The following is a 230686-nucleotide window of genomic DNA, read 5'->3' on the forward strand; positions in this document are numbered from 1 at the left end:
CGGCCGGCTCGGCGTACGCCACGCACGGCGAGCCGCTCATCCCGGTGTACGTCTTCTACTCGATGTTCGGTTTCCAGCGCACCGGTGACCAGTTCTGGCAGATGGCCGACCAGCTGGCGCGCGGTTTCGTCCTGGGCGCGACCGCGGGGCGTACGACCCTGACCGGTGAGGGCCTTCAGCACGCGGACGGACACTCGCAGCTGCTGGCGTCCACGAACCCGGGCTGTGTCGCGTACGACCCGGCCTTCGGGTTCGAGATCGCGCACATCGTGCAGGACGGTCTGCGCCGGATGTACGGCGGCGACGAGCAGCACCCGCACGGCGAGGACGTCTTCTACTACCTGACCGTCTACAACGAGCCCATCCAGCACCCGGCCGAGCCGGAGGACGTGGACGCGGAGGGCATCGTGAAGGGCCTGTACCGCTTCAGCGAGGGCACGGCGGGCAGCCTGCCCGCCCAGATCCTCGCCTCCGGCGTCGCGGTGCCCTGGGCGATCGAGGCACAGCAGATCCTCGCCGAGGAGTGGAACGTCAAGGCCGACGTCTGGTCGGCGACGTCCTGGAACGAGCTGCGGCGCGAGGCGGTGGACTGCGAGCGGCACAACCTGCTGTACCCGGAGGAGGAGCAGCGCGTCCCGTACGTGACGCGGAAGCTGGCCTCGGCGCAGGGGCCGGTCGTGGCGGTGTCGGACTGGATGCGGTCGGTGCCGGACCAGATCGCGCGCTGGGTGCCGGGGACATACCAGTCGCTGGGTGCGGACGGCTTCGGCTTCGCGGACACGCGCGGGGCGGCCCGGCGGTTCTTCCACATCGACGCGCAGTCGATCGTGGTGGCGGTGCTGACGGAGCTGGCCCGCGAGGGCCACCTCGACCGGTCGGTGCTGAAGCAGGCCATCGACCGCTACCAGTTGCTCGACGTCACCGCGGCCGACCCGGGCCCGGCGGGCGGCGACGCGTGACGTCCTGACGGGCGGCGTGACGGAGCCATCGAGGAGGCGAGGAGGGCCTCCGGCGAGTCGCCGGAGGCCCTCCTCCCGCTCGGTCCCGGGGCTGCCGGTTCGTCAGGACGTTCCGTAGCCCGGGGTGGTCGCCCCGGCCGGCCAGATGACGGCCAGGAGCGTGTCGATGGCGCCCAGGACGAGGGCGACCGGGGCCGGTACCGGGCGGGCCCCCGCCCGTCTGCGGCCCATGGCGAGCCGGCCGCAGACGATCGCCACGGGGCCGAGGATGATCCCCAGCACGAAGAATCCGGCGACCGCGCAGATGACTCCAACGGTTCCGAGCGTCGCGCGGTCCGGCCTTCCCCCGAGTTCTCGGCTTCTCCCGAACAGGGAGACCCCCACGATGACCAGCTGCGGCCACCTCGCCGGGGGTGCCTGCGCGTACCGTGTCCGAAGCTCGCCGTCATCAACTCCCTGAACACCTTGGCTGGTTGGCCGGTTGACTGGCTGGCCGGTTGGCCGGTTGGGAAAATGTTCGAGGTTCGTCGAGAGGCGGGTGCCCCCGCTTCGGCGGTGAATTCACGCCGCGCGGACGGCAGTGGGGGGTGCTGCCTGCGCGCTGCCCCCCTCCAGCAGCGCGCCGCAGCCACATCCTCCATGCCCTACGGAGGACTTGACCCACTGTGACCCGCGATGCCCGCCGGAGGGGGAGGGTTCACCTCGTTTGTTCACCCTGACGAGCGAACTCGCTCCGAGGGGCCGTCAGATGTGGCCGACTCCGGCAGGGACTCCGGTGGCGACCAGAGACGCCCCGCCCATGCCGAAGAGGAGGGCGCCGTGCACCACGTCGGCGCGCTCCACGGCGAACGCCTCGGGCATGCCCGGGCCCACCGGGGACGACGCCGGCCTCGCCGCCCTGGGCGAACTGACGACGGCCCACCTGGACCAGTCGGGCCCGGCGCTCGCGGGGAACCGGCACGACGCATGACCCCGTGCCGGCCGACGGCCGCTCCCGCTCCGGCCCGTCGAGCCGCCGCTCACGCCACGGTCGGTTGACCACTGCTCACAACCCGACGTGCTGAAACGTGATACCCGTCACTCGGCTAACGCGAGACCCTCTCGTTCTCCTAGTGTGTCCTGTCAGTGACTTCCTTCGACTCCTCTCCGCAACTGAACGCAGGGCGCGCGCTCCTCGCACTCGCCGTCGTCTTCGTGATGCTGGCGACCACCGGCTGGACGGCGCTGCGCCAACAGCGGGACGTGACACCTCTGTCCGCCTCGCTCGCCGCCTGGGAGCACGGCCGCATAGCGGGCCGCGACCTGCCGGACCCGCAGTCCGCGCCCGGCAGGCTGGCCCGGTTCTTCGCCTCGCTCACCGAGGCGCAGCGGATGAGCCTCGCCCACCGCTTCCCCCTCGCGGTCGGCAACATGAACGGCGCCCCGGCCGGTCTGCGGTACCGCGCCAACCGCATCGCGATGGAGCAGGCCCGCGAGATCGAGCGGGAACGGATGCGCGACACACGGCTCACGCCCGCGGGACAGCATCAGGCGGGCCGCCTGGTGAACCGCCTCGGGGCCCTGCTGAGCCCCGGACGCCAGATCCTCGCCTTCAACCCGTCGGGGCCGGGCCGCGTGGCCGAGGTCTTCGGCGACCTGGACGAGGCCGAACGCATCTCGGTCGTCGTCCCCGGCGTCGACACGGACCTGCTCACCTTCCAGCGCACCCACCGCCGCTACTCGGCCCCCGTCGGCATGGCCGAGGCGCTGCGCGCGGCCGAGCACGAGGCGGACCCCTCGACCCGTACCGCCGTCATCGCCTGGGCCGACTACACCGCGCCCGGCGGACTCGGCATGGAGGCGGCCATGGCCAAGCGCGCCGAGGACGGCGCGGTACGGCTCGACGCGCTGCTGCGCGCGCTGCCCGGCACGGCCCCGGTCGCACTGTTCTGCCACAGCTACGGTTCCGTGGTGTGTGGGCTCGCCGCGAACACACTGCCCGGCCGGGTGGCCGACATCGCGGTGGCCGGCAGTCCCGGCATGCGGGCCGAGACGGCCTCCGCACTGCGCACCCACGCGCGCGTGTGGGCCATGCGGGACGCCGACGACTGGATCCAGGACGTGCCCTACCTGGAGGTCGGCGGACTGGGCCACGGCGCCGACCCGGTCTCCCCCGCTTTCGGGGCACGGGTCCTGTCGGCCCGTGAGGCTCAGGGACACAGCGGGTATTTCGAGCCGGGCACGGACAGCCTGCGCAACTTCGCCGAGATCGGCGTTGGCGCGTACCGAGCGGTGGCCTGCGCACACGATGACGGCGTATGCCGGGCGGGTTTGTCCTACGCCCGGCCACCCGGACGCGCGTAGAGAACGGAGGAACCGCGGTATGCGCGGGGAGGGGACGAAAAAGCTCGTGCCGCATACGATGAGCCGCATGGGTGACGTACTGGCCGGATTTCACGCTGCCTGGGAGTTCGAGTCCGACTCCGTGCTCATCCGTTACGAAAGGGGGATTCGAACACCCAAGTTGTTTCAGGCACTCGGGGAACGACGCATCCCCCTGGAGGCCATGGCCGGGGTGACGCTGACCCCCGGCAGGCGCGGCAGCGTCGTGCTGCGCGTCGAGCCCAGGCCCGGGGCCGACCCGCTGATGGAGGCGGCGGCCGGGCAGTTGAAGGAGAGCTCCGACCCCTACCGGCTGGTGCTGCCCGCCGAGCGCGAGACGCTCGCCGAGTACTACGCCGACGAACTCCTCGCCCGCCTCACCGAGTCCGGTCCCGCCGAACGCCACCTGGTAGCGGCCCCCGAGGCGCCGCTGCGGTTCAAGGCATACGACGGCAAGGCCGCCTTCGACGGGACGACGGTCTCCTTCCACTGGTTCTGGACGGGCGCCTCGTCGGCGAAGTGGAAAGCCGGTGACCAGCGCTTCCCGGTGGGTGAGCTGAGCGGCGTGGAGTGGCGGTCGCCCGAGGTGTTCGAAGGGCATCTGCGGCTGCTGCGCCGGGACGAGCCGGCGTCGCCGCCCCAGGCCGATCAGGACCCGGCGGCCGTGGTGTTCGGGCTGGGCTACGGGCCGGTGCACGAGTCGCTGCCGTTCGCGGCGGCGGTGCTGGCGGCGGTGCAGACCTCCGAGCCGGTGCCCGCGGTGGTCGCGGCGGCCGTACGCCGCGACCCCGCCGACATCGCCGACCGCATCCGCCACCTCGGCGAACTGCACCGGGCGGGCCTGGTGACGGACGAGGAGTTCTCCTCCAAGAAAGCGGAGTTGCTGGCAGAGCTTTAGCCTGCTCGCCCCTCCCGCTACGGTGGGCCGATGACATCGGTCAAGCAGTTCCAGGTCACCTTCGACTGCGCGGAACCCGAGCGCGTCGCTCGTTTCTGGTGCGAGGTGTTGGGGTACGTCGTACCGCCGCCGCCTGAGAGGTTTGCCACGTGGGACGATTTCGATCGCTCGCTGCCGCTCGAGCGTCAGGGCTCGGCGTTCGCCTGCGTCGACCCCTCGGGTGTGGGCCCGCGACTGTTCTTCCAGCGCGTTCCCGAAGGCAAGGTCGTCAAGAACCGGGTGCATCTCGACGTGCGGGTCGGCACCGGACTCGTGGGTGAAGAGCGCCTGGCCGCTCTTGAGGCCGAATGCGCACGACTGGTCGCGCTCGGCGCGGTACGGGTGCGACTGCTGCGTGCCGACGGCGTCAACGAGTCGTGCCTCGTGATGCAGGACGTCGAGGGCAACGAGTTCTGTCTCGACTGAGCATCCTCCGGGACGACGATTGGGCAGCGGCGTAGTGAAACGGGGCGGGCCCAAAAGCGCTGTCCCTGTGTATGCGGCGAGCACGCTTCCCAAGAATCCGCTGACGGCAGGGGAGTCGAGGATGCCGACGATCGATGCTCATGGACGGCGACGACCTCGGCAAGTGGTGGGAACGGCAGGAACAGCCGAGCGCCCGGGCGCAGTCGTCCAGCGAGCAGGAAGCAGCGGGCACCACCGTTCGGTGGTGCCCGCGCCCCGCACTCGACGTCAAGAACCCTTGATCAGCTTCTTGACCTCGGAAGGAAGATCTTTTTCGGAGTCGACGGCGACGAAGAGGACGTCGTCGGGTGCGTCGTCCACCGCGATGGCGATGTCGGGGTCCACTCCCTCGATCGCGTAGGCGACCGTCGAGTCCGGCGACGCCTGACCGCCCCCGTCGTCCGACGAGTCGTCGCACGGAGGAAAGACGGCCGGCCCGAGCTTCTCGCCGATCTTGAATTCGGCGTTGGACACGTCCGAGTACATACGCTTGTCGTACTCGACCCGGTACTCGCAGGATGCCTCGGACTCGCCACCGCTCGACGACGCACAGGCGGCGGACACCACGACGGTCACCGCCGCCACCAGCACCCTCACGATTGCGCTCCGCCCAACCGGAACTACGGCTTTCACCTGGATACCTCCTCCCGGAGCATCAGCTCCGGCTCAGTAGATGCTGCGGAGGCCGAGAACATCGCCCTTGCCAAGGGTCCTCGCCCTTGTCGAGCACTCGATCGAACTGCCGAACATCGTGAGGTTGTTGTGCGAGCCATAGATGTCCTTCAGCCCGAAGACGTGCCCGGCCTCATGAGTACCGACGGAGCGGACGTCGTATTTGTTCGAGCAACTGCTGGTCACCTTGTTCGTGAAGTCGTAGTCGTGGGTGTTGAACCGGACATCGGCCTCCCGCAGGTCGTTCTTCACGCCGGGCGTGGGCCAGGACCAGGTGCAAGCGGTCGCGACAACGCCGTTCTTGAGGTTTCCCGCGTCCCAGGTACTCAGCCCATCGCGGTCGGTGCACTGGGAGCTGGTGTTGATGTCGGCCTCGTAGCTCGTCTTGGACAGGTAGTTGGCCTTGTGCGCGTCGACCTGGTCGCTGTAGCCACAGTTGTTGTAGCTCTCGGTGATGGCGTCGAGGGCGTCATAGAACACCCATATGGCGTCATTATGGGACATTCCAGCGGGAAGGCCACCGTCGCCGATGTACCAGTTGTAGGTGCCGTACTCTTTCAGGTCTTTCGTTGCGTACGTCCCGTCGCTGCACGCGCCTGGAGAGCCGGCCGCGTCCACCGCCGCCACCTCGGCACCCTCGCTGGAGTCGGAGGCGTCGGCATCCGTGTCGTCCGCCTCCAGTGTCACGTCCCCCGGCGTCGTGGTCGGGGTCAGCGAGTCGGCGGTGTCGGAGCCCGCGACGGAGGAGTCCGCGCTCTCCGCCTCGGTCAACTCGTAAGAGACGATGCCGTTGGCGTCGACCTCCATGGTGAATCCGTGCGACTCACCGCTGGTGGTGAGCGAGTCGACGCTCACCGCGGTACCCGGCGGGGGCACCGTCACTCCGGCGCCGTCGTACGTGACCACGCGCCCCACCGCGTCACACTTGATCACGGACGAGCCGGCGGGCAGGTCGCGGACGGTCAGCTCCTCTTTCGTAAGCTCACAGACATCCGGCGCCGCCGAGGCCGGATTCGCGCTGCCGGCGACTGCTGACAGTGAAGCAGCAAGCGTGAATGCCATGATCGTTCTGCCTATGAGTCCTGGGTTTCTCCCAGCCACTCTCCACCCCCAAGTATCCGCCCGTGTTCGGGACTTGAACAGATCTTGAGGAGCGTAGCCTTCACGTCATCACAAAAAATGACGAGTTCAGGACAAAAATTAGGGCCCCTCGCCAGGTCGAGCTTCGCCCAGCTCGCCGGAATGGCACGGAAACAGGCAGAGTGCTCATGCTCGGGCTGGTGGCCGCCGACGCAGCGAGCGTGCCGGCCGGCGCCCGGCCGCTGGCCGCGATCACCGAAAGGCCCTGCGCCGGGTCAGCCCCGCCCCGCCGCAATCACCCGCATCGCTCGCGGCGCCCTCCTCCTGCTCCAGCTGGAACACGGCCCCACCACCCGACCGGAGATCACAGACCGCCACGAGACGTCACCGAGAAGGATTCACCCCCACTCACCCCACTGTCCCGAAACCGAGAGATCGCACCGGAGGGCCCGTGTCGAACTTTCCGACACGGGCCCTCCGGTCCTGGCCGCCTCACCACACCCGGCTTTCCCTCGGAGTGCGACCCGTTGCGTGACTCTCAGCCCGACGCGCCACGCGAATCGGCTCTATTCATTGAAAACTCTGCTCTTGGCTATTTCCTTGTGATAGCCGACACCGGTCCAGTAGAGCTTCATCTGGTAGTCGCCGACGGGGCCGACGTCGGAAGCGAACTTGTCGCATCCGGCGTCACCACCATCATCTTCCGACGCCGCGACGTACCAGTCTCCACCGATCGGCTTGTACCACAGCTTGCCTATTACACCCGCACCGTCGGCTTTGGTGTCGCACACCGTGAAGACGTCACCGTTGTCCTTGAAGTAAAAAGATCCCTGACCGTACGCATCGTGGATCTCGATGTCGGTGTAGAGAATCTCGATGTCGCCTTCGACCGCCTCGATGGGCGCGGGAACGCTGTCGGTCTCGGCCGATGCCGACGGCATGGAGAACAGCATGACGGCAGCGAGCGAACCCGCCACTCCGACAGCCCGCCTGATAAGTAAGTTATTCACGGCGTGAACGCTATCCAGAGATCACATAACGGAACAATATACGATCGGCAACGTTGCGATTACCGCCGATTTTCGGCCACGGGAAGCTCCAGGCGGTTCGAGGTGAACCCTCGTCGAGTTCCGCGCTCTGCGCCCTGACCTCCGCGTTTCACTCGCGGCGGCGTCCGGATCTTGACCGGAAGCACGAAAGTGCCTCCCGAACTGGAATGACGAGGCTGGTCGAGGGCTTCTGTCACCACAGCCAGAAGGCGCTTTCTGCGCGCACACCACCGGGCCGCGTCCCGAGCTCGTCGTCTCGGCCGACGGCTGCGGGGCCGTCAGCCGCGCCGGATCCCGTCTGCCGGCCGATCTCGCCGCTGCCACCGGCCTGACCAACGGGTTCACGGATGCGCTGCGCAGGCTGCGACCGCATGGCACCGGGTCCGCCCCTGGCCGGGCCGCCGCCGATCTGGCAGTGATGCTCGCCGACGGGTGAGTCGGCCTCCGCCGAGCCGAAGAAGCTCCGGTACGGCGACCGCCTCGAGAGCTGGATCGCCGACGTCCGACAGGACACCCTGGCCCCGCCGGCGTCCTTCGCCCGAAGCCTCCGCCGTGATTTCAACGCCGTCCGCAACGGCCTGTCCCTGCCACATGGTTCCGGCACCGTGGAGGGCGACATCGACCGGCTGAAGATGCTGAAACGCCGGATGTTCGGCCGGGCCGGGGCCCTACGGGTTTCGTCGACCCGTAGGGCCCCCGGGCGCCGGGTGCACCGTGTCACTCCTCGTCGCGCAGCCGGGCCGCCAAGGCCGTCAGCGGCTCGGTCTCCTCGGTGTGGCCCGCGGCGGTCAGGCGGGAGAGCGCCGCGTCGAGGCGGGTGAGGGCGGGGGCGGGACGTTCCAGGTAGATGCCCTCCACGGCACCGGCGAGGCGGACGCACTCGGCCCACTCGCCGGCGTGCTGCTCCGGCCCCGGCTCGCCGAGCAGGGTGAGGGCCTGCTCCAGGGCGGTCAGGGCGTCCTCGTAGGCACCGGCGTAGGCGTTGACCCGTCCGTGCTCGTAGGCCAGGGCGGTGTCCAGGGAGCGGCCGTGGGCCTCGTACCCGGCGGCGCGGGCCTCGTCGGCGACCCGGCCGGCGTCGGCGAGGAAGGCGCGGGCGTCGGCCAGGCCGTCGGGTCCCTGCTGCTGGGCCTGGAGGCGGGCGAGTTCGCGCAGGGTGTTGCTGAGGTGCTCGTAGCGCGGGGCCCGGGCGTGGGCGGCGAGTGCCTGGTCGGCGGCCTTGCGGGCCTGGCCGAACTCGCCGGACTCGCCGAGGAGTACGGCCGTCTCCGCGGCGATCATGGCGTGGCTTCCCGGGTCGTCGTCCCAGCCGGCCGACTCGGCCGCGAGGGCGACGAACTCCGCGGTGGCGGCCTTGAGGTCGTCCCCCGCGTGCAGCGCGCGGGCGCGGGTCAGGCGCAGCTGGGCGGCGAGCCGGTCGTCCAGCTCCCCGGCGGCGACGTCCGGTTCGGCCAGCAGGGAGTCGAGCAGCGCGATGGCGTCCTCGACGCGGCCCAGATCGAGGCTGAGCTGGGCCGCGTTGCTGTAGGTGCAGAACGCGTCCGTCCGGCGGCCGCGGCGCAGGTCCAGCTCCGCCGAGCGCGTCAGGTGCCGCAGCGCCTCGTCGGGGCGGCCCAGGTGCATGCAGATCTCGGCCAGTTCGGCGTGCAGGCGGGCGGTGTCGACCGCGTCGGCCGGCCAGTCGGCGGCCAGCCGCAGGCCCTCGGACAGGTCCGCGTGCGCGGCCTGCGCGTCCCGGAGGCCGAGGTGGAGCCGGCCCCGCAGGGCGAGCACGCGGGGCAGGTGCCAGGCCGGGCCGTGCTCCTTCAGCCGGTCGAGGAGGCCGTCGGTCTCGGTGAGCGCGGTGGGCAGGTCGCCGGACAGGGCGTATGTGGTGGCCCGCAGCAGCAGGGCCCTGGCGATCTGCCCGGCGAGGTCGTGCCGGGTGGCGAAGGCGTGCAGCAGGTCCACCTCGGCGAGGAGCGGCGCGACGTGCTCCTCGCTCCCCGACGCCTGCAGGCGCAGGCCGAGCGCGGTCGCCCGCAGCCGCAGCAGACGGGCCTCCTGGCCCGGGGTGAGACCGGACGTCTCCTCGTGCAGGCGGACCAGGGAGGTGTGGGCGGTGGTCAGCGCCTCGGTCTTCCCCTGGGCCTTCGCCTCGGGGCCGTCGGCGTCCTCCGTGGGGATCTCGGCGGCGGCGAGCAGGGAGCAGGCGCGGGAGAGTGCCGCGTGACCCGGCAGTCCGGCGTCGTCGTACAGACCCGCGGCCTCCTCGTGGAGGGCGGCGGCGTCGGCGAACTCGTCCTTGTCACCCGCCCAGTTCGCCTCGTCGGCCAGCAGGTCCGCGCGCAGCCGCAGGAGCGGACCCGCGGCCGGGTCGTCGGGGTGCGTGTAGTCGCGGGCGGCGACGAGCGTGCGCAGCCGCGCCCAGCAGGCTTGGGCGTCCGGGTGCGCTTCCTCTTCCAACGACCGTGCCTGGAGAATGAGTTCGGTCAGCGACTCGGGAACGGCGGCGGTCGTACGGGCGGTGGAAGCCGACGCGGCGGCCGGTGCGGCCGGGGTCACGTCGTCGAGGCTGCGGGTGCGCAGGGTCAGTTCCAGCGCGTCGAGGAGCGGGGCCCGGTCGAGGCGGGCGCTCCGGCGGTCGGTGTGGGCGGTGGTCCCGTTGCGGTCGTCGAAGCGGGCGGCGAGGTCGGCGGCGCGGCCGCGCACCTCGGCGCGCAGGCCGGTCACGGTCCAGGTGCGGCCCGGGAACCCGGCGGCGGGCAGTTCGCCGTGGCCGAGGGCCTCGACGCGCTGGAGGAGGACCTCCACACCGGTGAGGAAGTCGAGCTGGTCCTGCGGCGAGTCCACCTCGTCGAACAGGTTCCGGTTCTCGGCGAGCAGTTCCAGGCCGCGTGCCTCGTTGCCGGTCAGCGCGCAGAACTCCAGGTGCCGGCCGACCTCCCCGGACATCGAGGGGTTGCGGCGGCAGCCGCGGTAGCCTGCGAGGTGCAGTTCGCGTGCCCGGTCGGTGCGGCCGGTGCGCAGCAGGGGCAGCAGTGCGTAGGAGGCGGAGCGGGCCGGCTCCTCCTGGCAGGACTCCTTGCCGGCCAGGACGGGCTCCCAGGTGCTCAGCGCCCGCTCGTCGTCGCCCGCCGCCAGGTGGTACAGGGCACGGTCGCAGATCTCGCAGGCCTCGCAGTCGCTGAGCCGGGAGCGGGAGCGGCCCGCCCACAACTCGTAGGCGAGGGCGGTGTCCTCACCGAGGTGGACGGCCAGCCGGTAGGCCTGCCCGTAGTAGGGCTGGAGGTCCAGGCCGGCCTTCTCGTAGCGGTCGCGCATCTCCGTCAGCCACTGGCGCAGGCTGGCCAGCGGTATCTCGGGCAGCGCGCGCAGGGCGCCCGCGACCCACTTGAACCGCCAGAACAGCTGGTGGCGCAGGCGTTCGTCGAAGACGTCCGGCTGCTCGTCGAAGAGGGTGAGCAGACGGGCGAAGACGACGGGCGACTTACGGGGTTCGGAGCCGTAGGTGTAGGCCTCCTGGAGTTCGAGCAGCGCGTCGATCAGCGGGACGGGCTCCGCGAACTGCTCGGCGGCGTCGACGAGTTCCTCGGCGGTGACGGTGCGGGTGCGGCCGTAGGGGCGCCGGTCGTTCTCCCGGAGTGCCTGGTACAGCTCGTCTGTGTTCTGGGGAGGGGATGTGGTCGGCATCGTCAGCTGTCCTTGCGGAGGGCGTGGGCGAGGAGGTCGAGGAAGGAGCGGTTGATGAGGCTCGATTCGGCGGGCCTGAGCGGACGCCGGGACAGCAGCGCGGCCTGCCCGTAGAGGGCTTCGGCGCTGGTGCGGGCCAGTTCGGGCTCGTCGATGGCGACGGCGGTGCGCACCAGCGGGTTGAGCTGGTTGAGGATCAGCTGGGCCCGCGGTGCCTCCTGGCGCAGGGCGCCGAGGATGTCGCCCCACAGGCCGCCCTCCTGCTCACGGGCGAGCTGGGAGCGGGTGCGCTCGTGCCGGGCCTCGCGGCTGTCGACGAGGAGGGCGGGGGCGGAGGCGGGCTGGAAGGTGCGCAGCGCCACGTCGCAGTCGAAGACGGCGAGGGCGTCGCGGGCCAGGGCGAGGTAGGCCGCGGCGGCCAGTTCCGTCTCCCGGTCGACGGGGTCGAGGTGCGCGGTGAGGGTCGCCGGGTCGAGGTCGGCGACGGTGACCTCGGCCCTGATCTCGGGCAGCCGGTGGACCAGTTCACGGTCGTAGGTGTAGCCGCCGTTGACGACGCCGAGCCCGGCCGCCGAGGCGATCGCCGCGACCTGCCGGAACTCCTCCACGCTCGACGTCACCAGCACGGTGCGGTGGGTGCGCGCGAACTCGTCGAGGGTGGTGTGTCCGTCGGTGGTCTCGAACGGCAGCCAGGGCAGCAGCATCCGCAGGATCTCGTCGTCGTGCACGGCGAGCGACTTCACGGCCAGGTGGTGGGCCTGGAGGAAGCGGGCGAGCAGGTCGGGGTCGCTGGCGGCGGCCCGGGCGATCCACGCGCGCAGCCGTTCGGCGAGGGCGTCGCGGACCGCGGTGAGGGTGTCGTCCTCGTACAGGGACTCGCGGGACGCCGTCGGGCGCAGGTTCTCGGCGTCGACGACGCAGCGGACGAAGAACGCCCACTCGGGCAGGATCTCCTCGGCCTGCTCGGACAGCAGCATGCCCTTGACGTGCACGCGGTGCCCGTGCCGGCGCCCGGCCGGCACCGCCTCGGGCAGCACGCACGCGATGCCCTTCAGCCCCACGACCGGCAGGTCCAGCTCGATGGTGTCCAGCGGCGTGAACCCGAAGACCTCCTCGCCGTACGCGGCCAGCGCACGGGAACGGGCGCCCGGCGTCGGGTACGTACGCGCCCAGGGCGCCGCCTCGGGGTTGACCGGCGCGCCCGGACCGTCCGTGCCGTCGGAGAAGGTCACCGGGTGACGCAGCAGGGAGCCGAAGTGCCTTGCCAGGGACTGCACTTGGACCGGACGGGTCCACTCGGCCGCGTCGGCGCGCGGCGTCAGCGTGACGGTGGTGCCGGGCCGGGGGCGGGCGGAGGCGGGCAGGGTACGGACGGTGTAGCTGCCGTCGCCGCGCCCCCGCCACTCCACGGCGGGCGCGTCGGGGGTGCGGGCGGACCGGCTCAATACGTGGATCTCGTCCGCGACCAAAAAGCAGGAGAGCAGGCCGATGCCGAACTGGCCGATGAAGTCGCCGCGTTGCTCGACGATCTTCCCCCAGCCTCGAATGGGCTCGTCCGGGGGGACCCCCATGGCGCGCTTGCTGCTGCGGCCGATCGTGGCGAGGAAGGTGTGCACGTCGGCCTCGGTGAGACCGACGCCGTCGTCCTCGACGCGTACCACCGAACCGTCGGCGTACAGGCGGATGCCGAAGGCGTCGGCGGGGGCGGCCGGTTCGAGGCCGTGCCGGGCGGTCAGCGCGTCCACCGCGTTCTGCATCAGTTCGCGCAGGTAGACGCGGGGGCTGGAGTAGAGGTGGTGGGAGAGGAGGTCGACGAGGCCGCGCAGATCCACCTGGAAGGTGCGGTCGGCGCCGGCCGGGTTCGGGGCGGTGTCGGGCAGAGTCATCGGGCAGTCCGGGGTGAGGAGTTCGAGAGGGGCGGGTGCGGGCTCAGGCGCGGCGCTGGCGGCGGGCGAACTGCTTCTCGGGCTCCGCGAAGTAGGTCCAGGGCCAGGTGGTGTGGGCGCCGTCCAGCTCGTGGAACACGCGCCGGCAGACGGTGCTCTCGGAGGCGAGCGACAGGGCCATGGCGAACATGTTGAAGTCGTGCTGCCAGCCCGGGCGCCGCTCGTAGTCGGGGTGCAGGATGCTGCGCCGGGCGGCCTCCGCCAACTCCGCATGGATCTCGGGCGTGTCGAGGCACTCGGACTCGTCCGACTCCACCCAGTCCTCGATGTGGGCCATGGCGACCGCACAGCCGAGAGGATGGCCGTCGGGCGCGCCGGCGAACGCCTCGCGGGCGAACGCCAGGGCCTGCCCCTGCTCGCCGCCCCAGCGCGGCTGCAACTGCGACACCCACTCGAGGTGGCTCGACAGGTCCAGCGGGTCGCGGCGCAGGGCGGCGTCCAGCCGGGTCTCGTTGACGGCGCGGCCCAGAGACATGCCGCGCCCGGAGGTGAGGAGATGACGCCACGGCGTGACCCACTCCGGCCGCAGCTCGGCGGCCTCGAACAGGTGCTCCTCGGCGGTGCGCAGCCGCTCGTGGAAGATCCGCCACTGCTCCTGCGTGACGTCCACGGCCCGCGCGCTGGTGCGTGCCTCCCAGCCCCATCTGATGTGGCGCGCCCCGGATATCAGCAGGGCCGTCGCCCGGTGCTCCTTGTCCTCCTCGACGGCGCGGCCGATCCACTCCTCCACACCGTCCAGCACGGCCAGTTCACCGAGGACGTGGTGGTCGCGGCCGAGGTCGAAGGGGGCCAGCGCCTCCTTCACCGCCTCCCACTCACCCGCGTCGGCCGCCTCCACCAGCGCCAGCACCCGCACGTCCCCGAGCGCGCGCAGCGTGTACATCCCGTTCTTCTTGCGCGGGACGGGAAGGGCGTACGGATCCGCCCCCGCCGCACTCTCCCCGCCCCTGCCGAACAGCTTGCCGAACATGCCGCGCCCTCCCTGGCCCCGCGTGATCATCCGGTGCAGCATAAGCGGCCCCACCGACATCGCTTCCACGGCTTTTTCACCGGCACTTCACGGGGCCGTCGGGGCACGGGGCCGCCCCCCGGGAGGACTACTCCCGTCCGGCGGACGTGGACGTCCGCGCCGTGTTCGCCCATCGGGCGCCCGGTGCCGCCGCCGTGATCCTGCCCTCGGTCGTCATGGCCCGGACCTCTCCGACGCCGGGGCGCCCCCGGCGTCCGCGTAGAAGCTGATCTTCCGGTCGAGTACGGCGAGGGTGCCCTGGAGTTCCGCGATCCGGGCGAGCACGTCCTCGCGGGTCGCCGTCAGCAGGTCGAGGCGGTCGCCGTAGGTGTGGTCGCCCTCCCGCACCAGTTCCGCGTACCGCACCATGTCCGCGACCGGCATACCGGTCAGGCGGAGCTTGCCGACGAGGGCCAGCCAGTCGAGGTCGCGGCTGCTGTAGCGGCGCTGACCGGTGTGCGACCGGTCGATGTGCGGCATCAGGCCGATGCGCTCGTACCAGCGCAGAGTGTGGGCCGACAGCCCGGTCAGGGCGGCGACCTCGCTGATCGTGTACGTGTCCCGGCCGTCCGGCCGCCGCTCGCCCTGCGGTGGGCCGGCGCAGATGTCGGCCCTGGTCCCCGCACTCTCACCCATGGTCTCCGTCACCGTCATGCACTCCACGCTAGATCCCTGGAGTGCGCTCCAGGCAACCGCGACCGGTGAGAAACGGCGGGACGACGGGCGCACCGGCTGAACAGCATGGCGGGCATGACTCTCGTACGCCGCGCCGTGCCCAAGGACGCGGAGGAAGTACTGCGGCTGCGCCAGGTGATGATCGACTCGATGCCCCACGCCTCGCCCTCCACGGACTGGCACGCCGACTCCCTGCCCGTACTGCGCGCCAGGCTGGCCGAGACGGACGGCAGCTTCGCGGCGTTCGTGGTGGACCACCCGGACCGGCGCGGGTTGGCGACGCTGGCGGCCGGCACGATCGACTACCGCATCGGCGGCGCGCACAACCCGTACGGCATCGACGGCTACGTGTTCAGCGTCGCCACCGACCCGGACGCCCGCCGCCGGGGTCATGCGCGCGCCTGCGTGGAGGCGCTGCTCGTGTGGTTCCGCGAGCGGGGCGCCCGCCGCGTCCGCCTCACCGCGTCCCCGCAGGCCGAGCCGTTGTACGCCTCCCTGGGCTTCACGCGGAGGCCGGACCCGTTGCTGGAGCTGCGGCTCTGAGCGCTTAGGCTCGACGGCATGTCGTTGAAGAGCCTCGCGTTGATCGAGAACTGGCCGGTTCCCACCGCCGCGGCGGGTGTCGTCCGGGCGGACGGCACCGTCCTGGGCACCCACGGACCGGCCGGAGACCGCTTCCCGCTCGCCTCGGTCACCAAGCCGCTCGCCGCCTACGCGGTGCTCGTGGCGTACGAGGAGGGCGCGATCGAGCTGGACGAGCCGGCCGGCCCCTCCGGCGCCACGGTCCGCCACCTCCTCGCCCACACCTCGGGCCTCGCCTTCGACGAGCACCGGGTGACCTCCGCGCCCGGCGAGCGCCGCCTGTACTCGAACGTCGGGTTCGATCAGCTGGGCGACCACATCACGAAGGCGACGGAGATCCCGTTCGCCGAGTACCTGCGGCAGGCGGTGCTGGAGCCGCTGGGGATGACGTCGACGTCGCTGGAGGGCTCCCCGGCGAAGGACGCCGTCTCCACGGTGGACGACCTCCTGCGCTTCGCCGCCGAGATCCAGACCCCGCGCCTCCTCGACCCGCGCACCGTCGCCGAGGCGATGACGGTCCAGTACCCGGGCACCAAGGGCGTCCTGCCGGGCTACGGCCACCAGAACCCCAACGACTGGGGCCTCGGCTTCGAGATCCGCGACTCCAAGTCCCCCCACTGGACGGGAGCTTCGTCCTCACCGGGCGCCTTCGGCCACTTCGGCCAGTCGGGCACGTTCCTGTGGATCGACCCGACCGCGGGGGTGGCCTGCGCCGCCCTCACCGACCGCGCCTTCGGCCCCTGGGCCGTCGAGGCCTGGCCGCCCTTCACGGACGCGGTGCTGGCGGAACTGCGCGGCTGAGAACCCCGCACCGACCGCCGCGACACCAGGGCGCGGTCCCGCCGCCCCGTGCGACGGGACCCGCCACCCTCTACCTCGGCGACGCGGCGCCACGATCCGCCCGGCGCAGCTCACCGGCCACCAGGACGGCGCACGCGGCACCGGCGAGGAGCACGCCTGAGACCGTGATCCAGACGCGCCGATCGGCCTCCAGGACGACCTGGTACTGCTCGTGGGAGAGCTCGACCGTGCCGCGTGCGTACGGTGTGGTGTCGAGGGCGTAGTACCGCCCGTCCTTCACCTCGGCGGCCTGCAGGTTCCCTTCCTGCCCCTTGCCGAGGAACGTCATCCCCACCCCCGACAGAACCATTACCGCAAGCCCCACCTGCACCCGGCCGGGAAGACACCGGAAGGCCTGCCAGGCCAAGGATTTGTCCACGCGTGCCAGGAGGAGGCGCGCCACAGCGGATATGACGATCGGGAGGAACAGGAAGGCGACCAGTGCCAGCGGCCCCTTCGCCGTGGCCAGCGGCAGGACTCCCGGCAGCCAGGTGAGCCCGGCCAGTACCAGCAGAACGGCGCCCAGCCCGGCCGCGAGACCGCCGTGCACCTTGAACGACCACCCCATGATCCGCAGCCTGCCACAGGCACCGCTCCAGGCCGCCACCGGGTTCCGGCAGCGACCACCACAGCACTCGTCACAGCAGGTGCGCGAACTCCTTCTCCGCTGAGGAAGGTCCTCGAACTCCCGACCCGGCGCAAGGGTCCCGTTCGGCGCCGTGAACCGGATTCACGACGAGGGCGGTCCCCCTGGACGGACACCCGTGATCAGTTTTCACTCGGCGGGTTCAGGTATGTGGGACGTGACGGAGTCGATGTGGATTCTCGGGTCGTCCGGCAGGACACCTTCGAAGGACGCACCCATGACGGTTGTTTCCGAGGCTGTCTGGCCCGGGGCTACGTCCTGGAACGCGAAGTTGTTGGTCGTCACCCAGTCCGTTCCGTTGCCGACACTGACCTTGACGTTTATGTTGCGGGTTTTGTCGATGGTGTTGGTGATGTTGCAGGTGACATTGACACCGGTCTCCTCGACGGTGGCCCGGACCTCCGCGTTGCCGAGCGTGACGATCTTCGTCTTCCCCTGATAGCTGATGACCGGTGACGGTTCCGGGCTGGCTCTGGGGGGCGCCGGAGCATGTGAGGCGCTGCTCTCCGCCGCGGGAGAATCAGGCCTTGCGTCAGGAGGGGAACTCTCACTGTCCGAGCATCCGGTGAGCAGTGCCGTGACGAGGAGTGCTGCGCCCCATGACGCGGGGCGCAGCGTGTGGAGAGAGGACATTGCAGGAGCCTATGGTGAGGCAGCCGTCGAAGACGACCTTGCTTCCGGCCTTCTCGGCATCATGGCGCGCCTCTGGTCCGCCCGCGCCCGGACAGGAGCGCGAACAGGAGGAGCTCTGGGGAGGTGCCGTCCCCGGAGGTGGCATACCCACGTAAAAGCGTGAGCACTTTGGCCACTGTTGTCCCCATGGCGCTCATTTGAGCCCCTACGTGACACTTGCCTGCTGACTGCTCACGCTTTTCGGCAAGACATCCACGTCCGCACCCGCAGTGGGGCGGGACTTTGAGTTCCAGGACGATGCTGCGCACAGAACTGAAGCTTCCTTTGAGCTGCGCGACCGTCAGGAGCCCGGTCGGCGGCGCCGGAATCCGCGCCGGGCGTCCTCGCCGGAGTCGGTCTACCGGTCCCGGGCCGGTGTCCTCGGCTGGAGGATCTCGCTCATCGAGTCCTCGCGCCAGCGCTTCAGGAGTCGGTGGAAGGCGTGGGCACCGTGGGGGTAGGCGGTGGGGCCGTTGGGACGGCCTCGGCCTTCGCGGTTGTAGTAGCCGGGGGTGCACTCCGCGTGGAACCACTCGTGGTCGGGGGCGTCCTTCGCCAGGGCGGCGAGCCAGGCGTCCTCGGCCTCGCGCGACGGTTCGACGAGGGCGCCCTCGGCTTCGGCGGCCGCGACGAGGGCGGCGGCGTGGACGGCCTGTTCGTCCAGGACGTGGGTGAAGTTGACGCTGCTGGCGTTCTGCGGCGAGCCCATCTGGATCAGGTTCGGGAAGCCGTTGCTGGTGAAGCCGTGCAGGGTGCGCGGGCCCCGGCTCGCCCAGGCGTGCAGGAGCTGGGTGCCGCCCCGGCCGTGGACGGGGAGCCTGCCGGAGAGGATGCCGGAGGTGCCGACGGAGAAGCCCGTGGCGAAGATCAGGCAGTCGAGTTCGTAGGTGGTGCCGCCCACGACGACGCCGTGCTCGGTGACGCGCTCGATGCCGTGGGTGTCCGAGGTGTCGACCAGGGTGACGTTGTCACGGTTGAAGGCGTCGTAGTACTGGTCGGAGAAGGTCGGGCGCTTGCAGGCGTACCGGTACCAGGGCTTGAGCCTCTCCGCCGTGTCCGGGTCGGTGACGGTCTGCTCGACACGGGCCCGGAGTTCGTTCATCTTGGCGGCGTCGGCGACCTCGTAGGCGGCTTCGAACGCCTCCCGGTCGCCCTGGCGGCGGAAGCTCGGCAGGAGCTTCTCCAGGAGGCCGGCCGACTCGGTCCAGCGGTCCGCCACCAGGTCCTGGTCGGCCGGTTCACCGGAGACGATGCGGAGGTAGTTCTCCCGGCGCTCGTGCGCCCAGCCCTCGCGGTCGGCGCCGACGTCCCGGGCGGTGGTACGGCGGTTGGCGCGCACGTCCACGGTGGAGGGGGTGCGCTGGAACACGTGGACGTGTCCGGCGTCCTCGGCCAGCATCGGGATGACCTGGATGCCGGTGGCGCCGGTGCCGACGACGCCCACCCGCTTGCCCGCGAGGCCGGTCATGCCGCCGCCCGGGGTGCCTCCGGTGTAGGCGTAGTCCCACCGCGAGGTGTGGACTCGGACGGCAACCTCTGTCAGGGGCTGCACGTCCGGCCCGCGATGGTCGTGTACGACCGGCACGGTGAGCGTCTGGCGACGGTCGAGGTGCCCGCCCGCGCCGCCGCGGGCCTGGAGTCGGCGACGAACGTGGCGATCACGCCCGGCGGGACCAAGGCGTACATGACCGTCAGCGGACCCGCCGGTGGATACCTGTACACCTTCGACGCGTTGGCGGAAGGCACCCGGCAGTCCAACGGCGGCTGACCGCACCCGACTCCTGCGCCCTCACCGCTCGAAGGGCCGCACCGGCCCCACCTCGACGCCGAGGAGCCGCCAGGCCGCGAGCGCCCTGCGCTCCCGCTCCTCGCGGGAGGGGCCGGTGACGGCACCGGAGACCATGGCGACGGCGATCCCGAGGTCGTTCGCGGCGCTCAGCCGATGGCCGCCGCCCGGCAGGTGGGCGCGCAGGGCGCGTTCGACCCGCCGGGACAGGCCCAGGGCGTGCGCGCGGACACCGGAGCCGCCGGCCACCTCGTCGGCGTGCAGGAGGCCGATGAACGCCGCCGACTCCGTCAGATGCCAGGTCAGCACACCGAGTACGTCGGCGAAGGTCGCGTCCTCGGCGGCGGCCGCCTGCTCGACCTGCCGGACGTTCTCCTCCAGCACCGCGGTCGTCACGGCGGCCCGGTCGGGAAAGTGCCGTTACAGGACGCCCTGCCCGACCCCGGCGCGCCGCGCGATCGCGGACAGCGGGGCGTCCAGGCCGTGCTCGGCGTAGATCTCCCGGGCGGCGGTGATCAGCGCCGCGCGGTTGCGGGCGGCGGCCTTGGGCCCGTCGTTCGCGGGCCGCCGCCGCTGGTCCGGCACGGGATGCTGCGTCATCCGGGCAGGGTACGACACCACCCGCCCGACCCCGCCGGTCCAGGCGCAGGCTTGACATCACAGGGGCCGCCGGAAGACATCGGCACGATTCCGCGAGGCCCACTGTGACAGTGATCTCGTTTACCCAACGCATCTGGGGCGTTTGGTGACCTTGTGTCAGCCCCTGCTTGTGGCACGCAAGTTAAGACACGCTGGAGCCTCTTGTGCAATCCGCGTAGACCCTTCAATCTTTCGGCTGGCGACAGGGAAAAGCAGACACGGACACAGCGCCCGGGTTTGGCATGTACCTGACTCACTCCTGTCCGGAGGAAGAACCGGTCCAGGCGTTCGCTTCGTGTGCCCCCCCCACCCGACTCACCACCTGTCGAGAAGGAACCCCCAGATGGCAGTGATGCGAAACACCAAGCGGAGAACGCTCGTAGGAATCTGCTCCGTCGCCGCGGCCGCTCTCACCGGTGGTCTCTTCACCGCTCTCCCCGCGAGCGCCGCCGAGCCCGTCGGGACGATCGCCTACGCGGACGCGCCGAACGCGGTCGAGGACAGCTACATCGTCACCCTCAAGCCGGCCACCGAGGCCGGTTCCGCCCAGGGCAAGGGCGTCGCGAAGAAGTACGGCGCCGAGGTCGAGCACACCTTCCGCGAGGCCGTCAACGGCTACACCGTCGAGGCCACCGAGGCCGAGGCCGCCAAGCTGGCCGCCGACCCGTCGGTCGCACTGGTCGAGCAGAACCGCACCGTCACCACCCAGGCGACGCAGACCAACCCGCCGTCCTGGGGCCTGGACCGCATCGACCAGACCGCGCTGCCGCTGAACAGCTCCTACACGTACGACGACACGGCCGGCCAGGGCGTCACCGCCTACATCATCGACACCGGTGTGCGCATCTCCCACAGCGACTTCGGCGGCCGCGCCCGCAACGGCTACGACGCCGTCGACAACGACAACGTCGCCCAGGACGGCAACGGCCACGGCACCCACGTCGCCGGCACCGTCGCGGGCAGCGCCCACGGCGTCGCCAAGAAGGCCTCCATCGTCGGCGTCCGGGTCCTCGACAACAACGGCTCCGGCACCACCGCCGGTGTGATCAAGGGCGTCGACTGGGTCGCCGCCAACGCGGTCCTGCCGGCCGTCGCCAACATGTCGCTCGGCGGCGGCGCCAGCGCCACCCTGGACACCGCGGTGCGCAACGCCATCTCCGCCGGCGTCACCTTCGCCGTCGCCGCGGGCAACGAGTCGACCACGGCCACCGGTTCACCGGCCCGTGTGTCCGAGGCGATCACCGTCGGCGCCACCACCAGCACGGATGCCCGCGCCAGCTACTCCAACTACGGCTCGAACCTGGACATCTTCGCCCCGGGCTCGTCCATCACCTCCGCCTGGCACACCGGCGACAGCGCCACCAACTCCATCTCCGGCACCTCGATGGCCACCCCGCACGTCGCGGGCGCCGCGGCGCTGTACCTCGCGGACAACCGGTCCGCCACCCCCGCGCAGGTCGCCTCCGCGCTGGTCGCGGGCTCCGTCTCCGGCGCCGTCACGAACCCGGGCACCGGTTCCCCGAACCGCCTGCTGTACGTCGGCAGCGGCGGCACCACCCCTCCGCCGCCCGGCAAGACCTTCACCAACTCCTCGGACTACACGATCAGCGACCGGTCGACCGTCGAGTCCCCGATCACCGTCACCGGCGTCTCCGGCAACGCCCCGTCGGCCCTGCAGGTGCCGGTGAACATCGTCCACACCTACATAGGTGACCTGACGGTCCAGCTGGTCGCGCCCGACGGCTCGGTCTACACCCTCAAGTCGGTGGGCACCGGCGGCTCCACGGACAACATCAACACCACCTACACCGTGAACGCCTCCTCGGAGACGGCCAACGGCACGTGGAAGCTCCGGGTCACGGACAGCTACTCCGGCGACACCGGCTACATCAACAGCTGGGGCCTGACGTTCTGACCCCCCTACCCTCCTCCCCCGCCCCCGGCACGGTCCACCGTGCCGGGGGCGGGGCCTCTGTCGGCGAGGGCCGCTGCCCACAATCCCCGTACCAGTCCGAGTGCGGCGTCGAGCGTCGGCGGGGCTTCGGTAGCCAGCTCCCGGGCCAGATCGGGGTAGCTGTCCCGCCATCGGGGCGGTTGGTCCGCAAGCTCGCTCGGAACCTCGTGCGTGCTGCGTACGGCGAAGACGTGCCGTACGACTTGCACGAGAGTCGCGTCGCCCGGCAAGCCGTCCTCGGCCAGCAGTACAAGGTCCACCAGATCCTTGACCCGTGTGTTGGGACGGTCACCGTAGTCGCGGGTGAAAGCGTGCAACTTTTCCGCGAAGTGCTGTCGGCGGTCAACGGTCTCGATCGCACGCTGCGGGGTCCCTGCGAACTGGAGGGTGTTGGGCAGCGGGAGGAATTCCGTCCGGGCGATCTCCTCTCCCCGGTCCACGACGTCCACCCTGACGCCCGCGAACACCTTGCCCGCGAGACGGGACTCGACGGAGAACCGCCAGCCGCCCCGCCCGGCCGTGTCCGCCGTCAGCGACACGGCCGGTCCGACCCGGAAGCGGAACCCGTCCCGGTCCAGGTCGGTCGCAGAGCGTCGATCAGCAGCTCGCGCACCTCGCTCCCGTCCGTATCGGAGCCGTCCTCGGGCCTCAGCGCCAGATCCAGGTCCTTCGTCGTACGAGCGCGTCCGGTGAGCCGGAACTCCATGGCCGCGCCGCCCTTGAGGATCCAGCCGCTTGCCCGGTCCTCCGCGAGGCGCGCCGCCATGCGGTCGAAGACGACGAGCCGCCGTCTGCGGGCCAGATCGGTTCCGGACCTGTCGGCTTCCTGCTTCAGCCGGGTTTCCAGGGCGCGACGCAAGTCGGCGGCGTCACGGTAGCGGCCGGTCACGACATCGCCTCCAACGCCCGCTCCACGCCCAGTTCCGCTCGCGGACCCAGCAGTTGGGCGGCATGGAGCAGCCTTCGGCGGGACACCATCCCTCGTTCCAGCGCCTCACTCACCGCCCCGTCCAGGACATCCTGGTCCTCACCCGCTGCCGCGCACTCGGCGATGGCGCGCAGCGGTGTCGTCACCCGGTACCCCATCCGGTCCTCGACGTCCGGCTGCGTGAGTTCGGCTCGGTGCAGAATCACCGCGTCCGACTTCTGCCGGAAGCCACGCGGCACAGTGAGGTGGATACGGGACGGGTTCGCCGTGCCGAGGTCGTGGGCCGCGAGGGCGGTGGCATGGGAGACCACAGCCCTCCCCTTGCTCCACAGCGACCAGCACACCAGTTGTTCGTCACCCTCACTCGGAAGGTCGGAGAACTCCGGCAAACGGTAGAGCGCCCGGTCGACCACCAGCCAGTTGCCGTGCTGAGCGTGGTAGTGCTGAGCCTGGTGGGAATACCCGGCGTCCACCGCCTGCGCGGCAGTGAAATAGCCGCGCTGACCGGCCGCGGTCCGCCAGAGGGCAGAGCGCCTGCCCACACGGTCTTCGGACACATCGCCACCCTTGGTTGTGCATGAAACTCAAAGAATACTTGAGTTTCCTGCACAGCTGCGCACAAAACTAAAGTTTTCTTTGAGTCATGCGCCCACCAAGAGCCCGACTGCCGACACCGGAATCCACCCCGGGCACCCCTCACCGAAGCAGGCTTACCGCTCTCGGCCCGGCACCCCCGACTGGAAGATCTCGCTGCGGGGTCTTCTGCACCGCCGCCACACCCCTTCACGGGCGCGGTGCCGGTCGGGGTGCGGGACTGCGACCGCACTCGAACCACACGGTCTTGCCGCCGCCGGCGGGATGCGGCGTCACACCCCACCGGTCGGTCACCGCCTCGACGAGCAGCAGCCCGCGCCCACCCTCGGCAAGCGTGTCCCCCGCCCCCGGAACGGGCAGTCGCGGACACCTGTCGGAGACCTCCACCCGCACGCCGCCGGGCTGCAGCAGGAAGCAGATGCCGCAACGGCGGCCGGGTACGTGCCGGATGACGTTGGCGAGGAGTTCCGACACCGCGAGTTCGGCCGCCTCGGCCACCTCCAACAGGCCCGAACCCTTGAGGTAGACCCGCAGGATGCGGCGCAGATGCCGGACCGAGTGCTCGCCCAACGCGAACTCGGCCCGGTAGTGCGTCTCGAAGTCCGCCGCACGCGGACCAGTTGTCTGATTCACCTCACCAGAATGCGACGCACCGCATACGCTCGACTACGCACCGAAATCAACGCCGAGAGGCGTTTCAGGCCGGAGGCGCCACCGTGGCCAACATCCAGACGCTCGATCCCACCGCGTCCCCGCTCGACTACTACGGCTGGGAACTGCGCCGCCAGCGCGAGGCCCACGGCCTCAAGCAGGGCCAACTCGGCGAAATCATCTTCTGCACGGGTTCGTTGATCTGTCAGATCGAGACCACGAAGAAGATCCCCACCCGCGACTTCTCCGAGCGCGTGGACGCCGCCCTCGGCACCGACGGCTTGTTCTCCCGCCTGATCGGCCTGGTCCTGCGCAGCCAACTGCCCACGTGGTTCCAGCCGTACGCGGAGATGGAGGCGAAGGCGGCGTACATCTCCACCTACCAGGCGCAGTTGGTGTACGGGCTGCTACAGACAGAGGAGTACGCACGGGCAGTGTTCAGCGTCGAAGACCGCAGCAAGGTAGACGAAATGGTGGCGGCCCGAATGGAACGCCAGCGCATCCTCAAGCGTGACCAGCCACCCGCACTCTGGGTCATCCTGGACGAAGCCGCTCTGCTCCGAGACATCGGTGGGCGCGACGTCATGCGTCGGCAACTGGCACACCTGTTGTCCTTCGAAGACAATCCGTGGGTACAGGTCCAGATCCTTCCCTTCCTTACAGGCCAACACACCGGAATGATGGGGTCGTTCAACCTGCTGAGGTTCGATGACAACCCTGACCTGTTCTACATGGACGGCTATGACCAAGGCCATATGACCGCTAATCCGGACGTGATCAAGGAGCGCTCGGTCGGTTACGCTCGCCTGCAAGCCTCAGCCCTCTCCCCCGAGGACTCGGCGAGACTGATCACCCGCGTGATGGAGGAACGCTATGCGACCCAGCACCGCACCGAGGAACGTTGAGTGGCGTAAGTCCAGCTATAGCGGAAGCAACGGCGGCGATTGCGTCGAGGTGGCTGACGGCTGCCTCGACGGTGCCGTCCCGGTGCGCGACAGCAAGAAGCCGTCCGGTCCGGTCGTCACCGTCGGCGTCTCTGCCTGGCAGGCGTTCGTCGGTGGCCTGCGCCGGCCGACACGGCGCGTCTGAACATCCCCTCTGAAGCGTGGCCGGGCAGCGTCACGCTGTGCGGTCGCTTCTCCAGGGAGTGGTTGTGACGTCCGAGGTACGGGTCCCGGAGCTCCCGGCAGTGGCGGTGGACTTCGGGACCACTCGCCACGTCCTGGCTGCGTACCGGCGGCACGCCTCGCACCTGCTGTTCATCGGGCTCGGCATCGTGGTGATCACCGTGGTGCTCGTGGTGGTGGGCGCTGTGGCGGGAGTCAGTTGGCTGAGCAAACCGGCCCCGTACACCGCAGGCGGCGGGCTGGCCGTGGCGGGCCTCGGAGCCGGTGCCCTGCGTATCGCGGGGCGCATGCAAAGGCTGCTGTCCGGGAAACCCTGGATCGTCTGCCCCGCTGTCGCGCCGGCGATGGGCACCGGCCCGACACGGCTCGTCCTGAGGACGCCTGACACCGACGAACTGTGGGCGCTGACCGTGGTGGCCGTTCAGCAGCGCCACCCCCTGTCGTGGCCGCCGGATTCCGGTGTGCTCTGGTGGTGCGGGGATCCTTCCTGGGGCGGAGTCGTCTCGCAGCCGGGTGGCAGGACACTGGTGTGGACGCGACCGACCCGGCGGCGCCGGCGGGAGGGCGACCTGCACGCGGCTGTTTCCGCCGGGCTGCTGGAGCGTCCGGCGCCCCCACAGGTGCAGACGTCCGCGACAGGTCCGGCCGTGACGGGCACGGCGGACACCACGCCTGCCCGCCGCCGTCCCTTCTTCCGGTGGGGCGCGTTGCTGGGCGCGGTACTTCTGGGCCTGGGGATCGCCGGGGCCGTGGCGGCGGAGCCGGATCCGCAGGTGGATCTGACCGTGGTCCAGGAGGACAGGTCAGGGCGCTGCACCGTGGTCTGGGAGGACCCGTGGAGCGGGAGCGAGCGCCGGGGCCCGTTCCAGTGCGACCCGCACGTTCCAAAAGCGGTTGAGGAACTCCTTCTTACCGATGGGCCATCCTGTGCCCCGCGTCAGGTGAGACCCATACGAATCTCGACCACCAAACCGATCAGAGACAGGAGTGTTACGCCGCCGGCGGCGAACCGGAGCGACCCCGGAGTAGCCCTCTCCACAGTGCCGGGTAGCACGCCCGCCAGGAACAGGAATATCCGATCCGTCATCTGCGCGATGTTGAAAACGGTGACGAGCCCCACAGAGAACATGATCCCAAAGAGCACGACCTTTCCCACCTGCATCTCGGAAGGGACACGCCCCGCGAGTTCAATCATGTCGACCTGGTTCACCCCATACCAACTATCAAATTTGCTGTATCGCTAATTCGACCAACACGTTTACGGGGGTGGGGAAAATTATCCATCCAACCGCAGCACCAGCTCGTCGATCTCCGCTCCCCGCGCGTTCGCGAAGCCCCGGTCCTCGCCGACGACCTCGAAGCCGCACTTCTCCAGGACCCGCACCGATCCGGTGTTGTCCGCCGCCGCACGGGCAACCCGCTCGCAGGCCACCTTGGCGGCCCGCACGTTCGCTGCAGCCTCGGATGGAACTCTTTGAGTTTCGGATCAACAGACGGCAGGAGAGTTCGAACTGACGCGCAGCATTCGTCACTCCCCATCAGCGGGCCCCCTCCGGCTGCATGGAGGAACTCGAAAAGCGTGAGCACTTCGACCTCAACTGTCCACACCTCGCTCATTTGAGCGCTCAAGTGACAGTTGCCCGCCAACCGCTCACGCTTTTCAGCCACCCCACACCGGCAGGCCCAGCACCTCGGAGGCCGAGATGCCTTATGCAGGCCAGATCGACTCCAGGTCGGTCGGCACCCTGTTCGAGTCGGCGCTCCAGAGCACGAGGCTCTGCGTCTGAGAGCACGGCAAGCTGTTCAGCCGGATCCGTACGGAGATGATCACGCGGTTCTGCAGAGTTAGTTACACCTGGGTGTAACTAACTCTGCTCGCTTTCGAAGGGTGTGTGACTTTCTCTGCACTTCGGCGGGCCTCGGAGCGGTCACACCGGGCTCATCTCCCACAGCAGGAGCTCCGATGTGGTCTCCGCGACAGCCGCGAGCCCCTTGGCGTCCGTGATGCGGGCCGCGTCGCCCGGGGTCAGGTGTTCGTCGTTCAGGGTCACCTCGCCGCGTACGACGTGGGCGTACACGTATGCGGCATCCGGGATCGCCGTCCGTTTCCCCGCCGAAAGGCGGCGGACGTGGAGCGTGGCGCCGGCCTCCGGGAGGGCGTACGGGGTGGAGTCGGTCATGCCGCGGACGATCTCGTAGAAGGGGTCGCCGCCCGGCCGCAGCGGGGTCAGCCACATCTGGAGGAAGGTCAGGGGCTCGGGGCCGGCGTTGCGTTCCACGTGGCGGACGCCGGAGGCGGCGCTCAGGCGTTGCAGGTCGCCGGGGCGGACCACGCTCTCGCGGCCGGTGGAGTCGCGGTGGGTCAGCTCGCCGGAGACGACCCAGGTGACGATCTCGGTGTGGCTGTGCGGGTGCTCGTCGAAGCCGGCGCCGGGGGCCAGGTGCTCCTCGTTGCAGGCGATCACCTGGCCGAAGCGGAGGTGGTCGGGGTCGTAGTGGGGGCCGAAGGAGAAGGCGTGCCGGGTCTCGATTCCGGCCGCCGGATCGCCGCCCTGGTAGCGCTCGTGCGCGCGCCGTACGTGCATCACCGGCCCACCGTAAACCTGCCACGCGGACCCGGCGGCCCGTTCACCCGTCCGGATAAGGCAGTCTTGTCCACGTGCCCGAACCCGAAACCAGTACCCACGATGCCGCAGCACGCCCCGTCCACGCGCATGCCGCGACGCTGAAGAGGCTGGAGAAGTCGTCCGGCAGCCTGGCCGCGCAGGCGATCACGCGGATGGACGAGACGCTGCCCTGGTACCGGGCCATGCCCCCGGAGAACCGTTCCTGGATCGGGCTGGTCGCGCAGGCGGGCATCGCCGCGTTCACCGAGTGGTTCCGGCGTCCCGACGCACCGCAGGCCATCTCCACCGACGTCTTCGGCACCGCGCCGCGCGAGCTGACCCGGGCCATCACGCTGCGGCAGACCGTGGAGATGGTGCGCACCACCATCGAGGTCATGGAGAGCGCCATCGACGAGGTGGCGGCGCCCGGCGACGAGGCGGTGCTGCGCGAGGCGCTCCTCGTGTACGCGCGGGAGATCGCCTTCGCCACCGCCCAGGTGTACGCGCAGGCCGCCGAGGCACGGGGTGCCTGGGACGCGCGGCTGGAGTCGCTGGTGGTGAACGCGGTGCTCAGCGGCGAGGCCGACGAGGGTGCCGTGTCGCGGGCCGCCGCTCTCGGCTGGAACTCGCCGGAGCATGTGTGCGTGGTGCTGGGCACCGCGCCCGACGGTGACTCCGAGCTGACCGTGGAGGCGATCCGGCGGGCCGCCCGGCACGCCAAGCTGCAGGTGCTGACGGGGGTGCTCGGGGACCGGCTGGTGGTGATCGCGGGCGGCAGCGACAACCCGCTGGGCGTGGCCAAGTCGCTGATCGGCCCGTATGCGCAGGGGCCGGTGGTGGCGGGGCCGGTGGTGCCGGACCTGCTGGCGGCGACCCGGTCCGCGCAGGCCGCCGCGGCGGGCCTCAAGGCGTGTACGGCCTGGCAGGACGCACCTCGTCCGGTGCTGGCCGACGATCTGCTGCCGGAGCGGGCGATCGCCGGTGATCCCGCGGCCCGCGAACAGTTGGTGGAGGAGATCTACAGACCGCTGGAGGAGGCCGGGGCCGCGCTGCTGGAGACGCTCAGCGTCTATCTGGAGCAGGCGAGCAGTCTGGAGGGGGCCGCCCGGATGCTGTTCGTTCACCCCAATACCGTTCGTTACCGGCTCCGACGTGTGACAGACGTCACCGGCTGGTCACCCTCCGATGTACGCTCTGCCTTCACGCTGAGGATCGCGCTGATCCTGGGGCGTCTGGTCGACGGTGATCTTCAGCTCTAGCCTCTTGTCGGGGTCCCACAAAACCCCCTCGTGTTCTTCGTCCTTGTCCCCACGGGCGGCTTCGGCCGTCGTCAAGAGAGAGTGTGAGAGTGCTCGTACTCGTCGCTCCCGGCCAGGGCGCTCAGACGCCCGGATTCCTGACCGAATGGCTCGACCTGCCCGGTGCCGCGGACCGCGTCGCCGCCTGGTCCGAGGCCATCGGACTCGACCTCGTCCACTACGGCACCGAGGCCGACGCGGACGCCATCCGTGACACCGCCGTCGCCCAGCCGCTGCTGGTCGCGGCCGGGCTGCTGTCCGCCTCGGCGCTCGGCGAGATGGCGGACATCGCGCCCGGCGCGGTGGCCGGCCACAGTGTCGGTGAGATCACCGCCGCCGCGTTCGCGGGTGTCCTCGACGACTCCGCCGCGCTGAGCCTGGTCCGCAGGCGGGGTCTGGCCATGGCCGACGCCGCCGCGATCACCGAGACCGGTATGGCGGCGCTGCTCGGCGGCGACCCGGACGTCACCGTGGCGCACCTGGAGAAGCTGGGGCTGACCCCGGCGAACATCAACGGCGCGGGCCAGATCGTGGCGGCCGGCACCAAGGAGCAGCTGGCCGCGCTGGAGACGGACAAGCCCGAGGGTGTGCGCCGGGTCGTCCCGCTCAAGGTCGCCGGCGCGTTCCACACGCACCACATGGGCCCCGCGGTCGACACGCTGGCCAAGGCCGCCGAGGACCTCGCCCCGGGCGACCCGAAGGTCACCTACGTGTCGAACAAGGACGGCGCGACGGTCGCGACCGGCACCGAGGTGCTTCAGCGCCTGGTCGGCCAGGTCGCGAACCCGGTCCGCTGGGACCTGTGCATGGAGACGTTCAAGGAGCTCGGGGTGACCGCGCTGATCGAGGTGTGCCCCGGGGGGACCCTGACCGGTCTCGCCAAGCGTGCGCTGCCCGGCGTCAAGACGCTGGCGCTGAAGACCCCCGCAGACCTCGACGCCGCCCGCGAGCTCGTCGCAGAGCACGCCTGACGCCCTTAGGAGCAGATTCCGCATGGCGAAGATCAAGCCCGGTAAGGGCGCCCCGTACGCGCGCATCCTGGGTGTGGGCGGCTACCGGCCCACCCGGGTCGTGCCGAACGAGGTGATCCTCGAGACGATCGACTCGTCCGACGAGTGGATCCGCTCGCGTTCCGGCATCGAGACGCGGCACTGGGCGTCGCCGGAGGAGACGGTCGCGGCGATGTCGGTCGAGGCGTCCGGCAAGGCGATCGCGGACGCCGGGATCGACGCCTCGCAGATCGGCGCCGTCGTCGTGGCGACCGTCTCGCACTTCAGCCAGACCCCGGCCGTCGCGACCGAGATCGCCGACAAGCTGGGCACGGACAAGGCCGCCGCCTTCGACATCTCGGCGGGCTGCGCGGGCTTCGGTTACGGCCTGACGCTGGCCAAGGGCATGGTCGTGGAGGGCTCGGCCGAGTACGTGCTGGTCATCGGCGTGGAGCGGCTGAGCGATCTGACCGATCTGGAGGACCGGGCCACCGCCTTCCTGTTCGGTGACGGCGCGGGCGCGGTCGTCGTCGGCCCGTCCCAGGAGCCCGCGATCGGCCCGACGGTCTGGGGCTCGGAGGGCGACAAGTCCGAGGTCATCAAGCAGACCGTGCCGTGGACGGACTACCGCGACGGCGAGGTCGAGAAGTTCCCCGCGATCACGCAGGAAGGCCAGGCGGTGTTCCGCTGGGCCGTGTTCGAGATGGCGAAGGTCGCCAAGGAGGCGCTGGAAGCCTCCGGGCTTTCGCCGGACGATCTGGACGTCTTCATCCCGCACCAGGCCAATGTGCGGATCATCGACTCGATGGTGAAGACCCTGAAACTGCCGGAGCACGTCACGGTCGCCCGTGACATCCGCACCACCGGCAACACCTCGGCCGCCTCGATTCCGCTCGCGATGGAGCGGCTTCTGGCGACCGGCGAGGCGAAGAGCGGCGACACCGCGCTCGTCATCGGCTTCGGGGCGGGTCTCGTCTACGCCGCTACGGTCGTTACTCTCCCCTAGGCACTCCGTGCCGGACCACCCGGTCCGGTGCGGAACCGCAGTACCCGCCGTTGACGCGGCGGGCGCCACACCCTCTGGAATCACAGCGAAGGAGCGCCATCATGGCCGCCACTCAGGAAGAGATCGTCGCCGGTCTCGCGGAGATCGTGAACGAGATCGCCGGCATCCCGGTTGAGGACGTCCAGCTGGACAAGTCCTTCACCGACGACCTGGACGTCGACTCGCTGTCCATGGTCGAGGTCGTCGTCGCCGCCGAAGAGCGCTTCGACGTCAAGATCCCGGACGACGACGTCAAGAACCTCAAGACCGTCGGCGACGCGACCGAGTACATCCTCAAGCACCAGGCCTGAGCACTGCCGGGCCTTCCTGATCCAAAGGGGAGGCCCGGGGGCCCCGGCCCCGCCACCCGGCGGTGGCGCCGTACGAATCCTCGTAATCCGTTGGAGAAAGAATTCCGATGAGCTCGACCAATCGCACCGTGGTCGTCACCGGTATCGGCGCAACCACACCGCTGGGTGGCGACGCAGCCTCTACCTGGGAGGGCCTGATCGCCGGCCGTTCCGGAGTCAAGCCCCTGGAGCAGGACTGGGCCGCCGACCAGGCGGTCCGCATCGCGGCCCCCGTGGCCGTGGAGCCCACCGAGACCATCCCCCGTCCGCAGGCCCGCCGGCTGGACCGCTCGGCGCAGTTCGCGCTGGTGGCGGCCAAGGAGGCGTGGGCCGACGCCGGCTTCGAAGGCAAGGCGGGTGAGGACCCGAACGTCGCCCCGGAGCGGCTCGGCACGGTCATCGCCTCCGGCATCGGCGGTGTGACGACCCTGCTGGACCAGTACGACGTGCTGAAGGAGAAGGGCGTCCGCCGCGTCTCCCCGCACACCGTCCCCATGCTGATGCCGAACGGCCCGTCGGCCAACGTGGGCCTGCTCGTGGGCGCCCAGGCCGGCGTGCACACCCCCGTCTCGGCGTGCGCCTCGGGCGCGGAGGCCATCGGCTACGCGATCGAGATGATCCGCTCCGGCCGCGCCGACGTCGTCGTCGCGGGGGGCACCGAGGCGGCGATCCACCCGCTGCCCATCGCCGCGTTCGGCAACATGATGGCGATGTCCAAGAACAACGACGACCCCGAGGGCGCCTCGCGTCCCTACGACGTCGCCCGGGACGGTTTCGTCCTCGGCGAGGGCGCGGGCGTCATCGTCCTGGAGTCCGCCGAGCACGCCGCCGCGCGCGGCGCCCGCGTCTACGCGGAGGCGGTCGGCCAGGGCATCTCGGCCGACGGCCACGACATCGTGCAGCCGGAGCCGGAGGGCCGCGGCATCTCGCACGCCCTGCAGAACCTGCTGGACAACACCGACCTGGACCCGGCCGAGATCGTGCACGTCAACGCGCACGCCACCTCGACGCCGGCCGGTGACGTCGCCGAACTGAAGGCGCTGCGCAAGGTCTTCGGCGACGACGTCGACCACATGGCGGTCTCCGCGACCAAGTCGATGACCGGGCACCTGCTCGGTGGCGCCGGCGGCGTGGAGTCGGTGGCGGCGGTGCTCGCGCTGTACCACCGGGTGGCTCCGCCGACCATCAACGTCGACACCATCGACCCGGAGGCCGAGGCGACCGCGGACATCGTCCGGGGCGAGGCGCGCAAGCTGCCCGCCGAGGGTCGTATCGCCGCGCTGAACGACTCGTTCGGGTTCGGTGGGCACAACGTGGTGCTGGCGTTCCGGTCGGTCTGACCGACGCCGGTACGCCGAGGCGTACGTGCGAGGGGCCCCACCTTTCGAGGTGGGGCCCCTCGGTGTGTCAGGGGGTGCCGGGGAGGGCGGGTCGCGGCCCGGGGCCGGTCTCGGCGAGCGGTCAGACCACCTGGTGGAGCCAGCGGACCGGGGCGCCCTCGCCCGCGTAGCGGAAGGGTTCCAGTTCGTCGTCCCAGGGCTTGCCGAGGAGCTTGGCGATCTCCGCCTCCAGGTCGGTCTCGCCCTGCTGGGAGCGGACCAGGGCGGCGCGCAGCCGGTCCTCGGGGATCATGATGTCGCCGTGCATGCCGGTGACGGCGTGGAAGATGCCGAGGTCGGGGGTGCAGCTGTAGCGCTCGCCCTCGGCGGTGGGGCAGGGCTCCGAGGTGACCTCGAAGCGCAGCAGCTGCCAGCCGCGCAGCGCGGAGGCGAGTTTGGAGGCGGTGCCGGCCTGGCCCTTCCAGGAGAACTCCGAGCGCCAGGTGCCCGGCGCGGCGGGCTGGCGGGTCCAGTCCAGGCTGACGCGCACGCCGAGCACCCCCGCGACGGCCCACTCGACGTGTGGGCACAGCGCGCGCGGCGCGGAGTGCACGTACAGAACTCCACGTGTCGTCACCGGAACCTCCGGGCAGAGCGGGACAGGACGGAACGGGGCCGATCAGCGGGTGGCCGGGCGAGCCACGTTGATGGCGAGGCTACCGTGTGGTGGGGGATGGAGTGTGACGTACCGTCCGTCCTGGTGCCCGGAAACTTCCGGCATTCACCCGGCAGGACGACAGTTCCCCTGGGTGTGCCGTTCCCGGATGGCCGTATGCGGCCCCGGGTGGTGTGAGCCGGTCCGTCCGAGCGAGCGGGAACTCCCGCGCGTTGTTATGCATGGGGGACGGTGACCACGATGCGCGGGGAGGCGGCGGGATGGAGCAGGGGACACGGCGGGCGCGGCTCGGGCGGGGCGGCCGCTCGCGGGCCGTGCTCGCCGTGGCGGCGGTCGCGTTGGGGGGCGTGCTGGGTGTCGCCGGCTGCGACGCCGTCGGCGGTGACGCGTCCGCTCCGTCCGCCGGCCCGGCGAAGGAGGCCGCGCCGTCCCCGTCGCCCACACCCGTCTGGGACACCAGCCCCACCTCCGTGGCCGCCGTGGGCGATTCCATCACCCGCGGTTTCGACGCGTGCGCGGTGCTGACGGACTGTCCCGAGGTGTCGTGGGCCACGGGCAGCAGTGCGCAGGTCGACAGTCTCGCGGTGCGGCTGCTGGGGACGGCCGGGGCGGCCGAACGGAGCTGGAACTACGCGGTCACCGGGGCGCGGATGGCGGATCTGCCGGGTCAGATGGCCCGGGCGGTGCGGCGCGATCCGCAGCTGGTGGCGGTGATGGCCGGGGCCAACGACGCCTGCCGGGCCACGACGTCGGCGATGACGCCGGTGGCCGACTTCCGCGCGGACTTCGAGGACGCGATGCACACCCTGCGCAAGGCGCTGCCCAAGGCCCAGGTGTATGTGGCGAGTGTGCCGGACCTCAAGCGGCTGTGGTCGCAGGGCCGGACCAACGAGCTGGGCAAGCAGGTGTGGAAGCTCGGCATCTGCCCGTCGATGCTGGCCGATCCGGATGTGCTGGACGCGGCGGCGACGGAGCGGCGCGAGACGGTGCGAAGCCGGGTGGAGGACTACAACAAGGCGCTGGAGGAGGTCTGCGCGGAGGACCTCCGCTGCCGCTTCGACGGCGGCGCGGTGTACGAGTACGAGTTCGGCACCGAGCAGTTGAGCCGCTGGGACTGGTTCCACCCGAGCATCGACGGTCAGGCCAGACTGGCGGAGATCGCCTACCGCACGGTCACGGCGAAGCAGCCGTGACCTATCGTTCCGCACATGAACGAACTCTTCGGCACACTTTCCGACGGCACCCCGGTGCACCGCTGGACCCTGGAACGGGCCGGCACACGGGTGCGGATGCTGTCGTACGGCGGGATCGTGCAGGCCGTGGAGGTGCCGGACCGGGAGGGGCGGCCCGGGAACGTGGTGCTGGGCTTTTCCGGCCTGGACGGCTATGTCGCCCGTCCGGAGCCCTACTTGGGCGCCCTGATCGGGCGCTACGCCAACCGGATCGCGGGCGCCCGCTTCCCGCTGGACGGGCGTGTCCACACGCTCGCCCCGAACAACGGGCCGAACTCGCTGCACGGCGGTGAGCGGGGCTTCGACAAGCGGGTGTGGGACGTGACGCCCGTACCGCACGGGCTACGCCTCGGCCGGGTCTCCGCGGACGGCGAGGAGGGCTTCCCGGGCCGCCTGGAGATGTCGGTGACCTGCACGCTGGACGAGCGGGGCGCGCTGGGGATCGTGTACGAGGCGGTCACCGACGCGCCGACGGTCCTGAACCCGACGAACCACTCGTACTGGAACCTGACCGGCTCCGACCCCGGCTCCGGCGCCGCCGCCGGCAGCGCGGCCGGGCACGAACTGCGGTGCGCCGCCTCCCGGTTCACCCCGGTCGACGCGGACCTGATACCGACCGGCGAACTCCGGGACGTCACCGGCACCCGCTTCGACTTCCGCGAGGGGCGCAGGACGGGCACCGGGTACGACCACAATCTCGTGCTCGACAAGGGGGTGACGCCGACGCCGGTGGAGGTCGCCGAGCTGTACGACCCGTCGTCCGGGCGGGTGCTGACGGTGGCGACCACCGAGCCCGGGATGCAGCTCTACACCGCCGACCTCATCGGGGAGCCCTTCGCCCCCGGGGCCGGCGTCGCACTGGAGACCCAGCACTTCCCCGACTCCCCGAACCGGCCCGACTTCCCGAGCACGGTCCTGCGGCCGGGCGAGGTGTTCCGCTCGGAGACGGTGTACGGCTTCTCCGTGCGGTAGGTCCGGACCCGGGGCGGCGTGCATGAGCCCCGGTCCGGGGTCAGGGTCCCGGACCGGGGCTGCTCATACGAGGACTACCCCGGCCAGCGGGTGATACCCCGCATCAGACGTTAATCGTCGCGGTGACCCCGCGGCCCGCGATCGGGCATCCGGCCTGGAATTCGTACGAACCCTTCACAAAGGACCACGATGTGGTCACCTCGTACCGGATCCCGACAGCACGCTGGTGCAGTTCGTCGCCGGTCTCAGTGGGCGCCGGTCTCAGTGGGCGCCGGTCTCAGTGGGCGCCGATCTCAGTGGGCGTCGGTCTCAGTGCGCCGGCGCACGGGCTCGTCGGAGCCGTCCTCGGGGGTCTCCTCGCCGAGCAGGTCCCGTGCCATGAGGGTGGCGCCGGCGACCGCGCCCGGCATCAGGAACACCGCGACGAACGGGACGAGGAAGGCGAGCCCGAGCGGTGTTCCGAAGCCCCAGACCAGGGTCTTGCGGGCCCTCAGCAGGGCGAGCCGCTCCCGCAGTTCGACCTCGCGTCGCTGGAGGGCCACCGCCGTCAGCTCCTCGGTGAGGAAGAAGCCGGTGACCATGAAACCGATCACCGGTACGACGGTCTGCCCGAGGAGGGGGATGAACCCGAGGGCGAAGAGCAGCACCGCCCAGACGAGGGCGCGTACGACGATACGGAGGCTGTCCCGGCCGGAGATCCACAGCTCCCGCCCCAGCGTCAGCCCGGACTCGGGGGCGGTGCCGTCGGGCGAGACGTCCCGGTCGACCTTCTCGGAGAGGCTCTCGTAGAAGGGCTGGCCGATGAGGAGCGTCACCGCGGTGAAGGTGATGACGGACAGCAGCAGTCCGAGCGCGAACAGGACGACGGTGAGGAACCCGCGGAACAGGCCGAGCCAGGGGCTCGACCAGTCGTCGGCGAACGGTGTCGCCCAGCCGACGAAGCCGGCTCCCCACAGGGCCAGCGCCACCAGCGCCGCCGCGTACAGCACCAGTGTGACCAGTCCCGGCACCAGACCGAAGCCGTACTGCTTGCCGTGCCGGGCCACCCAGCGCTGGCCCTTCAGGAGATACCGGAATCCCGCCCCAAGATCGCGCATGGGGGCACTATAAGTGCCCGTCGGCGACGTGTCGTGGGCCGGTCGCCGTCAGAGCTTGACGATCATCTTCCCCGTGTTGTCGCCGCGCAGCACCCCGAGGAACGCCTCCAGGTTGTTCTCGATGCCCTCGACGACGGTCTCCCGGTACTTGAGCTCGCCGGAGCGCACCCAGGCCCCGACCTCCTGGACGAACTGCGGCTGGAGGTCGTAGTGGTCGTTGACCAGGAAGCCCTCGATGCGGCCGCGGGTCTGGATGAGCCGGGCCAGGTTCCTCGGGCCGGGCGCGGGCTCGGTGTTGTTGTAGACGGAGATCATTCCGCAGACGGCGATCCGGCCGCCCCGGTCGAGCGACCCGATCGCCGCCTCCAGGTGGTCGCCGCCCACGTTGTCGAAGTAGACGTCGATCCCGTCCGGGGCGGCGGCGCGCAGCTGCTCGCTCACGGGGCCGTTCTTGTAGTTGAAGGCGGCGTCGAAGCCGTACTCCTCGACGAGCAGCTTGACCTTCTCGTCGGATCCGGCGGAGCCGACGACCCGGGAGGCGCCCTTGAGCTTCGCGATCTGCCCGACCTGGCTGCCGACGGCGCCCGCGGCGCCGGACACGAAGACGCGGTCGCCCTCCTTGAAGGCGGCGGTGCGCAGCAGGCCCGCGTAGGCGGTGAGCCCGGTCATCCCCAGCACGCCCAGGTACGCCGACAGCGGCGCGGCGTCGGGGTCCACCTTGACGGCGTTCTCCGCGGCCACGACGGCGTACTCGCGCCAGCCGGAGAAGTGCAGGACGTGGTCGCCGACGGCGATCCCCTCGGCCTCCGAGGCGACGACCTCGCCGACGGCACCGCCCTGCATGGCCTTGCCCAGCTCGTACGGCGCCACATAGGACTTGGCGGCCGACATCCTTCCCCTCATGTACGGATCGACGGAGAGGTACTTGTTCCGCACCAGCACCCGGCCCGCACCGGGTGCCGGGACCTCGGCCTCGACCAGGGCGAAGTCCTCGGGCTTCGGCCATCCGACGGGCCGGCTGAGCAGCTGCCACTCGCGGCCGGTGGTGGGGAGCGTGGGGGTGTCGGACATGGGGTGGGGCCTCCTCGAGGTGTTTCAGGACCTGAAACAACCATGCCGCTGAATATTTCAGGATGTCAAGCATATGAGTACTCTGGGGGCATGGCCGCCGCATCCAGTTCCCCCAGCCGCCCCGACGCCCTGACCCTGGAGGTCGTCGAACTCATCGGCTCGGTCGTGGCCCGCTACCACGAGGAGTACGAGGAGGCGGCGGCCGGCCACGCGCTCACCGGCGCGCAGGCCCGGTTGCTGAGCCTGCTCTCCCTGGAGCCCCTGCCGATGCGGAAGCTCGCCCAGCGTCTGAAGTGCGAGCCGTCGAACGTCACCGGCATCGTCGACCGTCTGGAGTCGCGCGGGCTGGCGGAGCGCCGCCCGGACCCGGCCGACCGCCGGGTGAAGCTGGCGGCGGCGACGGCGGAGGGGCGCAGGGTGGCCCGCAGCATGCGGGAGTCGCTGCGCTTCGCCCGCGAGCCCCTGGCCGCCCTCACGGAACAGGAACGCCTGGCCCTGCGGGACACGCTGCGGACGATGCTGGACACCGACCGGGGCACCGGCGCACCCGAGGCGTAGGGCCTGGTCGACAGCTCCACCGGACCCGGGTCCGGACCGGGTCCGTCAGGTGCACCACCACAGGAAGCGGTCGCAGGTTTCCGAGGGTTCGGGCTCCGGTTCCGGTTCGGGCTCCGTAGTGGTCGGGGCGGGCTCCGGGACGTCCGGCTGCGGCGGGGACTGCTGTGGCGGCGCCGTGGTCGGGTCGGCCGGTGACGTGCCCGCGGGTGCCGGCCCGGTGGCCTCCTCGGGCTCCCCCTCCGCCCCCTCCTCCGTCTCCGTCTCCTCCTCCCCCTCCGCCTCCGCCGACTCATCGTCCGCAGGCGACTCCGAGGCCGACGGTGAGCCGGAGGCGCTGGGGGACGGGGAGTTCACGGACGCGCCCGCGCCCGGGGCGCCGCCGGGCGGTGGCACCGAATCGACCTTCGCCGATCCGCCGTCCGGCGTCTCGTCCCCGGCCGCCGCCGGCTCGGGCCTCGCCCCCGGTGCGTCCATCCCCAGCTCCGCGAGGCTCAACGCGCCTGCGGCCAAGACGAATCCCGCCGCGATCAGCAGCGACCTGCGCCGTCGCCTGCGGTGCGCCGCGGCCTTGCGGTCCCGGCGGCTCGCCCCTGCCATGGGCCCCTCGTCGTCCGCCTCCGGACCCGTGGGGTCGTCGGCGTCGGCGTCCGCGTCGATGGCCGGCCGCCGCGCGTCTTCGGCGGGTTCCGGCTCCGCGTGCGGCGTCGGCTCCGGCTCCGGTTCCGGTTCCGGTACGTCCTCCTCGTACGCCGCCTGCGGGGTGGCGGAGGCCTCCGGGTGGGCGCGGAGGGTCTCGACAGGGGTGCCGCACCCCGGGCAGGCGAGGGCGCCGTTGAGGTGCCGTCGGCACGGGTGGCAATAGTCCATGACGCGGGAAGACTAGGTTCCGCTCACGCCCGGTTGATAGAGCAAGATGTGAAGGTTTGGTAGGGACCCTCGCCCAATGGTTTCGAAACTGCCGAAACCGTTGTGCGCGCGACCCATTGACACCCCCGCCGCCCCGTCCTTACTGTCACGCCAACATTTCGAACGTGTGTCGAAATATCGAACAGCCACCGACGACACCGGCGAAGACACCGAAGAAGACACTGGCGACACTGGCGAGAACAGGGTCCACAACTCAGCGAGGGGCAACCGCCGTGCGTATCACCGGAATCAGCACACACGTGGTCGGGACGCCGTGGCGCAACCTGACGTACGTCCAGGTGCACACCGACGAGGGGCTCACGGGGATCGGCGAGACCCGGATGCTGGGGCACACCGACGCCCTGCTGGGCTACTTGAAGGAGGCGGAGGCCAACCACATCCTCGGCAGCGACCCCTTGGCCGTGGAGGACCTGGTCCGCCGCATGAAGTACGGCGACTTCGGCCGCGCCGGCGAGATCGTGATGTCCGGCATCGCCGTCGTCGAGATGGCGTGCTGGGACATCAAGGGCAAGGCCCTCGGCGTGCCCGTGTGGCAGCTGCTCGGCGGAAAGGTGACCGACAGGGTCAAGGCGTACGCCAACGGCTGGTACACCACGGAACGCACCCCGGAGGCCTACCACAAGGCCGCGCAGTCGGTGGTGGAGCGCGGTTACCGGGCCCTGAAGATCGACCCGTTCGGCACCGGCCACTTCGAACTCGACCACCGGCAGAGCCTGTACGCGGTCTCCCTGATCGAGGCGGTCCGCGACGCCATCGGCCCCGAGACCGAGCTGATGCTGGAGATGCACGGCCGCTTCTCCCCCGCCACCGCCGTCCGCCTCGCCAGGGAACTCGCGCCGTTCGACCCGGCCTGGCTGGAGGAGCCGGTCCCGCCGGAGAACCTCAAGGCGCTGGAGAAGGTCGCCGCCAAGGTCGACATCCCGCTCGCCACGGGTGAACGCATCCACGACCGCATCGAGTTCCGTGAGCTGTTCGAGAGCCAGGCCGTCGACATCCTGCAGCCGGACGTCGGCCACATCGGCGGCATCTGGGAGACGCGCAAGCTCGCGGCGACCGCCGAGACGCACTACATGCTGGTCGCGCCGCACAACGTCGGCGGTCCCGTCCTCACCGCCGCGTCCCTCCAAGTCGGTTTCACCTCACCGAACTTCAAGATCCTGGAACACTTCAACGACTTCGCGGACGCGGAGATCAAGAAGGTCGTCAAGGGCGCCCCGCAGGTGAACCCGGAGGACGGCTGCTTCCACCTCTCCGACGCCCCCGGGCTCGGGGTGGAGCTGGACGTCGACGCGGCGGCCGAGTTCCCGCAGCAGCAGGCCCGGTTCGACCTGTGGGCCGAGGGCTGGGAACAGCGCAAGCCCAAGGGAACGAAGTGACCGCGCGCGTGGGCGGGCCCGCCGCCACCCCCGCCGCCACCCCCGCCGCCGCCGGCTCGCTCGCCGTCGTCGTCGAAGGCCCCGGCACGCACCGTCTCGTCGCGCACGAGCCGCGCGACCCCGGCCCCGGCGAGGCACTGGTCGGCGTGCACGCGACCGGCGTCTGCGGCAGCGACCGCGAGGTGTACCAGGGCAACCGGCCCGAGGAGTACGTGCGTTACCCGCTCACCCCGGGCCACGAGTGGTCCGGGACCGTGCTGCGGGTGGGCGCGGGAGTGCCGGCCTCGCTCACCGGCCGCAAGGTCGTCGGTGAGGGCTTCCGCAACTGCCAGGTGTGCGACCGCTGTCACGCCGGTGAGACGACGCTGTGCTCGGCGGGGTACGAGGAGACCGGGTTCACCCGGCCGGGGGCGATGGCCGCCACGCTGACCCTGCCGGCCCGCCTGCTGCACGTCCTGCCGGACGACGCCGACCTCACCGCGGCGGCACTGCTGGAGCCGGCGGCCTGCATCGCCGCCGCCGCGCTCAAGGCGCACACCCTGCCCGGTGAGCGGGTCGCCGTGGTCGGTACGGGCACCCTCGGCATGTTCGCGGTGCAGTTCCTGCGCGCGAACTCCCCGGCCGAACTGCTCGTCGTCGGCAGCCGGGACGACCGCGAGGCGCTGTCCCGGCGGTACGGCGCCACCGACTTCCGTACGAAGGACCGGGAACTCCCGGACGACTTCGACGTCGTGATCGAGACCGCCGGGTCCGCCAACGCGGCCCGCACCGCGGCCGCGCTGCTCCGGCGCGGCGGGCGACTCGTCCTGACGGGCATCCCGGCGCCGGGTGCGGACGGCCTGGACCCGACGGATCTGGTCGTACGGCAGTTGGAGGTGCACACCGTCTTCGGGGCGGCGCCGGACGCCTGGGCGCACACGGTGCGGGTGTTCGCCGCCGGGCTGCTCGACCCGCTGCCGCTGGTCACGCACGAACTGCCGCTGGCCGAGTTCTCCCGGGCCATCGAGCTGGTGGGGTCGGGCGATCCCGGGGTGGGCAAGGTCCTGCTGCGCCCGTAGGTCCTACAGCCCCTGGGGGAGCCGGGGGTGGGGCGGCCTGACGGCCCCACCCCCGACTCGCTCCCTTCCGCCCCTCTCGCCTCTCTTCTGTTCCCTTCGTCCCTCCCCCTTCGTAGCCGCAGCCGCCCGCCCCCACCCCGGGCCGCGAACCTCGTCCGACCCACCGAACAAAAGGACATCTCGTGACCGACGCTTCCGCCAAGGCGCCCCGCAGGCCCGGTGAGCAGGCGCTCACCGCGCTCGGCCTCGGCGCTCCCGCCCCCGACCCCGCCGACGCCTCGCCGCACTCCTTCCCCGGCGGGGGCCGCTGGCGCACCGAGGTCCCCTCCTGCGAGGGGCCCGAGGCGCTGGCGGTGGTCCTGAAGGAGGCCTCCCGGCTGGACGTGCCGATCCACCGGATCAGCCAGGGCAGCGGCGTGTGGATGCTGACCGACGCCGAACTCACCGAGATGGTCGACGCCACCGCCGAACGGGACATCGAACTCTGCCTGTTCACCGGCCCGCGCGGCACCTGGGACATCGGCGGCTCCACCCGTACCGACTCGCAGGGCGCCGGACTGCGCGCGCGGGGCCACGACGCGGTCGCCGGGTGCGTCGAAGACGCGGTCCGGGCAACGGAGTCGGGCGTGAAGTGCCTGCTCGTCGCCGACGAGGGCGTGCTGTGGACGCTCCACCGGGCGCGGTCGGCCGGCATCATCCCGGCCGACACCACACTGAAGGTCTCGGCGCTCGTCGGGCCGGTGAACCCGGCCTCGTACGCGGTGTACGAGCAGCTCGGCGCCGACTCGATCAACGTACCGAGCGACCTGACGCTCGATCACCTCACCGAGATACGACGGGTTTCGGCCACTCCGATGGACATGTACATCGAGGCCCCCGACGACCTCGGCGGCTACGTGCGGATGTACGAGGTCGCGGAGCTGATCCGGCGCGGCGCGCCGCTGTATCTGAAGTTCGGCCTGGCCAAGGCGCCCGGGATCTATCCGTACGGGCACCACATGCGGGAGCTCACCCTGGCCACCGCGAAGGAGCGGGTGCGGCGCGGCCGGCTCGCCCTGGATCTGCTCGCCCGCCACGGCGCGGACGGCGACATGGCCCCCCTCGGTTCGAGGCTTCCGGGCGATCTGCGCCGGTTCGACGCCCCGTCATAACGTTCCGGAAACTCGACTTCACAGAAGTAGACACAGTCGCGCACAATCCCACACACCCCTTTCTCGGTTCTCGTCAGACACCCCGCCCCGGAAGCGACGTCGCACCTCTGTACCGACCCGCACGTCACCGCCCCGGCACACACCTCAAGGATGATGATCATGCGTAACCGCAGAGCCGCTCTCGCCGCCGTGGCCACCGCCGCCTCGCTCGCCCTCACCCTGTCCGCCTGCGGCCAGAACAGCGAGGGCGGCAGCGAGGAGGACAAGGAAGGTTCCGAGGGGGCGACCATCGGCATCGCGATGCCGACCAAGTCCTCCGAGCGCTGGATCGCCGACGGCAACAACGTCGAGAAGGACCTGAAGTCCAAGGGCTACAAGACCAAGCTGGTCTACGGCGAGGACGACCCGGACCAGCAGGTCGCGCAGATCGAGAACCTGATCACGCAGGGTGTGAAGGCGCTGATCGTCGCGGCCATCGACAACAAGTCGATGAACAACGTGCTGCAGCAGGCCAAGGACGCCGACATCCCGGTGATCTCCTACGACCGCCTGATCCTCGGCACCGAGAACGTCGGCTACTACGCCTCGTTCGACAACGAGAAGGTGGGCGAACTCCAGGGCAGCTACATCCTGGACAAGCTCGGCCTGAAGGACGGCAGCGAGAAGGGCCCGTTCAACATCGAGCTGTTCGCCGGCTCCAACGACGACAACAACACCCGCTACTTCTTCCAGGGCGCGATGAACGTCCTGAAGCCGTACATCGACAAGAAGCAGCTCGTCGTCCGGTCCGGCCAGACCGAGCTCAACCAGGTCACCACCCTGCGCTGGGACGGCGGCACCGCCCAGAAGCGCATGGACGACATCCTGACCTCGTCCTACAAGAGCGGGCGGGTCGACGCGGTCCTCTCCCCGTACGACGGCATCTCCATCGGCATCCTGTCCGCCCTGAAGTCGGACGACTACGGCTCCAAGAGCAAGCCGCTGCCGATCGTCACCGGCCAGGACGCCGAGGTCGCCTCGGTGAAGTCGATCATCGCCGACCAGCAGTCGATGACCGTCTACAAGGACACCCGCAAGCTGGCCGAGGTCGCCACGAACATGGTCGACGCGCTGCTCAACGACAAGGAGCCCGAGGTCAACGACACCAAGACCTACGACAACGGGGCGAAGGTCGTGCCGGCCTACCTGCTGGAGCCGGTCGCCGTGGACAAGGAGAACTACCAGGAGGTCGTCGTCGACTCCGGCTACATCAAGGAGAGCGACCTCAAGTAACCGCCGCCACCGACCGATTCACCCCTGACTGGAAGGCACGACCATGGCGGGACCCGTCCTGGAAATGCGCTCGATCGTCAAGACCTTTCCCGGCGTCAAGGCGCTGTCGGACGTCACACTGACCGTCCGGCGGGGCGAGGTCCACGCCATCTGCGGCGAGAACGGCGCCGGCAAGTCGACCCTGATGAAGGTCCTCTCCGGCGTCCACCCGCACGGCAGCTACGAAGGGGAGATCCTCTTCGAGGAGGAGGCCTGCCGGTTCAAGGACATCAGGGCCAGCGAACAGCGCGGCATCGTCATCATCCACCAGGAACTGGCCCTGGTGCCGTACCTCTCCCTCGCGGAGAACATCTTCCTCGGCAACGAGCACGCCAGGCGCGGCCGCATCGACTGGCACGAGACGCTGCGGCACGCCACCGAACTGCTGCGCCGGGTCGGGCTCGAGGACCACCCCGAGACCCGGGTCGCCGACATCGGCGTGGGCAAGCAGCAGTTGGTGGAGATCGCCAAGGCGCTGTCGAAGAAGGTGAAGCTGCTCATCCTCGACGAGCCGACCGCGGCACTCAACGACGAGGACAGCGGCAAACTGCTGGACCTGATCCTCCAGTTGAAGGAACAGGGCATCACGTCGATCATCATCTCCCACAAGCTGAACGAGATCCGCCGGGTCGCCGACTCGGTGACGATCCTGCGGGACGGGCGGACCATCGAGACGCTCGACGTGAAGGCGGCTGAGACCACCGAGGACCGGATCATCAGCGGCATGGTCGGCCGCGACCTGGAGCACCGCTTCCCCGAGCGGACCCCGCACCACCCGGAGGAGGGCACGGCCCCGGCGCTCGAGATCCGCAACTGGACCGTGCACCACCCCATCGACCAGCAGCGCAAGGTCGTCGACGACGTGTCCCTGGAGGTCCGGCGCGGCGAGATCGTCGGCATCGCCGGTCTGATGGGCGCCGGCCGCACCGAGCTGGCGATGAGCGTCTTCGGCCGCACCTACGGCCGGCACGCGGCCGGCACGGTCCTCCGGGACGGCCGGGAGGTCCGTACGAAGACCGTCCCCGAGGCGGTACGGCACGGCATCGCGTACGTCACCGAGGACCGCAAGCACTACGGCCTGAACCTCATCGACACCATCAACCGCAACATCTCGCTCAGCGCCCTCGGCAAGGTCGCCAGGCGGGGCGTCGTGGACGAGCACGAGGAACGCCGGGTCGCCGAGGGTTTCCGCACGTCCATGAACATCAAGGCGCCGACCGTCTTCGAACCGGTGGGCAAGCTGTCCGGCGGCAACCAGCAGAAGGTCGTCCTCAGCAAGTGGATCTTCGCGGGTCCCGAGGTGCTGATCCTGGACGAACCGACCCGCGGCATCGACGTCGGCGCCAAGTACGAGATCTACACGGTCATCGACCAACTGGCCGCACAGGGCAAGGCGGTCGTCTTCATCTCCTCCGAACTGCCCGAACTGCTCGGCATGTGCGACCGCGTCTACACGATGGCCGCGGGGCGGCTGACCGGGGAGTTCTCGCGGGCCGAGGCCTCCCAGGAATCGCTGATGCGTCGAATGACGAAGGACAAGCAGGACAAGCAGGACGAGAAGGGCAGAGAGGTAACCCGATGAGCACGGATGTCACCGACAAGACCCCGGCCGCCGCGCCGCCGGGCAAGAACGGGGCGGGCACCGGTGACGGCCTGCTCCGGCTGATGCTGGAGGGCATGCGCCGCAACATGCGCCAGTACGGCATGCTGTTCGCCCTGGGCCTGATCGTGGCGCTGTTCGCGGTGTGGACCGACGGCGACCTGATCCTGCCGCGCAACGTGTCCAACCTGGTGCTGCAGAACAGCTACATCCTGATCCTCGCGATCGGCATGATGCTGGTCATCATCTCGGGTCACATCGACCTGTCGGTCGGCTCGTTGACGGCGTTCGTCGGGTCGATGGCCGCGGTGTTCATGGTCCGCAACGACATCCCCTGGCCGATGGCGGTGGTGCTGTGCCTGGCCGTGGGCGCCACCGCGGGCGCCGTGCAGGGGTGGTTCATCGCGTACGGCGGCATACCGTCGTTCATCGTGACCCTGGCGGGCATGCTCACCTTCCGCGGTCTGACCGAGATCTTCCTGGAGGGCCAGACCCTCGGCCCGTTCCCGCGCGGGCTGCAGAAGGTCGCCAACGGCTTCCTGCCCGAGGTCGGTCCGGAGACGAACTACCACAACCTCACCCTGTTGCTCGGCCTCGGACTGATCGCGCTCGTGGTGCTCCAGGAGGTCCGTGACCGGCGCCGCCAGCAGGAGTTCGCCCTCGACGTCCCGCCCGCCAAGCTGTTCCTGCTGAAGCTGGTGGCGCTCACCGCCGCCATCCTCACCGTCACGCTGCTGCTCGCCAGCTACAAGGGCGCCCCGATCGTGCTGCTGATCCTCGGCGCGCTGCTCGTCGGCTTCGGCTACGTGATGCGCAACGCCGTCATCGGCCGCCACATCTACGCCATCGGCGGCAACCTGCCGGCGGCCAAGCTGTCCGGCGTGCGGGACAAGAAGGTCACGTTCCTGGTCTTCCTGAACATGGGCATGCTCGCGGCCCTGGCGGGTCTGGTCTTCGCCGCCCGCTTCAACGCGGCCTCTCCCAAGGCCGGCCTCAACTTCGAACTCGAGGCGATCGCGGCCGCGTTCATCGGCGGCGCGTCGATGAGCGGCGGTGTCGGCACCGTGCTCGGAGCGATCATCGGCGGTCTGGTCCTGGGCGTGCTGAACAACGGCATGAACCTCGTCGGCATCGGCACCGACTGGCAGCAGGTCATCAAGGGCCTGGTGCTCCTGGCGGCGGTCGGCTTCGACGTGTGGAACAAGCGCAAGGTCGGTTCTTGAAGTGCTCTCCCGGCTGAAGCCGGGAGATTCCTGCTTACCTTGCGGCAGCGGGCTTGACGCGCTGCGCGCGCCTGACGACTGCCCTCCCGGCAGCCGGGATGAGCGCGAGGCCCGTCCGGTACAGGTGCAAGACGTTCCGGGCTGCGTCGTGGTCGGCGTTGCCCGATCAGCCGCAGTCCGGGTTCTTGCACACGAACACGGCCTGGGAATCCCGGTTACCGGGCGTGGTGATGCCGCACGCCGAGCAGCGCTGGGAGGTGCCGGGGGCGGGGACCTTGTGCAGGGTGCCGCCGAGCCGGGCGGTCTTGTACGTCAGCAGGGTGACCGTCCGGCCCCATGCCTCCTGAACGATGGAGCGGTTCAGCCCGGACTTCTGGGCGACGTTCTTCCCCGGCGCCTCGAGGGTTCCCCTGGCCGACTTGACCATGTTCGGGATGGTGAGTGCTTCGACCACGACGGTGCCGTAGGTGCGGGCGATGGCGGTGGTGGTCTGGTGCTGCCAGTCCAGGGCCCGGCGCTTGGCTTTCGCGCGCAGTCCTGCGATCCGGTCGTAGGTGCGGTGCAGCCGGCGGCCGGTGCGCTCGCCCGCCTTGCGGTGGCGCTTGCGCTGCGCGGCGCGCTGCTCCAGGTGCAGGAGCTTGGCCTTCTCCTTGCCGGTCAGCCACTCGCCGTGCTCGTACGTCTCGCCGTCCGAGAGGGTGAGGGGCACGGTGACGCCCACGTCGATGCCGACGTCCGGCCCCGGGTGGGGCTCGGGCCTGGCCTCCAGGGTCTGGACGCGGAAGGCGATGTGCCAGCCGAGCGCGTCCTTGACCAGGCGGGCCCCGGTGATCCGGTTCTCCGCGCTGGCACGTTTGCCCACGGGCAGGTCTTTGGTCCAGCGGAAGCGGACCCGGCCAACCTTGGGAAGGTTGACCATGCCCCAGCGGCGGTGCACGCGGATGATGTTCAGGTCGCGGCCCTGCGGAATGTCCACGGACATCACCGTGCGGAGGCGGCCTTTGAAGTTCGGGGCGTCGGCGCGGCCCTCCCAGCAGTTCCTCCACGCCTGGACGTACGTCTTGAGTACCGCTTGTGCGGCCTGCGCGGGCAGGACGGCCAGGAAGTCGATGTCCTGGCGGGCCTGCCGGATCGCGGCGTCCGCGTTGCCGAGGGTCCGCTTCTCCTTCGGCATCATCTGCCACCAGGTGTGCAGCAGGTTCCACAGGGTGCGGGCCGCATGCGCCTGATCATCCACCGCACGAACCCCGGCAGGCGACAGCGCGAGCCGGGCACGATGCCCGAACTGCCGCTTGACCAGAGTGTCCTGACTCATGATCGAGAACCTAGCGGTGGTCCGTGTCACCGCGCTGGAACTCTGACCCCGATGCCAGAACCGGTCGCCATGTTGTCCACAACCTGCACGTTCACTTGGTTTTCGTTACGAAGTACCGGCGCAACGCGTTCACCGACGCCATGCTGACCCGCGCCGAGGAGATCATGCGGGAGGTCTGTACTGAACCGCCCCGGGTTCACTCCGTCACAGTTTTTTCACACCGGTTGAACAGCGCCACGCACCCTTCCGTATGTACGGGTGGCCCGTGCTCCCCCGCGCGGGCCACCCACGCATGACGGGCCCACAACGTCCCCGGCGGGCCCGCCGTCCACGGAGGTTCCATGGCCGACGTCACCTCGCTGTTCCGCAGCAACGCGGCGCACAGCCCGTCGATGGCTGCGCTGGCGCGCGAGAGCGACGGAGCCGGTCCGGTGGACTTCTGCATCCCGTGCAACCCGTACTTCCCCACTCCCGCCATGTTCGAGGACATGGCGATCCGGCTGCGCGACATCATCACGTACTACCCGAGCAGCGCCGACACCATCACTGCCGAACTGTGCAGCCTGCTCCAACTCCCGCCGCAGTGCGTGGCGATGGGTAACGGCTCGACGGAACTCATCACCTGGATCGACCACTTGCTGGTCCGTGAGTCCCTCGCCGTCCCCGTCCCCACCTTCGGCCGCTGGACCGACCAGCCCATGGAGACCGGCAAGCGGGTCGACATGTTCCCGCTCCAGGAGTCCGGCGGCTTCGCCCTCGACCTCGCCCAGTACGCCGAGTTCATCCGGGCCCGGGGCACGAAGGTCGCGGTGATCTGCAACCCCAACAACCCCGACGGCGGCTTCCTGCACAAGCACGCGATCGTGCAGTTCATGGACGCGATGGCCGACCTGGACCTGGTGGTGATCGACGAGTCGTTCCTGGAGTTCGCCGACGCCGAGGTGGAACCGTCGGTGGTGCAGGAGGCGATGCTCCGCCCCAACGTCATCGTCCTGCGCAGCCTCGGCAAGAACTTCGGCCTGCACGGCATCCGCTTCGGCTACCTCGTCGCCAACCCCTCGCTCGCGGGCCGCATCCGCTCGATGCTGCCGAAGTGGAACCTCAACTCCTTCGCCGAGCACGTGGTGTTCATGCTGAAGGAGCACGGCACCGAGTACCAGCAGAGCCTCCACCAGGTGCGCCGCGACCGGATGGACATGTCCGGCCAGCTCTCCTCACTGCCCGGCCTGACGGTCTACCCGTCCCAGGGCAACTTCCTCTTCGTGCGCCTCCCCGTGGGCGCCGAGGGCACCGTGGTCCGGGACCGCATGCTCACCGAGCACCGGCTCCTGGTCCGCGAGTGCGGCAACAAGATCGGCTCGTCCAGCCGCTTCCTGCGTCTCGTGGTACGCCCCCAGGTGGACGTACGTCGCCTGGTGTCCGGCCTGGAACAGGTGCTCTACGGGACCTCCAGGAGGGGAGCCGCCGTGCCCGAGCAGGCCACAGGGACCGGCTACAGCTCGGGCACGGCGGCAGTGGACCGCCTGGTCAGCGAGACCAACGGCGCCGGCACCCAGGGCCTCGCCGCTCAGGCCATCAGCGCCGGCGCCGGTGCGCACGCCCCGGGCCTCCCCGCCGCTCCGGCCGCCGGCATCGGCATGCCGCTCCCCGCCGCCCCGCCCCCCGCCGCGGTGGGCGCGGACGGTGGGATGCCGATGCCGGCGGCAGCCTCACCGGGGGCGCAGCAGATGCACCCGCCGGTGCCGCAGCAGATGCCGCAGCCCGTGCAGCAGCCCGTTGTGCCGCAGCAGGTTCCGCAGCAGCCCGTCCCGCAGCAGATGCCGTACCCCCTGGCGGCGCCGGCTCAGATACCGGCTCCGGCTCCCATGCCCGCCGCGGCGTCCTTCCCACCCCCGCAGGCACCTGCCCCGGCTCCGGTACCGGCCCAGCGGCCGATGCCCACCGGGCCCACCCCGCCCGGCGTCCCCGCCCGCGGCGGCCTCACGGCGGCCCAGGTCAGAGGCACCGACGGCCTCTCCCAGGCCCCCGCGGCCGGCTGGTCCGGAGCGCAGGCGCAGAACTGGCCGGAGGCCGCGGGGATGGGCCAGGTGGGCTGAGCAGGCCCCGTCGGTCAGGCCGGGCTCAACCGAAAGGGCTCGATGTGCGGCCCTTCGGGGGCCGCGCATCGAGCCGTTGCCGGTGTCGTATCAGTCCTTGACTCCCTAGTGGTGGTCGCCGCCACGGTTGTAGTCGCCATGGTGGTCGCCATAACCGCCACGACCGTAGTCATCGTGGTCGCCGCCACGGTTGTGGTCGCCGTGGTGGTCGCCGCCACGACCGTAGTCATCGTGGTCGCCGCCACGGTTGTAGTCGCCATGGTGGTCGCCGTAGCCGCCACGACCGTAGTCGTCGTCGTGGTCGCCGCCACGGTTGTGGTCGCCGTGGTGGTCGCCACGACCGTAGTCGTCGCGGTGGTCGCCGCCACGGTTGTAGTCGCCATGGTGGTCGCCATAGCCGCCACGACCGTTGTCGCCGTGGTGATCGCTCTGGCTGTGGCTGTAGGACGCGACGGACGCCGAAGCAGTACTTGCCGTGCCCACCGCGACGCCACCGGCCATCACCAGCCCGGCGGCGGACACCGCGGCCAGACGCTTCGCGCGTTGTGCTCGCATGGGAATACCTCTCGCTCCATCATCTCCCGCGTCCCCGGAAGGAAGCGCGGAATTGGACGGCCGCAGCCGCAAGTCGGAATTGCGGCAGGGTCTTCTGATGTCACCGCATGTCGTCTCAAACACGGGCTCGACCGCCGACGCCTCCAGGTCGCCCTTCGCGGGCGGTCACCGTGGCCTTGGTCCGCTTTACCGGGAACCGGTCGGCCGGGCGTGCCGTGCGTGCCGTGCATACGGCATTCAGCCACCGAGCCTAGTACCGCGACAGCGGTCTGGCATCTCGGGCGACCCGCTGCGCACGCCCGTTCACCGAAGGAGCCGGACCAGCACCTCCTGGATCAACCAGGCGGCGAGCCGGCTTCCTCCGGTGTACACGCGAGCCTGGCAGGTCAGGAGGCCGGACACTCCTTCCAGGCCATGTGGTAGGTGGTGCTGATGTCCCCGTCGGTGGAGTCCATCGTCATGAAACTGACCTTGCCGGGGGACACGGTGCCCGCGCTGACGCGCAGTTCGGTGTTGATGTTGAAGTTGCGCAGGACGCCGCAGGGGGCGTAGACGAGCTGGGCCCAGTCGGTGGTGTCCGTGGCCTGCCAGTTGTCGTCGTAGGGGCCGTCGTAGGTGTGGGTGCGGTACTCCGTGTTCGGGGAGCCCTGGAAGTAGTACGACGCCCGCTGGGTGCCCTTCGCACCGGGCCGGAGGGCGGCGAAGCCGCGGTAGTCGGCGCTGGCGATGGCGTAGGTGAAGCCCTGGGGTACGTGGACGACGAGGCTGAGCTGGCAGTTCTTACGGGATGCCGTGGGGTCGGAGTTGCCGCCCGCCTGGGCGAGGTAGTCGCTGTAGGTCACGGTGAACGCGGTGTTGTCCTCGGAGACGGCGACCGCGGCCGTGCCCTTGGGACAGCCGGAGCCGTTCACCGTGGCGATGTCGATGACGATCTTGTCCGAGGGCGGGTCGTCGAACACGGAGGACGGGTTGTGCGCGGGTATCGCGGCGGTGAGCAGCGCGGCCACCGCGCCGCCGAGAAGCAGGCCACCAGCCATGGTTCTCCCAATCCGGTCAATGGGGGGGTGGGTGCGACGTCGTACTCGTGTCGCCCTTCCTTTTCGTTGAAACGTCATGCACCTGACAAGCGTGCGGGCGCATGAGCCCCCGGCCCTCGTGAAGGAGGCATGAAGGTGGCGTGAAGGCCGGGAGCGCTCGCATCGTACGCAGCGCGGAGACCGGCGGGCAGGATGAACTCCGGCCATTCACCCCGTACGGATCGACGGAGCATTCACAGGGGAAACGGAAAGGGAACGACCCGCCCGAGCCCCACCGGCCTCACTCGTACCGGGCGAAACGGACGTACCGGGAACCTCGCGTGAACACCGGCGGGCCGATCCGTAGACAATGGCCCACCAGGAGCACAAGCAGCACACCAGGAGGCGGCTCCCTTGGAGCTCAGCAGGCGTACCTTCACCGCGCTGGCCGGAACGGCGGCGCTCGGCCTCGCGCTGGCCGGCAGCAAGGCGGCGACCGGCACGCACCCGGCGCAGGCCGTGCCGACGGGCCCGCCGCCCGCTGTGCCACGCGCGGACGGCAAGCGGCACGAGGTCGGCTTCGACCGGTACTCGCTGCTGGTCGACGGCCGGCGGCTGGTGCTGTGGTCGGGCGAGATGCACCCCTTCCGGCTGCCGAGCCCGTCGCTGTGGCGGGACGTGCTGCAGAAGCTGCGCGCCCACGGGCACAACGCGGTCAGTGTCCCCGTCCCCTGGAACCTCCACTCCCCCGCGCCCGGCCGGCACGACTTCACCGGTGTGCGGGACCTGGATCTGTTCCTCACCATGGCCGCCGAGGAGCGGCTGTACGTCGTCCTTCGTCCGGGGCCGTACCTCGGGTCCGCCGATCTGGACGCCGACGGCCTCCCCGGCTGGCTGAGGGCCGCCGAGGGGGTGGCCGCCCGGACCGCGGACCCGGCGTATCTGCGGCACGTGGACGAGTGGCTGGGCGCGGTCGACGCCATCGCCGTCCGGCATCTGTTCACCGGCGGCGGCGGCACGGTGCTGCTGTACCAGTTCGAGGACCGGTACCGCGGAGCGGACGGCGGCACCCTCATGTCCCACCTCCACAGGAAGGTGCGCGCCGACGGGATCGACGTACCGCTGTTCCACGACGACGGTCGCGCGGACGGGCCGCGGACGCCCGGGTTCGTCGCCGGGGCGGCCGTCGGCGCGTCCGACCCCTGGGGCGGGGTCTCCTCCGGCGGCAGGGGGTACATCGGGGTGCGCGAGAAGTGGGACCCGGCACACGAGCGGAGCAGCCTCCTCACCGGCCTCGCCGACGGGATCACCGCGCACACCGTGCGCATGGCGGTCGGCGGGACGTCCTGGGGATGGCTGTCCTCGCCGGACGTGTACACCTCGTACGACTACGGGGCCCCGATCGACCAGGCCCGCCGGCCCACCTCCAAGCTGGCCCCGCTGCAGCAGCTCGGGCATCTGCTGCGGACCGTGCCGGACCTCGCCCGGCTGGAGCCGGCCGACGAGGTGCGGGCGAAGGACGACCGGCTGAAGGTCCACCACCTGGCCAACCCCGACACCGACGCCCAGGTGTACGTCCTGCGCAACGACTCCGCCGAGCAGGTCACCTCCGCGCTGCCGGGCACCGGGATCGAGGTGCCCGTGACGGTCGGGGCGCGGGACGCCAAACTGCTCGTCACCGGGCTGGAGCTGGGGCGGCGGAAGCTGGCGTTCTCCACCGCGCAGCCGATGTTCCGGCTGGCCGTCGGGCGGCAGGACATCGCCGCGTTCGTGGGCCGGGCCGGTGAGACGGCGCAGGTCTCCCTCGACTGCGACGTCCAGCCGCTCACCAACCGGCTGGACAACGAGCCCGCCTGGTCCTACGCCCGGGGCCGGCTGAACGTGGTGACGCCGCTGGGGGTGGGCGGGCTGAGCCGGGTGCTGGTCGAGAACGGCGACTCGAAGACGCCCATGCTGCTGCTGTTCGCCGACGACGCGACCGCGCTGCGGCTGTGGCCCTACGAGACCCCGTCCGGCTCGCTGCTGGTCTACGGTCCGGCGCTGCTGCGCTCGGCCACGCTGCGGGGCGCCACCGCCCACCTCACCGGCGACATCGTCGGCGAGACCGGCCTGGAGGTGTGGGCGCCGCGCGGGGTCACCTCCGTGACCTGGAACGGGCAGCCGGTGCGCACCACGCTCAGCCGGGCCGGGAGCCTGGTGATGGAGGGGCTGATGCCGGGCACGCCCGCACCGTCCCTGCCCGCGCTCGACGGCTGGCGGCGGCGGACGGAGAACCCGGAGGCCGAGCCGGACTTCGACGACACGCGGTGGACGGTCGCCGACCGCACCGCCTCCCGCGGCGGCGCTCCCGTGCCCCAGGGACAGCCCGTGCTGTTCGCGGACGACTACGGCTTCCACTACGGCGACGTCTGGTACCGGGGACGCTTCGAGGACGCGCGCGGCGTCAGGTCGGTGTCCCTGTCGTACCGCACGGGGACGCAGGGGCTGCTGATGGCCTGGCTGGACGGGCAGCCGCTGGGCACGCACCGCATGCCGGTGCCGGACGAGGACACGGTGGGCCGGGGTGCCTGGACCGCCACGGCCACCTTCGCCGTGCCCAAGCGGCTGCGCAAGCGGGGCGGGCGGGTGCTGTCCGTGCTCGTACGGCCGATGCAGCAGGCCGGGGAGGAAGCCGGGGAGGAAAGGGACGGGCCCGGGGACGGGGAGGCGAACGGCACGTCCGGGGCCGTGCGCGGGCTGACCTCCGTCGCCTTCGAGGGCGCCTCCCGGGAGATCGGCTGGCGGATCCAGGGGGCGGAGGCGCCGGACCGGGTGCGGGGGGCGCTGAACAACGGCGGGCTGTACGGGGAACGCGAGGGCTGGCACCTGCCGGGCCACGACGACCGGGGCTGGGAGACCGTGGACCTTCCGCGCGAGGGCCGGCGGCAGGGGGTGGCCTGGTACCGGACGGACTTCCGGCTGGACGTCGATCCGGACGTGGACGGGTCGGTCGGTCTCGTCCTCGAGGACGAGCCGGAGCGCGCCTACCGCGTCCAGATCTTCCTGAACGGCTGGAACATGGGTCAGTACATCAACGATGTGGGCCCGCAGCACACCTTTGTGCTGCCGAACGGGATTCTCCGCACACGTGGGTCCAACACACTGGCCCTGGCGGTGCTGTCCGACGGGACCACACCCGCCGGTCCGGGCGAGGTGCGGCTGACGCTGCTGGGCGCGGCGCGCGGCGGGGTGCCGGTGGAGGCGGTGGAGTCCCCGGGACGGTGACTCCACCGCCCCGGCGGCCCCCTCCGGCAGCCTCCTTCGTCACGCTGTCGGGCTCAGGCCAGTCGGATCACGTTCCAGGACAGTGGTTCCAGTACGGCGGTGAGCCGCCCGTCCGCCAGGGCCGTGCCCTCGGCCGGGTGCGGGGTGACCCGCTCGGGTTCGTCGAGGGTGTTGCGGGCGTCGGGGTCGGCGTCCGCGAGGACGGTGTGTTCCACGACCGTGGTGAGGCCGAGGCCGCCGAGGGCGATCTCCAGCGGCAGCGCCCCGGCGCGGCTCCGGTTGACGGCGAACACGGTGACCGTGCCGTCGTCGGCGCGTACGGCGGTGGCGTGCAGCAGGTCGGCGGTGCCGTACCGGGCCGTCTCGTACGTCGGTGAGTCCACCCGGACGTCGAGGACCTCGCCCCTGCCGTACCGGGAGGCCTGCGCGAACGGGTGGAACGTCGTCTGGCGCCAGGCGGGACCGCCCGGCTCGGTCATGATCGGCGCGATGACGTTGACGAGCTGGGCGAGGCAGGCGATCTTGACCCGGTCGGCGTGCCGGAGCAGGGCGATGAGGAGCGAGCCGAACACGACGGCGTCGGTGACGCTGTAGTTGTCCTCCAGCAGGCGCGGCGCCTCGGGCCAGTCGTCCTGCGCGAAGGTCGTCGCCCGTTCCTGCCAGCGGGACATGTACCAGACGTTCCACTCGTCGAAGGAGAGGTTGATCTTCTTCGTGGACTTGAGCTTCGCGCCGACGTGGTCGCAGGTGGCGACGGTGTCCTCGATGAAGGACTCCATGTCGACGGCGGAGGCGAGGAAGGAGTCGAGGTCGCCGTCGTGCGGCTCGTAGTAGGCGTGCAGGGAGATGTGGTCGACCAGGTCGTAGGTCTCGGTGAGGACCGTGGCCTCCCAGGCGGCGAAGGTGGGCATGGACCGGCCCGAGGAGCCGCAGGCGACCAGTTCGACGCCGGGGTCCTGCTGGCGCATGGCGCGGGCAGTCTCGGCGGCGAGGCGGCCGTACTCCTCGGCGGTCTTGTGGCCGGTCTGCCAGGGGCCGTCCATCTCGTTGCCCAGGCACCACAGCCGGATGCCGAAGGGGTCCTTGTCGCCGTGCGCGGCGCGCAGGTCGGACAGGGCGGTGCCGGCGGGGTGGTTGGCGTACTCCTGGAGTTCGAGTGCCTCGGTGACGCCCCGGGTGCCGAGGTTGACGGCCATCACGGGCTCGGCCTGCGGGCCGATCTTCCGCAGGAAGGAGATGTACTCGGACAGGCCGAAGCGGTTGGTCTCGGTGGAGTGCCAGGCGAGGTCGAGGCGGCGCGGGCGGTCCTCGACGGGGCCGACGGAGTCCTCCCACCGGTAGCCGGAGACGAAGTTGCCGCCGGGGTAGCGGATCGCGGTGACGCCGAGTTCGCGGACCAGGTCCAGGACGTCGGTGCGCAGGCCGTCGGCGTCGGCGGTGGGGTGGCCGGGTTCGTGGACGCCGGTGTAGACGCAGCGGCCGAGGTGTTCGACGAAGGAGCCGAAGAGGCGGGGGTCGACCGGGCCGACCGTGAAGGCGGGGTCGAGGGTGAAGCGGGCGGTACGCATCTTTTCCTTTCGGGGGTTCGCCGGTGCCCGCACGGCCGGTGCGGGCGCGGGTACGGGTGCCGGTGCGGGCGCGGGTACGGGTGCCGGTGCGGGCGCGGGTACGGCGGTGGGCGTCACTGGCCGGCGAGGCCGGTGTGCGCGACGCCCGCCACGATCTGGCGCTGGAAGAAGACGAAGACGACGATCAGCGGCAGGCCCGCCAGGAGGCCGCCGGCCATCAGCTGGGCCCACTGGATGCCGTAGGAGTTCATGACGGTCGCGATGCCGTTGGGCATGGTCATCAGGTCGGGGTCGTTGGTCACCATGTACGGCCACAGGAAGTTGTTCCACGAGCTGATGAAGGTGAAGATGCCGACCGCCGCGAGCGAGGGGCGCGACAGCGGCAGGATGATCGTGAAGAAGACGCGCCAGCGGCCGGCGCCGTCGATGAAGGCGGCCTCCTCCAGTTCGCGCGGGACGCCCTGGAAGAACTTGTAGAGGATGTAGACCATCGCGGCGGGCGCGCACTGCGGCAGGATCATCCCCCAGTACGTGTCGACCATGCCCATCTGCTGCACCGTGGTGAACAGGGGGACGCCGAGCACGGCCGGGGAGATCATCAGCCCGGTCATCACGACGCCCAGCAGGACGCCCCGGCCCCGGAACTCGGTGCGGGCGAAGCCGTATCCGGCCAGTGCGCTCACCAGCAGCACGACGGCGGTCACGCACACCGACACGACCAGGGAGTTGACGAGCCAGTCGGTGATGTCGCCGGACTCGACGACCGCCGACCAGGCCTGGCCGGTCCACTCCTTCGGCAGCCAGTGCGGCGGCACCTCGACGGCCTCGGTCTCCGGCTTCAGGGAGGTGAACAGCGCCCAGGCCAGCGGGGCGAGGAAGACCACGGAGACGGCCGTGCCGAGGAGGGTGAGGACGATCTGGCCGGCCGTCCAGGTCCGGCGGGGCTTGTTCCGTGTCCGCTGTGCGGCGGTGGTCATCGGCCGCCCTCCTCACGGTTGCGCAGCAGCCACATCCGGGCGAGGGCGACGGCCGCGATGAGCACGAAGAAGACGATGGAGACGGCGGAGGCGTAGCCCACGCGGTAGCCGGTGAAGCCCTCTTCGAGGGTGAACTGCACGAAGGTCCGGGTCGACTCCTCGGGCCCCGGCCCGAAGTCCTGCATCACGACGGCCTGGTCGAAGACCTGGAGCGAGGCGAGGATCTGCAGGGCGAGGACGAGCCCGGTGATGTTGCGCAGCATCGGCAGCGTGATGTGGACCGTGCGGTGCCAGGCGTTCGCGCCGTCCAGCCTGGCGGCCTCGTACAGGTGCGCGGGGATGCCCTGGAGTGCGGCGAGGTAGAGCAGGAAGCTGAAGCCGGCCGTCCACCACAGGGTGGTGACGACGATCGCGAGCATCGCGTAGGACTTGTCGGTCAGCCACGGCGTCTCGATGCCGAAGACGTGGTTGACCATGCCGCTGCCGGGGTTGAACAGCCACTGCCACAGGTTGGCCGCGACCGTCGAGGGCAGCAGGAACGGCATGAAGAAGCAGAGCCGCCACAGCCGGGTGCCGTGCTCGATGTGGTGGGCGAGCAGGGCGAGGAGGAGGGCGAGGACCGTGATGCAGGGCACGACGAGCAGCGTGAAGTAGGCGCTGTGGCCGAGCGAGTCCCACATCAGCGGGTCCTTCAGGGCCTCGCGGTAGTTGTCGAGGCCGACGAGGTTCGCGCCGTCGCCGGAGATGTTGGCGTCGGTGAAGCTGAGGTAGAGGCCGCGCAGCAGCGGCCAGATCACGAAGAGCGCGAACAGGGCGAGGAACGGGGCGACGAACCAGCCGCCGTGCTGGAAGCCCTGTGCGCGGCGGACGGTGGCGCCGTCCGCGGCGGTCGTCGCGCGCACCGGGCGGACGACGGTCTCGGCGCCGGTCGTCGTCATGCGACCGCACCTCCCTCGGCGGCGGTCCTGCCGTCCATCGGGTTCTTCGTGGCGAGCAGTTCGGTGAGCGTGCTCCTCATCCGGCGGGCGGCCGCGTCCGGCTTCGCGGAGCCCATCGTCGAGGAGACGACGATCGGGCCGACGCGCTGGGCGAGGATGCCGGTGGAGCCGGCGAACCACACCTTCGGCTCGGTGGCCTGGTGGTCCATCGCCGTGACGTACTCGTTCTGCGGCTCCAGTTCCCGGTACGCGGCGGTGGACAGGGTCGGTGTGTGGGCGGGGATGTGTCCGCCGCCGGCCCACTGCCGGGCGTGCTGGACGACGTAGGCGGCGAGCCGGTGCGCGCCCTCGTCGGAGGCGCCGCCGCGGTCCGACTGGTGCGGCAGGACGAAGGAGTGCGATTCGGCGTGGGTGGCCGGCCGGCCGAAGACGGGCGGCAGCGGTGTGGCGCCGTAGTCGAGCTTCGCCCCGGAGAAGACCGGGACGGACCAGTTGCCCTCCCAGACGAAGGGGGCGCCGTTGATGAACTGTTCGGCGCCCGCGCCGCCTCCGAAGCCCGGGTCGGCGTACCCGTCGGTGATGTGCCGGCGCAGGAACTCCAGGACCTGGACGGCCTTGTCGGTGTCGAAGGTGACCTCGGTGCGGGCGTCGTCGAACCAGGTGCCGCCGAGCTGGGTGTAGAAGGCGACGAAGAACCACCACTGGAAGTTCTGGTCGTTGACCCACAGGCCGATGGTCTGCAGCCCCTTCCCGGTGGCCTTCCTGGCCTCCTTCAGCACGTCGAACCACTCGTCGGCCGACGTCACGGGCACCATGCGTCCGTCGGCGTCGAGCAGGCCCGCCTTCCCCAGCACGTCCTTGCGGTAGAAGCAGAGCTGGACGTGGATGTCGAGCGGCAGGGCGTAGAGCTCGCCGTCGACGACGGCCCGCTTCCACAGCTCGGGGTCGAAGTCCTCCTCCCGCACGCCGTACCGGGCGAGCAGGCCGACGTCCCAGGGGTCCAGGAGGCGGCCCGGCGAGAAGCCGGGGACCCTGCCGAGGTGCATGACGCCGAGGTCCGGCGCCCTGTTGCCCGCCGCGGCCATGGCGAGTTTGGTGTAGAAGGGGCTGCCCCACTGGAGGGTGGAGTCCTTCACGTCGATGCCGGGGTGGTCCGCACGGAAGGCGTCCAGCATCGCGATCATGTTGTAGCCGTCGCCGCCGCTGAAGAGGTTCCAGTACCGCACCCGCGTGCCGGCGTCGGAGGCCAGGGCGTCCGCGCCGGTGCCGAGGGCCGCGAAGCCGAAGCTGCCCGCGACCGTCAGGCCGCCCGCCGCGGCCAGTAAGTGCCTGCGATTCAGGCCAGGTCGTCCCATGCCCTGCCCCATCTGTCGGGATGTCGTGGTCGGAGGAGTCACGCCCGTACGGGCCGCACCTCACACAGGTTGTTCGATATATCGGTTGGCGCCCGTGAATTCGAACGGACCGTATGGGCCGAGCGGAGGCGCGTCAATGGTTCGGACGAGAACTCGGGGCCCGGCTCCGGTTCGCGCGCCCGCCCGTGGTGGCGGGGCGTCACCGGTTCGCATGACGTGGACACGGACGGCGCGTAGTCTCGAACGGCCTTGAGATCACCTCCGAGGGGCCAGGGAGGCGAGTGAGACGAGGGAGACGAGGGAGACAACGGTGCGCACCAGGAAGGAGATGCGTCGCCTCGCCGACGCCCTCATCGACCCCATCCGGGTGCCGGTCCCGGCGGAGCCCGAGGTTCTCTTCCAGGCTCTCGTCGCGTCCGTCGGCGCCTGGCGGGGGCGTGAAGTCCGCGTCCACCGGGCGGCGTTCCCGCCGCACACCGCGAGTGGGCTGTGGCTGGAGCGGGACAACCACGACTACGTGGTGGTGGACGAGCGGGCCGCGGTGTGGCACCAGATCGTGATCTTCTGTCACGAGGTGTGGCACATGAACCGGCGGCAGACCACCTCCCCGTACGCGTCCGACGGCTCCGTCCAGTCCGTCGCCGCACGCACCGACTTCAGTCTGGCCGAGGAGCAGGAGGCGGATCGCTTCGGCATGTTGATGGGCCGTCGGCTGCGCACCTGGCTGGAGGCCTCCACCGACTCCGTGTTCGCCGCGGAGGGCGGCGACTCCGGGGAACCGCAGGATCTCGCCGGACGCATCGGCGCCGCGCTCAACCACCGCGGGACGAGACGATGAACGGCCTGATCAACTACGTCAGTTGCGGGGCCTTCTGGACCGGCCTGCTGGTGCGGGCCCCGGATCTGCTGCGGCACCGTCGCGACCCGTATCTGCGGGCCATCTGCGCGGTGCTGGGGCTGGCCGGGCTGTGCTTCTTCCTCGGAGCACCGCCGACGGTCGGCGCGATCAACCGGCTGAGCGGAGTGCCGAACCTCGCGGCGCCGCTGACGTACGCGGCGATCACCGCCTACTGCGCCGCCTCCCAGGTCCTCGTCGTCCACTGGCGCGGCGGGCCCAAAGTGCGCCGCACGGCCCGCCGCTGGCTGCTCGCCTACCTCTGTGTCCTGGCCGGCATCGCGGTGACCTTCGCCCTCGGCGACACGCCGGTGGAACGCCGCACCGACCTGGACACCTACTACGCGACGACCCCGTACATCGCCCAGATGATCGTGCTGTACCTGGTCGCGCACCTCGCTGCGGTGACCGTGACCGCCGTGTCGTCGCTGCGCTGGGCCCGCCGGGTGCGGGGCGGGCTGCGGGTGGGCCTGACCCTGATGGGGGCGGGCGCGCTGTGCGGCGCCGGCTACAGCCTGGCCAAGCTCGTCGCGGTGGCCGCCCGCTGGTCCGGCCGGGACTGGTCGGCGCTCGGGACCACCGTCTCCCCGGCCGCCGCCGGGCTGGGGGCCCTGCTGACCGTCATGGGGGTGCTGGCGCCGCTGGTGACACCCAGGGTGACCCGGTGGCGGCGGGCCCGCCGGACGTACTCCCGGCTCGCACCGCTGGAGCGGGCACTCGACGACCTGCTCGTCCGCCGGACGCTGCGGCTGCCCCGGCCCCGGCTCGCCTCCCCCGCCGCCCGGCTGGTGTGGCGTCAGACCAGCATCCACAACGCGCTGAGCCACCTGGACGCCTACTTCGACCGGGGCCTGTTCGACCGGACCCGCGCCTTCGCGCTCGAGACGACGGCCGATCCCCAGTGGGCCGAGGCGGCCGCCTGGGCCGCGGTGATCGTCACCGCGGCACGGGACGAGGCCGCCCCCGGACGGGTCCCGCCGACCCACGGCACCGGACGGCTCCTCGGCCGGGTTCCGGGACCGGCCGGACTGGTCCGGATCGCCGACGCCCTGGCCGGCACCGCACCGGCGGCCCCGGCACCGGCCTCGACACCGGCCTCGACACCGGACCTGGCACCGGCACCGGCACCGGTGATGCCGGGTCCGCCGGTGGCACGGAGCGGCATGCCCGCCGGCACGGCCAGGACGGGTGCCGGGAGTGGTGCCGTGTGAGTCTCGTCGTGTACCTGGCGGCGTTCGTGTTCGGGACGTCCTCCCTCCTGGTGCTGCGCCGCCCGCGCACCGCCCTGCGCAAGCCGCTGACCCTGTCCACCTGTGCGGCGATCGTCCTCGGCGCCATGGTCTTCGTCTGCGCCGCCCCGGCGACCCTGGCCGCCGTCAACGGTCTCACCGGCGTCCCCAACTTCGGTGCGCCGATGACCTACGGCATGCTCTCCGCGTACAGCTGCGCCATGCTCGTCCTGCTGGTCAACTGGCGGGGCGGGCCCCGCGAGCGGGTACGGCGCATGGTGCTGCGCAGCGTGACCGCCTACGGTCTGGTGGTGCTCGCCATCGTCGTGCTGTTCGCGCTGGCCGACGCGGGCACGGAGCGGCTGACCGACCTCGACACCTACTACGCGACCACCCCGTTCATGCGGGAGATGATCCTGCTGTACCTGGTCGGGCACAGCGCGGCCACGCTGGTGATGTGCGCGATGTGCCTGCGGTGGGCCCGCGAGGTCACCGGGCTGCTGCGGACCGGGCTGCGGCTGATCCTGCTGGGCACGCTGCTGGACGTGGTGGGCTTCCAGCTGGCCAAGTACACGGCGGTCGTGGCCCGTTGGACGGGGCACGACCTCGACTTCCTGTCCACCCACGTCGCCCCGCCGATGGCGTCGCTGGGCGCGGTGGTCTGCTCGGCGGGTTTCGCGCTGCCGAGGCTGGTGCCGCCGGCCCGCGCCCAGTGGCGGGGGCTGCGCGACCACCGGCGGCTGGCTCCGCTGTGGTACCTGGTGCGGTCGGTGTCCACCGCCCCCAAGCCGCCCACCGCCTGGTGGCAGCTCCCCCAGGTCCGGCTGCAGTGGCGTGAGGTGTCCATCCACGACGCCCTGCTCGCCCTGGCGCCGTACTTCGACCACCGGGTCCGTGAGCGGGTGCGGGACGCCGCCCTGGCCGCCGGCCGCTCCCCGTACGAGGCCCGGCTGGCGGCGGAGGCGGCCATGCTCACCGACGCCGCGCGCCGGGCCGCGGCCCGCGAGGAGCCGCCCGAGCCGGACACCGGCTACCGGCTGCACGCCACCGAGGTCTCCGGCACGAGCGGGCTGGTGGAACTGGCCCAGGCGCTGAACGGGGCCACCCCGGCTGACACGGCCGACACGGCCGACACGGCGGCCACTGCGGCCACTGCGGCCACTGCGGCCACTGCGGTCACTGCGGTCACCACGAGCAACGCGTCCTCGGCGTCTTCCGCGTACGACGACGCGGCGCGGACCTCCATGACCGGATCCATGACAGAACCCGAGGAGCCCCATGTCGCGTAGAGCTGTCGTCATCGGTGCCGGGCTGGCCGGCATGCTGGCCGCGGCCGCCCTGTCCGACTCCGGAGTGGACGAGGTGATCGTGCTGGACCGCGACGATCTGCCCGACGGCCCGGAGCACCGCCGGGGCCTGCCGCAGGGACGCCACGCGCATCTGCTGATGGCCGGCGGGCTGGACGCCATGGAGGAACTGCTGCCGGGTGTGAGCCCGCGGCGGCGGCTGCTCGCCGCCGGCGCGCACGAGATCTCCCTCAGCTCGGGCATGCTGGCCCGCACCTCCGAGGGCTGGCTCCGGCGCTGGCGGCGCCCGGGGCCGGTCATGCTGACGTGCAGCCGGGCGCTGCTGGACTGGGTGATACGCACCGCGGTGCTGGAGGAACACGCGCCGGTCGAGATCCGCAAGGCGGCGGCGGTGGGGCTGACGGGAACCGCCGAACGGGTGCGCGGGGTGCGGGTGGTGGCTCCCGGCGGGGAGCCGGCTGTGGAGGAGGACCTCGACGCCGACCTCGTGGTCGACGCGAGCGGACGCGGTACGCGGGTCGTGAGCTGGCTGGACGGGCTCGGACTGTCCGGCGTCCGGGCACGGACCGTGGACTCCGGCCTGGTCAACGCGACGCGCATCTACCGGGTGCCGGACGGCGCGGAGCTGTTCCCGCTGACGATCGTGCAGGCCGACCCGTTCGCGTCCCGGCCGGCGCGGAGCGCGATGGTCATGCCGATCGAGGGCGGCCGGTGGCTGGTGAGCTGCGGCGGCTCCCGCGGCGGTGAGCCGCCGTCGGACCCGGAGGGTTTCCTGCGGTACATGCTCGACCTGCCCGACCCGATCGTGGGGCGGCTGGTCTCCGGTGCCGAACCCCTCACCGACGTGCACCTGAGCCGGTCGACCAGCAATGTGCGGCGGTATCTGGAGAAGCTCCCGCGGTGGCCGGACGGCTTCGTGGTCCTCGGGGACGCGCTGGCCACGTTCAACCCCGCGTACGGGCACGGCATGTCGGTGGCCGCGTTCGGCGCGCGGGTGCTCGGCCGGGAGCTGGAGCGGGCCGGCGGCGACCTCGGCGCGCCCGGTCTCGCCCGACGGACGCTGCGGGGTGCGGCACGGTCGGCGGAGGGTGCCTGGTCCATGGCGGTCAGTCAGGACGTGCTGTACCCGGGGGTGCGCGGCGGTACGCCGACCGCCGCCGACCGGGCCGTCTCGGCGTACACGCGGCGGGTGACGCGGGCGGCCACCGGCTCCTACCCGGCGGCCTCGGCGCTCTGGGACGTCACCAGCCTGCGCGCACCGGCGACCCGCGTGTTCCGTCCCACCACGGCCCTCGCCGCCCTCACCGGCTCCCCCCTGCCCCCGTCGACCGAACCGCCGTTGACCCCGGGCGAGCGGAAGGTCCTCGAGCGACTGGACCGTACGGGGGTGTGAGCCAGGGGAGACAGGGGCGTGGGGTACGGCGGGCGGGTGCGTCGTCAGCCCGCGAACGCGGGTGGGGCGAGCCCCTTGCCCGCGTCCGGGATCACCAGGAGGGAGCCGGAGAGCGGGGGCGGGGAGGGCAGGCCCACGCGGGCCGTGGTGACGTACAGGTCGGTCAGGCCGGGGCCGCCGAAGGCACAGGCCGTGACGCGGGGGACCGGGAGTTCCACCACCCGGTCCAGGGCGCCGGACGGGGTGTAGCGGCGGACCGCGGCGCCGTCCCACAGCGCCACCCACACGCAGCCCTCGGCGTCCACGGTGAGGCCGTCGGGGAAGCCCGCGCCGTCCTCGATGACGGCCAGCGGGCGGCGGCCGGTGACCGAGCCGGAGGCCGCGTCGACGTCGAGGACGTCGATACGGCGGGTGGGGGTGTCGATGTAGTACATCAGGCGGCCGTCGGGGCTCCAGCCGGTGCCGTTGCTCACCGTCACGTCGTCGAGGACGACCTCGGCCGTGCCGTCGCCGGTGACCCGGGAGAGGGTGCCGCCGCCGGTGGCCTCGTCGTAGCGCATGGTGCCGGCCCACAGCGTGCCGTCGGGGGCGACGGCGGCGTCGTTGCCGCGGCGGCCGGGGACGGGCTCGCGGTGCAGCCAGCGGAAGGTGTCGTCGGGGTCGAGCAGGCCGATCCCGTCGCGCAGGTTGAGGACCAGGCCGCCGCCCGCGCGGGGCTTGACGGCGCCCACGTGCTGTTCGGTCCGGCGCAGGGTGCGCCGGCCGGTGGCCGGATCGTAGGTGTGGATCCGGGAGTTCGGGATGTCGATCCACAGCAGCCGGCCGGTCGCCGGGTCCCAGGTGGGGCCCTCGCCCAGGACGGACTCCGCGCGGACCGCGACCTCGCAGGAGGTGCCGTCGGTCATGGCGTCCCCCGGTGGCCGAGCCGCTCGGACAGGTCGTCGGCGCCCTTGACGGCGAGCTGTTCCAGTTCGGTGCGGCGCTCCTCGCTCCAGCGGATCATCGGCACGGAGATGGACAGCGCGGCGACCACCTGCCCGGTGCGGTCGCGGACCGGCGCGGCCACGCAGCTGACGTCCGGGTTGGACTCGCGGTTCTCCACGGCGACGCCCCGGGCGCGGATCTGTGCGAGGGCCTCGCGCAGGGCGGCCGGGTCGGTGATGCTGTCGGGGGTCATCGCGGTCAGCTCGGCGTCGGCGGGCAGGCGCGCGGCGAGTTCCCGCTCGGGCAGGGAGGCCAGCAGCATCTTGCCCACGGAGGTGCAGTGGGCGGGCAGCCGTCGGCCGGCCGCCGACACCATCCGCACCGCGTGGGTGGAGTCCACCTTGGCGATGTAGATGACGTCGGTGTCCTCCAGGATCGCCACGTGCACCGTCTCGTCGCAGGTCTCGGCGACGGACCGGGCCACCTGCCGGCCCTCGGCGGCGAGGTCGAGGTGCTCGGCGTAGCGGGCGCCGAGCTGGTACGGCCGTACGCCGAGCCGGTAACGGCCGGGCCGGCCGGTCACCGGGACGATGTACTTCCGCGCGGCAAGCGTGGTCACCAGTTCGTGCACGGTGGTGCGCGGCAGTTGGAGCCTGCGCACGATGTCGGGGGCGGAGAGCGTCCCGTCCCCGTCGAGGAAGAGCTCGAGGATGTCCAGAGCCCGGGTCACGGCTGGTACGAGGCGTCCCACGACCGGCCCCCTCCCTGTCTGTCTCAGCCTGTTCGAGATTTCAACAGGCGACCGGAATGACGAACACAGGCTAGCCATCCGGACCACCCCGGGCAATGGCCCGCGGTGCCCGGCGGGGTCGTGGCCCCGCCGGGCACCGCGGGACGCCGTCGGTCACCCCCGGGAGCGGGGTTCGCCCAGTTCGCCGCGGAGCCGCTGGGCGCGGAGGACCAGTTCCAGTTCGAAGCGGCGGTCCGGGTCGTCGATCTCGTCGCCCCACAGTTCGCGGATCTGCCGCAGCCGGTAGCGGACGGTCTGCGGGTGCACGCCGAGCCGTGCCGCCACCTCGGGCGCGCCGCCCCTGGTCTCCAGCCACGCCAGCAGCGTCTCCGCGAGCCGCCGCCCGTTCGTGGGGGTGCAGTGGGCCAGCGGGGCGAGGCACTTGAGCGCGAGGTCGTCGATGAGTTCCTCTGGCTGGAGCAGCACCAGCGCCTGGGTGTGCCGGGTGCAGTGCAGCACCTCGTCGGCGGGCAGCAGCCCGCGCTCCATCAGGAGCAGGGCGGCCTCGGCCCAGCGCAGCGACTTCGCCGCGTCGGCCGGCGGCACCGGCGGTCCGATCGCGCCGGACCAGCCGGTGAGCGCGCGGTGCAGCAGTTCGGGGCGGCCGGCGGCGTCCGGTTCGGGGACGATCATGCGGGGCTGCTCGTACTCCATGTCGAGCAGCACCTCCGGCCCCACGGCGGGCGCCACCGCCTCCCGGGCGGGACGCCTGAGGACGCCCACCGCGACCTTCCCGGGCAGCGGCCAGCCGACGCGGGCGGCCCGCTCGGCGAGCGCTTCGGCCGGATCGCCCCGATGGTGCTCGGTGAGCAGGAGTTCCATCAACCGGCGCTGCAGCCGCAGCCGTTCACCCGCCTGCCGGGCGGCTGCCTCGGCGTAGCCGCGGACGGACTGGTCGACCAGTCCGTCCAGATACGCGTAGCCCGCGTCGGCGAGTTCGTACATCGCGGGCGGCGGGATGTCGATGCGCTGGCCGATCTCGGCGAGCCGCCGCCAGGCCATGCGGACACCGAGCCGGTAGATCGCCTGGAGCGAGTCCAGCGACCGTCCGTGCAGGCCCTCACCGCGCCCGAAGTCGTGGAACAGGCCGGGCGGTGCCGTGGGGCGGCCCGCCGAGTAGTCGGCGTGCTCCAGATGCCGCACGAACACCTCGATGGCGCGGCGGATGCCGATGAGAGCCATCGGTTCGCCGGAGTCGCCGAGCACGACGGGGAGTTCGGGGTACTCGCGCTGGATCTCGCTCATGATCTCCTCGGCGAGTGCCGGCGCCTCGGCCAGGGCGATCTCGGCGAACCGGTGCACCTGGGAGCGCGGGACGTCGCGCCAGGCGGAGCGGGCCGGGACGGTGGTGGCCGCCGTCACCCGTCAGCTCCCCTGACCGGCGTGCTCATAGGTGATCAACGGCGTGTTCGGCTGGTCGGGGGTGGCATCGAGCAGCGCGACCACGCCGAGCGCCGCACCCACGGCGAGGGCCGAGGCGAGCACGACCGTCAGCGCGGCGGCGAGCAGTCTGGACATCTCAGGGTCAGCCTCTCTGGTCGGAGGATTTCCCCACCCCCCGAAAGCGCGTTCCGCCACCCTTGTCCGTCGTTCCCCAGTGTCGAGTGTGCATTGACACTCCGTCAAGGGGCGTTTACGGTTCCCGGCCCAGAGGGAGTTCGGTCCCGGCCCGCAGGGGGTGCCGGATGGCTCCGCCCCTCTCGCACGCGCGTTTTCCTCTACGGATCCGGCCTGTCAGCGCCGATCCGTCCCAAGCCTCTGGAGTGCCCGGATGCGCCGTACAGCCTCCCCCCTTTCCCTGGTCGTGCTCGGTTTCGGAACGTTTCTGCTGGTGCTGGCCCCCCTGTTGGCCTGGTACGTGCAGCCACGTGCCGCGGTGAACCCGATCGACATCGACACCACCGCCGTCTACACCGGCCGGGGCAGTGTGTTCGACCTCGACCGGGTCGAGACCGTGCCGGGTCAGGCGATCACCGTCACCCAGCGGGTGCGCGGGAACGTCGAGGCGAGCGTGGACAGCGGGAACGCCGTGTGGGACGTGATCACCACGGTGGACACCGACACGTCGCTGCCGGCCGCCGATCCGCACGACGCGCTGGACTTCTCCCCGCACCGCTGGGTGCTGGACCGCAGGACCACGAAGCCGGTCCACTGCTGTGAGGAGAAGCCCCACATCGAGGGTGAGGCGTACCTCAAGTTCCCCTTCGACGTGCAGAAGCGCTCCTACCAGTGGTGGGACAACACCCTCGGCGACACGGTCGTGATGCGCTACCGGGGCACCGAGAAGGTCCAGGGGTACACGGGTTACCGGTTCACCGCTTCGGTACCGGCGACGAAGACCGGTACCCGGCTGGTGCCGGGCACCCTCGTGGACGAGCCGGACCGCCCGCAGGTGCTGGCCGAGGAGTGGTACTCCAACCACGGCCTCGAGCTGGTCGTGGACCAGGCCACCGGCCGGGTGATCCACGCGCAGACCGGCCCGCGGCGCACGCTGCGGGCACCGGGTGGGGACGAGGACGCGGCGGTCCTGCTGGACGCGGAGAAGCTGGCGTTCACGGCCGCGACGCAGAAGGAGGCCGTGCGGCAGGCGAAGCGCGACAGCGGACAGCTGCGCATGGTGGGAGAGACCCTTCCGGCCGGCGCGGCCGTGGCGGGATTCGTGCTCGCGGTGACCGGCGGGATTCTGGTGGCACGTGGCCGGAAGGAAGAAGAGCGTCCCGGTTTGCCCGGTACCGCTCGGTAAACACTCACGAACCGAAGCGACTTCCGAGTCGACGAGGCCCGAAATTGTCATCCCGGTGAGTAGCCCTGGGGGACGTCTGGGCGAAAACTGTCCATCCCCACCCCGCGCACAAGCCGTTCACAGTCCACGCCCAGGGAGAGCACCCGTGCTCTCCCGAAGCATTCGAGTTCCGGCCGACGCCACCCCGCCCGTCCGAATTCCTCCCCGTTCCGCGCCACCACGTTCCGCACCCCCTGCGCCTCGTGACACTCCCCGTACCTCCGAACTCCCCGTACCTCCAAACTCCCCGTACCTCCGACACCGCCCGCACTCGGCAGCACTGCCCGCACCGCGCACCCCGGTCCGACCCGCACGTGTCCCGCGTACCCCACGCATGACCCCAAGACGAGTTGGAGCACCGATGCCCCAGCACGTACCGTCCTCTCCCCCACTCTCGGCTTCTCCCGAGCGGGAGGACCCCCACCGCACCCTGCTTCCCGGAGTGCCGCAGGCGCTTCCGGCGGTGTCCCCCGGCCCCCGCCGGATCGTCTTCCTCGCCCACCGCGACCTGGACAACCCCTCGGCCGGTGGCTCCGAGCTGCTGGTCGACCGGCTCGCCGACGGCCTGAGCCGCACGGGCCACCAGGTCACCCTGCTGTGCGGGGGCCCGGCGACCCCCGTCCGCGACTACCGCGTGGTGTCGGCGGGCGGCGCCTACAGTCACTTCCTGCGGGCCCGTGCCGCCTTCGCCCGCCAGGTCGGCGACTGCGATCTGCTGGTCGAGGTCTGCAACGGCATGCCGTACCTGGCACCGATGTGGCACCGCGGGCCGACGCTGTGCCTGGTCAACCATGTGCACACCGACCTGTGGCGCATGCGTTTCGGCGGTCCGCTGGCTCCGGCCGCGCGGATCGGGCGCAGGCTCGAGCACTGGGCGCTGACCGGCGCCCGGCGGCACGGGCTGCTGGTCGCCGTCTCCCCGTCGACCGCGGACGCGCTGCACGGGATCGGCGTGCCCCGCGAGCGGATCAGGGTCGTGCACAACGGTGTGGAGGAGCCCGGTCCGCGCACCGGGCGCTCCCCGGAGCCGCTCTTCGTGGCGGTGGGCCGGCTCGTCGAGTACAAGCGGATCGATCTGCTGCTCCGGCTGTGGGAACGGGTGCGGCCGGTCACCGGCGGCCGGCTGGTGATCGTCGGCGACGGCCCCGAGCGGGAACGCCTCGAACGCCTCGCCGGTCCCGGTGTCGAGTTCACCGGACACGTCTCCGAGGCGGAGAAACACCGTCTGCTGTGCGCGGCCTGGCTGTTGCTGCACCCCTCCGCGGTGGAGGGGTGGGGGCTGGTCGTCACGGAGGCGGCCACCCGCGGGACCCCGACCGTCGCCTTCGACGTGCCAGGGCTCAGGGATTCCGTGGTGGACGGCGAGACCGGCGTGCTGGCCCGCGGCGAGTCCTCGTTCGCGGCGGCCTGGTGCACGCTCGCCCTGTCCGGTGCCCGCCGGGAACTGATGGGCCGGACGGCCAGGAGCCACGCCGCCCGTTTCCGCTGGGGCCGCACGGTGCGGCAGTTCGGCGCGGTGGCGGCGGAGGCGGTGCGGAGTCACCGGCCATGAACGGCAGACATATGACTGACAGGGGCATGACCGAGGCAGGGCCGGGCGACAGAGGCGGGGGCGGCGAGGACATGAGCGGCAGGGGCAGGACCGGCGCTCTGAAGGACCCCTCCCCGCGCCGTTCCCTCGCCCTGTTCCGCGCCTTCATGCGGGAGCAGGAGGACCCCGACGCCTGCTACGCGCTGCTCGCCCGGGACGCCGCCGACCAGGTCGAGGCGTACGACGGGCCCGTCGCGGGCCGCGTCGTGGTCGACGTCGGCGGGGGCTGCGGGCACTTCACCGAGGAGTTCCGCCGCCGCGGCGCGGACGCCTTCCTGTTCGAGCCGGATCCGCGGGAGCTGGCCGAGAAGCCGCCCGAGGGGACCGTCCTCGCGGACGGCTACCTGCTGCCGCTGCGCGACGGGGCCGCGGACGTGACGTTCTCGTCCAACGTCCTGGAGCACGTGGCCGATCCGCAGACCTTCCTCAGCGAGCTGGCCCGGGTGACCCGGCCGGGCGGGCTCATCTACGTGTCGCTCACCAACTGGCTGTCGCCGTGGGGCGGGCACGAATGGGCCCCGTGGCACTACCTCGGCGCCGAGCGGGCCCGCGCCCGCTACCGGCGCCGCACCGGCAGGCCCGCCAAGCACACGCTCGGCGAGAACCTCTTCCCGGTGCACATCGGCACCACCCTGCGGCAGGTACGCGGCCGCGCCGACGTACACATCGTCTCGGCGCGCTCCCGTTACTGGCCGTTCCTCACCGAGGCCGTGGTCAAGGTGCCCGGCCTGCGTGAGTTCGCTACGTGGAACCTCCTCCTCATCCTCCGGCGGTGTCCCGAATGACGACCACGGTCCAGGCTCCCCCTCCGGCAGCCGTCCCCCGCACCGCGACCGCCGCGGGCCCACCCGAGGGCCCGCGGTCGCGGCGCTGGCTGCTGGGCTTCTGGGCGGTGGTGTTCGCCCTCCTCCTGGCGGTGCAGCCGGGGCGGCAGACCTTCGACACCAAGCTGGGCGTCACCGTAGACCCGGGCCGGTTCCTGGCCGACCTGGGCCAACTCTGGCAGGACCAGGGGTCGTTCGGCGGGGTCCACAACCAGTACGTCGGCTACCTGTGGCCGATGCTGCCGTTCTACTGGCTGGCCGACCTGGTGCGGCTCCCGGTGTGGCTGGCGGAGCGGCTGTGGCTGTCGCTGATCGTGTCGGTCGCGTTCTGGGGCGCGCTGCGCCTCGCGGAACGGCTGCGCGTGGGCAACGGGGCGTCCCGGCTGCTCGCGGCGACGGCGTACGCGCTGTGGCCGCTGTTCACGACGGTGATCGGCTCGACGTCGGCCGCCGCCCTGCCGGGCGCGCTGCTGCCGTGGGTGCTGCTGCCGCTGACGGACGAGCGGTACGCGCCCCGGGTCGCGGCGTTGCGTTCGGCGCTGCTGGTCCCCTTCATGGGCGGGGTCAACGCGGCCTCGACACTGGCGTCGCTGCTGCCCGTGGGCCTGTACCTGCTGTCCCGGCCGCCGGGGCCGCGCCGGTGGAGGCTGATCGCCTGGTGGGTGCCCGCGGTCGCGGTGGCGACCGCCTGGTGGTGGATCCCGCTGCTGCTGCTCGGCGTGTACGGCGAGAACTTCCTGCCCTACATCGAGACCGCGCGGACCACGACCGACACCATGTCGGCCACCGAGGCGCTGCGCGGGGCCGGGAACTGGGTGGGGTACCTGAACTTCGGTGAGGCGTGGCTGCCCGCGGGCTGGACGGTCGCCTCCTCGGTGCTCGTGATCGTCTGCTCGGCGCTCGCGGCCGGTCTGGGCCTGGCCGGGCTGGCCCGGCGGGACCTGCCGGAGCGGCGCTGGCTGGTACTGACGGTGCTGGTGACGGTGCTGGTGCTGCTCGCCGGGTACGGCGGCGCGTTCGGCGCCCCGTTCCACTCGGTGGTGCAGGACTGGCTGGACGGCTGGCTGGCGCCGTTCCGCAACATCTACAAGTTCCAGACGGGCCTGGCACTCGCCCTGGTGCTGGGCCTGGCCCACCTGGTGGGCCAGGCCGCGCGGTCCCGGACGGCCGCGCGGCCCCGGACGGCCGAGGGTGCGCACGGGGTCCGGCGGCGGGTGCGGGGCGGGCGCTTCGCGCCGCTGGTCGCCGCGGCGCTGGTCCTGCCGGGACTGATGTGGCCGTACCTCAACGGGTCGATCCTCGGGCCGGGTTCGTTCCGGGAGATCCCCACGTACTGGCAGGCCACGGCCGACTGGCTGGGGAAGCACTCCCCCGACTCCCGGGCCCTCGTGGTGCCGGCGACCGCGCACGGCATCCACACCTGGGGCTCGACCATCGACCAGCCACTGGACGTGGTAGCCGACTCCCGCTGGGCGCAACGCGATTACGTGCCGTTCGGCACCCCGGGCAACCGGCGGGCCATGGACGCGGTCGAGCAGGCCCTGCTGACCGGCGCCGAAGTCCCCGGACTCGCCGACTACTTGAGCCGGGCGGGCCTGTACTACGTCGTCGTCCGCAACGACCTCGACCCCGACCAGATCGGGCAGGTGCCGACCGCGACGGTCAAGCGCACCCTCACGCAGTCCGGGTACGAGCGGGTCACCGGACTCGGCCCGGTCACGACCGGCGGAGTGATCGCGAACGACACCCCGCTCCAGGTCGAGGGGCTGTACCCGCGGCAGCGGGCGGTGGAGATCTACCGCCCGACCGGCGCGGACGTCCGGCGTCCGGGACAGGCCTCGCTGGCCCCGATCGCCGACACCGCCGTGGTCTCCGGCGGCCCGGAGTCCCTGCTGCCGCTGGCCGGCGAGCTGCGCGGCCGGCCGGCCGTGCTGACCGGCGACGGCCACCCGGGGCTCGGCACCCCGCCCATACAGGTGACCGGCGACGGGATGCGGTACGCGGACACCCGGTTCGGCCTGGTCAACTCCAACACGTCGTACACGTACACCCCTGACGAGCGCAACGCGCCCGACGCCGTGCAGGACGCGGGTGAGCGGCCGCACCAGATCCTTCCCACGGAGGGCCTGGCCCATCAGACGGTGGCCGAACTGCGCGGCGCCCGTTCGGTGTCGGCGTCCTCGTACGGCAACTGGCTGTTCCATCTGCCGCAGTACGACCCGGTGAACGCCTTCGACGGCAACCCGGACACGGCCTGGGCGGAGGGCTCGGCCGGCTCGCCGGACGGGCAGTGGCTGCGGATCGCCTTCGAGGACGGCTACGACATGCCGGACTCCCTCGGCGTCGCCCCGCTGCCGCAGGACGGTGTGCGGGCGGCGGCGACCAGGGTGCGGGTGGAGACGGAGCGGGGCTCCGAGACCAGTTTCCTCCAGGCGAACGGAACCAAACAGGACGTCAAGGCACCGGCGGGTCAGACGCGTTGGATGAAGCTGACGATCGTCGATTCGGTCTCGCAGCACACCGGTCTGGGCGGCGCGGGCTTCTCCGAGATCGACCTGCCGGACGTGCGGGTGACCCGGCTGCTGCGGCTGCCCACGGACTCGGAGAAGTCGACCGCCGCCGCCCAGGTCGTCTCGCTGCACCGTTCGGCCGACCCGACCGGGCTGTCCCCCACGGGCACCGAGAACGGGCTGCACCGCCTGTTCACCACGGGCACGGCGGGCACGTACGAGGTCGCGGCGAGCGCGGTGGCCGTGCCGGGCGAAGCGCTGGACCGCCTGCTGTACGAGGTGGCGCCCGAGCAGCAGGCCCGGATCACCGCCACCGCCGACTCCACCGCCCGCCTCGGCGCGGGCCTGACCGCGCGCAACCTCACCGACGGCGACCTGACCACCGCCTGGATCGCGGGCGACCGGCCGGTCGTCCATCTGAGCTGGGACGGCGAACAACCCGTCGACGAGGTCGTCCTGGCCGCCGCGGGGGGCCTGTCCACCAGGCCGACCGAGGTGCACATCAGCTCCCCGGACGGCGCGGCGATCGCGGGGGTCGACGACAACGGCATGGTCCGCTTCCCGGCGATCACCACGGACCGGCTCGACATCACGATCACCCGCACCGCACCGCTCACCCTGCACAACCCCGTCGTCGGCGAGGACCTGGACCTGCCGGTGGGCCTGACGGAGGTCTACGTCCCGGCGCTCGACGAGTACCGCACCCCACAGCCGTCCGCCGACCGGGAGTTCACCCTGGCGTGCGGCGAGGGACCGGTGCTGGCCGTCGACGGTGAGCTGCACGAGACCGGCGTCAAGGGGACGGTGGGGGACCTGGTGGAGCGGCGCCCGGTCGAGGTGACGCTCTGTCAGGAGGGTGATGAGGAAACGGCGTTGGAGCTGTCCGCCGGTCGGCACCGGGTCGAGGCCGGTGACGCGGGCCCGCTGACCGTCACCGCCCTGACCCTGACCCGCGGCACCGTGCCGGACGCCTCGGCGGCCGGGCGCGAGCTGACCGTCGAGGACTGGCTGGGCGACCGGCGCGAGCTGTCGGTCGGTTCGGGCGCCGCCTCGTACCTCACGACGTACGAGAACTACAACAAGGGCTGGACGGCCACCCTGAACGGCGAGGAACTGACACCGGTGCGGCTGGACGGCTGGCAGCAGGGATGGCTGATCCCGGCGGGCGAGAGCGGCACCGTGAAGCTGTCCTACGGTCCCGCCACGCTGTACGACGCCGCGCTGATCGGCGGCGGCGTCGGGATCGCGGTGCTGATCGGGCTGGCGCTGTGGCGCCGCAGGGCCGAGAACCCCGAGAACGCTCACGCGCCGCAGCCCGCACCGCCGGCGCCCGGACCGTGGCTGGGTGTGGTGGCGCTGACGCTGGTCGGCGTGGTGATCGCGGGCTGGTGGGCGCTGCTGGTCCCGGCGCTGGCGCTGCTCGCGTGGCGCAGGGCCGCCCTGCTGGTCCCGGTGGCACTGGCCGCCCTCGCGGGAGCGGGGATCATGGCGGCCCTCGGAGCCGGGGAGCCGCCCGGCGCGGGCACCGGTGCCTTCGGGCACCTGGCCCAACTGCTCGCACTGACCGGCCTGTTCGCGGCGCTGGTGAGCCTCGGCGGACCGGGGTCCGGACGCACGGTCCGGGAGGACGGCTGGGGAGCCGGCCGGACGGACGGGACCGGGCCGACCGAGTACGGGACCGGCGCCGCCGACAGGCCGGGATACGACTCTGCGGAGTACGACGCGTCGGGGCACGAGACGGCCGTGCCGCCTGCGGTGCCGCCGCGCGCTCCGGCACCCCCGCCGCCCGGCCCAAAGACGCCCACGCGGCAGCTTCCCCGCGCGCAGGCGGCGGGCGGCCCGGACGGCCCGGCGGGCGGCGGGCCGGCGGGCGGCGGGCCGGCGGGCGGCGGGCCGGCGGAAAGGGGATCGGCCGGATGACCGCACCCTTGCGTATCCCGTTCCCCGTGGTGGACGAGGTGTCCCGGCACTGCGTCCAGGACGAGGAACCGGAGACGGTGCACATCGAGGTACACCTCCCCGGAGAACTGGAACCCGGCCGCCTGCGCAAGGCGTTCCTGGAGGCCCTGCGCCGGCACCCGCGCATCCTCATGCGCGAGGCGCCCGGCCCCTGGTACCGGCGCCGCTACGAATGGGAGCTGACCGACGAGCCCGACGTGGAGGTGGTGAGCTTCGCGCCGCCGGGTCCGGGTGCCCTGCACGACGCCCGCACCCGCACCCTGACCCAGGCGCCCCCGCTCACCGCGTCCCCGCCGGTCCGTCTGGAGGTGGTGAACGCCCCGGGGACCACCGAGTCCGGCGGGGCGGGCGCCGCGCTGCTCCTCACCGTCAACCACACCGCGCTCGACGGCCCCGCCTGCCTGCGCGTCCTGGCCACCGCCGCCGAGATCTACGGCGGCAGGGACAACTCCGCCGCCGCACCGCCCGTACGGCGGCCCGAGCTCGCGCAGGCCGACGCGCCGGACACGCCCTCCGCCTGGTCGCCGCCCGCCCGGGTGGCTCCCGGCACCCCGGACCCGGGCCACCGCACCGGCAACGGGCTGATCGTCTCCGAACTCCCGCTGCCGCACCGGCCCAAGGGGGCCCCGTACACCGTCAACGACCAGCTCATGGTCGCCACCGCCCTGACCCTCGCCCACTGGAACCGCGAGCGCGGCGCACGCCCGCGTCCGTTGCGCATCACCATGCCGGTGGACGACCGTCCCAGGGACGCCACGATGCCCATCGGCAACGGCACCCGACTGGTCGAGGTCCCCTTCGCCCTCGCCGAGCTGGACACCTCCGACCTGCCCGGTCTGCTGCACCGCACCGCTCTGCGCACCCGTGCCCTGAAGTCCCTCTCCCGTCCCCAACTGGGCCACGGGGCCGATCTGCTGACCGCGCCCTGGGCTCCGGTCGCCGCCCGCCGGGTCCTCGTCCGCGCCCTGCGCAGGGCGGCGGCGCCCCTGCTGTCGACCACGCTGCTCAGCAACGTCGGCCGCACCCCGTACCCGCTGGACTTCGGCGAGGAGGCGGGCAGCGCACGCGCGGTGTGGTTCTCGGCGCCGTCGCGGATGCCGCGCGGCCTCACCTTCGCCACCGCCTCCACCGCGGGTCGGCTCCATCTGTCCGTGCGCTGGTCCCGGGCGCTGCTGGGGCAGGCGGACGGCGCCCACCTCCACGACCTCTTCGCGCACCATCTGCACTCCACGGAGGCGACCCCGTGACGACAGGCGCAACCACCGCGACCACCGCGTCCTCGGCCCGCGACCTGCGCGACTTCTACGAGAACCCCGCAGTCCCGGTGGCCTCGGGCCCTTCCCGCAGCCTCCGCCAGGCCCGGATGCTGGCCGGGGCGCTCGGCCCGGCCGGGACCGGGGCCGCGCGGACGATCCTCGACATCGGCTGCGGCGACGGCTCCGCCGCGGCCACCGCCGCGCCCCTCCTGCACGGCCACCGGCTCGTCGGCGTCGACTGGTCCCAGGACGCCCTGACCCGGGCCCGCACCCGGCTGCCGTACGCGGTGCGCGGCGAACTCACCGACGGCGGACTGCCGTTCGCCTCCGGATCGGCCGACGCGGTGCTGTTCAGCGAGGTGCTCGAGCATCTCGTCGACCCGGACGCGGCCCTGGAGGAGATCCACCGGGTGCTGCGTCCCGGGGGCCATCTGATGCTGTCCACCCCCAATCTGGCCGCCTGGTACAACAGGGCGCTGCTGCTGGCCGGGGTGCAGCCGGTGTTCTCCGAGGTCAGCCTGCGCGGTATCCACGGCCGGCCGGGCTCGGAGGTGGTGGGGCACCTGCGGCTCTACACCGCCCGCGCGCTGCGGGAGTTCGTCGCCGCGTCCGGTTTCACCGTCGTACGCCTCGAAGGCGCCCCGTTCCACGGGGTGCCGCGTCCGCTGCGGATGCTGGACCGGCTGGCCTGTGCCCGGCCACCGCTCGCGTCGATCCTGCTGCTGCACGCCCGTCGGTCGTAAGGGGGCCGGGGACGATGTGGTGGGGAGTGGCCGCCGCCCTGGTGTCGAACGTCCTGTACAGCGGCGGGTTCGTCCTGGAGAAGCGGGCGCTCTCCACCCTGCCCGAAGTGACGGTTCACCGGCCGGCGCGGCTGCTGCGGCTGGTGCTCGGCAGCCCGCTGTGGATCGCCGGCGCGCTGTCCCTCGCCGCCGGTTTCGGCGCCCAGCTCGTCGTGTACCGGACCCTGCCGATCGCCGCCGCCCAGGGCCTGTTCGTCTCCGGCCTGGTGCTCCTGGTGATGCTGTCGGCGCGGCTGCTCGGCGAGCGGACCACCGTCCGGGAGCGGTACGCGCTGGGCGCCGTCCTGCTCGCGCTGCTGATGGTGGTGCTGTCGCTGAAGGAGGGCGGCGCGGGCGCCGACACCGTCGGCCGGGACGCGCCGTACCCGCTGATCCTGCTGGTGTGCCTGCCGTCGCTGGCAACCGGGGTGTGGCTCTACCGGTACGCCGAGCGCCGCGCCCGGCACCCGCACCGGATGCCGACCACCGGCGTCGAGTACGGGGTCGCCGTCGGCCTGCTCTACGGGGTCAGCTCGCTCGCCGTCAAGGGGGTGTCGAGCCATCTGACGACCAGCGGCATCGGCGACGCGCTGCTCGACCTGCTGCGCTCCCCCTACCCGTATCTGCTGCTGTTCACCGGCGCGTTCGGCCTGGTGCTGTCGCAGGCGGCGCTCCAGCGCTGCCGGGCCTCACTGATCGTGCCGGTGTGCACGACCGTGACCTGCCTGTACACGGCGGTGCTCGGCACGCTGTCGTTCGGCGAGGAACTGCCCGACGAGCCGCTGCGGCTGGCCCTGCGGGTGGCGGGCACGGTGCTCGCGGTCGCCGTCCTGCTGGTCATGCCGAAGCACGACACCACCCCCCGATCTCCCACCTCCACCGAGGAGTTGACGCCACCATGAAGCCCGACGACCCGCTGCTGAGGATTCTGGTCTGCCCGCTCGACAAGGGCCCGCTGCACCTGCTCACCACCGCCGCCGCCTCCGCGGCCGGGGACGGGGACGGGGACGGCGGCCTCGAGGAGGCGCTCTACAACCCGCGCCTGCGCCGCCGCTATCCGGTCCTCGACGGCATCCCGCAGTTGCTCCCGTCCTCCGGTGAGCAGGTCTCGGAGGAGGAGCACGAGAGACTGCTGGCCCGTATCTCCGAGGACCACCTGCCGGACCGCCACGTCTTTGCGGACCGCACCGGAGATCCCGGCGCCACGGGAGCGACCCCGTGACACCCGCGAACGGCCGGAACGACCGTTCGCCCACCACACGGACCGCACGGACCACGCTCGCGGCGCGCGTGGCGCCGTTCCTGCCCACCCCGGTGGTGGCCGCCGCGGCCCGCGCCGTCTACCCCCGCTTCGAACCCGAACTGGCCCGGCTCGCCGAGTTGTGCCCACCGGACTGCGACACCGCCGTGGACGTCGGCGGCTGGTACGGCCCCTGGACGCACCGGCTGGCCCGGCGCGCCCGCCGTGTGGTGACCGTCGAACCGGTCCCCCACCTGGCCCGGCTGCTCACCGCGTCCTCCCCGCCGAACGTCCGCGTGGTCCGTGCCGCCGCCTCGGACCGCTCCGGCGTCGCCCGGCTGTGGCTCCCGCCGGACGACGGGGGCGACCGGGGCGTGTCGTCCCTGGTCCGCCGGGAGATCCACGGCCACGCCCTGGACGTCACCTGCGTCACGCTGGACGGACTGGGCCTGAAGGACGTCGGCTTCATCAAGATCGACGTGGACGGCAACGAGTCGGCGGTGCTGCGCGGCGCCACCGGCGTCCTGGCCCGCGACCGCCCGGCCCTGTTCGTGGAGCTGGAGTCCCGCATCCAGCCGATCGCGCCCGTGGTGACGTACCTGTCCCTGCTGGGCTACGACGGCTGGGTGCTGCCCGCCGGCTCCTGGGTCCCGCTGGCCCGCTTCCCGCTGGAGGCCCATCAGTCCAGGGTCTCCCACGTCGCCTCGCACGGTCTGCTCCGCCGGGTCCTGCCCTACGGCCCGCTGCGGGGCCCGCGCTACGTCAACTCGGTGCTGTTCCTCCCGGACGGCCGCCGCCCCGGAGCACCCCCGGCGAACGACGACGACTCCCGCACCTTCCGCGAACCGTCCCCCTAGGGGAGGCCGGCGAGTGCCCGCCCGTCCGCCGGTCCGGTCGATGGTGTACAGAGGGGTCGTGGTCGCGGTGGTACCGGGGAACGAGAACCGGAACGACGGCCGCACAGCCGAACGGTTAAGGAGTACGACGCGTGCCCTCTCTCTTCCCGGCCCTGACCGACGCCCCGGCCGCCGGCCGGCCCGCCCTCCGGTTCGGTGAGCGCTCACTGACGTACGCGGAACTCGCCGCCGCGGCCGGCGCGGTGGCCGGCGGCGTGCGGGAGGCGCGGCGGGTCGCCGTCTGGGCGACGCCGACCCTGGAGACGGCGGTCGCGGTCACCGCGGCGCTGCTCGCCGGGGTGACCGTGGTGCCCCTGAACCCCCGGTCGGGCGGGAAGGAACTCGGCCACATCCTGTCCGACAGCACCCCGGACCTGGTCCTCGCCGCCCCCGGCGAGAAGCTCCCCGCCCCGCTGGACGGCCTGGCCCGCCTGGACGTCGACCCGGCCGACCGGGTCCCGGGCGACCGCCCCCTCCCCGAGGACCGGGGGCGGGACGAGGACCCGGCCCTGGTCGTCTACACCTCCGGCACCACCGGCCCGCCCAAGGGCGCCGTCATCCCCCGCCGCGCGATCGCCTCGACCCTGGACGCGCTCGCCGACGCCTGGCAGTGGACCGGTGACGACGTCCTGGTGCACGGGCTGCCGCTGTTCCACGTGCACGGGCTGGTCCTGGGCGTCCTGGGCCCGCTGCGCCGCGGCGGCTCGGTGCGTCACCTCGGCAGGTTCAGCACCGAGGGGGTGACCCGTGAACTGAGCGGCGGAGCGACCATGCTGTTCGGGGTGCCGACGATGTACCACCGCGTCGCGGAGGCGCTGCCCACCGAGCCGGAGCTGGTCAAGGCCCTGGCCGGGGCGCGGCTGCTGGTGTCGGGGTCGGCGGCACTGCCCGTGCACGACCACGAGCGGATCGCGGCGGCGACCGGGCGCCGGGTCGTCGAGCGGTACGGCATGACCGAGACGCTCATGCTGTGCTCGTCCCGGTGGACACCCCCGGACCCCCTGCCCAGCGTCCGCGCGGACGGCGAGGCCCGCCCCGGCACCGTGGGCGTGCCGCTGCCGGGTGTGGAGCTGCGCCTGGTGGAGGAGGACGGGACGCCGGTGACGGCGTACGACGGGGAGACCGTGGGCGAGATCCAGGTGCGCGGCCCGAACCTGTTCACCGAGTACCTGAACCGGCCGGACGCCACCGCGGCCGCCTTCACCGCCGACGGCTGGTTCCGCACCGGTGACATGGCGGTGCGCGACGCCGACGGCTACGTCCGGATCGTCGGCCGCAAGGCCACCGACCTGATCAAGAGCGGGGGGTACAAGATCGGCGCCGGGGAGATCGAGAACGCGCTGCTGGAACACCCCGGGGTCCGGGAGGCGGCGGTGACCGGGGAGCCGGACGCCGACCTGGGCGAGCGGATCGTGGCGTGGGTCGTCCCCGCCGACCACCGGACCCCGCCCGCCCTCGATGAGTTGGCCGACCACGTCGCCCGCCGTCTGGCCCCGCACAAACGCCCCCGGGTGCTGCACCTCCTCGCCGCGCTCCCCCGCAACGACATGGGGAAGATCATGAAACGGGCGCTGCACGACGGCTGACCGGCAGCCCCCACCGCACCCGAGATCCCCCGTTCGGCGGCCCCCCGACCGGCCCTCCATAACGAGCCATAACGAGCGGACGCCCCCGAATCCGCGCAGGATGGTCATGAGGTCCGCCGCCCGGCGGCCCGCAGGCCCGCGCACTCGGGAGGATCTGCCGTGACAGCCAGTCTGGAGCAGTTGCGCCGCTGCCACTTCGCCGTCGACCTGGGAGCGGCCCGTACCCGGGTCTACGTCAAGGGTGCCGGTCTCGTCGTCGACCAGCCGTCCGCCGCCGCCGTGAACACCCGCAACGGCGCGCTGATCGCGGTCGGGGAACTCGCGGAGCGGATGACGGGACGGACGCCGGGTTACATCCGCGTCGTACGGCCCGTCTCCGGCGGCACCGTCGTCGACATCGAGATGGCGCAGCGGATGCTGCGGCATCTGCTCGGCGACCGGATCCGCCGCACGCTGCGCCGCCGACCGGGCCTGCGCGCCGCCGCCTGCACCCCGCACGACGCCGATCCGCTCGCCCAGCGCGCCGCGATCGAGACCCTGGTGGGGCTGGGCGCGCGCCGGGTGGAGCTGGTCGACACGCTCATCGCCGCCGCCGTCGGCTGCGGGCTGCCGGTGGAACGTCCCGAGGCGACCATGATCCTGGTGTGCGGGGCGGCGACCACGCAGGTGGCCGTGCTCTCCCTCGGGTCGATCGTGACGGCCGAGCGCATGCCGGTCGGCGGTGACGCCGTGGACAACGCCATCGTCCAGCACCTGCGCCACCAGCACGAACTGATGCTGCCGAGCCAGTCCGTACGGCCGTTGCAGCTGGCCCTGTCCGGCAACGGGCTCACCCCGCACGGCCCGGAGTCGACGGAGATCCACGGCCGGGACGTCGCCACCGGCCTGGCCCGCTCGGTCAAGGTCGACACGGCCGCCGTGCGGCACGCCATCCAGACCCCGCTGACCGCGGTGCTGGACGGGATCGGCAAGGTGCTGCGGGGCTGCCCGCCCGACCTGGTCGCCGACCTCGCCGACCGCGGGATCATGATGGTCGGCGGAAGCGCCCTGCTGCCGGGCCTGGACCAGATGCTGCGGCAGGCGACGGGCATGCCCGTGCACATCGCCGAGCGGCCGGACGTGTGCGCCGTCCAGGGCCTGGGCGCCATGCTCGAGGGCAAGATCGCCCCCCTGTCCCTGGACCCACTGGCCACCTGAGCCGGGCCCGCGGTTCCGGCAGCCGGTTCGGACGGCGAACGTCGCCGGGGCTGCCCGGAGGACCGGAATCCCACCCGTTGCACAGCCTGCGGCCGCCCGCCCACAGCCGGCCGCGGCCGGGCCGCACGGGGCCCGCGCCCCGCGCCCGCCGGCCCTGCTCCGGGGTCGAGGTGCGGTCACGCGTGCTGTCGCCCCGGTGCGTGACCCCGCACCCGGTCACCGCACCCGTGCCGCCGGAATCACGCCGGTTCGAAAAGCGGGGGGGTGTAGGACGTCGTACAGCGGGCAGGCGCATCCGCGAGCGCAGCCCGGACCCCGCACTGCCCGCCGCCCGGTCCACGGCGACCGAACCCGACGCCCGGCCACGTACGGGTACCGACGAGGCGGTGACATGACCTCCGCGGCACCATCCCCTTCCTCCGGACGGCACGACGTCCTGGTCATCGGTGGGCGCATGGACGCCGACCGGGCCCTGCTCACCCCACGCGGTGAGCTCGTCCGGGGATGCGCGGAGACCCTCGCCGAGAAGCTGGCCCGGCTGCCCGCCCGCACGGCCCGGGTCGATCTGGACATGAGCGGGGTGCGCTTCATGGACACGGCGGGTCTGCGGTTCCTGGACGTGCTGCGCGACCACGGCCGCCGGCGGTCGGTGCCGGTCACGGCCACCCGCTGGAACGGTCAGCCGCGCCGCCTCCTGGAACTCGCCGGTCTGGACACCACCGACCCGCTGCGGCCCCCGCGCCGCGTCGGCGCTCCCGCGCCCTCCACCCCGGCCCCGCACGGGACGGACCGGGCGCACATGACGGAGGAGGAGGTCGAGCGGCTCCGGCAGGCCATCGCCGCCCGGCCGGTGATCGACCGGGCCCGCGGCATCCTCATGGCCTCCCACGGTTGCAGCTCGGACACCGCCTGGCGCGTCCTGCGCGAGGCCTCCCGGCTGTCCGGCACCGGCCTCCGCACGGTCGCCGCGGCCGTCACCGCCGACGCCGGCCGCACGGGCCCCCGCCCTCCGGAGAAGGTACGGGAGGCCCTGGCCACGGCCCTCGCCCACCACCGGCTCTGAGCCGGGACCTCGGCTGCGGTGACGGATCAGGAGGGCACGCCCACCGGCACGTCCGGCCGCGGCTCGCCGTCCTCGTCGAGGTCCGGCGGGATCGTCGACAGCGCGCTCGCGTGGAGGTCCTTCGTACGCAGCGTCAGGTTGCCCGTTTCCCTCCTTCGACCTGGTGCGCCCACGAGGATGGGACCAGGATTGCGTCCAGAGCCACGCGCGATGTGGTGGAAGACCGGATCCACCCCCGCGTCGTCGACCTGGGACGTCGAGACGCTCAGCTCACCCTGGGTGGCGCGGACGCAGGAGGCCGCTACCAAGTACTCGACCAAGTACTCGGCCGCCTTGCCCCTTTGGGCAGCTGACGGGCTCTTGTCGAGGTGGTCCTCGTCATTCGGTCATGACGGGAAGGTACCGGACCGGACTGACAGGGCACGGCGCCCTTCCATGAGTGGAGCGGGTGCCGTGACCTCCTGAGGCCGTCGCGTCCGCGCTCAACCGGGCGGCACCGTACGGGTTGGTGGTGCGGACGGCGGCCTGCACCGGTCTGCGGGCCGGTGCGCCGGCCTTGCTGCGGGTGCGAGACGTGAACCTGATCCGGCGGCACGCGGAACGTGCCTCTGCCGCCGCGTCCGGTGTCGGCGCTCACGGCCTACCTTGCGGAACACCCCGCCCGGCACAACCCCGAGGCTGCGCTCCGACCGGGGCGGCGGCCGGCCGGCTGCACACACGGCATCCCCTCCCACCCGGAGGGACCACGTTCCGCGGCTCTGGGTCGGAGCCGCACGCACGACCCCGGCAGCTTCCACAAGCACTGCTCCAAGCCCGCGCTCAACTCGAAGCGGAGTTCGGGGTTGCGCGGGTCACGATCCGTAAGGCGACTGCGGCGCTCCGCGGAGAGAAGCTGATCGTCACCACTTCGGGCATGGGCTCGTTCGTGGCCGACGAGGAGCGGCCGGACACCCCTTCGTAGCGAGGGGTGGAGGTGGGCCCGGAGGGGCTCCGAGGGGGATTCGGAGGGCATGCCGCTCGCCCCTCGGCGGCGGAGCGAGCGTTTCCCGTGGTTCGGTGGTGGGGCGGGTGGGACTCGAACCCACGGCCGACGGATTATGAGTCCGTTGCTCTAACCGGCTGAGCTACCGCCCCATAGCGGCGTGTCGTGCACAGGTGTGCGTGCCGTCTGCCGCAGCATAGCCGCTCATACGATCTCCTGCCTCAATGATCGACTGCGCACGGCCTTCGTGACCATGAGGACTGCTGCCAGTCACGCACGGTTCCCCCGGGCAGCGAACAGGCGTGGAACAAGCATGAAACGTGCATGAAACGTGCATGAAAAAGGACCCCGGAGGGGTCCTCGTTCAGCATGCTCCCCCGACTGGACTCGAACCAGTAACCTGCCGGTTAACAGCCGGCTGCTCTGCCAATTGAGCTACGGAGGACCGAGCTCCCCCGACTGGACTCGAACCAGTAACCTGCCGGTTAACAGCCGGCTGCTCTGCCAATTGAGCTACGGAGGAATGCCTCGTTGCATCGAACGCACCTCCCTGGGTATCCGCCAGAGGGCGCGCGCTCGCTGCGACACATACATTAGCGCAAGCAGGGGGGTGCTTTGCCAATCGGTACTCCCCGGCGTCGTCGCCGCACCGAAGACCTGTGCTGTCCCGCACACGGTCCTACACGAGGGAAGGGTGGCCGCCATGCGTTACCGGCTCACGTTCGTCGCCGGAGTCGTCCTGGGTTACGTGCTGGGCACGAGGGCCGGGCGCGAACGCTACGAGCAGTTGAAGAAGTCCGCGCGGCAGTTCGCGCAGAACCCCGCCGTGCGCAACACCGCGGAGACCGCGGCGCAGCAGGGCCGCGACATCGCGGGCAAGGCGTACCACGCGGTGAGCGACAAGGTCGGGGACCGGATGCCCGACTCGGTGGCGCAGCGGGTACGCACCCTGCGCGAGCGCACCGCGCAGGGCGCCGGCGAGGACGACTGGGGCACCAGCAACACCTAGGGCCCGCGGTGCGACACGGGCCCTGAGTCGTGATGTTGCCGGGTACGGCAGAATTTCGGCCATGGGGATAGTCGCCGGGTTGGACAGTGCGCCCGATTTCACTCGTATCGTCGTCTGTGACGCGGACACCGGAACCGTGCTCAAACAGGGGTACGCGCCACATCCGGTGGAGAACCCCCAGGGCACGGGCCGTCCGTCCGACGTCGACCCGCAGGTCTGGCTGTACTCGCTGGGCGAGGCGGCGGGCGGCGGACTGCTGGAGGGCGTGCAGGCCATCGGGGTCTCCGCGCAGGCGAACGCGCTGGTGCCGCTGGACGCCCAGGGCAACACCGTGCGGCCCGCCATGGTCGGCGCCGACAAGCGGACCCAGGTCGCCGCGGCCGACCTGATCGACGCGCTGGGCGGCCGGGAGGCGTGGGCGCAGGCGGTGGGATGTGTGCCGCAGGCCGCGCACCCGGTCACCAAGCTGCGCTGGCTGGCCCGTACCGAGCCCGAGAACGCGGCGCGCACCGCCGTGCTGCTGCAGGCGCACGACTGGCTGGTGTGGCAGCTCCTCGGCCGTCCGGTGCGCCGGACCACCGACCGGGGCGGGGCCTCCGGCACCGGCTACTGGGCGGCGGCGACCGGCAACTACCGGCCCGACCTCGTGGAGCTGGCGCTCGGGCACCGGACCATGCTGCCGGAGGTGATCGGCCCGGCCGACGCCGCCGGTGCGACGCCGGAGGGGCTGCTGATCTCGGCCGGTACCGGGGAGACGATGGCGGCGGCGTTCGGGCTCGGGATCGGGCTGGGCGACGCCGTCGTCTCGCTGGGTGCCTCCGGGTCCGTCATGGCCGTCCACCCCGAGGCCCTCTACGACCCCAACGGCATGATCACCGCTCTGGCGGACGCCACCGGGATGCATCTGCCGGTCGTCACCACGCTGAACGCCGTACGGACCCTGCGCGGGACGGCGGAGCTGCTCGGGCTGCCCGATCTGGAGAGCCTGTCCGATCTGGCGATGAAGTCGACACCGGGTTCGCACGGGCTGGTGCTGCTCCCCTACCTGGAGGGTGAGCGGACGCCGAACCTGCCGCACACCGCCGGGACCCTGTCGGGGCTGCGGCGGGAGTCGATGAAGCCGGAGCACCTGGCGCGGGCCGCGTTCGAGGGCATGCTGTGCGGGCTCGCGGACGCGCTGGACGTGATGCGGGGCCGAGGGGTGGAGGTCCGGCGGGTGTTCCTGCTGGGCCAGGCCGCGGAGCTGCCCGCGGTGCAGGCGGCGGCGCCCTCGCTGTTCGGGGCACAGGTGGTGGTGCCGCAGCCCGCGGACTACGCGGCGATCGGCGCCGCCCGGCAGGCGGCGTGGGCGCTCGGGGTGTCCCAGGGCACCCTCGACCCGCGTACGCCGCCGCTCTGGCAGGGCGCGGCGGCGCAGGTGCTGGAGCCCGGCGAGGACCTGGCGGTGGGGCAGGCGGTGCGCCAGCAGTTCGTGTCGGTGCGCGAGCAGACCCACCCGGGGGCGTTCCTGACCTGAACGCGAGCCGGAGGGCCACGTCATGAGGTTCGCGTCATGAGCGCGCGTGGCGGGTTAAATTCACTTGAGGTAACGCCGGTGGGGTGTCCGACGATAGGGGCCAGGGGCAACCGATCGCTCCCGCCGACCAGCCGAGAGATTCAGCGTGCTCATACGACTTCTACGGACCTTCCTCAGGCCGTACAGGAGACCCATTGTCCTCCTGGTGCTGCTGCAGTTCCTGCAGACCTGCGCCACGCTCTACCTGCCCACCCTCAACGCCGACATCATCGACGACGGTGTCGTCAAGGGGGACACCGGTTACATCCTGTCCGCCGGTGCCCTGATGATCGGCATCTCGCTGACCCAGGTCGTCTGCAACATCGGTGCCGTGTACTACGGCGCCCGGACCGCCGCGGCCCTGGGACGGGACGTGCGGGGTGCCGTGTTCGACCGGGTGCAGTCGTTCTCCGCGCGTGAGCTCGGTCACTTCGGCGCGCCCTCGCTGATCACCCGTACGACGAACGACGTCCAGCAGGTGCAGATGCTGGTGCTGATGTCGTTCACCCTGATGGTGTCGGCGCCGATCATGTGTGTGGGCGGCATCGTGATGGCGCTCGGTCTGGACGTGCCGCTGTCCGGGGTGCTGGTGGCGGTGGTGCCGGTGCTGGGGATCTGCGTGACGCTGATCGTGCGGCGGCTGCGTCCGCTGTTCCGGGCCATGCAGGAGCGGCTCGACACGGTGAACCGGGTGCTGCGCGAGCAGATCACCGGCAACCGGGTGATCCGGGCGTTCGTCCGGGACGCGTACGAGCAGCGGCGGTTCGAGAAGGCCAACGCCGAGCTGACCGAGGTGTCGCTGGGCGCCGGCAATCTGCTGGCGCTGATGTTCCCCGTGGTGATGACGGTGGTGAACCTGTCGTCGATCGCGGTGGTGTGGTTCGGTGCGCACCGGATCGACAGCGGCGGGATGCAGATCGGTGATCTGACCGCGTTCCTCGCCTATCTGATGCAGATCGTCATGTCGGTGATGATGGCCACCTTCATGTTCATGATGGTGCCGCGGGCCGAGGTGTGCGCGGAGCGCGTCCAGGAGGTGCTGGACACCTCCTCGAGCGTGGTGCCGCCCGCCGCGCCCGTCACCGAGCTGCGCCGGCACGGTCATCTGGAGATCCGGGGCGGCGGCTTCTCCTATCCGGGGGCCGAGGAGCCGGTGCTGAGGTCGGTCGACCTGGTGGCCCGTCCCGGTGAGGTCACCGCCGTCATCGGTTCGACCGGCAGCGGCAAGTCCACCCTGCTCGGGCTGGTCCCCCGCCTGTTCGACGCGACCGAGGGCGAGGTGCTGGTGGACGGCGTGCCCGTCGCGGACCTCGACCCGGCGCTGCTGGCGAGGACGGTGGGGATGGTGCCGCAGAAGCCGTACCTGTTCGCGGGGACGGTGGCGACCAACCTGCGGTACGGCGATCCGGACGCCACCGACGCGGAGCTGTGGCACGCGCTGGAGGTGGCGCAGGCCAAGGAGTTCGTCGAGCGGCTGGAGGGCGGGCTCGACGCGCCCATCGCGCAGGGCGGGACCAATGTGTCCGGCGGTCAGCGCCAGCGCCTGGCGATCGCGCGGACGCTGGTGCGGCGCCCGGAGATCTACCTCTTCGACGACTCCTTCTCCGCGCTCGACTACGCCACCGACGCGGCGCTGCGCGCGGCGCTGGCCGAGGAGACCGCCGAGGCGACGGTGGTGATCGTCGCCCAGCGGGTGGCGACCATCCGGGACGCCGACCGGATCGTGGTCCTGGACGAGGGCCGGATCGTCGGCACCGGACGGCATCACGAACTGATGGCGGACAACGAGACCTACCGGGAGATCGTGCTCTCCCAGCTGACGGAAGCGGAGGCCGCCTGATGGCGGGAGCAGCGCGGATGATGGCCGGGGGCGGCCCCGACCAGCAGTCGCTGAACTTCAAGGAGTCGGGCAGACGGCTCGTCGCCCGGTTCAAGCCGGAACGCCTGACCCTCTGGGTGCTGCTGGCCTGCACGGTGCTGAGCGTGGGCCTCAGCGTGGTCGGGCCGAAGATCCTCGGCCGGGCCACCGACCTGGTCTTCGAGGGCGTCGTCGGACGGGACATGCCGTCCGGGGCCACCAAGGAGCAGGTGCTCGACGCGATGCGGGCGCGCGGCGAGGGCGATGTCGCCGACATGCTCCGCGGCACCGACTTCACCCCGGGCCACGGCATCGACTTCACCGCCGTGGGCGGTGTCCTCGGGCTCGCGCTGGCGGTGTTCGGGGTCGCCGGTCTGCTGATGGCGGTGGCGACGCGGCTGGTGAACGGGGCCGTGAACCGCACCATGTACCGGATGCGCGAGGACGTGCAGACGAAGCTGTCGCGGCTGCCGCTGTCGTACTTCGACAAGCGGCAGCGCGGTGAGGTGCTGAGCCGGGCGACCAACGACATCGACAACCTCGGGCAGACGCTCCAGCAGACGATGGGCCAGCTGATCAACTCGCTGCTGACCATCGTCGGCGTGCTGGCGATGATGTTCTACGTCTCCTGGATCCTCGCGCTGGTCGCGCTGATCACCGTGCCGCTGTCGTTCGTGGTCGCCACCCGCGTGGGCAAGCGGTCGCAGCCGCACTTCGTGCAGCAGTGGCGTACGACCGGAACGCTCAACGCGCACATCGAGGAGATGTACACCGGGCACACCCTGGTGAAGGTGTTCGGGCGGCAGGAGGAGTCGGCGAAGCAGTTCGCCGAGCAGAACGACGCGCTGTACGAGGCCGGTTTCAAGGCGCAGTTCAACAGCGGCGTCATGCAGCCGCTGATGCTCTTCGTGTCGAACCTCAACTACGTGCTGGTGGCGGTCGTCGGCGGGCTGCGGGTCGCGTCGGGTTCGCTGTCCATCGGTGACGTGCAGGCGTTCATCCAGTACTCGCGGCAGTTCTCGATGCCGCTGACGCAGGTCGCCTCGATGGCGAACCTGGTGCAGTCGGGTGTCGCGTCGGCCGAGCGGGTCTTCGAACTGCTCGACGCCGAGGAGCAGTCGGCCGACGTCTCGCCGGCCGAGAGGCCGGCCGAGCTGCGCGGGCGGGTGGCGCTGGAGCGCGTGGCGTTCCGCTACGACCCCGAGAAACCGCTGATCGAGGACCTGTCGCTGACGGTCGAGCCGGGGCACACGGTGGCCATCGTCGGCCCGACCGGCGCCGGCAAGACGACGCTGGTCAACCTGCTGATGCGGTTCTACGAGGTGTCCGGCGGGCGCATCACGCTCGACGGCGTCGACATAGCGCGCATGTCCCGGGACGAACTGCGCGCCGGGATCGGCATGGTGCTCCAGGACACCTGGCTGTTCGGCGGCACCATCGCGGAGAACATCGCCTACGGGGCCGCGCGCGAGGTCACCCGCGGCGAGATCGAGGAGGCGGCGCGGGCGGCCCACGCCGACCGGTTCATCCGTACCCTGCCCCACGGGTACGACACGGTGCTCGCTGACGACGGTGCCGAGGGCGCCGAGGGCAGTGGGGTCAGCGCGGGTGAGAAGCAGCTCATCACCATCGCGCGGGCGTTCCTGTCCGATCCGGTGATCCTGGTGTTGGACGAGGCGACGAGTTCCGTGGACACGCGTACCGAGGTGCTGATCCAGAAGGCGATGGCCAAACTGGCGCACGGGCGTACGTCGTTCGTCATCGCGCACCGGCTCTCCACGATCCGGGACGCGGACACGATCCTCGTCATGGAGAACGGCGCGATCGTGGAGCAGGGCTCGCATCAGGAGCTGCTGGCCGCCGGCGGGGCGTACGCCCGGCTGTACAAGGCCCAGTTCGCGGAGGCGGTCGCGGAGGTCGACTGATTTCCTTCGCCCCCGCCGCCCCTTCCCGTCCCCGGGGGCTGCGCCCCCAGACCCCTTCGGCCTGAACGGCCTCGTCCTCAAACGCCGGACGGGCTGGAATCAGCCCCTCCGGCGTTTGAGGAGCGGGGGTCCGGGGGCTGCGCCCCCGGGACGGGACGGGAAGGGGCGGCGGGGGCGAGGAAAGTCAGTCCAGGTAGCCGCGCAGCTGGTCGGCGAAGGCGTGGTCGCGGAGCTTGCTCAGGGTCTTGGACTCGATCTGGCGTATGCGTTCCCGCGTCACGCCGAAGATGCGCCCTATCTCCTCCAGCGTGCGCGGACGCCCGTCGACCAGTCCGTACCGCAGCTGGACGACCTTGCGCTCCCGCTCCCCCAGCGTCGACAGGACCGCCTCCAGGTGCTCCTTGAGCAGCAGGAACGCGGCCGACTCGACGGGGCTCGTGGCGTCGCCGTCCTCGATGAGGTCACCGAGGGCCACATCGTCCTCCTCGCCCACCGGGGCGTGCAGGGAGACCGGTTCCTGGGCGAGCCGCAGCACCTCGCCGACCCGCTCGGGGGTCAGGTCGAGGTGGTCGGCGACCTCGTTCGCGGTCGGCTCGTAGCCGCGCTCCTGCAGCATGCGCCGCTGGACGCGGACGACGCGGTTGATGAGCTCGACGACGTGCACGGGGACACGGATGGTGCGGGCCTGGTCGGCCAGCGCGCGGGACATGGCCTGGCGGATCCACCAGGTGGCGTAGGTGGAGAACTTGTAGCCGCGCGCGTAGTCGAACTTCTCCACGGCCCGGATCAGGCCGAGGTTGCCCTCCTGCACCAGGTCCAGCATGGTCAGTCCGCGGCCCACGTACCGTTTGGCGACGGAGACGACGAGCCGCAGATTGGCCTCGATCAGCCGCCGCTTGGCCATCCGGCCCATGACGACGAGCCGGTCCAGGTCGAGGGCGAGCCTGCTGTCCAGGTCGGGGGTGCGGCGCAGCTTCTCCTCGGCGAACAGCCCGGCCTCGACACGGCGGGCGAGTTCGACCTCCTCGGCCGCGGTGAGCAGGGGGATGCGGCCGATCTCCCGCAGGTACTGGCGGAACAGGTCCGAGGAGGGGCTGCCGGACTCGGCTCGCGCCGGCGGCGGGGCCGGCTCGACGTGCTCGGCCGGTCCGAGCACCGCGGACGGCGGTTCGGGCTCCGTCTCGGGATGGTGCGCGGCGCGGCTCTGCGCGGGCATGGCCACCAGGACATCCGCCTCCGGCCGCGCGCCGACCGTGCTCGTGTCGGTCTGGGTGGGGCTCTGGATCTGGGTCTGCACGGGGGGCGACCTCCAGGATGATCGCTGCCGGGGAGGACGGCAGCGGTACTTCGGGAGCGGAGTCGGCGGCCTCGCCGCTGTCCGTCCCGTACGCGATGAGCGGGGCCGCGGGGGTCCCGGACCCGTCGAGGACGGATCGGCCGCGCTCCGAGGACTCAGGCACCGCACCCCAGTGTGGGGTACGACACATCGTCCCCACGAGGGGCGTGCGATGACTTTTTGCGTCCGCGCGGTGACCCGGCGGTCACATCCCGCCCAGGGCCTGTCCGGCGGATCAGGTCGCAGGGAATCGACGGTGCCCTGTCGGCGCGGGTGAGCGGGGGCGATGAGGGTCCCTCCCGCGCGAGCGCAGCCGAGCGTGGGGGAGCCGTGCAGCTGCAAGGCGGAGGAGGGAGTCGACGCGGAGCGGTGGGGGTCCCTTCCCGCTCGAGCGAAGCCGAGAGTGCGAGAGTGCGAGAGTGCGAGAGTGGGGGAGCGTGACGACAACGCCGCTGGGGGTCCCCCTGCTCGAAGGGCTTGGGGGAGGGCGTGCCGGCCCCCCGCGTCTGCGGCAGGATCCGCCGGACAGGCCCTAGAGGGCCGCCGCGCCGTGTTCGCGCAGGGACTGGTCGTACTGCTGGAGGACCCACAGCTCGTTCTGCACGGAGGCCAGTTCGGCGGGGTCGCCCTGGGAGGCGAGGCGGGTCAGCCGGCCGGTGATCTCGCGGACGCGGCGCTCGACGGCACGGCGGCGGACGGTGACCAGCTGGGCGCCCGCGTAGTTCTCGTCGACCTCCTTGACGCCCCGGTGCAGCATGATCGCCTCGACGGCGAGTTCGGTGACCATGGCGCGGACGGTGTCGTCGGGGGCCGCGTCGCGGACCCGGATCAGGTACTCCTGCGGGTCCTGGGCGCCGTACTCCGCGCCGCCCGCCTCCAGGACGGCCTGGCGCACGGCCGCGTAGGCCGGGGCGGTGAACTCGTCGACGCCGTAGGCGTCGAAGGCCGGGGAGACCAGCGCGGGGTGCTGGAGGGCGAGCTTGAGCAGTTCCCGTTCGGTGGCGAAGACGGGGTTGCGGAGGTTGAGGGCGGGGCCCCGCGGGAGTGCGGGGGCCGGATCGGAGGCGTACTGCTGCGGGCCGCCGCCGCGCTGCCGCCGGTCGGGGGCGGGGCCCTTGCCGCCGCGGTCGCGGGCCCAGCGGGCGAGCTGCGCCACCCGCTTGACCACGAACTGGGTGTCGAGGATGCCGAGCATGCCGGCGAGCTGGACGGCGACCTCGTGCTGGGCGCCGCTGTTCTTGATGCGGGCGACGACCGGGGCCGCCTCGTCGAGGGCGGCGGCGCGGCCGGCCGGGGTGTCCAGGTCGTAGCGGCTCACGATGTGGCGGAGCGCGAACTCGAAGAGCGGGGTGCGGGGTTCGGCGAGGTCGGCGACCGCGTCGTCGCCCTTGGCGAGGCGCAGGTCGCAGGGGTCCATGCCGTCGGGTGCGATGGCGATGTAGGTCTCGGCGGCGAACTTCTGGTCGTCCTCGAAGGCGCGCAGGGCCGCCTTCTGGCCGGCCGCGTCACCGTCGAAGGTGAAGATCACCCGGGCCGAGCCGTTGTCCATCAGCAGCCGGCGCAGGATCTTGATGTGGTCGTTGCCGAAGGCGGTGCCGCAGGTCGCGATGGCGGTGGTGACACCGGCGAGGTGGCAGGCCATGACGTCGGTGTAGCCCTCGACGACGACCGCGCGGGACGACTTCGCGATGTCCTTCTTCGCCAGGTCGATGCCGTACAGCACCTGGGACTTCTTGTAGATCGCCGTCTCGGGGGTGTTGAGGTACTTGGGGCCGTTGTCCGTCTCGTACAGCTTGCGGGCGCCGAAGCCGACGACCTCGCCGCCGATGTCGCGGATGGGCCACATCAGCCGGCCGCGGAAGCGGTCGATGGGGCCGCGGCGGCCCTCCTGGGACAGGCCGGAGAGCAGCAGCTCCTTGTCGGTGAAGCCCTTGCCGCGCAGGAAGCGGGTGAGGTGGTCCCAGCCCTGGGGGCTGTAGCCGACGGAGAAGTGCCGGGCGGCCTCCTGGTCGAAGCCCCGCTCGGCGAGGAAGGCGCGGCCGGTGTCCGCCTCGGGGGAGGTCGCGAGCTGCTCCATGTACCAGTCGGCGGCGATCCGGTGGGCCTCGACCAGGCGGATGCGCTCGCCGCGCTGGTGGGCCGGGTTGTACCCGCCCTCCTCGTAGCGCAGGGTGATGCCGGCCTGGGCGGCCAGGCGCTCGACCGCCTCGGAGAAGGAGAGGTGGTCGACCTTCATCACGAACGTGATGGTGTCGCCGCCCTCCTGGCAGCCGAAGCAGTGGAAGAGTCCCTTGCTCGGGCTCACCTGGAAGGACGGCGACTTCTCGTCGTGGAACGGGCACAGGCCCTTGAGGTTGCCGCCGCCGGCGCCGCGCAGCTGGAGGTACTCGGACACCACGGCGTCGATCGGGACCGCGTCCCGTACCGCCTTCACGTCCTCGTCGTTGATCCGTCCAGCCACGCTGGAAGTCTACGGTGGTCCGCCGGGAGCCGGATCCGAGGCGTCCGCCCCGGTCAGGGGGCGAGGCTTTCCAGCGGGACGTGCGGGTCGGCCAGGGCGTCCGTGTCCACCGGGGTCCCGGAGCGGATCAGCCGCTGGATCGGGTCCGTGACGTCCCACACGTTGACGTTCATCCCGGCCAGCACCCTGCCCTCCTTGATCCAGAACGCGATGAACTCCCGCTTGCCCGAGTCGCCCCGGATCACGACCTGGTCGTAGGAGCCCGCCGGCGCCCAGCCGGAGTACTCCATCCCCAGGTCGTACTGGTCGCTGAAGAAGTACGGCACCCTGTCGTAGGCGACCTCCCGGCCGAGCATGGCGCGGGCCGCGGCCGGGCCGCCGTTGAGGGCGTTGGCCCAGTGCTCGACGCGCATCCGGGTGCCGAACAGGGCGTGCGGGAAGGAGACGACGTCACCGGCCGCGTGGATGTCCGGGTCGGAGGTGCGCAGCCGCTCGTCGACCAGGATCCCGCCGCCGTCCGCGCGGTCGGCGATCTCCAGGCCCGCCGCCTGGGCGAGGCCGGTGCGCGGGGCGGCGCCGATCGCCGCGAGGACGGCGTGCGCCGGGTGCTCCTCGCCGTCGTCGGTGCGGGCGGCGAGGACCATGCCGTCCTGCCCGGTGATCTCGGTGAGGGTGGCGCCGAAGTGGAAGCGGACGCCGTGGTCTCTGTGCAGGTCGGCGAAGAGCTGGCCGAGTTCGGGGCCGAGGACCGAGTGCAGCGGGGTCTGCCCCCGGTGTACGACGGTGACCTCCGCGCCGTACTCGCGGGCCGCCGCCGCGACCTCCAGGCCGATCCAGCCGCCGCCGGCGATCACCAGGTGGCCGTTGTCACGGCCGAGGGAGGCCAGGACGCCCTTGAGGCGTTCGGCGTGCGCGAGGCGGCGCAGGTGGTGGACGCCGGCCAGGCCCGTGCCCGGGATGTCCAGGCGGCGCGGCTCGGCACCGTTGGCCAGCAGCAGCTTGTCGTAGCGGACGGTGGTGCCGTCCTCGCCGAAGCGGACGGTCTTCGCGGCGCGGTCGACGGCGTCGACGGTCTGGCCGAGGTGCAGCTCGACGTCGTGGCGCGCGTACCAGGCGGGCTCGTGCACGAAGACGCTGTCGCGTTCCTCCTTGCCGAGGAGGTAGCCCTTGGACAGGGGCGGCCGCTCGTACGGGTGGTCACGTTCGTCGCAGATCAGCAGGACACGGCCGGTGAAGCCCTCCGTTCGCAGCGTTTCGGCCGCTTTCGCGCCGGCCAGTCCGCCTCCGACGATGACGAATGTCTGATCCGCGTCGACCACGTGATGCCTCCTCTTCAGGGTGCCGCCACCTGTGAGCGTCCCGCACACCGGGTGGTGCGGGAAGGGGGAGTGACCCGATCAGGCCACGGACGGTCACCTTCGGGCTCCTCCTCAACCCTGCCCCGTCAGACGGGTGTGAAGCGAGCGGGCCGAGGCGTCGGTGAGGGACGCGATCTGGTCGACGATCACCCGTTTGCGGGCACGGTCGTCCGGGGCCTGCGCGAACAGCGTGCGGAACTGCGGGTCCAGGCCGTCGGGGGCGCGGGCGGTGAGCGCCTCGGCCAGTTCGACGACGACGATCCGCTGGTCGGCGCGGAGCAGTTCCTGCTCGGTGCGCTGCATGACGTACCGGTCGGCGACCGCCTTGAGGACGGCGCACTCCAGGCGGGTCTCCCTGGGGACGACGAGTTCGGCCCCGTAGCGGGTGAGGCGGCCGCTGCCGAACCTCTGCCGGGTGGCGCCCTCGGCGGCGAGGCAGAAGCGGCCGATGAGCTGGCTGGTGGCGTCCTTGAGGCGGGCCTGGGCGACCGCGGTGCCGTCGTAGCCGTGCGGCCACCACTCCTGGGCGAGGAGCCGGTCGAGCGCTTCGGCGAGTTCCGCCGGGTCGGTGCCGGAGTCGGTGTAGCGGCCGACGGCGACGGCGAAGACCGCCTGCCGCTCGGGCTCGGCGTGCAGCAGGTTGGGGTCGATGTGGCCGGCGTGCAGGCCGTCCTCCACGTCGTGCACCGAGTAGGCCACGTCGTCGGCCCAGTCCATGACCTGGGCCTCGAAGCAGACGCGGCCCTCGGGGGCGTCCTCGCGGATCCAGTCGAAGACGGGGCGGTCGTCCTCGTAGACGCCGAACTTCGGGGAGGCCGGGTCGGTGGGGTGACCCCCTCGGGGCCAGGGGTACTTGGTGGCGGCGTCGAGGGCGGCGCGGGTGAGGTTGAGGCCGACGGAACCTTCGGGGGTGAACCGTTTGGGTTCGATGCGGGTGAGGAGGCGGAGCGACTGGGCGTTGCCCTCGAAGCCGCCGCAGTCCTCGGCGAACTCGTTCAGCGCCTGTTCGCCGTTGTGGCCGAAGGGCGGGTGGCCCAGGTCGTGGGAGAGGCAGGCGGCCTCCACGAGGTCCGGGTCGCAGCCGAGGGCGGCACCGAGCTCCCGGCCCACCTGGGCGCACTCGAGGGAGTGGGTGAGGCGGGTGCGGGGGCTGGCGTCCCAGACCGGGCTGGCCGCTCCGGGGGTGACGACCTGGGTCTTGCCGGCCAGGCGGCGCAGGGCCGCGGAGTGCAGCACGCGTGCGCGGTCGCGCTGGAAGGCGGTGCGCCCGGGGCGCTTGTCGGGTTCGGCGGCCCAGCGGGCGACCGCGGCCGGGGCGTAGCCGGGGGGCGGGGTGTGGTTCCGCCGCTCCTGCGCCATCTCCTGCGTCTGTTCCTGCGCTGCGGGGTCGGTGGGGACGGGGGTGCCGGTGCCTGCCATGTTTCGACACTACGGCCACGCGGTGACAGCGGGCACGACGGCCCGGGTACGCCCGTACGGCGTCGGGCAGCCGGGGCAGGCTCGTCGGCGCGGGGGCGGGGGCCGTCCGGGCCTGGTCCAGCAGTGGAGGAGAAGGGCCGTGGCACGGCCCGCGCACGGTGTGAGCCCGTTCGAGCCGCTGCCCCCTCTCCTTCTCCCCCGTCCACCGTGAAGCCGATCACAGGGCGCGGCTGAACCGGAGGGCGTGCCGACGCGTCTCCCAGGTCAAGGACCGACCGGGGAGGGTGCCCGTCCGATGCTTCACCTGTTGCGCCGCGTGCGGACCCGCGGGTTCCGCCGACCGCGCCTGCCGCGCACCCGTACCGGTCGGCGGCGGCTGGTGCAGGCGGGGATGGCGGCGTGCGTCCTGGCGCTGCTGCCGGCGACGTGGATGCACCTGGCGGCGGACGGCCGCCTGCGCACCACCGCCGACGTGCCCCGCACGGACGTCGCCGTGGTCTTCGGCGCGGGGCTGTGGGACGGGGAGCCGTCGCCGTATCTCGCGCGCCGGCTGAACGCGGCGGCCGAGCTGTACCGGACGGGCCGGATCGAGGTGGTCCTGGTCACCGGCGACAACGGCCGTGAGGAGTACGACGAGCCGGACGCGATGCGCGCCTATCTGACCCGGCACGGCGTGCCCGACACGCGGATCGTCAGCGACTACGCGGGCTTCGACACCTGGGACTCCTGTGTCCGCGCGAAGAAGATCTTCGGTGTGGACCGGGCCGTGCTGATCAGCCAGGGCTTCCACATCCGCCGCGCGGTCACGCTGTGCCGGGCGGCCGGAGTCTCCTCGTACGGCGTCGGCGTCGACGACCGGCACGACCTCACCTGGTACTACGGGGGCGTCCGGGAGATCTTCGCCGCGGGCAAGGCGGCGGGGGACGCAGCGTTCCGCCCGGACCCGCACTTCCTCGGACCGAGGGAACCGGGGGTGGAGCGGGCACTTGCGGACATCCGCACATCGGAAGCCGCGGGATGACCGGGCCGCGCATACCTCGGCATGCTCACCTCTTGGCGGACACGACACGGATCACGGTCACCCTCCCGACCGAGCAGGTCACCGAGCTGAGGAAGCTCACCGACGACGTCTCCGGCTACGTCGCCGAAGCGGTGGCCCGCCAGTTGCGGCACCAGTCGCTCGGCGCCGACCTGCTGCGCCATCAGGAAGAGTACGGAGCCTTCACCGAGGAGGAGCTGGCCGAGGCCCGCTCCCGGATCTTTGGCCCGACGGGGGACGCCGGAAGTTCGGCGAGTGCCGCGTGAACGGTCACGTCGGGACCGTCGTCCTGGACTCCCAGGGTCTCTCCGCCTGGATCGCGGAGGATCGCAAGGTCCTCGCGATGCTCCAGGTGTTCCACTCCATGGGTTCCGAGATCGTCGTCGGGGCCAACACCATCGTGGAGGTCAGCCACGCGCGTGTGAATCTGCCCCGGCTGCGGTGGGTGCTGTCCCGCGTCAAGGTGGAGGCGGTGACCGAGACGGCGGCGCAGAGGACCGCGGAACTGCTCAAGGCCGCAGGCCTGCTCGGCCACAAGTACGCGATCGACGCGACCGTCGCGGAGATGGCGCTGCGCCAACCGGGGCCGGTGGCCCTACTGACATCCGACCTCGACGACATGTCCCGTCTGTGCGGCGGCCGTATCCAGCTCGTCGGTGTCTGAGCGGACGCCCCCGCGCCCCGGCTTCACCGCGCTCCCCCGGCCCGGGGGAGGTCGCCGTACCCGGTGTGCAACCGGGGGCGGTGCGGGGCGTAACACGGGGGGCGCAGGCTGGGCGGTGTGGAGAGTTCCGGGACGCCCGCGCACTGCCCGTACTGCGCTCTGCAGTGCGGGGTGAATCTGGTGCCCGGTGCGGACGGGGCCGTCGAGGTGCGGGAGCGGGCGGACTTTCCGGTGAACCGGGGGGCGCTGTGCGGGAAGGGGCGTACGGCCCCCGCTGTGCTGTCGTCGAGCGTGCGGCTGACCTCGCCGCTGGTGCCGGTCCGAGAGGGGTGCGCTGGTGCCGGCCTCCTGGGAGGAGGCGCTGGACCGGATCGCCGAGGGGCTGGGGCGGACGCGTGCGGAGCACGGCGCCGACGCCGTCGCGGTGTTCGGCGGGGGCGGGCGGTGGCATCGGGGCGGATCACCACCGCGATCCGCCCCGACACCGTGTTCATGCCGTTCCACTGGGCCGGCGAGGGCCGCGCCAACACCCTCACCCACCCCGCCCTGGACCCGACCTCGCGGATGCCGGAGTCCAAGGTGTGCGCGGTACGGGCGGAGGCGGTGCCGCCGTGAGCGGGTCACCCGTTCACAGGCGCGCGGTGCGCCCTTCGGCTTCTTTCCCCGGACGGGGCCGCCGTACGTCGGTGACCTGCCGGAACGGGAGGCGGGCAGGTCCCGGCCGGGCGGGCCCGACACCCGTTCACCCCATTCCTGACTTTCCTTCAGGAAGCGCGCCGTGCCCGGTGGTACTTACCTCGGACAGGCAGGGACGCGACTGACGGCGGCACATGGGGGTGCTGCGGGCGTGATTCCTGCGTGAGCCCGAGGGAGCATCGATGCGAGGTATCGCCCGGTTGCTGACCTGTCTGCCCGGTGTGGCCGGCCTGCCCGGTGCAGCCGGTCTGGCCGGTCTGGTCGGCCTCGCGCTCGCTCTGGCCGCCGTGGGGCTGCTCGTCGCCCCCGCCGGGTACGCCGGGGAGGCGGACGCCACCCCGGCGGGGCACTACCGCGGCACGACGTCCGGGAACCTGGAGGTGTATCCGTCCTCGGTCGTGGCCGGCGCGCAGGTGACGGTGAACACCGCGGCGTGCGGGGACCGCGACACGGTCGCGGGGGACGCCACCGCCGTGGGCGCCGGCCGTTTCACCCTGGCGCCGAGCGCGCGCGAGCGGGGCTCGATCGGCCAGTTCCGGGTGCCGCCCGGCGCGCAGCCGGGGACGTACGAGATCGTCGCGAAATGCTCCGCCGGCGGGCAGCGGGTGACCGGCGACCTGGTGGTCAGACTGACGTCCGCGGCCCAACAGGTGCATCCGCAAGGAAGTGTGAAGACGGGGGTCGGCAGTGCCCTGGGCCCCGACCCCGTACAGACCGCGGCCGGCGTGGCAGCGCTCGCCGTCGCCGCCGCGGGCGGTACCTGGCTCCTGCATCGCCGGGCGAGAGGCGACGGGATCTGACGGGCACCCTCCGCTGCCCGTCCGCCGGTACCGCATGTCCCCTCCCCCTCCGGGTCCGACGCCCCTCGCGGCCCGGAGGGGGGCACGGGGCCGACTCCGAAGAGGTCAGTCCACGATGCGCAGCAGGTTCGGCCGGGCGGGCGGCCCGAGCAGCACGGCCATAGCCTCCGTGAGCGTGTTCGCCCTGTGCTGCGGGCTGTGGCTGTTGAGCGACGCGGCCGGGGCGCCCGCCCCGCCCCAGCCGTCCGCCACCCAGGCCCACTCCGGGCGCGTCGGTCCCGTCACCGGCCGCCCCGCCGCGCTGCCGCCCTCCCCTCCGGGCAGGGTCCGCATCCCGGCGATCGACGTGGACGCGCCGCTGACGGGCCTCTCACTGACCGGCACCGGCAGCCTCGACGTGCCGCCGCCCGAGCGGAAGAACCTGGCCGGCTGGTACGAGGCCGGCACCACGCCCGGCGAGAGGGGCACCGCGATCGTCGCGGGCCATGTCGACAACGCCGACGGCCCCGCCGTCTTCTACTCCCTGGGCGCCCTGCGCAAGGGCAGCACCGTCGAGGTGGACCGGCTGGACGGCCGCACCGCCGTGTTCACGGTGCACGCCGTGGAGGCGTACGACGCGCGGGACTTCCCCGACGAGCAGGTCTACGGGGCGGCGAAACGGCCCGAACTGCGGATCATCACCTGCGGCGGCGGCTGGTCACGCACCACCGGCTACCGGGGCAACGTCGTCGTCTACGCCCATCTGACGGGCAGTCGCAGCCGCTGACGCACGCCGGGGCGCGACGCGCGTGGTCCCCCTCCGAAGCTCCGCGGCCCGCCGCCCGCGGCCTCAGGCCAGCCACTGTTCGTACGCCATGTTCGCCACCAGGGCGAAGACGACCGTCAGCAGGACGACGCGGACGAAGCCGCTGCCCTTCTTCAGGGCCGTGTGGGCGCCGAGCGTGCCGCCCGCGAGGTTGAACACGGCCATCAGGGCCGCCAGCTGCCACAGCACCGCGCCCTGCCAGGCGAACATCGCCAGCGCGCCGGCGTTGGTGCAGCAGTTGACGATCTTCGCGGTGGCGGAGGCGGTGACGAGGTCGAGGTGGAGCAGCGCGGTGAGCGCCAGGACGAGGAACGTACCGGTGCCGGGGCCGATGAGACCGTCGTAGAAGCCGATGCCCAGGCCGCCGAAGCCGATCGCGGCGAGGACGCGGCGGCGCGAGACCGGGCCGGGCGCGGGCGCGGTGCCGAAGGACGGACGGAGGATGACGAAGGCGGCCACGGCGAGCAGCACCACCATGATCACCGGTTTGAGGACCTCGGTGCTCATCCCGGCGGCGAGGAAGGCTCCGCCCGACGACCCGGCGAGGGCGGCGAGACCGATGCGTACGGCGGTGCGGACGTCCACCGGGGCCTTGCGTGCGTAGGTGATCGCCGCGCCCGTGGTGCCGACGATGGCGACCGCCTTGTTGGTGCCCAGCGCGTGCGCGGCCGGGGTACCGGCGGGCAGGCCCAGCAGCAGGGCCGGCAGGAGCAGCAGTCCGCCGCCGCCGACCACGGCGTCGATCCAGCCGGCGGCGAGCGCCGCGAGGCAGAGGAGAATGACGGTGGTCAGCGAGATGTCGGGCATGGCCGTGACCCTATGGACCGGATAGTTGTGCCGTCCATCGAGATGAGCGTTTCCTGAGGTTGAGCCTCCTCACACCCGCCCCCGCCCCCGCTGAGGGCTCGGCACCGGCCTCGCGGGCGTACGTCTCGCCCGACGGCTCGGCGAGCTCGGCACGCCGGTGACGCTGACCGGCGAGGAGGAGCACCGCCCGTACGACAGGGTGCTGCTCGCCGAGGTGCCGGCCGGACGCCACGGCCCCGAGGTGATCGCCCTGCCGGCGCCCGCACGGCTGACCCGGGCCCGGGTCACCGGCATCGACCGCGCGGCGCGCACCGCGGTCTGCGCGGACGGCTCGGTGATCGGACACGGCCGGCTGGTCCTGGCCACCGGCTCCCACCCGGTGCTGCCGCCGCTGCGCGGACTGTTCACCGCGGGCACCCCGGACACCGAGAACGCCGAGGACGCCAGGGACGCCGAGGACGCCGAGGGCCGCGAGCTGCCCGAGGGTGTGCACGCCCTCCGCACCGTGGGCGACCGCCTGGGCCTGGACAAGGCACTGCGGCCGGGGGTGCGGGCTGGTGGCCCCCGGCTACGAGCAGGCCGAGACGGCCGCCGCGGCCATCGCCGCCGACGGGACCGACCCGTTGACGTTCACGGGCGCCGACCCGGTCCACCAAGCTCAAGCTGCCCGGCGTGGACGTGGCGTCCTTCGGCGACGCCCACGGCGCCACCGCCGGCTGCCTGGGCGTCGTCTACTCCGACTCCCGCGCCGGCCTCTGCAAGAAGCTGGTCGTCGGCCGCGACGGCACCCTGCTCGGCGGCATCCCGGTCGGCGACGCCGACGCGTACGGCACGCTGGGGCGCGGTGCGCAGAACGCGTCCGCGTGAGCGGAGAGCTACCGTCCGGTCACGTCACGTTCGCATCACGGGTCCAGGAAACCTCCGCACCCTCCCCCGGCCACTCCCCTACCGTCGGCAGCCCACACCCGGCAGACCGCCCCGGACGGGGGCATGCTGCCGGATATCCGCACATGGCTGGGAGTTTCCCCGTGAACCTGTCCTACAAGTCCGCCGCCGTGACCGTCGCCGCGCTCGCCCTGGCCACACTGCCCCTCACCACCGCCGCGGCCCACGAGGGCAGCCACCCGTTCAAGAACTGCACCGAGGCGTACGACGCCGGGTACCAGAACATCCAGAGGGGCGACGAGCACTACGGCAAGCACCTGGACCGCGACAACGACGGCGTCGGCTGCGACGACGCGCCGGCGGACTTCGTCCCCGTCGGCGACGGGGACAGCGGTTCGGACGACGGCGCCACCGGCACCGGCTCAGACAGCGGCGAGAAGGGCACCACCGAAAAGGGCGGCGGCACCGACCTCGCCGAGACCGGAGGCAACAGCGCCACCCCGTACATCGCGGCCGGCGGCGCGACCGTCGTCCTGGCGGGCGGCGCCGTCCTGCTCGCCTCCCGCAGGCGCCGCAGCACGGACTGACCCACGCAGGGCCTCGGACACGAGAAACGGCGGCACCCCCGCACGGGTGCCGCCGTTTCCTTTCGTGATCCGGAGCCGTCGCCGATCGGTGAGGGTGGTCGGGTGACAGGCAACGGCTCCGGGGCTTGACTCACCCCGGAGGGGTCAGCGGTGGTCGCTGCCGTTCGAGGTGACCGCGGCGCGGCCGGCCTCCAGGCGGGCGACGGGGATGCGGAACGGGGAGCAGGAGACGTAGTCCAGGCCGACCTCGTGGAAGAAGTGGACCGACTCCGGGTCGCCGCCGTGCTCGCCGCAGACGCCGAGCTTGAGGCCGGGGCGGGTGGCGCGGCCGGCCTCGGCGGCGAGCTTCACCAGGGAGCCGACGCCGTCCCGGTCGATCGTCTCGAACGGGGAGACGCCGAAGATGCCCTTCTCCAGGTAGGCCGTGAAGAAGCTCGCCTCCACGTCGTCCCGGCTGAAGCCCCACACCGTCTGGGTGAGGTCGTTGGTGCCGAAGGAGAAGAACTCGGCGGCCTCGGCGATCTGGCCGGCGGTCAGGGCGGCGCGCGGCAGCTCGATCATCGTGCCGATGGCGAGCTTCAGCCGTGTGCCGGTGGCCTTCTCGACCTCCGCGATGACCTGGTCGGCCTCCTCGCGGACGATCTCCAGCTCCTGGACCGTGCCGACCAGCGGAATCATGATCTCGGCGCGCGGGTCGCCCTTGGCCTCCCGGCGCTCGGCCGCCGCCTCGGCGATGGCCCGCACCTGCATGGTGAACAGGCCGGGGATGACCAGGCCGAGACGGACTCCGCGCAGGCCCAGCATCGGGTTCTGCTCGTGCAGCCGGTGCACGGCCTGGAGGAGGCGCAGTTCGTTCTCGTGCGGCTCCTGCCGGGACTCGGCGAGGGCCACGCGGACCGACAGCTCGGTGATGTCGGGCAGGAACTCGTGCAGCGGCGGGTCGAGGAGCCGGACGGTGACCGGGAGGCCGTCCATCGCCTCGAACAGCTCGACGAAGTCCCGCTTCTGGTGCGGCAGCAGCGCCTTGAGGCACTCCTCGCGCTCGGCCTCGGTGTCGGCCAGGATCAGCCGCTCCACCAGCTCGCGCCGGTCGCCGAGGAACATGTGCTCGGTGCGGCACAGGCCGATGCCCTGGGCGCCGAAGCGGCGGGCGCGCAGCGCGTCCTCGGCGTTGTCGGCGTTGGCGCGCACCCGCAGCCGGCGCTTGCGGTCGGCGAAGGCCATCATCCGGTGGACCGCCTCGACCAGTTCGTCTGCGTCGTCGGCGCCCGGGTGCATCCGGCCCTCGAAGTACTCCACGACCGGGGACGGGACGACGGGTACCTCACCGAGGTAGACCTTGCCGGTGGAGCCGTCGATGGAGATCAGGTCGCCTTCCTCGACGACGTGCCCGCCGGGGACGGTCATCCGGCGGCGCTTGGTGTCGACCTCCAGCTCCTCCGCGCCGCACACACAGGTCTTGCCCATGCCGCGGGCGACGACGGCGGCGTGCGAGGTCTTGCCGCCGCGGGAGGTGAGGATGCCCTCGGCGGCGATCATGCCGTCCAGGTCGTCGGGGTTGGTCTCCCGGCGGACCAGGATGACCTTCTCACCGGAGCGGGACCACTTGACGGCCGTGTACGAGTCGAAGACCGCCTTGCCGACCGCCGCGCCCGGCGAGGCCGCGATGCCGCGCCCGACCCGCTCGACCTTCGCGTCCTCGTCGAAACGCGGGAACATCAGCTGGGCGAGCTGGGCGCCGGTGACGCGGGTGAGCGCCTCGGCCTCGTCGATCAGGCCCTGGTCGACCAACTGGGTGGCGATCCGGAAGGCCGCGCCCGCGGTGCGCTTGCCGACACGGGTCTGGAGCATCCACAGCTGGCCGCGCTCGATGGTGAACTCGATGTCGCAGAGATCCTTGTAGTGGTTCTCCAGCGTCTCCATGATCTGCATCAGCTGGTCGTACGACTTCTTGTCGATCTGCTCCAGATCGGCGAGCGGCACGGTGTTGCGGATGCCCGCGACCACGTCCTCGCCCTGCGCGTTCTGCAGGTAGTCGCCGTAGACGCCCTGCTGGCCGGAGGCGGGGTCACGGGTGAAGGCCACGCCGGTGCCGGAGTCCGGGCCGAGGTTGCCGAAGACCATGGAGCAGACGTTGACGGCCGTGCCCAGGTCGTGCGGGATGCGCTCCTGACGGCGGTAGAGCTTGGCCCGGTCGGTGTTCCAGGAGTCGAAGACCGCGTGGATGGCGAGGTCCATCTGCTCGCGCGGGTCCTGCGGGAAGTCCCGGCCGGCCTCGGTCTTGACGATCTTCTTGAACTTGGTGACCAGCTTCTTGAGGTCGGCGGCCTCCAGCTCGGTGTCGACCGTGACCTTCTTGGCCGTCTTCGCCGCCTCCAGCGCGTCCTCGAAGAGGTCGCCGTCGACGCCGAGGACGGTCTTGCCGAACATCTGGATGAGACGCCGGTAGGAGTCCCAGGCGAAACGGTCGTCGCCGGCCTGCTTGGCCAGGCCCTGTACGGACTTGTCGGAGAGGCCGATGTTCAGGACGGTGTCCATCATGCCGGGCATGGAGAACTTCGCCCCGGAGCGGACCGACACCAGGAGGGGGTTGTCGGGCTGGCCGAGCTTCTTGCCCATCGCCGCTTCGAGTGCGTCGAGGTGCGCGCTCACCTCGTCACGCAGTGCCGCCGGCTCCTCACCGCTGTCCAGGTAGACCTTGCAGGCCTCCGTGGTGATGGTGAAGCCGGGAGGGACGGGAAGACCCAGATTGGTCATCTCGGCGAGGTTCGCACCTTTCCCGCCGAGCAGGTCCTTGAGGTCCTTGTTGCCCTCGGTGAAGTCGTAGACGAACTTCACGCCCTCAACGCTCCCGCCCTGCTGGGCTCCATGGAGATCTTTGTTTTCCGACACGGGTCTCGACTCCTCGAGGACGCGGTGGCTGCCCTGACGAGCAGGAACATACCCAGATCAAAGGCATATGGGTACGTCCACACGTCCACCATGCGACTGGGACCCCTCCGCCGCCACTGGATCAAAAGTCAAAGGCAAGTCAAGGTTTGGCAAGAAATCACAGTCCCATGTGTTCACTTCTTGAACGCGACGACTCCGGATTGAGCCGCTCTACGCGCTCACCTGAGCAACGATCGGCACGTCTGATTTCGCTCGATGAACGATCAAAGGGTGGCACCGGGTGCCACCCTTTGAGAAATGCAGTCACCCATGATCCGCTCATCTGAGCGCACCCCTTATCAAGGGTGGCGAGAATCACGCTGCCGCAGTCGCCGGGATTTCACCATGCGGACGCCTTCCGTACGCCCGGTCCCCACGGTGGAGCGGACCGTTGAACGAACCGGTCGGCGCGCCCGTACGGAACTGCGGCGGATCCGGACCCCCACGCCGGGTCCGCCTCCTCACCGGGTTTTGCACGGAAGGACCTCCGGGTGCCTGTCTTCACACGCCTGCGCCGGCCGACACGGACCACCGAAGAGAAACGAGGGGACGAGAAGCAGGGGGAGGAGCCCCGCCCCACCCCTCCAGCCCTCCGCGCCTTCCGTGCCTTCCGTGCCTTCCGTGCCTTCCGTGCCTTTCACGCCTTCCGCATCCGCTACGCCGCTCTGCGCGACCGGCACCCCCGCGCCGCACGCGCCGCCCGCCGGACCCTGCACGTCCTCGCCGCCGTGCTGGTCGTCGGCGCCCTTCTGCTGCCCAACACCGCCGGCGCCCTGCGCCCCGACCGGTTCACCCGGATACCGGCCGAGGCGATCATCGGGGCCGCGCTGCTTCCCGCCCTCCCGCGCCGACCCCGGCTCGTCGCGGCCTCGCTGTACGGGGTCGGCCTCGCCGTGCTGACCGTGCTGAACCTGCTGGACATCGGGTTCAACGAATATCTGGGCCGGGGCTTCAACCTGGTCCTCGACTGGGGCCTGCTCGACGACGCCCAGGCCTATGTCGGGGACTCCATGGGCCCCGCGACCGCCACGGCCGCCACCGTCGGCGCGGTCGCCCTCGCCCTGCTCCTGGTGGTCGTGATGGCGCTGGCCGCCGTCCGGCTGAGCGAGCTGCTGGCCCGGCACCGCGCGCGGGCCGCCCGGGGCGCCCTCGTCGCGGGCACCGTGTGGATCACCTGCACCGCCCTCGGCCTGCAGGCCCTCGGCGCGCCGATCGCCTCGGACCGGGCCTCCGCGGCGGTGAAGGTGCAGGCCCGGCGCGTGGTGGACACGCTGCACGACGAGGCGGAGTTCGAGAAGGTGGCGCGTTCCGACGCCTTCGCGGCCACACCTCCCGGCAGGCTCCTGCCCGACCTGCGCGGCAAGGACGTGCTCATCACGTTCATCGAGAGCTACGGCCGCACCGCCCTGGAGGACCCGGTGATCGCCCCCGGCGTCACCCGCACCCTCGACACCGGCACCGAGACCCTCGCGAAGGCGGGGTACCGGGCCCGTAGCGGCTGGCTGACGTCGGCGACATTCGGCGGCAGCAGCTGGCTCGGCCACTCGACGGCGTTGTCCGGCCTGTGGATCGACAACCAGCAGCGCTACCGCACCGCCACCGCGAACGACCGCCTCACCCTCACCAAGGCGTTCGGGAAGTCCGGGGCGTGGGACACCGTCGGCATCATGCCGGGTGTCCAGAAGAACTGGCCCGAGGCAAAGTGGTTCGGCCTCGACAAGGTCTACAACGCCTTCCAACTGGGTTACCAGGGGCCGAAGTTCAGCTGGTCGACGATGCCGGACCAGTACACGCTCGAGGCCTTCCAGCGCCTGGAGCACAGCAAGGAGCGCGACCGGGGCAGGAACCTGATGGCGGAGATCATCCTGACCTCCAGCCACCAGCCCTGGGCTCCCCTCCCCGAGATGGTCGGCTGGGAGGAACTCGGCGACGGCTCCGTCTTCGGCCCCATCCAGAAGGCGGGGAAGGACCCCGGCACCCTCCTCACGGACGCCACCAAGTCCCGTCAGGAGTACGGCAAGTCGGTCACGTACTCGGTGACCGCCCTCACCCGGTGGCTGGAGCGCTACGGCACCGACGACACCGTCCTCGTCTTCCTCGGCGACCACCAGCCCGTCGCCCGGGTCAGCGGCCTGCGGGCGAGCCGGGACGTGCCGGTGACGATCGTCGCCAAGGACCCGAAGGTGCTGGAGAAGATCGCCGACTGGAACTGGACGGAGGGCCTCAGGCCGGCCGAGGACGCGCCCGTGTGGAGGATGGACGCGTTCCGCGACCGCTTCCTGAAGGCCTACGGCTCCGTCCCGCACCCGACCGAGCGCTGAATCACGGTCAGCCGCCGGACGTGTCGAGTTCGGCGTCCTCGCCGACGCCCGCGCACTCGTACGGGTCCTTCAGCCAGCCGTCCGGCAGCGCCACCCGGTTGTTGCCGGACGTACGGCCGCGGGGGCCGTCCGCGCCGGTCGGCCAGGGCTGGTCCAGGTCCAGTTCGTCCAGCCCGGAACGCAGGTCCCGGAGCGAGGAGGTGATCGCGAGCCGCTTGCGCATCTCCGAGCCGACCGCGAAGCCCTTCAGGTACCAGGCGACGTGCTTGCGGAAGTCGATCACCCCGCGCGACTCGTCCCCGATCCACTCCCCGAGCAGGGTCGCGTGCCGGACCATGACGTCGGCGACCACGCGCAGCGCGGGCCTGCGGAAGTCGTCCCGGCCCTCGAAGGCCGCGACCAGGTCGGCGAAGAGCCACGGCCGACCGAGGCAGCCGCGCCCCACCACGACCCCGTCGCAGCCCGTCTCGCGCACCATCCGCAGCGCGTCCTCGGCGGACCAGATGTCGCCGTTGCCGAGTACGGGGATCTCCGGCACGTGCTCCTTCAGCCGGGTGATGGCGTCCCAGTCGGCGGTGCCTCCGTAGTGCTGGGCGGCGGTGCGTCCGTGCAGGGCGATGGCGCTCACGCCCTCCTCGACGGCGATGCGGCCGGCGTCCAGGTAGGTCAGGTGGTCGTCGTCGATGCCCTTGCGCATCTTCATCGTGACCGGCAGGTCCCCGGCGCCGCTCACCGCCTCGCGCAGGATGGACCGCAGCAGGTTCCGCTTGTAGGGCAGGGCCGAGCCGCCGCCCTTGCGGGTCACCTTCGGCACCGGACAGCCGAAGTTGAGGTCGATGTGGTCGGCGAGGTCCTCCTCCGCGATCATGCGGACGGCCTTGCCGACGGTCGCCGGGTCGACGCCGTACAGCTGGATCGAACGCGGCGTCTCGCTCGCGTCGAACCTGATCAGCTGCATGGTCTTCTCGTTGCGTTCGACCAGCGCCCGGGTGGTGATCATCTCGCTGACGAACAGCCCCTTGCCGCCGCTGAACTCCCGGCACAGGGTGCGGAAGGGCGCGTTGGTGATCCCGGCCATGGGAGCCAGTACGACGGGCGGCCGGACCGCGTACGGGCCGACCGTCAGGTTCGAGTGGTCCGGCCGGTTCGACGGGGGCTGAACCGGGGTGGGCGTGGGCGTGGACATTCCCCCATTGTCCCGCATCCGGAGAGCTGCCCGGCACGACACATGTGCGGCATTCATTAGTTAGCCGCACTATTGAACCGCGCTACGATGGAACCCATGCCCGAGCTCAGCCCGCGCCGACGCCTCCTCGTGCTCGCGATCTGCTGCATGAGCCTGCTCATCGTGAGCCTGGACAACACGGTGCTGAACGTCGCCCTGCCGTCCCTCCAGAGGGACCTGCACGCGAGCACCGCGGGCCTTCAGTGGACCATCGACGCGTACACCCTCGTCCTCGCCTCGCTGCTGATGCTCGCGGGCTCCACGGCCGACCGGATCGGCCGCAAGCGGGTCTTCATGGCGGGGCTGGTCGTCTTCACCCTCGGCTCGGTGCTGTGCTCGCTCGCACCGAACCTGGACGCGCTGGTCGCCTTCCGCATGGTGCAGGCGGTGGGCGGTTCGATGCTCAACCCGGTCGCCATGTCGATCATCACCAACACCTTCACCGACCCGCGCGAACGCGCCCGCGCGATCGGCGCGTGGGGCGCGGTCGTCGGCATCTCGATGGCGGCGGGTCCCCTGGTCGGGGGCCTGCTGGTGGACTCCGTCGGCTGGCGCTCCATCTTCTGGATCAACCTGCCGGTCGGCCTCGTCGCCCTCCTCCTCACCCTGCGCTTCGTCCCGGAGTCCCGTGCCCCGAAGGCCCGTCGCGCCGACCCGGTCGGCCAGCTGCTGGTCATCGTCCTGTTCGGCTCCCTGACGTACGCGATCATCGAGGCGCCGCACGCGGCGCTCTCCACCACCGCCCCCTTCGCCCTCCTCGCGTCGGCGGCCCTGCTCTCCCTGCTGCTCTACGAGTCCCGCCGCCACGAACCCCTGATCGACCTGCGTTTCTTCCGCTCGGCACCGTTCAGCGGGGCCACCGTGATCGCGGTGAGCGCGTTCGCCGCGCTCGGCGGGTTCCTGTTCCTCTCCACGCTCTACCTGCAGAACGTACGGGGCCTGAGCGCCCTGGACGCCGGCCTGTGGATGCTCCCCATGGCCGTCCCGACCTTCCTGTGCGCCCCGCTCTCCGGCCGTCTGGTCGGCAGCCGGGGCCCCCGGCTGCCGCTGCTGATCGCGGGCGGCGCGCTGACGGTGAGCGGGCTGCTCTTCGCCCTCTTCGAGGCCGAGACCTCCGACGTCACGCTGTTCGCCGGGTACGTCCTGTTCGGCGTCGGCTTCGGCTTCGTCAACGCCCCCATCACCAACACCGCCGTCTCCGGCATGCCCCGCGCCCAGGCCGGGGTGGCCTCGGCGGTGGCCTCCACCAGCCGGCAGCTGGGCCAGGCGCTCGGGGTCGCGGTGGTGGGCGCGGTGCTGGCGGCGGGGGTGGGCTCCTCGTCGTACGCGGCCGGCTTCGTGCCGGCGGCGCGGCCCGGCTGGTGGATCCTCACCGCGTGCGGGCTCGCGGTGCTGGTGGTGGGCGCGGCGACCTCCGGCCCCTGGGCCCGCGCGACCGCGCGGCGCACGGCCGACCGGCTGGAGTCGGCGGAGATCCGCGAGGCGGCGGGCGTGGACGCCTAGCCGGGCGCGCCCGCTCCTCCACCGAACTCACCTGCGCGCAGCCCCTGTTGATGTTGCTCTTGCTGCACACTCTGCGTCATGCCGCAGATCGACACGAGCAAGGTCAGCCGCTGGGACCAGCACGGCCGGGAACACGTCGTACGGATCCGGCGCACCGGGGTGCAGCGCACGATCAGCTGCGAGACGTGCGACTGGCGCAGACGCGCCCGGTTTCTTCCCCGGCCGAAGGCGGAGGAGCATCTGGCCCAGGCCCACCAGGCGACGGTGGACCCCACGGGAACGTGAACCGCCCCGGGCGGCGCGGGAGGCGCTGCCCGGGGCGGGTTCGACGGAGTCGCGGTGCTACGACGTCAGCAGCCGATCAGGCGGCTCGCCAGGTAGCCCTCGATCTGGTCGAGGGAGACCCGCTCCTGCTTCATGGTGTCGCGCTCGCGCACGGTCACCGCGTTGTCGTCCAGGGTGTCGAAGTCGACCGTGACGCAGAACGGCGTACCGATCTCGTCCTGGCGGCGGTAGCGACGGCCGATGGCGCCGGCGTCGTCGAACTCGATGTTCCAGTTCTGCCGCAGCGCCTGGGCGAGGCCCTTGGCCTTCGGCGACAGCTCCGGGTTGCGGGAGAGCGGGAGCACCGCGACCTTCACCGGGGCCAGCCGCGGGTCGAGGCGCAGCACCGTGCGCTTCTCCAGCTTGCCCTTGGCGTTGGGCGCCTCGTCCTCGACGTAGGCGTCGATCAGGAAGGCGAGCATCGCCCGGCCGAGACCCGCCGCCGGCTCGATGACGTACGGCGTCCAGCGCTCGCCGGCCTCCTGGTCGAAGTAGGAGAGGTCCTGGCCGGAGGCCTTGGAGTGGGCGCCGAGGTCGTAGTCGGTGCGGTTGGCGACGCCCTCGAGCTCACCCCACTCGCTGCCGCCGAACTGGAAGCGGTACTCGATGTCGGCGGTGCGCTTGGAGTAGTGGGAGAGCTTCTCCTGCGGGTGCTCGTACCACCGCATGTTCTCCTCGCGCATGCCGAGGCCGGTGTACCAGTTCCAGCGCTGCTCCATCCAGTATTCCTGCCACTGCTCGTCCTCGCCCGGCTTGACGAAGAACTCCATCTCCATCTGCTCGAACTCGCGGGTGCGGAAGATGAAGTTGCCGGGCGTGATCTCGTTGCGGAAGGACTTGCCGATCTGGGCGATGCCGAACGGCGGCTTGCGGCGCGAAGTGGTCTGCACCTGGGCGAAGTTGGTGAAGATGCCCTGGGCGGTCTCGGGGCGCAGGTAGGCGACGGAGCCGGAGTCCTGGGTCGGGCCGAGGTGGGTGGAGAGCAGACCCGAGAACTGCTTGGGTTCGGTGAACTGGCCCTTGTTGCCGCAGTTGGGGCAGTTGATGTCGGCCAGGCCGTTCTCCGGGGCGCGGCCCTTCTTCTCCTCGTACGCCTCTTCCAGGTGGTCCGCGCGGAACCGCTTGTGACAGGCGGTGCACTCGGTGAGCGGGTCCGAGAAGGTGGCGACGTGACCGGAGGCGACCCACACCTCGGGGGCCAGGATCACCGACGAGTCGATACCCACGACGTCCTCACGCGACGTCACCATGTAACGCCACCACTGGCGCTTGAGGTTCTCCTTGAGCTCGACACCCAACGGCCCGTAGTCCCAGGCGGCACGCTGGCCGCCGTAGATCTCACTGCAGGGGAATACGAAGCCTCGGCGCTTGCTCAGGCTGACGATGGTGTCGATCTTGTCGGCGGCCACGGTGCTCTCTTCATTACGACGACGGGCGACGAAGCGAGATTGCTTCCAGCGAAGTTCTCAGGCTACCGGCGGGCCCTGCTCCTGGACCAATTAGGGCCTGCCACGGGCCTCTCGCCCAGCTTGTTGACAACGGTTTCCATGTTTGTTGAAAATGGGTGTCATGAACGTACGACGACGCCTCATACCCGCGGCTGCGGCGACCGCGGTCACCGCAGCCGCCCTCGGCACCCTGTCCGCCTGCTCCTCCGGCAGCAGCGCGGCCGTGGGCAACACCGACAAGTTCGACGTCGTCGCCTCGTTCTACCCCATGGCGTTCCTCGCCGAGCAGATCGGCGGCGACCATGTGAACGTCACCAGCCTGACCCAGCCCGGCCAGGAGCCGCACGACCTGGAGATCAGCACCAAGCAGACCGCGCAGCTCGAGGAGAGCGACGCGGCGCTCTACCTCAAGGGCCTGCAGCCCACCGTCGACGAGGCCATCGGCCAGTCCGGTGTGCGGACGAAGATCGACGCGGCCACCCTGACCTCCCTCGACCACGCCGCCGGGGCCGGCGGCCACGGCGACGACCACGGCCACGGCCACGACGACGAGCACGGGCACAGCCACAGCCACGACGGCCGGGACCCCCATGTCTGGCTCGACCCGGTCAAGTACGCCGAGATCGCCGAGGGCGTCGGCAAGGCCTTCCAGAAGGCCGACCCCGACCACGCCACCGACTACAAGAAGAACACCGAGGCCCTGGTCGGCGAGCTGAACGACCTCGACGCCGAGTTCAAGGCCGGCCTCGAGCACCGGAAGACCGACGTCTTCGTCACCGCCCACGCCGCCTTCGGCCACCTCGCCGCGCGCTACGGCCTGACCGAGGAGGCCATCAACGGCCTCGCCCCCGAGTCCGAGCCCAGCGCGGCGCGCGTGAAGCAGCTCACCGAGACCGCCAAGGCCGACGGGGTGACCACCGTCTTCTACGAGACGCTGATCAGCGACAGGACGGCGAAGACCGTCGCCCGCGACGCCGGACTCAGGACGGACGTCCTCGACCCGCTCGAGGGCATCACCGACAAGTCCCGCGGCGACGACTACTTCCAGGTCATGGAGTCCAACCTGCGGGCCCTGCAGACGGCGCTGGGCGCCAAGTGACCCACTCGAACCACCGGAAGGACACCGGCATGAGGACGGCAGCATGAGCACCGAGTCCGTCATATCCCTGCGCGGTGTCCATGCCGAGCTCGGCTCGCGCCCCGTGCTGCGCGGCATCGACCTCACCGTGCACCGCGGTGAGGTGGTCGCCCTGCTCGGCGCCAACGGCTCCGGCAAGTCGACGGCCGTGCGCAGCGTCATCGGCCAGGTCCCGGTCGGCGCCGGCGAGGTCGAGCTGTTCGGCACCCCGCAGCGCCGGTTCCGCGACTGGGCGCGCGTGGGGTACGTACCGCAGCGCACCACGGCCGCGAGCGGCGTGCCCGCCACGCTGACCGAGGTCGTCTCCTCCGGCCGGCTCTCCCGCACCCGCTTCGGCGTGTTCCGCAAGGCCGACCGCGAGGCCGTGCACCGCGCCCTGGAACTGGTCGGCATGGCCGACCGGGCGAAGGACTCGGTGGACGCCCTCTCCGGCGGCCAGCACCAGCGGGTCCTGATCGCCCGCGCGCTCGCCGCCGAACCCGAGCTGCTGATCCTGGACGAACCGATGGCGGGCGTCGACCTGGCCAGCCAGGAAGTGCTCGCCAAGACGCTGCGCGAGCAGGTCGCGAACGGCACCACCGTCCTGCTCGTCCTGCACGAGCTGGGCCCGCTGGAGCCCCTGATCGACCGGGCGGTCGTGCTGCGCGACGGCTGCGTCGTGCACGACGGCCCGCCCCCGAAGGCGGTCGGCCAGCACGCCCTGCCCGGCCACGACCACGTACACCCGCACGCACCCGCGGGCGTCGAACCGATCCGCACGGGACTGCTGAGCTGATCCATGGAAATCCTGAACTACGCCTTCATGCAGCGGGCACTGCTGGCGGCCGTCCTGATCGGCATCACCGCCCCCGCCGTCGGCATCTACCTCGTACAGCGCCGCCAGGCCCTCATGGGCGACGGCATCGGACACGTCGCGATGACCGGCGTCGGCCTCGGCTTCCTGCTCTCCTGGTCGCCGGTGTGGACGGCCGCCCTGGTCTCCGTCCTCGGCGCCGTCCTCATGGAACTGATCCGCTGGTACGGCAGGACCCGCGGTGACATCGCCCTCGCCATGCTCTTCTACGGAGGCATGGCGGGCGGTGTCATGTTCATCAACCTCGCCCCGACCGGCTCCAACGCGAAGCTCTCCTCGTACCTCTTCGGCTCCCTGTCGACGGTCTCCGAGTCCGACGTCACGGCCATCTGCCTGCTGGCCGCCTTCGTCGTACTGGTCACCCTCGGTCTGCGCCGCCAGCTGTTCGCGGTCAGCCAGGACGAGGAGTTCGCGCGGGTCACGGGCCTGCCGGTGCGGTTCCTGAACCTGCTCACCGCCGTCACGGCGGCGGTCACCGTCACCGTCGCGATGCGCGTGGTCGGCCTGCTGCTGGTGAGTGCGCTGATGGTGGTGCCCGTCGCCGCCGCCCAGGCGCTCAGCCGCAGCTTCGCCGCCACCTTCGCCATCGCCGTCGCCATCGGCGTGACGGTGACCATCGGCGGCACGGTCACCTCGTACTACCAGGAAGTGCCGCCCGGCGCGACGATCGTGCTGCTGACGATCGCCGCGTTCATCGCGCTGACCGCGCTGGCCACCCCGCTGGCCCGCCGCCGCGCCCGCGCCCTGGCCGCCGCACAGCCCGTCCCGGAGCCCGTGGAATGCGCGGTTCCGGCCGACCGGAGCGACGCCTGACGGCGCTCCCGGCCCGGATCTTCCCCGGACTGGCACAATGGCCGCGGCAGACTCGGACGTGAGGAGGAAACCGGTGACCACCGCTGGACCGCCCGTGAAGGGCCGCGCCACCAGGCAGCGGGCCGCTGTGGCGGCTGCGCTCCAGGATGTCGACGAGTTCCGCAGTGCGCAGGAACTGCACGACATGCTCAAGCACAAGGGCGACTCGGTGGGACTCACCACGGTGTACCGCACCCTGCAGTCCCTCGCCGAGGCCGGCGAGGTCGACGTGCTGCGGACCGCCGAGGGCGAGTCCGTCTACCGCCGTTGCTCCACCGGCGAGCACCACCACCACCTGGTCTGCCGCACCTGCGGCAAGGCGGTCGAGGTCGAGGGCCCGGTCGTGGAGACCTGGGCGGAGGCCGTCGCCGCCGAACACGGCTACGTCAACGTGGCCCACACGGTGGAGATCTTCGGCACCTGCGCGGAGTGCGCGGCGGCCGGCCGCGACGACTGAGGTCACGAACGCGGGACACGGCGAAGGGCGCGGAGACGATCTCCGCGCCCTTCCCTGTCACTACTGGTTACTGGTTCTCCTGCGGCTGCTCGCCCTCCATGGCCAGCAGCTCCTCGTTCGGGATCGCGCCGCCGAAGCGCCGGTCGCGGGAGGCGAACTCCAGGCACGCCCGCCACAGGTCCCGGCGGTCGAAGTCCGGCCACAGGACGTCCTGGAAGACCATCTCCGCGTAGGCGCTCTGCCACAGCAGGTAGTTGGACGTACGCTGCTCACCGCTCGGCCGCAGGAACAGGTCCACGTCCGGCATGTCCGGGTAGTACAGGTAGTTCTGCAGGGTCTTCTCGGTGATCTTGCCCGGGTCGAGGCGCCCCGCCTTCACGTCCTCGGCCATGGCCTGCGCCGCGTCGGCGATCTCGGCGCGACCGCCGTAGTTCATGCAGAAGTAGAGCGTGAGCCGGTCGTTGTCCTTGGTCTGCTCCTGGGCGATCTGGAGCTCCTTGGCCACCGACTTCCACAGCTTGGGCATCCGGCCCACCCAGCGCACCCGGATCCCGAGTGCGTCGAGCTCGTCGCGGGACTTGCGGATGAAGTCCCGGTTGAAGTTCATCAGGAAGCGCACCTCGTCCGGCGAGCGCTTCCAGTTCTCGGTGGAGAAGGCGTACAGCGAGATGGCGCCGACGCCCATCTCTATCCCGCCCTGGAGCACGTCCAGCACCCGCTCGGCGCCGATCTTGTGTCCCTCGGTGCGCGGCAGGCCCCGTTCCTTGGCCCAGCGGCCGTTGCCGTCCATGACGATCGCCACGTGCTTGGGGACCAGCTCACCGGGGAACTTCGGGGGCCGCGCGCCGGAGGGGTGCGGTTCCGGCGTCCTGTACTCCCGGCGCTGACGCCCCAGGAACCCGCGTACGGCCATGTGCTTCCTCGTCTCCCTCTAGCTGGGTTTCTGGTTACTTCTCGACGTACCGGAGTGAGCGCAGCCCGCGCTCGAGATGCCAGTGCAGGTAGGCGGACACCAGCCCGCTCCCCTCCCGGACGTGCCGCTCCTCGCACGCGTCGGCGGTCTCCCAGTCCCCCGTCAGCAGCGCGCCGAGCAGTCCCAGGGCCTCCGGCGAGGGTACGACGCTGCCGGGCACCCGGCAGTCGGCGCAGAGGGAACCGCCGGACCCGACCGAGAAGAACCGGTTCGGCCCGGGCATCCCGCACTTCGCGCAGTCCCCGAAGCTCGGGGCGTAGCCGTTGACGGCGAGGGAGCGCAGCAGGAACGCGTCGAGAACGAGATGCGGTGCGTGCTCGCCGCGGGCGAGGGTCCTGAGGGCGCCCACGAGCAGCAGATACTGCTGCACGGCCGGCTCGCCCTCGTTGTCGGTGAACCGCTCGGCGGTCTCGAGCATGGCCGTTCCGGCGGTGTAGCGGGCGTAGTCGGTGACGATTCCGCCGCCGTACGGGGCGATGGTCTCGCTCTGGGTGCACAGCGGGAGGCCGCGCCCGATCAGCTCGCTGCCCTTGGCGAAGAACTGCACGTCCACGTGCGAGAACGGTTCGAGGCGGGCGCCGAACTTGGACTTCGTCCGGCGCACGCCCCTCGCCACGGCGCGTACGCGTCCGTGACCGCGCGTGAGCAGCGTGATGATCCGGTCCGCTTCACCCAGCTTCTGGGTGCGCAGCACGATGCCGTCGTCGCGGAACAGACTCATGCCCCCATTCTCGCGTACGCCCGGGGCTCCCCCGTCACGCGGTCGGGGCCCGTCCGGCGGAACGTGCCGGACGGGCCCGCCGGACGATCACGCGCAGCTCAGGGCCCCTGGCTCAGGGCAGTTCCCCCCGGCTGCGCGCGTTGGCGTACGCGGTCGCCGCGCGCAGCCGTTCGGCGGGGGTCGCCCGGCGCAGGGCGACCGGCTCGGCGTCCCACTCCCGGCCACCGCCGTACGGTCTCAGCTGGACGTATGGCCCCTCGTGCCCCATCACGATGCCGACCCGCTCGGTCCGGGTGTCCACGACGTACACGCCGACCGGCGGTTTCATCGCGCCGCCGCGGCCGTCACGGCCGCGATCCGCCGTGCGGTGTCCACGGAGCACCGCCCCAGGTCGACGAGCGGACAGGGCGCCTCCCGCGCAAGACTCACCGGGTCGAGCCCCAGTGACGGCAGGGTAATTCCGGCCTTCGCGAGTAACGCCCGCAACTCTTTCACCACTTCCTCCGCTTCTTCGACGCAGGGCGCCGAGTGCTGTGCCTTCACCCTGATCCCCTTCTTTTCGGCATTCACGCTTCCGGTCCTTAAGGTGCCCGCCGGAACCTACACTCGGAAGGGGGTTGCACCCTACAAGTAAGGGGTTGCACAAAGCCGCTGAGAAAGGGGTCAGCAATGGCCAACGGTTCACGCCAGGCGGCATGGGAGTTGTTCGGCACGGAACTGAAGCGCCGCCGGGAGGAGTCGGGGTTCACGCAGGTGGAGCTGGGTGCGCGGGTGTTCGTCTCCGGCGGCTACATCAGCCAATTCGAACAAGCTATCCGGAAACCCCAACTGGACGTGGCCCAACGAATCGACGACACACTGCAAACCGACGGTATTTTCGAGCGACTGTGCAGGAAGCTGATCAACGATCGCCGGTACGCGGACTACTTCGCAGAAGTCGTGGAGCTGGAGAGGCTGGCGACAAAGGTCTGTGAGTTCGCGCCCACACTGGTTCCGGGCCTCCTCCAGACGGCGGCATACGCCCAATCGGTAACCGTGGCAGCCAACCCGTTTGTCACCGATGAGTACGTTGCGGAAAAGGTTGCCGCTCGCTTGGAGCGGGCCAGCATCCTCAGGGACGCAACACGCCCCGAGTATTGGGTCGTTCTGCACGAGAACACGCTGCGCATGCCCGTAGGCAGCCGGGCAGCCATGGCTGAACAGTTGGAGCACATCGCGCTGCTGATGCGTGAGCGTCACGCGGTGGTGGCGGTGCTGCCGTACTCGGAAGGAGCCCACCCTTCCATGGGCGGGATGCTTTCGCTCATGGACTTCGACGACGCGCCGCCCATCGCCTATACAGAGACATCGTTTTCGGGAACATTGGTCGATGACCCGGCCGTGGTGAAGCGGGCGCAGCGCGCATACGATCTGCTCAGGGTCGCCGCGTTGTCGCCGGAGGCGTCCCTGGCCCTGGTCGAGTCGGCGGCGGAGGACTTCAGACGATGCGCGAGTACGACCTGAGCGAGGCACGCTGGCGCAAGAGCAGCCACAGCAACGGCGAGGGCGGCAGCTGCGTCGAAGTCGCCCACGACTTCCCCGGCGCCGCCCGCTGGCGCAAGAGCACCTACAGCGGGGGCAGCGGCGGCGAGTCCTGCCTCGAAGTCGCCGACGGCCTCCCCGGCGTCGTCCCCGTCCGGGACAGCAAGGTGGCCGACGGGCCCGTGCTGGTGGTCGGGGCGGCGGCCTGGACGGAGTTCATAGGCGCCGTCGATTCCACCGGCGAACGCCCCGCCGGGGACCGGTACCGCCGCAAGCCTCTCCCCACACCCACGACCAGGACATCCACACCGGGTTCCCGCTGACGCACACCCATTGCCAGCGCACCACCCACTCACACCCTGGTCGCGGCGACCTCGTCGAGGACCGTCTCGCCGACCGTCGGGACGTCACCCCGTGTCCTCAAAGGCCCGGAAAAGACGGTGTGGGCAGAGGTCACGACGGGTGGCCGTGCGTGAGCCTCTCGTACACCGTCACTCTCCGGCCGCGGACCTGCTCGTCGGCCACCGTCGTGAAGTACTTCCGCAGCGTGGAGATCTTCGTCTTGTCCCGGACCGAAATCGTCGGCTTCGACACCTCCGCCGCGTCGGTGACGAGAACGATGCGCTGTCGGGAGAGTATCTCCGTCCGGATTCGCGCAGGGCCCCACTCCACGCCCTTCAGCGTTCTGGAACGCTCCGGGGTCTCCTCCAGGGCGATGTCCTGGAGGCCTGTGAACGCGTGCGGGGAGACCATCCTCGTGTCCCGCCGCGCCGCCGGGACGAAGAGCACGGCGTCCTCGGGCTCCTTCAGCCGCTCCACCTGCGCCGCCGCTGCCAGGACGTCGTCCACGCGGCTCTGCGGCGAGCGCTTCACCAGCGCCTGTGGCAGCAGAGCGGCCGACGCGACGGCGAGCGCGACGGGAAGGACCCACCGCGACGCGCTCCACGACCGCCGTGACACCGCCCGCACGAGTTCGCCGAGAACGACACCGATCATCAGGGCCAGGCCCAGCAGGCTGAACAGGACGTACCGGTCCACGAACAGTGGCTTGAACAGGGAGATCCCGACGAGACCGAGCTGCGGAACCGCAAGCAGCGGCAGCCCGACAGTCGCTGCCGAAAGCCGTCCCACCCGGGGCCGGTCCAGAAGGGTCCCGAGGCCGGCGATCGCCAGCAGGACCGCCGGCCCGATCAACATGTGCCAGGTCAGTGGCGGTATCCAGGACACCTGATCGGACTGGGCCCGACTGAAAAGGATCAGCGGTGCGGCGCCTGCCGTTGCGGCCGTGGATGACACGGCCCAGTGGGCCCACGTCCCGCGCGCGACACGTGCCCACGTCAGAGTCGCCAGGTGCGCGGGCAGAACCAGCAACGAGAGCCAGTTCAGCAGGCCGCACACGAGGATCGTGCAGCCGTAGACGGCCCAGCACGCCCACCGGTCCCGTCGTGCCTGCAGCATCGCCACGAGCAGCAGTGTCGAGAGCCCGGCCCCGGCCGCCACCAGGGCGTACGGACGGCCCTCCTGGAGGTAGAACTGCACGGAGGGGAGCAGCCCGAACACCATGCCTCCGCCCAGGCCCACCGCACTCCCGGCCAGCCGCCGCCCGAGCGCCGCCACACATGCCGCTCCCACCGCGACGGCCAGTACGGAGGGCAGACGTAACACCGTGATCGAAGGACCGAAGCACTCGAACAGCCCATGCATGAACAGGTAGTAGAGACCGTGCACGACGTCGACGTGCTCCAGCATGCGCACTATCTCGCCGGTGGGCCGGAGAGCGACCTGCCAGGTCGCGGCCTCGTCCCGCCAGACACTGCGCTGCCGGGACAGCCCCCACAGGCCGAGCATGACGGTCCAGAGGAACGGAATCAGCCAGACAAGAACGCGGCAGCGCCGAGGACGGACAGCCGTTAATTTCGTCAATGTTGGTCCGCCCCCGGCCAGCCAATTCCACGCGATCGTTCGCACAATGTGGTGTTCGGCGCGAATCCGAGTGGCGGACAGGCCGGCAGCACGGACGCGACCTTACCGGGAAGGCCCACTCCGCACGCCCCGTGTGAGGCGGCTCACGGGAGCCTCCGGTGGCGCCGACTCCGTTGCCTGCGGAGGCCTGGAGGTGGAGACGGCGGTGCAGGAAGAAGGCGGGGCAGCCACGGACCACCTGAGGGCGACGCTTTCGCGCCAATAACGGCATCGAATTGGCGGAATCCGAGGCGTGATTCCTTGAGAGCCGGAGCCACCCCCATCCAGCCGGAGTGAAATTGCGATTGACGTCGAGGGACTGTCGAAGAGTTTCGGCACACGAACGCTGTGGCGTGATGTCAGCCTGACGGTCGGTCGTGGCGAAATGGTCGCCTTCGTCGGTCCGAGCGGCTCCGGCAAGTCAACCCTCCTTGATGCTCCAGCAGGGTTTCGCTGTCCGAGCTGCGGGTTTCGCCGGGCGGCTGGAGTACTAGGACGCGGTGACTGCCGCCCTGGGGGCGTCGGCGAGCCGCAGGCCTAACTCCACGAGGGTCCAGCCGAGACGGGCCCGGAGGGCCCGGGGGCGTCCGACGGAGGCGGCGCGGCGGTACGCCTCGGCCTGCGCGCGGAGTTCGGTGTCGCGGGTGCGGTGCAGCGCGAGGTGGGTCTCGGAGTGCATCGGGCGGCCTCTCAGTCCGTGCGGGTGGGGATGACGTGTGTGTGAATGCGCACCTGCTCGGCGTCCGGGGTGCCCTCGTCGAGGGCCAGGACCCGATAGCTCTCCATGAGCTCGTACATCTTGTCTCTGAGTTCACGGGCGAGTTCGGGGGTGAGGCTCAGCGTCCAGTCACTCATGTCCGAGGAGCGTCTCCACTGCTCGGACCAGTCGTGGCGGGTACCGAGCCAGGTGGCGAGTTCCCGGGTGTGGGTGTTCGCGACCTCGTGCAGGAACAGGTCGGCGGCGCCGCGCACCTCGGGGTCACGGTCCTCCAGCAGCGTTCCGTCGAACAGCACGCCCCGGTGGACCGCCTGCCACCACCGCTCCCGCCCCTTGCCGCGCTCCGGCGCGTCCTCGACGAAGCCGTGCACGGCGAGCTGACGCAGGTGATAGCTGGTCGCGCCGCTGGACTCACCCAGTTTCGCGGCCAGTTGCGACGCCGTGGCCGGCCCCCCGTGCCGTAGCGCGTTCAACAACCGCATTCGCAAGGGATGTGCGAGCCCACGCAGCGAGCGGGCGTCGAGACTGTGGAGCTGCGGGTCCTGGGAACCGTCCATGACGCAAACGGTAGCCCTCCAAAGAACCCATTGCAACGCTTTCTTTGCAACGGGTTCTTTGGATGCTGCCGCACCGTGGCCGCGCGGCCACGAGTGGATCAATAGTTTCCGGTGGCGAGCGGTTCGCCGTCCTTGTCGTACACGGCGACCAGTCCGTTCTCGGGTTCGTAGCACGACGTGAACGCCGAGGCGATCAGCGTTCCTTCACCCGTGTGCGGGCCGGCCAGGCCGCCGGAGAAGTCCGTGAAGACCTCGGCCGAGTCGAGGATGTCGTTGCGCTTGTCGGCACCGGTCACCTTGGTGACGTGCTTCACGGCCTCCTTCTCCGTGGGCGTGCCGGACTCGGCGACACAGGCCCGGAACTCCTCGGCCTGACTCTTCGCCCCCTCCCCCGGTTCACCCTTGGTGGACTCCTCCTTCGCTCCTTCGGCAGCAACGGCCCTGTCCTTCCTGCCGGTGCCCGTGGAGTCGGAGCCCCCGCTCATCACGGCGGCGGCGACGACGATCAGGCCGAGGACGCCGGCACAGCCGAGGCCCACGGCCTTGCCGACGCTGTGCTTCTTCGGTGGCTGGGGCGCCGGAGCACCTGCCGTCTGATGAGAGCCGCCCCATCCGGGCTGCTGCTGAGAGTGGCGCTGGCTCACGGGGCTCCCCCTTGAGGTCGTTCACGTTGTTCGCGTGTACGACCCGCGAGGATGTGGAGCAGTTGTGCGCGAACGGTTCAATTCACGCGTTTGCGGGTAGAGCCGTCGAAGCGTACGAATACAATTCATCGAAGCGGGCACCACGGAGCGTCACCCCATCTCCCGTCTCCCACCGGGCTGTTGGTCCGACGTGAGGATGAACTGGCTATGGCTCTGTTGGCGTGACATTTCGGCGGGGGTACCACCGAGGCGGGCTTCGGAGCGGTCTCCTGTGAGGTAGACCGACATCCCTGGGAGACTCACGTGACCGCCTCCGCTTACGAGTTCGGCACCAACCACCGTGCCTTCGTCGACCCCTACGCCCTCGACGGGAGCGGCTTCGGTGACTACCAGCTGACACCGCCGCAATCCGGCGAACGGCTGGACATCGCCATCGACCCGCAGGACCGGCGCCGTCTGGAGCTGCACGCGGCCCTGACGGCGGCCGGCATCCCGCCGCGGCCCGAGGACCGCGAGGCCATCGACCGGCTCAGCGCCCTGCCCGGCAACATCAACAGCACGATCCAGCGCTGGCTGGCCCACGCCCTCTGAGCGACGGCTTCGCCGGTCATGGTGTGCCCGGTGCCACCAGGCCCGACTCGTGTGCCACGATGACCAGTTGGACCCGTTCGCGGGCCGCCGGCTTGCCCATGATCCGGCTGACATGGGTCTTCGCCGTGAGCGGGCTCAGCCTCAACGACTCCGTCACCTCGGTGTTGTTGAGCCCGCGCGCGACCAACGCGAGTACTTGCCGCTCGCGGTCGGACAGGCATTCGGAGCCCGCCGTCACCGGCATCGCCGGACTGCGCGGGAACCGCTCGATCAGCCGCGCGGTGGGTCCCGGCGACAGCAGCGCCTCCCCGGCGGCCACGGTGCGGACGGCGTCGAGGAGTTCGGCGGGCCTGGTGTCCTTGGCCAGGAAGCCGGAGGCGCCGGCACGCAGTGCGTCCACGATGTTCTCGTAGGTGTCGTAGGTGGTGAGGACGAGCACCTTCACCCCGGCGAGGTCCTCCTCGGCGGCGATCAGCCGGGGGCCTCGATGCCGTCGAGGCCGGGCATCCGGATGTCCATGACGACGAGGTCGGCGCGCCGGGTGCGGGCCGGTTCGGCCGTTTCGCGGCCGGTGGCGGCCTGGCCGACGACCTCCATGTCGGACGCCGACTCGACGAGCAGGGCGAACGCCTCCCGTACGAGGGTCTGGTCGTCGGCGAGCAGTACGCGGACGGTCGTGCGGTCCGGGTTCCTTCCCCGACGGTGGCGGCCGTGGCGTCCGTGAGGGCGGGATTGGTCAGCGGCGGGGTCGCGGTCACCTGGAAGCCGCCTGGCGCGCGGGCTCCGGCGTCGAGTGTGCCGCCCACGCTGCGGGCCCGTTCCCGCATCCCGACCAGCCCGAATCCGGGGACGCCGCCCGGGTCCGATCCGGTGCCGTCGCCGGTGACGGACAGGTGCGGGGCGCCGTTCTCCGTGCGCAGGTCGACGCGGCCGGACGGCTCGGGGCCCGCGTGCCGGACCGCGCTGGTCAGCGCCTCCTGCACGATGCGGTACGCGGCGGCGCCGACGGCGGGCGGGACGGCGCCGAACCGGCCGGAGTGCTCGACGCGGGCGCCCGCCTGGCGGGCGGCCTTCACCAGGTCGGGCACGCCGTCGAGGCCGGGCAGCGGGCCCCGGGCGTCGCCCGCGCCGTGCTCCCGCAGCACCCAGGGTGGTGCGGAGTTCGCCACGGGCCGTCCGGCAGGTGTCGGCGATGCCGTCGAGGGCCTTGGCGACGGTCCGCCGGTCGAGCCGGCCGGGGTCGGCGGCCAGGACACGCGCCGCCCGAGCAGGACCAGCACGGCGGGCAGCGGGGTGGTCATCGCGATCAGCGCGGCGAGCACGCCGATCATGCCGACGGGGCCCATGCCGCTGCTGCTGAGGTCGGCGGCGACCAGGCACAGCAGTCCGGCCGCGACGGTGCCGGAGGAGGCGAGAACCGCCGGCCCGCAGCCGCGCAGGGCACAGTGCGTCGTCGCCCAGTACGTGTCATTGCGGCCCCCGTGAGACGGGCTCCCCTCCGGTCCGGTGTCTGGATCGGTATCCGGACTCCCGGCGGAAGGGGCCCACTTCGTCAGGCGTGAGGCCGGGTCGAGCGCTACTGCGTGAGGCGGTCAAGAAGCCGGGTCACTCCCCAGGGAGCAACCCGGCCATGCTCCGCTCGTGTCACGGAGAAGAGCGTTGTCACGCGGAGTCCCCCGACGAGGGGGCCGGTCGGTGGGCAAGCTCTGTGGCGGTCGCCCACAGGGCGTTGAACGTCCTCACTTGTCCGTCGACCCGGCGACCGTCCGCATCGAGTCGGGTCTGGATATTTCCCTCCTGCCGGTCCGGCTCGAACTCCAAATACAGTTCGCTGTCGAAGATCACGACGTCCCGCGCCACCACCGACCTCGGTCTCGCCCCCTCCGGAAGCGGCAGGGTGAGGACCCGCACGCCGATGCCCGTGTCACGCTGGGCCTGGCAGAGTCTCGTGAACCGTCGCATGAAGTCCGGGTTGTCCCTCTCTTCCTCCTTGATCATGAAAAGCCTCTGGATCGTCACACCTCGAGCACTCATCGCCTCGGCTTGGGCATCCAGGTACGGGCCCGCCGAGTCCGTGTTCCAGAAAGGCTGGTCGACGGAGCTGCTGGTGGCGTGGATGGTGCGCCGGGCGCATTCGGTGAGCCTGATGAGCCACTCGTTGTTGTCCCGCGGCCAGTGTGCGGTCATGCCCGTCAGGTCGGTGACGACAGAGGCAAGGCTCTCCACCTCGGACCGGGCGAAGGCCTTGACGATCTCCGGCCCCTGCTGCCCCACTCGGTTCAGACTCTTGATGAGCCGCCTGGCATCGCTGGTGCTCATACCTGCCTGATCCAGCTCGCTCAGCAGCCCTGCCGCCTCACTGAGTTTGTTGAACTGCGCTTCGAGCTCCCGGCTCTGTTCCCTGTGACCGGTCTCGACCGTCCCCAGCCGCTGCTCGAAGTCGACCATGTACTGCACAATGAGTGCGGAACCGCCGATCACGACGGAAACCGCGATCTTCCACAGTTCGTCCCCGGACTGGTTCACCAGGTTCGTGAGCACGTAGGCAACAGTGCTCACCACGATGGTGACAAGGATCTTGAGCACGATGGGCGCGACGCGCAACCCGCCCGCGGCCGGGCCGGGTGTGGGCGGTGCTCCGTGCATATCCGTCTCCCCCCGTCAGGTGTCCACAGCATGATTCCCGGTCAGTGCCGAGTCGGCACCTCTACGAGCAACTGAAGGGTATGCATTGCCAGTTGATCGCGCATGCGCTGAACCAGGGCCCGCCACTGCCGGGTGAAACCGGGGTGGTCCTCCAGGGTGTCCCAGAGCGGAACGAGCGTGCGCGACACACGGGCCCGCGGCATCCACAGATGCAGCAGGTGATCGACGGCGGGCCGGAGTGCCGTGACGACGCCACGATGGTCCTGGCCCGCTTCGGGCGTCGGCCGGGTGCGGGGCTGCCCGCCGCCCGGCCGGATACCGTCGAGGATGCGGACGACTGTGGTGAGCAGCCAGTCGTGCAGGGCGAGATCGTCGCACAGCGTGGCGATGTCGGCGCTGGGGGTGCCAACGGGGACGCGTAGCCGCACCGTGCGCAGTTCGTCCTCGGAGAGGGTGAACCGCTCGATGCACGGTGCCTCGTCGCGCTCGGTGGACACAGCCACCCAGCGCAGCCTGGTGGGGCGGGACTTCAGAGGCGGGCGCTGGTCGAGCAGGGGGTGGCGCAGCACGCGTGTGAGCAGTCCGTCGGCGACCAGTCCGACGTCGAGTTCGCGATGCCGGCCACCGTTCAGCAGCCCCTCGGCGACGGCCTCGTACGGTAGTTTTCCGAACGGCTCGACCAGTCCGGGGCGTACGAGGTAGTGGCCCCAGGGTTGTCGGTGGTCGGGCCCGGCGGCAGGGATTCGGAAGTGGGCGGAGCTTTGCAGGACGCGCCCCTCTGTGAGAGAGGCCCGCGCGGCAACGGTGCCGACGGCCCGGACCTTGGCGCCGTTGACGCTGGGCAGGGCGCAGTCGACACCGGTGAGGATTTCGGAGGAACGGCCGTAGAGATTGGGGCGTTCGGAGAGCAGGACCCGTTCGTCGCCCCGCAGTTTGAGGAACTGGGCGGCGGCACGGCTGTCGAGAGGCTGGAGGACGGGCAGCAGACAGGTGCGGACCTCCCCACAGGTGAGCACGACGGGCGGTGGTCTCTCCCCCGGCGTCATGTCACTGCCCCGCGTAGAAGACGTAGGAGATGCGGTCGGTCACCGAGGCGGGGACGGCCGCGTCCTCCCGGGCGGAGCGGTCGGCGGCCTGGGCCAGTGCCTCGGGGTCGACCTCGATCTGGTCGAGAATCACGCGGACGGCGTGCTCGACGGCCAGGAAGTGGTGGGGCAGCACCGAGCAGGTCCGGTAGGCGGCGAACGGGTCCGCCCGGGGGTTGAGCCGGACCAGCGCGGGCAATTCGTCCCATTCCTCGGGGAAGTCGGTGAGGGTGTGCGGCTGGGGCACGAGCACGGCCTTGCCCTCGTTGCGCAGCAGTCCGAGGCGGGCAAGCTGCCACACCGCGGCAAGGAAGGGGCAGGACCAGGTGCGATGTCCGTCGGGGCCCTCGTCCCACAGTTCGACGTCCGCAAAGACGGAGTGGCGGCGGGCGGCGGTTTCCTTGGGCGGGGACCAGGCGGCGGCCTTCTTCATGGCCTGCGGGACGCGCATGACGGGCCCGCGTTCACCGTTGGCAAGCCAGCCGGTCTGCGCGGTCGGCGGGCGCAGGCCGTAGCTGCCCGGCGGTGGCTCCTCGACGATCCGCCGGGCCACGGCTTCGGCGACCGGCACCTGCCCCGCGACGGCGCAGCCGGACTCGCGGGCCAGGTAGTCGACGTCAAGCCTGGCCCGTCCGGCCTCCTCCAGCAGCATGGGGACGACCTCGGCAGGCCCGGCGAAACGTGCGAAGTAGTCGTCGACGAGGAAGCACGTGCTGATCCGGGGGCGCTTGCCACCGGCCTCGGCCGCCGCAGCGGCACGTGCCGCCTCCGCCCAGGGGCGTACGCGTTCGAAGCGCTGCCGCAGGTGTCCCGGACCGGCCTCGAAGTCCTCCATGTAGAGGTGGCCGAGTTCCAGTGAGAGGTGGGACAGCGGGACCGCCTGGGTTCGTGGCTCGGCGGCCGCCTCGCGGAACACCGCCTCCGTCACGGCCGCCCCCAGCAATCCTCGTCGGTCAAGCGCCGCGCGATCTCCTCCAGCACCTCCAGCGTCTCCTTGTTGGCGATCTGGGTGGAAAACACATCCTCGTCGGTGATCAACTGTTCGCGCCACTGCAGGATGGGTTCCAGGGGTACGACGCCGAGCACCACGCTGTCCCCTATGCGATGTTCAGCGGCGAGTCGGCGCAGCGCCTCGTCAGAGGACTGCATCCAGGCTGCCTGGGCGGGCGAGCCATGAGACCACAGCGGCGAATCCGGATGGGGTACGGCTGTCCGCACGAAGCGGACAGCACCCCGAAGTTTTTCCTCGTCGTGCCCTCGTTCGACACCACCCTTGATGATCCCGTGGTCCCCGTGGACGAGACCTGCGGCGGCCATCACGTGCTGCCGGGTCCAGCGGTGGAAGACCAGCCAGCGGAATGGGACGTGCCGCATCCGGGGGTGTGCTGTCGCGGTGAGGAGCATGTCGACCGCGTAGCTCCGGCCGGCGCTCAGGTCGACGACTATGAGGTCGAACTCGGCGTTCAGCCGTAACAGCAGATCGACGCACCGCTCGAGGGCTTCCTCGCCGGTGGCGAACTCGCCGCCGCCGACGTCGCCGGGAAACAGCACCAGGCGGCCGGACTGGTTCGGCCGGGCCCGCAGTCGGGGATGCTCGGTCTGCCGCCAGACGTCGATCCTGGCCGGCTCAGTGACCGTGTCCTCCAGGTAGGAGTGCAGGCCCCGCTCCTCGGTGCCGCGCATGGCGCCCGGTACGTCGAAAACGGCGGCGGCCGTGGGCGAGCCGAAGTCGAAGTCCACGTAGGCCACGTGGTCACCGGTGAGGGCGCGCTGATAGGCCAGATTGGCGCTGGTGACCGAGCGACCCGTACCTCCTTTGTCGGAGGCGGCGAAGACGAGCACGGTTCACGTCTCCTCTGCGGCAGCACCGCGAGCCTGGGCCAGGGTGTCGAGCTCCTGGAGCACCGGCAGGGCCAGCGCGAACGCGGCGGCGGGCCGCTCGTCGAGCAGGCCGCGGGCGTGGTCCAGGCGGTTCTCGATGCTCCGCATGGCCCGTCCCCGGCTGCCGTCGGCGGTGGTGGATGCCTCCAGTTGTTCCTTGCCGAACAGGTGGGTGGCCTCGCTGATCAGTTCGCGGGCCAGCTCGGCCAATTCGGGACTGCGGATGGACTGCTGCTCGTACAGACCGCAGGCTGCGACCAGACATTCGGTGACACGCTCGGTGATGCTCCAGGAGAGGCGCCGACCGACGGCCGCGTCCGGGAAGACGGCTGCCGCGTTGTCCCAGAGACCGGCCCCGTCGCCGTCCTCGATCCGCCGGTCCCACAGGTGCTCGAACGCCTGCTCGCCCAGACGGAGCAGGCGATCCTGTGCCTCGATGTTCCGGGAGAGTACGGCGAGTTGGATGATCCGCTTGAGCAGTTGTGCGGAGAAGTCGGTCATCCGCCACTCCAGCGGCGCGCCGGACCGCTCGGACCCGGCGAGCGGCATGGTGACCCCTGGGTTGTGCGGCGGGATGGTGGGGTCGTCCCTGGTCATCCGGCTGGTGACGCGGCCTCTGTCGGCGAGGCGCTCCATGATGGCGACGGTGCGGGTGAGGTCGTCGTCGGTCGCCTTCCGGCGGACCAGGTCGTGGACGAGGATGGCCGCGACGGCCAAGGAGAAGTACTCCGACTCCAGCCGCAGGCCGGTGGTCTGCCAGGGGAGGTTCTCCAGGGGCCGGCGCTCGGCGCCGAATCGGGCGACGGCCGACCAGTACTGCTGGCTGAGTTCCCAGCGCAGGCGTAACGCCTCGGCGAGTTTCTGCTGGTCGGCGTCGAGCAGCCCCAGCGTGAGGGTGCGCTCGGAGAACAGGCCCTGGATACCGTCCAGGGCGACCACGGTGAAGTACACGTGGGGCAGCCGGTCGGCGATGCCGTCGGGCTGGCCGGGCGCCTGGACGCTCAGGTCGGTGACGGTCGGCGCGTCCTTCACCACACTCCAGGCCCAGCCGCATTCGAAGAGCCGGCTCTCGTCCCGGATGCTCTCGTCGACCTGGATGCCGCGGCTGAGGCTTTCGATGATCGTGGCCCGCAGCGGCCGGAACCGGCGGGAGAACTGCTGGAGCACGGCCCGGTCGGACTGTCCGCCCTGTCCGATGACCTGAATCAGCCGCCGGCCCTGTTCGGACTCCGCGTCGAAGACGTTGACGGTGAAGGAACGCAGCAGGCTGATCATCGCGGCGGTCAGTCTGCTCCTGGTGGTCTCTCTTAGCTCACCGACCGCCCTGCGCATCTCGGGCCGGGTGGTGCTGTTCTCGTGGACCTCGAGGAATCCCAGGGTGGCGAGGCAGAGCGTGACGGACATGGAGTAGGAGTCGACGACGCCCAACTGGCTCTGTTCGTGGGTGGGTTCCCGCTGGGGGTCATCCGTCCTGAAGTAGTGCCCACCGGCGAAGGTGGGGCTGCCGTCCGGCCCTGTGTGGGTACGCATGAACTGGGCCAGCACGGTGATCAGGTTGCGAGGGATCTCCAGTCGGCCGCCGATCCGCTCCAACGCCCCCAGGACGTCCCTCTCCGTGCTGTCGGGCTGGTCGAGGCGGAACGCGGGAACCTCGGTGGCGGGGTACAGCAGGCAGAGCAACCGCTCCGCGTCCGCGACGCTGCTCAGTCCTCCGGTGTCCCCCCAGACTGGTTTCCCGTCGTCGAACGAATGGCGGGCCGCTGCCCGCCAGATGTCCAGCAGACGCTGCCGCGGCTTGATCTGCACCCCGTCCCCCCTTACCGGCCCCCGCACTTCCACGGAACGGCCATCCAAGAACTACCCACTCACCGGAATCCGCAAGCCAGGATGATGGACGTGTAGCCCGGACGCACCTCCCCCGGCTTGCCGATCCTGTAGGTCTGCACGGAGTCGGTGAAGCGTCTGATGCTGGCGTCGATGTCCGCCTGGCTGACGTCGCATGCCGGGAACCAAGTTCTTCCCAGTCGATATCCGTCACTATGTTCCATGAAAGCCGCGGCGAAGGGCGCCCCTGGAGTAAGTTTTTCCAGAAAGTGTTCAACTGCGCAATGGAATTCCCTGGTGGAGGTGGAAACGGACTCCGCGACGAAGAACATAGTCCCCATCTGCCACCTCAACCGCCGGTCGACGGGATTCAATATGTCACCCTGCTCGATCTGCGCAACTTCACGCAACCGCGCCCAAGGCCCGCCAGGAACTGACGCGTAGGCGTCGTCCAGGCACAGCTTTCGCCAGAACTTTTCCCAACCGTCGTCATGTCCGTCCATCTGCTGCTGCAGATAGTCAAGGTTGGACTTCGACCGGTCCAGCAGAGTTATCCGGGCACACCAGGGCAGCATGGAGAGGGCAGGATAGAGATTGGCACCGGCACCTACGTCGATCCCATGGATCAGCGGCTCGGAAATGTCACGAAAATGATTACTGAAGTGCGCTCGGATGATCGATATGATCGTCTCGTCGACGGAGAGTAATCTACTGTAGTTCTCCTGAACGTAAAGCGTGGGATCGAATTTTTCCCACCGCGCCTCCGCGTTCATCCCTGCCTGTTCTTCCGGTGATCCCAAAGGCATGCCCCACGGTATCGATGCGGTGAGTCCCCTGCTTCCCCTCCTCCTGGCCCGCTTCGGTGCAAGGAGGCAAGGGGGCGCACGGCAGGCATCGACACCGGACACTTGATCCGGGGACTTGAACGGTCGGAGGCACCAGGCAATTCTGGTTCGATGCCAGCACTTCGCCCCCCGTCCGTCCGGGTACGCAACGTCGTCGGGCAGGACATGCCCGACCTGCTCCGCTTGGATCGGGAAGTCTTTCCCGATGACCCGATGCCGTACTCCATCCTGCGCCAGTTCGTGGACATGTTCGCAGACCACCTGCTGGTAGCTGAAGACGACGACGGCCGACTGTGCGCATACGTGCTGGCCACTCCGCCGAACAAGGGGCGGAGCTGGGTCGTCAGTCTCGGGGTCGCCTCCGCCATGCGCAGGCGGAGGCTGGCCGAGCAGCTGATGCTGGAATCGCTGAAGAACTTGCGCGCCGAGGGCGCACACACCGTCCTGCTCTGGGTCGAGCCGACCAACAAGCCGGCTACAGCGCTCTACGACTCCCTCGGGTTCGTACCCGACCGCGAGGGCCCCCGTCCGGACCACTTCGGCCCTGGCGCCGACCGCATCCTCATGACCCTGCGCACCAACCCGTAGCCCGCATCCGCGGTGAGGTGCCGTGGTTCGCGGCACCGGACCCCGCCCGGCCCGGAGACCGGCTGCCGGTCAGGACGGTGTCCGGGCCGCCGTCAGCAGGCGGGTCACGTCGTCCGAGCAGATGGTGAGGGCTGCGCCCACGGTGGCCAGGGCGTCGCGTTCGGCGGGGGTGTAGGGGCCGTCGGCGAGGGCGACGCGGGCGCCCTGGAGGAGGATGGATTCGCGGCCGGGGGCGGCGAGGTGAGGGGCCAGTGGGTCGAGGGCCTCGTGGAGTTCGATGGCCAGGCCCGCCGTGCAGGGCTCACCGGTGAAGCGGCCGGTGTCCGCCTCCAGTGCCTCGACGAGGGCGGCCAGCTGCTCCTCCGTGCAGTCGTCGAAGCCGGCAGCGCGCACCCCGGCCGCGGCCGTCTCCAGGGAGGCGCGCGAGGAGATGCCGCCCGCGGTCAGGACCGCGAGGGCGACGGTGTGGACGGCGTCGCGGAGCATCGCGGAGAAGCGGGTGGTCGTGGGGTGGTCCAGGACGTCGGTGCCGAAGTGGCGGAGGCAGGCGGCGCACTCGACGGTCGGTGCGGACGCGCCGCGCGGCAGCACGGGCACACCGAGCAGGGTGAAGCGGCGGCGCCCGGTGAGCCGCTGGTAGTTGCGGTCTCCGCCGCAGCCGGGGCAGAAGAACTCCCCGTCGCCGACGGCCGTCCACGCGGTGCGCGTGCCGAGCAGCCGCGAGAGTCTGGCGGCAGCGGCATGGCCGTCGGGTCCCCGTTCTGGCAGCACGTCGCACCTCCGTCAACGCCACAGCATCATCGCCGCGCTTGCGTGATGTTAGCCACATCGAGGAGTCTTCGTCAGCATCTCGGACGAGACCTTCCCGTGACCTGCACAGGGATTGGCCGGTAACCGACGGGGTCCCGCCCGCCACAAACGGCGGGCGGGACCCTCGGACTTCTCGGAGCGGCTGTTCAGCGGGCCGCCCGGTTGACGGCCGAGACGACCGCCTTCAGCGAGGCACGCGTGGTGTTCGCGTCGATTCCGACGCCCCACAGGACCTTCTCGCCGATGGCGCACTCGATGTAGGAGGCGGCCTGCGCGGAGGCGCCCTCGCTCATCGTGTGCTCCTGGTAGTCGAGCAGCCGTACGTCGATGCCGATGGACTGCAGGGCCGCGAAGAACGCGGAGATCGGGCCGTTTCCGCTGCCGGTCAGCACGGTGGGCTCGCCGTCGACGGTGGCCTCGACGGTGAGCGTGTCGACGCCGTCCCGGTCGGTGGTGGACTGGCCGTTCCTGACCTGGATGCGACCCCAGGCGTTGTCCGGGTTGGGCAGGTACTCGTCCTGGAACACCGACCAGATGTCGGCCGGGGTGACCTCGCCGCCCTCGGCGTCCGTCTTGGCCTGGATGATCTTCGAGAACTCGATCTGCATGCGGCGCGGCAGGTCCAGCTTGTGGTCGTTCTTCAGGACGTAGGCGATACCGCCCTTGCCGGACTGCGAGTTGACGCGGATGACGGCCTCGTAGGAGCGGCCGACGTCCTTGGGGTCGATGGGCAGGTACGGTACCGCCCACTCGATGTCGTCGACGGTGACGCCCTGGGCCTTCGCGTCGGCCTCCATGGCGTCGAAGCCCTTCTTGATGGCGTCCTGGTGGGAGCCGGAGAAGGACGTGTAGACCAGGTCGCCCACGTACGGGTGGCGCGGGTGGACCTCCATCTGGTTGCAGTACTCCCACGTGCGACGGATCTCGTCGATGTCGGAGAAGTCGATCTGCGGGTCGACGCCCTGGGAGAACAGGTTCATGCCCAGGGTGACCAGGTCGACGTTGCCGGTGCGCTCGCCCTGCCCGAACAGGCAGCCCTCGACGCGGTCGGCGCCGGCCATCAGGGACAGCTCGGCCGCGGCCACGGCCGTACCGCGGTCGTTGTGCGGGTGGATGGACAGGCAGACGTACTCGCGGCGGGACAGGTTGCGGCCCATCCACTCGAAGCGGTCGGCGTGGGTGGAGGGGGTGGAGCGCTCGACGGTCGCCGGCAGGTTGAGGATGATCTCGCGGTCCGGACCGGGCTGGTAGACGTCCATCACCGCCTCGCAGACCTCCAGCGCGAAGTCCAGCTCGGTGTCGGTGAAGATCTCGGGGCTGTACTGGTAGCCGAAGTGCGTTTCCGGGCCCAGCAGTTTCTCGGCGTACTCCACGACCAGGCGGGTGCCGTCGACGGCGATCTGCTTGATGTCGTCCCTGGAGCCGCGGAAGACGACCCGGCGGAAGACCGGCGCGGTGGCGTTGTACAGGTGCACGGTGGCGCGGCGGGCGCCCTTCAGGGACTCGACCGTACGCTCGATCAGGTCCTCGCGGGCCTGGGTCAGTACGGAGATCGTGACGTCCTCGGGGATGGCGTCCGGGTCCTCGATGATGGAGCGCACGAAGTCGAAGTCGGTCTGGCCGGAGGCCGGGAAGCCGACCTCGATCTCCTTGTAGCCCATCTTGACCAGCAGGTCGAACATCGCACGCTTACGGGCGGGCGACATGGGGTCGATCAGGGCCTGGTTGCCGTCGCGCAGGTCGGTGGAGAGCCAGCGGGGGGCGGTGGTGATCCGCTTGTCCGGCCACGTCCGGTCGGGGATGTCCACCTGCTCGTAGCGGCCGTACTTGTGGATCGGCATGGAACTGGGCTGCTGGCGGTTGGCCATGGTGCGTGGGCTCCTCGAGGGTCCGCGGTGATCCGGGATGAGACCGGAAGGGACGGCCGACGGCGCAGCGCCGAACTCCGCGGGGAGGGGGTCGGCCTACTGCAGACCCTCACCGCGGCAGCTAAGGAGAAGCAGCCCGAAAAGCATGATGCTGCGCAGCTTAACCGAGACACAGGCCCGTGCGAGCGTCCGTATCAGTATGCGGGACCAGAGGGAGGAACGGGACAAAAAGTGCCGTATACCACTCCAGGACGCCCGGTCACGGGGATCGGCCGCACTTTTCATCCATCATGGTTGCGGATGGTGACAAAGGGGTCACACGGTGCGAGGGTGCCGGACATGACCGCCAACGGGGGCTTCGAGCCCGTCTTCTGCACCATCGTTCCGCCGCACGTCCTCGACCGGCTCGCGCAGGCCGAGGACCCCGCACTCGCCGGACCCGCCCGCCGCACCCTCCAGCGCGACGCCTACGAGCGCACCCAGCGCCGCCTGACCACGGTCGTCGGCGCCGCCGCCGGCGCCCCGCCCGCCGCGGCCGAGTCCGGCAAGCCGCACCGCACCGTCCACGACGCCCGGCACGGCACGAAGCTGCCGGGGACGGCGGTCCGCCGGGAGGGCCAGGAGCCCGGCAAGGACGCCACCGTCAACCGCGCCTACGCGGGCCTCGGCGCCACCTTCGAACTCTTCCTCAGGGCGTTCTCCCGCGACTCGATCGACGGCGCCGGGCTGCCGCTGGTCGCGACCGTGCACTACGACCGGGACTACAACAACGCCTTCTGGAACGGCGATCAGATGGTCTTTGGCGACGGGGACGGGGAGATCTTCCTCGACTTCACCATCCCCATCGACGTCATCGGCCACGAACTCGCGCACGGCGTCACCCAGTACACCGCCAACCTGGACTACTTCGGCCAGTCCGGCGCGCTCAACGAGTCGGTGTCGGACGTCTTCGGCGCCCTGATCAAGCAGTACACGCTCGGCCAGACCGCCGGCGAGGCCGACTGGCTGATCGGCGCGGGGCTGCTCGCCCCGCGGGTCACCGGCAAGGCGCTGCGCTCCATGAAGGAACCGGGCACCGCCTACGACGACGACGTCCTCGGCAAGGACCCGCAGCCCGCGACGATGGACGACTACGTCCGCACCGGTCGCGACAACGGCGGCGTCCACATCAACTCCGGCATCCCCAACCACGCCTTCTACCTCGCCGCCACCACCCTCGGCGGGCACTCCTGGGAGCGGGCGGGGCAGGTCTGGTACGACGTGCTGACCGGCGGCGAGCTTTCGCAGGACGCGCAGTTCACGGACTTCGCGACGCTGACGGTGCAGGCCGCGCGGGCCCGGTTCGGGGAGGGCGAGGAGCTGCGGGCGGTGTCGAAGGCCTGGGAGCGGGTGGGGGTGCGGACGCTGTAGTTCCGTACTAGACACAGACCCATGCGCATTCAGGTGACACGCACCGGTGGATTCGCCGGTATCGAGCGGCAGGCCGAGGTGGACACCTCGGGACGGGCCGACGCGCCCGAGTGGCACGCCCTGGCCGAGGGGGCCGTGGCCACGGGCCGGGGTACGCCGCCGGCCGGGGTGCCGGACGGCTTCAGTTACCGGATCACGGTGGACGGGCGGTCGGTGTACTGCGCGGACCCCCGGCTGACCGAGGAACAGCGCACGCTGATCAGCAGAGTGCTCAAGGAGGGCGCGTAACCACCGTTCCCCGCAGGGGCGTTGACTTGGATCGCGGTCGGTGCGGATGATCCGTGCCATGGCGACGACGAACCCGATCCCCCGCTTCCCGGACGGCTTCCTGTGGGGCGTGTCGACCTCGGCGCACCAGATCGAGGGCGCGGTGGACGAACGCGAGCCGTCCGTGTGGGACGAGTTCAGCGCCGAGCCGGGGCGGGTGCGGGACGGCTCGACGGCGGCGGTGGCCTGTGACCACGTCCACCGCCACGGCGAGGACGTGGCGCTCCTGGCCGGGCTGGGGGTGGACGCGTACCGCTTCTCGGTCTCCTGGCCGCGGGTGCGGGCGAAGGGCGGCCTGGACTTCTACGACCGACTGGTCGACGACCTGTGTGCGGCGGGCGTGCGACCGGTGCCGACGCTGTTCCACTGGGATCTGCCGGCCGGCGTGGACTGGCTGGAGCGGAGCACGGCGGAGCGTTTCGCGCAGTACGTGTCCGAGGTCGCCGACCGGCTCGGCGACCGCGTGGCGCGCTGGATCACCCTCAACGAGCCCGCCGAACACACTTTGCTGGGCCATGCGTTGGGCGTCCACGCCCCTGGCCGAAAGCTTCTCCTCGACGCGCTGCCGGTGGCCCATCACCAACTCCTCGCGCACGGCCTGGCGGTACGCGCCCTGCGCGCGGCCGGTGCCGGCGACATCGGCATCGCCAACTCCCACGGCCCGGTCTGGCCGGCCGGCCCGGACCCGGCGGACGTGGCGGCGGCGGACTTCTACGACACGCTCCTGAACCGCCTGTTCGCCGACCCCGTACTGCTCGGCCGCTACCCGGACGGCATCGGCGAACTGATGCCGGGCGACGTCGAGGCGGACCTGGGGATCATCGCGGAGCCGGTCGACTGGTACGGCGTCAACTACTACGCGCCGACCCGGGTGGGCGCCCCGCAGGGCACCGAGACCGAGTTCGGCGGTGTCCGCATGCCGGCCGAACTCCCCTTCTCGGTAAGGGAGATCGAGGGGTATCCGGTGACGGACTTCGGCTGGCCGGTGGTCCCCGGGGCCCTGACCGAACTCCTCACCACCTTCCACGCCCGCTACGGCGACCGGCTCCCCCCGGTCGTCATCACCGAGAACGGCTGCTCCTACGAGGGCGTCGACGACCAGGCTCGCATCGTCTACCTCGACGGCCATGTCCGTGCCCTGCACCGGGCGTTGGAGGCGGGCGTGGACGTACGCGGCTACTTCGTGTGGTCCCTGATGGACAACTTCGAGTGGGCGGAGGGCTACACCCGCCGCTTCGGTCTGGTCCACGTGGACTTCGAGACCCTCGAGCGCACCCCGAAGGCGTCCTACGGCTGGTTCCGGGAGATGCTGCGCGAGCAGCATCTCTGACACCGCCGCCGCGTCAGAACCCCAGCCGCCGCAACTGCTTCGGATCCCGCTGCCAGTCCTTGGCGACCTTCACATGCAGGTCGAGGCTGCATCGACCTGCGGCTACCGCCGCGCGGCGGAGCACCGAGGAGAGCCTCGATCTGCTTGCGCGACTTGATGCCGACACCCCTCAAGCGCCCGCCGAAACACCCACTCGCGTCAGAACCCCAGCCGCCGCAACTGCTTCGGATCCCGCTGCCAGTCCTTGGCGACCTTCACATGCAGGTCGAGGAAGACGGGAGTGCCGAGGAGGGCCTCGATCTGCTTGCGTGACTTGATGCCGACGTCCTTCAGGCGCTTGCCCTTGGGGCCGATGACGATGCCCTTCTGGCTGGTGCGCTCGATGAACAGGTAGGCGTGGATGTCCAGGAGGGGCTTGTCGGCGGGGCGGTCCTCGCGGGGCAGCATCTCCTCCACGACCACGGCGATGGAGTGGGGCAGCTCGTCGCGGACGCCCTCCAGGGCGGCCTCGCGGATCAGCTCCGCCACCATGACCTGCTCGGGCTCGTCCGTCAGGTCGCCCTCGGGGTAGAGGGCGGGACCCTCGGGCATCAGCGGGACCAGCAGGTCGGCCAGCAGGTCGACCTGCTGGTCCGTGGTCGCCGACACCGGGACGATCTCCGCCCAGGTGATGCCCAGCTCCTGACCCAGCCGGTCGACGGCGATGAGCTGCTCGGCCAGGGTCTTGCTGTCCACCAGGTCGGTCTTGGTGACGATGGCGACCTTCGGGGTCTTCTTGATCCCGGCCAGTTCCTTGGCGATGAAGCGGTCACCGGGGCCGAGCTTCTGGTCCGCGGGAAGGCAGAAGCCGATCACGTCGACCTCGGCCCAGGTGGTGCGGACCACGTCGTTCAGCCGCTCGCCGAGCAGCGTGCGCGGCTTGTGCAGGCCGGGGGTGTCCACGAGGATCAGCTGCGCCTCGGGGCGGTGGACGATGCCGCGCACGGTGTGCCGGGTCGTCTGCGGCCGGTTGGAGGTGATCGCCACCTTCTGCCCGACCAGAGCGTTCGTGAGGGTGGACTTGCCCGCGTTGGGGCGGCCCACGAAGCAGGCGAAGCCGGCCCGGTGGACAGCTTCGGCGGGCTGCTCGGATGACTGGGTACGAACACTCATGCCGCCCATTCTCCCTGATCCCCGAGGCCCCGCCGTACCACCCGCCCGCACCGGTCCGGACACCCCACCGGTCCGGACACCCGGTGGGGTGCCCGGACCGGTGGGACTGGGGAGCGGCGGCCGGGGATCAGTCGAAGACGAACGGGCCCGGTGACTGCGGTCCGACGGCCGTGCACGTGATGGTGATGAAGCCGAACGCGGTCACCTTCAGCGTGCCGCCGAACGCCTCCAGGCTGTCGCCGGACGCCACGGTCCCGGAGAGCGGGCCGACCTCGAGGGCGTCCCCGGTCGCCATGGCCGGGTTCTTGGTGCCCTTGAAGACGGTGGTGCCGCCGCCGGCCTTGACCAGGGTGAGCTGCGAGACGAGCGAGTCCTTGCTGATCGCGAGGGGCGCGGTGACCGCGGAGGTGTTGATGGTGATGGTGGCGGACGTGCCGCTCTGGGTGGCCGTGAGGGTGGCGTCGCCACCGCCCCAGCTTCCGCAGTCGGCGTTGACGGTCGCCGTCCCGGGGGCGACGGCGGCGGCGGAGGGGGCGAAGGCGAGCCCGCAGGCCGCCACGGCGGCGACCAGCGACGCGCCGGTACCGATTCGTGTACCTCTCATGGAGTCCGGTTCCCTTTCCGTGGGGGGGGGGAAGCGCTCGGGCAGGTGGGAGCGGTGACGCTGCACGAGACGAAGGGCTCCGACGGGCCGGGTCTGACGGCCCGTCGGAATCAACGGTTCCATTGATGCGCGGGGGGCGAGGGAACGGCAAGGTGGAAATCCGGCCTATTTACCGCCGGTAACACCCCATGGGGCCGCCAGGGCAAGGGAAGCGGGAACGGGAGATCATCCCGCGGCGAGTGTCTCCCGGACCGTTCCGTCCGGGCCGGCCAGCAGCACCGGGGTTCCGGGGCCGCCGAGGTCCCGTACCGCCGCGAGGTCCGCGGCCGGCACCGATTCCTCCGTCGTCACCACGGCCGCCGCCTCCAGCGACTTCGCCCCGGACGCCACCGCCATCGCCACCGCCGTCTGCAGGGCGGTCAGCCGCAGGGAGTCCAGGGCCACGGTCCCCGCGACATAGGTCCGCCCGTTCTCGTCCCGTACGGCGGCCCCCTCGGGCACACCGTTACGGGCCCGCGCGGAACGGGCCAGGGTGACGATCTTGTGGTCCTCGGGGTCGAGCCCGCTGCTGTCGGTCATGGACCTGAGCATACGGAGCCCGGCTCAGGGGCGGTCGAGGCGGAGGCGGTCGGCGCGCGGCAGCCCCGCCACGACCAGGTCGTAGGAGTCCTCGACCAGCTCCCGGACCAGCCCGTCCGGGAGATCGCCGTCGACGGTCACCGTGTTCCAGTGCCGCTTGTTCAGGTGCCAGCCCGGGACGATCAGGCCGGGGTGCTCGGCGCGGAGCCGGATCGCGTCCTCAGGGTCGCACTTGAGGCTGACCGTCAGGGGCCACGCGTCCAGGGCCGTCAGTGCGAAGACCTTGCCCAGGATCTTGAAGACCGAGGTCTCCGGGTTGAACGGGAAGTCCTCCACGGTGGCGTTGAAGGAGAGACAGAGGGCACGCAGTTCCTCCGGGGTCATCGCGCCGGCTCCTCCTCCTCGTCCCGGGACGGGTCCGAGGGCTCCCCCGGGTCTCCCGGCGCCACCGGCTCCACCAGCACGGTGACGATCTTGTTGCGGCGCCCGGCCGCCGCCTCCGCCGTCAGCCGCAGCCGGCGCTCGTCGGGGAGGCCTGCCACGGCGGACGCGCCCGCGATCGGCACCCGGCCGAGCAGCTTGGCGAGCAGCCCGCCGACGGTCTCCACGTCCTCGTCGTCGTACTCCTCCAGGCCGTACAGCTCGCCGAGGTCGGTGATGTCGAGACGGGCGGTGACCCGGTAGCGGTCCTCGCCCAGCTCCTCCACCGGTGCGATCTCCCGGTCGTACTCGTCGGTGATCTCGCCGACGATCTCCTCGAGGATGTCCTCGATGGTGACGATGCCGGCGGTGCCGCCGTACTCGTCGATGACGACGGCGACGTGGTTGCGGTCCTTCTGCATCTCGCGCAGCAGATCGCCGGCGTTCTTGGTGTCGGGCACGAAGAACGCGGGCCGCATCGCCGTGGACACCAGCTCGCTCTCCGCGTCCCGGCTGATGTGCGTCTTGCGGGCCAGGTCCTTCAGGTACACGATGCCGACGATGTCGTCCTCGCTCTCGCCGGTCACCGGCATCCGGGAGAAACCGGAGCGCAGGGCGAGGGTGAGGGTCTGGCGGATGGTCTTGTAGCGCTCGACCATCACCAGGTCCGTCCGCGGGACCATGACCTCGCGGACCAGGGTGTCCCCCAGTTCGAAGACCGAGTGCACCATGCGGCGCTCCTCGTCCTCGATCAGCGACTCCTGCTCCGCGAGGTCGACCAGCGCGCGCAGTTCCGCCTCGGAGGCGAAGGGGCCGCGCCTGAAGCCCTTGCCGGGGGTGAGCGCGTTGCCGATGAGGATCAGCAGGGACGGGATCGGTCCCATGATCCTGGCCAGCGGCAGCAGCACGTACGCCGCCGCCGTGGCCGTGTTCATCGGGTGCTGGCGGCCGATGGTGCGCGGGGAGACGCCGACGGCGACGTACGAGACGAGGACCATGACCGCGATGGCGATCAGCAGGGCCTCGGCGGTGCCGTCGAACTGCCGGAGGCAGGCGTAGGTGACCAGCGCGGCGGCGGCCATCTCGCAGCCGACCCGGACCAGCAGCGCCACGTTGAGGTAGCGGGTGGGGTCGGCGGCGATCTTCGCGAGTCCGGCGCTGCCCCGGCGGCCGGAGCGCACGGCCTCCTCGGCGCGGAAGCCGGAGACGCGCGCGATGCCCGTCTCCGCGCAGGCGAACAGCCAGGCGACGACGATCAGGGCGATCGCGCCGAGGACGAGCCCGGGACTCATGACACGGTCGGGGCGGGGGACGGGCCTGTCATGCCCTTCTCCGCGCGCCAGCCGTCCACGATGGCGGCCTGCAGGCCGAACATCTCGGCCTTCTCGTCGGGCTCCTCGTGGTCGTAGCCCAGCAGGTGCAGCACACCGTGGACGGTGAGCAGTTGCAGCTCCTCGTCCATGGTGTGCCGCGTCGGCGCCTCGGCGCCCTGCCGGGCGGCGACCTCGGGGCACAGCACGATGTCGCCGAGCAGGCCCTGCGGGGGCTCGTCACCGTCCTTGGACGGCGGCCGCAACTCGTCCATCGGGAACGACATCACGTCGGTCGGGCCGGGCAGGTCCATCCACTGGATGTGGAGCTGTTCCATCGCTCCGGAGTCCACGACGATCACCGAGAGCTCGGAGAGCGGGTGGATGCGCATCCGGGTGAGCGCGTAGCGGGCGATGTCGAGGATCGCCTGCTCGTCGACCTCGGTTCCGGACTCGTTGTTGACGTCGATCGACATCTGCTGTTCGGTCTACTTCCCCTTGTGCCCGGACTTGCCCCGGCCGCCGCTCTTGTGCGTGCCGTTCTGGGTGCCGTGCTCGCTGTCGTACTGCTCGTACGCGTCGACGATACGGCCCACCAGCCGGTGGCGTACGACGTCGTGCGACGACAGCCGGGAGAAGTGGACGTCCTCGACGCCCTCCAGGATCTCCTGCACCTGGCGCAGGCCGGACTTGGTCCCGCTCGGCAGGTCGACCTGGGTGACGTCACCCGTGATCACGATCTTCGAGTCGAAGCCGAGCCGGGTGAGGAACATCTTCATCTGCTCGGGGCTGGTGTTCTGCGCCTCGTCCAGGATGATGAAGGCGTCGTTGAGCGTCCGGCCGCGCATGTACGCCAGCGGGGCGACCTCGATCGTGCCCGCGGCCATCAGGCGCGGGATGGAGTCGGGGTCGAGCATGTCGTGCAGGGCGTCGTAGAGCGGGCGCAGGTACGGGTCGATCTTCTCGTAGAGGGTGCCGGGCAGGAAGCCCAGGCGCTCTCCGGCCTCGACCGCGGGGCGGGTCAGGATGATGCGGTTGACCTGCTTGGACTGCAGGGCCTGCACCGCCTTGGCCATGGCGAGATAGGTCTTGCCGGTACCGGCGGGACCGATGCCGAAGACGACGGTGTGCTTGTCGATCGCGTCCACATAGCGCTTCTGGTTGAGCGTCTTGGGGCGGATCGTGCGGCCGCGCGAGGACAGGATGTTCTGTGTGAGCACCTGGGCCGGGGTCTCCTGGCCGTCGCTCTCCCCGTTCTCGCTCGCCTTCAGCATGGCGATCGAGCGTTCCACCGCGTCCTCCGTCATCGGCTGCCCGGTGCGCAGCACCAGCATCATCTCGTCGAAAACGCGCGAGACGAGGGCGACTTCGGCGGCATCGCCGACCGCACTGATCTCATTGCCCCGGACATGGATGTCGGCTCCCGGGAAGGCCTTCTCGATCACGCGCAGAAGGGAGTCGCCGGAACCCAGCACGGTCACCATGGGGTGTTTGGCCGGGACGGTGAACTGCACTCTCGCCTGCTCCTGCGCGGGGGTCTGAGCTGTGGGTGTCTGAGTCATGGGCCGGCGCTGAAGGCCTGCGATTCCTCCTCGTCAGGGCCGCGCAGCTGAGGGCGGCCTCGCGACTCCCAGGGTACGACGCGGCGGTGACAACCCCGTAGGCCTTTTACCGGCGGGGTGGTTGCGGACGAGCGGGGAGGAGGTGACGGCCGGTGGCGGCGGGGGCGGCGGGCGTCAGGTGGACCGGCCGAAGCCGATGGTGGGGACCGCTCTGCGGAGGGGCCAGGGGCGGACCAGGCCGTCGGGGATCAGGTCCGCGAGGAACGCGTACCGGCTCAGGGCGGCCGGGTCCTGGCTCTCGACGGACTGGACCTCGCGCCACCAGGCCGCGATCTCCGACCAGCCGGGCGCCGACAGGGAGCCGCCGAACTCCTGGACGGAGAGGGCCGCGGTCAGGCCGGCGAAGCCGAGGCGGTCGGCGAGCGGCCAGCCGGCCAGGCTGCCGGTGACGAAGCCCGCCACGAAGACGTCCCCGGCGCCGGTCGGGTCGAGGGCCTCGACGGCGATGGCGGGCACCTCGGCGCTCTCCCCGGTGCGCCGGTCCACGGCGTACGCCCCGTCCGCGCCGAGGGTGACCACCGCGACCGGCACGTACTCGGTGAGGGCGTGCGCGGCGGCGCGGGGGCAGTCGGTGCCGGTGTAGCGCATGGCTTCCTCGGCGTTCGGCAGGAACGCCTCGCAGTGCCGCAGGTCGGGCAGTGCGGCGAGGTCCCACAGGCCGGTGTCGTCCCAGCCGACGTCGCCGAAGATCCTGGTCCCCTGCCGCGCGGCGTGGGCGATCCAGGGTTCGCTGCGGCCCGGGGTGAGGGAGGCGACCGCTCCCCGCGCGCGGGGCGGGCAGGGCGACAGGTCCGCGCCGGGCGGGAGCCGCTTGCCGCTGGTGGAGGCCGGCCGGTGGGAGGGCTCCTCCGGGGGCGGTTCGTGGCCATGGGTGACCATGGTGCGCTCCCCCTCGTAGGCCATGGAGACGGTGACCGGGGAGTGCCAGCCGGGCACGGTGCGCGACGCGGAGAGGTCGATGGCCTCGCCCTGCTCCAGGGCGTCCCAGCAGTACTCCCCGTAGTGGTCGTCGCCGAAGGCCGCCGCGAGGGAGGTGCGCAGGCCGAGGCGGGCGAGGGCGGTGGCCATGTTGGCGACGCCGCCGGGGCTCGACCCCATCCCGCGCGCCCAGGACTCGGTCCCGCGCACCGGGGCGGAGTCGAGCCCGGTGAAGATGATGTCGAGGAAGACGGTGCCGGTGAGGTAGACGTCCCAGGGCGGGTCGTCGGGTGTGCGCAGCGCGGCGAGCGGGTCGACGTGGGGCACGCAGTGCGCCCCCGCCGGGGTCCCGCTGTGGCTGATGACGCCCCGCGTGGTGCTGTCGTCGATTCCCTCTCCGGATGACGTGGTGGACGCCTTCACGATGCGCTCCCTGGCCTGGTGCGGTTCTGGCCAGTGTGCACCACCCCACGGACGACCCGCCGCCCGTCACGGCCGTCACGTTCGGGGGCGCCTCACCTCACCGGCTCACCAGCGGGGCACCGTCGGGGTGACCCACGCGGGGTCGGTGACCCGCATGGCCGCCGCGTCGTCGCGGTCGCGGAGCGCGCCGTCGTCCGCCAGCCACCGCCGGTGCAGGGCGGCGAGCCGGTCGTGGTCGAGGGTGACGCCCAGGCCGGGGGCGTCGGACACCCGCACGGTGCCGTCCTCGAAGGTGAGGCGTTCGGTGAGCACGTCCTCGGACTGCCAGGGGTAGTGGGAGTCGCAGGCGTGGTGCAGGTTCGGCACGGTGGCCGCGACGTGGGTCATCGCGGCGAGGCTGATGCCGAGGTGGGTGTTGGAGTGCATGGAGACGCCCACGCCGAAGGTGCGGCAGACGGCGGCGAGGTGCAGTGTGTTGCGCAGTCCGCCCCAGTAGTGGTGGTCGGAGAGGACGACCTGGACGGCGTCCGTGGTGAACGCCTCCTTGATCTCGGGGAAGGTCGTCACGCACATGTTGGTGGCGAGCGGCACGCCCGCCCGTCGCCCACCCCCACCCTTGTCCGAGGCGCTTCGCGCCGCCCCTCTCAACCGCGCGGCGACCTCGGCCATGGCGGGGGTGCCGAGCGTCGGGTCCTCCAGGTACTCCAGGAGCCCGCCGATCTCCTCGGCCACCCGGACCGAGGTCTCGACGGACCAGGCGCCGTTGGGGTCGAGCCGCAGCGGGTGGCCGGGAAAGGCCTCGGCGAGGGCGCGGACTGCGGCGATCTCCTCCTCGGGCGGGAAGACGCCGCCCTTGAGCTTGAACGAGGTGAAGCCGTACCGCTCCTTGAGGGCACGGGCCTGCGCGACGACGCCGGCCGGGTCCAGGGCGGCGCCCCAGTCGTCCTTCTCGGCGGTGACGCCCTCGGGGTGGTCGGCGTACCGGTAGAAGAGGTACGCGCTGTACTCCACGGCGTCGCGGACCTTGCCGCCGAGCAGTGCGTGCACGGGCAGTCCGAGCGCCTTGCCGAGGGCGTCGAGGCAGGCGACCTCGAAGGCGGAGGCGATGGACAGCCGCAGCTTGTCGGCGGTCTGCACACCGCGCAGCCCGCCGACGTCGACGGCGTTCTCGACCCGGGAGGCCGCCACGGAGACCTCGTCCAGGAGCGTGAAGAGGCCGTTCACATCCGTGACCTGGCGTCCCTTCAGCTGCTCGGCGAAGGGAGGGGCGAGTTCCAGGTACTTGGTGTCGCCGTAGGTCTCCCCCACGCCGGTGGTCCCGTCCGCCGTGACGATCTCGACGATCAGCCGGGGCGTGTACGGCTGGTGCACTCCCTGGGTGTTCAGCAGCGGCGGGTCGGCGACCAGGATCGGCGTGAGCCGCACCTCGGTGACGGTCAGGTCGCGGGTGGTCGGCACGGTCACGGGGCAGCTCCTACGAGGTCCAGGCCGGTGGCGGGCGGGGGGCCTTGCGGTCGGCGGGGCCGGCGGGCGGGAGGCGCCGTCCCCGTTGCCGCACCGAGACCCACCCGCGCCGTCTCCCCATACGAACGTCACCCATGCATGGGAACAGAGGTTAAATAGGCGAACAGGGGCCGTCAATGGGAACTGCGGGAGCTGCCAGAACTGCCGAACTACGGGAAGACGTAGGCCTCCACCTCGGCGAGGTAGCGCGCCCGGCGTTCCTCGTCGTCGTCCAGGAACGCGGCGAGGAAGGAGTTGCGGGCCAGTTCGCGCAGCCGCTCCGGGCCGAGACCGAGCGTGTCGCGCACCGCGTCGAAGTTGTCCCCGGCGTAGCCGCCGAAGTAGGCCGGGTCGTCGGAGTTCACCGTGCACAGCAGGCCGGCGTCGAGCATCGCGGGCAGCGGGTGGTCGGCGAGGGTGTCCACGGTGCGCAGCCGGACGTTGGACAACGGGCACAGGGTCAGCGGAACGCGGTCCCGCACCAGCCGCTCCACCAGCACCGGGTCCTCCACGCAGCGCAGTCCGTGATCGACCCGTTCGACGCCGAGGACGTCCAGCGCCTCGGTGATGTACTCCGGCGGCCCCTCCTCACCGGCGTGCGCCACCCGCCGCAGTCCGAGCGCGGCGGCCGCCTCGTACACCTCGCGGAACTTCGCCGGCGGGTGTCCGACCTCGGCCGAGTCGAGGCCGACACCGGTGATCCGGTCCAGGTGGGGCTTGGCTGCGTCCAGGGTCGCCAGGGCCGACTCGGCGGACTCGTCCCGCAGGAAGCACATGATCAGCCGGGTCGACACGCCGTGCGTCCGCTCCCCGCGTTCCAGGGCCCGCCACAGCCCGTCGACCACCGTGTCCATGGCGACACCCCGGGACAGATGGGCCTGCGGGTCGAAGAAGATCTCCGCGTGCCGCACACCCTGGGCGGCGGCGCGGGCCAGGTAGGCGTCGGCGAGGTCCTCGAAGTCCCGCTCGGTGCGCAGCACCGTCATGAGTTCGTAGTACAGGTTCAGGAACGACTGGAGGTCCTCGAACCGGTACGCCTCGCGCAGGGCGCCGGTGTCGGCGTAGGGCAGTTCGACGCCGTTGCGTGCGGCGAGGGCGAAGGCGAGCTCGGGCTCGAGGGTGCCTTCGATGTGAAGGTGCAGTTCGGCTTTGGGTACGGGCATCGAAATATCGTACGGCGATCTCACCGGCGCTTGGGGAGCGGTACTCGCAGCAGATCGCGCGCCACGGTCAGTTCCCCCTCGTACCCGGCGGCCCGCGCCTGCCGTTCGAACTCCTCCGGGTCGCCGTAGCGCTGGCTGAAGTGGGTGAGCACCAGATGCCGCACGCCCGCGTCCCGCGCCACCCGGGCCGCCTGACCTGCCGTCAGATGCCCGTGCTCGACGGCGAGTTCCTCGTCCTCGTCGAGGAACGTGGACTCGATGACGAGCAGGTCGCAGTCCTCGGCCAACGCGTACACCCCCGCACAGAGCCGGGTGTCCATGACGAACGCGAACCGCTGGCCGCGCCGCACCTCGCTCACGTCCTCCAGCGGGACCCCGTCGAGCGTGCCCTCGCGCTGGATGCGGCCGACGTCCGGGCCCTTGATGCCGTGCGCGGCGAGCCGGTCGGGCAGCATCCGCCGCCCGTCGGGTTCGACCAGCCGGTAGCCGTACGACTCCACGGGGTGCGACAGCTTCCGCGCCTCCAGGGTGTACCCGGCGGTGCGGGCGAGCGGGCCGTCGGCGCCGACCGGTGCCTCGGTGATGCCGACCGTCTCACGGTAGGCGGTGGCGTAGCGCAGCCGGTCGAAGAAGCGCTGCCCGGAGCCCGGGTAGTGGGCGGTGACCGGGTGCGGCACCCGGTCGAGGTTGATGCGCTGGATCACTCCGGCGAGACCGAGCGAGTGGTCGCCGTGGAAGTGGGTGACGCAGATCCGGTTCAGGTCGTGCGCGGCGACCCCGGCGCGCAGCATCTGGCGCTGGGTGCCCTCGCCGGGGTCGAACAGGATGCCCTCACCGTCCCAGCGCAGCAGATAGCCGTTGTGGTTGCGGTGGCGGGTGGGAACCTGGCTGGCGGTGCCGAGCACCACCAGTTCGCGTACGGACAAGAGAGCTACTGCCTATCCGGGCGGCCAGTGGAGACCGCGGCCGCCCAGGACGTGGGCGTGGGCGTGCCAGACGGTCTGCCCGGCGCCGCTGCCGGTGTTGAAGACGATGCGGTGGCTCTCCAGCTGCTCCTGGTCCGCGACGGCCTGGGCCTCACGCAGGATGTCCGCCGCGACCTGGGGAGCGGCCACGGCCAGGGCCGCCGCGTCCTTGTGGTGCGCCTTCGGGATCACCAGGACGTGCGTGGGCGCCTGCGGGTTGATGTCGCGGAAGGCGACGGTGGTGTCCGTCTCCCGGACGATCGTCGCCGGGATCTGCCCTGCGACGATCTTGCAGAACAGGCAGTCGTCCTGCGGTTCCCCTGCCATGGGTGTGCCTCCTCGCGCCGGGTTGATCGCCTACCCGGCATCGTATCCGTCACACCGTCGCGCCGGACGCTTCGGTCACCTCGGCCGCTTCGGCTTCTTCGGTTGTCTCGGTTTCCTCGGTTGCTTCGGCCGCATCGGTCGCCTCCGTCAGCTCGGTCACGTCGGTCACGTCGGTCACGTCGGTCACGTCGGTCACGTCGGTCACGTCGGTCACGTCGGTCAGGACAGCGTCGGCGGCGTCTTCGCCGGTGTCTCCTCGAGCGCGGCCAGCGCCAGCCGTACCGCCTCGTCCAGTTGGACGTCCCGCCCCGCCGCGTGGTCCTGCGGGCGCTGCACCACCTCGACGTCCGGGTCCACGCCGTGGTTCTCCACGCCCCAGCCGTACCCCTCCAGCCAGAAGGCGTACTTGGGCTGGGTGACGAGGGTGCCGTCGACGAGCCGGTAGCGGCTGTCGATGCCGATGACGCCGCCCCAGGTGCGGGTGCCGACGACCGGGCCGATGCCGAGCGCCTTGATCGCCGCGTTGACGATGTCGCCGTCGGAGCCGGAGAACTCGTTGGCGACGGCGACCACGGGACCGCGCGGCGCGTCCTGCGGGTAGCTGTCCGGACGCATGCCGCGCGGCACGCCCCAGCCGACGATCCGCCGGGCCAGCTTCTCGACGACGAGCTGGGAGGTGTGCCCGCCGCGGTTCTCCCGGACGTCGACGACCAGGCCCTCGCGGGTCACCTCGACCCGCAGGTCGCGGTGGATCTGGGCCCAGCCGGGGGCCTGCATGTCGGGCACGTGGATGTAGCCGAGCCGGCCGCCGGACAGTTCGTGGACGTGGGCCCGCCGGTCGGCGACCCAGGCGTGGTAGCGCAGCGGCTCCTCGTCGGCGACGGGGACGACGACCGCGTGCCGCGGGTCCCCGCCGCCGGCCGGGGAGACGGTCAGCTCGACCGGTTTGCCCGCGGTGCCGACCAGCAGCGGCGCCGGTCCGGCCACCGGGTCGACCGGCTGTCCGGCCACGGCGACGATCGCGTCACCGGTACGGATCGCGACGCCGGGCGCGGCCAGCGGGGAGCGGCCCTGCGGATCGGAGGTCTCCGCGGGCAGGATCCGGTCGACGCGCCAACTGCCGTCTTCGTGACGGGAGATGTCCGCGCCGAGCAGGCCCTGCCGGGCGCCGCCGCCGTAGCCGCCGCTCGGTGTGACGTAGGCGTGCGAGGTGCCGAGTTCGCCCTGCACCTCCCAGAGGAGGTCGACCAGGTCGTCGTGGGTGGCGAGCCGGTCGAGGACGGGCCGGTAGCGGTCGAGGACGCCGTCCCAGTCGACGCCGTTCATGTCCGGCCGCCAGTAGTTGTCCCGCATGATGCGGCCGGCCTCGTCGAACATCTGCCGCCACTCGGCGGCCGGGTCGACGAACTGGCGCACCCGGTCGAGGTCGACGGTGATGTTGCTGTCGCTGTCGTCGTCGTTCGACGCGCGCCGGTCGCTGGGGACGACCTTCAGCCGCCCGTCGGTCCACAGCAGCACCCGCTTGCCGTCGCCGCTGACCTCGAAGTGGTCGGCGTCCACGGCAAGGTGCTCGATGCGCTGCTGGGCGAGGTCGTAACGCTCCAGCTCCGTCTTGGGATCGGGGTCGTCGGGGGTGGCCCTGGAGGCGCCGAGCACGCCGCGCACCGGGTGCCGCAGCCACAGCACCCCGTCCTTGGCGGCGCGCAGGTTGGAGTAGCGGGCGGCCTCGACCGGGAACGGCACGATCCGGTCGGCCAGCCCCTCGAGGTCGATACGGGTGGTCGGGGTGCCCTCGCTGTCGGGGGTCTCGTCCCGGTCCGGCGTCTCGAAGGGACGGCCGTGCCGCTGCGGGCCGAACGGGGACGGCGTCGTCGCGGCGAGGGTGATCAGGTGCGGGCGGTCGCCCTCGACGAAGGCGAGGTCGAAGACGTACTCGTCGTAGACGGGGTCGAAGGAGCGGGTCGACAGGAAGGCGAGGTGCTTGCCGTCGAGGGTGAACGCGGGCGCGTAGTCCTGGAAGCGCAGCGGGGTCGCCTCGGTGACCGACAGGTCGGTGGTGTCGGCGAGCCGCAGCTGGCTGAGCGGGCGGGGGCCGGGGTGGGACCAGGCGAGCCAGGCGGAGTCGGGCGAGAAGGTCAGCCCGGAGACGTCGCCGTGCTCGCTGCGGTCGACCTCGCGGACCTCGCCGGTCTCCCGCTCGACGAGCAGGAGACGGCCGTCGTGCGAGGCGACCGCGGCGCGGCTGCCGTCGGGGGCCATGGCGAGGCCCAGGACGCGGCCGAGCTGTCCGGCGGCGATCCGGCGCGGGGTCGCTCCGGGGGCGAGGCCGGTGGCGGGGGCGAACTCCAGGGCGTCGTCGCCGTCGGCGTCCGTCACCCACACCACCCATTCCTCGCCGTCCGCGCGGAAGGTGCGCGGGCGGCGGGCCCGTACGCCGGGGGTGGCGGCGAGCGCGCGGGCGGGGCCGGCGCGGTGGGTGACCCAGTGGACGGTGCCGCGCACGCAGACGGCGCTGCCGCGCGCGGTGTGGTCGGGGGAGGCGGAACCGAACCAGCGGGCGGCGTTCACCGGGAACGGCTGGAGGTCGACGCGCTGCCCGCCGAGCCGGATGTCGAGCCGACGCGGCTCGGCCCCGTCCAGGTCGTCGAGGATCCACAGTTCACCGGCGCAGGAGTACACGACGCGGGTGCCGTCGGTGGCGGCGTGCCGGGCGTAGAAACCCCCGAGGGGGGTGTGCCGGCGCAGGTCGGACCCGTCGGCGAGGGAGGAGTACAGCGCACCGGTGCCCTCGTGGTCAGAAAGGAAGGCAAGCCTGTCACGCACCCACAGCGGGTACTCGATGTTCCCGTCGAGGTCGCCGTGCAGCCGGACGAACTCCCCCGGGCCGTCAGCAGTGTTGCCCGCGCCGTCGCCGGTGTCCCGGGGGTTCTGCTCGATCCACAGCTTGCCCGCCGTGCCGCCCCGGTAGCGCTTCCACGAGGCGGCCTCGCGGCCCATCGTCGCGGACAGCAGGACCGTGCGCGGCCCGTGGGCGACGTCGCCGACGGGGCCGTACGGCAGGGTGGTGGCGGGTCCGCCGTCGAGGGGGATCGCGCGGGCCCAGGTGCGGCGCAGACTGGCCTGGCCCTCGGTGCTGAGTGCGAGGACCTTCCCGTCCGGGGTCCAGCCGCGCACCTGGGTCTTCCCGCTCCCCCAGTACGTCAGACGTCGGCCGGGGCCGCCCTCGACGGGCGCGATGTGCACCTCGGGAGCACCGTCACGGGTGGAGGTCCAGGCGACGGTGGTTCCGTCGGGCGAGATACGGGGGAGCGTCACCGGCACGTTGTCGGCGCTCACCCGCCAGGCCCGGCCGCCGTCGAGCGGGGCGAGCCACACGTCGTCCTCGGCGGTGAAGGCGACCAACTCGCCGTGCGGATGCGGGAACCGGAGATACGCGGCGGGGGCGACCGATGCAGACTGTGTCACTCGATCACCCTACGCACGCGGGGTCGGCCTGGACAGAGGTTTGGATCACTTGCCCTCGACGGGGCGACAGGACGGGTACTGCTCGCACCACACGGTCGTGGTGACCGTCACGGTGACGGTGGGCCGCGGGCCGCGGTTCGTGGGCTCGCCCACGGCGGGCGGGCTGGTGGCGTCGCAGTCGCCCAGGCCGTCGACCCGGAACCACTGCTTGCCGTCCACTTTCGCGGTGATGTCCCCGCGCACACAGGCGCCGTCGACGGCATGGGTGATCTTCCCGGTGACGGTGATCTCCTTGCCGTCCTCGGTCTCCCCGTCGCAGTCCACGGTGGCCACGGTGTCCTCGCTCGCGGACCGCGACGGCGCGCCGTCCTGGTTCCCGTAGGAGGCGGTGCAGCTGAGCCAACGCACCCCGGCTTTCTGCCGGTTGAGCTCCCGGGTGACCGTCTCGTCGGTCGTGTACGCCACCGCCGCCGTGCCGGCCGAACCCGGCTCGCACGCCACGGCCCCGCCCACGACGACCACGACGAACCCGACGGCCGGCACCGCCCGCCGCCACCGCGTCCCGCCCCGAACCCACCTCAATGCCCCCATGCCCGGCAGCCTGCCACCGCCCCACGCGTGACGGTAGGGCGCATACGGCCACTCCTCACTACCGTGGAGCGATGCGCAGCGGACGCCGGCCCAGAAGACTCGTCGTGGACGGGACCACCGCGGGCGAAACGGTCGCCCACCTGTGGTCGGTGCGTCATCGGCACCGTACCGACGGGCCCTGCCAGGAGGTGCTCACGCTGACCCGGGAGGGGGCGACGGCAACGGCCCACCTGGTGTTCCGGGGCGGCGAGGGGCGTCTCGTCCCCGACGGCTTCCTGCATTCCGGGGCCGTGGCCCTCGGCGGGCATCCGGCGCTCAACCTGCACGAGCCCGGTGTCGTACGGGCCTTCGTCTACGAGGCGGCCCGGCGCGGGCTGCTCACCGGGGCCGCGGATCCGGACGGCTGGGAACTGTTCCCGGCGGTCGCCGCCGCCCGCGCGGCGGACGGCTGACGGTCGGCGGCCCCGCGGCTGACGGCGAACGGGGCCGTCAGGACCAGCGGCCCGTGCGGGCCAGCAGGACGGCCGTGGCGGCGGTGCCCGCGGTGGAGGTGCGCAGGACGCTGCGGCCCAGGCGGTAGGGCGTGGCTCCGGCCTGCGCGAAGAGCGTCAACTCCTCCGGCGAGACCCCGCCTTCGGGGCCGACGACCAGCACGATGCTGCCGGAGCCGGGGAGTTCGGCGGTCGCGAGGGGTTCGGTGCCGCTCTCGTGGAGCACGGCGGCGAAGTCGGCTTCGGCGAGAAGTGAGGCAACCTGCTTGGTCGTCGCCGCGTCCGCGACCTCCGGGAAGCGCGCCCGGCGGGACTGCTTGCCGGCCTCCCGGGCCGTCGCCCGCCATTTGGCGAGGGACTTCAGTCCGCGCTCGCCCTTCCACTGCGTGATGCAGCGCGCCGCGGACCACGGCACGATCGCGTCGACGCCGACCTCGGTCATCGTCTCCACGGCCAGCTCGCCCCGGTCGCCCTTGGGCAGCGCCTGGACGACGGTGAGCCGGGGCGACTCCACGGGCTCCTCGACTACGTCCCCGAGGCGCACGATCAGCCGGTCCTTGCCCTCGGTGCCGGTCACCTCGCCCTCGGCCCTGCGGCCGGCGCCGTCGGTGAGAACGACGTTCTCACCGGCCCGCAGCCGCTTCACGGAGACGGCGTGCCGCCCCTCGGGGCCGTCGAGCACATGGTGTCCGGAACCGTCCGTGTCGAAGTGCTCCACCACGAAGACCGGCGCGGTCATCCGGCACCCCCCGCCGACAACACCGTCCGGGCGGCGGCGAGTTCGGCGACCAGCACCTCCACCAGCTGCCCGGCGGGCAGCTCCCGGGCCATCCGGTGGCCCTGTCCCGCCCACAGTGCCATGCCCTGCGCGTCCCCCGCCTTGGCGGCGGCCCTGCGCAGCGGCGCGGCGAGATGGTGGACGTCCGGGTAGGCGGCGGGCGCGTACGGGCCGTGTTCGCGCAGGAACCGGTTGACCAGGCCGCGGGCCGGGCGTCCCGAGAAGGCGCGGGTCAGTTCGGTGCGGGCGTAGAGGGGGTTGGTCAGCGCCTGCTTGTGCAGGGCGTGCGCGCCGGACTCGTGGGTGGCGGCGAAGGCGGTGCCGAGCTGGGCCGCCCAGGCGCCGGCCGCGAGCACCGCGGCGATCTGGCTGCCGCGCATGATGCCGCCGGCGGCGATGATCGGGATGCCCACCGTCTCCCGCACTTCGGCGACCAGGGACAGCAGTCCGATGCCGGAGCCGTCGTTCTCCGGGAGGTCCCGGTGGGTGCCCTGGTGGCCGCCGGCCTCGACGCCCTGCGCGATCACCGCGTCGGCGCCCGCCCGCTCCACGGCCCGCGCCTCCTCGGCGGTGGTGGCGGTGGCCAGGGTGAACGTGCCGACGCGGCGCAGGGAGTCCAGGACCTCACGGGTCGGCACACCGAAGTGGAACGACACCACCGGCACCGGGTTGTCGAGCAGTACGGCGAGTTTGGCGTCGTAGCCGTCGTCGCGGCCGCTGTCGGGGTCGCCGAGCTCGGTCTCGTACCAGGAGGCCTCACCGGCCAGCTGGTGGGCGTAGACGCCGACGGCGGCCGGGTCGGGGGTCTCGGGTTGCGGCATGAAGACGTTGACGCCGAACGGGTGGCCGGTCAGTCCGCGCAGCTGCTTGATCTCCTGGTACATCCCGTCCGCGGTCTTGTACCCGGCGGCCAGGAAACCGAGCCCGCCCGCCTCGGAGACGGCCGCGGCGAGCTGCGGCACGGAGACACCGCCCGCCATGGGGGCCTGCACGACGGGGTGCGGAAGGAGATCGGTGAGCGCCAAGGACATGACGGCATGTTGCCACGTCCTTCGGACATCTCCGAATCGGGGCTTAATCGGCCCTTGCCCTGGGCACAGGCCATGTCCGGAGCACCTTCAGGGCGGCTCCCGGGGCACCGCGGGAGCCGTTTCCGGCCCCCGCGCGCAGCACCGTCGGTGTCGTCCGTCAGCGCCCGTTGAAGGCGTCCTTCAAGCGGGAGAACAGCCCCTGCTGCCCAGGCTGACCGCACCCACCCGGGGGACGACCCCCGGACCCCCCGGCACAACCACCGACGTCCGTGTCAGCGCCCGTTGAAGGCGTCCTTCAACCGGGAGAACAGCCCCTGCTGCCCAGGCTGGAACTGGCCCAGCGGGCGCTCCTCGCCGCGGAGCTTGGCGAGTTCGCGCAGCAGGCGTTCCTGTTCGGGGTCGAGCTTGCTCGGGGTCTGCACCTCGACGTGCACGATGAGGTCGCCCCGGCCGCCGCCGCGCAGATGCGTGACGCCCCGGCCGTGCAGCGGGATCGACTGGCCGGACTGGGTGCCGGGCCGGATGTCGACCTCCTCCATTCCGTCCAGCGTCTCCAGCGGCACTTTGGTGCCGAGGGCGGCCGCCGTCATCGGGATGGTGACCGTGCAGTGCAGGTCGTCGCCGCGCCGCTGGAAGGTGCTGTGCGGCAGCTCGTGGATCTCGACGTACAGGTCGCCGGCGGGACCGCCGCCGGGGCCGACCTCGCCCTCGCCGGCCAGCTGGATCCGGGTGCCGTTGTCGACACCGGCCGGGATCTTCACGGTCAGGGTGCGGCGGGAGCGGACGCGTCCGTCGCCGGCGCACTCCGGGCACGGGTTCGGGACGACGGTGCCGAAGCCCTGGCACTGCGGGCAGGGGCGCGAGGTCATGACCTGGCCCAGGAAGGACCTGGTGACCTGCGAGACCTCACCGCGGCCGCGGCACATGTCACAGGTCTGCGCAGCGGTTCCCGGCGCGGCGCCCTCACCGCTGCACGTGGTGCACACGATCGCCGTGTCGACCTGGATGTCCTTGGTCGTGCCGAACGCGGCCTCGTCCAGCTCGACCTCGATCCGGATCATCGCGTCCTGGCCGCGGCGGGTGCGCGAGCGCGGACCGCGCTGCGACGCCGTGCCGAAGAACGCGTCCATGATGTCGGAGAAGTTCCCGAAGCCGCCCGCGCCGAAGCCACCCGCGCCGCCGCCGGCCCCGGCCTGCTGGAGCGGGTCGCCGCCGAGGTCGTAGACCTGCTTCTTCTGCGGGTCCGACAGCACCTCGTAGGCGGCGTTGATCTCCTTGAACCGCTCCTGGGTCTTCGGATCCGGGTTGACGTCCGGATGCAGCTCGCGGGCGAGCCGCCGGAAGGCCTTCTTGATCTCCTCCTGCGAAGCGTCGCGGCGCACGCCGAGTACGGCGTAGTAGTCCGTGGCCACTACGACTCCGCCAGGATCTGTCCGACGTACCGTGCCACTGCGCGTACCGCTCCCATCGTTCCTGGGTAATCCATGCGGGTCGGACCGACCACGCCGAGCTTGGCAACAGCCTCGCCGCCCGAACCGTAGCCCACCGACACCACTGAGGTGGAGTTGAGTCCCTCGTGGGCGTTCTCATGACCGATACGCACGGTCACGCCCGGATCCTTCGCCTCACCCAGCAGCTTGAGAAGCACGACCTGCTCCTCGAGCGCCTCCAGTACGGGCCGGATCACAAGGGGAAAGTCATGTCCGAAGCGGGTCAGATTGGCGGTACCGCCGATCATCAGCCGCTCCTCGTTGTCCTCGACGAGCGTCTCCAGGAGGGTGGAGAGCACGGTCGAGACCGTACCGCGCTCCTCGGGGTCGAAGGCCTCGGGGAGATCCTCGACGAGAGACGGTACATCGGTGAAACGGCGGCCCGCGACACGGCTGTTGAGCCGCGCCCGCAGATCCCCCAGGGTCGCCTCGCCGAGGGGCGCCGGACAGTCGATCATGCGCTGCTCGACCCGCCCGGTGTCCGTGATCAGCACCAGCATGGCGCGCGCGGGCGCCATCGGGAGCAGCTCCACGTGCCGCACGGTCGAGCGGGTCAGCGACGGGTACTGCACGACGGCGACCTGCCGGGTCAGCTGCGCGAGCAGCCGCACCGTGCGGGCCACGACGTCGTCCAGGTCGACGGCGCCCTCGAGGAAGTTCTGGATGGCGCGCCGCTCGGGCGCGGTCATCGGCTTGACGCCGGCGAGCTTGTCCACGAAGAGCCGGTAGCCCTTGTCGGTGGGGATGCGCCCGGCGCTGGTGTGCGGCTGGGCGATGAACCCCTCGTCCTCCAGGGCCGCCATGTCGTTGCGCACGGTGGCCGGGGAGACGCCCAGGTTGTGCCGCTCGGTGAGGGCCTTGGAGCCGACGGGCTCCTCGGTTCCGACGTAGTCCTGAACGATGGCGCGCAACACCTGGAGCCTGCGTTCACTGAGCATGGCGCACACCTCCAGAAGCCTTTCGCCGGTCCGTTCCCTGAATGTCCTGGCACTCTTCGCACGCGAGTGCCAGACTTCCCCGCCCAGTGTACGGCCGGTGGGTACACCCCGGGCAAGGCCGGTACCGGGCCGTCGCACCGGGGAGCCGTGGGCGGTTAGCGTCGCGGTATGACGGTGAGTTGGGAAGAGTCGGGGTGGGAACGGCTGGCGCCGGGAGTGGGCCGGTGCCGGTTGCCGGTGTGGGACTGCACGGCGGGGCTCGTCGTCGGAGCGGGTGCGGCGCTGCTCGTGGACGCCGGTTCGAGCCTGGGCGAGGGCGCCCGGTTGCGGGCACGGGCGCAGGCGCTCGCCGGTGGGCGTGTGACACATCTCGCGCTCACCCACCCCCATTTCGACCATGTGCTGGGGGCGGCGGTGTTCGCGGGCGCGGAGGTGTTCGGCGCGGTGGGCCTGGACACGGTGCTGGCGCGGGGACGCGAGGAGCTGCGCGCGGACGCGGAGCGCGAGGGTCTGGACGCGCGGGCGGCGGAGGAGGCCGTGGACGCGCTGACACTGGTCCGCCCCCGGCACACGGTGTCCGGCGAGTGGACGCTCGACCTGGGCGGCGGACGGCAGGCGCTCCTCGCGAACGTGGGGCCCGGGCACACCGCCCACGATCTGGCGGTGCTGGTGCCCGGCGACCCGGAGGTGGTCTTCTGCGGCGACCTGGTGGAGGAGTCCGGCGATCCGCAGGCCGGCCCCGACGCCGTCCCGTCGCGGTGGCCGGCCGCCCTGGACCGGCTGCTCGCCCTGGGCGGCGAGGACGCGGTGTACGTGCCCGGTCACGGAGCGGTGGTGGACGCGGCGTTCGTACGGGCCCAACGCGACGCCCTCGCGGCTCGTTTCGGCGTGTCGGGCTGACCCTTCGGCCGAACGGGGGCCCGGTTCTCCTATCGTCATCAGAATGCGCCAGTACTCCCCTGACCTGACCCCTGGGTGGAAGAAGTCCCGGCCCGTCCCCGAGGTTCCGGCCGAGCCCGGTCTGGTGGTGGAGGAGCCCGGCAGCGGATTCTGCGGCGCGGTGATCCGCTGCGAGGCGGGCACGGTGACCCTGGAGGACCGCTTCGGCAAGCACCGGGTCTTCCCGCTGGAACCGCGCGGCTTCCTGCTGGAGGGCCGCACGGTGACGCTGGTGCGGCCCGCCGCGGGCCCGGCGCGTCCGGCCCGTACGGCATCCGGTTCGGTGGCCGTCCCGGGCGCACGCGCGCGCGTGGCGCGCGCCGGCCGCATCTACGTCGAGGGCCGCCACGACGCCGAACTGGTCGAGAAGGTGTGGGGCGACGACCTGCGCATCGAGGGCGTGGTCGTGGAGTACCTGGAGGGCGTCGACGACCTGCCGTCGCTCGTCGACGCGTTCGCGCCGGGCCCGGACGCGCGGCTGGGCGTCCTGGTGGACCACCTGGTGCCGGGCTCCAAGGAGTGGCGCATCGCGGAGTCGGTCACCAGCGAGCACGCCCTGGTGGTGGGTCACCCGTACATCGACGTCTGGGAGGCCGTGAAGCCGTCGTCCCTGGGCATCGAGGCGTGGCCCCGGGTACCGCACGGCCAGGACTGGAAGACGGGGGTGTGCCGGGCACTGGGCTGGCGCGTGGCCAACACCGGGGAGGCGTGGCAGCGGATCCTCGGCTCGGTGCACTCGTACCGGGACCTGGAACCGGCGCTGTTGGGCAGTGTGGAACGGCTCATCGACCATGTGACCGTGCCCTGAGTACTGTCCAGTCGTTGACAGGCCGGGCCTGGTGGGCTGCTCTCCGCCGCTGCGGAGATGGTCCGTCGATCAGCTCGTCGACCCGGCCGAGCAGTGCGTGCTCCCCGCTCTCGCGGGGATCGGCCCCTCAGTCCACCAGGTCCCGCACCACCGCGTCCGCCAGCAACCGCCCCCGCAGGGTGAGCGCCGCACGCCCCTCGTCGTACGCCCCCTGCCGCAGCAGCCCGTCCGTCAGGGCACGGCGCGCGGCCTGCAAGCCCTCCGCACGGAGGAGGGCGAGCGGAACCCCTTCCTCCAGTCGCAGCTCCAGCAGGATCCGCTCCACCCGCCGATCCTCGTCCGACAGGACCTCCCGCCCGGCCCCCGGCGACCGCCCCGCCGCCAGCGCCGCCGCATACGCCCCCGGGTGCTTCACGTTCCACCAGCGCACCCCGCCCACGTGCGAGTGCGCCCCGGGCCCCGCGCCCCACCAGTCCGCGCCGCGCCAGTACAGCTCGTTGTGCAGGCAGCGCCCCGCGTCGGAGGTGGCCCAGTTCGACACCTCGTACCAGGCGAAGCCGGCCGCCGACAGGGCCTCCTCGGCGATCAGGTACCGGTCCGCGTGCACGTCGTCGTCGGTCATCGGCACCTCACCGCGCCGGATGCGGCGGGCGAGCTGTGTGCCCTCCTCGACGATGAGCGCGTACGCGGAGACGTGGTCGGGTCCGGCGCCGAGGGCCGCGTCCAGCGAGGCCCGCCAGTCGTCGTCGGACTCGCCGGGGGTGCCGTAGATCAGGTCGAGGTTGACGTGCTCGAAACCCGCCGCCCGCGCCTCGGCGACACATGCTTCCGGGCGGCCGGGGGTGTGCGTGCGGTCGAGGACCCTCAGCACGTGCTGCCGGGCGCTCTGCATGCCGAAGGAGATCCGGTTGAAGCCGCCCGCGCGGAGGGTCGCCAGGTAGGCCGGATCGACCGACTCCGGGTTCGCCTCCGTCGTCACCTCGGCGTCCGCCGCCAGCCCGAACTCGTCGCGGATCGCGCCCAGCATCCGCACGAGGTCGTCGGCGGCCAGCAGGGTGGGGGTGCCGCCGCCGACGAACACCGTACGGACCTCGCGCGGGTCGTCGCCGAGCACCTTGCGGGCCAGGCGGACCTCGTCGATCAGGGTCTCGGCGTAGTTGTCACGGGAGGCGAGCACCCCGCCGCTGCCGCGCAGCTCGGTGGCGGTGTAGGTGTTGAAGTCGCAGTAGCCGCAGCGGGTCGCGCAGTACGGCACGTGCAGGTAGAACCCGAGGGGGCGGTCTGCGGCCCCGGCGAGCGCGGACGCGGGCAGCGCGCCGTCGGCGGGGACGGGCTCGCCGTCGGGGAGTGCGGAAGGCATGTGCTCCATTGTCCCGCATGTGTCCCGTTCCTTTCCCGGGTCGCGGATGTCAGTCCGCCTGGAGCACCAGCAGGGCGAGATCGTCCTCCGGTGGCCGCGCCCCGAACTCGTGGACCAGCCTGCTGATGCGTTCCGCTATCAGGTCGGCGTCCAGCCCCGCGCAGCCGGCCAGCGCGGCGGCGAGTCCGTCGCCGTCGTCGAACTGGCGGGAGCCGGAGCGCCGCTCGGTGACGCCGTCGGTGACGCAGAGCAGGGTGTCGCCGGAGCACAGATCGAAGGAGTCACTGGTGTAGGTGGCGTCCTCGACGACCCCGAGCAGGGTCTGCGGCTGGGCCACGGCACGGACCGTCCCGTCGGGGGTGAGCAGCAGCGGCAGGGGGTGCCCGGCGGAGGCGAGGGTGCAGCGGGCGCCGCCCTCGACGAGGGTGAGTTCGCCGTAGAGCAGGGAGAGGAAGCGGGTCTGGGGACCGTCCCCGGGGGCGGTCGGGCGGGCGCCGGCGGCGACGAGTGCGCGGGCGGCGGCGTCGGCGGCTTCCGTGGCGTCGTCGAGGAGCAGTTGGTTGAGGCGGTCGAGGACGTCGGCGACGCGGTAGCCCTCGCGGGCGAGCAGCCGCATCCAGGGGCGGACCAGCCCGATGACGACGGCGGCTTCGGGACCCTTGCCCTGGACGTCGCCGATGGCGAAGCACCAACGGCCCGGCCCGGCCGGGAACAGGTCGTAGAAGTCGCCGCTCGGTCCGCCCTTGTCGTGGGGCTCGTAGACGAGGGCGGAGCGCACGCCGGGGATCTCGGCGACGGCTCCGGGCAGCAGTCCGCGCTGGAGCACGGCGCTGATGGTGGCCTGCCGGGCGTACTGCCGGGCGGCGCCGATGGCGAGCGCCACGCGCCGCCCGAGGTCCTCCACCAGCCCGGTGACCTCGTCCGGGAACCGCCCGATCCCGGCCCGCCCGATCACCAGCGTCCCCAGCGGCCGGCCACCGGCGACGAGCCGGTAGGCGAGGGCGGTGCCGGGGCCGGTGTCCCCCTCGCGGTCCTCGGTCAGGTGGAGCGCCTTCTCCGGCCAGGGATAGCCGACCGGTCCGGTGCTCAGCGGATCGGAGGGAGGCGGTGGATCCTGCTCCAGCACCCGGCTCAGTTCCTCGACGCGGCTCTCGTCGGCGTGCCAGACACGGGCGAGGCGGGGCCCGTCGGCCCGTGCCCCGTCGCTCCAGCCGCCGTGGCCGGTGGTCTCGTCCTCGAGCCACACCGCGCACCAGTCCGCCAGCCGCGGCACGATCAGCTGCCCGGTGAGCGCGGCGACCAGGTCCTCGTCCAGCTGCCCGGCGAGCAGGTCGGACGCCTCGGCGAGGAAGGACAGCGCCCCGCGCCCCAGCCAGGCCCCGTCCCGCCGGTACGGCCGGGGCGCACGCCACCCCTCGCCACCCGACTCCGACTCCGCCTCCCACACGTACGCGTCGAACGGGATGCCCGCACCCTCCGCACCCTCTGCGTTCTCTGCACCCTCCTCCGCGCTCTCCATGCCGTCCGCCGCGAAGTCCCCTCCCATGGGGATCCGGGCCCAGACGGTTTTGGTGCCGGGGCGGTAGGTGATCCCCCAGGCCTCGGAGAGCGCGGCGACCAGGCTCAGGCCGCGCCCGTGCTCGGGGCTCTCGTAGGGCGGTGCCTCCGGCTCGCCGCCGCGCGGGGCGCGGGAGGGGTGGCGGTCGGTGACCTCGACGACGAGGGCACCGCTCTCCTCCTCGAGGCGGCAGGTCAGCCGTACCTCGGTGCCGGCGTGCACGACGGCGTTGGTGACCAGTTCGCTGGCGATCAGCGTGGCGTCGTCGCCGGCGCGGGTGGTGAGGTGCTCGGCACCGGGCAGGGCGCGCTCCGTCCAGTCGGCGAGCGCCGCCCGCACCAGGGCCCGCGCGCTGCCCGGTGCGAGCGAGCCGCCGGACAGCGCCGCATCCGCCCGCGCGCACGCCCGCGCGGACGCCTCCGAGACGGCACGCGGGGTCTCCCGTTGCGTCGGAATGGCCCTCATGGGCAGCTCCCCGGGCAGTTCGTACGAATACACCTCGATCAATGCCGCCAGGGTGACAGACCGACCCCACCCATAAGCAACGAGTTACCGAAGTGGACCGCCGGGAACAGGAACAGTGCTATGCGCACAGCCGACAACCGGCCGAAAACCGATCAGTTCCGCGCAACACCGAAAAGTATGAGCGGTGCTGGTACCTGTCGCTTTGACGCGCGCTTCCCGATCCTCATGGGCACAGGTGAGCCAGGAGCCCGTCGGGAACGGGGTAGGGCGGCTCGCGGGGAAGAAGCCGCCGGGCGGCTTCCAGGTCGCCGTCCCGCACAAGCCCGTGGATCTCGTGCGCGAGAGCGGTTGCGTCGGTGAGCCCGAGCTGCAGCGAGCGGTGGGCCAGCGGCCGCAGGTGCACATCGCGCTCGGGATCCCACTGCACCCGCGCCGGGGCCCGCTTCAACCGCCGCTTCCAGGCGGCCCGGTCGGCGTGCAGTCCGCGCTCGTAGTGGGACAGGCAGGCGTGCTCCAGTGCCCACTCGAAGCCCTCGCGGGTGATCTCGACCGCGAGGACGACCTCCTGCCCTTCCTTGGCTCCCCATCCGCAGCGGTACATCATCCAGAGGAAGGACGGCTTGATCCATGTCATCCGGTCCCGCTTCCAGGCCGCCGGGAAGCGGCCCTCCCGGGCCGCGGGCAGGCCGATCTCCGGTGGATACGCCTGGTGGACGACGACCGTGGAGTCGGTGTGGCGGGCACGGATCCGGTGCTTGAGTTCTCCCACGGTGACAGCGTGCAAAACCTGTGCAACGCGCGCCATCGAATCACCCGGGCACTCGGTTACCGCGTTGCTCGTGGCGACAGTGCGGTCGTCGGCGTGCGAGGCGTCGTAGCCATCCGGGCCGAGGCGTACGGATCAGGCCCGGGGCGGCAGTACTCGCGCGGTGTCGGTCCGGCGGGGCCCTGCAGTTCGGCCCAGACGGTCTTGCCGGAGGGGAAACGAGGCGTGACGCCCCACCGGGCAGCGAGTGCGCTCACCAGGAGCAGCCCCCGACCGTGCTCGCTGGTCGGGCACGAGATTTCCACCGGGGCGGGCAGCCGCTCGCCCCGGCAGTCGGCGACCTCGACCCGCAGGGCGCCCACGCAGCTTCCCGGGAGCGGGACGAGAGTCATCGTGAGCGGGAAGTCCCGCCCGGGTACGGCACCGTGCGTGACCGCGTTCGCAGCGAGTTCGCCGACGACCAGCGCGGCGGACTCCAGAGGTTCGCCGTCCCTGGCCCACCCCCAGCCCGCCAACTGCTGGACCGCGAGCAGGCGTGCGAGGCGCGCCCCGCGTCGCGTCGAGCTGAGCTGCCGACTGAAGTGCGCGGGAGGAAAAGCGGCGGGGGACGCGAGTTGACGGTCACCGATTTCACACTTCATGTGACAGAGCGTGCCCGAGCGGCCGTACGTTGACCAGAGGAACCATCGGTACGGCATCCGCCGGTACCGCCGCTGGTTGGACCGACTGCTCGCACTCGGACGGCTGCGTACCGTCGAGTTGCAGGTCATGCCTACCCACCGGACCGAACACTCAGGCACGGGAGGCCCGTTCACCCTGCTGGCGCCGAGGGGAAAGCCGCAAGTGGAATATACGGAAGTGCAGACCTCCGCACGGCTGGCCACAGACCTGGACGAGGTCCGTATCCTGGCCGCACGCTACGGCAGCATCAGGGCCCAGGCGCTCACTCCGCGAGAGTCTCTGACCCTGATCGAGAGGATGCAGACGGAAGATGAGCACTGAGAGCCGTCGACGACTTGTCTGACACAAGAGCAGCTACAGCGGCAACGAGGGCGGCGAGTGTGTCGAAATAGCCGTCGCCCCGGGAACTGTCCACGTCCGCGACTCCAAGGACGTGAGCCGACCGCACCTCTCCGTCCACGCGGCCGGCTGGGCCGCGTTCGTGAACTTCGCGACGGACCACTGAGCCTCCCCAGGGCGCCCTGGTGGAATCCGTGAGCACTTCGGCCATCACTGTCCACATGCCGCTCATTTGAGCACTCAAAGGACACTTGGCTGCTGACTGCTCACGCTTTCAGCGAGACACCTCCGAATCGGCAGTTTCAGGATCGCGGACTTTCGGACTGATTCGACCTGAAAACCGCTCCTGTGTTCATGCCTTCCGGGCTCGTCCCGTGCGGGATCTCGCCATGTTCGATGTCGAGGTCGCGGGGCAGGAGACGGAACTTCTTGAGGACCTGCAGCGCCGCAGGCCCTCATTGAGCTGCCTTCCCGGCGGCCGTTGGCACGGTCGGCCACGACCTTCATCGCAGATCTCTCCCCAACCGGCCACGACGACAGTGCAGTCCGAACACACCATGGGCGGCCACCGGTCTCAGCGAAACCCATCGCCCCATGGGTGTCGCCTGCCCGATCGACAAGAAACGGGCCCCGGCCGCTCGCCAGTCGACCATGAAGTCGCCACCGGGACGGGCAGTTGCATGCCCCGGCGAGTCCCCATACGGAGCCGGGCCCCCTGCCGTCGGAGATTCGAAATATATATTGCGCAAATTATGCTTCATATCTACGGTGAGGGCATGCCACCGAAGCGCGAGCCCGAGCGGATCACCGACCTGTCCCGGCTGAAGGCGTTCACCAACCCCCTGCGGATGCAGCTCTACCGGCTGCTGTACGCCGCGGGCGACGCGACCGCGTCCCAGCTCGCCGAGCAGGTCGACCAGGCGCCGTCGCTGGTCAGTTACCACCTGCGCAAGCTCGCCGAGCACGGCTTCGTGACCGAGGCGAGCGGCCGGAGCACCGACGGCCGCGAGCGGTGGTGGCAGGTGGCGTCCGAGGAAGGCTGGGGCTTCCGCGACTCGGACTTCGCGGACACGCCCGAAGGGTCCGCTGCCGTGGGCGCGGTGACCCGCGGCATGCTCGACACCCGCACCGCCCAGTACCGCGCGTACCTGGACCAGACGGCCGCCTGGGGCAAGGCGTGGACCGACGCCGCGTTCAGCTCCGAATGGATGCTCGACCTGACCCCCGCCGAACTCGCCGAGATGAGCGACGAGCTTCAGGCGCTGACCCGGCGCTGGCGGGAGCGCGGCAAGGCCGCCGAGGCGGCCGGCGACACGGAGGACCGCGAGCACGTGTCCGTGCACCTCTACGGCTTCCCGTTCCGGCCCTGACCCGGCCGTCCCCGACTCCTGGAGCCCGACATGGACACCGCAGAGACGGCCCTGCCCGAACACGCCACCGGACCGGCCTACCGCGACGGCAACGTGCTGCGCTGGCTCACCGCGTACACCGCTTCCCTCTCCGGTGACAGCGTGTACTTCGTCGCCCTCGGCTGGTCCGCCCAGAAGGCCGCCGGCCCCACCGAGGTCGGCCTCGTCATGGCCGCCGCGGCGCTGCCACGGGCGTTACTGATGCTGGGCGGAGGTGTGCTGGCCGACCGGCTCGACCCGCGCCGCGTCCTTCTCGGCAGCGACGCACTGCGCTGCCTCCTCATCCTCTCGGTGGCCGCCGCGATCGCACTGACCGCGCCAGCCCTGTGGCTCCTGGTCGCGGTGGCACTCGTCTTCGGCGCCGTGGACGCGCTGTTCGTACCCGCGATCGGGGCCCTCCCCCCGCGGATCACCAGCGCCGACCAGCTCGCCCGGGTCACCGGTATGCGCTCCCTGTCCATGCGTCTCAGCCAGATCGCGGGCCCGCCCATCGGCGGCCTGGCCATGGGACTCGGAGGCGCGGCGGCCGCCTTCACCGTCGCGGGCCTCCTCTTCGCGCTGTCCCTGCCGTTCCTGCTGACGATACGGATACGCCCCCTCGCGGAGCGCGGCGAGGACCAGCCGGAACCCGGCACGGCCTGGAAGGACCTTCTCGGCGGCCTGCGCTACATCCGCCGTCACCGCCTCATCGGCCCGCTCGTCGCCGCTGGTGCCGTCTGCGAGCTGGGCCTGATCGGCACTCTCAACGTCGGCATGGTGCTCCTCAACGCCGAGCGCGGCTGGGGCCCCACCGGCTACGGCTGGATCGTCGGCGGTTTCGGCGCGGGAGCGGCGGCCGGCGCCGCACTGCTCGCCATCGCCGGCTGGCTGCCCCGCGCCGGCCTGACGCTGGCCGGGGCCCTGCTCGTGGCCTGCACGGGAGCGGCCACCATCGCCTTGGTCCCGTCCCTTTGGACCGCCGTGGTGCTGGCGGTGGTCATCGGACTGGGCGCGGGCGTCTTCGGCAGTCTGGACAGCACCCTCATACAGACCGCGGCGGACCCCGCCTACCTCGGCCGGGTCACCTCCGTCGTCATGCTCACCATGGTCGGCCTCGCACCCCTCAGCTACCCGCTGGTCGGCGCCGCCGTCGGAGCCTGGGGCACCTCCCCGGTGTTCATCGGCTGCGGCGCCTTCGCCGGCCTGGGCGTGGCCATCGCCCTGGCCTCCGGCCCGGTCCGCCGAGCCGAACTGCCCCGGCGGCGCACGGTGTGACAGCCCGGGCCCACCGGCCACAGAAGGGTGCCCGCCGACTGCTCGCGCTTTCAGCAGGGCAGCCGCCTGCGGCCCGGCGGCGTCGGGGCCGCGTAGTCGGGGCCACCCGACCGGTTCGGTCCGGTGGCCCCGGCTCCGGGCTCACGCCCCACGGGTCGCCCCGTACGGGTCACGCCTCCCGCGTGCCCGTGTACATCTCGTCGATGAGGTGCTTGTACTCGCGCTCCACCACCGGGCGCTTCAGCTTCAGGCTCGGGGTGATCTCGCCGTGCTCGATGTCGAGGTCGCGCGGCAGGAGGCGGAACTTCTTGATGGTCTGCCAGCGCTGCAGGCCCTGGTTGAGCTGCTTGACGTAGCCGTCGACCATCTCGACCGTCGCGGGCGCGGCGACGATGTCCGCGTACGGCTTGCCGCCCAGGCCGTTCTCGGCCGCCCAGGCCGTGATCGCGATCTCGTCGAGGGCGATGAGGGCGGTGCAGTAGTTCCGGTCGGCGCCGTGCACCAGGATGTTGGAGACGTACGGGCACACCGCCTTGAACTGTCCCTCGACCTCGGCGGGCGCGATGTACTTGCCGCTGGACGTCTTGATGAGGTCCTTCTTGCGGTCGGTGATGCGCAGATAGCCGTCGGGCGACAGCTCGCCGATGTCGCCGGTGTGGAACCAGCCGTCGGACTCCAGCACCTCGGCGGTCTTCTCGGGGAGCCCGTGGTAGCCCTCCATGATGCCGGGGCCGCGCAGCAGGATCTCGCCGTCGTCGGCGATCCGGACCTCGGTGCCGGGCAGCGGCTTGCCGACGGTGCCGGTGCGGTAGGCCTCGCCCGGGTTGACGAAGGAGGCCGCGGAGGACTCGGTGAGGCCGTAGCCCTCCAGGATGTGGATGCCGGCGCCGGAGAAGAAGTAGCCGATGTCCGGAGCCAGGGCCGCCGAACCGGAGATGCAGGCACGCAGGTTGCCGCCGAAGGCGTCGCGGATCTTGGCGTAGACCAGCTTGTCGGCGATGTTGTGCTTCGCGGTGAGGCCGAAGGGGGCACTGGCGGTGCCGGTGCGGCGGAAGTTGTCCTGCGTGGCCTTGGCGTACTCGCGGGCGACCTCGGCGGCCCACTGGAAGATCTTGTACTTGGCGCCGCCGCCCGCCCGTGCCTTGGCGGCGACTCCGTTGTAGACCTTCTCGAAGATGCGGGGCACGGCCGCCATGTAGGTCGGCCGCACCACCGGCAGGTTCTCGATGATCTTGTCGACCCGGCCGTCGACCGCGGTGACGTGGCCGATCTCGATGTGGCCGGAGGTGAGCACCTTGCCGAAGACGTGCGCGAGCGGCAGCCACAGGTACTGCACGTCGTCGCCGTCGAGCAGGCCGGTGGCGGCGATCGCCTTCGCCATGTACGACCAGTTGTCGTGCGGCAGGCGTACGCCCTTGGGGCGGCCGGTGGTGCCGGAGGTGTAGATGAGGGTGGCCAGCTGGTCCTTGGTGATCGCGGCGACCCGCTCCTTGACCAGCCCGGCGTCCTTCTCCAGCCGGGCCGCGCCACGGCGCTCCAGCTCGGCGAGGCTGATCACCCAGTCATCGGTCTCGACGCCGGTCGCGTCGATGACCACGACGTGGCCGAGCTGGGGCAGCTCGGCGCGCTTCGCGACCGCCTTGGCCACCTGTTCGGCGTTCTCCGCGATCAGCACCCGGCTGCCGGAGTCCGACAGGATGTACGCGGACTCGTCGAGGTTCGTCTGCGGGTAGACCGTGGTGGTGGCGGCGCCCGCGCACATGATGCCGAGGTCGGCGATGATCCATTCGACCCGGGTGGCGGACGCGAGGGCGACCCGCTCCTCCGGCTGCACGCCCAGCTCGATCAGCCCGGCCGCGATGGCGTCGACCCGCTGGGCGGCCTCGGCCCAGGTCAGCGACTTCCAGTCGTCGGGGCCCTCGCCGGTGGCGGACGGGACGGGATAGCGGTACGCCTCGGCGTCCGGTGTGGCGGCGACACGCTCCAGGAAGAGGGTCGCCACGCTCGGCGGCCGGTTCTCGATCAAAGTCAGTGTGTCGCTCAAGACGTCCTCCGGGGCCCGCGACGATGCGGCTGGCTCAGATGTGACAGGTGTGCGGCTGGTGATCGTTTCGGGTATCGGCTCGGTATCGGCTGGTGATCGACTGGTTACGCTCACATGACCTTGTTTAACTCATGAGTAACCGTCGGGCAGGGACAGAGTAGAGCCCGACCGGCAGCTTCGTAAGGGGCCACGGCCTGTCACTTCGCACAGAGACTCCTTTGATCCACTGTGACGACCGACGCGCAGGAGCCCGACGCGCCTGCGCGCGTCGGGCCCCTCTCCGTCCGGCTCACGGGATGTCCCGGCACCCCCCGGTGACTCCGGTTGCTTCTTGTCGCTCCTTGTTACTTCTTGCCCTTGCCCGACCCCGCGCTCTCGTCGCTGGAGAGCACGGCGATGAAGGCCTCCTGCGGGACCTCCACGGAACCCACCATCTTCATCCGCTTCTTGCCCTCCTTCTGCTTCTCCAGCAGCTTGCGCTTGCGCGAGATGTCACCGCCGTAGCACTTGGCGAGGACGTCCTTGCGGATGGCGCGGACGGTCTCGCGGGCGATCACCCGGGAACCGATGGCGGCCTGGACGGGCACCTCGAAGCCCTGCCGCGGGATCAGCTCCCGCAGCTTGGCGACGAGCCGCACGCCGTACGCGTACGCCTGGTCCTTGTGGGTGATCACCGAGAAGGCGTCCACCTTGTCGCCGTGCAGCAGGATGTCGACCTTGACCAGGCTGGAGGACTGCTCGCCCGTGGGCTCGTAGTCCAGCGAGGCGTAGCCGCGGGTCTTGGACTTCAGCTGGTCGAAGAAGTCGAAGACGATCTCCGCGAGCGGCAGCGTGTAGCGGATCTCGACCCGGTCCTCGGAGAGGTAGTCCATGCCGAGCAGGGTGCCGCGCCGGGTCTGGCACAGCTCCATGATCGCGCCGATGAACTCGGTGGGCGCGAGGATCGTGGCCCGCACCACCGGCTCGAAGACCTCGTCGATCTTCCCCTCGGGGAACTCGCTCGGGTTGGTGACGACGTGCTCGGCGCCGTCCTCCATGATCACGCGGTACACCACGTTGGGCGCGGTGGCGATCAGGTCGAGCCCGAACTCGCGCTCGAGGCGCTCACGGATCACGTCGAGGTGCAGCAGGCCCAGGAAGCCGACCCGGAAGCCGAATCCGAGGGCTGCGGACGTCTCCGGCTCGTAGACCAGGGCCGCGTCGTTGAGCTGGAGCTTGTCCAGCGCGTCGCGCAGCATGGGGTAGTCGGAGCCGTCCATCGGGTACAGGCCGGAGAAGACCATGGGCTTGGGCTCCTTGTAGCCGCCCAGCGCCTCCTCGGCCCCCTTGTGCTGGCTGGTGATGGTGTCACCGACCTTGGACTGGCGGACGTCCTTCACACCGGTGATGAGGTAGCCCACCTCGCCGACGCCCAGGCCGTCGGAGGGCAGCATCTCCGGCGAGTTCGTACCGATCTCCAGCAGCTCGTGCGTCGCGCCCGTGGACATCATCCGGATGCGCTCACGCTTGTTGAGCTGGCCGTCGATGACCCGGACGTACGTCACCACACCGCGGTACGAGTCGTACACCGAGTCGAAGATCATCGCGCGGGCCGGGGCGTCCTTGACGCCGACCGGGGCGGGGATGTCGGCGACCGCCCGGTCGAGCAGCGCCTCGACGCCGAGCCCGGTCTTGGCGGACACCTTCAGCACGTCGTCGGGCTCGCAGCCGACCAGGTTGGCGAGCTCCTCGGCGAACTTCTCGGGCTGCGCGGCCGGCAGGTCGATCTTGTTGAGCACCGGGATAATGGTGAGGTCGTTCTCCATCGCCAGGTACAGGTTGGCGAGGGTCTGCGCCTCGATGCCCTGGGCGGCGTCCACCAGCAGGATCGTGCCCTCGCAGGCGGCCAGCGACCGCGACACCTCGTAGGTGAAGTCGACGTGCCCCGGCGTGTCGATCATGTTGAGGATGTGCGTGCTGCCCTTGTCGTGAGTGGGCGCCCACGGCAACCTCACCGCCTGGGACTTGATCGTGATGCCGCGCTCACGCTCGATGTCCATGCGGTCGAGGTACTGGGCACGCATCTGCCGCTGCTCGACCACACCGGTCAGCTGGAGCATCCGGTCGGCGAGCGTGGACTTGCCGTGGTCGATGTGCGCGATGATGCAGAAGTTGCGGATCAGAGCCGGGTCGGTACGGCTCGGCTCGGGCACGTGGCTGGGGGTCGCGGGCACGCAGGGTCCTGATTCTTGAGGCGTCCGCAGTGTCTGCGGTCTCGGGTCGGATCGATACGTAGCTTCCATCGTCCCACGGGTGCGGGGCGAGGTCCCCCGGACGGCGTCCGCCGGGGTGGGCCGCGGGACGGGTTTGGGCCGCCGATCGGGCCGCTGGTAGTGTGGGGAGCTGTGTCTCTTGCCCTCCCGGCACGGGGCACCGTCGGAAAGCAATCACCGGCGCGGGACCCCTGCGGCCCCGTGCCAGAACCTGTAGAGGCTCATTCGTGGCGAACATCAAGTCCCAGATCAAGCGGAACAAGACCAACGAGAAGGCCCGGCTGCGCAACAAGGCCGTCAAGTCCTCTCTGAAGACCGCGATCCGCAAGACCCGCGAGGCCGTCGCCGCGGGTGACGCCGAGAAGGCCGCCGAGTGCCAGCGCGTCGCCGCGCGTCAGCTCGACAAGGCCGTCTCCAAGGGCGTCATCCACAAGAACCAGGCCGCCAACAAGAAGTCGGCGCTGGCGCTGAAGGTCGCGTCCGTCAAGGGCTGAACGACTCTTTGATCTGATTGCCGGAAGGACCCGGGCGGGCCCTCTCTCTCCGCCCCCGACCGGCACCCCGAGCTCGTACGCGGCCTGCGTTCGCCACGCGGGTACGAGCTCCGTGCTTCGACCGAGGACCCCGTCCGTCCGCCCTTCCCCGGGTGACGGGCGGGGTCCTCGGTCTGTGAGGGCCGGGCGAGCTGTGGGGCCGACGCCGGCAGGGCGCCCGGCAAGGACACACCCGGCAGGACACCCGGTGGGGCAGCGGCCCTACGCCCGTCCCCGCGACCGCGCCGCGCGCGCGATGGTGACGACCGCCTTCTCCAGGGCGTACTCCGGGTCGTCCCCGGCGCCCTTGACCCCGGCGTCCGCCTCGGCCACGGCCCGCAGCGCCACGGACACGCCGTCCGGGGTCCAGCCCCGCATCTGCTGCCGCACCCGGTCGATCTTCCACGGCGGCATGCCCAACTCCCGCGCCAGATCGGCCGGTCTGCCGCCGCGCGCCGACAGCAGCTTCCCGATGCCCCGTACGCCCTGGGCCAGCGCGCTGGTGATCAGCACCGGCGCCACCCCCGTCGCCAGCGACCAGCGCAGCGCCTCCAGCGCCTCCGTCGCCCGTCCCTCCACCGCGCGGTCGGCGACCGTGAAGCTCGACGCCTCGGCCCGCCCGGTGTAGTACCGGCCGACGACCGCCTCGTCGATCGTCCCCTCGATGTCCGCCGCCAGCTGGGACACCGCCGAGGCCAGCTCCCGCAGATCACTGCCGAGGGCGTCGACCAGCACCTGGCACGCCTCCGGTGTGGCCGATCTCCCGACGGCCCGGAACTCGCCCCGCACGAAGGCCAGCCGGTCGGCCGGCTTCGTCATCTTCGGGCAGGCCACCTCCCGCGCCCCCGCCTTGCGCGCCGCGTCGAGCAGCCCCTTGCCCTTGGCGCCGCCCGCGTGCAGCAGGATCAGGGTGATCTCCTCGGCGGGCGCCCCGAGATACGCCTTCACGTCCTTGACGGTGTCGGCCGACAGGTCCTGCGCGTTGCGTACGACCACGACCTTGCGTTCGGCGAAGAGCGACGGACTGGTCAGCTCGGCGAGGGTGCCGGGCTGGAGCTGGTCCGGGGTGAGGTCCCGTACGTCCGTGTCGGCGTCGGCGGCCTTCGCGGCGGCCACCACCTCCCGCACGGCACGGTCGAGCAGGAGGTCCTCCTGGCCCACGGCGAGCGTCACCGGGACGAGAGGGTCGTCTTGAGCTGTCTTCCTGGCCATCGCGACAAGCATCCCACGCACCACCGACAGCGACGGTTCCCGGCGTCACGGTGCCGCCGGGTCAGGGCTCCTCCCGCCAGCCCTCCCACTCCGCCGCGAACTCGTCCAGTGCTCCGGGGTCCAGCCGTTCCCCCTCGTCGCGCAGGACGACGAGCCACTGGGCGTCCTCGGCGTCGTCCTCACCGGCCAGCGCGTCCCGGACGAGCCGCGGCTCCTCGTCGACGCCGAAGCGCTCCCCGAGCGCCTCCGCCACCTCCTCCGCGGCATCCCGGTCGGGCAGCACCAGCACATGTCTCACATCGCTCACGCCAGCCATTGTGTCGGGCGCCGGCCCTCGGGCACGATCAAGGTCGGTCGCCCGGGCGGCGGACCGCCTCAAACGCGCCCTGGCCATCTCAGTGACGACGAGATCCGACAAGCGCGCCCACGTCTTCCACGGCACCGTCACCGTTGCCGCGGTCCGGAGCCGGTCTCGAGCTGCCGGAGAGAGTCAGTAATACCCCTTCGCCCCGTCGAGCAGTTCCCGCACGATGTCCGCATGCCCCGCGTGCCGTCCGGTCTCCTCAACCAGGTGGATGAGCATCCAGCGGAGGTTGGCCTTGCCCGAGTGGTAGTCGGGGTGGCGACCGGCGTCGTCCAGGGAGGCCGCGGCAACGATCTCGTCGCTTCGGGCGCACTGGGCCTCGTAATCCGCGAGCAGTTGCTTCAGCGTGATGCCCTCGGTGCGCCAGTCGGCGTCCTCGTCCGTCTCGTCGAAGGACGGGTTCTGCGTCTTGTCGCGACCGAGGAACAGCACCTCCAGCCAGGTGTGCTCGACCCACCGCATATGGCTGATGAGCCCGGCCATCGTCATCGCCGGCGAGGTCGGTATGACGGAGCGGTGCGCGTCCGCCTCGCTCAGTCCCTCGCACTTCCACCGCAGGATCTGCCTCTGGAGGTTCAGCCAGCCGAGGAGCGCGGTGCGCTCGTCGGCCTGAAGAGGGGGACGCTCGAGTGAAGGGGACATGCCTGCGGACGCTAGCGCGCCCGGTCTCCGACTGTCGCCACCTTTTCGGCTGCGCATGGCCATCGGCTCCGGGCCCGTGCCGAGCCCGGCCGCGGACCAGGCACAAGTTCCGCCGGACAGGACCTGATCCTCAGGAAAAAGGTCCCGCCCCGGCGAAGTCTTGCGGAACTCCGCCGGCACGGGCGAACAAAGCCCCAGGAGAGGAACACGTCAGCGGCCGGACGGCCGCCGACGTACGGGGGTGCGTTCGTCCAGGTACTCCCACGGCTGGCAGCCAACGTCGGGACGTGTCAGCTTCTCAGTGTCGGGCCACGCGCAGGCCCTTCTTGCCGTTCTTGTCGTCCTCGTCGCCGAGCACCGCGATTGTGCCGTCGCGGTCGGTTCGCAGGACCGCGGTGCCGGTGTTGCGGAGGGCGTCGAGTGTGGTGGGGGCCGGGTGGCCGTAGGTGTTGTCGCGGCCTGCGGAGATCAGGGCCAGCCGGGGGGACAGCCGGTGCAGGAGGCCGGGGTCCTGATAGGACGAGCCGTGATGGGCGACCTTCAGGATGTCGACGTCGGCCAGGCGCCCCGCCGCGGGTGATCTGGCCAGGGCCCGCTGGGCCGGGGGTTCCAGGTCGCCGAGCAGGAGCAGGCGCAGGCCCCCTGTCCGGACGAGCATGGCCACGCTGGCGTCGTTCGGGCCCTCCGGCTGCGGGATCCAGGACTGCGGGGTCGTGGGCGCTGCGGGCTGTCGGGGGCTCGGCGGGGGCCACACCACCTCCCAGGACAGGTCCCCCGTGCGCCGCTGCTCCCCGGCGACGGCACGCGTCACCGGCAGGTGCCGGTCGGTCGCGAGTCTTCGTACGAAGCGGGCCTGGTCGGCGGGCTCCTCCAGCCCCGTGGTCGCGATCGCGCCCACCGAGCGTCCGCGCAGTACACCGGGCAGGCCCGCCACATGGTCGGCGTGGAAGTGGGTCAGCACGACCAGCGGCACGCGGGTGATGCCGAGGGAGCGCAGGCAGCGGTCCGCCAGTGCCGGGTCCGGGCCGGCGTCCACGACCACCCCGGTGTCCTCGCCCGCGGCCAGCACCATCGCGTCGCCCTGGCCCACGTCGCACATCACCAGCCGCCAGCCCGGCGGCGGCCAGCCCGTGACCACCCGGGTCAGCGGCGGCGGCCGCACCACCAGGAGCACCAGGAGCAGCGCGCAGATCGCGCACCACCAGGGGTGCCCCAGCAGCCTCCGGCCGGCCAGCAGCGCGACCGGGGTGAGCGCCCCGAGCAGTGCCGCCCCGGCCCAGCCGCCCGGCCAGTCGACTCCGGCGCCGGGCAGCGCGGCCCCGGTCCGGGCGATCTGCGCGATCCACTCCACGGGCCAGCTCGCGCACCAGGCGAGCGCCTTCGCCAGCGGTATCGCCGGCAGGGCGGTGGCCAGCGCCAGGAAGCCCAGCACGGTGGCCGGCGCGAGCGCGAACTCCGCGAGGAGATTGCACGGCACCGCCACCAGGCTCACCCGCTCCGACAGGACGACGACCACCGGCGCGCACACCGCCTGCGCGGCACCCGCGGCGGCCAGCGCCTCCGCGAGCCGTGGCGGCACCCCGCGCCGTCGCAGGCCGATGCTCCAGCGCGGGGCGAGCGTGAGCAGGGCACCGGTGGCCAGCACGGAGAGCAGGAAGCCGTAGGTGCGGGCCAGCCACGGGTCGTAGAGCACCAGCAGCAGGACGGCCGTCGCCAGCGCCGGGATCAGCGATCTGCGGCGGCCGGTGGCGAGTGCGAGCAGCGCGACGGATCCGCAGGCAGCGGCCCGCAGCACACTCGGATCCGGCCGGCACACGACGACGAACCCGAGCGAGATCACCCCGCCGAGCAGCGCGGTCGTCCGCAGCGGGATGCCGAGGCGCGCGGCGAGACCACGGCGCTCGGCGTACTGGGCCAGGCCCGGCGGACCGAGGAGCAGGGCGAGGAGGATGGTGAAGTTCGCCCCGGAAACGGCCAGTGTGTGCGTGAGGTCGGTCTCCCTGAACGCCTCTTCGAGTTCCGGGGTGACGCGTGCGGTGTCGCCGACGACCAGCCCCGGCAGCAGGGCCCGCGCGTCCGTCGACAGCCCGTCGGTCGCCGTCCGCAGTCCGGCCCGCAGCCGCCCCGCCAGCCGCTGCGGCCCCGACGGCTCCCCCACCGCCTCCGGTCCGTCCCGGCCCTTGATCCGCAGTACGGTCGCGAACCGGTCACCGCCCGCCGTCGCGGGCGCGAGCCGGGCCTCGACCCGCAGCCGGGTGGACGGCAGCAGTCCGAGCCACGGTGAGCGTTCCTCGGCAGGGCGTGCTCGTCCGTCCGGCGCACCGCCCCCGGTCGGCCGTGCGTCGACCATCATCAGCACCGGGGCCCGGGTCGCCACCTCAGCTCCTCGCCCTGCCCGCTCCACCCGCCGCACCTCGGCCTCGATGAGCACCGTCGTCGGGGCCGGCCGGCTGCCGCCGGCCCTGGGCCGGGTCAGGCGGGGGTCGGAGGTGATCTCGACCTCGGCCGTCACGGCGGCGTACTCCCGCGCCAGCTCCGGCACCGGGCCGCGCCGCAGATCCGCACCGTGCAGACCCGCCGAGCAGGCGGCAGCGGCGACGCAGAGCAGTACCGCGGCTCCGGAGAGACGCGCACGTCCCGGTCCCGCCCTGCGGTTTCGCAGGGCGAGGAGGACGGCGGCCGACGCCAAGGACGCGATCACGGTGCCCAGCACCCGGGCGGGCGGGGCGTGCAGCATCACCGCCGCCGTGGCCCAGGCCGCCAGCGCGGGCGGGACGAGCCGCAGGTCGGCCGGTCCCTCCTGCCGCGGGTGGGCGGCGCCGAGCCGCTTCCCCGAGGAGGCGTGCACGGACAGCCGGGTGGCGGGCCCCTCGGCGGTGGGTTCCGTGAGGGCGGGCGCCGCCGTCCGGCTGCTCACGGCCGTACGAGATTCCGCAGGTCCGCGAAGCGGCGGTCGCCGATGCCGTTCACTTCCCGCAGTTCGTCCACCGAGCGGAAACCACCGTTCCGGGTGCGGTACTCGATGATGTGCCGGGCCAGCACGGGGCCGACGCCCGGGAGCGTCTCGAGCTGGTCCGAGGTGGCGGTGTTGAGGGACACCGGTGCCGTGGGCCCGGCTCCCGCCTCCGTTCCGGCCGGACCGCCCGCCACGGGCCCCGGGCCTGCCACCGGTGCCGGGCCGCCGACGATCACCTGCTCGCCGTCCACGAGGAAGCGGGCCCGGTTGAGGCCGTCGGTCTTGGTTCCGGGTCGTACTCCACCCGCCGCCCGCAGCGCGTCCGCGACCCGTGAGCCGGCCGGGAGACGGTGGACGCCCGGGTCACGCACCTTGCCGCCGACATCGACCACGATCTCGGGGGCCGCCGTCCCCGCAGTACCCGTGCCGGCGGGTTCGCCGGCCCCGGCCGGAGCGGCCGGTCGGCTCTCGTCGTGGGGCACGGCCGCGCCCACCACCTCCGGTGCCCGCACCGGCTGGGTCCGCCCGCCCCAGAAGTGCTGTACGGCGAACCCCACGGCCACCACGAGCACCACCGACAACGCGATCACGCTCCGCCGTTCCAGTCCGCACCGCGTCCGCACCCACAACGGCAACCGCTCCCGCAGTGCGAGCACCGTCCGACCGGCCGGCCGCCGCTCCCCCGAAACCGGCGGGTCCTGATCCGCCACCGGGTCCGGGTCCATACCGCCCACGGCCCAGCGCGGCACGACCCTGGCGCCCCTGATGCCCCTGACGCCCCCGCCCCGCTCCCCGAACAGCACCTCCGCCCGGCGCCTGAGCTCTTCCGCCGAGGCGTCACGGTCCCGGTACCGGTGCTCGTGTCGCACCCATCCGCTGCTGGAGCGGGACCCCGCCCCGGCGGCGGGCGGCCGGCGGTGGCGGGCGCGGCCGTCGGACGCGGGTGCACGGCCCGGCCCGCTGGTCGCGGGCGCTGTGTGTGAACGTGATCGAAGTGCCATGCCGGCATGATCGGACAGATCACCGCACCCAAGATGATCTTGCTTGATTTCGGTGGATTACCGGCCGGTTGTGGACAACTCCGCCACCCTGACGCGCCAGCCCGGCAGCAGCCCCCTCACCGAGCCGAGACCACGACCGCCAGCAGACCGGGCCCCGTGTGCGCGCCGATCACCGCGCCGACCTCGCTGACATGCAGGTCGGCCAGACCGGGCAGCCGCGTGCGCAGCCGGTCCGCGAGGGCCGACGCACGGTCCGGTGCGGCGAGGTGGTGGACGGCGATGTCGACCTCGGCGGCGCCCGCCCGCTCGGCCGCGATCTCCTCCAGGCGGGCGATGGCCTTCGACGCCGTGCGCACCTTCTCCAGGGGTTCGATACGGCCGCCCGCCAGTTGGAGCAGCGGTTTCACGGCGAGTGCCGATCCCAGCAGGGCCTGCGCGGCCCCGATGCGTCCGCCGCGGCGCAGATAGTCCAAGGTGTCGACGTAGAAGTACGCGGAGGTGCCCGCCGCCCGCTTCTCCGCGGCCGTGACCGCGTCGTCCACGGTGCCGCCCGCCTCCGCGGCCTCTGCCGCGGCGAGGGCGCAGAATCCGAGCGCCATGGCGATCATGCCGGTGTCCACCACCCGCACCGGCACCGGCGCCTCACGGGCCGCGACGACCGCCGCGTCGTAGGTGCCGGAGAGTTCGGCGGAGAGGTGGAGGGAGACGATGCCGGTGGCGCCGGACTCGGCGGCCTTGCGGTAGGTCTCGGCGAAGACCTCGGGGCCGGGCCGGGACGTCGTCACCGGACGCCGTTTCTGCAGCGCCTCGGCGAGGGAGCGGGTGGAGATCTCGGTGCCCTCTTCCAGCGCGCGGTCCCCCAGGACCACGGTCAGGGGTACCGCGGTGATGCCGTGCCGCTCCATCGTCCGGGCCGGAAGGTAGGCCGTTGAATCGGTGACGATGGCGACATGGCGGGACATGGGCTGGAGGTTACCTGGCGTACGGCCTCCTCGGCAGCCCGGACCGGCGCGCCGGACGGGACCGTGTCCGGATCACGGTGATCGGAACAACCGGATCAAGTGGTGCTCTCCGGACGGGGCTTCTTCTGCCAGGGGTAGGTGAGGCGCGGTCCGGGCGGTGTGATGGCGGGGCGGGCCGGTCCGGCTGCCGGGGCGTCCTCGGCCGGTGCCGCGGGCCGGGGCGGGGGCGCGGTGGCGGAGGCCGGGGCGGACTGCTGCTCGGTGGTCGTCCAGTGCCGCAGGGCTCCGGTCTCCATGTCGATCTGGCTGCTCAGGGAGTCCAGGTCGTCGTCCGCGAAGTGGCGGGCGCGGTCGCGGGCCGCCCAGCGCAGGGAGTCCGCGGACCGTGTGATGCGGTGGGTGCGCTCGCGCAGTTCGGGCAGCCGCTTGCCGAGGGTGCCGCGGTCCGGCTCGGACTCCAGGCGCCTGAGTTCGCCCTCCAGTTCGTGCCCGTGCGCGCTGAGCCGCTCGAAGAGGGCGAGGGACTCCTTGAGGGACTGGTCCTCGGCGGCGCCGGCCTCCAGCGCGTCCTGGGTGGCGCGCATGGACGTACGCAGTGTGAGCCGGAGTTGGGCGATCTCGCCGGCCGGGCCGGACTGGGCGAAGGACTTGACCTTCAGGGTGTGGTCCTCGACCGTGCGGCGGGCCTGGGTGATGTGACGGTCCGCGCTGCGCTTGGCGGCGCCGACGACCTTCACTGTGGCATACGCGCCGAGCACGACGAAGAGCACGAAGAGCAGGGCCAACACTGCGATCACTGCTTCCACGAGACTCCTCCTCCGGACCCTTGGGCCTGCCGCCACACACACCGCGCCGCTCTTCAAAGGTAAACGCAACGGGCAGGCTCGGAGTTCCGGAAGAACCCCGAACCTGCCCGTAGGGGAGTACCCCGAGCCCGCCGTTCCGCAATCCGGCAGCCCGGCCGACCCGTAGCGCTACGGCGGCACAGCGTGACGACGTCACAGCGTCACAGCGTCACAGCGTCACAGCGTCACGCCGGAACGATGTTCACCAGCTTCGGTGCCCGCACGATCACCTTGCGGATCCCGGCCCCGCCCAGCGCCGCGACGACCCTCTCGTCGGCCAGCGCCACCTTCTCCAGTTCCTCCTCGGAGATCGACGGCGACACCTCCAGGCGGGCCTTGACCTTGCCCTTGACCTGGACCACGCAGGTGACGGCCTCGTCGACCACGTACGCCGGGTCGGCGACCGGGAAGTCCTGGTGGACGACCGAGTCGGTGTGGCCCAGCGCACGCCACAGCTCCTCGGCGATGTGCGGGGCCAGCGGCGCCACCAGCAGCACCAGGGACTCGGCGACCGGACGCGGCACCGCACCCCCCTGCTTGGTCAGGTGGTTGTTCAGCTCGGTGACCTTGGCGATGGCGGTGTTGAAGCGCATGCCCTCCAGGTCCTGGCGCACCCCGTCGATCGCCTTGTGCAGGGCGCGCAGGGTGTCCTCGTCGATGCCGGAGTCCCCTGCGTCGACGACGGTCACCTCGCCGGTGTTCTCGTCGACGATGTTGCGCCACAGCCGCTGCAGCAGCCGGAACTGACCGACCACCGCGCGGGTGTCCCACGGCCGCGACACGTCCAGCGGGCCCATCGCCATCTCGTACAGGCGCAGGGTGTCGGCCCCGTACTCGGCGCAGATCTCGTCCGGAGTGACCGCGTTCTTCAGGGACTTGCCCATCTTGCCCAGCAGCCGGGAGACCCGCTCGCCCTGGTAGTGGTAGGCGCCCTCGCGCTCCTCGACCTCGGCGGCCGGTACCGCGATGCCGCGGCTGTCGCGGTAGACGTAGGCCTGGATCATGCCCTGGTTGTACAGCTTGTGGAACGGCTCCGCCGACGACACGTGCCCCAGGTCGTGCAGCACCTTGGACCAGAAGCGCGCGTACAGCAGGTGCAGGACGGCGTGCTCGGCGCCGCCGACGTACAGGTCGACGCCGCCGTGCGGCATGCCCTCGCGCGGGCCCATCCAGTACTGCTCGATCTCCGGGTCGACCAGCTTCTCGCTGTTGTGCGGGTCCAGGTAGCGCAGCTCGTACCAGCAGGAACCGGCCCAGTTGGGCATGGTGTTGGTCTCGCGCCGGTACCGGCGCGGACCGCGGCCGTCGCCCAGGTCCAGGGTGACGTGGACCCAGTCCTCGTTGCGCGACAGCGGCGTCTCGGGCCGACTGTCGGCGTCGTCGGGGTCGAAGGTGCGCGGGGAGTAGTCCTCGACCTCGGGCAGTTCCAGCGGCAGCATCGACTCGGGCAGCGCGTGGGCGATGCCGTCCTCGTCGTAGACGATCGGGAAGGGCTCGCCCCAGTAGCGCTGGCGGCTGAACAGCCAGTCGCGCAGCCGGAAGTTGACGGTGCCCTCGCCGATGCCCCGGCGCTCCAGCCACTCGGTGATGCGCGCCTTGGCCTCGACGACGCCCAGGCCGTTCAGGCTCACCTCGTCGTTGGACGAGTTGATGATCTTCGCGTCGTGCGACGCGAAGGCGTCCTCCCACGTGGCGGTGTCCGTGCCGCGGCCGTCCGTCGGCTCGACGATGCAGTGGATCGGCAGTTCGAAGGCGCGCGCGAACTCGAAGTCGCGCTGGTCACCGGCCGGTACGGCCATGATCGCGCCGGTGCCGTAGCCCATCAGGACGTAGTCGGCGATGAAGACGGGCACCTGCTCGCCGTTGACCGGGTTGGTCGCGTAGGAGCCGATGAAGACGCCGGTCTTGTCCTTGGCCTCGGCCTGCCGCTCCACGTCGGACTTGGACGCGGCCTGCGCGCGGTAGGCGGCGACGGCCTCGGCCGGGGTGGCGTGGCCGCCGGTCCAGATGTCGTGGGTGCCCTCGGGCCAGGTGGCCGGGGTGAACTTCTCGACCAGCGGGTGCTCGGGCGCCAGCACCATGTAGGTGGCGCCGAACAGGGTGTCGGGGCGGGTGGTGAAGACGGTGATCCGCTCGCCGTCGATGGGGAAGTCGACGCGGGCGCCCTCGGAACGGCCGATCCAGTTGCGCTGCTGCAGCTTGATGGCCTCGGGCCAGTCCAGGGCGTCCAGGTCCGACAGCAGCCGCTCGGCGTAGGCGGTGATGCGCATGTTCCACTGGCGCAGCTTCGCCTTGAAGACCGGGAAGTTGCCGCGCTCGGAGCGGCCTTCGGCGGTGACCTCCTCGTTGGCCAGTACGGTGCCCAGGCCGGGGCACCAGTTGACCGGCGCGTCGGAGGCGTAGGCCAGCCGGAACTCGCCCAGGACGTCGGCGCGCTCGGCCTCGCCCAGCTCGCTCCACGCGCGCGTGTGGCCCGGTACGGGGCGCTCACCGGACTCGAACTCGGCGATCAGCTCGGTGATCGGGCGGGCCCGGTCGACCTTGTCGTCGTACCAGGAGTTGAAGATCTGCAGGAAGATCCACTGGGTCCACTTGTAGTACTCCGGGTCGATCGTGGCGAACGACCGGCGCCTGTCGTGGCCCAGGCCCAGCCGGCGCAGCTGGGACTTCATGTTCTCGATGTTGGCCTCGGTGGACACCCGCGGGTGCGTGCCGGTCTGCACGGCGTACTGCTCGGCGGGCAGGCCGAAGGCGTCGAAGCCCAGGGTGTGCAGGACGTTGTGGCCGGTCATGCGCTGGAACCGGGCGGAGACGTCGGTGGCGATGTACCCCAGGGGGTGGCCGACGTGCAGTCCCGCACCCGAGGGGTAGGGGAACATGTCCATGATGAACTTCTTGGGCCGGGCGACCAGCTTCGGGTCGTCCGCCAGGTCACCGCTCGGGTTGGGCGCGTCGTAGGTGCCCTCGGCGTCCCAGAAGTCCTGCCAGCGTGCCTCGATCTCGGCCGCCAGGGCGGCCGTGTAGCGGTGCGGCGCGGCCTCCGCCGACACAGGGGCGGTGGCCGCGGGGTTCGTCTCGCTCATGATCCTCAAAGCTCCATCGATCGTCTGCGCCTTCGGCTGCGGCATTTCAGGCCTTCGGGCCTCCGGACTTCCGGACTTCCGGAAATGAAAAATCCCCTCGCACAGGAGGGGACGCCGCGCCGATTCCGACCACCTGGTACGACCGTGGTCGGGACTGATCAGCGCGGCTCGCTAAGCAGAAGGCGTACGGCACGCATGGCGCCAGGGTACCGCAGGCCCGCAGGGCGCCGCGACGCGCTTTCCGGGCCCACGGGGTCACCGAAAACCGATGGAGAGCCCGGGGAGAGCCCGCAGAGAACCCGCGGAGAACCCGGAGAGAGCCCGGGGAGAGCGCTCCCGCCCTACCGGCACCCCTGAATTCCGGTCAAAAATTACTTCGCGTAACGCCCCCTATGGGGCATCCCTCCGGCCGGATCGTCCTTTGATAACAGCGCAATAACTCAAACCTGTACTCCCCGGTACGCAGGAGGTTTAGAGTGCGGCCCGGGACCGCTTCTCCCGAACGTTCGGAGTTCCCCCATGAACCCTCGTCCAGACAGCAGCCCACCGCCCGTTCAGGGCCGGTCGGCTGCCGGTCAGTCGTACCCGCTCGCCGTCGTGCTTTCCGTCGTGACATGGGGAGGTAGGGCGTGAGGCCGGACGACAGCACGGCGGACGACTGGTTCCTCGAGTTCCTCAACTTCGGCGCGGGCGTCCTGTCGCTCGTCTGCCTGAGCTGCTCGGTGATCTGGGGGCTCGTCGCCCAGGACCGGGTTCTGCTCGGCCCGCGCGAGCGCATCCTGGCGCAGGCCGTGCACCGCACCACCGCGGTCGGTTCGGTCGTCTTCCTGCTGGTGCACATAGTCATCAAGCTGGTCCTGGACCACACCACCTGGATCGCCGCGGTACTGCCCTTCGGGCTGCTCCTCACGGACGACGAGGTGGTCGCCGGCCGGAGCTTCCTGGTCGGCCTGGGCACGCTGGCCGGCATGCTGATGATCTTCGTGGCCATCACCGGCATCCTGCGCAACCGCTTCGCCTCGCCCGCCCCCGTCGCGGCACGCTGGCGCGCCATGCACATGCTGGCCTACCCGGCCTGGTGCGCCGCGCTGGTGCACGGGCTCTACGCGGGTCGAGCGGCCAAGCCGATCTTCCTGATCCTGTACGGCCTGTCCGTGCTCGGCGTCATGGCCGTCCTGGTGCTGCGCGTCTCCCCGCCCTCGGTCAAGCGCAAGGTCGCCGACCAGGTCACCGGCCTGCTCGGCATCACCGACCAGTCGGGCCGCGACGTCCTGGAGAAGAGCCGCTCCCGGTCGGCCGAGGCGTCGCTTTCCGGCTACGAGAGCGGCGGCAGACGGGCCTCCCGGTCCCGTTCCGAGCGCCCCGAGCCGGCGGCCCGGCCGCGCTACGAGGCCGCCGAACGCGTCACGCCGGCGCCGGATCCCGCGAACGGCTTCGCGGCCGCCTACCGCGCGGTCTCGCCCCCGCCCGCCCCGCCCCAGCCTCAGCAGCCCTTCTACGCCGACCAGACCGCCCGCATGGAACTGCCCCTGGACATGCAGCCCACGCAGGCCGTCCCGCGCGTGGACACCCCTCCCATGGGCGCACCCCTCATGGACGTGTCACGTGTGGAAGGCCCCTCCAGCACCTCGGGCAACTGGCCCATCCCCTCCCCGCCACCGGTCGGCGAGGCCCCGCCGTCGGCCTACGACCCGCTCCAGGACACCGGATACAACATTCCGACCTACGACAATTCGACCGCACCGGGCTACGGCACGAGTGATGTGCGCGACACCGGTGAGTCGAACCCCCTCTACGGCACGTACAACCCGAGTGACACGTACAACAGCGGTCCCGCCACTGATCCATCGCCCGGTGCGTCGTACGACTTCGACGCACCGGGTTCGGCCGAACCTTGGAACACGCCTTCCGGAGGCTTCAATTGAACCCTCCCCCAGCTGAAGCGGGGGGATTCCTGGCTCAGGACGCCTCGCAGGTCAACGACCTGCGAGGTCCTGCTCCCTCAACACCAGCCGGGACGGAACCTGCCCGGTTCGTCGAGCAAAGCCCGGGTGTGCCGTCCTGGCTCTCGATCGACACGGTGTGCCCGCCCGGTTCCCGCACCGCACGGCAGGCACCCCACCCGACCACATGGGCGGTATTGCGCCGTAGAGGCGAAATGCCGCTCTCGCCTTGCCCCGCAAGGGTTCGAATCTCCTCCGCAAGCGGGCAGTACTCCCACCTCGGCCCGAAGGCCGGGGCATCCTCGAAGGAGGTCAGGTGAACGAGGCTCTGCCCGACGTACCCGAAGTCCGCGTCGTCGGACTTCCCCAGCTCACGTCGGGCTTCGACCTTGTCGACCGGCTCGATCTCCCCATGCACCTCAAGGTGCACGGGCCGCTCGAACCCCTGGGCGGCGAACAGCTCGCCCAGCTGGCTGAACGCATCAACCTCAGGGGCCGCGGCGGCGCGGGCTTCCCCTTCCACAAGAAGCTGCGCTCGGTCGCCGAAACAGCGATCAAGCGCGGCGTCCGGCCGGTCGTCGTCGTCAACGGCAGCGAGGACGAACCGGCCTGCCGCAAGGACACGGTGCTGATCAACCGCGCCCCGCATCTCATCCTGGACGGCGCGCTGCTGTGCGCCGAGGCCATGGGTGCCCGCACGCTCGTGGTGGGGGTCACCCGGGAGTCCACCCAGCGCTCCATGGAGGCCGCGCTGGCCGAACGCGGCCTCAACAACGGGCGCCGGTCCGTGCTGCGCGCCCGCGTGCAGCGCAACCCGGTGCGGATGGTCACGGGCGCCGCGGCCTCACTGATCCGCTCCATCGACGGCGGTCCGGCGATCCCGCCCGGCCGCAAGACCAGCGCCTCGAAGAACGGCGTCGGCGGTGCGCCCACCCTGCTGTCCAACGCCGAGACGTTCGCCCAGCTCGCCATCGCCGCCCGCATCGGCCCGGAGCGCTACGGCAACACCGGCCTGTACGACGAACCCGGCACCGTCATGCTCACGGTGTCCGGGGCGGTCGCCCGCCCCATGGTGGTCGAGGTCCCGACGGGCGTACCGCTGCGCTACGTCCTGCAGCTCGCCGGTGCGCCGCCGGTGCCGCAGGGGGTGCTGACCGGCGGCTACCACGGCAAGTGGATCGACGCGGCGACCGTCAACGAGGCGATCGTCTCCCGCAACTCCCTGGACGCGGTGGGCGGCGCCCTCGGCGCGGGGGCGATCCTGCCGATCAGTCAGAACACCTGCCCGCTGGGCGAGTCGCTGATGGTGGCGAAGTGGCTGGCCGAGGAGAGCGCCAACCAGTGCGGCCCGTGCTACCTGGGCCTGCCGGCCGCCGCACGCGGCCTGGAGGACATCCTCAACGGCGGCGGACCGGCCGCCCTGGAGGCGGTCAAGCAGGTCGCCAAGAACGTGAAGCGGCGCGGCGCGTGTTCGCATCCGGACGGCTCCGCGATGTTCCTGGAGTCGACCATCAGGGCGTTCACCGACGACCTCACCGCCCACATCATGGGCAACGGCTGCGGGCGGCCCGTGGAGGGCGTCCTGCCGCTCTTCGAGGGCGGCCAGACCCCTACGGGCATCCCGGGCGGCGGCGGCGAGGAGAACGGCCCCAGCCGCCAGAAGATCTTCGTCGACTGGACGCTGTGCCGGGGCCACGGGCTGTGCGCGGACCTCCTCCCGGAGGTCTTCCAGCTCGGCGCGGACGGCTTCCCGACGGTCGCTCAGGCCCAGGTGCCGCGCCGCGCCGAGGACAAGGCGCTGCGCGCGGTGCGCCGCTGCCCGGCACTGGCCCTGCGCATCGAGGAGGGGGCTTCGTCCAAGGCGCCCTCCCGCAATCTGCCGGTCCTCTCCCAGGGGCGCGGCCGGCGCGCACTGGGCCGCTGACACTGACCTGTGCGGGGCCCCCTCGGGGTGCCCCGCACAGGCGCCTCCCCGAGCCGCCGCACACCGTCCCCACGGTTCACCGTCCCCACAAACGCGTCGAGGGCGGACCATCCCTTCGGATGATCCGCCCTCGACTGCTGTGGAGCTAAGGAGAATTGAACTCCTGACCTCCTGCATGCCATGCAGGCGCTCTACCAACTGAGCTATAGCCCCAGGTCCTGCTCCCGCCCGGTTTCCCCGGCGGCGACGCCAACTTTACACGGTCATCGGGGTCCAACACCAAATCGATTCCGGTGCGCCCGGTTCCACCCGCATTGTCACGCGGTCACGAACGAATAGAAGCGTTTGAGCGTGCAGTGCTCCTCCAGGAGCCGGCCGTAGATCGGTTCGCCCTCGAGTTCGCGGTACGTCTCGATCGGGTCGCCCTTTATGATCAGCGCCCGCGCGCACTCCTCGCACCAGTACTGGTAGTCGGGATTGACCGGTTCCATGTCCCGGACGATCGGCCTCCCGCTGCCGCACCAGTCACACCTTCGCCTGTGCGCACCCATCACTCAGCTCCAGCTGTGGCCGCAGGCCGTACACACGTAGGAGACACCGCCGTTGTCACCGAGGACGCCGAGGCCGTCAAGAAATCCGACGACGTGCGCGAAGCCGCGTGAAGGGCAACGGTGGCGGGCCGAGGTCCGTCGTGTCGACACCCCGCCGAGGAGGTGGTCGACCTCCCCGTGGATGCTCGCAGGCATCACAACTCCCTCCCGTCGGGCCGCGCCCCCTTCCGGCCGTTTGATTCTGCCACGGCCGGGCCGATGCGGTCAGCGACGCCTGGATACCGTTCAAGACACGGATCGGCGCCTCATGGAGGTATACGCCCGCCGGCCCCGGACTGCTCAACCAGGAACAACGAAAGATCCCGCCCTCGTACCGAGGACGGGATCTTCGTCGGGTGAAGCGGTGGATCTCTCGATCCGACACCCCATCTGTGGAGCTAAGGAGAATTGAACTCCTGACCTCCTGCATGCCATGCAGGCGCTCTACCAACTGAGCTATAGCCCCGAGTGTTCTTCCCGCTCGGCGGGCGAACAAGAAGAACTTTAGCCTGCGACCTGCCGGAAAGTGAAATCCGGCCCCCGGTCAGTCGTCCGTCGGTCAGTCGTCGTCGCCGAGCACCGGTTCCGGCAGGGTGCCGGCGTTGTGCTCCAGCAGCCGCCAGCCGCGGGCGCCCTCGCCGAGGACGGACCAGCAGCAGTTGGTGAGCCCGCCGAGGCCCTCCCAGTTGCGCGGGTCCAGCCCGAGCAGCCGGCCGATGGTGGTGCGGATCGTGCCGCCGTGGCTGACCACCACGAGCGTGCCGTCGTCCGGGAGCTTCTCGGTGTGCCGGAGCACCACGGGAGCGGCGCGGTCGGCGACCTCGGTCTCCAGTTCGCCGCCGCCCCTGCGCACCGGCTCGCCGCGCTTCCAGGCGGTGTACTCGTCGCCGTACCTGGCGATGATCTCGTCGTGCGTCAGGCCCTGCCAGACGCCCGCGTAGGTCTCCCGCAGGGCCTCGTCGTGAACCGGCTCCAGACCGGTGAGCGCGGCGAGTTCCGCGGCGGTGTGCGCGGCCCGCTTCAGGTCGGAGGCGATGATCGCGTCCGGTTCGAGGCCCGCGAGGAGGCGCGCGGCCCGGCGGGCCTGGGCGACGCCGGTCTCGGTGAGCTCCACGTCGGTGCTGCCCTGGAAGCGGCGCTCCACGTTCCAGGAGGTCTGGCCGTGGCGCCACAGGATGATGCGGCGGCCCCGGCGACCGGACCCGGACACCTCACCGGCGGCGCTCACCGCCACTCACCACCCGGCTCCGCGGCCTCCTCGGCCTCCAGCTGCCGGGCGTGCTCCGCGGCCCTGCCGCGGGTCGCCACGGCGTCCGCGGGCAGCTCCAGCTCGGGGCAGTCCTTCCACAGCCGCTCCAGGGCGTAGAAGACCCGCTCCTCGCTGTGCTGGACGTGGACGACGATGTCGACGTAGTCGAGCAGGACCCAGCGGGCCTCGCGGTCGCCCTCGCGGCGCACCGGCTTGGCGCCGAGCTCCTTGCTGAGCCGCTCCTCGATCTCGTCGACGATCGACTTGACCTGGCGGTCGTTGGGCGCGGAGGCCAGCAGGAAGGCGTCGGTGATGGACAGCACGTCACTGACGTCGTAGGCGACGATGTCGTGCGCGAGCTTGTCGGCGGCCGCCTGGGCGGCGGCGGTGACGAGCTCGATGGAACGGTCGGTTGCGGTCACTACACGGCTTTCGCTCGGAGGTCGGGTTGCCTCCAAGGGTCTCACGGACCGCCGGGCACGCCCCACGCGTTTCGGGGGCGCACCCGGGCGGGGACGCCGGTGGCGTCCCCGCCCGGTCAGCTGCCGGGCTCGTAGTCCTGGCCGAGGAGCACCGAGATCCTGGCGTTCCCGGAGACCTCGCCCTTGGTGACGGAGGAGGTGGGCAGTCCCAGGGTCTTCGCCACCTCGTTGGCGTTCTCCTTGTCGGCGGCGTCGGCGTAGACGACCTCGGAGGTCGCCTCCGCGGTGGCCGTGCCGCCCTTCAGGAAGGTGAAGCCGCCGTTGAGGAGCACCACGCGGGCCTTCTCGGTGTTGTCCTCCACACCGGTGGCGTTGCGCACCGAGACGCTGACCGCGGCGTCCTTGTCGGGGCTCTTCGCCGTGCCGCCGAGCACCTCCTTGACCACGCTGTCGCTCGTCTCGGCGGTGAGCGTGCCGTCCTCCTGCACGGGCAGCAGCGCGGTCCTGTGGTCGCCGCCCTTGGCGAGGTCGGCGAGCCGGGCGAGGAAGGAGCCGAGGTCCTTGTCGGTCAGGGGCGGCTCGATGATCTGCCCCAGGGTCTGGACGGTGATCGTCGCGGCGCCCGCGTCGGAGGTCATCTTCCGCAGCACCCCCTGCATGACCTGCCCGAACCGCTCCAGCTGGGCGTCCTGCGCCTCGCCGGAGCCGCGGTGGGTGGCGTAGGCGACGGCCATCTTGCCGGAGAGGGTCTGGCTCTTCCCCTTCTTGACGAGAGGTGCCTCGCCCTTCTTCTTGGCGGCCGGGTCGGGCACGTCGGCGTCGGTGTCGATGTCGATGTTGCCGACCAGGTCGACGAGGTTCTGCAGATAGGGCGTGTCCAGCCGCCAGGTGCCCTCGATGTCGGTGCCGAGGGCCGTGTCGAGCGCGGTCCGGGTCCCGCCGGAGCCGTCGTCCTCGACCGACTTGGCGAGCGTGGTGGTGGTGCCGTCCTCCGCGGCGAGGGCCAGGGAGTTGGGCAGCAGGACGGTGGTGCCCTGCTTGGTGGTGGTGTTGTCGACGAGCAGCGCGGTGGCGGTGCCGCCGCCCTTGGTGTCGTGCAGGTGGACGACGATGACGTCCCGTTTCTGGGCGCCCGCGGCCGTCGTGGTGCCGGTGCCGTCGTCGGAGCCGGTGCCGGGCAGTTTCCCGGCGTACCAGAGGTAGCCGACGCCGCCGGCCGCGACCAGCGCGAAGACCACGACGAGGGCGACGATCCGGCTGCGTGCGCGGCGCTTGGCCTCCTCGCGGCGCTCGGTGCGGTTCTCGGTGAACTTCAGCCAGTCGATGACGTCCTCGGAGTCACCGTCCGGTTCCTCGACGAAGGCGAACTGCTCGGTGCGGTAGTCCTGTTCGGGTGCCTCGGAGTCGGCGGGGAGGTCGGCGGGGCCGGTCCGGTCGTCGGTCCGGCCGGTCTCGTCGTCGGCGGGGCCGGGCTGGTGCGGAATGTGCGCGGTCTGCGCGGTGTGCGCGGTCTGCTCGGCGATCCGGGACTGCCGGCCGGTGCCGTCGTGCGCGGTCTGCCCGTAGGAGTCCCCGTAGGGGTCGTACGGCGGTGCCGTCCCGCCGCTCTGCGGGGTGCCGTAGGGGTCGTACGAGTCGTAGGTGCCGGGAGCGGCGGGGGCGGCGGTGTCCTGGGCCCCGTAGGGGTCGTACGGCGGCCGGGGCTGCTGCGGGCCGCCCGTGGCGTACGGGTCGTAGCCGTAGCCCTGCTGCCCCTGGCCGTCCCCGTACTGGTCCTGGCCCTGGCCCTGGTACTGCTGGTACTGGTCCTGGTGCCCCTGCTGCCCGTACGGGTCGTACGGCTGCCGCGGGGCCTGCTGGGCCTGGTCCTGGCGGTAGACGGGCCGTCCGTACTCGTCGTAGCCGACGAGCCCGTACGGGTCGTCCCCGCCGTCGCCGTATCCCGCCTCGTATCGGTCGTTCACCGGTGCCCCTCTCGGCTCACTCGCCGCGGTACAGCTCGCGTTTGGCGATGTAGCGCACGACCCCGTCCGGCACCAGGTACCAGACGGGATCCCCCTTGGCGACTCTCGCACGGCAGTCCGTCGATGAAATGGCCAGGGCGGGGACCTCGACGAGCGACACGCCTCCCTCGGGCAGGCCCGCGTCGGTCAGATGGTGGCCGGGCCTGGTGACGCCGATGAAGTGCGCCAGGGAGAACAGTTCCTCGCTGTCCCGCCAGGTGAGGATCTGGGCGAGGGCGTCGGCGCCGGTGATGAAGAACAGGTCCGTGTCGGGGTTGAGCGCGCGCAGGTCGCGCAGGGTGTCCACGGTGTAGGTGGGCCCGCCGCGGTCGATGTCGATTCGGCTCACCGAGAACTGCGGGTTCTCGACGGTCGCGACGACCGTCATCAGATAGCGGTCCTCCGCCGCGGAGACCACCCGATGGCTCTTCTGCCACGGCTGCCCGGTGGGGACGAAGACCACCTCGTCGAGGTGGAACCGCGCGGCGACCTCGCTGGCCGCCACCAGGTGCCCGTGGTGGATCGGGTCGAAGGTGCCACCCATGACACCGAGACGGCGCTTGCCCGGCTGCACCGTGCTGCCGCCCCGGCGCGGCGCCGGACGGTGCTCGGCGCCGCTCGCCGGTCGCGCGGCCGTGCCTTCGGCCCCGGACCCGGTGGTGACCTCGGTGGTTGCCTCGGTCGACTCCCCGCCCGTGTCCTTCGCCGGACCGACAGGCATGTCCTGCTCTCCCATGCGTGCAGACCCTACCGGCCCAACATGGCGGCCCCGACGGCCAGGTGTGCCCTCCGGCCGGCCCCGGACGGCCCGGGGCCGGTCCGGCGGCTCGTGCCGGGGGGTTCTAGCGGTCGCGGTTGAAGCGGGTGGTGATCCACAGCAGGACCAGCAGGGAGGCCAGGACACAGGCTCCGACGAAATAGGGGTTGAGGCTCTCGTGGTTACCGCTGTTCGCTCCGCCCTCGGCGGCGAGGGTGACCAACTGGGCAGCGGCGCTGGGGAAGCTCATCTTCGGCAGTACCTATCGCGTGTGGGCGGGATAAAGACTTCGGCTCATCGTAAGCGGGCACCTTCTCGGCGATCACCCCGACTCCGCCGTTGCGGGCCCGGCTGCCTTCCCGGCCGCCTCCCGGGCGGGCGCCGGGCCTCCACGGCGGGCACCGCGGCGGGTGCCCCGGCAGGCAACCATCCCGCCGCCCGGGCCGTCCTTCTCGGGGAGCCGCACGGCTCACATCCGGTCTGCCGGTCCACGCCGTCTCCGCCTAGGCTGGGCCTCGCCCCGGGGCGGGCGGCGCTCGAAGCAGGGACCGTACAGAGGACCGGCAAGGGACCGTCAAGGGGACCGCGAAGGTCACACAGACGCACATGGGGGACACATGTCCGACGGCCATCAGCACAACGGGCACGAGAACGTGCCGAACAGGCAGCGCAGGCGCTTCCCCGGAATCTCCTCGCGTGCGTACGAACACCCCGCCGACCGCTCCGCCCTGGTGGCGTTGCGCAAGCTGACCGGTTTCGACACGGTCTTCAAGGCGCTGAGCGGCCTGCTGCCCGAGCGCAGCCTGCGGCTGCTCTTCCTGTCCGACTCGGTGCGCGTCTCGGACCGGCAGTTCGCGCATCTCAACGTCATGCTGCGGGACGCCTGCTACATCCTGGACCTGGAGAAGGTCCCGCCGATGTACGTGAACCAGGATCCGACGCCGAACGCGATGTGCATCGGCCTGGACGAGCCGATCATCGTGGTCACCACGGGACTGGTCGAGCTGCTCGACGAGGAGGAGATGCGGGCCGTGGTCGGACACGAGGTCGGGCACGCGCTGTCCGGGCACTCGGTTTACCGGACCATCCTGCTGTTCCTGACGTCCCTCGCGGTGCGGGTGGCCTGGATTCCGCTGGGCAGTGTCGCGATCATGGCGATCGTGACGGCGCTGCGCGAGTGGTTCCGCAAGTCGGAGCTGTCCGCGGACCGTGCGGGGCTGCTGGTCGGCCAGGACCTCCAGGCCTCGATGCGCGGCCTGATGAAGATCGCCGGCGGCAACCATCTGCACGAGATGAACGTCGACGCGTTCCTGGAGCAGGCCGAGGAGTACGACGCCGGGGGCGATCTGCGCGACTCCGTGCTGAAGATCCTCAACGTGCTGCCCCGCTCGCACCCGTTCACCACCGTGCGGGCGGCCGAGCTGAAGAAGTGGGCGGAGTCCCGCGACCACCAGCGGCTCATGGACGGCCACTACCCGCGCCGCGACGAGGACAAGGACGCCTCGGTGCGGGACTCCTGGCGCGAGTCGGCGAGCAGCTACGCCGGTGACGTGAAGAACTCCAAGGATCCGCTGATGAAGCTGGTCAGCGACATCGCGGGCGGCGCCGGTGATCTGGGCGGCCGGGTCCGCCGCGGCTTCGGCGGCTTCACGTCGTCGGGGTCGTCGGGAACCTCGGGGTCCTCGGGGTCCTCGGGGTCGAAGCCCTCGCCGGGCTCCGGCTCGGACTCCGGTTCCGGGGACGACCGCCCGCCGCGCGACGACACGTGAGGCACACCTGAGGCGCGGGAGCCACGACGGGTGCGGCCGCGCGGCCACCGGGGGCGCGTCGTCACAGCCTGGGCTGCGCCCCCGCCGCCAGCGAGCCGCACAGGGCCGCGGTGCCGCCCGCGGCGTAGGGGTCGGTGCCGGCGGGGCCGCCCTCCTCGGCCGTGGCGCCCGCCAGCAGGGGGCGCAGCCGACCCGCCGAGTCCTCGGCGCAGGACAGCGGGCCGGCCTGGACGTACGAGACGGCGAGCTGTGCCTGGTGCAGGCGCAGGTCCTCGCGGTCGAAGCGGAAGCGCAGCTCGCGCCGGACCGTGAACAGCGACACCTCCGCGCCCTTCTCCGCACCGGCCGGCCGCAGCGCGTACACGGAGGTGTGGTCCGCGGTGACCTCAAGGGTGGAGGGGTCGGCCTCGGCGGCCTGCAGGGTGCCCTGGACGCGGATCCTGCGGTCGGCCAGCTCCGCGCGGGAGGGGTCGAAGCGGACGAGCCATCCGGTGGGCGCGTGCCGCCCGTCGGCGGCCGGCCGTGCGAAGCTCTGGTCGAACTGCTCCTGCTGGTCGGCGTCGAGCAGGACGCGTACCGAGTGGGTCTCCCCACCGGTGAGCACCGCGGGATCGAGCGCGGACCGGACGACGTAGTCCTTCGCGGTGATCAGCGCGGTCACGACCTGCCCGTCCGAGAAGTGCGCGGTGCTCCGGGACGCCGGGAGCGGCACCCCCTCGGCACCGACGCGGAACTGCGCCGCCGGACTCCTGGCGTACAACTTTTCGACGCTGGTGGTGCCGGGCACCTCGGCTTCGGGCTCGAGCGGGAGCACGGTCATGCGCAGGGGTTCGACCGTCTCCCCGGCGGTGGCCGCCCGGTAGGGGTGCTGTACGCCCATGTAGATCGCGGTGCCGAAGGCCAGGGCGATCAGGACCACGAGCACCAGCACCTGCCGGGACAGGCCCCGGCGGCGCCGCGGACGGCGGCGTACCGCGGGGGCGTGGTCGGTGATGCGCTCCTCGGCGGAGAACTCCTGGAGGCGGGCAGCACGGACGAAGGACTCGTCGAAGACGACGGACCGGTACTCGTCCTCGCCGCCCGAGGGGGCACCCTCGGGAGTCCCTCCGGGGGGGTCCGCTGGCCCTGCCATATCTTCAGAGTAGGTCGCGGGGAGCCCCCGTAAACGCCCTGCCGCACGACAAGTTCTGACAGGTTCTCACCAGGTCCGACCACCACTGTCAGGGGCTGGGCGGGATCACCGGGACGGTCGGTCGGGAGAAGTCGGCGGAGGCGGACGGTGTCACGCCGCCGCCCTGCTCCGGGCCGGTCGAGGCGGGCGTCGGAGCCGGGTCCTGACGCTGGGAGGAAGCCCCCCGGTAGACGGCCGAGAAGGCGAGCGCGACCATGCCGATGCCCATCACGAGGGCGAGCATCCAGGCGACCGGGCGGTGCCAGCGGACCTGTCTGCCGTACGGCCCCGGGGAGCCGTACCCGTCCTCCAGCACATCGGGGCCGTCGGAGTCGTCGTCCCCGTCGTCGAAGGAGTCACCGCGGCGGCGGCCGTATCCGCCGTACCCGCCTGCGTACCCGTCGTCGTACCGCTCGGTCTTCGGGCGGGTGCGGCGGGCCTCGGCCTCGGACGCCTCGGCTCTGGCCTGGGCGGCCGCCAGGAGGCGTTCGACGGCGGTCGGCTCGTGGACCACGGCCGCACCGATGAACGCCTCGTCGAAGACCACGGAGTCGAACGCGTCGTCCGACACTCCGCGGTCGTGGTCGTCGTCGGGCTCCCCGCCGTCAGGGAACGGCATGCCCCCCACGTCCTCCGGCACATCTCCAGAGTAGACCTGAGGGGTCAATTTGGGCAGACGGTATGGAAATTCATCCGTCTGCCCGAGCGCCCGTTCCGCCCCGCCCCCGGGGGCGGGGCGGCCGTGGTTCAGCGGCGGACGTGTCCGTCGCCGGTCACGATGTACTTGGTGCTGGTCAGCTCCGGCAGGCCCATCGGCCCCCGGGCGTGCAGCTTCTGCGTGGAGATGCCGATCTCCGCGCCGAAGCCGAACTGACCGCCGTCGGTGAACCGGGTGGAGGCGTTGACCGCGACGGTGGTGGAATCCACCAGTTGGGTGAACCGGCGGGCGGCCTGCTGCGAGGTGGTGACGATGGCCTCGGTGTGGCCGGAGGTCCACAGCCGGATGTGCTCCACGGCCCGGTCCAGGGAGTCGACGACCGCCGCGGCGATGTCGTAGGAGAGGTACTCGGTCTCCCAGTCCTCCGTGGTGGCCTCCACCACGGTCGCCTTGGAATCCTTGGCGTACGCCATCACCCGCTCGTCGGCGTGCACGGTGACCCCGGCGTCCGCCAGGGCGTCCAGGGCGCGCGGCAGGAACGCGGGGGCGATGTCCTGGTGGACCAGGAGGGTCTCGGCGGCGTTGCAGACGCCGACCCGCTGGGCCTTGGAGTTGACCAGGATCTCCACGGCGGTGTCGATGTCGGCGCGGGCGTCGACGTAGACGTGGCAGTTGCCGGTGCCGGTCTCGATGACCGGGACGATCGACTCCTGGACGATCGTGTTGATCAGGGAGGCGCCGCCGCGCGGGATGAGCACGTCGACCAGGCCACGGGCGCGCATCAGCTCGCGCACGCTGTCCCGGCTCTCGCCGGGCACCATCTGCACGGCGTCGGCGGGCAGCCCGGCGCCGCCCACCGCGTCGCGCAGCACCCGCACCAGCGCGGTGTTCGACCGGTACGCGGAGGACGAGCCGCGCAGCAGGACCGCGTTGCCGGACTTCAGGCACAGGGCGGCGGCGTCGACCGTGACGTTGGGGCGGCCCTCGTAGACGATCCCGACGACGCCGAGCGGCACCCGGACCTGCCGCAGGTCGATGCCGTTGGGCAGGGTGGAGCCGCGGACGACCTCGCCGACCGGGTCGGGCAACGCGGCCACGTCCCGTACGTCGGAGGCGATCGCGCGCACCCGCTCCGGGGTGAGGGTGAGCCGGTCGATCATGCCCTCGCCGATGCCCGCCTCGCGCGCCTTGGCCACGTCCTGGGCGTTGGCCTCGACGATCTCGCTCGCCCGGACCTCCAGCGCGTCCGCGATGGCGAGCAGCGCGTCGTCCTTGGCGGCACGCGGCAGCGGCGCGAGGGTGGCGGCGGCGCCCTTGGCCCGGTAGGCGGCCTGGTTGACCGGGGACATCGAGTCATAAGGCGAAAGCGTGGTCATGGGGGGAAGGATAATGCGGCCGGAGAGGGCCGGGGGCGGGGCCGCCGCCCCTTTGCGCCTAAACCGGCGCCGCTCTCGCGGACGTGGTGACGCACCGCAGGGGTTGCTCACCTCTTTGCGCCTAAACCGGCGCCGCTCTCGCGGACGTGGTGGCGCACCGCAGGGGTTGCTCAATTGATGGTTGCGGTGCGTGGTCGCCTAGTGGTTGCGGTGCGTGGTCGGGTTCAGAACGGGTGTACCCCCACCGGGGTCGCCGGGGCCGGGCCGTGGCCCGCGGCGATGCGCTGGTGGTAGGTGGCCCGGTCGATGACCTCCAGGCCGACGATCTCCCAGGGCGGCAGGCCCGCGGTCTGCCGGTGCTCGCCCCACAGCCGCAGCGCCACGGCGGCCGCGTCGTGCAGGTCCCGGGCCTCCTCCCAGTAGCGGACCTCCGCGTGGTCGTCGGCATACCGGCTGGTCAGCAGGAAGGGATGGTCGTGGGCGAGCTGCTCCAGGGCGCGGCGGACCTCGGCGACCGGGGCCCGGCTGCCGGAGACGCTGAGGGTGACGTGCCACAGGCGGGGGAGGTCCCGGTGCTCGCCGCCCTGGAACCGGTCCCCCGCCGCGACGCTGGTCAGGGCGCGCTCCTCGCCGGCCGCCCGGGAGCCGGCACCACCGCGGGACGCCGTCGTCCCAGGGCGTACTCGTCTCACGACGGCCTCCTTCACGCACAGGCCGGCTCTCGGGCCGGGCGGATGTGTCCCTGGAGGAAAGTTGAGCAGGCCGCCGGGCGTCATGGGGCGGTTTTGCGGAACGTCCACCGCGAGGGGCGGACGATCCGGGATATTACGGGTGCAGGACCACCAGATCGTCCCTGTGTACGATCTCGCGCTCGTACCCGGGTCCGAGATCGCGGGCGAGATCGCGGGTGGAACGGCCGATCAGCCGGGGGATCTCCTTGGCGTCGAAGTTGACCAGGCCGCGGGCCACCGGCCGCCCCGCGTGGTCCCGCAGTTCGACCGGATCGCCCGCGCTGAACTCGCCCTCGACGCCGGCGATCCCGGCCGGCAGCAGCGACATGCGGCGCTCCACGACCGCGCGCACCGCGCCGTCGTCGAGGGTGAGCGCGCCCTGCGGGGTGGATGCGTGCTGGAGCCAGAGCAGCCGGTCGGCGGAGCGCCGGCCGGTGGGGTGGAAGTACGTTCCGGTGTCCGCGCCGTCGAGGGCGTCGCTCGCGTGGGTGGCGCTGGTCAGCACGACCTGGAGGCCCGCGGCGGCGGCGATCCGGGCGGCCTCGACCTTGGTGACCATGCCGCCGGTGCCGACACCGGCCTTCCCCGCGCTGCCGATGTCGACGTGGGCGAGGTCCTCGGGACCCCGCACCTCGGCGATCCGTGAGGTGCCGGGCCGCGCGGGGTCGCCGTCGTACACGCCGTCCACGTCGGACAGCAGGACGAGCAGATCGGCGTGGACCAGGTGGGCGACGAGGGCGGCCAGGCGGTCGTTGTCGCCGAAGCGGATCTCGTCGGTGGCGACGGTGTCGTTCTCGTTGACGACCGGGAAGGCGCCCATCGCGAGCAGCTTGTCGAGGGTGCGGGAGGCGTTGCGGTGGTGGGCGCGGCGGCTCATGTCGTCGGAGGTCAGCAGTACCTGGCCGACACGGACGCCGTAGCGGGCGAAGGAGGCCGTGTAACGGGCCACCAGCAGGCCCTGGCCGACGCTGGCGGCGGCCTGCTGGCGGGCGAGGTCCCTGGGGCGCCGGGCGAGGCCCAGCGGGGCGAGGCCGGCGGCGATGGCACCGGAGGAGACGAGGACGAGTTCGCGCTCCCCTCCGGACCGCACTTTGGCGAGCACGTCGACGAGTGCGTCGACCCGGTCGGCGTCCAGACCTCCCGCCGCGGTGGTCAGCGAGGAGGATCCCACCTTGACGACGATCCTGCGGGCCTCGCCCACGGCCTGCCTTGCCCGTGCCACCTGGTGTTCCGTCCCCTCGTGTCGGTCATGGGGCCCGTGCCGTGCCGGCCATGGGCCCGTTTGGCAATCTACGCGAAGCGGGGCGGGGCACGCCTGCCGGTCCAGGTTCCGGACACCCCCGCGTAACCGCTCAGCCACGGAACGGGTATGTGAAAAAGGTTGCGTTGGTTGCCTGTAGAAATTAAAGCTTCCGGAAACATATTGTGAACGGCGTGTCACCCAACGCTTCTCGCATACAGCGCATCCTCCTCAGGTCGGGGAAGAGCCCCTACGACGCCGTACCGGTGGAGGAAGCCCTCCACCGCGACGTCTTCGCCAGCAACTCCGGCAACCTGATCTTCAGCGACGCCACGCACAAGATCCTCGAGACGCCACAGACCACGGTGGTGTCCAACGGCATCCGAGCCGACGGCACCCCTGCGGGCCGCATCAACGAGGAGTACGACGCGTTCGTCGTGCCGCTCGCCAACGCCTTCCGGCCGTCGTTCGAGGCAAGCCTGCGCAGGCTGACCCGGCTCATCAGCCAGTTGAAGATTCCCGTGGTCGTCGTCGGCGTCGGTGCGCAGGCGGGGCTCGACTACGATCCGGCGCGGCTGAAGCCGATGGAGCCGGCGGTACGCGAGTTCGTCTCCGCCGTGCTGGACCGCAGCGCCTCGATCGGTGTGCGCGGCGAGTTCACCGAGAAGTACCTGAACGGCCTCGGTTTCAAGGACGTCGAGGTCATCGGCTGTCCCTCGCTGTTCATGTACGGCAAGGAACTCGCCGTGCAGAAGCGGACGCAGGAGCTGACCGCCGAGTCCCGGATCGCGATCAACGGCTCGCACAGCGCGGTGCGCAGCCAGGGGCTGGGCCGGGTCATCACCCGGGCCCACGCCCGTTACCCGAACCTGCGGTTCATAGGCCAGAACCTCAGCGACGCACTGCAGTTGCACTGGCGGGACCTGTCCGACCCGAACGGGAAGGTCACCGGGATACCCACGCATCCCGACCACCCGATGTACCGGGAGGACAAGGTCCGCGTCTACATCGACCCGGTGACCTGGATCGACGACCTGCGGGACTTCGACTTCTCCTTCGGTTCCCGCATCCACGGCAACATCGCGGCGCTGCTCGCCGGTACGCCCGCGACCGTGCTCTGCTCGGACTCGCGCACGCTGGAGCTGTGCCGCTACTTCGAGATCCCGCACCGCACGCTCGACAAGCTGTCCGGGGCCCCCGAGGAAACCGACCCGGCGCGGCTGTACGAGGAGGCCGACCTCAGCGGGCTGACCGGCAACCACCACGAGCGGTTCGAGCGGTTCACCTCGTTCCTGGACCGCAACGGGCTGGACAACACGTTCTCGCACGGCGACGGGGGCGCGGCCCACGAGGAGCGGATGCGTTCGCTGGACTTCCCCGGCGGCGTCCGCCCGTGGCTCGACACCGACCCGGCCGCGCTCGTCGCGCGCTTCGGCTGGCTGCACACCCGGGTCAGCGAACTGAGCGCGGACAACGCCAAGCTGAAGAAGGAACTGGCCCTCGTCAAGGCCAGGACGAAGCCCGGCGCCAAGTCCGCAACCAAGACCGGCACCGGGAAGACCACCGTGGTCGCCCCCGCGTCCCGCTCGGTGTACCGCAGGGCCCGCCGGGTGGTGGGCCGTCCCCTGCGCCGGGCCCTGCAGGGCGGACGGAACTGACGGCGGCGGCCCGGAAAAGCCGTCCGGGCCACCCTCGGGGCCTGTCCGGCGGATCCCGCCGGACAGGCCCTTACATCCAACGGTCACTCCACCCTTTGCGGACACGCGCGTGTCGTCCGGACGTCGGTACGCGTTAACCCGTGCGTCCGTCTCCGCGACGCCCTTGGAGTGACCGCGTGCCCCTGTCCCTGTCCCGCCGGCGGTTCCCGGCGGGGATCCGTCCGCGCCGTGCCTCGCCCCACACCCCCGGCCCCGCCTCCGGACGTCCGCCCGGCCGCCCGGTCGTCGCCAAGGTGACGGCGGCGGCCGTGCTGGTCGGCGCCTTCGTGGCGCAGGCCGCGGCGGCCCTGCTCCCGAACGTCCCGCTGCTGCTCGCCGCGACCGCCGTCTCCCTGGCGGTCGAGGGTGTGCTGTACCGGTGGCAGCCCGGCACGCTGTCGCTGCTGGCCAAGTCGCACGCGGACATCACCGTCCGCCACGTACTGCGGGACCTGCTCCTGGTGGTGGGTCTGCTGCGGTTCGGGGAGAACGACCGGGAGCCGCAGTACGCGTGGCTCGTCGCCGGCCTGCTCGCCTTCTACGCGCTGCACTGCGCGATCCAGGCGGTGTCCTTGCTGGTCCGCCGCACCCGCACGCTGCCCGTGGTGACCCGGAACATCGACGCCTCGGCCCTGCGCCTGACCCGCGCCCCGGCCGCGCTGCTGCGCCACGCCGGCCACCGGCTGCTGCTCCTCGGCCTGCCCACGACGGCCGGCCTGGCCTCGACGGCGGTGACCCGGACCCCCCTGCCCGCGGCGGCCGGGATCGCGTTGTCGCTGGCACTCGCGGCGGCGGGCCTGGGCGCACTGCTGCTGCGCCTGCTGCCCTCCCGGCGGCCGGCGGGTGAACAGGAGGTACTCGACTGGTTCGACGCCTGGCTGGCCGACTACCGGCCCACGGTCGGCCTGTACTTCTCCGGCGGGGCCTCCTCCGCCTACCAGGCGAACATGTGGCTGGAGACGATGAGCAGGCTCGACGGCCGGCCGGTGATCGTCCTGCGTGAGCGGTTCATGGTGGCGAAGATCGCGGCGACCGACATCCCGGTCGTGTGCCTGCCGAAGGTGTCCACCCTGATGCGGCTCGAGCGCTCCTCGCTGCGGGTCCTCATCCACCCGTCGAACTCCGGCAAGACCTCGCAGGTGCTGCGCATCCCCACGATCAGGCACGCCTTCGTCAACCACGGCGAGAGCGACAAGCTGTCGTCCTGCAACCCGTACGCGAAGGCCTACGACGAGGTATGGGTGGCCGGTCCCGAGGCGCGTGAGCGGTACGCACGGGCCGAGGTGGGGGTCGAGGACAAGGACGTGGTGGAGATCGGCCGTCCCCAACTGGACGCCGTACGCCCGTACGCGGGCCCACCGGCCGGTCCGTACACCACGGTGCTGTACGCGCCGACCTGGGAGGGCTGGGACGGCAACCCGGGCAACACCTCGGTGCTCGCGGCCGGGGAGAACCTCGTACGGGCGCTGCTCGCGGACCCGGGCGTGCGGCTGCTGTACAAGCCGCATCCGCTGACCGGCTCGGTGGATCCGCGGGCGGGCGCCGCCGACCGGCGCGTCCGGGAGCTGATCCGGGCGGCGAACCGGGAGCGGTCCGCAAAAGCCGCCCGGCCCACGCGTTCCGCCTCGGAGCTGGACCGGCTCACCGCGGAGCTGGACCGGCTCACGGCGGCCGACGTCCGCCCGGGCGCCGACCAGGTCGAGCGGATGCTGGCGCAGTCCGCCCCGCCGCCGGGCCGGGCCGAGGCGGTGAGGAGCGTCACGGCGGCCTGGGAGGAGGCGTACTGGGCGTCGCTGCCGGAGGGGGAGCACCAGATCGTCACCGGCGTACGGCCCGCCCTGTACTCCTGCTTCGACGTCGCCGACCTGCTGATCAGCGATGTGTCGAGCGTCATCAGCGACTTCCTGGCCAGCGGCAAGCCGTACGCGGTGGCGAACACCGGCGGGCTGTCCGAGGAGGCGTTCCGGGCGGAGTTCCCGACGGTGGCGGCGGCGACCGTACTGACACCGGACGCGGGCGGGGTGCCGGCCCTGCTGGAGTCGGTCCGGCACCCGGAGAAGGACGAACTGGCGGATTTCCGCGCGGAGTTGAAGCTGAGACTACTGGGCCCCGACGAGCCGACGGCGCAGGACCGCTGCAACGCGGCCCTGCGCGCCCTGTCCACGGCCGCGCTGCACCACAGGACGCGCGTGTCCCCTCTCCCCCCGGAGGCGCTGCTCCCCGCCCCACGCCGGAACCCCGACACCCACCCGGGAGCCGGAGCGGACACCGGAACCCGGGGCGGTCAGGGGTAGGGCCTGTCCGGCGGCCCAGGTCGCAGGAAATCGACGGTGCCTCATCAGCGCGGGTGAGCGGGGCGATGGAGGTCCCTCCCGCTCATGGGGGTCCCTCCCGCTCGAGCGAAGTCGACGCGCCGGGGTCCCCCCTGCTCGAAGATCTCCGGGGGAGGGCGTGCCGGCCCCCGCGTCTGCGGCATGATCCGCCGGACAGGCCCTGGGGGATGTCATGCCGCCGTCGGGGTCTTCGACTCCGGGGCGGGCCTCCCGGGCGAGGTCAGCAGGTGGCGGGCCCGGTGGGCGGCGCGGCGCAAGGCGGTGGCCGTGCCGCCCTCGCGGTAGCCGGGGAAGACGCGGGCCTCCCGGGGCGAGGCGAGGTAGACGGAGTCGGGGATGCCCGCCGCACGGTCACGGAAGTGCGGATACACGAGGTAGACGCGTCGGCCCCGCCGCTCCAGCAGGGCCGGTGCCTGCTTCTTCGACGCCGTGAACTTCACGGCGTCGATGAGGAGTTCGAGCCGCTGCTCGGCCACCAGGTGCAGCCTCAGCCGTTCCTCGACCTTCAGGTGCCGGGCGACGTCGTCGCTCCAGTGGGCGTCCATCAGGGGCTTCGCCAGCTCCAGCTTGTGCCGCCGCACCCGGTCGCTGTCCTTGAGGAACCGGGGGCCGAACTGCGGGAGCAGGGTGACGGTCAAGGGCCGCACCATGAGCCGGTCGCGCCCGGGGCCCTCGGGGACGAGGCCGGCGATCAGGTCCGCCAGACGGCGGGCCGACTCGAAGCGCAGGGTGTAACTCCCGCTCTTGGTCACGTGCTTGCCGTCGTCGCGGCCCACCAGGTAGTAGCAGGTGTAATCGGCGATCACGGAGACGCCGTTCGCCCTGAGGTACGCCTCCATGGTGAACAGCGCGTCCTCGCCGGTGAACAGCGACTCGTCGAACCGTATGCCGTGCCGGACGAGTAACTCGCGGCGGAACAGCTTCTGCGCGCTGAGCGTGTACTTGATGTTGGAGGAGTGGACGTCCGTACGCTCCAGTGTGCGGCCCCACATGGACTTCGGTGCGCCCCGGTTGACGCCTTCGACCCGGCCGAGGACCACATCGGTGCCGGCCCGGTCGGCCATGGCGACCATCCGCTGCAGGGCCTCGTGGCCCAGCCGGTCGTCGGCGTCCAGGAAGAAGACGTACCGCCCGGTGGCCTTGCCCAGGCCGATGTTGCGCGGGCCGCTGGGGCCGCCCGAGTTCGCCTGCCGGATCACGGTGACCGGCATGGGCGCACGGCCCGCGAACTCCTCCAGGCACTCCCCCGTGCCGTCCGTCGAGCCGTCGTCGACGGCGATGACCTCGATGCGCTCCGGGTCGATGGTCTGTGCCTCCAACGAGGCGAGGCACTCGACCAGATACGGCATCGCCTCGTACGCCCCGATGATCACGGTGACATCAGGCTGTGCCACGGTCACGTTTCCCCCTTGCTGCAGGACATTTCCCTCGTATCGCCTCATTCGCTACTTGTTAGACGGAGGTTCGAGGTAGGGGGTTGCCTCGAACGGCCCTTCAAGTGACCCATGTCATACGGGAGTTCGGCCGACCACTGGCCGACGCGAAAGGTTCGGCCCCCGAGGAGTTGCTCCTCGGGGGCCGAGCCTGTGGGGTGTTCGAGTGGGTGTCGGACGGGTGCCCGGAGCGGGTCAGCCCGCCCCGGCGCCCTCCGTCTCACCGGTCACCGACGCCGCCTGCGCGGGCAGCGCGTCCGCCGGCTCCACGTCCGGTCCGCCGACCATGGTCCGGGACTCCTGGCCGAGGTTGCGCGTCTCGGCCTTCCGGGCGAGCTGACCCACCGCGGCGTTGAACTGGTCGATGGACCTCGGCTCGTCCGGGCCCAGCAGGTAGCGCTTGAGCTCGCCCCGCTCCGCGGCCAGCGGATCGCTCTCGGGCTCCCGGACGGCGGCCAGCAGCTCGTCGAGTCCGGCCGCGTCGTTGGCCAGGATCACCGCGGCCCGCACCGCCGTGTTCTGCCGCTTGAACTCCTCCGCCCCCAGCCCGGCGGAGTCGGTCACCGCGTACGGCTTGCCGCTGGCGATGAAGTCGGAGACGACACTGGAGATGTCGGAGACCATCGCGTCGGAGACGTTGAAGCAGTCGTACAGGCGCGGCTGGGGGCCCGTGATGACGCGGTGCTCCCAGTCGGGGAAGGAACGCCAGTACGCGGTGTTCCACTCGGCGTGCAGCCGGGCGGTCTCCTCGTGCCGGGCCACGTCGATCAGGCCGTCGCGGCTGGCCTCGGCCTCGTCACCGCCAACGGTGCCGCCGGCCAGCTCGGCCAGCCGGGCCTCGATGCGCGTCAGCTCGGCCGCGGCCCGCTCCTGGGCCGCCGTGTCCGCGGTGTAGCGGGGGTCGGCGGCGCGCTCGGCGGTGGCCTTCTCGATCAGCGCGGTGATCCGCTGGTGGGCGGCCTTGGCCTGCGCGCTGCGGGTTCCGGTGAACGGGTGCGGCTTGTAGAGCACACGGACCGCGGGGTCGGCCGCGACCAGTCGCTTCACGATGTTCTCGCCGGCCAGCAGGATCGAGGTGTTGCCGGGGTTGTCGTCCCAGCCCTCCCAGGTGGGGGCGTACAGGACCGTCGGACGGTGCCCCTCGGCGGCTTCGCCGCGGGCGCCCTCGATGGGGGCCAGCTGGGGGCGGCCGACCTCGACGATGTCGTCGTCGCGGACGCCGACGTCGGCGATGGCGTAGCGGTCGCGGCCCGCGCGGCCGGCCGTCCACACCTCGTCGTAGACCTTGCTGTACGGGTTCACGCTGGCGATCTTGTCGCTGTCGCCGTGGCCGATGAAGACGTGCTTCATGGTGGGAACGCGCAGCAGGTGGATGTTCTTGCCGACGTTCGCCGCGTACAGCGCGACGCGCACCGTGGACAGGTCCAGGTTCATCAGGTGCACCCCTCCGGGCACGCAGACGACGGGGACCGTGGTGGGGGCCAGGTTGCTCAGTATGGCCCGCTCGCGCAGGATGATCAGCGGACGGGTGTCCAGCTGCTCCATGGTCTCCAGCCACATGTTGACCTGGTAGGCGGAGTCCTTGGAGCCGGAGAAGTACAGCACGGTCTCCGGCCGGTAGTCGCTCAGCCAGCCGTCGACCGCTTCCAGCACCTTCTCGGCGTTCGGCGGTGTCCGCCGGCCCCGCACGTAGGGCACCAGGGCCAGCACGTACAGGAGGCCCAGGAGCACCGTGGCCCCGATGCCGACGAAGCCGATGGCGGCCGAGTCCAGCGCCGCGGCGACCAGTATCCCGACGACCGCCACGAGGTCGAGGTGGAGCATCTTCTCGGCGGCGCGGTGCGTCAGTGCGCGCGGCGGCGCGTCCGGGATGCGGACGCGGGAGGCCAGGTCGATGTTGCGGGTGGCCACCGGCATGCGTCGGCGGTTGCGGATCAGCGTGGTCAGCGCGCCGTGCGGGGCCTGAAGACCGTAGAAGGCGATGAAGCAGGCGATCGCCCCGTAGTAGATCAGGTTGTCCGCGAGCGACAGGCGGGCCAGCAGCAGGATCAGCAGCAGCTGCCGGATCAGGAAGCGGATCGACAGTCCCGCCCGCACCTTGCTGAGGCGGTTGACCAGGTAGCTGCCCCTGTGGTGCAGGTAGTGGTCCGCCAGGTACGTCACGGCGGCCACTGCCGCGAAGGCGGGAACGCTCGGGACGAGCGCGGCCAGCATGAGACAGGGGAAGGCCAGCATCATGAGGACCGCTGCGACCAGTTCGGCCGCGCTGCCCACCCGGGCGACGCGAATAGCGGTGGATATCAACGGATAAACCTGCTCTTGGAGGGTGAGTGCCGGTTTGTGTCTACGGGAAATACATGAGCGAAGGATTCAGGCCCCCGCGAACATCCGCGCACGAACTGCGTGAACGGGGGCCGCAGAGGCCTGAATTACCGGAGTCTATTTGCCGCCAATTATTACACGCCGTCCTGACGATCCAGCACCGACGCGAGTGCCTGCTCGAATCCGGTGGCACGGGCCGCGCCCGCGGTCGGGTCCTGCTGCCGTACGTCGATGACATGGCCGGTGAGCTCGGAGAGCAGCACGTCCAGGGAGGTGCGGGCCACCGCCTCGGAGGACAGCAGGCTGCCCGCGGGCTCCTGGCCGAAGGCCTTGGTGCGCATCGGCGTGGCGGTGCGCTCCGGGTTGACGCAGTTGACGCGGACACCGTCGCCGGCCCACTCGTCGGACAGGGCCTGGGTGAGGTTCACCATCGCGGCCTTGGTCGAGGAGTAGAGGCTGTACTCGGCGCGCCCGCGGGTGTAGCTGCTGGAGGTGTAGAGCAGCAGCTGACCCTTCGTCTCGGCGAGGTACTTGTACGCGGACCGGGCGATCTGCACCGGGGCCAGGTAGTTGACCTTCAGCGCCTCCTCGATGGTGGCGTTGTCGGTCTCGGCCAGTTTCCCGATGCGCAGCACGCCGGCCGTGTTGACGACGTAGTCGATGCGGCCGGTCTCCGCGTACGCCTTGGACAGCGCGTCGTCGACCTCCTCCGGGTTCTCGACGTGGGTGCCGGTGGTGGACCGCCCGAGCGGGTACACGGTGGCGCCGTAGGACTCGGCGAGGTCGCAGACGTCCTTGCCGATGCCGTAGGAACCGCCGAAGACGACGAGGGTCTTACCGGTGAGCAGCTCGCGGTAGGTCTCTTCGCCGATCTGCTCGGGCGCCGCCGTGGAGGCGAGCTGGAACAGCTTGTCGGCGATGAAGACGTCGACGGGCTGGGTGACCTTCATGTTGTACTCGTCGCCCGCGACGACGTGGATCGGCACGTCGGGCAGGTACTTGAGCACGACGGAGCAGTCGTCCGTGGCCTGGAAGTTGGGGTCGCCGGCGGCGACCTCGTAGGCGCGGCGGATCGTGGACAGCTTGAAGGCCTGGGGGGTCTGGCCGCGGCGCAGCCGGGAGCGGTCCGGGATCTCGGTGATGAACTCGCCGTCGTCGCCGTGCGTCCGCGTGACGATGATGGTGTCCGCGGACGGGATGGCCACGTCGACGGCCTGGTAGCGCTCCAGGGCGCTCACGCAGTCGTCGATGACGCGCTGTGACAGCAGGGGGCGGACGGCGTCGTGGAAGAGGACGTTGCGGTCCTCCCCCTCGGCCAGGCCCTCGCCGAGGGCCGAGATGGCCCGCTCGGTGGTCTCGTTCCGTGTCGAGCCGCCCTCGATGACCCGGGTGACCTTCGTGAAACCCGCCTTGGCGACGATCTTCTCGACGTCGGGCACGTAGCCCGGCGCCATCAGCACGATGATGTCGTCGATCGAGTCGGCGTTCTCGAAGGTGGTCAGGGTGTGCTCGATGACTGCCTTGCCGGCGATCTTCAGCAGTTGCTTGGGGATCGACAGACCCACCCGCTGGCCGGTGCCACCGGCCAGAATCACTGCGGTGGTACGGGGCTTGGCTATGTGCTGTGACACAGGTGACCTACCTTGGGCATCAGGGAACTGCAAAATGGTCCCACTTGTGGTTACCGCAATGCAAGGTGAGCGTCCTTCGTCGCATATGTGCGAGCCACCTGCCATTCACCTGGGATCCCCAGGTGGTCGGCACCGGTTCCCCGGACGCCCCGGAAATCGCTGTGAGTAACTGCACAGGTCACCGGCCTGCCGCGGCGGGTGTCCCGGGCGGGCGCGGCGGCGGGCCGGGCCGGGCCCGGCCGGCGGCCGCGGCCGGGCCCGGGAACCACGGATCTTCACTCCCCCGAGGGCGGGACTGCACCATTTCTTCATATTCGGGAGCACCGCAAAGGATGAAGTGCCCGACAACCCTAAATTCGGCTGGTCGGCCCGCTCTTTGCGGGGGAATTCCATATGAAGATCCGGCGGTTTTCGGTATCGGCGGGGGCGGGACGACGGCCGGTGGTCACACCAGGTGGACGCCGGGGCGGCCCGCCTCCACCCGCAGCCGGGCCAGTGTGCGCGGTGTGGCCCGCGGCCGCACCACGGTGTCCACCACCCGCACCCGTGCGTCGATGCCCTCACGGCGCACGTCGAACAGGTGGTAGCCGCGGTGGGCGTCGAGCAGCTTCCAGTGCGGGTTGTCCGCGCGCCGCGGGTCCCACTGCTCGCGGAAGGCGGCCTGGTCCTGGTCGCCGTTGCTGGAGACGGAGGTGCCGACGAACTCGGCGCCCACGACGGCGGACTCCGGGTCGGCGAAGTCCGCCTTGAGGTCGCTGATCATCGTGAGGTGGCGGTCGCCGGTGAGCACGACGGGGTTGCTCACCCGCCGGAACTCCTGCAGCAGCGCGTTTCGTTCGGCCTGGTAACCGTCCCAGGCGTCGTAGAACCAGAGCTTGCCGGGACCGGCCTGGAGGTCCGTCTCGGCCATCATGATCTGGGAGGCGATCAGGTTCCAGCGGGCGGGCGAGTGGCGCAGCCCGTCGACCAGCCACCGCTTCTGGGCGGCGCCGAGCATGGTCAGCGCGGGGTCCTGGGCGCCTTCCTGGCTGGTCGCCTGGTCGCTGCGGTACTGCCGGGTGTCCAGCACGTTGAGCCGGGCCAGCCGGCCGAACTCCAGCCGGCGGTACATCCGGATGTGCGGACCGTCCGGGACGGCGCTCGCGCGTACCGGCATGTGCTCGTAGTACGCCTGGTAGCCCGCCGTCAGCCGGGCCGTGAACGCGTCGTGCGACTGCTTGTCGGGGTCCTGCGGGATCTCGCCGGCGAAGTCGTTGTCGATCTCGTGGTCGTCGAAGGTGACCACGAAGGGCGCGTTCGCGTGCATGGCCGCGAGGTCCGGGTCGGAGCGGTACTGGGCGTACCGGTTGCGGTACTGGGTCAGGCTGTACGGCTCCCCGGAACCCTCGTGGCGGCGCACGCCGGTCGCCGACGGGGTGGACTCGTAGATGTAGTCGCCGACGAACACGACGACGTCCGGGTCCTGTTCCAGCATGTCGGCGTACGGCGTGAAGTAGCCGTGCTGCCAGTTCTGGCAGGAGGCGAGCGCGACCCGCAGCCTGCCGCCCGCGCTGTGCGCCGGGGGCGCGGTACGGGTGCGGCCGGTGCGCGAGAGCTGCCCCTCGACGCGGAAGCGGTACCAGTACCGGGTGTCGGGGCGCAGGCCGCGCACGTCGACGTGGACGCTGTGCCCGTGGGCGGGCCTGGCCCAGGCGGTGCCCCGGCGGACGACCTTCTTGAAGCGGGCGTCCTGGGCGAGCTGCCACTCGACGGGCACCGGGAGGTCCGGCATGCCCCCGCCGTTCAGGGGGTCGGGAGCGAGCCGGGTCCACAGCACGATCCCGTCGGACAGAGGGTCACCGGAGGCGACACCGAGGCTGAACACCCCGTCGGGCAACGGTTTCCGCTCCGCGGCCCGAGCGGTGGCCGGCAGCCACAACTGGGCGGAGGCCGCGGCGCCGAGCACTGCGGCGCCGGTGGTCAGAACGCGTCGGCGGTCGGGCGAAACTGTTCCGGACATCGGTGAACTCCCCTGCCTCGCAAGCGTCTTGGACACGGGGAAGCTCGCCGTCCGGGAGGTCGGGGCACTGAACACGGCGGTGCGCGTACATGACAAAAAGAAAGACAACGGGAAACCCGCCCCGGCACGGGAACATCGCGCTGCCCGGACGGGTCCTGAAGGTGAGCGGCGGACGACGGGGCCGCGGCACCGGCCGCCCGGTCCGGTTGCCGTAAGCCGTAAGCCGTAAGGAGCGTGCCGCGAACCCGGCACGCTCCACACGACGGGCCCTGGGGCCCGTCCGGCCCGGGGCCGGCCTAGAACGGCTTGAAGTCGTCGTACTCCCGCTCGGACTCGTCCCGTTCGGCCTGCCGCTCGCGGCGTCGCTGGACAGCCGGACGGGGCGCCTCGAAGCGGTGGTCCTCGCCGCGCCGGCCGAGCATCTCCGCACCGGCGGTCACCGTCGGCTCCCAGTCGAAGACGACCGCGTTGTCCTCGGGGCCGATGGCGACACCGTCGCCGGACCGGGCGCCGGCCTTCACCAACGCGGCCTCCACCCCGACCCGGTTGAGCCGGTCGGCGAGGTAGCCGACGGCCTCGTCGTTGTTGAAGTCGGTCTGGCGGACCCAGCGTTCGGGCTTCTCGCCGCGCACCCGGAACAGCCCGTCGTCCTCGCGGGTGACGGTGAACCCGGAGTCGTCCACGGCCTTGGGCCGGATGACGATGCGGGTCGCCTCCTCCTGCGGCCTGGCGGCCCGCGCCTGGGCCACCGACTCGGCGAGCGCGAACGACAGTTCCCGCAGCCCGAGATGGGCGACGGCGGACACCTCGAAGACGCGGTACCCGCGCGCCTCCAGGTCGGGCCGGACCATCTCGGCGAGGTCCTTGCCGTCCGGTACGTCGGTCTTGTTGAGGACGACGATGCGGGGACGGTCGTCGAGGCCGCCGTACTGCCGCAGTTCCTCCTCGATGATGTCGAGGTCGGAGAGGGGGTCGCGGTCCGACTCCAGCGTCGCGGTGTCCAGCACGTGCACGAGCACGCTGCACCGCTCCACGTGCCGCAGGAACTCGAGCCCCAGGCCCTTGCCCTGGCTGGCGCCCGGGATCAGCCCCGGCACGTCGGCGACGGTGTAGACGGTCGACCCGGCGGTGACGACGCCCAGGTTGGGCACGAGGGTGGTGAACGGATAGTCGGCGATCTTGGGCTTGGCGGCGGAGAGCACGGAGATCAGCGAGGACTTCCCCGCGCTCGGATAGCCGACCAGCGCCACGTCGGCGACGGTCTTCAGCTCCAGGACGATGTCCTGCAGGTCCCCCGGCACACCGAGCAGCGCGAACCCGGGCGCCTTGCGCCGCGCGGAGGCGAGGGCGGCGTTCCCGAGCCCGCCCCGGCCGCCCTGGGCGGCGACGTACGAGGTCCCGTTCCCGACCAGGTCGGCGAGCACGTTGCCCGCCTTGTCGAGGACGACGGTCCCGTCCGGCACCGGCAGGACCAGGTCCTGGCCGTCCTTGCCGCTGCGGTGGCCGCCCTCGCCGGGCTTGCCGTTGGTGGCCTTGCGGTGCGGGGAGTGGTGGTACTCGAGGAGCGTGGTCACGGACTGGTCGACGGTCAGGATGACATCGCCGCCCCGCCCGCCGTTCCCGCCGTCCGGTCCGCCCAGCGGCTTGAACTTCTCACGGTGGACGGAGGCACAGCCGTGGCCTCCGTTACCCGCGGCGACATGCAGCTCGACGCGGTCCACGAAGGTGGTCATGGGGGTGCCTCCTGAGACAGTGCGGTGTACGTGTGTACGTGTTTCCTGGGTCAACACGCGAAAGGCGGACCCGCCTTCCCGCCAGGGAAGTGAGGTCCGCCTCGCGAAAGCTTCCGATCAGGCGACCGGAACGATGTTCACGACCTTGCGGCCGCGGCTGGTGCCGAACTGCACCGAACCGGCCTCCAGGGCGAACAGCGTGTCGTCGCCGCCACGGCCGACGCCGGCGCCGGGGTGGAAGTGGGTTCCGCGCTGGCGGACGAGGATCTCACCCGCGTTGACGACCTGACCGCCGAAGCGCTTCACGCCGAGCCGCTGGGCATTGGAGTCGCGACCGTTCCGGGTGGACGATGCGCCCTTCTTGTGTGCCATCTCTCCTCAGTCCCTTACTTCGCAGCCGTGGGGATCTCAGTGACCTTGATCGCCGTGTACTGCTGGCGGTGGCCCTGACGACGGCGGTAGCCGGTCTTGTTCTTGTAGCGCAGAATGTCGATCTTCTGGCCCTTGTGGTGGTCCACGACCTCGGCCTGGACCTTGACACCGGCCAGCACCCACGGGTCGCTGGTCACGGCCTCGCCGTCGACGAGGAGCAGGGTCGAGAGCTCGACCGTGTCGCCGACCTTGGCGGTGGAAATCTTGTCAACCTCAACGATGTCGCCGACAGCAACCTTGTGCTGGCGACCACCGCTGCGCACGATGGCGTACACGCGGATCTCTCTCTCACTCGATGAACGGCACCCCGCAGGCCAGCCGCCCGACAGACACACGGGCAACCTCTCTCGAGCCGACCCGCGCCCGGGAGGAAGAGGTTTACGGGGATGTGGCGTCCCGATGGACACGCCGACGGTCCAGGGTACGGGGACGTTCCCCGACCGGTCAAACCGGGCTCGAACGATCGGTGAACACCGTGCCGGACGGGGGCGGCCCCGCCCGGCGGATCAGCTCGTGAGCAGGTGGGCGCGCCCGAACATGGTCGCCGCGACCCGCGCGGTCGGTGTGCCGGAGTCCAGATCCGCACCGGCCTCCCGCAGCACCTCGACCACCTCGTCCGCGCCCTTGAACAGGGCGCCGGCGATGGGCGCCTGGTCCCGGGCGTTGCGCAGGTCGGGGTCGGCGCCGAGCCGGAGCAGAGCCCGCACGGTGTCGGCGTGTCCGTGATAGGCGGCGAGCATCAGCAGGGTGTTGCCGGCCGCGTCGGTCACGTCGACCGGCAGCCCGTGCTCCACGAACCCCGCCAGCTCCTCGGTGCCGCCCTCCCGGGCCAGGTCCATGGCGATGGCCACGACGCGTTCCGTCTGCTCGGGAGTCAGACCGCCCCTGCTCATGTGAATCCCTCCTGATCACGCGGTTGTGCTGGTCATGTCCGTGAGGGCACCGGGCGGCGACGGCGCACGCCCGGGCGCGGGCCACCGAGTGGCCCGCGCCCGGGCGCGGTGCGGCGTGTACCGCGGTTCCCTCGAACGGCGAGGCTCAGAGGTTGCCGGCGGCCAGGGCCTCGATCGCCTTGCGGACGCCTTCGCCGTAGGCCGGGTCGGCCTGGGTGCAGTTGGCGATGTGCCGCTCGACGGTCTGCTCCGAGGCACCGTTGATGGCGCGCGCCGTGTTCTCGAAGAGAACCTTCTGCTGCTCGGGGCTCATCAGGCGGAACAGGTTCCCGGGCTGCTCGAAGTAGTTGTCGTCGTCCTCACGGAAGTTGAACCGGTCGGCGACGGCACCCACGGCCAGGCTCGGCTCGCGGTAGGCCGGCTGGTCGGCCCAGCGGCCGTAGGAGTTGGGCTCGATGCCCGGGGTGGAGCCCTGGTTGCCGTCGACCCGCATGGCACCGTCGCGGTGGTAGGTGTTCACCGGGTTCTTCGCGGCGTTGACCGGGATCTGGTGGTGGTTCACACCGAGGCGGTAGCGCTGGGCGTCACCGTAGGAGAAGAGACGGCCCTGCAGCATCCTGTCGGGCGAGTAGCTGATGCCCGGAACCACGTTCGCCGGGGTGAAGGCGGCCTGCTCGACGTCCGCGAAGTAGTTCGCGGGGTTGCGGTTGAGCTCCCACTCGCCGACCTCGATCAGCGGGTAGTCCTTCTTCGACCAGACCTTGGTGAGGTCGAAGGGGTGGAAGCGGTAGTTCTCCGCGTCGGCCTCCGGCATGACCTGGATGAACAGCTTCCACTTCGGGAAGTCGCCGTTCTCGATCGCCTCGTAGAGGTCGCGCTGGTGGGACTCGCGGTCCTTGCCGACCAGGGCCTCGGCCTCGGCGTCGGTGAGGTTCTTGATGCCCTGCTGGGTGCGGTGGTGGAACTTGACCCAGAACCGCTCGCCCTCGGCGTTGATCAGGCTGTAGGTGTGCGAGCCGAAGCCGTGCATGTGCCGGTACGAGGCGGGGATGCCCCGGTCGGACATCACGATCGTGATCTGGTGCAGGGCCTCGGGGAGGTTGGTCCAGAAGTCCCAGTTGTTCTCCGCGTCGCGGAGGTTGGTGCGCGGGTCGCGCTTCACCGCGCGGTTGAGGTCCGGGAACCTCAGCGGGTCGCGGAAGAAGAAGACCGGGGTGTTGTTCCCGACCAGGTCCCAGTTGCCCTCGTCCGTGTAGAACTTCAGGGCGAAGCCGCGGATGTCGCGCTCGGCGTCGGCCGCGCCGCGCTCACCGGCGACGGTGGAGAACCGGGCGAACATCTCGGTCTTCTTGCCGACCTCGGAGAAGATGTTCGCGCTCGTGTACTGCGTGATGTCGTGGGTCACCGTGAAGGTGCCGAACGCGCCCGAGCCCTTGGCGTGCATCCGGCGCTCCGGGATGACCTCGCGGTCGAAGTGCGCGAGCTTCTCCAGGAACCACACGTCCTGCAGGAGCATCGGACCGCGCGGACCGGCCGTCAGGGAGTTCTGGTTGTCGGCGACCGGCGCGCCGGCAGCCGTGGTCAACGGCTTCTGGTTGTTCTCGGTCAAAGCTCGCTCCTCGGTGTGTGGTTCTTCGGGGGGGGCAAGGCCTGGCGGTCCTGGCCGTCCGAGCGTCCGCGCGAGCCGCTCCGCAGCCCGCATCAGGACCCACCCTATGTTAGACATGGTCTAAGTCAAGGCGACATTCAGAACCATATCTGTTCTTGAGATGGGATCAATCGCTGGTTAGGGTGACGTACATGAGTGATCTCTTGAAGAGGCTTCGGGAACGCGGCTGGCGCCTGACCGCGCAGCGGCGCGTTGTGGCCGAGGTTCTCGGCGGGGACCACATCCATCTGACCGCCGACGAGGTGCACGCGCGCGCGGTGGGGCTGCTGCCCGAGATCTCCCGGGCGACGGTCTACAACACCCTGGGCGAACTGGTGACGCTGGGCGAGCTCGTCGAGGTCTCGACCGACCACCGCGCCACGCGCTACGACCCGAACGCGCACCGGCCCCATCACCACCTGCTCTGCGACCGCTGCGGCGCCCTCCGCGACGTGCACCCGGCGGGCGACCCCCTCTCGGACCTCCCGGAGTCGGAACGCTTCGGATACACGCTCTCCGACGTCGAACTGACCTACCGCGGAACCTGCCCGGACTGCACGGCCTGATCCCGGAGCGGCCATCGCGTCACCTTCGTGACCGCTCGCCGGATGCCCGGCCCGACTCAGCCCGGCGCATCCCGGCGGTCGCAGGTGCCGACCGAGCGAGGACCGCGCCCCCGCCAGCCGTGCGCGCCAAGGCCGTCAGGGGCTACGGGGCCGGCGGGGACTACGGGGCTGACGAAGCCGACACGGCACACCCGGCCGCCCGCCGGCGAAGGCCGCGCACGCGTCTCAGACCGTGTCCGCCATGACGGGACGACGGTTCACGGCACGGAATCCCCTCGACCCGACCGACGACGACCCCGGAGACCCACCCGCATCAGCGGTCGTCCGCCGACGTTGCCGTCAACTACTACCGTCACCCCACACAGAAGCCTCGCCGGACGCACCTGACGGGGCTTAAAGTTTGCCGATGCCACCCAGCGCAGCAGGCATGGTTTCAGGCAGCGAAACCGGGGGCCTGGAGGATGTCGCCGTGCGGAGGCGCTGGGCCTCGATGAAGGCTACCTGGGTCTCATCGCGGAAAGGGGTGGAACGTCGCCGGAGACGCTTCGCCATTTACCTCATAATCACCGAAAACAACGAAACGCCATCGAGCGAGACTATTGTCTGCAAATTCACCCATTATTTTCGCTGGGCAGCCGAGAGGGGTTCGGTCATATTGAATGACCGAACCCCTCAGGCCCAAGTCGCGCGCATCAGCAGCAGTCGATCTCGATGCCGTTCCTGCGGGCGATATCACGGACTCCCGTCACGGCGTCCAGCAATGCGCGCTCCAGTGTCTCCAATTTCGGAACCCTCTGCTCAAACCGCGACTCATTGGCGACGGATTCCCATGCGAGGCGATAGGAATCCTCCAACTCAATAACCGCTTCGACTATGTCGGCGCGCTGGTCGAACGAGAGGCCGACAGCCCCCTGAATTCCCATGCTCAATTGCGCCCGAGCCGAAATGAGGTCACCGACATGCCGAATATGAGCGACTCCAACTTTCTCACTCAGCAGAATTTCAGCAAGCGTGGCATCGTGATGTCTGTCGCGCCGATCCAACTCAATCTCCCTAATTCAGGGTTCTCCGAAGAGCGACCATTCCACGCGCACCTTCTGGAATGTCCACCCCGCCTTCCCTGAGGATGGCAACACAATAGGTTACACAACTATTGTGAATCCCATCGTAAGCACCCAGGTCGGCCCCGATGGTCTTCTGCTGCGCCCTCATTGCAGCCCCCACATTGGGAACTTCAAAGGTCCGTTCAATCACGTTCGGACCAAGAGACCCGGCGCGCGCTCCGGTCGTGGGGAGGCCATTGGGATTACCGGTGCCGTCCCAGTCGGGAATCACCTGCTCGGTTTCCAGTGAAACACCATCTTTTTCCACGCGGATGGTGGCATGTTCCATGTCCTGATCCCAGCGAATAGTCGCCGTTCCATCGCAATTGTGAACCAGAACCGGCGCGGTGCCCGCCAGCACATAGTACGTATGGACATCCTCGACCGTCAGGTCGTGCGTGCGCTGGCGCTTGTCGAAGGGGCGGATGGACGTCAGCTCGATCGAGTCGCCGTCTGCAGTGTGCAGACGCATGCCGGGCTTCAGGTCGCCAGCCTCGATCCACGTCTCCTCCGAGTCGACCCAGAAGGGGTGGGTCGTCGTGGAAGCCAGCTTTTCCTGCTTGCCCGACTTCCCCTTAAACGTGAGGTCGACGAAGTGCTTGTCGTCTTCTGTGACGATCGTGCCGACAACCTGGCGTACGACGGTCTTACCGGCCTTCGGGTCGGTAACCGTGATCTTGTCACCGAGCTTGATCTGCTCGATGGGCTTTTTCTTGCCATTGGCCAGCAGCACCTTGGTGCCAGGCAGGAAGCTGTGCTTCTTGCCCTTCAGGCAACCGTCGTCACCCCCACCCTTCTTGAGGGCGGCCTCCACCTTCTTCCGGGCGTCCGCCAGTTTGTCCATGGCCTTGGCCAGAGACTTGTTGGCCTTGTAGAGGTCTTTCACACCTCCGATCAGGTCCCCGAGCAGGCCGGTCACCCGCTTCGCGAGCTTCGCACCCTTCGCCCAGTTCCACGGCGTCCCGTACTTCGCGAGGATCTTGCCCGCCAGGCCTCCCGCGAAGCTGCCCGCGATGTTGAGAAGGGTCTCGCCGCAGGCTCCGACGTCTCCGCTGGAGATGCAGTCCAGGGCCGCGTCGACGCCGAGGATGTCGCGGACGATCTTGACGAGGGCCTTGCCCGCCGTCTTGATGCGCTGCTTGGCCTGCGTCTGCTGCGCCTTCGCCGCCACGACGTTTTGGGCTGCTCCGTCCTTCTCCGCCTGGGCCTCGGCGACCTCGCCCTTGTCGTGGTAGCTTTTCCCGCCGCAGATGCCCTTGGCGGTGCGTTTGGTGGCGCAGGGCTCCAAGCCGGAGGGGTCGGAGAGGGTGACGGGGGAGTTGTCGGCGTAGGCGTAGCCGTTGATCTGGTGCGGCCTGGTGTAGTCGATGACCGGGTCGACCGAGATGAACTTGCCGAGTTGGGGATCGTACTCTCGGGCTCCCAGGTGCGTGAGCCCCGTCTGTGCGTCGATCGTGCCGCCGACGAAGCCCTTCTCGCCCGGCCAGGTGCCGGTCTTCTCGCCGCGCTGGACGCCGTAGGGGTCGAAGCGCCGCTGGGAGATCGCGCCCGTCGCGGAGTCGATCGCCAGCTCACCCGTGCCGTGGTGGTCCGAGGCGACGAAGGACAGCTTGCCGCCCGTACGCACGGCGACCGTCTGGCCGGCGTACTCGTAGTAGCGCGTGGCCTCCTTCTTGGTGCCGTCGGCCGACAGTTTCAGCTCGGTGCCGGGCAGGTAGACGGTCGTCCCGGAGGAGTCCTTGCGCAGGATCCGGCTGCCGGAGCCGTCGTACAGGTAGCTGGTCTTCGAGCCGTTCGCCTCGGTGACCTCGCGCAGCTTCCCGGTGTCGGTCCAGGCCAGGGACTGCGCGTCGCCGCCGATGGTGCGCTTGGTGGTGTTGCCCGCGTCGTCGTACTCGTACGTCGACTGCCGGTCCCCGGTCGGGGTCTTCTCCACCACCTTGGTGACCTGGTGCGGCCCGTCACCCTGGGCGCCCGCGCCCCCGTACTCGTAGCCGCGGGTGATGTTCTTCGCCGCGTCGAGCCCGGTGTCGTGGATCGTCTCCGAGACACGGTTGCCGATGGCGTCGGTCTCGTACGACTTCCAGTACGGGGCCGGGCCGCCCAGCGCACTCGCTCCGGGTGCCGCTTCGCACGCCTGGGGTCCCGTGCCGTCCACCGGGGCGACCGAACCACGGGTGCCGGTGCCCGCGGCATTGGCGGCGGTGGCCGCCGGGGTCCAGGCAGCCGCCAGGCGCTGGCGGCTGTCGTAGGCGAAGCACTGCATGTCCGGCGACGCGGAGTTCGCCGTGTCCGCGATGGACAGGACGTTGCCTGCCTGGTCGTAGGAGTAGTTCGACTCCTTGGCCGGGGCGGTGGCTCCGTAGACGTCGACCACCGAGCGGGTCAGCCGGTCGGTGCCGGTCTCGTGGTCGAAGGTCTGCCAGACCTTCTTGCCGCTGCCGGCGTACAGCTCCAGCTGCTTGAGGTGGCTGTCCTTGGAGTACACCGTGTCGGTGACGTACGAGGTGGTGCCGGTCATCGACTTCGGACGCTGCAGCGCGTCGTACGTGTAGGTCAGCGCCTCCGCCGGCAGGTCGTCGATGGCGGGCAGGCCGGTGCCCCGGACCGTTCCGTCGCGGTTGTAGGAGGTGGTGAAAACGTAGGTGTCGGCGAGGGAGCCCTGGGAGGCCGGCACCTGGTACGCCGTCTGCAGCGGACGGTAGAACTCGTCCATCGACTGCACGGCGGTCCCGAAGTACTCCGTCGGCGAGACGTAGCTGAGGAAGCCGTAGGCCTGGCCCAGCCAGCCCGCCTTGTCGTACCTGGTCTCGCTCTGCTTGGTGCCGGTGTTCGGGTTGCCCTGCCAGGTGGTGACCACGCGGCTGAGCGCGTCGTAGACGGTGGAGGTCTTCTTGTCCCGGCCGTCGTAGGCGGCGACCGGCCGGTCCAGGTCGTCGTACTCCGTGCGCGAGGTGCCCGAGTCGGGGTCGACCGACTTGGTCTTGCGGCCCAGCTGGTCGTACTCGTACCGCCACACGTTGCCCTTGGCGTCGGTGACCGTCTCCAGCTTGCCGGCCGTGGTGTACGTGTACTTCGTCGAGTCGTACGGCACACCCGCGCCGGGTGCGGAGCCCCGGTAGTGGCGGATCTCGGCGGTGTTGCCCTGTCCGTCGGTGACCGTCGTGGTGGGTACGCCGCCGGTCGGCGGGTCCACATGGGTCAGCTCACCGTCGTACGTCGTCCTGGTGCGCCACTGCTCGGCGCCGCCGACCGCGAAGATCTCGGCGGTGGTCCGGCCCAGTCCGTCGTACTCCAGAAGGCTCTGCGCCCCGACCTCGCCGTTGCGGACGGGCAGCAGCTCGTCGGAGGCGGCGCCGGCCGCGTTGTACGTCGAGTTGGTCTTCCTGATGTTCCCGTTGCCGTCGTAGAACGTGTCGGCGACCATGCGGGTGCCGCCCGGACCCTCGGTCTGGATCTGGCGTGGTCTGAGCAGGCTGTCGTAGAGCTGGTACTCGGCGCCGTACGAGCCGTCGTTCTCGATCTTCTCGGTCTTGATCGAGGTGACCTTGTCCTTGCGGACGTTGTACGAGTACTTGATGCTGGGCGTCTGCTTCGTCTCCCGGTCCGCCAGCCATACGGAGGTCAGGCGGCCCAGCGCGTCGTAGGCGAGGTCGGTGCGCTTGCCGTTGGGATCGGTCTGGCCGGCCGACATGCCCCAGGCCGGGGCGTAGTCCGTGGTGGTGGCGTGCCCGAGGGCGTTGGTGACGACCGTCTTCGTCAGCAGACCGTTGGTCTGGGTGTACTCGCTCTTCGTCGGGTTCTGCTTGGCGTCCTTCTGCAGGGTCGGACGGCCGAACGAGTCGTAGGTCGTGGTGCCGGTGACCTGGTACGTCGGCGTGGTGCCGTTGTGCGCGGTCATCCGCTCGGTCCGGGTCGCGTCACCCTTGGTGGGCGCCGCGCCGAAGGCTCCGTTGTCGTAGGAGGTGCGCTCGTCGGCCAGGACCTGGGTCTTCCGGTCGGGGGTGGCCGAGCACCGGACGGTGACCGCCTCGCTGCGCGCGGGCAGCGAGAGGATGTTCTTCGCGGTGTTGTCCGCGTACGTGGTGCGGGTGCAGGTGTCGTCCTTGGTGGTGGAGACGTCGCCCTGGTCGTCGACCTCCGTGACGCGGCCGGTGCGGTTGCCGGTCTCGTACGTGGTCGTGGACTTCGTCTCGCGCCAGGTTCCGTCGGACTTCAGGTTGAAGCCGCGGCCGGTCTGGGGGCGCACGATCGCCGCTCGGGTGGTGCCCCAGCTCTTGGTCTGGGTGGCGGTGTAGTGCTTCCAGGGGGTGCTGATCGTCTTGGAGATCAGCTTGCCGCCGTCGTAGGTGGCCGCCTCCAGCTGGTGGCCGGTGAACTCCTCCGCGTCGGTGTACGTGGCTCCCGTGGAGTCCTTCACCGTCACCGACCGGGTGCCGCCCGACGGGTCCTTGTCCCCGTCCATGCCCTGCATGTGGGCGTAGTCGATCCGGGTGTCCTGCTTGTCCGAGGTGCCGCTGGTGACGGTGACCTTGCCGTAGCCCTGCCAGCCGCCCCAGGTGAGGTACTTGTCGTCGGTGATGCCGTCCGGCTTCGCCTTACGCCAGGCCGCGTCGCCCTGGTAGGCGTAGCGGGTGACCATCTGGTCGCTGCCGCCGGTCCGGTCGGTCTCGATGACCGCGGAGACGACGTACTTGTGGAACCAGTCGGTGATCGGGTCGATGAAGCCCGGCGGTGCCCACTTCACCGGGTAGCAGCGCTTGGCCGACTCGCCGGGCTTGGGCAGCGACGCCTTGCTGCAGTCGGTGGGCGCGTAGTTGACGTCGAGCTGGGCGCCCGTCTCGCTGAGCACGGCGGAGAGCCGGTAGCGGTGGAAGGGCGCGATGTTGTCGCCGATCGCGTCGACACGGTTGGCGAGCTGCTCACCGAACAGTTCGACGGAGGGGAGTTTGGCTGTGGTGCCGGCCCGGCCCTCGTGGTCGATCTTCGACAGCCACAGGGTCTTGGAGTCGTCGCCGTTGTCGGTGAAGAGGTGGGTGAAGGACCAGGCGTCCACGTCCTGGTAGGTCGTGGCGTCCTTGCGCATCTGCGTGACGACCGACGCCAGCCGCTTGGTGGTGAAGAAGGTCTGCACGGGCGAGGTGCACTTGGTGTCGGCCTTGCACTCCTGGTCGACCGGGACGTCCGGCCAGTGGGAGGCGTTGGCCTTGGTGCGCTTGCTCTCCGCGCAGTCGAAGTCGGAGGTGGGCAGGCAGCGCTCGGCCGGGTTGAAGACGACGCGGGCCGGGGCCTTGGCCGCGTAGACGTTGCCGTCGGTCTGGCCGTAGTCGATCCGCTTGAGGTAGCCGCCGCGGTGGTACGCGGTGCCGTTGACGTCCGTCTTGCCGTTGAGGGCGTAGTGGTTGGTCTCACGCCCGTAGTAGTAGGACATCACGTTGCCGTGGGTGTCCTTGACGTAGTCCAGGCTCCAGCGCCAGGCCTGCTGGCAGTGGGCGCTGGTGAAGGTGGCGTGGTAGCAGGGCTCGCCGGAGTCGTCGCCGAAGACGGGGGCCGTCCAGACGGAGGAGGTCTCCTCGTTCCCGGAGGCCCAGCCCGGCAGGCGGTTCTGCCCGAAGTAGTACTCGGTGCCCTCGGGGGTGGTGATGCGCCAGTGCTCGCCGTCGTTGTCGCCGTTGGTGGCGCCGGTCAGCTTCTCGACCTTGGTGCCGTCGTCGGACGACATGTGCCACTTGCCGGTGGTGTCGTCCTTGACCAGCTCGCCGGACATGCCGTTGAGCATGATGGTGGCGTTGTCGAACGCCCAGCACTGCTCACCGGAGCTGCTGTGGCCGTCCTCGGAGCAGGGCTTGTAGCGACGCTCGATGTATCCCGGGTCGTAGGAGAAGCCCTCGCCCACCCACGAGCCCTGGTTGTTGGTGGCCGCCGTACGGCCGTCGGCCGACTGGGAGGAGTAGCCGAGGCCCACGGTGGGCGTGAGTCCGCCGGGGGTCGGTACCGTGCGCAGCGGGTAGTCCCAGCTGAACGCACCGGAGGAGGTCGCGACGGTCCAACTGGCCGATGGGGACAGTGCCGTGGCCTTGTACGTGCCCTGGGCACCGGACGGGCCCGCGGCGACGGCGACCAGCGAGGTCGCGTCGGCCGCCATGGTGGAGGTGCCCTCGGCGGGGGCCGGGGCGGCGGTCACATCGGCGGAGACCGTGCCGGCCTTCACGTCATTGACCGTCGGCAGCACCTTGGGCTGCTGCGGGCAGTCCTTGCTGCCGGGAGTGGCGACGGCCGCACAGGCGGGGAGCTGCACCAGACGCAGACGGGAGGCGTACGAACCGCCGAAGCCTTCGGCGAACTCGGAGTAGTCGACGGTCAGACGAACCGTGGCGGACGAGTCGCCACCGTCGGCTCGCTCGACGCCGAGGAGCACACCGGCGCCGAGCTTCGCAGCGCGTTCGGGCCGGAGGACGTCGACGCGTACCCTGTCCGGGGTCCGGGCGGCCCGGCCTTTCTCGGTCTTGGCCTTGTCCTTGGCCTCAAGGACCTTCACCGGCAGGCCACCCACTTCGGCGGTGGCCCCCGTGCTCACCTCGGCGCCGCCCTGCCGTGGCCACACCGCCCTGTCGAGCCCCTTGACCGCGGCCTCGCGCGCCGGGTCGGACGGACGGGCTCTGGTCTTCGCGGCGAAGCCCTTGGCGGGGTCGCCGTCCTCCTGGACGCCGGGGCGGCTGGTGCGGCCTCGGGTGCTGTCGTCGGGAACCACCGCTTGGACCGACGACGCGGACAGTGCGAGCGAGAGCCCGAGCACTGTGGCGACGACTGCCGATCTGGGTATACGGCGGCTCGGTGAGCGGCCACGGAAGGACATCGGACGACTCCCTGGTCGGAGGAGAAAGTCATGGAGGGGGGAGGAGCAGGGGAAGGGCGGGTGGCCGGGTCCCGCGACGAACGGGGCCCGGCCACCCGGGAGTCGGTCGGCCGTCACATGTCCGGTACGGCCACCAGCATCGACATCTGCTGGACCGCGATCACGTCCGCGGCCCCGCTGTACACGCGCACCTCGTCGATGGCACCGGCGAAGTACTCGCTCGCCCCGCGCAGCGAACGGCCCACCTGCAGGCCACCGGTGGCGGACCACAGGGTGTCGTCCGTGCCGTAGGCGCCGGCGACGAGCTGGCCCTCGACGTACAGCCGGACCGTGTTGGCGAAGGCGTCGTAGACGACCGCCAGGTGCTGGCCGGAGCCACCGGTGTCGGGAAGTTCCTGATCGTCGGTGAAGGTGACGACCTCGGCGGTGGCGGAGTCGGTCTCCGCGACCGCCAGCTCCCACTGGCCCGTGGCCGCCTGGTAGCGGACCTGGAGCCGGTTGGCGTGGGCGCCCGGCAGCGACAGCACCGTCTGCGACTTCTCCGGGTCCAGCGAGGTGAGCTGGGCGCGGGCGGTCACGGTGAAGCTGGTGTTGCCGGCGACGGGAGCATTGGCGGTGGACGCGTAGTCACCGTCGCCGTCCAGGACGAGGTTGCCATCGCCGACCAGGGCGGCGGTGTCGAACAGCGGGTCGACCGGGCGGTAGACGGAAGCGTTGCCGGCGAGGGACAGTGCCTGGCCTCCACCGGTCTCGGCCGACGAACCGCCCACGGCCTCGTCGAGCTGCCAGTAGCCCTTGCGTTCCGGTTTGACGGTCATCAGCTCGGCGACCTGGCCGGCCGGCAGTACCCGGTCGAAGACGCGGACCTCTGCGAGGTCACCCGTGAAGTGGTCACGGTATCCGCTCTTCGCGGTGGTCCGGCCGATCTGCAGCGGTCCGTACGACTTCCAGGCGGAACGACGCTGCGCGACACCCTTCGAGTCCTTGTTGATGTAGAGCCTCAGCTCCGGGCCGCCGCTCTTCTGGGCGTCGTACACACCGGTCAGCAGCACCCACTGGTCCTTGACCACCGAGACGCCGGTGGCGGCAGCCTTCCATTCGCCCAGCGAGTCCACGTCGTTGACCGGGACGGCGAACTTCCAGGCCTGCGCCGACGCGTCGTAGCCGAGGGTGAAGCCGGGCTCTCCGGTGCCGTCCTGGCTGACGACCGTCATGTCGCGGTCCAGCGCTGTGGGCCGCACCCAGGCGCTGACGCTGAAGCTCGTGGCGGTGTCGAGCACGGACTCGCTCACGTCGAGATACGCCTCGGTGCTTCCGTCGAAACGTGCTGCCGCGTCGACCTTGCCGCCGGGTCCGTCCACGCCGAAGGTGACGGCGCTGCCGGCCGTCGCCGAGAACTCGCCGCTCTCGTCGTGGGCATCGGTGCTGCCCGCCTGTTCGGCGAGGTTCCACTGGGCGACGACCGGCCTGCCCTCACTCACCAGGAACTCGTAGTGCGCCTTGCTGCTCGCGTGCCCCGCCTTGTCGACGGCGACCACGTCGACCCAGTGCCGCCCCGAACGGGTGGGCGCCCACGACACGGAGACGGGTTCGCCCGCCTTGGTGGGAGTGAGCGACTTGGTGGGGCCGACCGTGGTGTCGAAGTCGTAGAGGTACTTGACGACGTCGGTGTCCGGGATGGAGTCGTTCGGGTTGGGAGCGAAGGTGAACGTGCCGTAGGTGCCCACGCCGTCGTGGTAGACGGTGCCGGACGGGTACTCCTTGGAGATCACGCTCGGCTTGCCGGGCCAGGTCTTGTCGAGAATGAACTCACAGCGCTGCGCGGTGTCGCCCGCCGAGCTCCAAGGACCCGGGCCGTCCCCGTCGTCGGCGCGTGCGCTCCAGTAGATGACGGTGTTCTGCGGGATGGACGACTTGACGGTGTGCTCGAATCTGGTGTTGGGCGTGGGGGACAGCCACTCCTTCGTGGTGTAGCTGTAGGACTTCGCCTCCTTGGTGGCGGGGTCCGTCCACTCCACCTTGAACTCGACCTTCACCTTGTCGGTCCGGCCGTTGCCGTGGTCCGGGTCGCTCGCGATGGCCCTGAGCTTCGGGGGCACGTCGGTGTACTCGCGGCCGGCACCCCACTTGCAGATGCCTCCCGGGTCGGTGGACATGTCGGATGTCTTGATCTGCCGCGGCAGGTTGTTGTACTTGATCGACAGGTAGGCGTTGCCGCAGATCCGCTTCCACTCGGCGAACCGGCCCTCATCGGCCGCGCGCAGGCCCAACGTCATCGAGTTCCAGCCGCCCGCGGCGGCCGTCTTGATCTCGCTGGTCAGCTCACCGGTCGCGCCGCTCTCGAAGTGCAGGTTGGCCTGGCTGGAGCAGGAGGTCGGGGAGATCGCCTTGTCGACGGTCCCGATGTGGTCGTCCCAGTCGTCCGAGGTGTTGGACCAGTTGCTGGACGAGGTGATCGAGTAGTTCTTGCCGCCGATGCGGTACAGCCTGATCGGCTCGGCGGTCGGGGAGGCACTGTAGATGTGCTCGACCCGGGCCGAGAAGGTGGCGCCCAGGATCTGCTTCCCCTTGTAGAAGGAGAGCGGCATGGTGAACAGCAGGCGGCGCACGCCGACGCCGTTGCAGGAGACGGGGTTGTAGTCGGTGGGGCACTTGCCGGCACCCGCGCTGCCGGAGTACTTCCAGTCCTGCTCGCCGGGCATCCCCGACATCACTCCGGTCCAGGCGGTCCGGGGGGTGGTCCGCTGGACCGGGTCGATGACGACGGGGAAGACGGTCGTGTCGGCCCTGAGCAGCTTCTGGTCGGGGACGATGCTCAGCTTGTCCCTGCCGATCTCGATTCCCAGCGGCGTGACCCGCCCGCCACCCCCCGGGCCGTCGAGGGCGGCGTCGGGAGCGCCGGGAGCCGCTTCGGTGCCGGCCTCGTCGGCCGCGGCCTTGAGCGCCTTCGTGACCGCGTCGGGGCCCTGCTTCCGCGCGGCGGCCTCCTCGACGGCGGCCGAGTCCCACATGACGGGCTTGCCGGCCTGGAAGACGGTGCCGCCCACCTCGGCGTCCTCGGCGACGATCGCCCCGGAGTCGTTCTCCTCGATCTTCAGGCCCTCGGTCGTCATGCCGAGGTCGAGCCGGGCCAGCTTGGGGTCGGCCGCGGCCTCGGGCGTCCTGACGACGAGAAAATGACCGAACCCGTCGGCCTCCGCCCGGACGGTCAGGTCCACACCGGGCAGAGCGTCCACGTAGGTGGCGGTGCCGCCCTCGACCCGGGGCGCGGGCAGTTCGCCGTACGGCCAGGTCAGCGCAAACTCACGGCCCGCACGACGCATCGTCACGAACGGCTCTCCGGCCTGCCCGGCGGAGAAGGCCAGGTCCACGGTGACCGCCTTCGGCCCCCAACTGCCGTCGGCCCGCTTCACCAGCGTCTCGTCGATGTCGACCCATGCGCCGCCCCGGACGGTGCGGACGGGCTCGGTGTACTCGCGGGCGGTGAAGGTGCCGTCCGGCTCGGCGAAGATCTCCCTGCGCTCGGTGCGCAGCCCCACGACCTCGACCTGCTCACCGCTGTCCTTGGCGGCGGCCACGGCCTGCTGCTCGGTCTGTATCGGCCGGTCGGCGGCGGCCGGCGCCGGATCCTGCGCGGCGGTGCCGCCGCCCGGGAGCAGCGTCAGGCCGCCCGCCAGTACCGCACCGGTGACGGCCGCCGCCACGGCGGCACGCAGCACCGTGCGGCCCCGGACGGACCTGTGTCTGTCTGCGGACACGCGTCCACTCTCCAATCGGGTCATGTCGTCAGTGGACGCTGGCGCCGAAGGCGCTACCGGTGGCGGGGATGCCGCCCTCTCCGGGTTTGAACGTCAGGGTGGGAGTCCCACCGGAAACCACGTCCCACGGGAAGCCGTACACGGCGCGCCCCTCGGACGGGCCGTAGGCGGCCCCTACGAGCAACGAGGGGCCGGAGGCGAGCGACAGACCGGTGAGCATGCGCGGCGCGGGTGTGGACGGGATGCCGTACCCGGGGTCGAGCCACACGTCGGACGCTCCGGGTGCGCCTACCAGCGGAACGATCTGGACACCGCCCTTGTCCATGTGCTCCTCGGAGGAATCCTCGCCGGGCACGCCGATGGCGATCCTTGCCGTCATACCGGTGGACGTGGCGTTGGGGGCGGAGTTGACGGCGGCGAGTCGTCGTCCGAAGAAGTCGCCCGCCTCTGCCTCCTGATCCACGTCGGTGGTGTTCTGGTCGATCCACGCCGTCTCGGTGAAGGTGCCGTTCGCCGCGAGTCGAAAGACCTGAACGGCGCCCGCGTCGACCGTTGTCGACAGGTCCTCGCCCGGAACACCGACTGCGAGCAAGGACTCCACCGTGGAGGTGGCTCCGGAAGCCCGGTACGGGACCATGGCGAGAGCGGTACCGAACTGGTCGCCCACTTCCTCGGTCCCGCTGATGGCATCCTGATCCTGGGCGAGCCCGCCGAGGGGCTTCGGATAGCCGCTGGTGAGCGTGTGGCTGAACCAGGCCGCGCCACCGGCGAAGGTGGTGGTCCCCAGAGCTTCACCGGGCGTGCCGACCGCGAAGTGGGTCGGGGTTGCCGCAAGTGCGGAGCCGAAGCGGTCGTCCTGTTCGACGATGCCGGGCACCGCGCCGCCGGTCGCGGTGTCCTGGTTGATGCAGACAACCGTCGGTGCCGTGCCATGGACGTGGCAGAAGCCGCCGGCGTCCTCCACGGTGCCGATTGACTCACCGGGGATGCCGATCAGCAGGTACGGCGTCCCGCTCGAGGTCTTGCCGGCCGCGACCGCGTAGCCGACCCAGTCGCCGGCCTCCGCGGCGCCTCCCAGCGCCTTGTCGGTGCCTTGGTAGAACTCCTTGGCGGCCCTGCCACCAGCGTTCAGTCCCTTGGTGTTTCCGTAGACCAGGTGCACGGCCCCGGAGTCGACCTCGGTGCCGATGTCCTCGTACGGCGAGCCGATCACGAGGTCGCTGCAGCCGTCGAGGTCCGCGTCGTGGACGGCCAGC

Annotated in this window: 192 protein-coding genes, 5 tRNA genes and 15 pseudogenes (2 of these 212 only partly in view); 88 read left to right on the forward strand and 124 right to left on the reverse strand. The window is 71.2% G+C overall.

Going from position 1 to position 230686, the window contains the following annotated elements; all coding sequences use genetic code 11:
* A protein-coding gene (aceE, locus tag ACVW19_RS09845) for a pyruvate dehydrogenase (acetyl-transferring), homodimeric type (RefSeq protein WP_457458460.1) crosses the window boundary here: on the forward strand, positions 1-959 show its end. 1789 nt of this gene lie to the left of the window's left edge; the window shows 959 of its 2748 coding nt (coding positions 1790-2748); its start codon lies off the left edge, out of view; it ends in the stop codon at positions 957-959.
* A gap of 102 nt (positions 960-1061) precedes the next feature.
* Here aceE and ACVW19_RS09850 read toward each other — a convergent pair.
* Positions 1062-1408: pseudogene (locus tag ACVW19_RS09850) on the reverse strand (small hydrophobic protein).
* A 676-nt stretch (positions 1409-2084) separates the two neighbouring features.
* Here ACVW19_RS09850 and ACVW19_RS09855 point away from each other — a divergent pair.
* The 4 genes from ACVW19_RS09855 (at position 2085) to ACVW19_RS09870 (ending at position 4964) form a co-directional block, all read left to right on the forward strand.
* Positions 2085-3302, forward strand: coding sequence for an alpha/beta hydrolase (locus tag ACVW19_RS09855; protein WP_457458462.1), 1218 nt, complete (start codon positions 2085-2087; stop codon positions 3300-3302).
* Positions 3303-3369: 67 nt separating this feature from the next.
* Complete coding sequence (locus ACVW19_RS09860; RefSeq protein WP_457458464.1) at positions 3370-4218, forward strand: DUF4429 domain-containing protein; 849 nt, start codon at positions 3370-3372, stop codon at positions 4216-4218.
* Between the two features lie 30 nt (positions 4219-4248).
* The gene (locus tag ACVW19_RS09865) at positions 4249-4683 is read left to right on the forward strand and encodes a VOC family protein (RefSeq protein WP_457458466.1); all 435 of its coding nucleotides are present in this window, start codon (positions 4249-4251) and stop codon (positions 4681-4683) included.
* Between the two features lie 134 nt (positions 4684-4817).
* Positions 4818-4964 carry a hypothetical protein gene (locus ACVW19_RS09870; protein ID WP_457458468.1) on the forward strand — a complete coding sequence of 49 codons (147 nt, stop codon included), beginning with the start codon at positions 4818-4820 and terminating at the stop codon, positions 4962-4964.
* Here ACVW19_RS09870 and ACVW19_RS09875 read toward each other — a convergent pair.
* From ACVW19_RS09875 to ACVW19_RS09905, 7 genes are all read right to left on the reverse strand, one after another.
* Positions 4951-5319 carry a DUF6281 family protein gene (locus tag ACVW19_RS09875; RefSeq protein ID WP_457458469.1) on the reverse strand — a complete coding sequence of 123 codons (369 nt, stop codon included), beginning with the start codon at positions 5317-5319 and terminating at the stop codon, positions 4951-4953. The two genes, ACVW19_RS09870 and ACVW19_RS09875, sit on opposite strands and share 14 nt — an antisense overlap.
* Before the next feature lie 69 nt (positions 5320-5388).
* On the reverse strand, positions 5389-6495 hold the full coding sequence (locus ACVW19_RS09880; RefSeq protein WP_457458471.1) for a matrixin family metalloprotease: 1107 nt from the start codon (positions 6493-6495) through the stop codon (positions 5389-5391).
* Between the two features lie 545 nt (positions 6496-7040).
* Positions 7041-7484, reverse strand: a complete 444-nt coding sequence (locus ACVW19_RS09885) for a hypothetical protein (protein ID WP_457458473.1) — start codon at positions 7482-7484, stop codon at positions 7041-7043.
* Between the two features lie 756 nt (positions 7485-8240).
* Positions 8241-11195: a hypothetical protein gene (locus ACVW19_RS09890; RefSeq protein ID WP_457458475.1), complete on the reverse strand. Its 2955-nt coding sequence runs from the start codon at positions 11193-11195 to the stop codon at positions 8241-8243.
* A 2-nt stretch (positions 11196-11197) separates the two neighbouring features.
* A complete protein-coding gene (locus ACVW19_RS09895) occupies positions 11198-13081 on the reverse strand; it encodes an HSP90 family protein (RefSeq protein WP_457458476.1) in 1884 nt (627 codons plus the stop codon).
* Positions 13082-13124: 43 nt separating this feature from the next.
* Positions 13125-14111 (reverse strand): hypothetical protein, encoded by a 987-nt coding sequence (locus tag ACVW19_RS09900; RefSeq protein WP_457464519.1) that lies wholly within the window; start codon positions 14109-14111, stop codon positions 13125-13127.
* 213 nt (positions 14112-14324) lie between these two features.
* Complete coding sequence (locus tag ACVW19_RS09905) at positions 14325-14804, reverse strand: MerR family transcriptional regulator (RefSeq protein WP_457458478.1); 480 nt, start codon at positions 14802-14804, stop codon at positions 14325-14327.
* Between the two features lie 96 nt (positions 14805-14900).
* Between ACVW19_RS09905 and ACVW19_RS09910 the strand changes: the two genes are divergently transcribed.
* Positions 14901-15368, forward strand: coding sequence for a GNAT family N-acetyltransferase (locus ACVW19_RS09910; RefSeq protein ID WP_457458480.1), 468 nt, complete (start codon positions 14901-14903; stop codon positions 15366-15368).
* Between the two features lie 18 nt (positions 15369-15386).
* Complete coding sequence (locus ACVW19_RS09915) at positions 15387-16208, forward strand: serine hydrolase domain-containing protein (RefSeq protein ID WP_457458482.1); 822 nt, start codon at positions 15387-15389, stop codon at positions 16206-16208.
* A gap of 70 nt (positions 16209-16278) precedes the next feature.
* On the opposite strand, the gene ACVW19_RS09920 is transcribed toward ACVW19_RS09915, so the two are convergent.
* The 3 genes and pseudogenes from ACVW19_RS09920 to ACVW19_RS09930 all read right to left on the reverse strand — a co-directional run.
* Entirely contained in the window at positions 16279-16815 is a 537-nt protein-coding gene (locus ACVW19_RS09920) for a hypothetical protein (protein WP_457458484.1), read from the reverse strand.
* Positions 16816-17022: 207 nt separating this feature from the next.
* Complete coding sequence (locus ACVW19_RS09925) at positions 17023-17526, reverse strand: hypothetical protein (protein WP_457458486.1); 504 nt, start codon at positions 17524-17526, stop codon at positions 17023-17025.
* Between the two features lie 397 nt (positions 17527-17923).
* Positions 17924-19084 (reverse strand): annotated as a pseudogene (locus ACVW19_RS09930) (flavin-containing monooxygenase); the annotation flags it as partial.
* Between ACVW19_RS09930 and ACVW19_RS09935 the strand changes: the two are divergent.
* A pseudogene (locus ACVW19_RS09935) lies at positions 19082-19333 on the forward strand (SMP-30/gluconolactonase/LRE family protein); the annotation flags it as partial. The pseudogenes ACVW19_RS09930 and ACVW19_RS09935 overlap by 3 nt on opposite strands.
* 21 nt (positions 19334-19354) lie before the next feature.
* On the opposite strand, the pseudogene ACVW19_RS09940 reads toward ACVW19_RS09935, so the two are convergent.
* Positions 19355-19951, reverse strand: a pseudogene (locus ACVW19_RS09940) (TetR/AcrR family transcriptional regulator).
* 382 nt (positions 19952-20333) lie between these two features.
* Between ACVW19_RS09940 and ACVW19_RS09945 the strand changes: the two are divergent.
* Entirely contained in the window at positions 20334-21905 is a 1572-nt protein-coding gene (locus ACVW19_RS09945; RefSeq protein WP_457458488.1) for a S8 family peptidase, read from the forward strand.
* A gap of 5 nt (positions 21906-21910) precedes the next feature.
* Here the strand turns inward: ACVW19_RS09945 and ACVW19_RS09950 are convergent, their stop codons facing one another.
* The 4 genes from ACVW19_RS09950 to ACVW19_RS09965 form a co-directional block, all read right to left on the reverse strand.
* Positions 21911-22483 (reverse strand): nucleotidyl transferase AbiEii/AbiGii toxin family protein, encoded by a 573-nt coding sequence (locus tag ACVW19_RS09950; protein ID WP_457458490.1) that lies wholly within the window; start codon positions 22481-22483, stop codon positions 21911-21913.
* Positions 22474-22833, reverse strand: a complete 360-nt coding sequence (locus ACVW19_RS09955; RefSeq protein ID WP_457458491.1) for a nucleotidyl transferase AbiEii/AbiGii toxin family protein — start codon at positions 22831-22833, stop codon at positions 22474-22476. The genes ACVW19_RS09950 and ACVW19_RS09955 overlap by 10 nt, the downstream gene beginning before the upstream one ends.
* A complete protein-coding gene (locus tag ACVW19_RS09960; RefSeq protein ID WP_457458493.1) occupies positions 22830-23429 on the reverse strand; it encodes a type IV toxin-antitoxin system AbiEi family antitoxin domain-containing protein in 600 nt (199 codons plus the stop codon). The genes ACVW19_RS09955 and ACVW19_RS09960 overlap by 4 nt, the downstream gene beginning before the upstream one ends.
* Before the next feature lie 226 nt (positions 23430-23655).
* Positions 23656-24099 (reverse strand): ATP-binding protein, encoded by a 444-nt coding sequence (locus ACVW19_RS09965; RefSeq protein ID WP_457458495.1) that lies wholly within the window; start codon positions 24097-24099, stop codon positions 23656-23658.
* Positions 24100-24182: 83 nt separating this feature from the next.
* Between ACVW19_RS09965 and ACVW19_RS09970 the strand changes: the two genes are divergently transcribed.
* From ACVW19_RS09970 to ACVW19_RS09980, 3 genes are all read left to right on the forward strand, one after another.
* Entirely contained in the window at positions 24183-25022 is an 840-nt protein-coding gene (locus tag ACVW19_RS09970; protein WP_457458496.1) for a helix-turn-helix domain-containing protein, read from the forward strand.
* A complete protein-coding gene (locus ACVW19_RS09975) occupies positions 24991-25206 on the forward strand; it encodes a DUF397 domain-containing protein (protein ID WP_457458498.1) in 216 nt (71 codons plus the stop codon). The genes ACVW19_RS09970 and ACVW19_RS09975 overlap by 32 nt, the downstream gene beginning before the upstream one ends.
* Before the next feature lie 64 nt (positions 25207-25270).
* Positions 25271-26488, forward strand: coding sequence for a hypothetical protein (locus ACVW19_RS09980; protein ID WP_457458500.1), 1218 nt, complete (start codon positions 25271-25273; stop codon positions 26486-26488).
* 32 nt (positions 26489-26520) lie between these two features.
* On the opposite strand, the gene ACVW19_RS09985 is transcribed toward ACVW19_RS09980, so the two are convergent.
* Both ACVW19_RS09985 and ACVW19_RS09990 read right to left on the reverse strand, forming a co-directional pair.
* A complete protein-coding gene (locus tag ACVW19_RS09985) occupies positions 26521-26691 on the reverse strand; it encodes a GNAT family N-acetyltransferase (RefSeq protein WP_457458502.1) in 171 nt (56 codons plus the stop codon).
* A gap of 481 nt (positions 26692-27172) precedes the next feature.
* Positions 27173-27829, reverse strand: coding sequence for a pirin family protein (locus ACVW19_RS09990; protein ID WP_457464520.1), 657 nt, complete (start codon positions 27827-27829; stop codon positions 27173-27175).
* Between the two features lie 74 nt (positions 27830-27903).
* On the opposite strand from ACVW19_RS09990, the gene fasR reads away from it, so the two are divergent.
* The 5 genes from fasR (at position 27904) to ACVW19_RS10015 (ending at position 32872) form a co-directional block, all read left to right on the forward strand.
* Positions 27904-29109 carry a fatty acid biosynthesis transcriptional regulator FasR gene (fasR, locus tag ACVW19_RS09995; protein WP_457458504.1) on the forward strand — a complete coding sequence of 402 codons (1206 nt, stop codon included), beginning with the start codon at positions 27904-27906 and terminating at the stop codon, positions 29107-29109.
* A gap of 89 nt (positions 29110-29198) precedes the next feature.
* Positions 29199-30119: an ACP S-malonyltransferase gene (locus tag ACVW19_RS10000; RefSeq protein ID WP_457458506.1), complete on the forward strand. Its 921-nt coding sequence runs from the start codon at positions 29199-29201 to the stop codon at positions 30117-30119.
* Positions 30120-30141: 22 nt separating this feature from the next.
* Complete coding sequence (locus tag ACVW19_RS10005; protein WP_457458508.1) at positions 30142-31143, forward strand: beta-ketoacyl-ACP synthase 3; 1002 nt, start codon at positions 30142-30144, stop codon at positions 31141-31143.
* Positions 31144-31244: 101 nt separating this feature from the next.
* Positions 31245-31493 (forward strand): acyl carrier protein, encoded by a 249-nt coding sequence (locus ACVW19_RS10010; RefSeq protein ID WP_004988657.1) that lies wholly within the window; start codon positions 31245-31247, stop codon positions 31491-31493.
* Between the two features lie 107 nt (positions 31494-31600).
* Positions 31601-32872, forward strand: a complete 1272-nt coding sequence (locus ACVW19_RS10015; protein WP_457458510.1) for a beta-ketoacyl-[acyl-carrier-protein] synthase family protein — start codon at positions 31601-31603, stop codon at positions 32870-32872.
* A gap of 121 nt (positions 32873-32993) precedes the next feature.
* Here the strand turns inward: ACVW19_RS10015 and ACVW19_RS10020 are convergent, their stop codons facing one another.
* Complete coding sequence (locus ACVW19_RS10020; RefSeq protein WP_109381402.1) at positions 32994-33488, reverse strand: DUF3145 domain-containing protein; 495 nt, start codon at positions 33486-33488, stop codon at positions 32994-32996.
* Between the two features lie 299 nt (positions 33489-33787).
* Between ACVW19_RS10020 and ACVW19_RS10025 the strand changes: the two genes are divergently transcribed.
* The gene (locus tag ACVW19_RS10025; protein ID WP_457458512.1) at positions 33788-34720 is read left to right on the forward strand and encodes an SGNH/GDSL hydrolase family protein; all 933 of its coding nucleotides are present in this window, start codon (positions 33788-33790) and stop codon (positions 34718-34720) included.
* A 15-nt stretch (positions 34721-34735) separates the two neighbouring features.
* A complete protein-coding gene (locus tag ACVW19_RS10030; RefSeq protein WP_457458514.1) occupies positions 34736-35731 on the forward strand; it encodes an aldose epimerase family protein in 996 nt (331 codons plus the stop codon).
* Between the two features lie 293 nt (positions 35732-36024).
* Here the strand turns inward: ACVW19_RS10030 and ACVW19_RS10035 are convergent, their stop codons facing one another.
* A complete protein-coding gene (locus tag ACVW19_RS10035) occupies positions 36025-36828 on the reverse strand; it encodes an EI24 domain-containing protein (RefSeq protein ID WP_457458516.1) in 804 nt (267 codons plus the stop codon).
* A 48-nt stretch (positions 36829-36876) separates the two neighbouring features.
* Positions 36877-37899, reverse strand: coding sequence for an NADP-dependent oxidoreductase (locus tag ACVW19_RS10040; protein ID WP_457458518.1), 1023 nt, complete (start codon positions 37897-37899; stop codon positions 36877-36879).
* 90 nt (positions 37900-37989) lie between these two features.
* Between ACVW19_RS10040 and ACVW19_RS10045 the strand changes: the two genes are divergently transcribed.
* On the forward strand, positions 37990-38457 hold the full coding sequence (locus ACVW19_RS10045; RefSeq protein ID WP_457458519.1) for a MarR family winged helix-turn-helix transcriptional regulator: 468 nt from the start codon (positions 37990-37992) through the stop codon (positions 38455-38457).
* A 45-nt stretch (positions 38458-38502) separates the two neighbouring features.
* On the opposite strand, the gene ACVW19_RS10050 is transcribed toward ACVW19_RS10045, so the two are convergent.
* A complete protein-coding gene (locus tag ACVW19_RS10050; RefSeq protein WP_457458521.1) occupies positions 38503-39324 on the reverse strand; it encodes an SCO2400 family protein in 822 nt (273 codons plus the stop codon).
* Between the two features lie 272 nt (positions 39325-39596).
* Between ACVW19_RS10050 and ACVW19_RS10055 the strand changes: the two genes are divergently transcribed.
* The 6 genes from ACVW19_RS10055 (at position 39597) to mmsB (ending at position 47103) form a co-directional block, all read left to right on the forward strand.
* Positions 39597-40760: a mandelate racemase/muconate lactonizing enzyme family protein gene (locus tag ACVW19_RS10055; RefSeq protein ID WP_457458523.1), complete on the forward strand. Its 1164-nt coding sequence runs from the start codon at positions 39597-39599 to the stop codon at positions 40758-40760.
* Positions 40761-40768: 8 nt separating this feature from the next.
* Positions 40769-41818, forward strand: coding sequence for a zinc-dependent alcohol dehydrogenase (locus ACVW19_RS10060; RefSeq protein ID WP_457464522.1), 1050 nt, complete (start codon positions 40769-40771; stop codon positions 41816-41818).
* Positions 41819-42000: 182 nt separating this feature from the next.
* On the forward strand, positions 42001-42969 hold the full coding sequence (locus ACVW19_RS10065; RefSeq protein ID WP_457458525.1) for a hypothetical protein: 969 nt from the start codon (positions 42001-42003) through the stop codon (positions 42967-42969).
* 159 nt (positions 42970-43128) lie between these two features.
* A complete protein-coding gene (gene chvE / locus ACVW19_RS10070) occupies positions 43129-44241 on the forward strand; it encodes a multiple monosaccharide ABC transporter substrate-binding protein (protein WP_457458527.1) in 1113 nt (370 codons plus the stop codon).
* A 43-nt stretch (positions 44242-44284) separates the two neighbouring features.
* On the forward strand, positions 44285-45862 hold the full coding sequence (mmsA, locus tag ACVW19_RS10075; RefSeq protein ID WP_457458529.1) for a multiple monosaccharide ABC transporter ATP-binding protein: 1578 nt from the start codon (positions 44285-44287) through the stop codon (positions 45860-45862).
* Positions 45859-47103 carry a multiple monosaccharide ABC transporter permease gene (gene mmsB, locus ACVW19_RS10080; protein ID WP_457458531.1) on the forward strand — a complete coding sequence of 415 codons (1245 nt, stop codon included), beginning with the start codon at positions 45859-45861 and terminating at the stop codon, positions 47101-47103. Before mmsA ends, mmsB begins: the two co-directional genes overlap by 4 nt.
* A 34-nt stretch (positions 47104-47137) precedes the next feature.
* Here the strand turns inward: mmsB and ACVW19_RS10085 are convergent.
* Positions 47138-48418, reverse strand: a pseudogene (locus tag ACVW19_RS10085) (RNA-guided endonuclease InsQ/TnpB family protein).
* Positions 48419-48441: 23 nt separating this feature from the next.
* Here ACVW19_RS10085 and ACVW19_RS10090 point away from each other — a divergent pair.
* Positions 48442-48603, forward strand: a pseudogene (locus ACVW19_RS10090) (transposase); the annotation flags it as partial.
* A gap of 156 nt (positions 48604-48759) precedes the next feature.
* Positions 48760-50514 (forward strand): pyridoxal phosphate-dependent aminotransferase, encoded by a 1755-nt coding sequence (locus tag ACVW19_RS10095; protein WP_457458532.1) that lies wholly within the window; start codon positions 48760-48762, stop codon positions 50512-50514.
* Positions 50515-50619: 105 nt separating this feature from the next.
* Here the strand turns inward: ACVW19_RS10095 and ACVW19_RS10100 are convergent, their stop codons facing one another.
* Together ACVW19_RS10100 and ACVW19_RS10105 are read right to left on the reverse strand one after the other, a co-directional pair.
* The gene (locus ACVW19_RS10100) at positions 50620-51069 is read right to left on the reverse strand and encodes a hypothetical protein (RefSeq protein ID WP_457458534.1); all 450 of its coding nucleotides are present in this window, start codon (positions 51067-51069) and stop codon (positions 50620-50622) included.
* Between the two features lie 386 nt (positions 51070-51455).
* Positions 51456-52106 carry a DUF4360 domain-containing protein gene (locus ACVW19_RS10105; protein ID WP_457458536.1) on the reverse strand — a complete coding sequence of 217 codons (651 nt, stop codon included), beginning with the start codon at positions 52104-52106 and terminating at the stop codon, positions 51456-51458.
* A 393-nt stretch (positions 52107-52499) separates the two neighbouring features.
* Between ACVW19_RS10105 and ACVW19_RS10110 the strand changes: the two genes are divergently transcribed.
* The gene (locus ACVW19_RS10110; protein ID WP_457458538.1) at positions 52500-55349 is read left to right on the forward strand and encodes a glycoside hydrolase family 35 protein; all 2850 of its coding nucleotides are present in this window, start codon (positions 52500-52502) and stop codon (positions 55347-55349) included.
* A gap of 53 nt (positions 55350-55402) precedes the next feature.
* Here the strand turns inward: ACVW19_RS10110 and arfA are convergent, their stop codons facing one another.
* From arfA to ACVW19_RS10130, 4 genes are all read right to left on the reverse strand, one after another.
* A complete protein-coding gene (arfA, locus tag ACVW19_RS10115) occupies positions 55403-56917 on the reverse strand; it encodes an arabinosylfuranosidase ArfA (RefSeq protein WP_457458541.1) in 1515 nt (504 codons plus the stop codon).
* A 113-nt stretch (positions 56918-57030) separates the two neighbouring features.
* On the reverse strand, positions 57031-57894 hold the full coding sequence (locus ACVW19_RS10120) for a carbohydrate ABC transporter permease (protein ID WP_457458543.1): 864 nt from the start codon (positions 57892-57894) through the stop codon (positions 57031-57033).
* A complete protein-coding gene (locus ACVW19_RS10125; protein ID WP_457458545.1) occupies positions 57891-58832 on the reverse strand; it encodes a carbohydrate ABC transporter permease in 942 nt (313 codons plus the stop codon). Before ACVW19_RS10125 ends, ACVW19_RS10120 begins: the two co-directional genes overlap by 4 nt.
* Positions 58829-60187, reverse strand: a complete 1359-nt coding sequence (locus tag ACVW19_RS10130; protein WP_457458547.1) for an extracellular solute-binding protein — start codon at positions 60185-60187, stop codon at positions 58829-58831. Before ACVW19_RS10130 ends, ACVW19_RS10125 begins: the two co-directional genes overlap by 4 nt.
* A 310-nt stretch (positions 60188-60497) precedes the next feature.
* Between ACVW19_RS10130 and ACVW19_RS10135 the strand changes: the two genes are divergently transcribed.
* From ACVW19_RS10135 to ACVW19_RS10150, 4 genes are read left to right on the forward strand one after another with little or no spacing between them, the layout of a single operon-like run.
* Positions 60498-61025, forward strand: a complete 528-nt coding sequence (locus ACVW19_RS10135; protein WP_457458548.1) for a toxin — start codon at positions 60498-60500, stop codon at positions 61023-61025.
* Positions 61022-62293, forward strand: coding sequence for an MAB_1171c family putative transporter (locus ACVW19_RS10140; protein ID WP_457458549.1), 1272 nt, complete (start codon positions 61022-61024; stop codon positions 62291-62293). The genes ACVW19_RS10135 and ACVW19_RS10140 overlap by 4 nt, the downstream gene beginning before the upstream one ends.
* On the forward strand, positions 62290-63600 hold the full coding sequence (locus ACVW19_RS10145; protein ID WP_457458551.1) for an MAB_1171c family putative transporter: 1311 nt from the start codon (positions 62290-62292) through the stop codon (positions 63598-63600). The genes ACVW19_RS10140 and ACVW19_RS10145 overlap by 4 nt, the downstream gene beginning before the upstream one ends.
* Positions 63590-65011, forward strand: a complete 1422-nt coding sequence (locus ACVW19_RS10150) for an FAD-dependent monooxygenase (protein WP_457458552.1) — start codon at positions 63590-63592, stop codon at positions 65009-65011. The genes ACVW19_RS10145 and ACVW19_RS10150 overlap by 11 nt, the downstream gene beginning before the upstream one ends.
* A gap of 44 nt (positions 65012-65055) precedes the next feature.
* Here ACVW19_RS10150 and ACVW19_RS10155 read toward each other — a convergent pair whose 3' ends face one another.
* From ACVW19_RS10155 to ACVW19_RS10170, 4 genes are all read right to left on the reverse strand, one after another.
* Entirely contained in the window at positions 65056-65916 is an 861-nt protein-coding gene (locus ACVW19_RS10155) for an SMP-30/gluconolactonase/LRE family protein (protein WP_457458554.1), read from the reverse strand.
* A complete protein-coding gene (locus ACVW19_RS10160) occupies positions 65913-66686 on the reverse strand; it encodes an IclR family transcriptional regulator (RefSeq protein ID WP_457458556.1) in 774 nt (257 codons plus the stop codon). The genes ACVW19_RS10155 and ACVW19_RS10160 overlap by 4 nt, the downstream gene beginning before the upstream one ends.
* Before the next feature lie 153 nt (positions 66687-66839).
* Positions 66840-68087 (reverse strand): PucR family transcriptional regulator, encoded by a 1248-nt coding sequence (locus ACVW19_RS10165; RefSeq protein ID WP_457458557.1) that lies wholly within the window; start codon positions 68085-68087, stop codon positions 66840-66842.
* Between the two features lie 3 nt (positions 68088-68090).
* The gene (locus ACVW19_RS10170; protein WP_181383736.1) at positions 68091-68243 is read right to left on the reverse strand and encodes a hypothetical protein; all 153 of its coding nucleotides are present in this window, start codon (positions 68241-68243) and stop codon (positions 68091-68093) included.
* 253 nt (positions 68244-68496) lie between these two features.
* Between ACVW19_RS10170 and ACVW19_RS10175 the strand changes: the two genes are divergently transcribed.
* From ACVW19_RS10175 to ACVW19_RS10230, 12 genes are all read left to right on the forward strand, one after another.
* Positions 68497-69468, forward strand: coding sequence for a DUF3068 domain-containing protein (locus ACVW19_RS10175; RefSeq protein ID WP_457458559.1), 972 nt, complete (start codon positions 68497-68499; stop codon positions 69466-69468).
* Between the two features lie 400 nt (positions 69469-69868).
* Complete coding sequence (locus tag ACVW19_RS10180) at positions 69869-71059, forward strand: glycosyltransferase family 4 protein (RefSeq protein ID WP_457458561.1); 1191 nt, start codon at positions 69869-69871, stop codon at positions 71057-71059.
* Between the two features lie 71 nt (positions 71060-71130).
* The gene (locus ACVW19_RS10185) at positions 71131-71883 is read left to right on the forward strand and encodes a class I SAM-dependent methyltransferase (protein ID WP_457464524.1); all 753 of its coding nucleotides are present in this window, start codon (positions 71131-71133) and stop codon (positions 71881-71883) included.
* Entirely contained in the window at positions 71880-76352 is a 4473-nt protein-coding gene (locus tag ACVW19_RS10190; protein ID WP_457458563.1) for an alpha-(1->3)-arabinofuranosyltransferase domain-containing protein, read from the forward strand. Before ACVW19_RS10185 ends, ACVW19_RS10190 begins: the two co-directional genes overlap by 4 nt.
* A complete protein-coding gene (locus ACVW19_RS10195; protein ID WP_457458565.1) occupies positions 76349-77638 on the forward strand; it encodes a condensation protein in 1290 nt (429 codons plus the stop codon). Before ACVW19_RS10190 ends, ACVW19_RS10195 begins: the two co-directional genes overlap by 4 nt.
* Positions 77635-78390: a class I SAM-dependent methyltransferase gene (locus ACVW19_RS10200; RefSeq protein WP_457458567.1), complete on the forward strand. Its 756-nt coding sequence runs from the start codon at positions 77635-77637 to the stop codon at positions 78388-78390. Before ACVW19_RS10195 ends, ACVW19_RS10200 begins: the two co-directional genes overlap by 4 nt.
* Before the next feature lie 26 nt (positions 78391-78416).
* Positions 78417-79331, forward strand: coding sequence for a DMT family transporter (locus ACVW19_RS10205; RefSeq protein WP_457464526.1), 915 nt, complete (start codon positions 78417-78419; stop codon positions 79329-79331).
* The gene (locus ACVW19_RS10210) at positions 79328-79651 is read left to right on the forward strand and encodes a Trm112 family protein (protein WP_457458569.1); all 324 of its coding nucleotides are present in this window, start codon (positions 79328-79330) and stop codon (positions 79649-79651) included. The genes ACVW19_RS10205 and ACVW19_RS10210 overlap by 4 nt, the downstream gene beginning before the upstream one ends.
* A 95-nt stretch (positions 79652-79746) precedes the next feature.
* On the forward strand, positions 79747-80526 hold the full coding sequence (locus ACVW19_RS10215; RefSeq protein ID WP_457464528.1) for an FkbM family methyltransferase: 780 nt from the start codon (positions 79747-79749) through the stop codon (positions 80524-80526).
* Positions 80527-80657: 131 nt separating this feature from the next.
* Entirely contained in the window at positions 80658-82151 is a 1494-nt protein-coding gene (locus ACVW19_RS10220; protein ID WP_457458571.1) for an acyl-CoA synthetase, read from the forward strand.
* Positions 82152-82310: 159 nt separating this feature from the next.
* Entirely contained in the window at positions 82311-83348 is a 1038-nt protein-coding gene (locus ACVW19_RS10225) for a rod shape-determining protein (protein WP_457458573.1), read from the forward strand.
* 391 nt (positions 83349-83739) lie between these two features.
* Positions 83740-84411, forward strand: a complete 672-nt coding sequence (locus ACVW19_RS10230) for an ANTAR domain-containing protein (protein WP_457458575.1) — start codon at positions 83740-83742, stop codon at positions 84409-84411.
* Positions 84412-84437: 26 nt separating this feature from the next.
* Here the strand turns inward: ACVW19_RS10230 and ACVW19_RS10235 are convergent, their stop codons facing one another.
* From ACVW19_RS10235 to ACVW19_RS10250, 4 genes are all read right to left on the reverse strand, one after another.
* Positions 84438-84731 carry a hypothetical protein gene (locus ACVW19_RS10235; protein WP_457458577.1) on the reverse strand — a complete coding sequence of 98 codons (294 nt, stop codon included), beginning with the start codon at positions 84729-84731 and terminating at the stop codon, positions 84438-84440.
* A gap of 737 nt (positions 84732-85468) precedes the next feature.
* Positions 85469-85545 (reverse strand) — tRNA-Ile (locus tag ACVW19_RS10240).
* A 220-nt stretch (positions 85546-85765) separates the two neighbouring features.
* Positions 85766-85838: transfer RNA gene (locus tag ACVW19_RS10245), tRNA-Asn, on the reverse strand.
* 5 nt (positions 85839-85843) lie between these two features.
* Positions 85844-85916 (reverse strand) — tRNA-Asn (locus ACVW19_RS10250).
* Positions 85917-86096: 180 nt separating this feature from the next.
* Between ACVW19_RS10250 and ACVW19_RS10255 the strand changes: the two genes are divergently transcribed.
* The 4 genes from ACVW19_RS10255 (at position 86097) to ACVW19_RS10270 (ending at position 91740) form a co-directional block, all read left to right on the forward strand.
* On the forward strand, positions 86097-86402 hold the full coding sequence (locus tag ACVW19_RS10255; RefSeq protein ID WP_457458578.1) for a YtxH domain-containing protein: 306 nt from the start codon (positions 86097-86099) through the stop codon (positions 86400-86402).
* A 61-nt stretch (positions 86403-86463) separates the two neighbouring features.
* Positions 86464-87918 (forward strand): xylulokinase, encoded by a 1455-nt coding sequence (locus ACVW19_RS10260; protein ID WP_457458580.1) that lies wholly within the window; start codon positions 86464-86466, stop codon positions 87916-87918.
* Between the two features lie 145 nt (positions 87919-88063).
* Entirely contained in the window at positions 88064-89797 is a 1734-nt protein-coding gene (locus ACVW19_RS10265) for an ABC transporter ATP-binding protein (RefSeq protein WP_457458582.1), read from the forward strand.
* On the forward strand, positions 89797-91740 hold the full coding sequence (locus ACVW19_RS10270) for an ABC transporter ATP-binding protein (protein WP_457458584.1): 1944 nt from the start codon (positions 89797-89799) through the stop codon (positions 91738-91740). Before ACVW19_RS10265 ends, ACVW19_RS10270 begins: the two co-directional genes overlap by 1 nt.
* A 184-nt stretch (positions 91741-91924) precedes the next feature.
* Here ACVW19_RS10270 and ACVW19_RS10275 read toward each other — a convergent pair.
* The 4 genes and pseudogenes from ACVW19_RS10275 to ACVW19_RS10290 form a co-directional block, all read right to left on the reverse strand.
* Positions 91925-93200 (reverse strand): annotated as a pseudogene (locus tag ACVW19_RS10275) (sigma-70 family RNA polymerase sigma factor).
* 408 nt (positions 93201-93608) lie between these two features.
* Positions 93609-95537 (reverse strand): DNA primase, encoded by a 1929-nt coding sequence (gene dnaG / locus ACVW19_RS10280; RefSeq protein WP_457458586.1) that lies wholly within the window; start codon positions 95535-95537, stop codon positions 93609-93611.
* A 53-nt stretch (positions 95538-95590) separates the two neighbouring features.
* Complete coding sequence (locus ACVW19_RS10285) at positions 95591-96856, reverse strand: NAD(P)/FAD-dependent oxidoreductase (protein ID WP_457458588.1); 1266 nt, start codon at positions 96854-96856, stop codon at positions 95591-95593.
* Positions 96857-96967: 111 nt separating this feature from the next.
* Positions 96968-98254 carry a deoxyguanosinetriphosphate triphosphohydrolase gene (locus ACVW19_RS10290; RefSeq protein ID WP_457464530.1) on the reverse strand — a complete coding sequence of 429 codons (1287 nt, stop codon included), beginning with the start codon at positions 98252-98254 and terminating at the stop codon, positions 96968-96970.
* Positions 98255-98609: 355 nt separating this feature from the next.
* Here ACVW19_RS10290 and ACVW19_RS10295 point away from each other — a divergent pair, with 355 nt between their 5' ends.
* The 7 genes and pseudogenes from ACVW19_RS10295 (at position 98610) to ACVW19_RS10325 (ending at position 102279) form a co-directional block, all read left to right on the forward strand.
* Entirely contained in the window at positions 98610-99335 is a 726-nt protein-coding gene (locus tag ACVW19_RS10295; protein ID WP_457458589.1) for a SanA/YdcF family protein, read from the forward strand.
* A gap of 32 nt (positions 99336-99367) precedes the next feature.
* Positions 99368-99619, forward strand: a complete 252-nt coding sequence (locus tag ACVW19_RS10300; protein WP_457458591.1) for a hypothetical protein — start codon at positions 99368-99370, stop codon at positions 99617-99619.
* Entirely contained in the window at positions 99616-100017 is a 402-nt protein-coding gene (locus ACVW19_RS10305) for a DNA-binding protein (protein ID WP_457458593.1), read from the forward strand. Before ACVW19_RS10300 ends, ACVW19_RS10305 begins: the two co-directional genes overlap by 4 nt.
* Positions 100018-100134: 117 nt before the next feature.
* Positions 100135-100459, forward strand: a pseudogene (locus ACVW19_RS10310) (molybdopterin-dependent oxidoreductase); the annotation flags it as partial.
* A gap of 2 nt (positions 100460-100461) precedes the next feature.
* Positions 100462-100632 (forward strand): molybdopterin dinucleotide binding domain-containing protein, encoded by a 171-nt coding sequence (locus ACVW19_RS10315; RefSeq protein WP_457458594.1) that lies wholly within the window; start codon positions 100462-100464, stop codon positions 100630-100632.
* A gap of 263 nt (positions 100633-100895) precedes the next feature.
* Entirely contained in the window at positions 100896-101513 is a 618-nt protein-coding gene (locus tag ACVW19_RS10320) for a hypothetical protein (protein ID WP_457458596.1), read from the forward strand.
* Positions 101514-101628: 115 nt separating this feature from the next.
* Positions 101629-102279, forward strand: coding sequence for a class F sortase (locus ACVW19_RS10325; RefSeq protein WP_457458598.1), 651 nt, complete (start codon positions 101629-101631; stop codon positions 102277-102279).
* A 63-nt stretch (positions 102280-102342) separates the two neighbouring features.
* Here the strand turns inward: ACVW19_RS10325 and ACVW19_RS10330 are convergent, their stop codons facing one another.
* Positions 102343-103125, reverse strand: a complete 783-nt coding sequence (locus ACVW19_RS10330; RefSeq protein WP_457458600.1) for a sulfite exporter TauE/SafE family protein — start codon at positions 103123-103125, stop codon at positions 102343-102345.
* Between the two features lie 97 nt (positions 103126-103222).
* Between ACVW19_RS10330 and ACVW19_RS10335 the strand changes: the two are divergent.
* The 3 genes and pseudogenes from ACVW19_RS10335 to ACVW19_RS10345 form a co-directional block, all read left to right on the forward strand.
* Positions 103223-103681, forward strand: a pseudogene (locus tag ACVW19_RS10335) (FAD-dependent oxidoreductase); the annotation flags it as partial.
* Positions 103665-103962 (forward strand): annotated as a pseudogene (locus ACVW19_RS10340) (nitrite reductase (NAD(P)H)); the annotation flags it as partial. The pseudogenes ACVW19_RS10335 and ACVW19_RS10340, both read left to right, overlap by 17 nt.
* A 191-nt stretch (positions 103963-104153) precedes the next feature.
* A complete protein-coding gene (locus ACVW19_RS10345; RefSeq protein WP_457458602.1) occupies positions 104154-104597 on the forward strand; it encodes an LAETG motif-containing sortase-dependent surface protein in 444 nt (147 codons plus the stop codon).
* Positions 104598-104741: 144 nt separating this feature from the next.
* On the opposite strand, the gene ppdK is transcribed toward ACVW19_RS10345, so the two are convergent.
* The gene (gene ppdK, locus ACVW19_RS10350; protein WP_457458604.1) at positions 104742-107489 is read right to left on the reverse strand and encodes a pyruvate, phosphate dikinase; all 2748 of its coding nucleotides are present in this window, start codon (positions 107487-107489) and stop codon (positions 104742-104744) included.
* A 530-nt stretch (positions 107490-108019) separates the two neighbouring features.
* On the opposite strand from ppdK, the gene ACVW19_RS10355 reads away from it, so the two are divergent.
* Positions 108020-109849 carry a CDP-alcohol phosphatidyltransferase gene (locus tag ACVW19_RS10355; RefSeq protein WP_457458605.1) on the forward strand — a complete coding sequence of 610 codons (1830 nt, stop codon included), beginning with the start codon at positions 108020-108022 and terminating at the stop codon, positions 109847-109849.
* 7 nt (positions 109850-109856) lie between these two features.
* Here ACVW19_RS10355 and dusB read toward each other — a convergent pair whose 3' ends face one another.
* Entirely contained in the window at positions 109857-111035 is a 1179-nt protein-coding gene (dusB, locus tag ACVW19_RS10360; RefSeq protein WP_457458609.1) for a tRNA dihydrouridine synthase DusB, read from the reverse strand.
* Positions 111036-111131: 96 nt separating this feature from the next.
* Here dusB and ACVW19_RS10365 point away from each other — a divergent pair, with 96 nt between their 5' ends.
* Positions 111132-112577, forward strand: a complete 1446-nt coding sequence (locus ACVW19_RS10365; RefSeq protein ID WP_457458611.1) for an MFS transporter — start codon at positions 111132-111134, stop codon at positions 112575-112577.
* Positions 112578-112655: 78 nt separating this feature from the next.
* Positions 112656-112862 (forward strand): hypothetical protein, encoded by a 207-nt coding sequence (locus tag ACVW19_RS10370; RefSeq protein WP_457458613.1) that lies wholly within the window; start codon positions 112656-112658, stop codon positions 112860-112862.
* Between the two features lie 65 nt (positions 112863-112927).
* Here ACVW19_RS10370 and ACVW19_RS10375 read toward each other — a convergent pair whose 3' ends face one another.
* Positions 112928-114310, reverse strand: a complete 1383-nt coding sequence (locus ACVW19_RS10375) for a glycine--tRNA ligase (RefSeq protein ID WP_279336151.1) — start codon at positions 114308-114310, stop codon at positions 112928-112930.
* Between the two features lie 160 nt (positions 114311-114470).
* Here ACVW19_RS10375 and ACVW19_RS10380 point away from each other — a divergent pair, with 160 nt between their 5' ends.
* The 4 genes from ACVW19_RS10380 (at position 114471) to ACVW19_RS10395 (ending at position 117649) form a co-directional block, all read left to right on the forward strand.
* On the forward strand, positions 114471-115448 hold the full coding sequence (locus ACVW19_RS10380; protein ID WP_457458615.1) for a metal ABC transporter substrate-binding protein: 978 nt from the start codon (positions 114471-114473) through the stop codon (positions 115446-115448).
* Positions 115449-115491: 43 nt separating this feature from the next.
* Positions 115492-116262: a metal ABC transporter ATP-binding protein gene (locus ACVW19_RS10385; protein WP_457458617.1), complete on the forward strand. Its 771-nt coding sequence runs from the start codon at positions 115492-115494 to the stop codon at positions 116260-116262.
* A 3-nt stretch (positions 116263-116265) separates the two neighbouring features.
* Positions 116266-117153: a metal ABC transporter permease gene (locus ACVW19_RS10390; RefSeq protein ID WP_457458619.1), complete on the forward strand. Its 888-nt coding sequence runs from the start codon at positions 116266-116268 to the stop codon at positions 117151-117153.
* Between the two features lie 73 nt (positions 117154-117226).
* Entirely contained in the window at positions 117227-117649 is a 423-nt protein-coding gene (locus tag ACVW19_RS10395) for a Fur family transcriptional regulator (protein WP_457458621.1), read from the forward strand.
* A 67-nt stretch (positions 117650-117716) separates the two neighbouring features.
* Here the strand turns inward: ACVW19_RS10395 and ACVW19_RS10400 are convergent, their stop codons facing one another.
* From ACVW19_RS10400 to ACVW19_RS10415, 4 genes are all read right to left on the reverse strand, one after another.
* Positions 117717-118562 (reverse strand): isoprenyl transferase, encoded by an 846-nt coding sequence (locus tag ACVW19_RS10400; RefSeq protein ID WP_457458623.1) that lies wholly within the window; start codon positions 118560-118562, stop codon positions 117717-117719.
* Positions 118563-118596: 34 nt separating this feature from the next.
* Positions 118597-119343: a DNA repair protein RecO gene (gene recO, locus ACVW19_RS10405; RefSeq protein ID WP_457458625.1), complete on the reverse strand. Its 747-nt coding sequence runs from the start codon at positions 119341-119343 to the stop codon at positions 118597-118599.
* Positions 119344-119455: 112 nt separating this feature from the next.
* Positions 119456-119671, reverse strand: a complete 216-nt coding sequence (locus ACVW19_RS10410) for a hypothetical protein (protein WP_457458627.1) — start codon at positions 119669-119671, stop codon at positions 119456-119458.
* The gene (locus tag ACVW19_RS10415; RefSeq protein WP_457464532.1) at positions 119668-119886 is read right to left on the reverse strand and encodes a hypothetical protein; all 219 of its coding nucleotides are present in this window, start codon (positions 119884-119886) and stop codon (positions 119668-119670) included. Before ACVW19_RS10415 ends, ACVW19_RS10410 begins: the two co-directional genes overlap by 4 nt.
* 126 nt (positions 119887-120012) lie before the next feature.
* Between ACVW19_RS10415 and ACVW19_RS10420 the strand changes: the two genes are divergently transcribed.
* Positions 120013-120846, forward strand: a complete 834-nt coding sequence (locus tag ACVW19_RS10420) for a helix-turn-helix domain-containing protein (RefSeq protein ID WP_457458629.1) — start codon at positions 120013-120015, stop codon at positions 120844-120846.
* A pseudogene (locus ACVW19_RS10425) lies at positions 120828-121094 on the forward strand (DUF397 domain-containing protein); the annotation flags it as partial. The gene ACVW19_RS10420 and the pseudogene ACVW19_RS10425, both read left to right, overlap by 19 nt.
* Before the next feature lie 223 nt (positions 121095-121317).
* Here the strand turns inward: ACVW19_RS10425 and ACVW19_RS10430 are convergent.
* On the reverse strand, positions 121318-122712 hold the full coding sequence (locus ACVW19_RS10430; protein WP_457458631.1) for a glycosyltransferase family 39 protein: 1395 nt from the start codon (positions 122710-122712) through the stop codon (positions 121318-121320).
* A gap of 478 nt (positions 122713-123190) precedes the next feature.
* On the opposite strand from ACVW19_RS10430, the gene ACVW19_RS10435 reads away from it, so the two are divergent.
* Entirely contained in the window at positions 123191-123367 is a 177-nt protein-coding gene (locus tag ACVW19_RS10435) for an ATP-binding cassette domain-containing protein (RefSeq protein WP_457464534.1), read from the forward strand.
* Here ACVW19_RS10435 and ACVW19_RS10440 read toward each other — a convergent pair.
* From ACVW19_RS10440 to ACVW19_RS10450, 3 genes are all read right to left on the reverse strand, one after another.
* Positions 123317-123505, reverse strand: a complete 189-nt coding sequence (locus ACVW19_RS10440; protein ID WP_457458633.1) for a hypothetical protein — start codon at positions 123503-123505, stop codon at positions 123317-123319. The genes ACVW19_RS10435 and ACVW19_RS10440 overlap by 51 nt on opposite strands.
* 11 nt (positions 123506-123516) lie before the next feature.
* Positions 123517-124101: an ArsR/SmtB family transcription factor gene (locus tag ACVW19_RS10445; protein ID WP_457458635.1), complete on the reverse strand. Its 585-nt coding sequence runs from the start codon at positions 124099-124101 to the stop codon at positions 123517-123519.
* Between the two features lie 98 nt (positions 124102-124199).
* Positions 124200-124745, reverse strand: coding sequence for a hypothetical protein (locus tag ACVW19_RS10450; RefSeq protein WP_457458637.1), 546 nt, complete (start codon positions 124743-124745; stop codon positions 124200-124202).
* A 303-nt stretch (positions 124746-125048) separates the two neighbouring features.
* Between ACVW19_RS10450 and ACVW19_RS10455 the strand changes: the two genes are divergently transcribed.
* Positions 125049-125336, forward strand: a complete 288-nt coding sequence (locus ACVW19_RS10455) for a hypothetical protein (protein WP_457458639.1) — start codon at positions 125049-125051, stop codon at positions 125334-125336.
* Between the two features lie 16 nt (positions 125337-125352).
* Here the strand turns inward: ACVW19_RS10455 and ACVW19_RS10460 are convergent.
* From ACVW19_RS10460 to ACVW19_RS10500, 9 genes and pseudogenes are all read right to left on the reverse strand, one after another.
* Positions 125353-125999, reverse strand: a pseudogene (locus ACVW19_RS10460) (response regulator).
* A gap of 23 nt (positions 126000-126022) precedes the next feature.
* Positions 126023-126599, reverse strand: a pseudogene (locus ACVW19_RS10465) (sensor histidine kinase); the annotation flags it as partial.
* A gap of 38 nt (positions 126600-126637) precedes the next feature.
* Positions 126638-126892, reverse strand: a pseudogene (locus ACVW19_RS10470) (MMPL family transporter); the annotation flags it as partial.
* A 106-nt stretch (positions 126893-126998) separates the two neighbouring features.
* On the reverse strand, positions 126999-127982 hold the full coding sequence (locus ACVW19_RS10475; RefSeq protein ID WP_457458641.1) for a DUF6879 family protein: 984 nt from the start codon (positions 127980-127982) through the stop codon (positions 126999-127001).
* Positions 127983-128023: 41 nt separating this feature from the next.
* Positions 128024-129028 carry an SCO2521 family protein gene (locus tag ACVW19_RS10480; protein WP_457458642.1) on the reverse strand — a complete coding sequence of 335 codons (1005 nt, stop codon included), beginning with the start codon at positions 129026-129028 and terminating at the stop codon, positions 128024-128026.
* Between the two features lies 1 nt (position 129029).
* Complete coding sequence (locus tag ACVW19_RS10485) at positions 129030-129995, reverse strand: SCO2522 family protein (protein WP_457458644.1); 966 nt, start codon at positions 129993-129995, stop codon at positions 129030-129032.
* Positions 129992-130909, reverse strand: coding sequence for an SCO2523 family variant P-loop protein (locus ACVW19_RS10490; RefSeq protein ID WP_457458646.1), 918 nt, complete (start codon positions 130907-130909; stop codon positions 129992-129994). The genes ACVW19_RS10485 and ACVW19_RS10490 overlap by 4 nt, the downstream gene beginning before the upstream one ends.
* Positions 130910-130912: 3 nt before the next feature.
* Entirely contained in the window at positions 130913-132754 is a 1842-nt protein-coding gene (locus ACVW19_RS10495; RefSeq protein ID WP_457458648.1) for an SCO2524 family protein, read from the reverse strand.
* A gap of 59 nt (positions 132755-132813) precedes the next feature.
* Positions 132814-133545, reverse strand: coding sequence for an SCO2525 family SAM-dependent methyltransferase (locus ACVW19_RS10500; RefSeq protein ID WP_457458649.1), 732 nt, complete (start codon positions 133543-133545; stop codon positions 132814-132816).
* 183 nt (positions 133546-133728) lie between these two features.
* Here ACVW19_RS10500 and ACVW19_RS10505 point away from each other — a divergent pair, with 183 nt between their 5' ends.
* Positions 133729-134205, forward strand: coding sequence for an N-acetyltransferase family protein (locus tag ACVW19_RS10505; RefSeq protein WP_457458650.1), 477 nt, complete (start codon positions 133729-133731; stop codon positions 134203-134205).
* A gap of 69 nt (positions 134206-134274) precedes the next feature.
* Here the strand turns inward: ACVW19_RS10505 and ACVW19_RS10510 are convergent, their stop codons facing one another.
* Both ACVW19_RS10510 and leuA read right to left on the reverse strand, forming a co-directional pair.
* Entirely contained in the window at positions 134275-134976 is a 702-nt protein-coding gene (locus ACVW19_RS10510) for a TerB family tellurite resistance protein (protein WP_457458652.1), read from the reverse strand.
* 185 nt (positions 134977-135161) lie between these two features.
* Positions 135162-136883, reverse strand: coding sequence for a 2-isopropylmalate synthase (leuA, locus tag ACVW19_RS10515; protein ID WP_457458654.1), 1722 nt, complete (start codon positions 136881-136883; stop codon positions 135162-135164).
* A 339-nt stretch (positions 136884-137222) separates the two neighbouring features.
* Between leuA and ACVW19_RS10520 the strand changes: the two genes are divergently transcribed.
* Genes ACVW19_RS10520 through ACVW19_RS10530 form a run of 3 tightly spaced genes read left to right on the forward strand, consistent with a single transcriptional unit; the run spans position 137223 to position 139950 of the window.
* Complete coding sequence (locus tag ACVW19_RS10520) at positions 137223-138293, forward strand: M4 family metallopeptidase (protein ID WP_457458656.1); 1071 nt, start codon at positions 137223-137225, stop codon at positions 138291-138293.
* Positions 138294-138314: 21 nt separating this feature from the next.
* Positions 138315-138581, forward strand: coding sequence for a protealysin inhibitor emfourin (locus ACVW19_RS10525; protein ID WP_384209772.1), 267 nt, complete (start codon positions 138315-138317; stop codon positions 138579-138581).
* A gap of 58 nt (positions 138582-138639) precedes the next feature.
* Positions 138640-139950 carry a GH1 family beta-glucosidase gene (locus ACVW19_RS10530; protein WP_457458658.1) on the forward strand — a complete coding sequence of 437 codons (1311 nt, stop codon included), beginning with the start codon at positions 138640-138642 and terminating at the stop codon, positions 139948-139950.
* Between the two features lie 198 nt (positions 139951-140148).
* Here ACVW19_RS10530 and era read toward each other — a convergent pair whose 3' ends face one another.
* From era to ACVW19_RS10605, 15 genes are all read right to left on the reverse strand, one after another.
* On the reverse strand, positions 140149-141102 hold the full coding sequence (gene era / locus ACVW19_RS10535) for a GTPase Era (RefSeq protein WP_457458660.1): 954 nt from the start codon (positions 141100-141102) through the stop codon (positions 140149-140151).
* 127 nt (positions 141103-141229) lie between these two features.
* Complete coding sequence (locus tag ACVW19_RS10540) at positions 141230-141706, reverse strand: hypothetical protein (protein WP_202280410.1); 477 nt, start codon at positions 141704-141706, stop codon at positions 141230-141232.
* Between the two features lie 225 nt (positions 141707-141931).
* Positions 141932-142285, reverse strand: coding sequence for a cytidine deaminase (locus ACVW19_RS10545; protein WP_457458663.1), 354 nt, complete (start codon positions 142283-142285; stop codon positions 141932-141934).
* Positions 142286-142309: 24 nt separating this feature from the next.
* On the reverse strand, positions 142310-142669 hold the full coding sequence (locus ACVW19_RS10550) for an MmcQ/YjbR family DNA-binding protein (RefSeq protein ID WP_457458665.1): 360 nt from the start codon (positions 142667-142669) through the stop codon (positions 142310-142312).
* Entirely contained in the window at positions 142666-143997 is a 1332-nt protein-coding gene (locus ACVW19_RS10555) for a hemolysin family protein (RefSeq protein ID WP_457458667.1), read from the reverse strand. The genes ACVW19_RS10550 and ACVW19_RS10555 overlap by 4 nt, the downstream gene beginning before the upstream one ends.
* Positions 143994-144491: an rRNA maturation RNase YbeY gene (gene ybeY, locus ACVW19_RS10560; RefSeq protein ID WP_457458669.1), complete on the reverse strand. Its 498-nt coding sequence runs from the start codon at positions 144489-144491 to the stop codon at positions 143994-143996. The genes ACVW19_RS10555 and ybeY overlap by 4 nt, the downstream gene beginning before the upstream one ends.
* Before the next feature lie 12 nt (positions 144492-144503).
* The gene (locus tag ACVW19_RS10565) at positions 144504-145577 is read right to left on the reverse strand and encodes a PhoH family protein (RefSeq protein ID WP_457458671.1); all 1074 of its coding nucleotides are present in this window, start codon (positions 145575-145577) and stop codon (positions 144504-144506) included.
* A 174-nt stretch (positions 145578-145751) separates the two neighbouring features.
* The gene (locus ACVW19_RS10570) at positions 145752-146918 is read right to left on the reverse strand and encodes a carbohydrate kinase family protein (protein ID WP_457464536.1); all 1167 of its coding nucleotides are present in this window, start codon (positions 146916-146918) and stop codon (positions 145752-145754) included.
* Between the two features lie 165 nt (positions 146919-147083).
* The gene (locus tag ACVW19_RS10575) at positions 147084-148436 is read right to left on the reverse strand and encodes a glucarate dehydratase family protein (RefSeq protein ID WP_457464538.1); all 1353 of its coding nucleotides are present in this window, start codon (positions 148434-148436) and stop codon (positions 147084-147086) included.
* Between the two features lie 215 nt (positions 148437-148651).
* The gene (locus ACVW19_RS10580; protein ID WP_457458673.1) at positions 148652-149644 is read right to left on the reverse strand and encodes an adenosine deaminase; all 993 of its coding nucleotides are present in this window, start codon (positions 149642-149644) and stop codon (positions 148652-148654) included.
* 20 nt (positions 149645-149664) lie between these two features.
* Positions 149665-150570, reverse strand: coding sequence for a ribonuclease Z (locus ACVW19_RS10585; RefSeq protein ID WP_457458675.1), 906 nt, complete (start codon positions 150568-150570; stop codon positions 149665-149667).
* Between the two features lie 12 nt (positions 150571-150582).
* Positions 150583-150936 (reverse strand): histidine triad nucleotide-binding protein, encoded by a 354-nt coding sequence (locus tag ACVW19_RS10590; RefSeq protein ID WP_457458677.1) that lies wholly within the window; start codon positions 150934-150936, stop codon positions 150583-150585.
* Between the two features lie 49 nt (positions 150937-150985).
* A complete protein-coding gene (locus tag ACVW19_RS10595) occupies positions 150986-151150 on the reverse strand; it encodes a hypothetical protein (RefSeq protein ID WP_457458678.1) in 165 nt (54 codons plus the stop codon).
* Positions 151151-151155: 5 nt separating this feature from the next.
* Complete coding sequence (locus ACVW19_RS10600; RefSeq protein ID WP_457458680.1) at positions 151156-154401, reverse strand: S41 family peptidase; 3246 nt, start codon at positions 154399-154401, stop codon at positions 151156-151158.
* A 45-nt stretch (positions 154402-154446) separates the two neighbouring features.
* Positions 154447-154992, reverse strand: a complete 546-nt coding sequence (locus ACVW19_RS10605) for a hypothetical protein (protein WP_457458682.1) — start codon at positions 154990-154992, stop codon at positions 154447-154449.
* Between the two features lie 71 nt (positions 154993-155063).
* On the opposite strand from ACVW19_RS10605, the gene ACVW19_RS10610 reads away from it, so the two are divergent.
* Positions 155064-155444 (forward strand): hypothetical protein, encoded by a 381-nt coding sequence (locus tag ACVW19_RS10610; RefSeq protein WP_457458684.1) that lies wholly within the window; start codon positions 155064-155066, stop codon positions 155442-155444.
* A 37-nt stretch (positions 155445-155481) separates the two neighbouring features.
* Here the strand turns inward: ACVW19_RS10610 and ACVW19_RS10615 are convergent, their stop codons facing one another.
* The 4 genes from ACVW19_RS10615 to hrcA form a co-directional block, all read right to left on the reverse strand.
* Positions 155482-156222 (reverse strand): 16S rRNA (uracil(1498)-N(3))-methyltransferase, encoded by a 741-nt coding sequence (locus tag ACVW19_RS10615; RefSeq protein ID WP_457458686.1) that lies wholly within the window; start codon positions 156220-156222, stop codon positions 155482-155484.
* Positions 156219-157292 (reverse strand): nitronate monooxygenase, encoded by a 1074-nt coding sequence (locus ACVW19_RS10620; RefSeq protein ID WP_457458688.1) that lies wholly within the window; start codon positions 157290-157292, stop codon positions 156219-156221. The genes ACVW19_RS10615 and ACVW19_RS10620 overlap by 4 nt, the downstream gene beginning before the upstream one ends.
* A 272-nt stretch (positions 157293-157564) precedes the next feature.
* Complete coding sequence (dnaJ, locus tag ACVW19_RS10625; RefSeq protein WP_457458690.1) at positions 157565-158704, reverse strand: molecular chaperone DnaJ; 1140 nt, start codon at positions 158702-158704, stop codon at positions 157565-157567.
* On the reverse strand, positions 158704-159720 hold the full coding sequence (gene hrcA / locus ACVW19_RS10630) for a heat-inducible transcriptional repressor HrcA (RefSeq protein WP_457458692.1): 1017 nt from the start codon (positions 159718-159720) through the stop codon (positions 158704-158706). Before hrcA ends, dnaJ begins: the two co-directional genes overlap by 1 nt.
* Positions 159721-159888: 168 nt before the next feature.
* Here hrcA and ACVW19_RS10635 point away from each other — a divergent pair, with 168 nt between their 5' ends.
* Positions 159889-160620 (forward strand): MBL fold metallo-hydrolase, encoded by a 732-nt coding sequence (locus tag ACVW19_RS10635; protein WP_457458694.1) that lies wholly within the window; start codon positions 159889-159891, stop codon positions 160618-160620.
* A gap of 43 nt (positions 160621-160663) precedes the next feature.
* Positions 160664-161467 carry a DUF3097 domain-containing protein gene (locus tag ACVW19_RS10640; RefSeq protein ID WP_457458695.1) on the forward strand — a complete coding sequence of 268 codons (804 nt, stop codon included), beginning with the start codon at positions 160664-160666 and terminating at the stop codon, positions 161465-161467.
* A gap of 127 nt (positions 161468-161594) precedes the next feature.
* Here ACVW19_RS10640 and hemW read toward each other — a convergent pair whose 3' ends face one another.
* The 4 genes from hemW to ACVW19_RS10660 all read right to left on the reverse strand — a co-directional run bounded on the left by hemW (position 161595) and on the right by ACVW19_RS10660 (position 166257).
* A complete protein-coding gene (gene hemW, locus ACVW19_RS10645) occupies positions 161595-162827 on the reverse strand; it encodes a radical SAM family heme chaperone HemW (protein WP_457458697.1) in 1233 nt (410 codons plus the stop codon).
* A 49-nt stretch (positions 162828-162876) separates the two neighbouring features.
* Complete coding sequence (locus ACVW19_RS10650) at positions 162877-164850, reverse strand: SpoIIE family protein phosphatase (RefSeq protein ID WP_457464540.1); 1974 nt, start codon at positions 164848-164850, stop codon at positions 162877-162879.
* Between the two features lie 223 nt (positions 164851-165073).
* On the reverse strand, positions 165074-165655 hold the full coding sequence (locus ACVW19_RS10655) for a DUF4291 domain-containing protein (protein ID WP_457458699.1): 582 nt from the start codon (positions 165653-165655) through the stop codon (positions 165074-165076).
* A gap of 20 nt (positions 165656-165675) precedes the next feature.
* Positions 165676-166257 carry an ATP-binding protein gene (locus ACVW19_RS10660; RefSeq protein WP_457458701.1) on the reverse strand — a complete coding sequence of 194 codons (582 nt, stop codon included), beginning with the start codon at positions 166255-166257 and terminating at the stop codon, positions 165676-165678.
* 76 nt (positions 166258-166333) lie between these two features.
* Here ACVW19_RS10660 and ACVW19_RS10665 point away from each other — a divergent pair, with 76 nt between their 5' ends.
* From ACVW19_RS10665 to ACVW19_RS10680, 4 genes and pseudogenes are all read left to right on the forward strand, one after another.
* Entirely contained in the window at positions 166334-166618 is a 285-nt protein-coding gene (locus ACVW19_RS10665) for a Scr1 family TA system antitoxin-like transcriptional regulator (protein WP_457458703.1), read from the forward strand.
* 34 nt (positions 166619-166652) lie between these two features.
* Positions 166653-166802, forward strand: a pseudogene (locus ACVW19_RS10670) (DUF397 domain-containing protein); the annotation flags it as partial.
* A 610-nt stretch (positions 166803-167412) separates the two neighbouring features.
* Positions 167413-168006 carry an ArsR/SmtB family transcription factor gene (locus ACVW19_RS10675; RefSeq protein WP_457458705.1) on the forward strand — a complete coding sequence of 198 codons (594 nt, stop codon included), beginning with the start codon at positions 167413-167415 and terminating at the stop codon, positions 168004-168006.
* 30 nt (positions 168007-168036) lie between these two features.
* Entirely contained in the window at positions 168037-169299 is a 1263-nt protein-coding gene (locus tag ACVW19_RS10680; RefSeq protein ID WP_457458707.1) for an MFS transporter, read from the forward strand.
* A 169-nt stretch (positions 169300-169468) separates the two neighbouring features.
* Here the strand turns inward: ACVW19_RS10680 and ACVW19_RS10685 are convergent, their stop codons facing one another.
* Together ACVW19_RS10685 and lepA are read right to left on the reverse strand one after the other, a co-directional pair.
* Entirely contained in the window at positions 169469-171343 is a 1875-nt protein-coding gene (locus ACVW19_RS10685) for an AMP-dependent synthetase/ligase (protein WP_457458708.1), read from the reverse strand.
* A 344-nt stretch (positions 171344-171687) separates the two neighbouring features.
* Positions 171688-173556, reverse strand: a complete 1869-nt coding sequence (lepA, locus tag ACVW19_RS10690) for a translation elongation factor 4 (protein ID WP_457458710.1) — start codon at positions 173554-173556, stop codon at positions 171688-171690.
* A gap of 266 nt (positions 173557-173822) precedes the next feature.
* Here lepA and rpsT point away from each other — a divergent pair, with 266 nt between their 5' ends.
* A complete protein-coding gene (rpsT, locus tag ACVW19_RS10695) occupies positions 173823-174089 on the forward strand; it encodes a 30S ribosomal protein S20 (RefSeq protein WP_457458712.1) in 267 nt (88 codons plus the stop codon).
* Between the two features lie 261 nt (positions 174090-174350).
* Here the strand turns inward: rpsT and holA are convergent, their stop codons facing one another.
* From holA to leuS, 8 genes are all read right to left on the reverse strand, one after another.
* Positions 174351-175340 carry a DNA polymerase III subunit delta gene (holA, locus tag ACVW19_RS10700; protein WP_457458714.1) on the reverse strand — a complete coding sequence of 330 codons (990 nt, stop codon included), beginning with the start codon at positions 175338-175340 and terminating at the stop codon, positions 174351-174353.
* A gap of 61 nt (positions 175341-175401) precedes the next feature.
* Positions 175402-175647: a hypothetical protein gene (locus tag ACVW19_RS10705; RefSeq protein ID WP_457458716.1), complete on the reverse strand. Its 246-nt coding sequence runs from the start codon at positions 175645-175647 to the stop codon at positions 175402-175404.
* Positions 175648-175830: 183 nt separating this feature from the next.
* On the reverse strand, positions 175831-176346 hold the full coding sequence (locus tag ACVW19_RS10710) for a DinB family protein (RefSeq protein ID WP_457458718.1): 516 nt from the start codon (positions 176344-176346) through the stop codon (positions 175831-175833).
* Between the two features lie 298 nt (positions 176347-176644).
* A complete protein-coding gene (locus ACVW19_RS10715) occupies positions 176645-179194 on the reverse strand; it encodes a ComEC/Rec2 family competence protein (RefSeq protein WP_457464542.1) in 2550 nt (849 codons plus the stop codon).
* 65 nt (positions 179195-179259) lie between these two features.
* Complete coding sequence (locus ACVW19_RS10720; protein ID WP_457458719.1) at positions 179260-180303, reverse strand: helix-hairpin-helix domain-containing protein; 1044 nt, start codon at positions 180301-180303, stop codon at positions 179260-179262.
* Between the two features lie 116 nt (positions 180304-180419).
* Positions 180420-181265, reverse strand: coding sequence for a DegV family protein (locus ACVW19_RS10725; protein ID WP_457458721.1), 846 nt, complete (start codon positions 181263-181265; stop codon positions 180420-180422).
* Positions 181266-181360: 95 nt separating this feature from the next.
* Positions 181361-182071 carry a hypothetical protein gene (locus ACVW19_RS10730; protein WP_457458723.1) on the reverse strand — a complete coding sequence of 237 codons (711 nt, stop codon included), beginning with the start codon at positions 182069-182071 and terminating at the stop codon, positions 181361-181363.
* A 224-nt stretch (positions 182072-182295) separates the two neighbouring features.
* On the reverse strand, positions 182296-185193 hold the full coding sequence (gene leuS / locus ACVW19_RS10735; protein ID WP_457458725.1) for a leucine--tRNA ligase: 2898 nt from the start codon (positions 185191-185193) through the stop codon (positions 182296-182298).
* 629 nt (positions 185194-185822) lie between these two features.
* On the opposite strand from leuS, the gene ACVW19_RS10740 reads away from it, so the two are divergent.
* Both ACVW19_RS10740 and ACVW19_RS10745 read left to right on the forward strand, forming a co-directional pair.
* Entirely contained in the window at positions 185823-187118 is a 1296-nt protein-coding gene (locus ACVW19_RS10740) for a cytochrome b/b6 domain-containing protein (protein ID WP_457458727.1), read from the forward strand.
* A 334-nt stretch (positions 187119-187452) separates the two neighbouring features.
* Positions 187453-189060 carry an NADH-ubiquinone oxidoreductase-F iron-sulfur binding region domain-containing protein gene (locus ACVW19_RS10745; protein ID WP_457458729.1) on the forward strand — a complete coding sequence of 536 codons (1608 nt, stop codon included), beginning with the start codon at positions 187453-187455 and terminating at the stop codon, positions 189058-189060.
* A gap of 140 nt (positions 189061-189200) precedes the next feature.
* Here ACVW19_RS10745 and ACVW19_RS10750 read toward each other — a convergent pair.
* From ACVW19_RS10750 to ACVW19_RS10790, 9 genes are all read right to left on the reverse strand, one after another.
* Positions 189201-189273: transfer RNA gene (locus tag ACVW19_RS10750), tRNA-Ala, on the reverse strand.
* Between the two features lie 104 nt (positions 189274-189377).
* Positions 189378-189611: a hypothetical protein gene (locus ACVW19_RS10755; protein ID WP_457458730.1), complete on the reverse strand. Its 234-nt coding sequence runs from the start codon at positions 189609-189611 to the stop codon at positions 189378-189380.
* A 3-nt stretch (positions 189612-189614) separates the two neighbouring features.
* Positions 189615-189806, reverse strand: coding sequence for a hypothetical protein (locus tag ACVW19_RS10760; RefSeq protein ID WP_457458732.1), 192 nt, complete (start codon positions 189804-189806; stop codon positions 189615-189617).
* A gap of 237 nt (positions 189807-190043) precedes the next feature.
* Positions 190044-190116: transfer RNA gene (locus ACVW19_RS10765), tRNA-Ala, on the reverse strand.
* A 93-nt stretch (positions 190117-190209) separates the two neighbouring features.
* Complete coding sequence (locus ACVW19_RS10770) at positions 190210-190884, reverse strand: histidine phosphatase family protein (protein WP_457458734.1); 675 nt, start codon at positions 190882-190884, stop codon at positions 190210-190212.
* Positions 190875-191321, reverse strand: a complete 447-nt coding sequence (gene rsfS / locus ACVW19_RS10775; protein WP_457458735.1) for a ribosome silencing factor — start codon at positions 191319-191321, stop codon at positions 190875-190877. Before rsfS ends, ACVW19_RS10770 begins: the two co-directional genes overlap by 10 nt.
* 116 nt (positions 191322-191437) lie before the next feature.
* The gene (locus ACVW19_RS10780; RefSeq protein WP_457458737.1) at positions 191438-193285 is read right to left on the reverse strand and encodes an LCP family protein; all 1848 of its coding nucleotides are present in this window, start codon (positions 193283-193285) and stop codon (positions 191438-191440) included.
* Positions 193286-193301: 16 nt separating this feature from the next.
* A complete protein-coding gene (gene nadD / locus ACVW19_RS10785; protein ID WP_457458739.1) occupies positions 193302-194060 on the reverse strand; it encodes a nicotinate-nucleotide adenylyltransferase in 759 nt (252 codons plus the stop codon).
* A gap of 106 nt (positions 194061-194166) precedes the next feature.
* On the reverse strand, positions 194167-194331 hold the full coding sequence (locus ACVW19_RS10790; protein WP_457458741.1) for a hypothetical protein: 165 nt from the start codon (positions 194329-194331) through the stop codon (positions 194167-194169).
* Between the two features lie 367 nt (positions 194332-194698).
* Here ACVW19_RS10790 and ACVW19_RS10795 point away from each other — a divergent pair, with 367 nt between their 5' ends.
* Positions 194699-195850, forward strand: coding sequence for a M48 family metallopeptidase (locus ACVW19_RS10795; RefSeq protein ID WP_457458743.1), 1152 nt, complete (start codon positions 194699-194701; stop codon positions 195848-195850).
* A gap of 61 nt (positions 195851-195911) precedes the next feature.
* Here the strand turns inward: ACVW19_RS10795 and ACVW19_RS10800 are convergent, their stop codons facing one another.
* From ACVW19_RS10800 to proB, 5 genes are all read right to left on the reverse strand, one after another.
* A complete protein-coding gene (locus ACVW19_RS10800) occupies positions 195912-196982 on the reverse strand; it encodes an SCO2583 family membrane protein (protein WP_457458745.1) in 1071 nt (356 codons plus the stop codon).
* A gap of 88 nt (positions 196983-197070) precedes the next feature.
* Positions 197071-197661, reverse strand: a complete 591-nt coding sequence (locus tag ACVW19_RS10805) for an SCO2584 family spore wall biosynthesis protein (RefSeq protein ID WP_457458746.1) — start codon at positions 197659-197661, stop codon at positions 197071-197073.
* Positions 197662-197768: 107 nt separating this feature from the next.
* Positions 197769-199055 (reverse strand): glutamate-5-semialdehyde dehydrogenase, encoded by a 1287-nt coding sequence (locus ACVW19_RS10810; RefSeq protein WP_457458749.1) that lies wholly within the window; start codon positions 199053-199055, stop codon positions 197769-197771.
* 224 nt (positions 199056-199279) lie between these two features.
* Positions 199280-199747: a hypothetical protein gene (locus ACVW19_RS10815; RefSeq protein WP_457458751.1), complete on the reverse strand. Its 468-nt coding sequence runs from the start codon at positions 199745-199747 to the stop codon at positions 199280-199282.
* Positions 199748-199880: 133 nt separating this feature from the next.
* Complete coding sequence (gene proB, locus ACVW19_RS10820; protein ID WP_457464544.1) at positions 199881-200987, reverse strand: glutamate 5-kinase; 1107 nt, start codon at positions 200985-200987, stop codon at positions 199881-199883.
* Positions 200988-201220: 233 nt separating this feature from the next.
* Here proB and ACVW19_RS10825 point away from each other — a divergent pair, with 233 nt between their 5' ends.
* Positions 201221-202684 carry a polysaccharide pyruvyl transferase family protein gene (locus ACVW19_RS10825; RefSeq protein WP_457458752.1) on the forward strand — a complete coding sequence of 488 codons (1464 nt, stop codon included), beginning with the start codon at positions 201221-201223 and terminating at the stop codon, positions 202682-202684.
* A gap of 293 nt (positions 202685-202977) precedes the next feature.
* Positions 202978-205017 (forward strand): hypothetical protein, encoded by a 2040-nt coding sequence (locus ACVW19_RS10830; RefSeq protein WP_457464546.1) that lies wholly within the window; start codon positions 202978-202980, stop codon positions 205015-205017.
* A gap of 209 nt (positions 205018-205226) precedes the next feature.
* On the opposite strand, the gene ACVW19_RS10835 is transcribed toward ACVW19_RS10830, so the two are convergent.
* The 9 genes from ACVW19_RS10835 to ACVW19_RS10875 all read right to left on the reverse strand — a co-directional run bounded on the left by ACVW19_RS10835 (position 205227) and on the right by ACVW19_RS10875 (position 217108).
* On the reverse strand, positions 205227-206456 hold the full coding sequence (locus tag ACVW19_RS10835; protein ID WP_457458754.1) for a glycosyltransferase family 2 protein: 1230 nt from the start codon (positions 206454-206456) through the stop codon (positions 205227-205229).
* 228 nt (positions 206457-206684) lie between these two features.
* The gene (locus ACVW19_RS10840; RefSeq protein ID WP_457464548.1) at positions 206685-208763 is read right to left on the reverse strand and encodes a hypothetical protein; all 2079 of its coding nucleotides are present in this window, start codon (positions 208761-208763) and stop codon (positions 206685-206687) included.
* 182 nt (positions 208764-208945) lie between these two features.
* Positions 208946-210442, reverse strand: a complete 1497-nt coding sequence (locus ACVW19_RS10845; protein ID WP_457458756.1) for a D-ribitol-5-phosphate cytidylyltransferase — start codon at positions 210440-210442, stop codon at positions 208946-208948.
* A 445-nt stretch (positions 210443-210887) separates the two neighbouring features.
* Positions 210888-212441 carry an alkaline phosphatase D family protein gene (locus ACVW19_RS10850; RefSeq protein WP_457458758.1) on the reverse strand — a complete coding sequence of 518 codons (1554 nt, stop codon included), beginning with the start codon at positions 212439-212441 and terminating at the stop codon, positions 210888-210890.
* Between the two features lie 296 nt (positions 212442-212737).
* On the reverse strand, positions 212738-214174 hold the full coding sequence (gene obgE, locus ACVW19_RS10855) for a GTPase ObgE (protein ID WP_457458760.1): 1437 nt from the start codon (positions 214172-214174) through the stop codon (positions 212738-212740).
* Positions 214175-214291: 117 nt separating this feature from the next.
* Positions 214292-214546 carry a 50S ribosomal protein L27 gene (rpmA, locus tag ACVW19_RS10860; RefSeq protein ID WP_057615924.1) on the reverse strand — a complete coding sequence of 85 codons (255 nt, stop codon included), beginning with the start codon at positions 214544-214546 and terminating at the stop codon, positions 214292-214294.
* A gap of 14 nt (positions 214547-214560) precedes the next feature.
* Positions 214561-214881: a 50S ribosomal protein L21 gene (rplU, locus tag ACVW19_RS10865; protein ID WP_109379079.1), complete on the reverse strand. Its 321-nt coding sequence runs from the start codon at positions 214879-214881 to the stop codon at positions 214561-214563.
* 231 nt (positions 214882-215112) lie between these two features.
* Positions 215113-215499 (reverse strand): ankyrin repeat domain-containing protein, encoded by a 387-nt coding sequence (locus ACVW19_RS10870; RefSeq protein ID WP_457458762.1) that lies wholly within the window; start codon positions 215497-215499, stop codon positions 215113-215115.
* Positions 215500-215644: 145 nt separating this feature from the next.
* On the reverse strand, positions 215645-217108 hold the full coding sequence (locus ACVW19_RS10875) for a catalase (protein ID WP_457458764.1): 1464 nt from the start codon (positions 217106-217108) through the stop codon (positions 215645-215647).
* A 191-nt stretch (positions 217109-217299) separates the two neighbouring features.
* Between ACVW19_RS10875 and ACVW19_RS10880 the strand changes: the two genes are divergently transcribed.
* On the forward strand, positions 217300-217713 hold the full coding sequence (locus ACVW19_RS10880; protein WP_457458766.1) for a Fur family transcriptional regulator: 414 nt from the start codon (positions 217300-217302) through the stop codon (positions 217711-217713).
* A 692-nt stretch (positions 217714-218405) separates the two neighbouring features.
* Here ACVW19_RS10880 and ACVW19_RS10885 read toward each other — a convergent pair.
* From ACVW19_RS10885 to ACVW19_RS10900, 4 genes are all read right to left on the reverse strand, one after another.
* Entirely contained in the window at positions 218406-218756 is a 351-nt protein-coding gene (locus ACVW19_RS10885; protein WP_457458768.1) for a hypothetical protein, read from the reverse strand.
* A gap of 10 nt (positions 218757-218766) precedes the next feature.
* Entirely contained in the window at positions 218767-225672 is a 6906-nt protein-coding gene (locus ACVW19_RS10890) for a polymorphic toxin-type HINT domain-containing protein (RefSeq protein ID WP_457458769.1), read from the reverse strand.
* 113 nt (positions 225673-225785) lie between these two features.
* Positions 225786-229430 (reverse strand): LamG domain-containing protein, encoded by a 3645-nt coding sequence (locus ACVW19_RS10895; RefSeq protein WP_457458771.1) that lies wholly within the window; start codon positions 229428-229430, stop codon positions 225786-225788.
* A 28-nt stretch (positions 229431-229458) separates the two neighbouring features.
* Positions 229459-230686 carry the 3' portion of a VCBS repeat-containing protein gene (locus ACVW19_RS10900; RefSeq protein WP_457458773.1) on the reverse strand. It continues 242 nt past the right edge of the window, so 1228 of the gene's 1470 nt are visible here — the last part of the coding sequence; the start codon falls outside the window, past its right edge; it ends in the stop codon at positions 229459-229461.

Source organism: Streptomyces sp. TE5632 (assembly GCF_054061295.1).

What these genes read in the sequence shown, in the direction of transcription:
- hrcA (WP_457458692.1), bottom strand. Translation starts at nt 159,720, where the DNA reads ATGCTCAGTGAACGCAGGCTCCAGGTGTTGCGCGCCATCGTTCAGGAC.
- ACVW19_RS09905 (WP_457458478.1), bottom strand. Translation starts at nt 14,804, where the DNA reads ATGACGGTGACGGAGACCATGGGTGAGAGTGCGGGGACCAGGGCCGAC.
- ACVW19_RS10725 (WP_457458721.1), bottom strand. Translation starts at nt 181,265, where the DNA reads ATGTCCCGCCATGTCGCCATCGTCACCGATTCAACGGCCTACCTTCCG.
- ACVW19_RS09900 (WP_457464519.1), bottom strand. Translation starts at nt 14,111, where the DNA reads ATGTTCGGCAAGCTGTTCGGCAGGGGCGGGGAGAGTGCGGCGGGGGCG.
- ACVW19_RS10655 (WP_457458699.1), bottom strand. Translation starts at nt 165,655, where the DNA reads ATGGCGCGCGTTGCACAGGTTTTGCACGCTGTCACCGTGGGAGAACTC.
- ACVW19_RS09895 (WP_457458476.1), bottom strand. Translation starts at nt 13,081, where the DNA reads ATGACTCTGCCCGACACCGCCCCGAACCCGGCCGGCGCCGACCGCACC.
- ACVW19_RS10095 (WP_457458532.1), top strand. Translation starts at nt 48,760, where the DNA reads ATGGCCGACGTCACCTCGCTGTTCCGCAGCAACGCGGCGCACAGCCCG.
- ACVW19_RS10790 (WP_457458741.1), bottom strand. Translation starts at nt 194,331, where the DNA reads ATGAGCTTCCCCAGCGCCGCTGCCCAGTTGGTCACCCTCGCCGCCGAG.
- ACVW19_RS10620 (WP_457458688.1), bottom strand. Translation starts at nt 157,292, where the DNA reads ATGTCCTTGGCGCTCACCGATCTCCTTCCGCACCCCGTCGTGCAGGCC.
- ACVW19_RS10580 (WP_457458673.1), bottom strand. Translation starts at nt 149,644, where the DNA reads ATGCCCGTACCCAAAGCCGAACTGCACCTTCACATCGAAGGCACCCTC.
- ACVW19_RS10035 (WP_457458516.1), bottom strand. Translation starts at nt 36,828, where the DNA reads ATGCGCGATCTTGGGGCGGGATTCCGGTATCTCCTGAAGGGCCAGCGC.
- ACVW19_RS10180 (WP_457458561.1), top strand. Translation starts at nt 69,869, where the DNA reads ATGCCCCAGCACGTACCGTCCTCTCCCCCACTCTCGGCTTCTCCCGAG.
- dusB (WP_457458609.1), bottom strand. Translation starts at nt 111,035, where the DNA reads ATGTCCACGCCCACGCCCACCCCGGTTCAGCCCCCGTCGAACCGGCCG.
- ACVW19_RS10015 (WP_457458510.1), top strand. Translation starts at nt 31,601, where the DNA reads ATGAGCTCGACCAATCGCACCGTGGTCGTCACCGGTATCGGCGCAACC.
- ybeY (WP_457458669.1), bottom strand. Translation starts at nt 144,491, where the DNA reads ATGTCGATCGACGTCAACAACGAGTCCGGAACCGAGGTCGACGAGCAG.
- ACVW19_RS10635 (WP_457458694.1), top strand. Translation starts at nt 159,889, where the DNA reads ATGACGGTGAGTTGGGAAGAGTCGGGGTGGGAACGGCTGGCGCCGGGA.
- ACVW19_RS10850 (WP_457458758.1), bottom strand. Translation starts at nt 212,441, where the DNA reads ATGTCCGGAACAGTTTCGCCCGACCGCCGACGCGTTCTGACCACCGGC.
- ACVW19_RS10505 (WP_457458650.1), top strand. Translation starts at nt 133,729, where the DNA reads ATGCCAGCACTTCGCCCCCCGTCCGTCCGGGTACGCAACGTCGTCGGG.
- ACVW19_RS10290 (WP_457464530.1), bottom strand. Translation starts at nt 98,254, where the DNA reads ATGGCGCAGGAGCGGCGGAACCACACCCCGCCCCCCGGCTACGCCCCG.
- ACVW19_RS10140 (WP_457458549.1), top strand. Translation starts at nt 61,022, where the DNA reads ATGAACGGCCTGATCAACTACGTCAGTTGCGGGGCCTTCTGGACCGGC.
- ACVW19_RS10640 (WP_457458695.1), top strand. Translation starts at nt 160,664, where the DNA reads ATGCGCCAGTACTCCCCTGACCTGACCCCTGGGTGGAAGAAGTCCCGG.
- ACVW19_RS09890 (WP_457458475.1), bottom strand. Translation starts at nt 11,195, where the DNA reads ATGCCGACCACATCCCCTCCCCAGAACACAGACGAGCTGTACCAGGCA.
- ACVW19_RS10660 (WP_457458701.1), bottom strand. Translation starts at nt 166,257, where the DNA reads ATGAAGTGTGAAATCGGTGACCGTCAACTCGCGTCCCCCGCCGCTTTT.
- ACVW19_RS10610 (WP_457458684.1), top strand. Translation starts at nt 155,064, where the DNA reads ATGCGCAGCGGACGCCGGCCCAGAAGACTCGTCGTGGACGGGACCACC.
- ACVW19_RS10590 (WP_457458677.1), bottom strand. Translation starts at nt 150,936, where the DNA reads ATGGCAGGGGAACCGCAGGACGACTGCCTGTTCTGCAAGATCGTCGCA.
- ACVW19_RS10025 (WP_457458512.1), top strand. Translation starts at nt 33,788, where the DNA reads ATGGAGCAGGGGACACGGCGGGCGCGGCTCGGGCGGGGCGGCCGCTCG.
- hemW (WP_457458697.1), bottom strand. Translation starts at nt 162,827, where the DNA reads ATGCCTTCCGCACTCCCCGACGGCGAGCCCGTCCCCGCCGACGGCGCG.
- ACVW19_RS10385 (WP_457458617.1), top strand. Translation starts at nt 115,492, where the DNA reads ATGAGCACCGAGTCCGTCATATCCCTGCGCGGTGTCCATGCCGAGCTC.
- holA (WP_457458714.1), bottom strand. Translation starts at nt 175,340, where the DNA reads ATGGCCAGGAAGACAGCTCAAGACGACCCTCTCGTCCCGGTGACGCTC.
- ACVW19_RS10520 (WP_457458656.1), top strand. Translation starts at nt 137,223, where the DNA reads ATGACCGCCAACGGGGGCTTCGAGCCCGTCTTCTGCACCATCGTTCCG.
- ACVW19_RS10540 (WP_202280410.1), bottom strand. Translation starts at nt 141,706, where the DNA reads ATGAGAGGTACACGAATCGGTACCGGCGCGTCGCTGGTCGCCGCCGTG.
- ACVW19_RS10870 (WP_457458762.1), bottom strand. Translation starts at nt 215,499, where the DNA reads ATGAGCAGGGGCGGTCTGACTCCCGAGCAGACGGAACGCGTCGTGGCC.
- ACVW19_RS10680 (WP_457458707.1), top strand. Translation starts at nt 168,037, where the DNA reads ATGGACACCGCAGAGACGGCCCTGCCCGAACACGCCACCGGACCGGCC.
- leuA (WP_457458654.1), bottom strand. Translation starts at nt 136,883, where the DNA reads ATGGCCAACCGCCAGCAGCCCAGTTCCATGCCGATCCACAAGTACGGC.
- ACVW19_RS10045 (WP_457458519.1), top strand. Translation starts at nt 37,990, where the DNA reads ATGGCCGCCGCATCCAGTTCCCCCAGCCGCCCCGACGCCCTGACCCTG.
- ACVW19_RS09870 (WP_457458468.1), top strand. Translation starts at nt 4,818, where the DNA reads ATGCTCATGGACGGCGACGACCTCGGCAAGTGGTGGGAACGGCAGGAA.
- ACVW19_RS10260 (WP_457458580.1), top strand. Translation starts at nt 86,464, where the DNA reads ATGGGGATAGTCGCCGGGTTGGACAGTGCGCCCGATTTCACTCGTATC.
- ACVW19_RS10230 (WP_457458575.1), top strand. Translation starts at nt 83,740, where the DNA reads ATGACCTCCGCGGCACCATCCCCTTCCTCCGGACGGCACGACGTCCTG.
- ACVW19_RS09945 (WP_457458488.1), top strand. Translation starts at nt 20,334, where the DNA reads ATGGCAGTGATGCGAAACACCAAGCGGAGAACGCTCGTAGGAATCTGC.
- ACVW19_RS10550 (WP_457458665.1), bottom strand. Translation starts at nt 142,669, where the DNA reads ATGACCCCGGAGGAACTGCGTGCCCTCTGTCTCTCCTTCAACGCCACC.
- obgE (WP_457458760.1), bottom strand. Translation starts at nt 214,174, where the DNA reads ATGACCACCTTCGTGGACCGCGTCGAGCTGCATGTCGCCGCGGGTAAC.
- ACVW19_RS10760 (WP_457458732.1), bottom strand. Translation starts at nt 189,806, where the DNA reads ATGCCTGCGAGCATCCACGGGGAGGTCGACCACCTCCTCGGCGGGGTG.
- ACVW19_RS09975 (WP_457458498.1), top strand. Translation starts at nt 24,991, where the DNA reads ATGCGACCCAGCACCGCACCGAGGAACGTTGAGTGGCGTAAGTCCAGC.
- ACVW19_RS10005 (WP_457458508.1), top strand. Translation starts at nt 30,142, where the DNA reads ATGGCGAAGATCAAGCCCGGTAAGGGCGCCCCGTACGCGCGCATCCTG.
- ACVW19_RS09910 (WP_457458480.1), top strand. Translation starts at nt 14,901, where the DNA reads ATGACTCTCGTACGCCGCGCCGTGCCCAAGGACGCGGAGGAAGTACTG.
- ACVW19_RS10755 (WP_457458730.1), bottom strand. Translation starts at nt 189,611, where the DNA reads ATGGGTGCGCACAGGCGAAGGTGTGACTGGTGCGGCAGCGGGAGGCCG.
- ACVW19_RS10480 (WP_457458642.1), bottom strand. Translation starts at nt 129,028, where the DNA reads ATGACGCCGGGGGAGAGACCACCGCCCGTCGTGCTCACCTGTGGGGAG.
- ACVW19_RS10390 (WP_457458619.1), top strand. Translation starts at nt 116,266, where the DNA reads ATGGAAATCCTGAACTACGCCTTCATGCAGCGGGCACTGCTGGCGGCC.
- ACVW19_RS10500 (WP_457458649.1), bottom strand. Translation starts at nt 133,545, where the DNA reads ATGAACGCGGAGGCGCGGTGGGAAAAATTCGATCCCACGCTTTACGTT.
- ACVW19_RS10615 (WP_457458686.1), bottom strand. Translation starts at nt 156,222, where the DNA reads ATGACCGCGCCGGTCTTCGTGGTGGAGCACTTCGACACGGACGGTTCC.
- ACVW19_RS10710 (WP_457458718.1), bottom strand. Translation starts at nt 176,346, where the DNA reads ATGTCCCCTTCACTCGAGCGTCCCCCTCTTCAGGCCGACGAGCGCACC.
- ACVW19_RS10190 (WP_457458563.1), top strand. Translation starts at nt 71,880, where the DNA reads ATGACGACCACGGTCCAGGCTCCCCCTCCGGCAGCCGTCCCCCGCACC.
- ACVW19_RS10445 (WP_457458635.1), bottom strand. Translation starts at nt 124,101, where the DNA reads ATGGACGGTTCCCAGGACCCGCAGCTCCACAGTCTCGACGCCCGCTCG.
- ACVW19_RS10605 (WP_457458682.1), bottom strand. Translation starts at nt 154,992, where the DNA reads ATGGGGGCATTGAGGTGGGTTCGGGGCGGGACGCGGTGGCGGCGGGCG.
- ACVW19_RS10125 (WP_457458545.1), bottom strand. Translation starts at nt 58,832, where the DNA reads ATGACGACGACCGGCGCCGAGACCGTCGTCCGCCCGGTGCGCGCGACG.
- ACVW19_RS10430 (WP_457458631.1), bottom strand. Translation starts at nt 122,712, where the DNA reads ATGCTCGGCCTGTGGGGGCTGTCCCGGCAGCGCAGTGTCTGGCGGGAC.
- ACVW19_RS10150 (WP_457458552.1), top strand. Translation starts at nt 63,590, where the DNA reads ATGTCGCGTAGAGCTGTCGTCATCGGTGCCGGGCTGGCCGGCATGCTG.
- era (WP_457458660.1), bottom strand. Translation starts at nt 141,102, where the DNA reads ATGAGTGTTCGTACCCAGTCATCCGAGCAGCCCGCCGAAGCTGTCCAC.
- ACVW19_RS10155 (WP_457458554.1), bottom strand. Translation starts at nt 65,916, where the DNA reads ATGACCGACGGCACCTCCTGCGAGGTCGCGGTCCGCGCGGAGTCCGTC.
- ACVW19_RS10130 (WP_457458547.1), bottom strand. Translation starts at nt 60,187, where the DNA reads ATGGGACGACCTGGCCTGAATCGCAGGCACTTACTGGCCGCGGCGGGC.
- ACVW19_RS10050 (WP_457458521.1), bottom strand. Translation starts at nt 39,324, where the DNA reads ATGGACTATTGCCACCCGTGCCGACGGCACCTCAACGGCGCCCTCGCC.
- ACVW19_RS09920 (WP_457458484.1), bottom strand. Translation starts at nt 16,815, where the DNA reads ATGGGGTGGTCGTTCAAGGTGCACGGCGGTCTCGCGGCCGGGCTGGGC.
- ACVW19_RS10530 (WP_457458658.1), top strand. Translation starts at nt 138,640, where the DNA reads ATGGCGACGACGAACCCGATCCCCCGCTTCCCGGACGGCTTCCTGTGG.
- ACVW19_RS10370 (WP_457458613.1), top strand. Translation starts at nt 112,656, where the DNA reads ATGCCGCAGATCGACACGAGCAAGGTCAGCCGCTGGGACCAGCACGGC.
- ACVW19_RS10720 (WP_457458719.1), bottom strand. Translation starts at nt 180,303, where the DNA reads ATGGCACTTCGATCACGTTCACACACAGCGCCCGCGACCAGCGGGCCG.
- ACVW19_RS10270 (WP_457458584.1), top strand. Translation starts at nt 89,797, where the DNA reads ATGGCGGGAGCAGCGCGGATGATGGCCGGGGGCGGCCCCGACCAGCAG.
- arfA (WP_457458541.1), bottom strand. Translation starts at nt 56,917, where the DNA reads ATGCGTACCGCCCGCTTCACCCTCGACCCCGCCTTCACGGTCGGCCCG.
- rpmA (WP_057615924.1), bottom strand. Translation starts at nt 214,546, where the DNA reads ATGGCACACAAGAAGGGCGCATCGTCCACCCGGAACGGTCGCGACTCC.
- ACVW19_RS10170 (WP_181383736.1), bottom strand. Translation starts at nt 68,243, where the DNA reads ATGTCCAGACTGCTCGCCGCCGCGCTGACGGTCGTGCTCGCCTCGGCC.
- ACVW19_RS10210 (WP_457458569.1), top strand. Translation starts at nt 79,328, where the DNA reads ATGAAGCCCGACGACCCGCTGCTGAGGATTCTGGTCTGCCCGCTCGAC.
- chvE (WP_457458527.1), top strand. Translation starts at nt 43,129, where the DNA reads ATGCGTAACCGCAGAGCCGCTCTCGCCGCCGTGGCCACCGCCGCCTCG.
- ACVW19_RS10400 (WP_457458623.1), bottom strand. Translation starts at nt 118,562, where the DNA reads ATGGCCGTACGCGGGTTCCTGGGGCGTCAGCGCCGGGAGTACAGGACG.
- ACVW19_RS10525 (WP_384209772.1), top strand. Translation starts at nt 138,315, where the DNA reads ATGCGCATTCAGGTGACACGCACCGGTGGATTCGCCGGTATCGAGCGG.
- ACVW19_RS10795 (WP_457458743.1), top strand. Translation starts at nt 194,699, where the DNA reads ATGTCCGACGGCCATCAGCACAACGGGCACGAGAACGTGCCGAACAGG.
- ACVW19_RS10330 (WP_457458600.1), bottom strand. Translation starts at nt 103,125, where the DNA reads ATGCCCGACATCTCGCTGACCACCGTCATTCTCCTCTGCCTCGCGGCG.
- ACVW19_RS10030 (WP_457458514.1), top strand. Translation starts at nt 34,736, where the DNA reads ATGAACGAACTCTTCGGCACACTTTCCGACGGCACCCCGGTGCACCGC.
- ACVW19_RS10890 (WP_457458769.1), bottom strand. Translation starts at nt 225,672, where the DNA reads ATGTCCTTCCGTGGCCGCTCACCGAGCCGCCGTATACCCAGATCGGCA.
- leuS (WP_457458725.1), bottom strand. Translation starts at nt 185,193, where the DNA reads ATGAGCGAGACGAACCCCGCGGCCACCGCCCCTGTGTCGGCGGAGGCC.
- ACVW19_RS10320 (WP_457458596.1), top strand. Translation starts at nt 100,896, where the DNA reads ATGCGAGGTATCGCCCGGTTGCTGACCTGTCTGCCCGGTGTGGCCGGC.
- ACVW19_RS10420 (WP_457458629.1), top strand. Translation starts at nt 120,013, where the DNA reads ATGGCCAACGGTTCACGCCAGGCGGCATGGGAGTTGTTCGGCACGGAA.
- ACVW19_RS10555 (WP_457458667.1), bottom strand. Translation starts at nt 143,997, where the DNA reads ATGAGTCCCGGGCTCGTCCTCGGCGCGATCGCCCTGATCGTCGTCGCC.
- ACVW19_RS10010 (WP_004988657.1), top strand. Translation starts at nt 31,245, where the DNA reads ATGGCCGCCACTCAGGAAGAGATCGTCGCCGGTCTCGCGGAGATCGTG.
- mmsA (WP_457458529.1), top strand. Translation starts at nt 44,285, where the DNA reads ATGGCGGGACCCGTCCTGGAAATGCGCTCGATCGTCAAGACCTTTCCC.
- ACVW19_RS10440 (WP_457458633.1), bottom strand. Translation starts at nt 123,505, where the DNA reads ATGCACTCCGAGACCCACCTCGCGCTGCACCGCACCCGCGACACCGAA.
- ACVW19_RS10195 (WP_457458565.1), top strand. Translation starts at nt 76,349, where the DNA reads ATGACCGCACCCTTGCGTATCCCGTTCCCCGTGGTGGACGAGGTGTCC.
- ACVW19_RS10295 (WP_457458589.1), top strand. Translation starts at nt 98,610, where the DNA reads ATGCTTCACCTGTTGCGCCGCGTGCGGACCCGCGGGTTCCGCCGACCG.
- ACVW19_RS10565 (WP_457458671.1), bottom strand. Translation starts at nt 145,577, where the DNA reads ATGACTCAGACACCCACAGCTCAGACCCCCGCGCAGGAGCAGGCGAGA.
- nadD (WP_457458739.1), bottom strand. Translation starts at nt 194,060, where the DNA reads ATGGGAGAGCAGGACATGCCTGTCGGTCCGGCGAAGGACACGGGCGGG.
- ACVW19_RS10475 (WP_457458641.1), bottom strand. Translation starts at nt 127,982, where the DNA reads ATGCACGGAGCACCGCCCACACCCGGCCCGGCCGCGGGCGGGTTGCGC.
- ACVW19_RS10120 (WP_457458543.1), bottom strand. Translation starts at nt 57,894, where the DNA reads ATGACCACCGCCGCACAGCGGACACGGAACAAGCCCCGCCGGACCTGG.
- ACVW19_RS09865 (WP_457458466.1), top strand. Translation starts at nt 4,249, where the DNA reads ATGACATCGGTCAAGCAGTTCCAGGTCACCTTCGACTGCGCGGAACCC.
- ACVW19_RS10650 (WP_457464540.1), bottom strand. Translation starts at nt 164,850, where the DNA reads ATGAGGGCCATTCCGACGCAACGGGAGACCCCGCGTGCCGTCTCGGAG.
- ACVW19_RS10105 (WP_457458536.1), bottom strand. Translation starts at nt 52,106, where the DNA reads ATGGCTGGTGGCCTGCTTCTCGGCGGCGCGGTGGCCGCGCTGCTCACC.
- ACVW19_RS10800 (WP_457458745.1), bottom strand. Translation starts at nt 196,982, where the DNA reads ATGGCAGGGCCAGCGGACCCCCCCGGAGGGACTCCCGAGGGTGCCCCC.
- ACVW19_RS10380 (WP_457458615.1), top strand. Translation starts at nt 114,471, where the DNA reads ATGAACGTACGACGACGCCTCATACCCGCGGCTGCGGCGACCGCGGTC.
- ACVW19_RS10365 (WP_457458611.1), top strand. Translation starts at nt 111,132, where the DNA reads ATGCCCGAGCTCAGCCCGCGCCGACGCCTCCTCGTGCTCGCGATCTGC.
- ACVW19_RS10040 (WP_457458518.1), bottom strand. Translation starts at nt 37,899, where the DNA reads ATGTCCGACACCCCCACGCTCCCCACCACCGGCCGCGAGTGGCAGCTG.
- ACVW19_RS10175 (WP_457458559.1), top strand. Translation starts at nt 68,497, where the DNA reads ATGCGCCGTACAGCCTCCCCCCTTTCCCTGGTCGTGCTCGGTTTCGGA.
- mmsB (WP_457458531.1), top strand. Translation starts at nt 45,859, where the DNA reads ATGAGCACGGATGTCACCGACAAGACCCCGGCCGCCGCGCCGCCGGGC.
- recO (WP_457458625.1), bottom strand. Translation starts at nt 119,343, where the DNA reads ATGAGTCTGTTCCGCGACGACGGCATCGTGCTGCGCACCCAGAAGCTG.
- ACVW19_RS10410 (WP_457458627.1), bottom strand. Translation starts at nt 119,671, where the DNA reads ATGAAACCGCCGGTCGGCGTGTACGTCGTGGACACCCGGACCGAGCGG.
- ACVW19_RS09990 (WP_457464520.1), bottom strand. Translation starts at nt 27,829, where the DNA reads ATGCACGTACGGCGCGCGCACGAGCGCTACCAGGGCGGCGATCCGGCG.
- ACVW19_RS10810 (WP_457458749.1), bottom strand. Translation starts at nt 199,055, where the DNA reads ATGACCACGCTTTCGCCTTATGACTCGATGTCCCCGGTCAACCAGGCC.
- ACVW19_RS09860 (WP_457458464.1), top strand. Translation starts at nt 3,370, where the DNA reads ATGGGTGACGTACTGGCCGGATTTCACGCTGCCTGGGAGTTCGAGTCC.
- ACVW19_RS10185 (WP_457464524.1), top strand. Translation starts at nt 71,131, where the DNA reads ATGAGCGGCAGGGGCAGGACCGGCGCTCTGAAGGACCCCTCCCCGCGC.
- ACVW19_RS09925 (WP_457458486.1), bottom strand. Translation starts at nt 17,526, where the DNA reads ATGTCCTCTCTCCACACGCTGCGCCCCGCGTCATGGGGCGCAGCACTC.
- ACVW19_RS10880 (WP_457458766.1), top strand. Translation starts at nt 217,300, where the DNA reads ATGAGTGATCTCTTGAAGAGGCTTCGGGAACGCGGCTGGCGCCTGACC.
- ACVW19_RS10675 (WP_457458705.1), top strand. Translation starts at nt 167,413, where the DNA reads ATGCCACCGAAGCGCGAGCCCGAGCGGATCACCGACCTGTCCCGGCTG.
- ACVW19_RS10255 (WP_457458578.1), top strand. Translation starts at nt 86,097, where the DNA reads ATGCGTTACCGGCTCACGTTCGTCGCCGGAGTCGTCCTGGGTTACGTG.
- ACVW19_RS10325 (WP_457458598.1), top strand. Translation starts at nt 101,629, where the DNA reads ATGCGCAGCAGGTTCGGCCGGGCGGGCGGCCCGAGCAGCACGGCCATA.
- ACVW19_RS10545 (WP_457458663.1), bottom strand. Translation starts at nt 142,285, where the DNA reads ATGACCGACAGCAGCGGGCTCGACCCCGAGGACCACAAGATCGTCACC.
- ACVW19_RS09915 (WP_457458482.1), top strand. Translation starts at nt 15,387, where the DNA reads ATGTCGTTGAAGAGCCTCGCGTTGATCGAGAACTGGCCGGTTCCCACC.
- ACVW19_RS10100 (WP_457458534.1), bottom strand. Translation starts at nt 51,069, where the DNA reads ATGCGAGCACAACGCGCGAAGCGTCTGGCCGCGGTGTCCGCCGCCGGG.